The following is a 230,686-nucleotide window of genomic DNA, read 5'->3' as shown; positions in this document are numbered from 1 at the left end:
GTGCGGGGCGACTCTCCCACCGAACGGCTCTCCGCCGCGCACGACCGCCTCACAGAGTTGGCGGCGGTGAACGGGATCACCCTGGCGGAAACCGGTATGTCGGGCGACCGGCGTATCCCGACACTGCTGTGGCTGCGCCGGGAAGCGGAAGCGGCGAACCAGCAGGACCGGGTGGAGGTCGTCGACGCGATGCTGGCCGTCGCTGTCACCATGACACCGGTACTGCAACCTGACGCCGACGGCTCGATGTACAGACAGTGGAACGTGGGTCGCGGTGCTGTCGAGCGATGGAACGAGTTGTGGCTGTGGCTCGGCGAGCTGAAGGACGTGTGGCCCGATCGTGCCGTCACTGTGGCCGAAGAGCGCAGCCGGGACCGGACCGAAACGCATACCAGCCACATTCGCGCGATCGATGACCTGCAATCGTGGCTGGCGACTGTCGCGCACGATCATCCGGACACCGACAGGGATGTATCGGTGCGCATCGCGGGCCGTGTCGGCGCGCGCTCCCTCGTCGCCGAAGTCCGCGGTGAGGGCTGGTCGACGCGGTTGGTGGCCCGCGAGAACGACGAGCCCGGTGATCTGCATCAGGGGTACAGCCGGCGCGAACCTGTCGAATCGGTAGCGGACTGTCCAGGTGGACTCACCGCCACCGACCCGGTACAGCGCTTCAGCGGATCGGATGAGCCGGACACGGACACGGCGGATCTGCAAGCGATTCAGCAGGACATATCCCGGCGGATCCGCGAAGCGATGGCGGGGCAGGCTACTGAGGAACAGATTCGTAGCGTCCGAAACCTCGCCGTCGAGTCGGCGGCTGATGCGGTGCGCGCTATGGGTGGGTCGCCCTCGGTCGAGGTGGAGGACGTCGGCGGTTTCGGGTCGAGCGGCCCGCCTTCTGGACAGGCCCATGGGGTCGACAGCGCCGACCGATGGCCCGAAGCCGCGCTGGCCGGGGATCTGGCCGAGGCCGAGGCCGAGTTGCTGCGTCTGGGAGGGGATCCGGCGCGGTTGACGCTGTCGCGATTCGCGAGCGAGCCCGACCGGACACTGGACTATCTGCGGACCCTGCTGGAATCGAATGCGGCCGACTCGCCGGGGGCCCGACTCGATCCGCAACAGCGATTGCGTGAGGGGGTGCGTCGCTACCTCGCCTTGTCCCTGATGCAGCGAAAGCATCGGCAGATCAGTGAGATCGCGTCGGCGGCCGCCGTAACGGATATCGGCGCCCGCGGGTTCTTCGAGAAGAAGGACAACCAGGATGCCTGCGCAGTCAGGGAGGTGGATACGCCCGGCGGTGCGCGGGTGACGGTCGGCGTGGTGTGCGACGGTGTTTCGAATTCGACCAGCCCACAGGTGGCATCTCAGCTGGCGACCCAGGTTGCGCTGACGAGCGCGGCCGAGTCGATGCAGGCAGGCTCTACCACGGCGGACGAAGCTGTCGAACGCGCGATGGAGAAGGCAGAACAGGTCGTCGGAACGATCAACGAGTTGCTCTATCCGGACCGCGATGATCCTCCGTCCACCACCATCGCGTTGACGGTTGTCGAACCCGGCCGGACGAATGCGGGGTGGCTCGGCGACAGTCGGGTGTATTGGGTACCCGACGTGGGCGAAGCCGTGGAGCTCACCGACGACCACGAGGCGGGGCGAGGCATCGAGCGGTCGATCGGTGGTGGCAACCTTGCAGGTGGTGACGATCACTCCGGTTTCCGGGATTCGAATGGGCCCGGGTATGTGCTGGTGATCAGCGACGGGGCGTCCAAGCATCACGACCGGGAGGCCGCTGCGCTCGACGCGGCGGCGGCGCGCGCCTACACCGCCGATCGGCTGGCGATGATCATTCGGGGGGCCGAAGGCATTCGCGCAGGTGCCGAATCGGTTGTGGACATCGCACTGGAATCCGGCCAGATGGACAATATTTCGGCCGTGGTGATCAGACACGAGTCGGTCGACCCCGATCAGGGAGCGGATCCGGCGTTGTCGGGCGGTTACGTGCCGCGCCCGCCGAGTGTTCGAGAGAGCGACAGCGAACAGTTTTCCGGGGCAAGTGGCGCTGACCGTACAGCCGCACCGGGAACCGAGTCGGCAGAGCGCGATTCGACTGCGGAGATTCCTGGTTGGGATGATCCGGAATCTGTGCTCGAGGAAGGAGTTCCGGGCCCCGATTCGATGGCTTTCCTGGAACCCCCGAACGATATCGCCCACACCGAACTGCATTTCGAGTTGGTGGAAGCCGCGAGCGCAGCGGGTAGACGCCAGTCGTCAGCGCTCCTCCGCCGGAAAAGGTTGCGGGATGCGATGCGGGTGCTGCTGCCTATCGACCGCGCCGCACTCGCCGATGCGCTTCGGGACCTCCGCGACAGTCCGCCGAGCGAGGCGCTCGAGCAGATTCTCCAGCTGAGGGGGCTTCGGCATGTCAGCAGTTCGGAATATCCGATTCTGGTCGACCTGATCAAGGACGATCGTGCCCTGGCAATGGAGGTGGCGTACCACCGGCAACGAGTACTGGAGCTGGAAAGCCTGGCGGGTCGCGTACGGGCGCTGCCGCCGCAATCGGTGGCGCCGGAGTTGTTGTCGGAACTGTTGATCGTGAACAACCGATGCGACGTGGCGGCAGTCCCCCTGTACAACGCTCTTGCGAGTCTGAGTACGTGGGTCGATACGGCGGCATTGCGGCCCGACCGGATCGACACGACGATCGATGAAATCTGCGCTGCCTTCGGCCGCTCCGACGACGCACTCGGCCCGGACCAGCTCACGCAGGCCGAGCTTCGTAGGTTGGCCTTCGACTATCAGCTGGCGAGTACTGTGGCAGAGCTCCAGACCCAGCTTCTGGCGGTAACGTCGAGTCCCGACGCCGAATCCGGGGATTCTGCCGCGGATCCTATCGCCGATGCACGGGCACCGCAGGACCACGACGAGCGCGCGAATGCCCTACTGGACCAGCATCACGACACGCTGGAGCGGCGGGTCCGAGTTTCTGTGGACGCCGATCATGTGCCTACGACGCTGGACGCGATCGCCGCTCGTGTCCACGGCAGTGAGATTCCCGCCGACCCCACTACCGCTGACGACTGGCTGCTGTACACCGTCGCCCCGGCTGCCATCGCCGAGCAACGGGCCGCCGCCTCGGAGGCTCGCTCCGGTTCGGGAGGTCGCGGCGTTCCGAAGGCCGAGCGCTATTCCACCGGCGAGTCGGGTGCTCGTGTCCCGTACGTCCGCAAGGCGTGGGAGATGCCTACGGGAAATGGGATTCGTGCCGTCTTCGAACCGTTTCTCCCGCCCGGTACGAGACGGGCTGTGGTCGAGGTGGTTGCGCGGCGGGTGCTGCGGACGCTGGGGTCGTTCGATGTGCGTGAGCAGTCGGATGTGGTGATGTCGTGTGTGGACAACGGTGACGCACCGGTGTTGCGGTTGGAGATCGAGCACGCCGGTGTGGTTACGGTTTTCGATATTCCGCTGACCGATGAGGAACCGGTCGGCGGTCCGGGTTTCGGCAGTGCGGACCGTCCGAGGCGCAGCGCTGATGGTCACCGCTGGGACAATGGGCGGCGGGACGACGGAGCAGCCGACTATATCGACGATATCGAGTCGGCTACCGAAGGGGACCCCACGGGAAGCCCCGATGATGTTCCGCCTGACGCGGGCAGCCCGGGTGGACGGCTGTTCGGAGAGCAGATCGCGGCGGGTACGGCGGCCGCCGCGGCCGGTCGGCAACCTGGGACCTCGGACACGCCGGAGCCTGATGACCTGCCGTCGAACGAGTCGCCTGAATCGGCGGGACAACGGGTGCCGGTGCGACGTGGGAAGCGAGTGACGTCCGCCACGCCGAAGGGTACTCGCGCGCCCGGTCCCTTATGGCCGGGGGACCGTCCTGCAGCGGATATATCGTCGGTGCGGGCCGGCAAAACGTTCCTGTTCGAGCTGCCGGACGGCGCGCACGCCCGAAGTGACTGGCTAGACAATCGAATCCAGCAGATCCTGGATGCCCACGGCTACTGGGATGCCGACGCGGAATTTGCCGAGCTGGTGTTGAGTGCCGCCTTGCAGTGGTTGCCGCGCACCGCGGCGCACCGCGCGTGGTTGGCGACCAGGAAGGCGTCGAAGCTGCCGATGACGATGACGATGGCATGGGCCAGGAACGGGGATCTACCGGGCGACCGCGTCGATATCGTCAACCGGGCCGGTATCCGGTCGTGCACGATCACAATGTCGGGATCCGACCGGTTGCAGGAGATCCGCGACAGAGTCCGCGTCCTGATTCAGCGGCTGATTCCTGGCAGTGACCGCGACTTCGCAGTGGACGAAGTCGTGGACAGGGTGATGAGCCACGCCCATCACATCGATAGCGAGAACGTCGGTGATGACGTTGTGGGAATCCAGGTGGAGCTTCGGTTCGATCCAGCGGAACCGAAGATCAGGGTGCGTCCCCATTGGGGCCGCCCATTCTCGCCGGACATCGAGGCGGCGCTGCTGGAGGACCCATCCGGCAGCACGAGCGTAGCGACCGAGATCCCCGCAACCAGCGACACCACGTCCGGTGATCCGGCGAACCCGCTGCCGCCGGAAGACTCCCCTGACGGGGTTGATTCGGGCTCGGATGACCGCGAGGTTCACCCGGCCGGCGCTGCGCGGAGACCCGCGATGGATTTCCCGTCGTGGCAGGACATGCTCGAGGCCGTCAAGGAGGTCAGCGGCTACCGGAAGAAGGTTTCTCTCGAGGAACACGTCGAGATCCGCGATGCGCACAACTACGTCCGGGAGACCTGGCGCAGCGATCCCGGACGTGTCGAGCGCTGGCTCGAGGTACTGGACGAGCGGCAACAGAAGGCACTGCGACTCATGTCGAATGGCCATACGGTCGCCGAGATTCTCGAACAGATGAATATGCACCCGAGCACGTTCTTGCCGAGGGTGTACACCGACGCGGTCGAGAGACTGGCGTTGGCGCTGTCCGTGGCGCTGAGATACGAGCAAGATCCCGAGAAGAGACCCTTCCGGGACTATCTCCACGATCCGAAGGATTTCACCTCGGCGCAACGTGCCGCATTCATCGGAATCGTTCTGGAAGGCAGCAGGTTTGCCGATCTAGCGGGGGACAAGGCTCCTGAATTCCGTAATGCTCTGTTTGCCGCCCTCCGGAAGGCGGATGGGTGGTTGCTGGCGGAACGGCGTAATCCGCACCATGACCCGGACAACACCGAAGTGGATTCGCTCGGGCGACCGTCGGTATCGGACAGAATGGCGGCGGGTAGAGGCCGGCGTTCCCGGAAGCGCACGCAGGATCCCGGCAGCGAAATCGACGAAGCCGGTGAATTCGTCGATCTCGCCGGCCCACCGGATCCCGACGGACCGGGCACAGCGGTATCGGAACGGCTGGCGAATTCTCACCCGGCGATTCGGTTCATCGGATTCGGGCCGGTGTCCCTCGAGAAGGCGGAGGAAACCGCTCGCATCGTCGAATACTGGCTCGCTCGGTACGGGCACCTGCTCGATCTCACGGATATCCAGTTCGACCCCGCGGTTTCCGCCACGGACGGTGAACCCGCCGTCTGCGACTTCGAGTCCGGGAACAGGAGGATGTGGGCAGAACGGATCCGGATCAGCCCGGAAATCAACCTTGCCGACCTGCCGGAGGCGCTGGCAGCGGCGTTCTGCGATGCCTTGATCTACACCGGGCGCTGGCGGGCCGACGCTGCGGCAGAAGGTGCGCTGCGGGAATTCTACGAGGCCGAACACGGCCCGATCGTCGTTCGTGACAGCGAAGGCCGATTCCGGAACGAACTCGGATTCCAGGCGTGGAAGGAAGAGCAGCTGTCCGTGCACTGCTTCCTCCGGGACGGCACCTTGCGGGGCAGGTTTGCGATGCGAGAGGCGTTCTGGATGGTAGAACAGCATCCGGAACAGGCACCGGACGCTTACCGAATCCTGCGCCGACTCCTACTGGAGGCGGCGGCAGAGTGGCGCGGTGCTCGTGCTCCCGAGGATCCCTCGAACCCCGATCTGCACTATGCCGACACGTTGGCATCCGAAACCGGGCTCACCACTTTCGGATTCGATCTGCCCGGGCTCGACCGCGACCTCGTTCGTGAATTCGTCGATTCCCTGCGCGAGAATCTCGCCGAGCATCCGGATAACGCCCTCACGGCTTTCGGGGTGGCGCCGTTGCCCGACGATGAGAACGGCCGTCCGGTCATCGCCATGGTGCGCCGAGGAACGCACGGTCTGGAAATGGTGCTGAACGAGCGGTTTGCCATCGATCCGGAATATCTGAATGCCGTATTCACGGCGGACGTGTGGGAAGGTATCGAGCCCAGCGAGGATCGGACGACGGGGCGTCCAGCGGACCCCGGCCGGTACGGCCGATACGTCGGATTCCATCCCGGGAGGCCCGGTCAGGCGGTGCGGTTTGTTGTCGAACACGAGTTCTCCCACGTGGTGCGACCGTCCTCACCCGAGGAAGAACAGCTGGACGCCTCTCTGAATCTGCCGACGAACGAGTTCCTGGCCTGGGTCCAGGCGCTTCCGGCGGATCGTGCGGAACGTGTGCGAGAACTGCTCGCCGAGCGAGCCATAGTGACGAGCGCTCTGTTCGACGCCTTCCGGACAACATGCAAGGACCCGACTGCAACGTTTCGGAAGTGGCTGCGCAGCCAGTTGAGCGCTTACTCCTTCCACGATGACGGTCGTCTCTATATTTCGGAGGCATTCGCCGAGGCCCGGGCGTCGAAGCGCACCGATGGTAAGCGGGCCACATTCGGTGAGCGCACACTGGTATCCGCCGTCTCGGAATATCAACGGCGGGCGGGTAGCGGGACCGGTCATCGGTCATCGACACCGCCACGCTCGATCACCAGTGCAACCGACTCGACCGGTTCGGTGCGGCCGAGCGATGCTGCGATCGACCGTACGGGTGTTTCGGACAACGGCTCGTCCGAGGGGAACAAGGCTGGTTTCCGCGCCCGGTTGCTCGACGCATTGAGGTCTCTCCCCGACGATGCGGACAGTGCCATTCCGTCGAAAGCGGAGCTCGCCGCGTTGACCACCGAGGATCTCTTGTCGGCCGCATCCCGGCTGTGGCAGCCAACAGTGCCGGAGGGGTGGAGGGACGTCGCGGTTGTACTCCACGAATACGAAGAGCTGTGTCGGCCGGAGTTCATTTATGCACTGCGTGGATCGGTGGAACACCCCGAGCGCTCGACACTCGAGCGGCTTCTGGAAGAGGCCCGCAAAATCCTGGGCGATCACACTGCGCCTTCATGGGCCTGGCAGCGGGTCGCCGATGCGCTCGCCGTGCACGAGGCGGTACTTGATGATCTCCCGGTACCAGCGCGCGCGCCCAGGCTCACCGACACCCGCGATGCGGATGGTCCGCCCGGCACGATCGAAGGGTTCGATGCAGACGGAGATGGTTCGGCGAAAGGCGCTGACTCGGCACGGTATGGACCGGTAGCGGGCAGTTATCCAGGGGGCAGGGTGACTCCGCCGGTCTTCGTGGACGCGCCGGGGCCCGGCGCGAACGGGTTCGGTAAGGCGGCGGCGGAACCCGTAGAAGACGCGCTGGGTATCTACACCGCACCGGCTGAGGATCCGGCGGCGAAGAAGTCGAAGGATTGCCTGCGCAATGCGAGTGTGATCGCGAAGACCCTCGGTCTCATTCGTCGTGGTCTACCGACTCCGCGGTGGTGGGCGCGAATGCGGGGAGGTTCGGCACGCACGGCCGAGATCGCGTTCGGCGGCCGGTTCCGTCGGCCCGCTTTCGGTGCGCAGGGTGATCCCGAGGCGAAACCGTTCGACGAGATCGAGCACTGGCTGAAGGACAAGCCGGGTCGGTGGATGGTGGCGTTCACGCAGAATGCCGCGCTGCTGGGTCGCAGGCAGGTCGGCGCGCATGCGGTGATCTTGCGGAACGTGGGTGGCGAGATCCTGGTATATGAAACCGATACCGCCGACGGCGCCCAGCGGCCGGTGCTCTTCGACCAGTGGTCGCCGCCGGAGCATATTCTGCCGTGGGTACCGGCGATCACCTTCGAGGGGCCGCAGGAGCCGGAGATTCCGCGCCTGCGAGGTGTGCTGGCACGGATGCTTCCCGCGCTCGGTATTCGCGGGGTGAATCTCCCCTTCTCCCACATCGGATACCGGGACCCGCACGACGCCGCAACGGATGAACCCTCGGGCGGGAGTCATGAGTACCACGGGTTTGCCGAAGCTATACGTCGCGCCCTGACATCTACCGACAGCGGCACACCACAACGATATGTCGACGATGACGTTATCGCGGCGGCGGCTACCATCGTCGGGTCCAGCGGCGGTACCGAATCTCTGATGGACCTGAGCGTGAGTACGGATCCGCCGTGGATGCCGATGGCGACACTGGGTACCCGGGCCGGCTACGAGCTGACCCTGAGTGGTCGAGAATTGCAGTACACCGCGACTGTCGAACGTGGTGATACAGATGCGATCGAGGTACTGCGTGCGCACCTGGCACAGCTGTCGAAGCTGGTCGGGGCCGAGTATTCCGATCCGTTGGATCTGCTGCAGCTGGCCTTACCGGACGAGGACGGATATTCCGGATCGACCCAGCAGCGGTTGGGCCGGCGGCTCCGCTCCGCGGCGACGACAGTGACCCTGACAGTGCATACCGGACCGCAGTGGCGGGAACTTCGCGGTGCAGTGAGCAGTGCGGGATCCGAGCGTCCGATAGCACCCGTGTACGAAGCCGACGAATATGCGGAATCGAGTGGCGCTCCCCTCGAAATCCGCATCGAGGCACCGAATTCGGCGCCGTCTCGCCGGACTACCCGCCCGGCCGATGTGGCCGTGGCGGTGGCGCGCGCCCACGACCTGAAACACCAGGTTTTTGCTGCGCTCCATCGGGCCCGCGATGCCGTGGTCGAATACCGGGAGGGTGATCATTCGCCGCCGAGTCGGTGGCCGGTGACGATCAGTGGGGCGGATGTGTATGTGCAGGGTGCGGACCGTCGTTGGTACGGACCGGGTGGGCGAGTGGTCGAGAGTCTCGGTACGGGCGTGGGCTGGACGGAAGCCGGGCTGAAAACAACGCAGCCGCCCGCGGATTGGGCCGAGTTCCCGCGCCAGGAGTCCGAAGTATTCCCGCAGTGGGACGATGAGGTGCCCGGTGGAGTGGGTGCCCTGTTCGCATCGGGCAGTACGCCGTACCGGTTCTCTTTCGAGCTCCCGCACGACACCGTGCACGAACAGCTGTGGCTGGCTCGCGGGTTGAATTCTGCCGTGCGAATGTCGGGGCTTCCCGCGGACTGGACGGCGGCCGTCTGGACCAGGTTCTCCGCGGCCCTTCGCTCGGCCCGGGACTCGGATCGGGATGTGCGCGAAGTGTGGGTGCAGGTCCATCCGAACGCGATATCGCTGATGCTCGCCGAGGACGGGATGCCCTGGTATGAGCTGACGGTTTTCGAGAGTAGAGGCTCGCTGGACTCGGCCACCAGAATATCCCCTGACGGGATGTCCTCGGAGGCTGCGGACGCGATGATTCGGCGCAGCATCCATGATGCAGTCGGGGCGCTACCCCCGGACGTACAGATGACAGTTCTGCCACAGATGCTCGAGGACGCGCGGGCCATAGCGAACGGGCACAGCAGGCCGGGATCGGCCGTATGGATATCGACAGGCACCGAGTCGAGAAAGGGGCGGCCCCAGGTCTCCTGGGACAGGAGCATTCGGCCCGGCGAGGCATCGGCGACGACACTCGATGCCGATCTGATCGCCGGACGGCAGGCGCTGGCGGCCATTGCCGCCGCACGGGGTGATCGTCGGCCGGCGGCCTCGGATGCGGCAGTGAGTCCGGGCCCGCGCCCGGAGCATCGGATATCCGTCGCCGGTTCGGAAGAATCCGGCACCGTCGATATTGCGGACTGGCTGATCCGCAGAGGATTCGGCGCGTGCACCGCCGAGGTTTCCGCGATCACGGCGGAACGGCCGGGCGGCTCGGTGACCGCATCGATGTGGTCGACGGAGTCCGATGCGTGGCTGCTCGTGGAGTTCTTCGACGAGTCCGGGCAGCGTCGGGTGACGCTGGATGTTGTCGGCCACGGGGGTGATCCCAGGACCGTTCGGTTGGTGGATGCACCGATATCTGCCGCGTCGACGGTGGATGCGGACCAAGGGGACGGCGCGCCACATCTCGAGGCTCGTGCGCAGGTGCGGCGCCTCGGCGAGGAAGCGACGCGGACCGCCGAAGCGAGCGCCGGTCCGTACGGTTCCGGGGTGATTCTGGCCGATACCTATCCAGTGGTGGACGCGGCATTGTGGTGTGCGCGCCCGGCGTGCGTGACGACCGAGATTCTGGACGGCTCGAATATCCGCGTGACGGTGGGGGAGACCGACGGTGCCGGTACCCGGGTGGCACTGGTCGAGCGGGCGCAGTGTGCCGACCAATGGTTCGACATCGAGGTGGGTACCGGTCTGACGGCCGACGAACGAGGTCGGGTCCTGGATGCCGCGGTGGGTTGCCTGCCTGGGGATCGGCCGGCGATGGCCGCCCCGTGGATCGGGTTGTTCGCGGATGCCTCGAACCAGACCGCGCCGATCCGGCTCGCGCTGAAGGGCACGGATCCGCGCAGTATGGTGGCCCGCCGCGGCACCCGGATCGGCGAGCAGTCGCCGCGAATCGAGTTGCGGTCACATTCCGCGAAGTTCGTCGGGCAGATAGCCGGTGAGGTGACACCCGAGAAGCTGTCCTCGCTGGTGGGATCGCTGGTGAATGCCGTTCCGGGGGTTTCGGTGCCCTGGCTGACCGACTGGCTGAGCGCGGGAATGACCCCGGATGCTCGGCTCGAAGTGACCGCCGGAGCGAATAGCTCCGTGAATATCGAGCTGTATCAGGGGTCGCACGAGAAGCCGTACCACTCGCTGCACATCCCTGCGGTTCAGAAACCGGAGAGGTTCGAGGGTGCGGTGCGCTGCCGCTGGGACCACCGGAACATGAGCGCAGCGACGAGGGGCACTATCGTCGACACTGTGCGGCGCCAACTGCTGGAGGTGTGGGGCCGCGACGAGAAACTCGTCGAACATCACGATTACGAAAAGACACTCGACGCCTTCCTCAACGGACTGGCCGGGGGTGCCGAGCACCTCTCAGCCGTCAGCGCGGATTTGGCCGGAATACCTCAGCAGGGTCGGCTCCGCGTGCATGTGGCCACGAATATCCGGCCCGCAATCGACTGTGTGGCCGCCCCGAAAACCATGGTCGAGCTGGCGCAGGACGAGCTGGATTCGGCGGAGCGTGAGCGTCGGTATCGTGTCGCCGAGTCGAGCGGGGTGGGGCGGTACGGGACACCGGAGGACAGCCGGAGGGCTGTACTGAGACTGGAGGAAGCCACTGCCGAAGTCGAGCGGCAGCGCGACTTGCTGGGATGGGTCGAGGAGAACCCCCATGTGCGGGACGCAGCTCCGGAGTGGGATCCGCTGATGGGGATCTTCATGCCGAGCGTGTCGGACGCGCTACCGAAACCGGCAGATCCCGGTGCGATGGGCATGCCGCCCGATGTGGCCCGGACCTTCGACCAGCTGCGTGAGGCGACCGTCGACGAGAAGAACGGAAGGCCATACTATCGGACCGATACTCTCGATCCGAAGGATATCGACCGCGCCTACCGGTGGGTGACGGAGCAACAGGGAGATCTCGCCCATCAGTATTCGGCTATCTTCGCCGTGCACAGCGATATGTCCGGTCCTGTCGGTTACCGGCACAAGGCGCAGCAGACGTGCGATAAGTTCTTCGCCGACAAGCCGGACCCGGATGCCGTCGGCCTGTGCGACCTCCTGCGCGGGCTGGGCCTCGAGGCGGCCCTGGCGCCGGGGCGTGCGCGCGTGGTCGTGGCCGGCCTGCCCGAGTCGGCGCTGGGGGCCCTGAGGGACACCTACAGTGTCACCGGCGGGTCCGCCGACGGAACACTGACACTCGATATTCCCGGTCGGCCCCGCACCGGCTCTCTCACTCTCACCGTCGACCCGGACATGGGTGCCGATGTTTACGGAGGCCACGAACTCATCCAGCAGTTGAAAGCAGAGCTGACCGACGAGGGTACGAAGGCCGACATCATACGTGCGGCAGCGGGAATCATTCACGATCCGGACCAGCGCGATGAGCTGCTGGCGATCCTGGACGAAGGTCTTCACGCCTTGACCTTCATGAAGAAATGGTTCACGGATGCAGATGTGGTCTATCCCGCACTCGACCTGGAGCAGATACCCACGAAAAACCCCACCGGTAAGCCCAGCAAGAAGGAGATGAAGGCGGCCAGGGCGGAGTGGAAAGAACGTGAGAACGAGTGGAAAGAAGATGGGAAACGTCGAAAGAACGAGATTTCCAGGGAAATACTGGAAGGAGGAGCGGTCGCCGGATTCGTCAAGTCAGCGTTCATAGATCAATGCGCTCGCAGCGAGTCCGTCCTTGCATCGGTAATACGCGGAGCGAGCGCCGAAAAGGCACTTTCGGAAATGCTCGGACAACCGGACTCGGTCGAATCCTGGATCGAGGAGTCGGTCGATCGGGTACATCGGAAGTGCCTCGAAGCGATCGAAACAACGGATATCGGCGACTGGACCGCGGAATGGTCGACGCGGGAGGCGGATAAACAGCAGGAGGATCTGCTGGCACGCCTCGATGATTGGTCCGAGTGGGTCGAGAAAGTCGCGGCCCGATACGAATACGGAATGCGGCGGGTCTGTGGCGGCGGCAGCTCGTTCGATGGGATTCGATGGAACGAAGAACACGGGATCGAATCAGTAATTCCGGTGATCGGTGACGATCCGGTCCTCGAGATCGCCATGAGCTATCTGAGAGGACTGTTGGTCGAGGTCGAGGGCGCCGGACCCTACGGCTGCAAGGCGATGGAGCTGAACGATGACGGCAGTATCTCTATCGAGCTGGTGAACGCTCCGCTCGACGAGATCCTGGGTGCCGTTCTCGCGGCGTCGGTCTACGAGATCCTGCGTGGCCAACGGGTCCATATCGTCATGCTGTACGACAACCTGCACGAAATGCCCGGCAAGATCGAACTGGAGGAGCAATTCGAGAAGCTGAAAAAACGCAATCCCGCCCTGGCCGGCCTCGACCTGACCCTCCCCCTCATCGAGGGGAAGTCCGACGGGGTCACCACGTATACCGTTGACGCCAAGGCATATTCGTTGATGTGGCACCTGTTCAAGGCCGATGTCCTCGGTGTCGCTCCGCAGCACCAGTTGCAGGTGGATGAGGGCAATATTCCTATCGAAGCGGTCATCGAGTATCTGGAGAACGCCAGTCGTCTCCAGAACAGCGGTGTTCTGGAGTTGTATTGGGCCTGTCGGGACCACGAGGACCCGCATCTCGACGCCGGGGGTCATTGCGATGCGCTCGATAACGAAGAAGGACCGTGCGGCAAGAACCTGTGCCGGTACGCGAGGTTCCACGATGTGCATATGCGGCTCACCGAGGAAGACGGCCAGGGTACGTGCGCAGCGCTCGACTTCGGCGCACTCGTGCGGGATGCGCTGGCAATTATGCGAAACTCGAGCATCTTCTCCGTGGTATTCCTACGCATTTACATGCGGGACCAAATGCTGGAGGTCGGCACCGCGGCGCAGGCTTGCGGCTTCTACTACAACAGAGCGGGCTTCGAGGTGGACGAATCCCGGGCGACAGAGCCGCAAATGTTCGCCGGATTGCGGTTCGGAATGGCGAAGGAATTCGAGCGCGCTATCGGGATTCTCCGTGAGGTAGTCGCGGACCGCAGGAAGCTCGCCGAGATGTTCGCGACGCGTCACTTAGCGTCGCAGCGCGATTCATTTGCACGCCAGCAAGGGGCTCACAGACAGCATCAGAAGGATGAGGCCAAACGGGAAGAGGCCGCGGCCGCGGCCCGGCGCGTTGAAGACCTCGAGGAGCGGCTCGCCCAGGTGGCGGCGGACCTGGCAGCGGCGCAAGCACGAAGCGCCTCGACAAGTGACCTGTTCCGACACGGGTTCCACGCACAAGGCCCGGGCGGTTTCGGCAACCCGTTGCTGGATCCGAACCGCCGAGCCTTCGCGGAGCGCCGGCGAATAGCCGCCCTCGCGGCTGTCGTGGCGAGCTGGTGGGACGATTGCACCGACACGGTACGCAGGAAACTTCGAGACCGCGGGACAGAGCTGCCGGGGATCGTCGACCACAAGGTACTCGATGCCGCCACCGAGCTGCTGACCGAACGTGAAGCCGGTTCGGACACAGGTGCCATCTCACCCGCACTGTCCGCGTGGTACGCCGTGATGGATATGGTCGGCGAGGTAACACACAGGTCGGAGGCCGCGACCGACCCCGTTGAGGGTGCGGCGCCCGAAGGGCTGTACAGCCCACCAGCCCACGTGACGCGAGACCCGATGGACGAGTACATCGGCGACTCCGTGGCATCGAAGCCGCCGGTAGCCGGGCCACAGGTGCCGGCCCGGACCGCGTCGGCACCTGATATGACGGGGGGTGACGGTTCGGATCCGTCGCCCGCCGTCATATCAGGTGCCGGTGCGCAGGAAGGACAGGATGTTTGTGTCGAGCGGTCTCTGGGGAAATTGCCTCCGAACTTCGTCGACCGCGAGGCTCTGAAGAAGGACGGTTCCGGGCTGCCGGGATATACCCAGGTGCAGGTCGAGGCGACGCTGAAGGGCCGGAAGTTCCTGGAGTATCCGGCAGGTGACGGCCGGGGGACGCTTCGAACGTTGGCCGATCGGATTCCGGTGGGCGGGTGTGCGCTGGCGGTCCAGGAATACAGGACGTCGCGCGATGGCATCGGTGCTCACGCCTTTCCGCTGAAGAATGTCGGTGGACAGGTGTGGGTCTACGACACCGTGGGTTGTCGCTGGTACACCCTCGCGGAATTCGAGCAGCTCGAGGGCAGGCCGAAGGTGGCGCGGACAGTGGGTGTCGTATGGGATTCCGAGGGTCGCGATCCCGGCGTTTCGGGGATCCGGGTCGATTTGAAGAAGATACGGATCGGTACCGACGCTGCCGATGCGGACACCGGATCCGGATCGCATCGCGGCCGCGGGATGGGTCGCGAACACATGCGGATGGCATTGCGGCAGCGCACCTCGACGGTCGCGCGATTGACGGGCTACCTCACTGTGGATCAGGAGGATGTGCTCGAACAATGCGTGTTGCGGGGACTGTCGCCGGATGCGGCGGCGCGGGAACTGAGTCTCACCGACGAGACGGTGCGTAACTACGAACGCGGTGCGCTGGAGAGCATGCTCGCGTTGATCGCTGCCGAGGACGCGGTCCGCAATGCCGATCCCGATGATCTCGCCGCCGCATCGGATCTCGTCCCCAGCCACCAGCGCGACGCTGTTGTCCTGGTATTCGATCGGAAGCTACCACCGCACGCCGCTGCGGAAGCGATGGGCTGGTCGCGGAACGAGCTGGCGAAAGTACTACGCCGCGGCGCTGATTGTCTTGTCGCTGCGCTCGCCGGCACGGCGGTTCCTACCGCTCGCCGCCACGCGGAAGCATCGGTGCGGCGTGCAGTGCGCGAAGACGTGACCGTGCTCGAACAGTGGCGCAACGTTCTCACCGAGGATCAGTGGAACGCAATCTCCCGCCGTCTCGTCGGCGACAGTCTGATCGCCGAGTTGGCGCCGGCCCTCGAATGCTCCGAACCTGCGGTGGTCGCGCGGTTGTATCGCGCTTACGAGGTTCTGGTCGAGTCGGGGGCGGTGTCGCGACTTCCGATCGATACATCGCCAGGGATGATGCGGAAGCCGGTCGGCAGTTCGGACCCGGTGGTCCCCGACGTGTCTGCTGCTGCCGACATCGCCGCGGAGGAGCCTGTCGACCCCGAATCCGTGGGCCACGGGGAAAGCCCCGAGCCGGGCAGTGCGGACGAAGCACTGCGTAGGGTTTCGGGTCGTTCACCCTTCGAGCGCAGGCAGTCCTGGAAGCCACCGCGGCGTTCGGGTTCGCATCCGAGTGGCAAGCGAGAACGTCCCGATGAGGACGGATCCGGTCTGCACCCCGAGAGCGGGATCCCGGAGCTGGAGCCAGTGGCTGTGCAGCACGCGGAGTCCTTCGATGCGTCGAAATCGGCCGAGCCGATATCGGTGGGGGAGGAACTGCGGGATGTCGAGGCAGGTGGCGCCGACGGAGAAGAGCATGTCGTCGGAGCCCCGCAGATAGAGCTCGACCCGAGTACCGAGGACCCCGACAACCCGGGAATTGCCGGACTCGCTGGAATGTCGAGCCCCACGGACGCGCAGTCGGCGATCGGCGCGGCCGGTGACGGCCGGACCCGGCGGGAAGTCCTCGTCGAGGCCGCGAAGCTGGCCGGTGGTGTAGGTGCCGCTGCGGGGTCGGCGGCTGTCGGTAGGAGTGTCATCGAGTCCGCCGGCGACCTGGACGACCGGCCTGGCGAACCGCCCGAGCCGGTGGTGACCGGGCTGGGGAAGGACGTCGATGAGCTGGTGATGCGTTCGGCGACGAAGTCGGATCGGGTTGCCGCGCAACAGGGTGCGACCCTCTGGGGCCGCGTTTCCGCAGTGCAACAGCAGCAGTGGAGGATCGGATACGGTGACCGCGGTGAGGTGATAGTCGAGCCGGACGGCATCTACACCATTGTCATCGATGCGGAGCTGCGCGGCGAACCCGAGATCGTGGTACAGGAGTTGGCGGTACTGGTCACTCGCGCCCTGATGAACGTGCCCGAGTACCGGCTGGAGCCGCCCTCGGACTCGATGAGTTTCGACGGTTGGTCCGATCGGGAGCTGGGAGAACGGTTCGGGCCGCGGGCCTTTGAAATCCTGCATGCGGAACGAGCGCGGCGGCAGATCCGCAGTGCTGACGGAGATGTCGAGATCGGCTCGTACACCGAGCGGGAATACGGTGGCGACAACGTGTTCGGTGAGGTGAACGTCGCAGCCGGTTGCGACTCCGGTCGGGTGACTCTGAAGGAGGCCCATATCCAGGTGTTGAACCAGATGCTCGAGAAACGCGATATGGAGCCGATGGCTACCGCGATCGCCGAACTCGAACTGTGGTGGTCCGAACACAAAGGACCTGGCGGGCGGGAGTCCGGCGGGAACAGCCTGCCCGCATCGGATTCGACCACACCGGAAATGACCGCGGGGGCCGCGGCAGGGCTCGGTTCAGGTGTTCCCGCGCAGCCGGTGTTGGGTGCGCGGATGTACGGCAATCTCGACGCGGCGGGTAGGGGGCATGTGGATGCGCCGATATTGCGTGATGCCGGCGATGACGAGATCCGCACCGCGATAGCCGAGATAGCGATCAATGACTCGGTCCGGGCGCGGCTGCTCACGTTCAAATACCTCGGCTCCCTGCGACGGGGCGACGACGAACTGGCCCCCCTGCTGCTCATGAGGCCCGACCGTTTTGCGAAAGTGGAGCAGGCGGCGCTTGTCGATGTAGCCCGAATCGTTGCGCGCGCCAGGAACCGGGGGGAAACCGCGGCGAGCAGTTATCGAGACCGCAGGAACAGCCGAACGTTCGATGAGGCACAGGCTATTGTGTTGGACGCCATGACCCAGAACGCGATCGGGTATCAGGCCGCGCTGGACCGTATCGAATCCGAGTACGCCAGAGCTGCGACCACGATTTGGCTGTGGGCGAAGCAGAGTGGCCGGCCTAAGCCGTACAGCGAGATCGCGGCCGAGCTCGGTAGCGAGGGGCAACAGCGGTCCCCACAATCGGTCAGCGACTCGGTGACCAAGGCCGTTCACCGATTGGCGAAGATATTGACCTCGTCTACTGAGCTGGGCCGTACCGAAGGGGCACATTCCGCAAGTTCCGATGAGGCTTCCCGGTCTGAACACGATTCCAAGCCGGCTTCAGTGCAGCGTTCGGTGGCTGCGGCCCATCGCATCGCAGTGGAGGCATTGCGTCGGGGCGACGAACGCTATGCGGTCGAGTTGGGCAAAATTTCGGACCCGTACGTCCGGGCTGCGACGGATCGCCGCCTGACCTCGGAATTGGCCGGGAACCCGATGCAGTATCAGGATATCGCTGCGGAACTCGAGCGCGAGGGTACGGAGGATCCGAAAAAGCGGAGCTATCGTGCATTGACGAATGCCGTCAACTACGGCATCCGCAATATGGCCGACCCCCTGGACGAATCCGCCGTGGTGCGCGGCGAGCAACCGGGCTCCAGCGATGGATGACCCATGGGAGTTCGCCGACGCCTTGCCGCTGCTGCTCGCCGATGCGGTGTGGGCTCTGGCACGCGGGGAGGATATCCGCCCCGCAACCGATTTCCTGCTGGCGCTCGAACAGTGGTCCGGCGAACCACGGGTATCCCGTGCGGCCGCGGCGACCGCCCTGCAGGTGAGCTTCGCGTACGAGGTATTCGTCTCACTGCACCGGGCGCTGATAGCCGCCGCGCGGGCAGCGTGGCGCACCGACCCGCGCCGATGGCCGCTGGTCGAGGCGCTACAGGATCGGGCTGTGGAGGCGGAGGCCGACGGGGCATATGACATCGCGGCCGACCTGCTCGACGTGGCGCTAGAACTCTGTGAAGAGTGCGGGCCCGCCGAGCACGAACGCGCGCTTGTGCAGCTCGACCAGCTGCTCCCGACACTGATGATCGTCCTCGCCGACAAAGCTGCTGCCGACGAGGATGCCGGTCGGCTGGCACGTACCGCGCGTGCGGTGGCGCGGCGAATCGAGGTTCTCGGCGCCCTGACAGGGGAGGAGCGGCTCCGCTACCTGGGAGAACTGGCGGAGGCTCATCGGATCGGGGCCGAGTATGTGGCGCGGACGGACGGTGCGGTGGCCGCGACGGACTGCTCCGAGCGCGGCGTGCGCTTGTTGGAGGAACTGGTGGACCAGCAGGGGCCCACTGCCGTTCGACGCCTCGACTTCATGTGGCGAAGCCATATCGAACTACTGGAACGATTCGGTGAAACAGCTGCCGCAGGCGAGTGGAAGCTCCACCGTATTGCGACGTTGCGGGCAATGGCCACCATGGAGCTCACCCGGTTCGGTGACCTCACCGCGCTCCTCGCGGTGCTCACTCGCCTGGATATGCCGGTCGAATCGGCCGCGTTGTCCGCGCGGCTCGTCGCTGTCACCGAAGCCGAAGCCGATACCGAAGGCCGCCGGTCCGGCGGACGCACCCTGGCCCGCAGGCTACGGGACCACGGCAGGTATTTGCATCGCGCGCAACGGCAGACCGAGGCGTACGAGGTATGGCGGCGGGCGGTCGCGGTGCAGGCGCAGGCAGTACGCGGCGCCGCCGACGAAGTGTCCGTGGTAGCCGCCGGATACCGCAACATCGTTTCCACGGCCGAGAAACTGGGCGACCACTGCGCGGCAGTGGAATTCGGTGAGATGGCGGCCGAAGCGTGGCTGCGTTTCGCCGAGACGGACCGGACGGCACATCTGGCTGCCGCGGTGGACGAGCTGCGGGCGCAGGCACAGAGGCTGCGGGCCGCTCGCCGTTCTGCTGAAGCCTCCGATACGGCGGAACGGGCCGTCATCGCTGCCCGCGAGCTGACGGTGATGAACGCCGAACGGTATCGGCCGAACCTGAGCTGGGCGCTGACCTGCGCCGCCCGGATGCACCTGCGGTCGTGGCGAACCGACGACGCCGAACGTCGTTCCCGGCAGGCAGTGGCGCTGATCGAATACCTGGCCCGTGCCGAACCCGATCGGCATCGGGTTGCGCTGGCCAATGCGCTGCACAATCGCGTACTCGTACTCAACCGGCGCCGGGAGTACCAGATGTCGCGAGACCTGACCGCGCGAGCCGTGACCCTGTACGAGGGTGCCGTCGGGGGCAAGCACGACGCCGACTTGGCGAATGTGCTGTGCACGCAGTCGATCGCCGCCGCGGCGCTGCGCTTGTTCGACGAGGCTCTGGCCGCCGCGGCGCGGGCCGAGACGATCTATGCGCGCCTTGCGGAGTCGAATCCGCGAGCCCATCTGCACGATCTCGCGTACGCGCTGAACCGGCTGGCGTCGGTGCACGAAGATATGGGCGACAACGACGCAGTGCCACCGCTGGTCACCCGGGTGCTGGAGATCTGCGACGCCTTGCCCGAGGGACCGGTCCGGGACGAGCGGCGAGCGTCGGGTCTGCACCGGATGATACGGAATCTGGATCGTCGCGGGCGGCCGGCGGAGGCGTTGACATATTCGACCCCGCTGGTGGAGCTTCGGGAACGGATGGCGGCGGCCGACCCGGTGGGTGAGGGGGATGAGCTGGTCATCGCCCTCGGGAATCATTCCACCTTCTTGTCCGGAATCGGCGCCCTACGGGACGCGCTGGAGTACTCGCGTCGTGGCGTCGAACTGGTGCGACGGCTCGCGCGGGCCGATCCCCAGCGGTTTCGGCGCGAGTTGGCCGGCGCTCTGGACAAATACGCGGTGTGTCTGTTCGAGGACGGAGCATGCGAGGAAGCGGCCGGCGTGTCGCGCGAGGCTGTGGCGTGTTTCGACGCTCTGCTGGACGAGGACGGGCAACAGCACGCCGAGCGCGCGGCGCGTTGCTTCAGCAATCATGCGCTGCTGCTGGGGAAAGTCGGCCGAGTGGACGAGGCCATGATCTCCGCGGCCCGCGGTCTGGGGCTGCTCGAGGGGCTGGCCGCCGGAGATCGGCGCGCCTACGGCCCGGCTCTGAGCTATACCCTCGTCAACCAGGCGGTCCGGCTCAACGGGCTCGACCGGACAGCGGAAGGTCTCGTCTGCGCCGAACGCGCGGTCGCGCTACTCGACGAACTCACCGACGGCGATCCGCGGGAGCTCGGGCTGGACCTGGCACGGGCGCTGCTCGCGTACTCCGCTGCGCTATCCCGCGCGGGCCGTCACACCGAGGCGGTAGCGGCCCAGCGCCGGGCGGTGCGAGTGGTCGAAGCCGAGACCGTTGCCGAACGCGAGCAGAACCGCGCCGGACTGGCCCGATCCACCGCGGGTCTGGCGTCGCGCCTCGTCGAGGCAGGGCGGTGGCCGGAAGGACGTGAAAGCTCACGGGCCGCGGTGCGACTGTGGCGAGATCTCGTCGGCAACTATGCGCACCGTTATCTGCCCACGTTGGCCGACGCGCTCGGTAACCATGCCGGGTTCTGTCGCGACAATCAGGAATGGGCCGAAGCCGCCGAGTACGCCGAACAGGCCGCGTCTGCCTACGAGACGCTGAGTGCCCAGGACGCGATCCGCTACCGCGAAGACTGGGCGATCTCCATGGAGTATCGGGCGTGGGCCCTCGAGCGCAGCGGTCAGCGCGACAGCGCTTCGTCCGCGCTGGATCGCGCCCTGGACATCCGGCAGGCGATCGCCGCCGAATCTCCCGCCACCGGTCTGCCGGCCCTGGCACACAGTGAGGGCTGGGCCGCGCAGTTGCGAGTGTCTCTCGCGGAGCCGAGCCGGGCAGCAATGCACTGGGAACGCAGCGCGACCCTGTATGAGGAGATCATCGACTCCGGGCGCGACGATCTGGTACCGGGGCTGGTTGCCGTGCACCACAGCTACGCGACCCGCTCGGGTCGGCGCGGCCACCGTACCGAGGCAGTGCGCGCGATCGCCGAATCAGTGCGGTGGGCACTGCATCTGGTCGCGACCGACCGGGTTCGCCACCGGTCTCGGCTGGCCGATGCGCTGCGCGACCAGATCTGGATACTCGGCGACGTGGGCCGACGTCAGGAAGCGGTGGTGGTGGCTCGCGCGGCACTGCTGCTGGGGCAGGAGATCGCAGGCGCGGGCACCGGTGACCGGCGCTGGCACATAGCCGACGGTCACGATCTGCTCGCCGACAGTCTGGCCGAAGTGGGTCGACTCGCCGAGGCGCTCGAACTCAGTGCCCGGGCAGTGTCGCTCTGGGAGGAACTGGCGGCCCAGAGCGACAAGCCGTCGGATGATCTGGCGTGGGCGCTGTGGCACCGGGCCCGCTGGCTGCGCGCAATGGACGACAGTGACGGCGATGCCCTCCGCTTGTCCCGGCGCGCCGTCGAACTCTACGAGCGTGTTTGTGCGGACCGGCGGGACAGAGACGAATTCTTTGCGGGTGCGCTGGTGGATCACGCCCGGCATCTGTCGAGCGCCGGGGACCACCGGCAGGCACTGGAATACAGTTCTCGTGCCGTGGCGATGTGGGAAACCCTGGCGGCCGGCGAACCGCGGCTACACGGGCCCGAGCTGGCGGTCTGTCTGCGCCGGCACAGCCTCCATCTGACTCGACTCGCTCGGGACGACGCCGCACTCGAATGCGCCCGCCGCGCACTGCGGCTCACCGAGAATGCGGTGGAGTTGGCCAGCGCCCGGTTTCTCCCCGAACTCGCGGCGGCCTGTGGCGTCGCCGCCGACCTGCTCGGTGACCGTGACCCCGGGGCAGCGATCACCCTGGCCGAGCGTTCGGTCACGCTGTACACAGATTTGGCCCGTGGGGAGCCAGGGGTTTTCGGCCCGCGACTGGTGCGGGCGCGGCATCTGGCCGGCCGGATCCGCACCCGGAATACCGAGGACGGGGAGAATGGCTGAGGCCACATGGACAAGTTTCCGGTGAGGGCGTCGGCAATGAAAGGCTGTGTAGCCTGCCTCGGCCGAGAATGGGATCCGGAGGGCAAGGTCACCGGGGTGACGTCTGTGACGCCTGCTGATCAATGAATCGTCGCGAACGCGGTTGTCCGCATCGGGTTGTGCCGAGGCCCCTGCGGTATGCGCCTTCCTACGCCAGGCGTCAGTGGCAGTCCCAGTATGTCTGGACCCTGTCGAAGTTGCCCGCGGTCCAGTCCTCCGGGTCGATGAAGGTGTAGACCGCGGGGATGTGCTCCGGATCAAGGTCGGGAGGTCGGGTTCGGTCACGGTTTTCGTCCTGGATCATGAGGCTGTCGGTCGTCGCATGGGTACAGCGCCTTTCGGCGGCGGTCGGAGTCCACCAGGAGATCGCCCCGCCGTCGTGACCGTCGAGGTCGACGGTCACAGCTTCTCCAGCCCCAGGATGGACAGGGCCAGCAGTGGTTGGGTGAACTGTTTCTCGCCGAGCGCGTAGTGGGTGTAGTGGATGGTGATGACGACATTGCGGTAGAGCACGGAGATCTCGGCTGCGATCACCCGGTCACGGCTGCTCTCGATCTCCCGGAACTTGTCGTCGTCGGCCCCGGGGACACCCGCCGGCGAGCCTGTCTTACGGCTCAGGTCGTCTTTCGCCTTGTCGACCCCGGACTCCGTGGAATCGGCCTTGTGCAGCCGGGTCGTAACGCTGACGAACGCCACAGGTAGCGACCCGGTGGCGATCCCCTGATTGGAGTACATGCATTGTGCGGAGTTCTCGTAGTCTTTGTTACCGCCGACGATCGCGGTCGGCTCGGTGGTGAACCGGCCCGGGATCAAGAGCGCGATATCGGCCTCGGTGAACAGTCCGCACCCCATGGGTGCCTCGGCGAGGTCCCGTGAGGTGTCCACCACGGGACCGTCGTCCGAACTGCTTGCGCCGAACAGGAAGTACGCGCCGACACCACCCCCGCCCAGCAGTACGAAGACGAGTACCACGACCACCGCCATGACCCCGCCGCGACCCGAACGCGGTGGTGGCGGTGCCCACTGGGGACCGGGAGGGTACGGCTGACCCGGCATCGGGTACGGCTGTCCCTGCGATGGGTACGGCTGCCCCTGCGGTGCATATGGGTGCTGCGCCAGGGGCTGACCGGCCTGCGGCAGCGGATTCGGCTGCCCGGGCTGGGACATCGGACCTCCTGAGGAGTGTGAGTGGGCATAGCGGATAGAGCCCAGAGCACGCTGGTAAACCATAATCATGGATATTTCGGGTGGGTCGGTGCGACCCGGGCCGGGACTTTTTACATACCCTTGATCCGGCTGGCTACCTGCGACAACTCCGTGCAGCAGGTGAATTTGCGGGCGACCAGGATGTACCTTCTCCGGTGGTCCGCCAGAATCGGAAACGTGAACGCAGCACGCTACGACGCCGGTACCTCGAGCCCCGGGACGGGGACGCCCGCGCGCTGGGTGCCGCCGGCAGCAGGAGAGGGCCGGTTGATCGGGGCCACCACTGTCGACTGCCTCGTGCCCGCTTCAGCGGGTGTCGCCTTGGTCGCCGGTGTCCTGCAGTATTCGCTCGGCGATCCGATCTTCGTGCCGATGGTGATCGCCTGCGCGCTCGCCGTGTCGTTCGTCAATCATGTGCTCGGCCCGGTTCTCTTCCGGGGCAGTCTCGGCAAACTCGTATTCGGTCTGCGGGTGGTCCGGGTGACCGACGCACGCCGCTCGGGCTTCTGGCGCGCGGTGGGCCGGTGGCTGCTCGGATTCCTGTACCTGGGCATCATGGTGGTCGCTCAGGACGGCGGGGGGATCGGCGAAGCAGCCGGCCTGCGGGTTATCCGGCACCGGGACGAACGGCGGTAACCTTTCGTGCACCCCCGGAGACTGCTGGCGATCGGTGTGACCGTGGCCGCGTTGCTGGTGGCGAACAGCTATGCCGGATTCGCGCTCTACGCGTTCACCGCCGGACCGAGGGTGGAAGCGGAAGTCCTGGGCTGCACAGGCCAGAAGTTCCCGCGGTGCCAAGGGCGCTGGACGCTGCCGGACGGGACTCGGCAATCAGGGGCTGTCGCGCAAGCGAACCGCTCCGATGTGGGAGAGCTGATCGGCGTGCGGGTCGCCCCGGTAGTGGGTGCCTACAAGGAGCGGATGGCCGGTCTGTGGATTCGATTGTTGTGGGCGATCGTGGTCGACTCGGCGCTGCTGGCAGCGTGCGCGACGATCGCGGTGGTCATGGTTCGGAGTAGACGCCGGGCCCGGGTGCTTCGCGCGGCGGTGAGCCCCGAACAGCACCTGTGGATCCGACGCGGCCGGGACATACGCGATAGCTCCGGCCGCAAGATGTGGTCGGGGCGCAGGTCACGCCGCCGTATGGTGGCGCTCACCGGCTCCGGTGGTACACAGTTCCGGATTCGTACCGGATACGGGGTGCTCTACCTCGACAACGATGCCGGTGAGGTGTCGGGGCGTGTCGAGGCAGATCGCGGCGCCGGTCGCACGATCAGCTATACGATCTACGACGCCGCCGATGCACCCGGTGCCTTCATCGCCGTTACCAGCGTGCAGGATTCGGCCTGGGAGGTGACCGATACCCGTGGCGTCCGTTTCGGCGAGCTGGTCGTTGCCGTGGGTGATCATTCGCTGTTGCTGCAGCGCACCGCACCCGCTGCGCTGGAGCCGTTGCTCGCGGCGTTCCTCCTCGATATCGATCGGATGCTGCTGGAGGCGACACCGCGCCGGCTCACCGTAGGTGAACCGCATCGTCGTCGGACCCGGGTGGTTGCACAGCCGAGCCCGGCGAACAGCTCAGGTAGGTGTAAAGACGGCCGGTAACAGCGGGCCGGGTGGGCGGTCCGGGAATACGATCGACCCCGGAACCGGATGTGCCCGGGCGTAAATATCCGGCAGGAGAGTCGATTGTCGGCAGCAAGGCCGGATGCCATGAGCACGGGCCCGTCGGCGGATCGTGGAATCCCGGTGTTGTGTGCGCCGGTCGCGCTTGTCGCCGGAATCTGGCTGGTGAGCACTCTCGCTCATTGGACGATTCGCGGGGTGTCCTGGATCGTCGCGGCGCTCTCGCTGTTTCTGGCCACCAGCCTGCTGATATATATTGCGGCACTGATCTCGCCGCATTCTCGACACGGATCGAGGCCGAATATCAGCGGATAGCGAGCTCGGACGAGTCCTCCGGTGCTCAGCTCGGTTATATTCTCCGCGCGCGGGCGCCCCACGGCGGTTTCGACCCCCGGTATTGGGTGCGTGCCTGGGCATTCCACGCACGGGACGAACCGGGTTTCGTGGATCGTCGTTCCTATATTTTCGTGATCGAGACCGGTAACGCCTTCATCAATACGGTACCGGTCCTGTTCATTCTGGTGATGATGACCTGGCAGGTGGTGCCGGCACCAGCGCTCGGGGTGACCATGTCGGTCGTGTTCTATCAGATATTTCACGGGACCATCACGCATTTCTCGGCCGCGCTGATGAGACGCTACGAACCGTCGTCACAAGGTGAGCGGTCGCGGGTATTCGACTTCGGTGCGAACGTGCCGTGGATCGCGTTCCCCGCGGCGGGTATTGCCGTAGGGGTGCATCTGATCGTCACCGGCGACTATTCCTTCGCGCTCTGGTGAGTGCCGGTGGGGCCTTCGGTGGGCCTCCCGCACCAGCGCTCCGGACAACGAGTCCGCCACCGAGGGCGGTGTATCGACCGTTGGATTCACGGGGCCCGCCGTCGCCGGTTTCGGTGGGTGAGAGACTGCGGATACCGGTGATCAGCCGTGCTGACTGCGGTAGTAGGAGGCCGCGGCGGCATGTAGCGGGATACTTCCGGTGTTCACCAGCCAGCGGCGATCGAAGAACTGCAAACCGCGTGCGCGTTCGGGCACGAGTGTGCCGCTGTGGTGCAGGAGGAGTTCGGCAAGCGCGACCACGATACTGTCGGCGATATCGGGGGTGACGAGTATCAGGACCGGTACCCCGACGGTCTCGAAACCGGCAACTCCGGGATAGGTGTTCGCGGGAACGGGCACTCGGTCGTAGGGGTACCCGAACTGCTCTCGGATCGGCTGCACCCAGTCACCGAGATCGAGGAGCCGAATGGATGCCGGCGCCGCGATTCCGGGGGTCGGAACACCGGCACCCCAGACGATCGCGTCCACAGTCCGGGAAGCGAGCGCTGCCGCAGCTTCGGACAACTCGCGGTGGTACACCGTGATATCGATACCGAGTTCCAGACCGGCGGTCCGGAACAACCGCTCCGCGGTGAGAGCGGCGCCCGACCCGGCGACTCCTACATCCACCCGGGCGCCCCGTAGCTCGCCGATGTGCTGGACGGGACTGTCGATGGGTACCGCCAGGTGGATGTAGGTCTCGTAGAGCCGGCCCACTGCCAGGCCCCGGGTGCCGGTGGCTACGGCGGTATCGCCGAGTGTCAGAGCTGCGTCGAGGCCGCCGCTCGCCAGCATTTCGAGGTTTTTCACCGATCCGGCGGTAGGCACGGGGGTTATCCGGACTGTCGGGGAGCGCTCGGCTGCTTCGGCCAGGGTGTTTCCGAATTCATGAAACAACCCGCCGGCGAGTCCGGAGCCGAGCTGGATCCGGTGGGGTGCGTTGCCGCCACATGCGGCCGCGGCGAATGCTACGGTCGCAGCAGCCAGATGGAGCATTCTTCGCCGATCGACAATTGTCGTGCGGGCAGCGCTGCCGAACATGGGTCGCTGCGCTCCTCGATATCACTGAATCGGCCTGTCGACACAATGTGGGACAGACCGTGTCACGAACAGTGAGAGGTTAGCGCATTGGTGGCGAGTTTCCTATTGATTGCCCAGAATCGTGATCTCCGGATAAAGATCTCCGAGCGCGGTATGGCGCCGGTTCGGTGTGACCCGCGCGGGCTGGAGCACACCGGCGGGATGGAGTCTTTCGGCGGCATGTGGGCGCCCATCGCGATCGGGGACGGGTTTCCGGCGGCGCGATCTGCGCTGCGCCGAGACCGATACTCACCGCGCTGATTCGTGGATATATCCGCGGTGGCCGTCCTGGGTTCGATCGGGATTTACACGGTGCTGACCTCACATTCCTTGGTATGGACCGGTCGGTCGAGTACCCTACTGCCGGTGGGCGATTCGCGAGGTTGGGACGCAATTGATCGAGCTCTATCCGGCTTGTACGGATATGGTGCGCCATTCCACCTGGGGACCGAGCACCCCTGGCGGCTCGGTGGTCCCGACCCGCTCGACGGAATCAGCATTTATCCCATGAATTCCCCTTCTCCGCACTGGCACTACATCGGTTATGGGCTATCGGAGCTGTACGAGAAGGAATCCACGAATTCGGAGATATCGGGTTGGGGATTCGAGCTCACTGTCCGGGTCGTGCGTATTGCGGACGGCTCATCTCCGCCATTGTGGCCGGCCGGACTACTGCAGAGCCTCGGCCGATATATCCTCGACTCGGGAAAATGGTTCGAGCCGGGGCATACGATGAAGGTGAGCGCTGGGATCGACCCGGACCGCCCGGAGAGTGCGATTCGCGGCCTCACATTCATCGAAGACCCCGAGCTCGGGACAATTGATACACCTCACGGAGAACTGCAGTTCTTGCAGGTGGTCGGAATTACCGCGGATGAGTTCGCCGCGGCCGAGGGAGGTCGTGCGCGGATGCTACTGGAGCGGATCGCGCCGCGTCTTCCGTTGTGGATCACCGATACCGCCCGCGCCACATTGATCGCCTGACCTCGGATTCCCCCACTGTGGGGATGTCAACCGGCGGTAAACTCTGGACAATCTCGGGGAAATGAGGACGCAGTGAGGCGTTGGATGTTGCAGACTGATGACGTGTCCTCGGTCGAGAATCGACGGATCGGCGTCCGCTGCGGCCCGCAATGCACATGGCCACGGAGACGGATGGGGTCAACCGGTTTCCCGGTAGCCCGATCCGGGGAAGATGGGTGCCAGTGTATTCGATCGATTCGACGGTGACTCGTCCTTGCCCGAAGGAGTATGTGTTCGTGACCGGAGACGCGGCAGGCAGGCCGAACAGTGCAAGGAACGCCGAATCGGCGGCCGGCATCGGGTCACCGGAAGGCCGGCGGATTCGATTCGGTGTCGTCGAGGACGATGACGATGTCGGCGACGCGTTGGTCGAGGTACTCGAGGAGTACGGCTACCGCGCCGAGCGTAAGACCCGTGGAGCGGATCTTCTTCTCGGGCACCGTAATTACGACGCGGTGATCCTCGACCTCGGCTTGCCCGACGGTGATGGGCTGGACATCCTGCGCAAGCTGCGGGAGGTGAGTTCTGTCCCGGTGGTCGTCCTCACCGCACGCGATGACGAACGCAGTGTGGTGCGTGGTCTGCGTATCGGCGCCGACGACTATCTGGTGAAGCCGCCGCGGGTCGCCGAATTGATCGCCAGGCTCGAGGCCGTGGTCCGACGAGCCAATCCGATCGACCATGCCGGGGCCGATCGAGTCGTCGTCACCGGTGATGTTCGAGTGGACCTGGGTGCGCGTGAGGTGACGGTCGGTGATTCCCGAGTCGACCTCACCCAGAAGGAATTCGAACTGGTGGAAGTCCTGGTCGGCCGCCCCGGCTGTGCGGTGAGCAGAGAGATGCTGATGGACCAGGTGTGGGGCGACGCGTTCCTGGCTGTGTCTCGATCACTGGATGTGCACATCTCCACCCTGCGGCACAAGTTGGGCCGGCCGGGACTGATCACCACGATCCGGGGGTTCGGGTACCGGTGGGGTTCGTGAGCGCCGGTGGGCATGCGCAACCGCCTGGTGGCGATCCTGGTGATCATGGCCGCGCTGACGGTGGCCGGGCTGGCCTTCCCGCTGGGAGCGTCGTCGGCGACAGGACGAACCCAGGAGCTGTGGTTCAGTAGGTATGTCGATGCCGAGTGGTTCGGTGATCTCGCTGCGGAAGCGATAACGTCCGGGAATACCGAATCGTTGGTCCTGGCCATGCGGCGATATCACGACCTCTACGGTGACGCCGTGATGGTAGTCGATTCCGCGGGTCGCGAAATGGCGAACCTCGGGGTGCCGTCGGACGATCCGGCCGTGATAGCAATGCTGACCGAGGCGCGCCGGAATCGGCATGCCAGGCAGCCCCCGCACCGGCTGCGTCCGGGGGATCCGGAGACGATGTTGATAGCGGTTCCCGTGGGTCGAGGTGTGCGGATCGAAGGTGCGGTGCTCATCGAAGCTTCCACCGGCGAGGCGATCGAGGACATCGAAGACGGACTGGCCGTCATCACGATCCTGTCCTGGACGGCGCTGGCGGTGTTCGCCATCGCGGCGGTGCTGCTGAGCCGTTGGATCCTCGGCCCGATGATGCGGTTGTCCAGTTCGGTTCGGTACTTGACGGCCTCGTTGCCGAGACCGGCTGCGACGGTGACGGCGGGAGCCATGCAGCGGCACTACAGTGGGCCGCCGGAGGTCCGGATGCTCGCGCAGTCCTTCGATTCCATGGCCTCGGCAGTGACCGAGTCGGTGGATGCCCAGCGGCAATTGGTCGCCGACACAGCACACGCGATCCGGAACCCGCTGGCGGCCTTGGCGATCCGCTTGGAGTCGCTCGAACGGTTCATTCCCGAGGAAGGTGCGGCCGCGTATCGCCGCACGAGCTATCAAGTGGACCGGCTCTCGTCGGTGCTGGACGGCTTGCTCCGGTTGGCTGTCGCCGAGACGCCTACGGGGTTCGCTGCCGCCCACCCAGACGGGGATTGGCCGAGCGAATGCTCGGTCCGTCATGTGGTGACCGATCGAGTGGACGAATGGCAACCTGCCTTCGACGCGGCCGAAATGACCTTGGGCGTTCATTTCTCGTCGGTGCCGGACGATCTGATGGTCGCGATACCGGGCCAGGTACTGGACCAGATTCTGGATGTCGCCCTGAGCAACTCGTCGCGGTATGCGGGAGCCGGCGCGGCAACCCGGGTCACCATCGAGACCGTGGAGAAACACGTGCGGATATCGGTGGCCGACAACGGGGTGGGGGTTTCTCCTGCCGAGTTGGATCAGCTGGTGAATCGTTTCTTCCGCGGGGCGTCGGCGTCGGCAGGCGGGACCGGGCTGGGCCTATCGATCGCGGTTGCTCTCGCGACTCAGCACGGTGGAGACCTATCTGTCGAATCGGAGGAACCGCGCGGTCTCCGGGTCGTTGTCCGCGTCCCGGCGTGGACAACGCAGGACAAGCGCTGATCATCCGTGTCCGGCCCGATAGTAGGCCGCTGCGGCGGGATGCAGCGGTACCCGGCCGGTGCCGACGAGCCAGCGCCGGTCCAGGAACTGAAATCCTATGGTGTGTAAGGGAACCAGCAGGTCACCCTGGTTGATCAGAAGTTCGGCGAGACAGGTTACAGCGTGGTCGGCCAGTTCGGCCGACGCCAGGAGCAGAGTCGGGACGCCGACGGTATCCACCGCTGCGGACCCCGGGTAGGTACTCGCGGGAACAGATAGCGTGTCGTACGGGTAGCCGGAGCCCTGGTACATCGGTGCTACCCATTCGGCGAGGTCGAGCAGCCGCAGCCGCATCGGCTGCTCGAATGCCGGGGTGGGTACCTCGTCGCCCCAGAGGATCGCGTCGACCTCCCCCCGCTGCAGGGCTTGTACCGCCGTGGCGAGTCGCCGATGCTCGACGGCGATATCGACTCCGGGCGTGAGACCGGCGGTCCGCAACAGTTGCTCGCCGGTCGCGGCGGAGCCGGATCCGACCAATCCCAGATCGACTCGCCGACCGCGTAAGTCCGTCAGATGCAGAATCGGGCTGGCGGGCCGCACCGCGACCTGGATATAGCATTCGTACACTCGCCCGATCGCCGGCGCACGACCATCCGGGTGTACTGCGTCGGCGAGTGTGAGCGCGGCATCGATCTCCCCGTTCGCCAAGAGGCGCAGGTTCGTCAACGATCCTTCGGTGACGACCGGCTCGATTTGTATCCTGCTGTGCGCCTGGGCGGCGGCCGCGAGCGCACGAGCGAACTCGTGGAACTGACCACCGGGTTGCGCGGTACCCAGCCGGATCCGTGTCTCGGGGGCGGAGCAGCTGCTCGCACCCAGTCCGGCCGCGACAACTGCGGCAAGTGTCAGGGCGCCGCGCCTGCTGACCTTTTTCGTGAACCCTCGATGTGCCGCGGCGCGGGCTGTGGATCGGCTTCTCCCGGCGCGCTGCTCACCCGTCGTGGAATGCTCATCCACTCAGCGCTCCCGGAGCACCAGTGGCAGCCCTCCCTTGGGCTGACAGGTGACCACATACTGTGGAATCACCTCGAAACCCTCCGATAGCGTGAATTCGAAATTGCGAACCAGTTCCGTCACGACCATCTGGGTGATGGTGACCGCCAGACGTTCCCCGATACATATCCGGCTGCCCTTGCCGAAGGGGTAATAGGCGTGCCGAACCGTGGAGTCGAACCGTTCGGGAGAGAACCGGTCGGGGTCGAACTTCTCGGGATCGGCCCAGAATCGCGGATCGCGGTGGGTGATATGCGGATTCACGATGATCTTCGCATTTTTCGGGAGCCGGTACGGTCCGAGGACATCGGTGTCGAGGGTGCCGCGGAACCAGATCGGGAACGGTGGGTGCAGCCGGAACGCCTCGTCGATGACGCGGCGCTGGTATTCGAGCCGGGGTAGCGTGGCGAAGTCGGGCGGGCCGTCGACGCCGAGCCGACCGAGTTCGCCGACCACGGCCTCGGCGATTTCGGGGTTGCGGGCGAGTTCGTAGGAGATCCAGGTCGTCGCGGTGGCAGTGGTTTCGTAGCCGGCCATGAACAGGGTGAAGATCTCGTCTCGCAGTTGACGATCGCTCATTCGCTCACCGGTTTCGGTGTCTTCGGCGTCGAGCAGCAGACCGAGGAGATCCGGGGGCCGGTTTTCGGTGGCCCGGCGTTCGGTGATGATCCGGTATACCTCGGTATCGAGTGCGGTCACAGCGCGTCGATAGGCCGCCGCGCCCGGTAACGGAAGCCGGCGCGGGAGGAAGAAGGTCCACACTTTCGACGCCAGCCCGACGAATACCTGGGAGGTGAGTGCGCGGAGACGTTCGGCGCGCGGGCTGTCGATCGAGGTACTGAACAGCGCGCCGAGCACGATCTCGACGTTGAGCTGGATCGCCTCGTCCAGGATATCGACCGGTACACCCTGCTCGGCGGCATGATGCCAACGTTCGACCGCACGTTCGACACATCCCGTGATGTGGGATTCCATGGCCTGCAATTGTTCGTTGTGAAACGCGGGCTGCATGAGCCGCCGCTGCCGCTTCCAATAGTCGCCCTCACTGGTGACCAGGCCGTTGCCCAACGCGGCCCGGAACGGCGCCATCATCGAGCCTTTCGGGTAGTTGGCCGCGTTGGTGACCAGAATTCGCCGGATGTAGTCGGGGTGGCTCACGACATAGATGTGCAGCGGGCGGGGGCCGATCCTGACCAGCCCTTCATGGCGGGCGGCGGCGTCCATGAGATAGCGGAAGGGGTCACGCAGCAGACCTGTGCGCAGTCCGGCGGCGGGTGGTTTCTCGGTGACAAGGGCTGGTTCGGCTTCGGTGGTCATCGCGGTTCTTTCTTCGGTTTTCGCTCAGGTCGATCGGCGGAGATGTTCGGATGTTCCCCGTGCCACATAATCGGCATCTCCTGCGCCGTTAACGATCCGGGCCCATATGGGTGTGGACGGGTAGGTGAGGTGTACCCGGCATACCTTCGCCGGAACCGGGGCCATCAGTTCCACCGACCGGTCGTCCAGCAGATGTCCGCAGACACCGGCGATGAGCCGCCGGGAGAACTCACCGGCCACACATCCGAACGGTCCGGTGCCGAACAACGCCGTGCGCGGCGAAGGGATATCGCGGAATCGCTCCGGAAGATATCGGTCGGGTTCCGGCCACCGATGCGGATCCCGGTTGAGTAGATAGGGGAAGGCGCCGACGATCGTGTTCTCCGGAATGTAGTACCGGGTGCCGTCCGAGGCGGTGTAGGTGAGTGGTTTCTGCAACCAGCGGATGAGAGCCGATACAGGATTGAGGCGGATCGTCTCCCATGCGCACCAGCCGAGATACTCCTCGCGATCGGGCGATTCGGCGATCGCGCGGCGAATGCGTGGGTCGGCGAGGATATCCACCAGGGTCCACAAGGTGTAGCTGCCGGGATAGGTCACCGCGTTCCACAGGACGTACATCATCATCCATGTCAGATCCGCGTCGCCGACCCCGGCGGCACGGATCTCCTGAATGAACGGTACGTCCGGCATATCCCGCAGTGCGCGGGTCAGCAGCGCGTCGAGTTTTCCGGTGGCGTGGTACTCCGGCATGAACCGGTACAGCGGGGTGGCTGCGAGCGCAGCGCGAGGAACATCGATCTCTTCCGCGATCGGGCGGAGCAGAGGAACGAGTCGGGCGCCGTAACGATCCCAGAATCGGTCGCCGGTGAAATAGCGTCCGGCTATTTCGTATACGGCGGGGTAGAGGTGCGTGGCCAGGTCTGTCACCTCCGGCCATCCGCGCAGATGCGCATCGAGGATCGGGGGGATCATCGTGCTCACGGTGGCGGCTCGGTCCGGCGCCAGGAAGCCGGCGAGAATGCGTTTACCCACGATTCCGAGTGCCTGCAGTGAATCCGGGTCACGTCCGTTTCGCGGAAACCAGAACCCCACGGTCGGTACCAGTCCGAGCACAGGGCCCACCGAACCGTGGTCGGTGGGCAGCGACAGAACGGTGTGGTAACCATCGGGGTGGTTGAGATAGGTGAGGTCGTAGCGGCCCGGAATCCGGATGGTCACCACCTCACCGTGCCGTCGGGAAGCACGGTCGATCATCTCTACCGGCCGTGTGGCGAAATCGCGCAGACGAGTCGCGTATCCGAGCATCGGGATGGCATCGGCACCCTCCAAGAACAGGGGACCAGGGTGGTAACCGGTCGGGACTCGCCAGGGCCGCCGGTAAGAATTCCATGCTCGCGTTGCCGCACACGCGCCCAGCACAGCGGCCGGCGCAATCCAGCGATGATGCTTCATTTGTGTGCGTGCTCCTGCGGTCGGGCGTTCGCCCGTGTGATCGATGACGGATAGCGCCGATCAGCGTTTCCGGGTCAACGGTAAGCATGGTTGCGCGCAGAAGAGGTGAGCGCCGAGCAGTCCTTACAGGTCGTTTAGCTGGGTGCCCGGAAACCGGTGGTGGCTCTGCGGGCACGATATCCGCTGAGCTGTGTGTACGAACGCAAAGTTGCGGCGCACCCCTCGGCGCCGCAACCATGCCTTCGTACACCGGGGCCGAGGGACGGGTCGCAGAGCGGATCACCGCGAACGCTGATTGGCCTTTGAAGACTGCGGGATTCTCAGGCGTGGCCGCTCGCGGATTTCCCAGGTGAGTGTGAGGTGCATGTAGAGCAACGGCACAGCTCGGATAGACGGAGCGCAGCGTCGAGAGGTTGCGCAGTGGTCATGGTCGGCTGTTCACCCTCGGTCTCCGATACTCACACGAACTACGGCACGGTCGCTTTGGCGCGCCGGAGCCGTGGCCTCTCACGCTACGGGTCGCGCAGGGATGAGCCGAGGGGCGGAAGCGACAGGAAGAGATGCGTTTGCGACATCGTGTCGGCTTGGGCCGGCGCCTCGCCGAGCGTTAATCGGACCGTCCGGTTTCGTGGTAGCGGTGTTGCGCCGTATCCTGCGGGCGTGAATGTGGGCATTTTCGTGGTGGACGGTGTGGGTGAACTCGGCCTCGGCGCTCTACTCGGTGTGTTCAGCACAGCCAACGCCCTGCGCGGAGAACTGGACAATCCGCCTGCCGCGTGGAACGTCCGCACCGTGTCCCTGGGTGAATCGGTGCGGTCGGGAAGCGGAAACCTGGTGCAGACCACCCCGTTGAGCGAGATCTCCACGCCCTTCGATGCCGTGGCGGTCGCCGCCGTGAACGTGCTGGACCCCGATCCGCTGGTCGAGCTCGTATCCGCGCCCGACAACGCGTGGCTGGTGGACCACATCCGCAGTGCGCGTGCGCGCGGAGTGCACCTCGCCGCGGCGTGCACCGGAACGTTCTTCTTGGCGGAGGCGGGGGCGCTGGAGGGCATGCCGGCGACCACCAGTTGGTGGCTGGGCTCCAGCTTCCGGAGTCGCTATCCCGGGGTAGACCTCGACGAGAGAAGTATCGTCTGCCACGGTGACGGAGTGACGACGGCCGGTGCGTCGCTGTCCCATATGGACATGGCGCTGTCCCTGGTCTACCGCACCAGCCCGGAGCTGGCGGAGTATGCCAGGCGCTACCTCGCGGTCGAGGATCGCACCAGTCAGGCTCCTTACGCGATCCCGGAGGTCGTTGCCCGGGGTAACCCGCTCGTCGTCGGCTACGAACGCTGGGTGCGCGAGCATATTTCGGAACATTTCCTGATCTCCACCGCGGCGCGTGAGCTCGGTGTCACCGAACGTAGTCTGCAACGAGCCACGCGGGCGGCGCTCGGTATGTCGCCCAAGGATTTCGCCGACGATATCCGGTTGGACCGTGCCGGACGGCTGCTCAGGACCGCCGGTCTGACGGTGGAAGCCGTTGCCCGTGAGGTCGGTTATGTCAACGCGAGCGCATTGCGCGCGCTCGCCCGTCGTCGCCGCGGCCTGTCGCTGGCAGAGATCCGTGCCCATCGCCTGCCTTGGTAAGGGCGGTTCGCCCGGTTCCGGTGGCGAGTTCCGATGTACTCCCTACACTGTCCGCATGTCTGTTCGACGGCTGACCGCCGCCTGCCTACTCGTTGCCGCCGCGTCGCTGGGGGTGTCCGCCTGCACCGCCACCGGGCCTGGAGCGCGAAGCGAATGCGAGGTCAGCGGCTGCACCGTGACATTCGATCGCGGTGTGGAAGCGAAGGTCAGCGTGCTGGGTGTGGATACCGAACTGACCTCGGTGGAAGGCAATCTCGTCACCTTGGCGGTGGCAGGTCAGCCGGTCACCGTGCCCGTGGGCGAGACCGGATCGGTGCAGGGTCTGAACCTGACGGTGCAGGAGGTCACCCAGGACAAGGTCGTGGTGCGACTCGCGACCGGTCTCTGAGCGCTCCCCGGCGCCTCGGGGTCTCCCGTGCTCAATGATTCTCCGGTACTACCTTCTTCGCCCACCCGGCTTCGGCTCGACCGTAACCCGGCGCCGGGAAAGGGTAGTCCGGGAACTCCGCCAACGCCGGTGCCGCGCTGACGACCCTGCCGTGAGTCACCGTTGTCCCCGGACCGGGTACAGCCGGCGCCGGATGGCCGGGTGTGCGGCCTCGTTCGGACAGCAGCCAGGTCGCTGTCCGGGCCAGCGATACGCGCACGTCCCGGCCACGGCCGTCGTCTGCACGGGCGGCGAGACCATCGACGATTCCGGCCGCGAGCAGATAACCGGAGGCGTGATCGAGCGCTTGAGCGGGCAGCGCCGCGGGCACCGAGGACGCCCCCTCGATCACAGCGATACCGGTCGCTGCCTGCACGATACTGTCGAAACCACGCCGGCCCGCCCACGGTCCGGTGAATCCCCAGGCACTCACCCGAGCGTGAACGAGCCCGGGACGTCCGGTGAGGCCGAGTCGTTCCAGTGCCCCCGGCCGATAACCGGTGACCAGTACGTCCGCGCTGTCCATCAGCCCCTCCCACGACAGACCCGCCGATCGTAGATCCAGCAGCGTCGAGTATTTGCCCTGGCACGTATCGGTGTATTGCCACGGAATCTCCGGCAGTAGCGGCGGGTCCACACGCAGCACTTCCGCACCGAGCAGCGCCAGCGCCCGGGTGGCCACCGGACCGGCTATCACGCGGGTCAGATCCAGCACCCGCACCCCCTGTAGTGGCTGATACGGGGTCCCCGACACCGGCAGGGTGTAGCGACGCCGGTCCTCGCGTGCCGCCACCGCCACCAGTGGCCCGGCGCCGGCCGCCGGAGCCTGAGGAGTGGCCCGCCACTGCGCCTCGTCCCGGACCCGTACCGCGATCGCGCCCCGCGCGGCCGCCAGCTCTTCCATATCCTCGGCGCGAATCATCGCGATCTGGGCTTCGGCCTGTTCACGCGGCGCGTCGGCGGGCAGCTCGAGTGCGGCCAGCAGCCGGGCGCGGTGGTGCGGATAGTTGGCGTGGGTCCGCACCCACCCGTCGAAGGTGGGGAAGAACCCGGACAGATCCGCGAAACCCCCGACAGGTGCGCCGTCTATCCGCAGCAATCGGTCGCTGGAGAACGACGCCGCGATCCGTTCGGGGCTCAGCCGGTGCCGGATCGGTGCGATGCCGCCGGCCTCCCGATACCGATCCGCTGCCGCGATGAACGCCTGTACCGATCCCGCGGCCAGTCCCCACACCGGCAGAGTGGCGGCCAGGTATTGCCCCGGGTCGGGCCAGTCCGCCGGAGCCGATTCGCCGACGCCGGCCCCGTCTTCGTAATCACGGACCAGCCGTGCGCCCACGTCCACGGCACCGAGAGTACTGGTCCGCGTGCCCGGCGAACTTCCGGTCACGCAATGGCACAGCGATTTTCATCACACTGTCACCGTGCGGGGCGTGTGCTCAACCCGCGACCCGCGCGGCCGGACCCTGTGGGCGCCGGGCGCGCCACCACAGCCCCACCCACGAGACCAGCACAGCGGCGGCCGCCAGTACCTGCACCTCGGTGAGCATGTTCTCGGGATAGATGACCCCGGTCAGGTAGTGGTCGATGAAGCCCTCCGACGGCAGTCCCGCGACGCCGGCGCGCTGCCTCGCCCAGTTCTCCGCGTAGGTGAGCGGGCAGTCGTAACCGACCGATATCGTGCCGAACCCCCAGGCCACGGCGGCCCCGTGTGCCCAGACGGTGCGCGGGAAACGCCAGGCCAGATAGCCACCCGCTACCACATAGCCGATGAACAGCAGATGCACGATGGCGATGAAATCCGCGACCAGCCGATACCACACCCTTCCAGGGTATGTGCTCGATCGAACCAGGGCACCGAATTCACCACGGGGACGGCCGATAGTCCTTCAGGAAGCAGCCGTAGAGGTCTTCGCCCGCTTCGCCGCGCACGATGGGGTCGTAGACCCGCGCCGCGCCGTCGACCAGGTCCAGTGGTGCGTGGAAACCTTCGTCGGCGAGCCGGATCTTGGTGTAGTGCGGGCGTTCGTCGGTGATCCAGCCGGTGTCCACCGCGGTCATGAGAATGTTGTCACTGCCGAACATCTCGTTCGCACTGGTGCGGGTGAGCATGTTCAACGCCGCCTTGGCCATATTGGTGTGCGGATGCCCGGGACCCTTGTAGCCCCGGGAGAACTGCCCCTCCATCGCCGAAACGTTCACGACGTATTTCCGGCGCGCGGCGGCCGCGGACAGGGCGGGACGCAACCTGGAGACCAGGATGAACGGTGCGACCGAGTTGCACAGCTGGACCTCCAGCAGTTCGGTGGGGTCGACTTCGCCCACGGTGTGCACCCAGCTGTTGGTGTGGGCGAGGTCGGGAACCAGGCCCCCGGCGTCGATCGCTACTCCGCGGGCTATACGTTCGGGCGTCGCCGACCCCGCGACGAGCGCGAGTTCGGCCACGTCGGCCCCGGACAGGCTCGGCGTGAGCGAGGCGGTGAGCGCCATGGGGTGCGCGCGGGTCGTCTGGCCGAAGGTCACCTTCTCGGGCAGCTGACCCGCCGGGAGTGGTCCGTCCTCGGCGGCGGCCAGGGCACTGTAGGCGCCGGTGGAGCGGCGCACGGTCTGGGCGGCATTGTTGATGAGGATATCGAGCGGTCCCTGGGCTGCGACGTCATCGGCCAGCGCCACCACCTGGGCGGGATCACGCAGGTCGATCCCGACGATGCGGAGCCGGTGCAGCCAGTCGGCGCTGTCGGGCTGGGCGGCGAACCGGCGAATCGCGTCGTTGGGGAACCGCGTGGTGATGGTGGTGTGCGCGCCGTCGCGGAGCAACCGCAGCGCGATGTACATACCGATTTTGGCGCGTCCACCGGTGAGCAGCGCGCGCCGGCCGGTCAGATCGGTGCGCGCGTCGCGCCGTTCGTGACTCATGGCCGCGCAGTCCGGGCACAGCTGATGGTAGAACGCGTCGACCCGGGTGTATTTCTCTTTGCAGATATAGCAGCCGCGCGCCCGGAGCAGTGTCCCGGCGGATCCGCCGGCGGTGACGGAACTGATCGGGATTCCCGCGGTCTCGTCGTCGATCCGGTTCGGCGAACCGGTGGCCGTGGCCGCCACCACCGCGCGGTCCGCGGTGACTTTCTCCTGCCGGGCGGAGATGCGGCGCTGCCGTTTGAGCTCCTTGAACATCCGGCCGACTGCGCGCTGCACGGTGGTCGAATCCGGATGGCCGGGGTCCAGCTGTCCGGCCTGGTCGAGTACGCGCAAACAGGTGGCTAGGTCGGTCGGGTCGATACTGGGCTCGGCCATCGGTGCGGGGGTTTTCCTTCGTGAGCTGGGAAAGCGTGGCCACCATTGTGGCAAAACCGGGGGCTGTGACCGAAGCCGGGCTCCCGCGGGCCCCCAGCAGTGGGATCCCGCTTCGTTGACATCGCGCCAATAGTGCGGGAAAGTCGTTGCCGGACGACCCGGTGCGTCGGTGCCGGGCTGGGTGATCACGAACAGAGGACGCGGATATGGCACGCCCCGCATGGAGCGACGACGAAGTCGAGGCGGTACGGGAACTCGCGCGCAACTACTTCGAGAAGGAAGTGGTGCCGCACGAGGAGAAGTTCGTCGAGCAGGGCCATCCGGACAAGGCGCTCTACCGTCGCGCCGGTGAACTCGGCCTGCTCTGCCCCGCGGTCGCCGAGGAATTCGGCGGTGGGGGCGGTACCTTCGCCCACGAGGCGGCGATCATCGAAGAACAGGTGCGTGCCGGCGACGGTGCGCTGGGTATTCCGGTGCACAGCTCGATCATCGCGCCGTATCTGGCCGAATTCGGTTCCGATGAGCTGAAGAAGCGGATCCTGCCCAAGGCGGCCGGCGGCGAGATGGTGCTGTCCATCGGAATGACCGAGCCCGGCACCGGGTCGGATCTGCAGGCGATCAAGACCCGCGCGGTCCGCGAGGGCGACGACTACGTGATCACCGGCTCGAAGATCTTCATCTCCAACGGCTGGCTCTGCGACGGCATCATCATCGCCGCGAAGACCGACCCGGAGAAGGGCGCGGCCGGTGTCTCGCTGATCTTCGCCGAGGTCGACGACAACACCCCCGGGTTCGATCGCGGCCGGATCCTGTCCAAGATCGGCGGAAAGGGCCAGGACACCGCCGAACTGTTCTTCGACGGATTGCGAGTGCCCGCCACGAACCTGCTGGGCGGCGCCGAGGGGCAGGGCTTCTATCAGATGATGCAGCTGCTGGCCCAGGAACGGCTGGTCACCGCCATCATGGCGGTGGCGATGATGGAACGCGCGGTCGAGCTGACCGTCGAGTACACCAAGGGCCGCGAGGCCTTCGGCAAACCGCTGTTCGCCATGCAGAACACCAAGTTCGAACTGGCCGAATGCGCGACCATCGCCCGGACCAACCGCGTATTCCTCGATGACTGCATCACCCGCCACCTCCGCGGGGAGCTCGATATCCAATCGGCCGCCATGTCCAAGTACTGGTCCACCGATCAGCTCGGTATCGTCGTGGACCGCTGTCTGCAACTCTTCGGCGGCTACGGCTACATGACCGAATACCCGATCTCGCAGCTGTACACGGGCGCCCGGGTGCTGCGCATCCTGGCCGGCAGCAACGAGGTGATGAAGGATCTCATCGCCCGTGGGCTCTGACCTCGAACCTTCGCCTGCCGCTGTGACCGAGGTCCCCACCCCTTCCCGCGCGTCCGGGAGCGGGGGGAACGGCGCGGACGAGCAACCCCGGCGGCGCCGGCTCGAACCCGACGAGCGCCGGGCACAGATTCTGGCCCAGGCCATCGAAATGTTCGGTGAACGCCCGTACGCGGCGGTCTCCACGGCCGAACTGGCGCAGCGCGCCGGGGTGGCGCGCGGCCTGATCAACCACTACTTCGGCAACAAACGCGATTTGTACCTCGCGGTGGTCCGCCGGATGGTGACACTGCCGCGCGCCGACGAGCTCGCGGTGCCCACCGGCAGCACCCGGGAACGGGTCGAGGCCAGTGTGCGCTGGCTGCTCGATACGATCTCCGAACACGGCAGTACCTGGGTGAAGGTGACCAGCCACGAGGGTGTCGGCGACGATCCGGAGGTGCAGCAGATCCTGGACGCGGCCGACGACGCCGCGGCGCAGCGGCTGCTGGTCATGATCGGACTGGCCGACGGAGAGGCATCGGAAGAGCCTCGCCGCGCGATGGTCCGTGCCTACGGCGGTCTGGTCAAGGTCGCCGGCCGGGAATGGCTGACCCGGGGCACGATGACCCGTGCTCAGGTCCACACGCTGCTGGTCGACATGCTGAGCACCCTGGTCACCGAATCGCTGCCGCGGGTGCACCGCTCGAGCTGAGCCGCGGAAGCGCCGGTTCGCCTGTGTGCCGCCACAACAGGCGGGCCGGACAATTCGGACTGTGACCAGCCCTACTCGCGGTCAGGGGGATTTACCGGGACGGTCGGCCGATCGCGGCTTATTCTTTCGAGTGCCGGGCGCGGTCCACTGCTGGAGGGTGCGCCGACGGCGGCTCGAAGGGATCGGTCATGGCATATAAGCAGCGCTGGGCGGGTGAGCGCTGGCCGGAAGTTCCGCCGTACCGGGACGAGGAGCCGCCGCAGCCCGGTCGGCCGCGCGACGATTTCGACGATCGGCCCGACGAGTCCCACCGCTACGAGGCACGCCCGGTCGTCAATCCCTACGCGATCGTGGCGCTGGTGGCCGCGTTGATCCTGATCTTCCCCGTCGCGATCGTCTTCGGGCTGATCGCGTTCGGGCATCCACGCGGCCGGTTCATGGCCTGCACCGCACTACTGCTCGGTGTCCTCGAAGTGGCACTGTTGGCGGCTCTGGTGCTGCTGCCCCGGGATAGTTCCGGTGGGGTGTTCTCGCGAGTCGGGGACGCGGTCGGGGAGGTGACCGGAGGTCCACAGGAGACCGAATCCCCCGAGACGGCAGCGCCCGAGACCTCCGAGACCACCCGGACCTCAACCCCCACGACGAGCCCGGCTGTGCTCGAACCCTCGGTGCCCCGGAGCGCAGTCGGGGTACCACCGGCGGCCGAAGCCGATACTCCGTGCCCGGAACCTGCGCTGCTCGGTGCCGCGGCCGATGGTGGCACGCTCCTGTGCCTGACAGACGCCGCGTCGGTCACCGGCTATCAGTGGTCGGACCCTGTCCGGGTGGCCGAGACTGTGCGGGAGGAAGGAGCGAGCTGCACCGGAGCCGCCACCGCGCGGACAGTCGCGGGATACGCCCTGGTCTGTGAGCGCGGAGCGTGGACGCTGTGGACGTCATGAGTGCGGCCGCGGCGCGGTCGGGCCCGTCGAATATCGGCCGCGTGCTCACCCGTCCGCGACGGGTTTGCGGGCACGGCTGGGCTGCACCCGCGGCGGTTCGTTGGGCATTTTCGGATACTGCGGCGGCCACGGCGCGTCCATGAGACCGGACGCGAGATCGCGTTCGGACATCCGCAGCAGCGGTTCGATGCTCTGGGGGGCACGGTTCGCCCAGGGGTCGCCGTATTCGGCGAGGCGGGCCGGAACTGTCGCGATCGTCAGTTCCTCGGGGACCACCGAGCCGAGTTCATCCCAGGTCAGCGGCGTGGACACCTGCGCGCCGACCTTCGGGCGCACACACCAGGCGCCGAATACGGTCTTGTGCGGAGCGTTCTGGTTGTAGTCGACGAAAACCCGGCGGCCGCGTTCCTCTTTCCACCAGTGCGCGGTGATATCGTCCGGGTACCGGCGTTCCAGCTCACGAGCCAGCGCCACGGCCGCGGCGCGCACCTCGTACCCGTCCCAGCGCGGCTCGAGCGCGATGTACAGGTGCAGGCCACGCGACCCGGAAGTCTTCACCCACGTCTCGATACGGAGTTCGTCGCACAGCTCCCGGGTGCGCACGGCCGCTGTGCGCAGTTCGTCGAAACCGATTCCCGGGGAAGGGTCGAGGTCGATCCGGAGCTGATCGGCGATCCGCAGATCCGGCACAGTGTTGGGCCAGACGTGGAACCCCAGGCAACCCTGGTTCACCGCCCACAGCACATGCGCCAGATCGTGGGCGACCAGCGCATCGCTGGTCGTTCCGTTGGGGGTGGAGACCTCCACGGTGTGCAACCAGTCCGGGGCGGATTTCGGCACCCGCTTCTGGAACCAGGATTTACCCGAGGCACCGTCGGGATAGCGCTCCAGCAATAGTGGGCGCCCGCCGTTGACCCGGAAGAACGGCTCGGCGACGCTCTCGTAGTAGCGCACCAGGTCGAGTTTGGTCTCGCCGCGCCGGGAGAAGTACACCTTCGACGGGTTACTGATGGTGAGCACCCGCCCGGCGGCCTCGATTTCCACGGACTCGCTCATTTCGCCACCGGGGTTCCGAAGATTTCGTGGAGTTCGGCCGGCGGGGCCTCGTCCAACTGGGCGTAGGTGCACGACTCGGGGGTGCGGTCGGCGCGGAAACGGACCAGTCGCCCGCCGTGCCGGAAGCGGCCGGATTGCAGATGTTCGTACCGCACCTCGGCCACGAGTTCCGCGCGCAACGCTTCCCAGGAGAGATCCTTACCTCCACTCCAGCGGCTCACCCCGCCGGGCATGGAGCCGCCGGACCCGGCCTGTGCCGCGGCATCGGCCCACTCCCGCCACGGATGGTCCGCCAGCGCGCCCTCCCGGTAGGGGGCGAGTTCATCGATCAATTCGGTGCGCCGCGCGGCGGTGAAACTGCTCGCCACCCCCACATGATGTAACCGGCCCTCGTCGTCGAACAGGCCGAGCAGCAGGGAACCCACTCCCTGCCCGTCCTTGTGCCAGCGAAAACCTGCCACCACACAGTCGGCGGTACGTTCGTGTTTGATCTTGAGCATCACCCGCTTGTTCTGCTGGTACGGCTGATCGTCGGCTTTGACCATCACACCGTCGAAACCGGCACCCTCGAACCTGGTGAACCAGTCCCGGGCTATTTCCGGATCCCCGGTGAGCGGGGTCAGATGCACCCGTCCGGGCTCGCTGTCCAGAATGGTCTCGAGCAGCCGCCGGCGTTCGGTGAACGGTGCATCGGTGAGGTCCCGATCGCCGAGCGCGAGCAGGTCGAAGGCCACGAAACTCGCCGGGGTCTCCGCGGCGAGCTTCGCCACCCGCGATGCTGCCGGATGCAGGCGCTGTTGCAGCACATCGAAATCGAGTCCGTGCTCGGTGACCAGGACTATCTCTCCGTCCACGACACACCGGTCCGGCAGCGCGCCGCGCAACAGTTCGGCGACCTCGGGGAAATACCGGGTGAGGGGCCGGTCGTTGCGGGACCCCAGTTCCACCTGGTCGCCGTCACGGAACACCACACAGCGGAACCCGTCCCATTTGGGTTCGTAGCTGAGACCCGGCCCCGGCGGAATATCGGGCGCGGATTTGGCCAGCATGGGCCGGACGGGTGGCATCACCGGTAGATCCACACGATCCTCCTCGGGTCGACTCACCCGTATCGACGCCGCGGCCGGCGCCGAATCATCGCATCCGATGATAGGAGTTCGAACCGACAGATCGCCGGATCCGGCCGTCAGTCGTCGATCCAGCCCTGTTCGGCGGCGAAATCGGTGAGCCGTTCCCGGATGGCGACGATCTCCCCGGCGGTCAGCGCCGGGGAGGCGTCGAGGAGTAGTTCGGTGATCAGCCGGGTATGTTCGCCGGCCGTCAGCCGAGCGCCCTCGGTCACCGGTTTGGGCCGGCCGTGCTGGCCGCGCGGGGACCGCAGGTTGATCGCCTTCGGACCGCGATCGCCTTCGGTGATATCGAATTCGAACACCCGGCCCTGCCGGAGTTCGTCCTCGCCCAGGCCGATATCGTTGACGTGGACGAACACGTCGGGTCCACCATCCTCGGGGCGGATGAAACCGAAACCCCGCGATCCGTCGAACGACACCAATTTCCCGCTGGCCACCACACCGCTCCTCGCCACAGTTCTGCCGGTCACTCTATATCCGGTTTTTCCTCGCCGGTGGTCGAAAGCGCCTTTTGTAGCGAGTTGAACACGGTCAGCCCCTGCCCGACCATGCCGTTGAGCAGTTCACCCACGCCGTCGGGCCCGTTGAGGACGGTCAGATTGGCGTTCGAGAGCCCGCGTGCGGCCTGTTCCACGATGAGCGGCAACTGTTCGATGAGCATCTGGTCGAGCGCGATGCGATTGTTGGAGGCCGCCGCCTCGGCCTGGATCCTGGTGCGGTTGGCCTCGGCTTCGGCGAGGATCTTGACTCGTGCGGCCTCGGCCTGCGCCGGTTTCACCACCTCGGCCTGCAACTGCTGTTCGCGCAGTTCGGCCTCTTTCCGGGCCTGGGCGGCCTGTGCGCCGAGCACTTCCTGCTGAGCGAGGGCGGCGGCGAGCGGCCCCGCCGCGGCCGCTTCGGCCTGGGCCTTGTCGATATCGCGCTGATAACCGGCTTTCAGGATCGACGTCTCGCGTGAATACTCGGCCTGTTTGCGCAGCGATTCCTGTTCGGCCTCGGCCGAAAGCTGTGCGGCCTGCGATTTCGCGATCTGCGCGTCCCGGTGCACGGCCGCGTTGTGCGGGGCGGCGAGGGCGGAGATGTAGCCCAGATCACCGTCGTCGATGGACTGGATCTGGAACGAGTCGACCCACAGGCCGATATTGCTCATTTCCACCTTGGACGCCACCAGGACCTCGTCGGCGAGCCGCTGACGTTCCCGGATGATCTCCTCGACCGTCATCGAGCCGACGATGGAGCGCAGATGACCGGAGAAGATCCGCCCGGTCAGCACCGACATCTCCTGTTCCTGTTCGGAGAGGAAGCGCTGGGCCGCGTTCACGATGGAGGCGGTGTCGTTGGCGACCTTGAAGGCGATGACCGCCCGCACCTGCAGGACGATGGCCTGTTTGGTGACGCAGCGTTCGGTGATCTCGGCCTCGAACATCGCCAGCGACAGATAGCGGACCTTGCGGAAGAACGGCATCACCCACGTGCCGCGGCCGATGATCACCCGGAACGGCGTGGCGTCGCGACTCTTGGCGCCGCTGACCAGCATCGCCTCATCGGGATCGGGCACGTGATAACCCAGCACGTATGACTCCTCGCGTCGTGTTGTTACGGCGCCGGGTCCGGTGTGAGGGGTATCCAGGGCACCACGTCGGCGATACGACCGGAATCGACAGCGACCACCAGCACGGTGCTCCCGGCCGGGATCGATTCGGCGGCTCGCGCGATGTACCCTTCGGTTCCCCCACGGACGGCCACCAGGACCTCACCCAGCGTCCCGGGGCCTCGGATCGGCGAGATCAGCTTACCGGTCGACCCGACAACTTCGTCGTGCAATTTTCTCCCCGATCTCTTTGCCCGGCCGTTGTTTCCGGAAATCGGTCGCGGCCGGCCGATGACTAGCGATAGAGACCCCGGTACGCGCCCAGCATGGCGACGAGATGATCGATGATCTCCGTGCGGGTGGCGCGCAGTGAACCGTTGAGCCAGGCCGAGAACATTCCCGCGTTCCCACTGGCCATGGTGACCGCCGCGAGGCGGCGCCGCACCGGATCGTCGATCCGGTAGAAGAGGTGGTCCTGGATGAGCCGGGTGAAGGCGGGCATGACGGCGATGGTGGTCTGGCCGAGGCCGGTGCTGGAATACGGTTCCACCAGGAACAGGCGTGATTTGCGGGGGTCCTCGAGAACCTTGTCCACCAGCGCTTCCGACAGCGCCCGGTCGCGCGAGGCGTCGTCGGCGACGGCGAAAACGGTCATCGGTTCGAGGAAATCGTCGGCGATCTGCCGGTACAGCACATCGAGCAGCTCGTCACGGCTGGCGAAACTTTCGTAGAAGTACCGGTCGGTGAGGCCGGCCCGGCGGCATACCGCCCGCATGGTGACCCCGGCGGCACCGGATTCACCGATCAGATCCAGCGCGGCCTCGAGCAGTGCGCTGCGTCGTGCCTGCTTTCGTTCGGAAAGCGTGGTGCCACCCCAGATCCGGGGTCCGCTGTCGTCCGATCGTTGATCTGAATGCACCCGTCCACAGTAGTGGGCGGTCGGCGCCGGTCGTGCCGGGTGGTCACGGCACCGGGTACGGCGTGCCCAGGTCAGCTGCGGGCGTCCGGGCCCGGCGGGCGGGCGAGGAGCACCGCTCGGCCGGCGGCGAGGTCGATCCGGTCCCGTGGCGGTGCCCCGTCGGCTTCCTCATCGCGCAACATGGTCTGCGCGGCGCGGTGATCGAGCTGTTCGCGCTTGCTGGCGTACCAGAAGGCGGTGAGTTCCTCCACTCCCGCGGCTGCAAGCCGGGTAGAGGTGTGGTGATCGTCGACGCGGCCGGGTTTCGGGAAGCGCGTGTAGACCCAGCGCACCGCTGCCGCTGCGCCCAGCAGCAGCATGGCGAGGGGCGCACCGAGGAAGAGGATGTCCACGATCCCCAGAATAGCGGCGCCCGGCCCGGGACGGACCGTCTCGCGGCCGGTCACGGCGCGCAGGTAACGGCACACCACGGGCGACTAGGGTGAAATACGTGCTGGGGCTCGCAGTGGTGCTGTTCGCGGTATTCGCCGCGACGACCGGATACGTCGTCGCGGGCGATGCCACGGCCCATATCGACCGGCCGCTGCACGACTGGGTGCTGGGCCGGCGCGCCGAACCACTCACCACGGCCGCCACGGTGATCACCCATATCGGCGGCTCGGTGGTGATGTGGACGCTGGCGTTACTGGCGTGCGCGATCCTGCTGAAACGCGGTGCGCAGGCGGATCTGCTGCTCGTGGCCGGGGTGGGGGCCGCGTCCGCGATGCTGGTACCGGCGGCGAAACAGTTGATCGGCCGGGCCCGGCCACCGGTGGCCGGGCACCTGGTGGAAGTGAGCAGTCCGGCGTTCCCCTCGGGCCACAGCGTCGGTTCGGCCGCGATCGTGGGCGTGCTGGCCACCCTGTTCTGCATGCGGACCGCGCACCGGGTGGCGGGCGTGATCGTCGCCGCCCTCGCTGCCACCTTTATCGTCGCGGTGGGGCTTTCGCGGGTCTACCTCGGGGTGCACTGGCCCACGGATGTGTTCGCCGGCTGGACGCTGGGCGCCCTTCTGATCGCGGTGGGGGTGCTGATCCGGACCCGGGCGGACGGTCCGGATCCGGCGGAGCAGCCGGTCACTTCGGCCGGATCCGGGACGGATACGACTGTCGTGTGGAGCGCTCGGCGCTGACCGGACGACCGATCGCGATCATCCCCCGGCCACCGTCGGTACCCCGCTCGGCGACCTTGCGCGTCCGCGGCAGCGCCGATCGATCAGATACCGCGTTCGAGTTCCAGGCCGGCGGCACGCCAACCCGCGATTCCGCCGTCCAAGCTGTAGGCGGTATGCCCGGTCCGTCGTGCGGTCGCGGCGAACTGCCGGGAGATATCGCCGGTGGGGCAGGTGAATATCACCGGTTCAGCCCGGGAGAAAGGCGTGCCGTGGGTGAACAGGTCGGTCAGCCTATCGTCGGGGATATTGATCGCGCCCGGAATATGGGCGACCCGATACGCCATGGCACCGCGGGTATCGATGATCACGGGATGCGCCGTGCGGAGCAGGTCGGTCATTCCGGCAGGGGTCAGCGATGGTGCGGCAGCGATCTCGGCGGGGTCCGGCGGGCGTGGACCGGTCTCGCGGCCGAACAGTTCGGGCCGGCGCTGTTTCATGTAGGACAGATACGGCTCGAGCCGGTCGCAGACGATGATCACCCCGACCGTGGGCGTCCCGGCGCGGCCGGGCCGCGCGAGCACCTCGCGCGCGGCGGTGTAGGCGGCGCCGCTGGTGGGCCCGGCCAGCACGCCGTAACCGGTGGCGAGTTCGAGTGTTGCCTCGATCGCCGGACCGGATTCCACGGTCATGATCTCGTCGTAGAAATCGGGCTGGAACAAGCCCACCTCCCACATCTCCCGTTCCGACCGGATACCCGGGATGAAATCCGCACGTTCGGAGACCACCGCCACCGTGCGCAGCTCCGGGTGGAACTTGCGCAGATAGCTTCCGGCCCCGCGGCTCGACCCGGTGGTGCCCAGCCCGCCGAACAGATAGTCGATCCGTTCGATTCCGGCGGCAGTGAGATCCTCGTGGATCTCGCGGCCGGTGCCGTCGTGATGGGCGGCGATGTTCTTCTCGCTGGTGTACTGGGACAGATGCCGGAACCTGGCGGGTTCGGCCGCCATGGCCGCATCGATCGCGGAGTACACATCGTTCGGGGTGGTCGGGTCCGGACATTCGGACAGCCCGGGAAGTTCGACGATCTCGGTGCCGATCAACCGGAGCAGGTCGCGCACCTCGCCCACCTTGATCCGGTTGGTCATCGCTTGCAGCCCGATGCCGTGGATCGCGCCCAGGATGCGCAGTGCCTTGGCGGTGTTGCCGCTGGACGCCTCGATCAGCGTCCGCCGCTGTGCCCGCAGGGTTTCGAGTTCGTCGCGCAGCATCGCCCACGCGACGCGGTCCTTGACCGAACCGAACGGGTTGTGCGATTCGAGTTTGGCGTACAGGTCCACGCCGTCGAGCCCGTGCACGGCCGGATCCAGGCGGAGCAGGGGTGTGTCACCGATCAGGTCGGTGATGTGCTGGTGGATCGTCACGAAACCTCGGGAGTTGCTGGATCGACGGTGGGGGAGGGCGGCGCGTAGTCCGCGTCGGGAGTCGCGAGGAAACGCCCGTTGCGGCGGACCACGGCGACCTTCGCCGGGGGAGGGTGCATGGCAGCCGAGGCCGCCGACAGATCCATGTGGTACCCGGCGGTGTTCGGGAATACGAGCAGATCACCCGGCCGGGGCAGCCAGGGCAGCCAGACCTTGTGCGTGGTGATGAGATCCCTTTCGAGGCAGAGCCGGCCGGCGAGGAACACGCCGACCGGCTTTTCGGTGGGCGCCGGCCGGTCGCCCGGCAGCAGTAGCGGATCGGCCATCACCTCTTGATCGGCCGGGGTCACCGCGTCGCGGCTGATATCCACATGTACGAGCACGCTGCCGTCGGAGGCCTCCTTCACGAACTCGACCCGGGCCACGGTGATTCCGGCGTGATCGGCGAGCGCCTTTCCCGGTTCCAGCCAGATATCGAGGAGGTTGTCGGAGGCCACCCGGGCGATACTGCGGCCGCCGTGGCGCTCTAGCGGGGCGCCCAGGAAATCGGCCAGCATCTCGTCGGCGGGAACGGTGTTGGCGTATTTGTGGAAGACCGGTGACCCACGTACCGCCCCGCCGTCGACCTGATAGCCGAAGGTGTTGTTACCCCAGCTCATCGCCGCACCGTCACCGGCGAGTGCCGCGCGCAACCGGCTCACATAATCGTCGAACCGGTCACCGTCGGCAGTGAACACCTGGCGCAGGCCGCCGCCGACGTTCAGTACCGACGGCGCGAGCCCGGCGGCGTAGGCCTGTTCGAGAAGTGCGAAACAGGTATCGGCCGCACGCACGCGTTCGCCGGTATCGCCGGTGTCGAGATGGAATGCCGTGCCGTGGAACACGAGCCGATCCCGGTGCCGGGCCAGGATCGACAGAGCGCGATCCACCTGGTGCACCGGAATGCCGAAGCGGCTCACCTGCGAGCCCGCGAATCCACTGACCCGGAGTAGTACCGGGACCGGGGCCGTGGGATCGGCAAGGTCGGCGAGTGTCCGCAACTCCCATTCGTTGTCGACGTTCACAGTTACGCCCGACCCCACCAGAACCCGTAGGAACGCGGCGCCTTTCGGTCCGGTCACCTCGATCCGGCCGGGCGCGAATCCGGCGGCCACCGCCGAATCCAGTTCGCCGGCCGAGGCCACGTCCACGCCGATCCCGTGTACGGCGGCCGTACGGACGAGGGCCCGGGATCGGTTCACCTTGTGCGCGTAGCAGATCCGATATCCCGTTCGCGCGTCGTCGAGTACCGCGGTCAGCCGATCGATATTGCGCGCGAAAATTTGTGGGAAGAGCAGATGCACCGGTGTCCCGAACCGGTGCATCACCTCGTCGACAACCGCCCGGTCGGCAAGGAAGGCTCGGACGAGCCGATCCCAGTGCGCCGGTAACGCGGGCGGTCCGATATGCCGGGTAGGCGTGGCACGATCGGCAGGCAGCGGCGGCCGTACCGTCATCCGAGATTCCCCGGACGCATCGGATCCGGTCGCTCGCCCACCGGGTTGTATCCACCATCGCGCAGCGCTTCGAAGGCGCGGGCCCGGTTACGCGGGCTGCGGAACTCGGCCACGATCCGCTTGCTGTCGAGGTCGATGTCCACGACCCGGATATCCATCGATTCCAGCACGCCGCCGATTGTGCGTACACAGTGTTTGCAGGTCATATCAGGGACGTAGAAGATCCGGTCCTCCCACGCCGCCGGGCCCGTATCCGATTCCCCCCGCGCCGGAACCTCGACCGGTTCGCAGCGTGCGGCGACGTCGGTGAACACCTCGACCAAACGGTCCACCACATCGGCCAGCAACGCGGAGCTCGCGGCGCCGGCGGAGTGCGTGACCGCGGCCAGGCAGATCGGGTGCTCGCCTGCGGGCAGCAGTGCGTACTGGCGGGAGATGAGATCCAGATCGTCGTGATACCTGGCGATCGCCGCGGGTACGCTCAACCCTTCTTCGGTAATCGCCCGATCCATCACGCGGTGCGCGTCGGCGACGGTCGCGTCCTTCATCGCCCGCAGAGTCGCGACCGACTGCGAGGAATACCGGACCGATCGGTCCGTTCCGGTCCGGAGGGTAACCGGGATCATCCCGCGCCGATACGTGGAGGCCTGCAGTTCCCAGAACCACCGGGTCGCGACCGCGGTGAAGATCCCGGAATCGCGTAAGCCGCAGGCGAATTCACCGGCTGTCCGGTATGGGGTCTGCGGTGCGATCAGCGCATGCTGGGCCAGTGCCCGGCCCGCGGATTCCACCCCGACCCGGAGGATATCGATGGGTGCGTGATCGGTGGTGGTACCGGCCAGCACCGCGTGCGCCGTGGCGTCGAGCCGCGCGATCCGTTCGCTCAGTCCTGGGTTGTCGTCGATGGAACGCCAGAGGGTGAGCACCGCTTCCCGGGTGGCCATCGGTACCAGTGGTCCCAGCGCGTCCGCCCGATAGAAGCCGGTATTGGGGATCCCGGCGCTGTCGACCCAGGTCATCCGGTGGGTGGCGGAGGTGACCTCGTCGGCGCGACAGGGCCGCATGAACCGCTCCAGGTACAGCCGCTGCGAGAAAGTGAGATGACTGTCCGGTTCGGCCCGCAACTCGGTCGCGGTGTATTCGATCCTGCCCACCCGCACCGCGCCGTGCGCGGCGAACAGACCGGGCCGGGCGAGTTCGGCCAGGATCCGTGCGGCGGCCCGCCGGTCGTAGTGGGTGCGGGCTTCGGTGGATGCGCTGATCTCTGTACTCATTGCAGCTCCTCGGCGAGGGTCCGGACGCAGTCGACGAAGCGGTCGATATCGTCGAGGCAGGTGTAGATGTGAGTGCTGACCCGCACCGATTCGGGGTCGCCCCCGTCCGTGGGCACGCAGTGGGCACCGGTCCGGACGAGGAAACCGTATTCGGCGAGGATGAACCCCAGGTCCGCCGCGGATATCCCGGCCAGGGTGAACGAGACGATGCCGTACCCGTCGTCGCGCCGCTCATGGGCGGGCCCCGGCAGGAAATCCACCCCGGGTACGGCCCGCAGCCCACGGATCAACCGCCCGGTCAGTGCCCGGTTGTGCGCCGCGACGGCGGACATACCGTAGGAATCGAGTACCTCCAGCGCGGTCCCCAGCGAGAGTATGCCCGGGATGTTCGGCGTACCACCCTCGAGCAGACCCGGCATGACACCGCTGTCGAAACCGGCGGCGGTGAGTACCGCATCGGTGGTTCCGCCCGGGAGGAAAGGGCGCAGCTCGGTGTGTGTCCGGCGACGGCAGTACAGGATTCCGGTGCCCGGCGCCGCGAACATCTTGTGCGCCGCGAAGGCCGCGAAATCGGCACCCAGCGCGGCCACATCCACCGGGATATGTCCGCCGCTCTGGCTGCAGTCGACACAGAGCAGCACCCGTTCGGGGAGGCGGTCGCGTAGTTCGGCGAGGGTGTTGAGGGCGCCGTACACATGATGCAGGTGAGTCACGGTGAGCAGCCGGGTGCGAGGGCTCAGTTTCCCGGCGATATCGGTGGTATCCGCCCGGCCGGCCGCGGTGACCCGGTAGGGCACGAGTTCGATCCGGCGGCCGAAACGCCCGAGAGTGTCCCGGAGCAGGAGCCAGGGCGCGATATTGGCCACGTGGTCGCGGGGGCTGTACATGATCTCGTCACCGTCGCGCAGGGCTGTCAGCCCCCAGGAAAGTGCGACGGCATTGAGTGCGGCGGTGGCGCCGCCGGTGAAAACGATCTCGTCGGGGTGGGCGGCGCCGAGGAACTGCGCGGCGCGAGCCCGGACCGCGGCGATGCGCTGGGTGAGCGCCGTCGACCACGGGTAGGTGCCGCGCGCCGCGTTGGCAGTGGCGACGGCGTGATAATCCCGGACCGTCTCGACCACGGCGCGGGGCTTCTGCGTGGTGGCGGCGCTGTCCAGGTAGGTCTCGGCGGTATCGGCCAGCGCCGGAAAAGAGGTGCGGACACTGGCCGGTAGGAGGTCGGACGCGGAGCTCGCCGCCGCCTCCGCCGCGAGCACCGGATACTCCGGACGGCGCAGGGGTGATCCCATGTGATCGCTCCTTCCGCCGGACTGCGAACAACGATACTCATTGTCGGAAAGTTCGCCCAGTGCACTTGGTGCGCAGTCGGTTTCGGGTGGTCCGGCAGCGAGGCGAGTAGGCCGCGGAAGTTGTCGGTGTGCCGGGTTATGGTGCCGGTATGCCACTCACCCTCGATGAACGTCAGTCGTTTCTGGCCGAACCGCATATCGGTGCGCTCGCGGTATCGGCGGGCCCGCAGCGGGGTCCGCTCACCGTGCCCATCTGGTATCAGTACGAGCCGGGCGGTGATCTATGGGTACTGACCGGACCGGAATCGGAGAAGATGCGCCGGATCCGGGCGGCGGGACGGTTCAGCCTGATGGCCGAACGGCTGACGCCGACGGTTCGCTATGTGAGCGTCGAGGGCCCGGTGACCCGGGTCGAGCCGATGACCGACGACCGGCACCGGGAGATGGTGGCGCGCTACCTCCCACCCGACCGGGTGGAGGACTATCTGTCCTTCGCCGAGGCCGAACTGGGGGAGCACGTTGTGGTTTTCATGCGTCCCGAGCGCTGGCTGTCCGCTGATCTCGGCTGAACGTTCAATATCCGCCCTGTAGGTATTCGACGAGCTGTTCACGCTCGGTCTTGAGTTCGGAGATGGCACTCTTGACCACATCGCCGATGCTCACGATCCCGACCAGTTCGTCGCCGGAGACCACCGGTAGATGCCGTACCCGGTGATCGGTCATGATCCTGCGGAGTCCGTCGACATGGTCGTCGGGTGCGCAGGTACGAACCACGGTGGACATGATCCGCGAAACCGGGGAGTCCAGTAGCGCGGCGCCGTGCCGATGCAGGGCGCGGACGATATCTCGTTCGGAGACGATCCCGGCGATCCGGTGGCCGTCGGGTGAGACGACCACGGCTCCGATGTTGTGTTCCGCCAGTAGGGCCAGCAGCGCACGGATGTCCAGGTCCGGGCGGGCGGTTGTTACGGCGCTGCCCTTGTTGCGCAGTATCTCGGCGATTCGCATGGTCACCATCCACATGAGCGCGGGATTCCAGAATCTCTCGCTCGTTGCCGGAAAGCCAGCACGAATCGGCATCGGCCGACCTTTTTCCTACGGTGCTGCGGTCGGCGCCTGCTCGGATACCTATTCGTCGTCGAGTCCCGCGGACAGGTAGGCGGCGGCAGCCAGCCACTGGCGACACTGCGGGCCGTGCACATCGTGGATGTGCAGGATCTCGCGTGCCTGCCGGTAGGTGAGCACCGGTGGCTCGGCGCTGCAATCGGTGCCGGCTTCGGGGGCCGCGTAGCGGCGTAGCGGTTCCGGATGATGCCCGAGCGAATGAGCGCCGCTGGTGCTACCGACGGCGTTCCGATGGGGACTTCGGAATGGTTGGATCATTCGGTTGCCCCTCACATGCGACGTTGCGGGGCGACACCTCCGGCCGGCGAATCAGACTGGATGAAATGCTGCGTATCGCCCCTCTTGTGCGCCTGAGTCTAAGCCGATGTCGCTTACAAATGCAAGTACATCTGCAAACGACAGACGAGATTGCAGTCGCGGCCGTTCCGGATGATTTTGCCGCGATCAGCGCTGTGGCGCTGCATCTTCCGGCATCTCTGTCGCCGCCGCCCCGCGCGGGGCGGCGGCGACGAGGCGTCCGGTGGCGGTCAGGGCTTGCGTCCCACGCCGCCGTAGGCGGAGACCGGCCGGGGAGTCTCGTCGCGGGGGCCGTCCGGGCGCCATCGATCTATCGGCACCACGCCCGGTTCCACCAGTTCCAATCCGCCGAACACGGCCCGGATCTCCGAGTGCGGGCGGGGAATATAGGGCACACCTCCGGTGTCGGTGTAATTGCGGCACAGCGTCACGTACGCCCGACTGTCGTCGGTGCCGTCCCATAGGACCAGGTAACTCCCGGCCGGGGTGGCCTCTACAACGGTCTCCACGATCCGCTGCATCTCCTCGTAGGAGTGTGTATGCCCCAGCACGCCCATGAACATCACCGCCACCGGCCGGGTGAAATCGAGTACGTGTCGTGCGTCGGTGACGATGAGCTCGGGCCGGTGGTAATCGGAGTCGAGGTAGACGGTCACGCCCTGGTCGGTGGTATCGGCCAGCAGTGCCCGGGCGTGCGAGAGCACGAGTGGATCGTTGTCCACATAGACGATCTTGGATTCCGGTGCGACACCCTGGGCCACCTGATGGGTGTTCTGCATGGTGGGCAGGCCGCTCCCGATATCGAGGAACTGCCGGATTCCCTTCTCCGCGGCCACGAATCGCACCGCCCGGATGAGGAACTGCCGTGACTGGGCGGCCATGGTGGTGATCTCCGGATCGACCGCGATACCCGCGTCCCCGGCGATGCGGTCGACCTCGTAGTTGTCCTTACCGCCCATCCAGTAGTTCCAGATGCGCGCGGAATGCGGGATATCGGTGCGGATCGCGGGGCGGTGTTCTTCGGACACGGCGGACTCCTGGCGGTCATGGTCGGAGCGCGCCGATGCGGGTACCGGCGGTGGCCCGACAGCTGGTGAAACCGATGTCCACTGCGACAGTACAAGACTCGCGGCCGCCGATCGGGCGGTCGACCCAGCTCGATATCCCCCGTACGGCCTTGTTCCGGTGGATCGGCGGAGGTGCGCGGCGGGACCTCCGAGCGGGTCTCGCGCGGCCCAGGTGCCCACGGGCGCGGGTCGGCGAACTTCGTGCTATCGTCCTGATGTCGGTGCAGATGCAAGAACACCTGCGTTTGCATCTGTAAGGACCGACGGTATGCGACAGTGGCGTCAGCGACCATGAGCAAGGAGTGGGTCCCTATGTCGGAAGTAACGAACCAGGTGATCGGAGCCTGGCGGAAGAGCACCTTCAGCAACCCGAGCGGGAACTGTGTCGAGTTCGCGGAGGCCGCCAACAACTTGGTGGCCATGCGTAATTCGCGATTCCCCGACGGCGGTGTGCTCTTCTACACGCGCCCGGAGATCGAGGCTCTTCTGCAGGGCGCCAAAGCCGGAGAGTTCGACGATCTGGCGGGTTGAGAGGTAGCATGGGCCGTCGGCGTGGTGTGCCCGATCCGATGAGTGGCGCACCGTGGGTTAACCCGAAAGCGGAGACGACTCCATGATCGCAGAGCCCGAGAACCGTGGTGGCGCGCAATCCGTCGAGGCGGAGCGTGGCCCCACGGTTCTACGCATCGCTCTGGGCGGCCAGTTGCGAAAACTGCGCGAGAGCAAGAAGATCACCCGAGAAGCCGCGGGTGATGCCATCCGCGGCTCCCATGCCAAGATCAGCCGGCTCGAGCTCGGCCGGACAAGTTTCAAAGAGCGGGATATCCGGGATCTGCTGACGCTGTACGGCGTCGACGACCCCGGGGAGCGCGAGAGCTTTGTCGAACTCGCGCGCAAAGCGAACGAACCAGGATGGTGGCATCGCTACGGCGATCTGCTGCCACCCTGGTTCGGCCAGTATCTGGGCCTGGAGCAGGCAGCGAGCAAGATCCGCACCTATGAATCGCATCTGGTGCCCGGCTTGCTGCAGACTCCGGATTACGCCCGGGCGGTCGTGACGCTGGGCTACGAGGATTCCGATACCGATCGCCGGGTGGCTTTCCGGCAGCGTCGGCAGGAAATATTGCATCGCGCTGACCCGCCGGTGGTCTGGGCGGTACTCGACGAAGCAGCGCTACATCGGCCGGTCGGTGGCCGGGATGTGCACCGAGCGCAGATGGAACATCTTCTCGATCTGACCCGGCTTCCGAATGTGACGATTCAGGTGGTCCCGTTCTCTGCGGGCGAACATGCCGCTGCGGGAAGCTCTTTCACGATTCTCCGCTTCGCCGAAACGGATCTACCCGATATCGTCTACCTCGAACAGCTGACCAGTGCGCTGTATCTGGACCGGCGCGAGGATCTGGCGCTGTATCTCTCGGTGATGGACCGGTTGAGTGTGCAGGCTGCACCGCCGGAGGAGTCACGCAGGATTATCGCGGACTATACGAAGGGCCTGTGACCGCGGCGGCGAATGCCGCTGCGGTAATTATCGTCTCGGCGCCGAGCGCCGAGACGATAATTGTGTGGTGAACGTCAGGCCCGGATGAAGGTCGACGCCACACGCCAAAAGGCATCCGGCTGCAACAGCCGGAAATCCCAATCGTCTGCCAGCGCGTGAGCGGTCGTGACGATCTGGTCGATATCGAAATCGTCACGTGTGGCCGCGCCGGTGGATTCGATAGCGTCGATGACGAACTCGATCGCCGTCTCGCGAGTCGAATCGCCGAGCGGGCGGCTGCTGCGGATGCTGAATGTAGTCATGTCAATACCGTTCGCCGGCCGGCCGATCGGGGCGGGATCGATTCTTGCTGAACTGTTTCCGAATCGGGTCGGATTCGTCGGGCTCTCCCGCAGGTGCGGCAGTAAACCACTGGCGAATGGTCTCGTCGGCTCACTCACGCGGCCTCCCCTTGTTTTCCCCTGTATAGCGGTGTGGGAAGAGTCTAGGTCGGGGGTCCTTTCAAATGCAAGTACATCTGCACGATCGATTCTTTGTGTCCGAACGGCTTTCGGCGCCGGATTCAGGGCGCCAGCGCGGCGACTGCGGCCTCGATCGGGGTGCTGCCGCCGATCAGATCCAAGGTCAGACCGGAGGAATTGCTCGCTTCGAGTAGTTCGGCGAGTACCGCGGCCACATCGGCGCGCGGGATATCGCCCCGGTCGAGTCGCGTCGGTGCCAAGGTGACCGCGCCGGTTCCGGGAGAGTCGAGCAACCGGCCGGGGCGCAGGATAGTCCAGTCCAGGTCACGACTCCGCAGGTCGTCCTCGGCCTGGGTCTTGGCATCGATATAGGCCGCCCACACCTCGTCGGTTCCGGGGGCCGGGGCCAGGCCCGCGCCCATCGCAGAAATCTGCAGGAACCGGCGTGTGCCCACGCGTTCGGCGGCCTCGGCCAGTAGAACTGACCCATCGCGGTCCACGGTGTACTTACGCGCGGCCCCACTGCCCGGCCCGGCACCGGCCGCGAACACCACAGCGTCCGCGCCCTGGACGGTCGCGGCCAGATCGGTCACCACGGCCTGTTCGAGATCCAGGACCACGGATTCGGCACCAGTGGCGTAGACCTCGGGCGCGTGCGCGGAGTTGCGGATCAAGGCGATAACGCTGTGGCCCCGCCCGGTGAGCAGTTCGGCGAGCAGTAGGGCGATCTTGCCGTGGCCACCGGCTATGACGATGCGCATACAGGTCCTTTCGTGGTCAGCGTTCGGGTCCGCCGGGATTGCAGGCGGCATCGACGGTCGCGTCGTAACCCACCGACGGCCGCCAGGGTTCCAGATTCCAGGTCGGTTTGTCCGGGGCGATGAGGCGTGCCCACTCCCAATGACAACGGAACTGATCCCACATTCCGGGAGTGTCCGCGCCCGGGTCGGCGGTGCGGATCTCCAGCCATGCGCGGAGATCGGATCCGGGAAAAGTGGTGCCGCGACCGGCCTTGGTCGGGTGGATCAGCAATCGGGGGCCGTCGATGTTCTCCGTCCACTCCACATGGTCGATCAGCGGTCGGCCGGCGTACGGATCGATCGTGGGAGTGGGCCGCGGCGTGCGGATCGCGGGTACGGTCGCCGCGGCGGTGACCGTCGTGGTCGTGGTGGCAGGCGGACTGCCGGACCTGGGATCGGAATTCGAGCACCCGGTGGCGACAGCCGAGAGGATCGCGAGCACGCCGGCCGCGCGGGCCGCGGGTTCGATCGGCATACGCGCTCCTGCGGTCGGAGCCGGCCCGCCCATCGCGCCGGCTGCCCCTGAGCCTAAAGGGTCGGCGCGTCCCGGTGCGGATCCTCTGATGCGTGTGGCGTGCGTGGGGTTCTACTCATCGGGACCTGTTCCTCGGTCCCGGGCCGAGGCTTCGGGGGCGGGGCGGTCGGTGGACCGAATCCCGGTGATCCGCTCACTCAGCGCCACAGGCTGTGGCAGGGTAATCTGCGCAGGTCCGGTCTTATCTTGCTGTCCACAGTTACGGTGAGTCCCGCGTGTACTGCGGCGGAGGTGAATTCCCAGGCTTCGGAATTGGTGGCCGCGTACTCCAGCACGAGAGCATTGTCCGGGGCGGGGCCGTCGAAGTAGACCGTGACCCGGCGCGTGAGATTGTCGCGGGCAGTATCGTCGCGCTCGGCCGTGGCCGGTGTCGTGGCGTCCAAGATCCGCGTCTCCTTCCGGGCGTCCCCATCGGCGCCGTCGGGTCCAACAGTAGATTCGCACCATTGCTGAGAACATGTTCCGGCAACGGATCTGGGGAAATCACAGGACGTCGAGGACGGGCGTGGGGGCGGCTCACCACAGTTCCGGACGAACGACCGGAGCACCGGTACCGGGCTGTGCGTGATGGGGGATGTGCCGCAGCGAATCTGCCCCGGTGGGCCTCGTCCGGGTGGTGTCTCCCCGCGAATGTCGTTCACGCCACGGGTGTTTCGTTTGGTCTCCGGGACCGCTCCCATGCGAAACTCGAATAATGGGTGCTTCTGGGATGCGATCGGCGTTGGCGGCGGGTTCTCCGTCCGTACCGAGATCCACGGCGCGAAACGCGGCCGAAGGCGGGCCGACGGTGCTGCGGATGGTGCTCGGTGGCCGGCTGCGGCGGCTGCGCGAGGCCAGCGGATTGTCACGGGAGCAGGCCGGTGACCATATCCGCGGCTCGGATTCGAAGATCAGCCGGCTCGAACTCGGGCGGACCAGCATCCGCGAGCGTGATCTGGTGGACCTGCTCGGGCTGTACGGCGTCACCGATACCGAGGAACTCGACGCTTTCCAGGAGCTGGCCCAGCAGGCCAATACGTCCGGATGGTGGCACCGGGACAACGATTGGCTGCCCAAATGGTTCGATATGTACCTGGGCTTGGAGCAGGCCGCGCAGGTGATCCGTTGTTACGAACCGCGTACCGTGCCGGAGCTACTACAGACCCCGGACTATGCGCGTGCCCTGCTGACGCTGGCGCATCCGGGGGAGTCCGAAGACGCGATCGAACGGCGGGTGGCACTACGAATACGCCGCCAGCACATTCTGAATCGGGCGCACCCCCCGCATCTATGGCTGATCGTGGAGGAGGCCGCCCTCACCCGCCGGATCGGCGGTTCGAAGATCTGGGGCGCGCAGATGGACCATCTGCTGGTGGCGGCCCGGCAACCGCACATCACGGTGCAGCTCCTCGCCGATCATGTAGGTGGCCCGGCATTGGCCGACGGTGCGTTCACCTATCTCCGGTTCGCCGAGGCGGATCTGCCCGATATCGTCTACCTCCAACAGCTCACCGGTGCCCTCTATCTTGACAAACAGGCGGATCTGGACGCCTACCGCGCGGTCGCCAACCAACTCTCGGTACATGCCGCGCCCCCGGAGTACACCCCGGGCCTGCTGACCGCGCTGCGCCGGCGGCAGCCGCGGATCCTGGATCAGCCCGCGCGCCGGGAACAGGACCGTCGCTGACCCGCTCACCGGATCCTCGTAAGTGCCGTCGTCGTATCGCCGAATTACCCGGGTATTGCGCTCCTGGAGGGAAACTCGTTACCGTCTTGTGATCGAACCCAAACCGCGGCTCGGTCACTGATGAACTGTCCGGACAAACGGTGGATCGTCTCGATCGGCGGCGAGAGAGGTTACTGTTCGGTAGTTATGGTGGGCAGTAGAGCCGATTCCGGGACAACGGACCTGGAAATTGAACTCGTGGCGCATCTGCGGCGCCGCGATCGCTTCACGGGGACCGCAGATGTTGTCACTACGGTTCGGCACTGCCTCGCCGATATAGCGGAAGATCTCGCACCCGCACCCGAGGCCCCCGCCGCCGCTCCACCGGCCCTCGTCGCCGCGGCGGTGCGCTGGGCGCGTGAGGGGGTGGCGCTGGAAACGGTGCTCACCGCATGTCACGGATGTGCGCGGGATGCACTCGAATTCCTCGCCGAACGGATCGCCGACGCCGCATTGCGGGCCGAGGCGATGGTGGACGGCGCCCGGCTGATGGTACGGGTGGTGGAGGTCGTGACCACTGCCGCTGCCGCGGCGTATCTCGACGAACACCGTGTCGTCGCGCGGGAGCACCAGACCTCCGCGCAGACGATGGTGGCCGCACTGTTGAGCGGGCACGGTGTGGCCACACTGGCCAAACGCTCGGGCATCCGGGTGGCGCCCGCATATCAGGTTGTGGCCCTGGCCATCCCGCCACACGCCGAGGAACGTGCCGGCGGTCTCGAAGCGGTATCGGCGGCCCGCCGGAAGCTCCGCCGCGTGCAGGCGGCGCTGGGTACTCCGCTGGGATCGCGGTCGCTGTCGCTGCTGCGCGCCGATGGTGGCACCGTACTGATTCCGCTGGAGTCCGCAGAGTGTGTACCGGGTGACCGTACGGCCCCGGGGGTGATGAGCGCGGAAGTGCTGCAGCTGGTGGCCGAGGCCGCCGAGGTGCGGCCGACAGCGACCGTGGCCGCCGGTACGACGGCGGAGGTGCCCGAATTGGCCGGCCGTACCCACGATGTGCTGGACCGACTCCGGGCCAGTGGGCAGCCGCCGGGTCTGTACCGGCTAACCCACGACGCTACTGCCGAGCACGACGGCGCGGCGGTAGACGCGAGGCAGGTACACCGGCTACCGCGCCCGGCCGGCACAGGACGCCGTACCCGGCCGGGTAAACCGGGTGCGGCGTGACGCACGGGCCGGTGTACGAGCATTACTGCGAGGTATGAGATGAGATCACGGATTTGGGTCCTGGCTGCCCTGGCGGTGCTGGGCGCGGTTGCCGGCACGCCGGCTCCGGCCGGTGCGGACCCGGTGGCTCCGGCCGCGCCGGGTTCGCGGGCCCCGGTCACGAGTGAACCGCACTCCAGCGCACAGTTGCTGCGTGTCCAAGTGCTCGACGATCGGCGGATCCGGCTACATATCCGCTCGGTCGCCATGGGCCGGGAGATCGCGATCGACACACTCGTCGGCTCCGGTCCGGCACCGCGGCCCACGCTGTACCTCCTCGACGGCGTGGACGGCGGTCCGACCTCGGGCTGGCTGACCCGGGGCGGCGCCGCCGAGTTCTTCGCCGACAAACCGGTCGACGTGGTGCTGACGACCGGTGGTACGGCGAGTATGTACGCCGATTGGATGCGGGTGGACGCCGCCCTCGGGCTGAACCGCTGGGAGACCTTCCTCACCGAGGAACTGCCACCCATCGTCGAGAAGTATTTGGGCTCCAACAAAACCCGTGCTATCGCCGGGGTATCCATGGGCGCGCAGGCAGCGATGATGCTGACCCAGCGGCACCAGGGCTTCTACCAGGGTGTCGCGGGGATGAGCGGCTGCTATTCCACCTCCGACCAGCTCGGCCGGGCGGTGACGACCATGACCGTCGCTTCGCGTGGCGGGAATCCGGAGAACCTGTTCGGGCCGCCCGCGTCGCCGGAGTGGCGCGCCCACGACAGCCTGCTGGGGGCGGATAAATTGCGGGGCACCGAGATCTACGTCTCGGTGGCCAATGGCGCCCCGAGTAATGCGGCGCTGATGTCGGTCGGTGACAGCCCCGAGATTCTGGCGGTTCTGCTCGGCGGCGGATCGCTGCTGGAATCGGGTGCCCGGTTGTGTACGCAGCGATTCGCCGACCGTCTCACGGAATTGAATATCCCGGCAGTGGTGGATTATCTGCCCGAGGGAATGCATTCGTGGCCGGATTTCGAAGTGCAATTGCACCGCAGCTGGCCGACACTGAGCGCCGCTCTGGAAATCCCGCTGGAATCCTGAATATCGCAGGGCCGGCGACCGGCGGGTTCGGTTCGCATCCCGCCGTCGTTCATTCGCGTCGGCGGCAGTGGGCCCACCGGGTGGCTACCGCTCATGCCATCCGGTGGGCCTCTTCCTATTCGGAGATCTGCCGGATCCGGTCGCCACCGGTCCCGTACCGCGTCCGGGCCGGTGGCGTCGGCTGCCTTTACCCGCGTGTGAGAAAATCGGCGGCCTGGGCCCCGATGAACATAGTGGGCGCGTGCGTATGCCCGCGGACCAGCACCGGCATGATCGATGCGTCGGCGACTCGCAGCCCCTGGACGCCGCGCACCCGGAGTCGCGGATCCACCACGCTGTTCTCGTCCGACCCCATCCGGCACGTACCGGCCGGGTGGTAGAGGGTGTGGGCGTACCCGTTGAGCGCCAGCGCCCGGGTCGCTTCCGCGGCCCCTTCGCCGGGTGCGTCCGGTGGGTAGCAGAGGGGGCCGAGTACTTCCTTCATGGCCGCGGTATCGGCGATTTCGGCACAGTGCCGCAAACCGGCCATCAACGCCGCCCGGTCGATCCCCTGTTCGTCGGAGAGGTACTTCGGATCGATCACCGGTTTGGCGAGCGGATCCTTCGAGGCCAGCGTGATCGTGCCGCGACTGTGCGGGCGCAGTAGGACGGTCGCCAGGATGACGCCGTGTGCGGTCGGGTCGATGAGCCCCTCGTGGTAGAAGGGGGCGGGCGCGTAGACCAGCTCGAGGTCGGGGTGTTCGAGTTCGGCGCGGCTGCGGACGAAACCGTACGCTTCACCGACATTCGAGGTGAGCATGCCGCGATGCCGCAGCAGGTAGTTGACCAGCTGGGCCGGCTTCTCGGCGTCGAACAGCGAATCGGCGCTCACCCCGTACCCGAGTCCGGTGACGAGATGATCCTGCAGATCGGCCCCGACCGCGGGTGCGTGCTGGAGCACCTCGATCCCGTGCCGTTCGAGCTCGGCGCGGTCGCCGATCCCCGAGAGCATCAACAACTGAGGGCTGTTGATCGCACCGCCGCAGAGTACGACCTCCTTGCGGGCCGTCACCTTCTCGATCCGGCCGCCGCGCGAGTATTCGACACCGACGGCCCGGTTACCGTCGAACAGCACCCGAGTGGCGGTCGCCTCGGGATAGACCTGGAAATTGCGCCGCTTCAGTGCCGGCCGCAGGTAGGCGTCGGCGGTGCTCCAGCGCCGTCCCTTGTACTGGGTGACCATGGTCTGACTGAACCCCCGCGGCTCGGCCGCGTTCGGTTCCTCGACGGTGAAACCGCGTTCTGCCACCGCACGGAGGTAGGCGCCCGTCGACGGGCGCGGACTGCGCTGATGCGAGATGTGCAGGGGCCCGCCGGTGCCGTGCTCGGGGCTGGTGGCGCCTTCGACGTCCTCGATCACGCGGAACTGCTCGACCGCCTTGTCGAAACCCCACTCCGGGCCCGCGGCGACCGACCACTCTTCGTAGTCGGCGCGGAAACCGCGTACCCACATCTGGGCATTGAGGGAGGACGAACCACCGAAGGTCTTGCCGCGCGGCCAATAGATCTGCCGGTTGTCGAGCTGGGGCTGCGGTTCGGTGAAATAGTCCCAGTCGTAGGCGGTGCGGAAGAGTTTCGAGAACGCGGCCGGTATATGGATGAATTTGTCCTTGTCGGCCGGGCCGGCCTCGAGCAGGATCACCGAGCGGCCCGGATCCGCGCTGAGCCGGTCACCGAGCAGGGCTCCCGCCGATCCCGACCCGACGATCACATAGTCCGCACTGACTTCTGTCACCTTCGCACCTTTCGATCTCGTGTACCGCAAACATACGAGAGCCGGGGCGGATGTGGAGCATCTTCGCCTCGGCGTCTCGAATCCGAGACTTGCCGGACCCGGATGCGGTGAACTCGGGGGACCGCGCAGGCCCGGCCGGCGACGGGTAGCAGCCCGTGCCGCGTGCCGAATCGGATCGAAAACCGCGTTCGCGGGTGACATCGCGCGCTACCGGGGTATAACCGGCGCATGAGTTACCCGGTGGACTTCGGGGTGCTGCAGGCCGGTTCGATCGTCGCGATCATCCTCGGTGTGGCCCTGCTGGTTTCGGCGTTGATCGCATTTCGTAAGAGAGGGCCGCGGACCTTGATCGCCCGCGGTGCCGGTGGGGCGCTACTACTGGCCGCCGCGGCGCTGGTGCTGTGGATCGTCACACTCGTCCAGACCTACCTGGGACTGACGGGCGAGGTCCGGGCGGCGCATGTGGTCGTATCGCCGGTATCCGGTGCCGAGCATCAGCTCGAGGTGGAGCTGACGTTGTTCGACGAGGACGGTGGGACCGCCGAGCGCAGTACGCACCGGGTCGAGGGCGATATGTGGGTGTTGCAGGCGCAACTGGTGGAGCTCGAACCCTGGGTGAACGCGCTCGGCTTCCATTCCGGATACAAGGTGTCACGCCTGTACGGGCAGCGGCTCGACGGTGTGGCCACCGCGCAGAACCATATCTTCCTCAACGGCGGAGATCGCGACTTCTTCGAGGATATGAGTGAAAACCGCTGGTTCACTTCGCCGTTCGTCCGATCGGCCTACGGGAACGCGGTGATCGCGACGCCCGGTGAATACGATGTCCTCATCTCGCGGGACGCGATCAAGACCCGGACGGTGGAGTGAACCGGTCCCCGGGTCACTTCTCCTCGACCGCGATCCGGCAGATCTCGCTCAGTTCCTCGACGACCGTATCCAGAGCGGCCGGGCCGCGTTCGGTACGCGCGACTATCAAGGCGCCTTCCAGTGCGCTGATCACCAGCAGGGCGATGGACCGGGCCCGTTCCGGTCGTGCCCCGTCCTCGACGAGTTTGGCGGCGATGAGTTCGCGCAGGCTGTCGAACGCCGATCCGGCGGCCGTGACGGCGCCGGGTTCGTTGCCCAGTGCGGCCGCGGCGATCGGGCAACCCAGCGCGTAATCGTTCTCGTCCAGCCCGCGGGCCAGCATATCGGCGAGCGCGCGTAGCGCCGCGGAGGATTGTGCGGCGCCCAGTGCTCTGGTCACCCCGGTGGTGACCCGCCTGCTCGCCGCCTCGGTCGCCTCGGTGATCAGCTGTGCGCGGCCACCGGGGAAGTGGTGGTACACCGAGCCGCGGGGCGCGCCGCTGGCCTGGAGAACATCGGTGAACGAGACGGCCGCGACGCCGCGCCGCCGGATCAGCGAGATCGCACTGTCGATCATCGCCGCCCGTGGGCCGTCGGGATCCTTCGGTCGTGGCATAGTTGCTCCCTCTTGCCTCTGATTACTATGTATGTTGTCATACTTACGATTACTTCGCCGCCGCAAACGGCCCAAATCTGCAGGAGGATCTGTGACCGGGATCGACGCGCCGACCCATCCCTTCGATACGGCGATCGCCGTGGAGTACACCGAAGCGCACCAGTTGGCCGGTCACACCTGCCCCGATTACGCGAATATGGTCGGCCCGTTCGGGGGAGTCACCGCGGCGGCACTGTTGCGGGCGGTGGAACGGCATCCCGAGCGACTGGGCGATCCGCTCTCGCTCACCGTGAACTACACCGGACCGATCGCCGACGGACCTTTCGAGATCACCGCGCGGCCTGTCCGCACCAACCGCACGAATCAGCACTGGCTGCTCGAACTCATGCAGGACGGCGCGGTCGCCGCCACCGCGACCGCCGTATTCGGAGTCCGGCGCGACACCTGGTCGGACCTGGAACTGACCATGCCGTCGGTGCCGGGGCCCGACGAGGCCGTGCCGCAGATCTTCCCGGACTTCATCGCGTGGGGCCGTAACTACGATCTACGCTTCGTCGCCGGAGCCGTGCCCGATATCGAGTCCAGCGCCGGGATTCCGGAGAATCCGGATTCGGTGAGCACCCTGTGGCTGCGCGACAGTCCGGCCCGCCCGCTAGATTTCGCCGCGCTCACCGCGATGTCGGACGCGTTCTACCCGCGTGTGTTTTTGCGGCGCGGCCGCTACCTCCCGGCCGGCACGATCTCGCTCACTGTGTACTTCCACGCCACCGCCGAGGATCTGGCCGCCCAGGGCACCGAGTACCTGCTGGGCCGAGCCCGCGCGAACCGCTTCGGGCACGGGCATTTCGACCAGAACGCCCAGCTGTGGGGTCAGGACGGCACCCTGCTGGCGACCAGTCACCAGCTGGTCTACTTCAAGGGCTGAGCCCCCCGGCTCAGCCGGCGGCCGGGTCGTTCACCGCCACGATCGGCAAGCGCAGCGCGCCCGGCGCCGAGTCGGGGACAGCCGGGGATTTCGGCGCCACCGGCGCGATCCGGCGGTACGGTGCGTCCTGCGTGGGCCGAGGATCCTGTTCACCCTTGTTCGGCCAGTACGCGGCGGCCCGCTCGGCCTGCGCGGTGATGGTCAGGGACGGGTTCACCCCGAGGTTGGCCGATACCGCGGCTCCGTCCACCACGCTCAGCGTGGGGTAGCCGAAGACTCGGTGGTACGCGTCGATCACACCGGAGTCCCGGTCTGCGCCGATCGCGGCACCGCCGAGGAAATGCGCGGTGAGCGGGATGTTGAACACCTCGCCCCAGGTTCCACCCGCGGTCCCGCCGATCTGCTCGGCGACCCGCCGGGTGGCCTCGTTACCTGCCGGGATCCAGGTGGGATTGGGTTCGCCGTGCCCTTGCTTGCTGGTGAGTTTGCGGCCGAACAACCCGCGGGTCGTATAGGTGGTGATGGAGTTGTCCAGGTGCTGCATCACCAGCGAGATGATGGTGCGCTCGCTCCAGTTGCGGACACTGAGGAAGCTGAGCAGCAGTAAGGGATGGCGCAACGCGGTACCGAGGAACCGCAGCCAGCGCGGAACCCGGCCGCCGCCGTCGACCATCAATGTCTGTAGCAAACCCATCGCGTTGGAGCCCCGGCCGTAGCGCACGGGCTCGATATGGGTATCGGGGGTGGGATGGATCGACGACGTGATCGCCACGCCGCGGGTGAAATCCTGTCCCGGTGCGAGCTTCTTGGTGGCGGCGCCGACGATCGATTCGGAGTTGGTGCGGGTGAGTAGGCCGAGGCGGTCGGACAGCTCCGGCAGTACCCGGCGGTCCCGCATCTCGTGCAGCAGTCGCTGGGTCCCCAGAGTTCCTGCCGCGACCACGACCTGCCGGGCGGTGTAGGTGGTGCGCTGTTTGCGGACCCAGGCGCCGGTGCGCTGTGCCGACACCACCCAGCTGCCGTCCGCTTGCGGCCGCAGCTCGGTCACCGTCGTCATCGGCACCACCTGCGCCCCGGCCTGTTCGGCGAGATACAGATAGTTCTTGACGAGGGTGTTCTTCGCGCCGAACTTGCATCCGACCATGCAGTCGCCGCATTCCAGGCAACCGGTGCGGGCCGGTCCCACGCCGCCGAAATACGGGTCGTCCACCGTTTCGCCGGGTTCGCCGAAGAACACCCCGACCGGTGTCCGCACGAAGGTCTCGCCGACGCCCATATCGTCGGCGACCTGTTTGAAGACTTCGTCCGCCGGCGTCATATGCGGGTTCTGCACCACGCCGAGCATCCGTTTCGCCTGTTCGTAGTACGGCGTGAGTTCGCCGCGCCAGTCGGTGATATCGCGCCACTGCGGGTCCTGGAAGAACGGCTCCGGCGGGACGTAGAGGGTGTTGGCGTAGTTGAGCGATCCGCCGCCGACCCCGGCGCCGCCGAGGATGAGCACATTGCGCAGCGGGTGGATGCGCTGGATGCCGTAGCAGCCCAGTTTCGGCGCCCACAGGAACTTACGTAGTTCCCAACTGGTTTTCGGGAGCTCGTCGTCGGCATAGCGGCGGCCGGCTTCCAGGACACCGACGCGGTAGCCCTTCTCGACCAGTCGCAGGGCGGTGACACTGCCACCGAACCCGGAGCCGACGATGAGGACATCGAAATCCGTGGCCGCCTCGGACATGGGGCTTCTCCTTGGTTCGGATGGTCAGCAGTGACGTGCGGTAACATTAACATAGTCGAACGGAAGCAACGCTCACTATTGTTGACAGTGCTCTCTCAATTGGTCAGGCTGAGGGGATGACTACACCCCGCGCCCGCGCCCGGGTCCAGACGATGACCGATATCAAACGGATCGCGCGCGAACATCTTGCCACCGACGGCGCCGCCGCCCTGTCGTTACGCGCGGTGGCCCGCGATCTGGGCGTGGTCTCCTCTGCGGTGTACCGCTACGTCCGCAGCCGCGACGAATTGCTGACCCTGCTGGTGGTCGACGGCTACGACGCGCTGGGTGATGCCGTCGAGGCCGCGATCGCCGCCACACCCGACGACCCGATCGAACAGTTGCGTATCACCGCGCGCACCGTCCGCGCCTGGGCACTCGCCGAACCCGCCTGGTACGGCCTGTTGTTCGGCACCCCGGTACCGGGATACGCCGCTCCGGCCGATCGCACGGTCACCCCGGGAACGCGGGTGATCGTGACACTGATGCAGCTTTTCGACGCGGCCCACCGCCGGGGGCTGCTCATGCCTCCGGCGGCGAACCTGCTGCCGCTCTCCGGACCTCTCGCCGGCGATTTCGTCCGGATCCGAGCCGAGTTCGGACTGGATGTGCCGGACTGGTTGCTCGCGCGCGGGCTCACCGTCTGGTGCGCGTTGTTCGGTGCCGTGAGCTTCGATGTTTTCGATATGTACGGTGCGGATACTTTCGCCGACCGGGAGCAGGTCTTCGAAACCCATATCGCCGCGCTGGAAACCCTGCTCGGCGCGACGTGAACACGTGCCCCGGGCAGGCCGCTGCGGACCTACTTCCCGGTTCCCGCGGACTCCCCGGCTTTCCCGGTATCCATTTCGGGCCCGGCCGGATCCGTCGCCGGTTCCCCGGCCGGCTCGGATTCGGCCACCGCCACATCGATCTGTTCGCTGATGTACCGGACCACCACCGCGACGACAGCCACCACCGGTACCGCCAGGAACGCCCCCGTGATGCCGTACAGGGTGCCACCACCGGTGACCGCGAGCAGGACCACGACCGCGTGCAGCTTCATGGTGCGGCTCTGTAGTACCGGTTGCAGCACATTACCCTCGAGCTGCTGGACCGCGATGATGATGACGAGCACGATCAGGGCCGTGGTGAACCCGTTGCCCACCAGCGCGACGAGTACCGCCAGCGCACCGGCGACGAACGCCCCGACCATGGGGATGAACCCACCCAGGAACGTCAGTGCCGTGAGCACCCCCCACAGCGGTACACCGAGCAGTACCAGCCCGAGACCGATGAAGAACGCGTCGATGAAGCTGACCAGCGCCTGGGTGCGGATGAATCCGCCGAGCACATCCCAGATCCGCACCAGCACTTCCTCGAAATGCCGGCCGCTGCGCCCGCCGGTGAACTTGTGCATCCACGGGACGAATTTCGGCCCGTCCTTGACGAAGAAGAAGCAGAGAATCAGCACCAGGAATATGGTGACCAGCACCGAAGTGGCGGTGCTGACGCCGGTGAAAACGCCCGAGGCGATCTGTTCGGCGCTGGACTGTAAGCGCGACACCACCGCGTCGACCGCCGAGTTCAGTTGTTCGTCCCTGATGTTCAGCGGCGGGCCCTGCATCCAGTCCCGCACGGTGTTGATCCCCGTGGTGGCCTTGTCGGACAGTTCGGGCACCTGATCCACCACCGAGGGCACGATCAGGGCGATACCGCCCGCCAGTACGCCGATGAACCCGACCACCGTGAGCGAGGCCGCCGCGGCCGGTGGTAGCCCGGCCTTCACCAGCAGACGCGTCGGTGGCCAGAGCACCGTGGACACCACGATCGCGAGCAGTACCGGCAGCAACACCACCCACAGCCGCGCGGCGAGGAACCCGAGAACCCAGGCCCCGGCCGCGATCGCGACCACGCATACCGCCCATTTCGCCAGCCACAGCACCCCGGAACCGAATACGGTCCCTCGATCGGGCGGCCTGGTGGAGCCGGCGGAGCGAGTGCGGTCGGCGCGGTTTTCCTTCTCCCCGTTCACCCGGCCAGTCTCGCACGTCCGGTCCCACCCGGCACCGCACCGGATCGGGCCGAATGGGTCACAACGCCACGCCGGGATTCATGATGCCGCGCGGGTCGAACGCCCGGCGCAGCTTCGTGCTGCCCGACCCCGTCCCGCGAACGCCTCCTGGCTGACCCCCGCCGAACGCGAGGTGCTGGAAGCGGATGTCGCCGCCGACGCCGAGCAGATGAGCTCCGGCCACAGCGTCCGCGGTGTCCTCGGCAACCGCAAGGTCTGGTTGCTCGGTCTCGGATACTTCGGACTGGTCTACGGCCTGTACTGGTCAATACGATCGGCAACCTCGGTGGCTTCGCGGGCCCGTACATTTTCGGCTGGGTCGAGGACGCCACCGGAAGCGACGACACCGGCCTGCATCTGATCGCCGGACTGTCGGCCATGTCGGCCGTAATCGCATTCGCGGTATCGCGATGGCGCTCTCTCGGCAGCGGCGGCGCGGGGTCCGGGCAGCCTGCCGCGAAGTCCGGTGGAACACCGCCGGCACCCGTCGAAGTCGGCCGAGCGGCCCACGCGATCAGGCCATCGTGGCGTGGATCAGCGCGGCACGGTGACCTGATCGGTACAGCTGGTGAGTCCGTCGACGATCGAGCAGGTCGCGGGCTCCCGCGTCGGCCGGTAGTTGCCCGGAACTCCGCCGCGCCCGGTAATCGCGGTATAGGCTGCCACGGCATCGGTGGGGCGCCGGGTGAGCGTGGGATCGCCGAGGACATCGACGGTGTATAGCCCGAACCGCGGCGTGTAGGAACCCCATTCGTAGTTGTCGGTGAGGCTCCAATAGTTGTAGCCCATGATGTTCATCCCGTCGGCGGACGCGCGCTGCAACCAGTAGACGGTATCGCGCAGTAGGTCGGCGCGGGTGTAACCGTCCGCTCGCGGTTTCCCGTTCTCGGTGGGCATCCCGTTCTCGACGATGTAGAGGGGTTTGCCCGGAAAACGCCTCGCGTAGTGGTCGAGGGCGTAGTAGATACCCTCGGCCTGCAGCGACAGCGTCCACAGCTTGCTCGGGTCGGGGACCTGCGCGAGCACACCGGCGGGGGAGAACCCGTAGTAGTAATCGATACCGATGTAGTCGAGTTTCGCGCCGACCCGGTCGAGGAACGCCCCGTTCGCGGCGTCTTCGGCGGCCGGGATGTAGGCGACATTGCTGCTCACCATCGCCCCGGGTTGTATCCGGTGGATGTGGTCGTATATCGCGTTGTGGGCGGTCGCCAATCGGTCCTGCATCGCGGGGATATCGGTCAGCCCGATTCCACCGTGGCGCACTTCGTTCATCAGATAGGCCGCGGGTTCGTTGAAGGTGATCCACAGCGGATCGTGCCGCGCGTACCGGTCGACCACTTTCCGGGCGTTGGCCAGCCAGTCGTCGACCATTCCAGCGCGCCGCCAACCACCCTGATCCGCCTGCCAGCCCGGGTACACCCAGTGATCCAAAGTCAGCATCGGGCGCATACCCGCGGCGCGGATGGCCCCGACGACCTCGTCGTAGAAGCGGAACCCGTCCTCGTCCCATGCACCCGGTGCCGGTTGTACCCGCGCCCATTCGATCCCGATCCGGTAGGCGCGTACTCCGAGCTGTTCGGCCAGCGCGATATCGGAGTGGTAGCGCGAGTAGAAGTCGACGGAATCACGATAGGGGTCGTCGGTTTTCCCGGCTGCGATATAGCGGGTCCAGTTGCTGTCCGGCGCATGGCCTTCGGACTGGAACCCGGAGGATGCGACACCCCACAGGAAGCCGGATCCGAGCGGAGCGACCTCGACCGGGGGAGCGGGGCGGCCGCCGGCCTGTCCCGCTCCGAGTACGACAGCGCCCGCGGCTACAGCACTGGTGGTCAAGAATCGGCGACGGTTCACCGGGCCCATCGGATCGTCTCCTGCTCGTTGTTCGTCTGCACGGCGCTCGCATCAGACTAGCGGCGCGACACCGGAATCGGGTCGAAGCGTCCGCATCTCCTCCTCGCCGCAGCACCGGGGGAGCGCGGCCTTCGATCGGCCCGGGCCGCGTTGCCGGTGTAGGTATGCGCGGGATGACGACCGGTCCGAAGGGAGATGTCCCTGTCTTCGCGTCGCTACGCGAACAGTGCGCCACCGATTGCAGTCGAGAATAGGTTATCAAGATATGCGCATCTAACTATGAATAGCGGTCAGGCTGCCCGGGCCGTCCGGCTGCTGAAAGAACTCTATGTACCCCACGGCCACTGCGCCTGTACGGGATCGCGCCGGCGGGACGGCATCGTTATCCGGGGGAGCGGGGTTGGCGGGCCGGCGTCGTCCCTGGAAGGTGCGGCGTAGGTCGCCGGTCCATTGGTCGGGGATTTCCCAGGGAATGAAGTGGCCTCCGCGGTCGTGGACCGTGAGCTGGAGCGAGAGCGCTGACACGAGGGATCCCCCGTCGGCTCATCGGCTGGTTGCAGGACCTAGATGGGAGGCGGTCGGATCCCTGCTCCCTCGGCCGGGGCAGTGGGGTAGGGGAGGGCGAATGCGTGAATCGGTGGGTCCACCGCGCGAGTCCGGAGATTCAGCACCAGCTCTGTCGACTCGGATCGCTTCGGGTCCGGAGTAGCAATCCGAATCCACCGACAACAATCACAAGTCGATCCAGAAAGATAGATACGACGATATGCGCATCGAAGCATGAATATCTCCTATCTGAGCCCAGCGAACAAGAACCTTCCGTCCAATCAACAAGTACAAGAGAGGTCTTCCCGCCCGGAGGGAATGGTGGGGGTGATTTCGCGACCTCGCGGCTGCTGGTCACGGATGCGCTGCCGGGCCTGTCTCACGCCGGGTCGGCGGCCAGATCCGCGATGCGCGCCACGATGTCCGGATAGCGTTTGGCGTGTGCGCCACCGTTGAGGTCGATGGCCGCGCCGGTCATCCATCCGGCCGCGGTCGAGGTGAGGAACGCGATCGTCTGGGCGATATCCTCGGGTGTCCCGGCACGCCCGAGTGGTGTGTTCTCGATGTACTCCTCGACGAGGCCCGGGACGAGCGTCGCACCGTGGGTGAGCGGTGTGTGCACGAATCCCGGGTTGACCGCGTTGACGCGGATGCCGCGGGGCGCCAGTTCCATGGCGGCGACCTCGGTGAGCATGAGAACCCCAGCTTTGGCGGAACAGTACGCTCCCATCGCGACTCCGGGCTGGCGGCCGTTGAGGGAGGCCACGAGTACTACGGATCCGCCGTCTCGCAGGCTGCGTGCGGCTTCTTTCACCGTCAGGAACGCTCCGGTGAGACATACGTCGATGGTGGCTTTCCAGTCGTCGAGAGAGAGGTCGGCAAGGGTTCCGGGCCGGGAGATTCCGGCGCAGTCGACGACGATGTCGATGGGCCCGTGCTGTGTGGTCACAGTGTCGAAGAAGGTGCGCATACTGGTCTCGTCGGTGACCTGAACCTGAAGGCCGCTCGCCGGGGCGCCGAGTTCGGCGGCCCGGGAGTTCGCGGCGTCGCCGTCGAGGTCGGCGATGACGACAGTGTCTCCGCGTTCGGCCATGAGCTGCGCCGTGGCCCGGCCGATTCCGGATGCGCCGCCGATGACGACCGATACGGCATGGTCTGTGCTCATAGGTGTTCCTCCGTTGCGCTCAGTTGCCGGGTTCTGTGTGGCCGATGCCGCACACACTTCGCGGACAAGCATCCATACAGGTGTCTAGCAGCCGCGGTGGGATTTGGCCAGCATGCAGCGATGAGCACGGCTGAGCTGCGCACGGTACGCGTGGGCGAGTTCGAGGTACGCGTACAGGCGGGGGCGCGCACGGAAGGTGCGGATGTGCTGTTGCTGCACGGGTTATGGAGTTCTTCCCGCAGCCGGACGCCCCGGAGGAACTGTTGCTCGCCGATGATTGTGCCGGGTTGCGGATCGGGTTCGGGGATGCGGTGCCGCCGGAACTGGGGACCGCCATATCGCCCGGTTGCGGTACGCACCGCACAACTCCGACTGCGACACGCCACGATTATCAGATACGAAACTGTGAGTTCCATCGATTGCCGATTTCGGAATCCGCAACGACTCGCCCGCCTGAGGGCGGTTCCTGTAGGGGTTCCGGTAGTAACCGCCGAAAAACCAACGGATATGGCGTAGCCGCGGCTGACCGTTGGTGAGTGCCCGGTTCGGCCTGCGGTGGAGGCGGACTCTGGTTGGCTTGGCTCCCAACGCTGTTGGTTGGTGGGAGGTCGGTTTCGTGGCGACGCGGGTGTTCGCGGATGAGGAGTTGGCGCGGCTGCGGGAGTTCCCGGAGATCGGCCGTGAGGAGTTGTTCCGGTTCTTCACGCTCTCGCCGGCGGATCTGGCGTTCGTCGATCCCGGTCGGGGGCGTGGTCCGGCCGATCGGCTCGGTATCGCGATCGCGTTGTGCACGTTGCCGTGGTTGGGGTTCGTGCCCGATCGGGTGGTGACTGCCCCGCCGGTCGCGGTAGCCAGGTTGGCCGAGCAGCTGCGGGTCGATGGCACCGAGATCGGTTCCTATGGCCGCCGCGCCCAGACCCGCACCGACCACCTCCGGCTGGTCGCGCAGTACCTCGGGTGGCGGGCCGCGGGTGCGCTCGAACTCGAGGAGCTCGACGAGTTCCTGCTCGCGCGGGCGATGGAGCACGATCAGCGGCGACGTGTTCGTGCCCGAGCAGTGGGAACCGCAACGCGGCGAGTTCTGCCGCCTGGTCGGGCGCTGCGCCGATCCCGGCGTCGCCCTGGCCGCCGTCGTCGACGAGTTGCATACCGCGGTCGGGGAACTCGAGACGGTGCTCGCCGAGGGCGAGGGGCCGGTGCGGCTGGATGGCGAGTCCGGGGATCTGATCATCTCGCCGTTGACCGCCGAGGACGTTCCGGCCGAGGCGGTCGCGCTCAAGACCGAGCTGACCGAGATGCTGCCGTTCGCGCCGATCGTGTCGTTGCTGATCGAGCTGGACAAACGCACCGGCTACCTGGACTGTTTCACCCACGCTGGCGGCCAGGCCACCGCACGCCGGAGTTGAAACGCAACCTGATCGCGGTGCTGCTGGCGCACTCGACCAACCTCGGGTTGACCAGGATGGCCGAGGCCTGCGGCATCAGCTACGACATCTTGTCCTGGACCGACGAATGGTATGTGCGCGAGGAAACCCTGCGCGCGGCCAACCTCGCGATCATCGACTACCACCAGCGGCTACCGCTTACCCCGGTGTTCGGCGCCGGGACACTGTCCTCGAGCGACGGGCAGCGGTTCCCGACTCGAGGCAAGTCGACCACCTCGCGGCCGATGAGCCGCTACTTCGCCCACGAGGGCATGATCCGGGCCCGCCAGCTCGCCGACCAGACCGAGCAAGCCTGGTGCCTGACCCTGGCGACCAACGCTGTGATCGCGTGGACTACGGAGTATTACGGGCTCGCGGCCGAGCAGATGCGTCGGTCCGGGCAGCGCATCGACGACGAGATCCTGGCCCACATATCCCCGGCCCACAGCGCCAACATCAACTTCTTCGGCGCGATCGAAGTCGACATCGACGCCGAACTGGCCCAGCTCGGACCGACCGGCTACCGGCCGCTGCGGGTGCGCGACACCTTGTTCTGAGCCAGTCGCTCGGGGGTTGATACCGGTATCCGGGAGAAAGTCACGTTAAGCGGTTGGCGGGCGGTGATCGGCCCGGCTGGTCGCCGACGTGGGTTCTGGGTCGTCGGCCGGGTCGATCCACTCGTGATCGGGGTTCGGTTCCTCCGGGCGGCGTCGCTGCCGACGGGGTCGGTCGGATCGAGCGGGTCTCGTCTCGGTCCGGCGTCGCGTCATCGACCCTCGCTCTCGGGACGTTGAGTGATCTTCGCTACTTCGATGCCCGAATACACTGCGGTACAACAGTTTTTGAATCCTGACCGGTCTCCGGTTGCGGTACGGTCGCGCAGTGATCGGACGAGACTTCGCCGACTGGTTCCGCAAACATGTGGCCGGGAAACTCACCGGGAGAGTCATCCCCGACACTGCCGATGCGGTGGAGAATCCGATTCGGCACGCCGGGGGAACCGCGAAGGAAGCCGCCGAGACGGTGCCCGATCAGGATCTTGCGGGCCGGCGTCAAATCGAGCAGTCCGGTTTCGGGACGGAGCGGCCGGGGTCCGCGGTGGTCACCGATCGAGCCTCCAGCGGAGGTGACCATTCCCACGCCGGACCGCGGGATTCCCATGGAGAGCCCGCGGCACCCGCATCGCCTCCGGCCAAAAAATACACATCGGACAGCCGCAGAGAATGGTTCCAACGGCAGTTCGACGAGGGCAACCTTGATCCGGAAAACCTGGCGGCAGCCAAGGTGGTCATCATGGATGAGCACGGTCGGGTGCTGATGCTGCAATCTCCCTACGAACGCAAGCGGACCATGCCCGGCGGCTTCGTCGACAACGGCCCGCGAAAGAGAGAACAACCAGAGGAAGCGGCGAGACGAGAAGTTCGGGAAGAACTCGGAGAAGAGCTGGGGAGAGCTGTCAGGATCGAGCGCTTGCTTGCCACCAACAAGAAATCACCAGATCCCGAACACGGACGCGACTACCCGCTGACCGACTACATCTACCTCGCAACCTTCGACGCGCCGGCGGGCACCGGAGTGTCGGGTATGAAGTTCGATGTCGACGAGAAAGAAGTCACGGGCTTCGACTTTCTTGCCCCGGATGAGGCGGTGGAAAGTGCCGGGCGGAAAGGGATCGACGTTTCCGCGGCCCTCGAGGCGTACTCGTCCGGAGGAACAATCCACCTCGCAGACGGCAAACCACCTTCGTCCGGCAGCCGAGATGACCAGACTGGCCCGAGATAATGGCCTGTTATCCGGGGTAACGTGAGAGTCGACCTGCGGCGGACCCACTCCGGCGGGTACACGAAGCGACCCCGTTATCCGGGGCAAGCAGAGAGCGGGGGAACCGATGGCCGCGAAGGTGACCCGGCTACGCACCGCGCCGAACCGCACCCTGCGCGCGCGCCGCCGCCGAAGCGTTCCTCGACACGATCGGCTCGACGAACACCCGCCGCTCCTACGGCATCGCCATCGCCAAAACCGTCGACGCGATCGACGGCCGGGGCCCGGACGGGCTGATCAGCGCCCGCCGCGAGACCCACGTGCGGGAGAAGACGCTGTGGCGGATGCTGTATGAAACCTGCGCCCGCGCAGAAGAACTGCTCCAGCTCAACATCGAAGACCTCGACCTCGCCGCCCGTAGCGCCCCGGTGAAGTCCAAGGGCGCCAAACCCCGCACCCGCCGCCGCGGGCCCGCCCACCACGAAACGTCCTCGAGACCGTGTACTGGGACGCCGGCACCGCCCGGCTGCTGCCCCGGCTGCTCCGCGGCCGCACTCGCGGTCCGGTGTTCGTCACCCATCGCCGTCCCGGGCCCGGCAAGTACCTCACCGACCGCGACCTGTGTCCTGACACCGGCCTGGCCCGGCTGTCCTACGACCAGGCCCGCAACCTCCTCGACGCCGCCACCGCGCTCGATGGGCCGGGGACCGGCTGGGATCTGCACGAACTGCGCCATTCCGGCCTGACCCATCTCGGGGAATCCGGGGCCAGCCTGCTGGAACTCATGGCCAAGTCCCGGCACCGCAGACCCGAGAACCTGCGCCGCTACTTCAAACCGTCCCCACAGGCGATGCGCGAACTCACCGCGCTACTCGGTCCAGACGCCGACCGTCGACGCTGACCAGCGACGTCGCCATATCCGTTGGTTTTTCGGCGGTTACTACCGGAACCCCCTGTAGTAACGGCGCAGAAAACAACGAAGTTCTCGTAACCCGGGGTTCGGCAGTAATCGCGCGGAAAGCAACGACAATGGCTTGACCAGCGGTTTTGCCGTCGAGTCGGGTGTTTTCGGGACCGCAGTCCAGCAGCGATGAGCGTTTACGGGGGCTGGCGTTCGGGCGTCTCTGGCTGAGGCTGCGTCGGCTAAATTTCGGGCGGAAATGGCAAGTGCGCTGTTCATGGTCTTCGAGTGGGGTGTGGATAGTGTTGTGTTCATGCTGCTTTGGATCAACGGCCCCTTCGGTGGGGGCAAGACCCAGACCGCGTTCGAGCTGCGACGGCGCCTTGTCGGCAGTGTCGTGTGCGATCCGGAGCAGGTGGGTTTCGGGCTGCACCGGATGATGCCGGCCTCGCTGCGGGGTGACTTCCAGGACTATCCGAGTTGGCGCCAGGGTGTGTTTGAGGTCCTCGACCACGTGCTGCGCGAGCACGACGGGGTGGTGATCACTCCGATGACCGTCGTGGATCCCCGCTACTTCGCCGAGACGGTCGGACGGCTACGGGAAGCAGGACACGACGTGCGCCATTTCGCGTTGCTGGCCGAGCGGGAAACGGTCCTGAATCGTCTTCGGGATCGGGGACTCGGGATCGCGCCTGTGTTGGGGTTGGTCGGTCAGGGTGATCGACCGTTGCGTGGGGAACAGTTCGCGGTGGACAAGCTCGACTACTGCCTCGCGCAGCTGAGCAGACCCGAATTCGGCGAACACATCCGGACCGACACGACCGCGGTGACCGCGGTCGCCGACCGTATCGCCGATATGGCCGGCCTGACGTTGGTACCCGATACCGACAGTCGGATACGCGGCAGGCTGCGCCGTATGGCCGTCACCATTCGTCACGCTCGTCGGTGAGCACATGCCGATCCGCTGATGAACGTCGCCGGAATCACGCGCTGCGGTCGAGGTGTCGGTAGATGGTTTTGCGGGAGACGCCGAAGGTTTCGGCGATCTGGGCGACGGTGTAGCAGCGTTTGCCGTGCCTTGAGCGCCTGCAACTGGGTCAGCGCGGTGGGGCGTCCGCCGACGCGGCCGCGTGCGCGGGCGGATTCGAGTCCTTCGAGGGTGCCTTCGCTGATGAGGTCGGCGGTCATCTCGTCCATGGCGGCGATGACGTGGAACAGGAACCGCCCGGCGGGGGTGGTGGTGTCGATGCCTTGTTCGAGCACGACCAGGTCGATCCCGCGTTCGTCGAGGGCGGCGGCGAGTTCGGTCATATGCCGCACGGACCGGAACGGGCGCGAGAGCCGGGTGATGACCAGTTCGTCCCCGCGGCGTAGGTGGTCGAAGCATTTGTCCCACTCCGGGCGCCGCGCCAGCTTCCCGGAAGCCTTGTCGACCCAGATCTTCTCGCACCCCGCGGCGGTGAGCGCGTCGATCTGGGAGTCGTCTTTCTGCCCGCGCGTGGAGACCCGCGCGTACCCGAACCGTGCCATGCCCAGAACTGTCCCATAAAGGGTCGACACGCCTGGTTTCGTCTCATAGATTCCGCACACAGCTTCTGACCCGATTCGGGGGTCCGGCGAGCTGCGGTTTCGCGAACGCGGTGCGTCCGACCAATTTTGGGTCAGAAACGACCATTTTCGACCCACTGCATCGCGCAATATGCGAACACGACCGGATCCTGGTTCCCGCTGGCTGTTACACCGCCTGGTTTATCAGCACATCGACCTCGCCGCCCGGTGTGGTCGGGTCGAAGCCGTGCTCGACCAGCCAGCGGACTCCCCGCAGGCTTCGTAACGACCACCACGCCCGGATGACGTCGAGGTCGACGTCGGTGCCGTAGCCGGAGACGACGTCGCCGAGATGTTCCGGGTGTCCGAGCGTCAAGGTCGCGAGGTCGTAGAGGCCGTCGCCGCAGGCTGCCTCGGACCAGTCGATCACGCCGGTGATCCGGTCACCATCGGCGAATACGTGAGCGACCTGGAGGTCGCCGTGGGGTGAATACCGGTTTCCACGGTCGTAGTGCGGTCTCGGCGATCCAGGGTGTGCACCACGATCCGATCTCCGGGACGTGCGTACGCCAGCAGCTTGGTCAGGCCGGGTCGATCGACGGTTGAGCCGGTCTTCTTGTCGACATGGATGCGCGAGTCAAGGATCCCGGCCTCGGTGAGGGCGGCCAGCTGGCGATCGAGGCTCTGCTTGGTCGAACTCACCCGCGCATAGCCGAGATCCCAGCCACCTGCCGGATACCGTCCCGCCGCCATCATGGCGAAGCCTTACCGGAAACTGTTTCCGCACACAGGTTCTGGAACATACCTCGAGAACTTCCAGTGGAACGACTTCTGGAACGAGAGACGATCGAATCAGCCCATGTCACAATCTGGACGGCCGACCCATTATCGATCGGCGCTAAGTCGGTCCGAGCCGTTCCACTTCCAAGGAACTGGAACGGGCAGCTGACGAAATACTCCCACCGACGCACTCACTACCTTGCGGCTCGGGCCACGGACGTTAGTTCAGGGCCATCTTGGGCATCATCTTTTCGATCCGGCGGCGCAGGTCGATCAGCGACGGCGGGTCCGGGACCGCGACCAGCGCGGCGACGTGGAGCTTGCCGTCCTCGTCGATCGTTGCGGGGGTATCCGAACCCAGATGCGAGGCGACGTCGCCGGTCGCGCCGAACCCGACGGTCTTCATCATCAGCGGCAGGAACGGGCGGACCGTCGCCAGCCGCCCGGCCAATTCCTCCAAACGCTGCCCCGCCAGCTCGGCGTCATCGGCCGGGACCAGCTCATCGATCGTCGCGACCGCAGCACGCAGCTCGCGCTTGGTGACCGCGTTCTCGATCAGATCCCACACCACCTCCAAGCTGATGGCTGGCTCCACCTCGCTCATCTCCAGCAGCACCTTCACCGCCGCCGCGAGTTTGCCGGCATTGCGCGACACCCTCGGATACCGGCGCAGCTTCTCATCGCTGGACTGCCGTTCGGCCTTGGACAACAACTCCGTGGTCATCAGTAGGTCGAACAGGTCCAACACATCGTCGGTCGCTCGATCCGACAACACCAGCGCGGTCGCGACCAGCACGGCCAATCGATGCTCGCGAGGCTCCATGCGGCGCAGCAACGCCGTCTTGCCCGAAATCCCGTGCGTCGCCAACCCGAGCAGCCGCCGCGGCGGGACCGTCGACACGTCCAGCGTCCCGGCACCCACCGCGATCAAGTCCGCCACGCGGTTCAGCGCGCCGATCAAGCCTTTCGACGACGGTCGGAACAAGCCCTTACGCAGCCTCTCCAACTCGCTCACGCGCTGCTTGGCCGGGTCGGGGATCTCCAGCAGCCGCAACAGCGAACCCGAGGTCTGCGGCGGCACAACCCGCCAACTGCCTCCACAACCGCTGATCAGCGGATTTGCGCCCATCAGAAACCAGACGCTCCAACGTCGTGATGCCCGGCAACAGCGCTTGGCGGGCACGCAACCACGCCACCGCGCCGCCATCGAACGCTTACGACCGGCGTCGGGCCCGACCATCCTGTCCTGATAACCACTTGTCCCGCGATGGTTTACGGAACGAGCCATACGGTATGGATCTACGAGCACGGGGTCCGGTGAACCCGTGAGTTCATCGGACCCCGCGTCGGCTGTATCCGGTCGGCGGGCGACCGCCCGGCCGGATGTGCAGCTCGATTACGCCTGGCGCACCTGCTGGCGCACCTGGTGCAGCTGCAGCTCCCATTGCATGGCGCGATCCTGGGAGCGGGTGGACTGATCCTCGGCCTGCTGCGCGAGCTGCGCGGCCTGGTCGGCCTGGTCCTGGGCCGACTGACAGCGCTGAGCGGCCTGGTTGGCCTCGCTCTGCGCCTGCTGGGCCTGAGCCTGGGCCCGGTCGGCCTCGCTCAGCGCCTGCTGCGCTTGGTTCTGCGCCTGGATCGCCTGCTGGCGAGCCTGCTGGGCCTGGTTGTTGGCCTGGTTGGCCTGGTTCTGCGCGATCTGCGACTGGTGCTGTACCTGGCGGGACTGCTGCTGCACCTGCCGAGAGAGGTTCTGTGCCTGCTGCGCGTATTGCCGCGCGTTCTGGCATTCCTGCCGGATCTCGTCCAGGCCCATGCGCAGCATGTCCAGGCTCTGGAGTTCCTGCTGACTGCTTCCGTTGCTGGAACGGGTGGCAGTGCTGGTTTCTTGCGCCATCTGAGCATCCTTCCAAAGGTGGTTTGAAACGGACTCACTCGTGGAGCGCTCAATATCCTCGCACAGCACGGGCGCTACCCACGGTCACGTTCGGGCAAACATCGCCGGAACAACCGCAGTTCGGACGGCATCTCGCGGTTATCGGACTCGACCCCGGTATGACGCCGGGCGATGTAGTCACCCGCGGCATCGGCGGATGCCATACCGAGACCTCACCGTCATACACACCGCCACCGGCCTCGTTGTCAGAGTCCGAGTTTGGTGACCGCGTTGTCGGCGAGCGGGTCGGCGGTGCGGATGTAGCGGTGCACGGTGCGCGGGTTGCTCCACCGCCCCTGCCGCATGATCTCACGGTCGGCCGCCCCGCCGAGCGCGGCCTGGGTGGCGAATCCGGCGCGCAGGGAATGTCCGGAGAAGAGCGCGGGATCGAGCCCCGCGCGGGCGGCGTAGCGTTTGACGAGTTCGGCGACCGCCCGCCCGGACATCGCGGACGTGCCCAGTCCGCCGTGCCGGTTGATCGCGGGGAACAGCGGTTGTTCCGGCCGCAGTCGCGGATCGGGGTGGTAGCCGTGGCAGCGGTGGATATGAGTATCCGTAACAGACTGTTCCTCGGCCCAGGGGCGCAGGCTCTCCGGGCCCCCGGTGTGCGCGGCGAGCAACCGCATCCAGTCGGCGCAGGCGCAGACCGGGCAGGTGTGTGCCTGCCGGCCGCGGGGGAGCGCGACGTGTTGTTCGGTGATGCCGGTGGGATCGGTTTTCGTGGTGGGCAGGTGGATCAGTAGGAGCGGTTCGCCTGTGCCGTGGTCGGTGCCGAAATGGATATCGGTGAGGCGCAGGCCGGCGAGTTCGCTGCGGCGCAGTGCTCCGGCGAAGCCGAGGAGTAGCAGCAGGGTGTCGCGGCGCCGGGCGGGTTCGCCGGGCCAGCCGGGTTCGGGTAGTCCGGCGAGGAGTTCGCCGAGGGTGTGCAGCAGGATCGGCCGTTTCCGGTTGGGTCGCGCGCGACGGGTGCGGCGGATACCGCGCAGGGTGAGCCGGACGACGTCGCTACGGGTGGGTGCGGGTAGCCCGTTGGCGGCGTGCACGGCGGCGATGGCGGCGGATTTACGTTCCAGGGTGGCCGGCCCGTAGGCGTGGCGGCCGTCGGGTGTGCGGGCGTCCGCGGCGGCCGCGAGGTAGACGGCGATATCGAGCGGGTCGGCGGGAAGTGCGCAGCGGTTCTCGGTGGCACACCAGGCGGCCCAGGCGATCCAGTCGGTGCGGTAGGCGCGCACGGTGTTGGGGGATTGGGAGGCGCTGAGGTAGCGGCCGAGCGCGGTGGCCTGTTCGGTATCGAAGCGTTCGCGTACCTGCCGCAGGGCGGCGGTGTCGACGAGAACGCTGGTGACACCGCGGCGCAGTTCGGTGCGGACGGTATCGGGCAGGACGAGGTCGGTGTCGTATTCGGTCATGGTGGGCCCCTCGGTAATTGCGTCACAGAATTCGTTTGGTTTGTTGCAACGTAACGAAACGTATTGCACTCAAGCCGATCTCCACCCACCCTACAATCCTGACCGCCGATAATGTTCACTTATCGGAGGTCAGAACAAATCCCACGCCGAGACTCCGTGCTGAACTCATCCCATTACGTTTCGTGTAAATACGTAGTATCCCAACGAAACAACGCTACGATTCCTCGGTGCCCACAGTCTGCAACTACCCCGGCTGCGCCCGCCCCCTCGCCAAGCCCGCCGGTCCCGGCCGACCCTCCGAATATTGCGAACTTCCGGACCACACCCGTTGGCGCGCTTGGCGAGAGCGGCAGCGCCTACAGCAAGAGGCGGAGAGTCCCGCCGATATCGTCACTGTGACACTTCAGGGACCGGTGACGACCGCCCGCCTGCGTGCCGATGAACTACTCATCCAATTCCGCACGCTCGCCGAGCAACTCGGCACCACCCTGACCGCCGCCGTCACCGAGATGAGCACTCTCGCCGACCCGTCCGCCGCCGAAGCGCAGGTACAGGCGATACAGGCGGACGCGGCACGCCGGATCGCCGAAGCCGAAATCGCCGCCGCCGCAGCCGAACAGTCACGGCGGGAAGCCCACGAGGCTCGCGACCGGGCCGAGGCGGCCGCCGAGGACGCGGCACACGCCGCCGAGACCGCCGAAACAAGTATCGCCGCCGCGGATACCCGCACCGCCGAGGCTGTCCGCGATCGCGATGAAGCGCTGCGCGAGGTGGAGAAAATCACCGCCCGCGCCGCCGACGATGTGTTCACCGCGCGCAGCGACGCCGAGGCCGAGATCCGTATCGTACGTAATGAATCCGTGGAGGAGCAGCAACGACTCCGGGACCACTGCACCGAGGAGATCGAGCGGGCGCAACGAGTGGCCGGAGCCGAGGTCGAGCGGATGCGGCGGGAGTGCACCCAGCGTGAATCCGCCGCGGCGGCCGAGCGCGACCTGGCTGTGCAGCGAGCCGCCGATACCGAGCGCGCCCTCGAACGCGCCGAACAGTCGGCCACCGAACGCGCCGAGGCCGCCCAGGAAATGCGGGCAGAGATGCAACGCCTGCGTGCGGATGCCGATGCGCTCCGAAATGAACTCGCCGAGGTCCGCCGGGGCGCCGCAGCCGATCTTGCGGCCGTGCGCACGGAAGCCGGTGAACGGCTGGAGCGGGCGGTCACCGACGCGACGCAGCGGATGGAAGCGCTGGAACACGCACGCACCCAGACCCTGGCTCGCGCCGAACGCGCCGAGCGACAGCTCGACGATCTCCTCGCCGAACGCGCGCCGCGCGCCACGCAGGCACCGGTACCCGCCGGCGAGGCCGGATAACGTAGCACAATCTCCATATGGCTGTTATCCATCGCACGACCATGGAACCGTCGAAAATGGAGCTGCTCGGCCGTTGGCTCCCCAGTCGCCCGTGGTATTCGGGTCCCGGCAGAGCGGAGGATCTACGCCGAGTGGGCGGCTTCCGCTTGGACGACCCCGCCGGTGAGGTGGGGATCGATATGCTGGTGGTGACCGATACCGGCAGCGCCGAGCCGATCACGTATTTCGTTCCGCTGAGCTATCGGGGTACCGAACTGGAGATCGACGACGACGCGTTGCTGGACACTGCCGAGCACGGAGTGCTGGGCACCCGGTGGATCTACGACGCCACCCGGGATCCGGTGGCGGTCGACCGGATGGTGGCGCTGCTGGCGGGCGGGGCGCAGGCGCAGCACGGCACCGACAGCGATTCCCCCGATCTGAGCATTCTGGTCGCGGCCGCCGACCTGCCCGCCGCCGGGTCACGGCTGGTGTCGGCGTCGGAGAATCCGGTGGGAACCGATATCACCGTCGCCGAGGGCCAGCTGCGGGTACACCAGGTGCTGGGCCGGTCGGAGCCGGTGCTGCGGACCGGGCAGGTGGTCCTGCCGTGGACCGCACCAGATGGAAGCACGGTACGCAGTGTTGTCCTCTCGGAGCTCCGCTGACGCCGCGGGCACATGCTCGGCATCAGCTGCCCATCCATTCCCGGCGGCGGCACGCCGTACCGACCCGGCCGGACGGCGGTGCGGCGCCCGCCGAAGATCCGGCGGGCGCCGCACCGCTGCGGACTACTTCACATACACCGTGTCGTAGAACTGCATCGCGGCCGCGATACCGACCGGCACCCCGATCAGGACCACACCCGCGGCGACACCCAGGGTGACACCGGCCGCGGCACCCGTAATACACAACCCGATCGGTCCGACGAAGAAGGTCGGCACCACCAGCGGCGCGCCGATAACGGCCCCGGCGACGCAGCCGAGAGCCCCGCCGATGAGGCTGCCCAGCAGTGTGCCGATCCCGGTGGCCAGGCCGAACTGGGTGGCCGCAGTGCTCAGCGCGCTGTCGAAATCTTCGGCGCCGACCGGTTGCAGCATGGCCGCCGGGCGGGCCTGCGCCGGATCGGTGCCGGGGGTGAAGGTGGCGGTATTACCGTCGACCTGGGCCGCGATCGGCCATTCCTTGCCGTCTTTGAGGTAGGTGAGGGGCAGGCCGGCGACGAGGCGGCCCTGATCGTCGATGACCTGGAACTGGTTGCCCTGCACGGTGAGCGATCCGGTGTCGGTGCGCAGCACGACCGAGCTGTCGACGATGCTCGCGGTGTAGCGGATACCCGGCATGATGTCGGTCTGCAGGGTGGAGCCGTTATCGGGCGCGGTGGGAACCGGCGCGGCGTAGGTGGTGGCGGAGGTGGCGCCGAGAGCGGCGACGGCGAGCAGGGAAGCGGCGATATACCGGCGAGTTTGCATCTGTCTACAGCCTTTGTCTTGCAGCAAATGGACATCGAGCCGCCCCGTCCCGGACCTCACCGTGGGGGTGCGCTCGGCGGGCCCGTACCGGCATACGCACCCGCCAGACGATCGTGAGCGCACAATGTTGCCCCGCCGTTACCCGCAGCGTTCTCTCTCGGTAAACGGGTTGGCGAAATATTCTGTCCACGTCAACTTTTCACTACCCGCTACTCACATCCGAAGCGGTAGACCGGCTTCCATCCGCGCGATCCGGTCGGCGTGCACGATATGAGCCTGTTCGAGCAACGCCATCAGTTCGGCTTCGCCCTCCCGGATACGCCGGGTGTATTTGGACGGTAGTGCGGCGATCGTGTCCTCTTCGGCGATCATCTCCGCGTAGGTGCGTTCGCGTAACGCCTGATCGGCTTCGTAACCGAGGTCGAGGTATCGGGTGGCATGCCGGCGCGCGTTGGCCACCGCGGTCTGCGCGCGTCCCGCCGGGCTCAGCAGCGAAGCCACCACGGTCACCAGCAGCACGACCACGATCACCGCCAGTGACGCGGCAGTGGATATCTCGGTGACCGGCACCGGGTCACCGTCGTTGATGAACGGCACATTGTTCGCGTGCAGTGCGTGCAGGACGAGTTTCACCCCGATGAAGGCCAGGATGGCGGCCAGCCCGAAGCCCAGGTAGATCAGTCGATCCAGCAGCCCTTCGAGCAGGAAGAACAGTTGACGCAGGCCGAGCAGGGAGAACGCGGTGGCGGTGAAGACGAGGAAGACGTTCTGGGTGAGGCCGAAGATGGCGGGGATCGAATCCAGGGCGAACAGTACGTCGGTGCCGCCGATGGCGACCATCGCCAGCAGCATCGGGGTCAGCTGTTTGCGGCCGTCGATCACGGTGACCAGTTTGTCGCCGTCGTAGTGGTCGGTGGTGCGCAGGAACCGGCGGGCCAGCCGCAGGACGAACGTATCGCCGGAATGGCTGTCCTCGCTCTCCGGTTTCAGCATGTTCCCCGCGGTGATCAGCAGTGCGGCACCGAACACGTAGAACACCCAGGCGAACCGGTTGATGAGGGTGGCCCCGACGAAGATGAATCCGGTCCGCACCACCAGCGAGAACACGATCCCCACCAGCAGTACCTTCTGCTGGGCCGCGCTGGGTACCCGGAACGTGGTCAAGATGATGAGGAAGACGAACAGGTTGTCCACCGACAACGCTTTCTCCGTGATGTACCCGGCGAAGTATTCGACCCCCATGGTCGTGCCACCGAATACCCACACCCCGAACCCGAACGCGACGGCGACGCCGACATAGGCGGCCGACCAGATCGCGGCCTCGGTCAGTGACGGTGTATGCGCGCTACGGACGTGGAAGAAGAAATCGAACAACAGCAAGCCGGCGATCAACGCGAGTGCGCACACCCATGCCAGCGCGGGAACGGTCACGTCGGCCTCCTGCCTGGCGCGCGGATGCGGGACTGGGGCGACTGTAACCGCGGATCCGGTCGCTGCCGGGTTTGCGCAGGTGGTGTCGAGGGGTCGCCGGTGTGCCCGGGGTTACTCGGCGTCCGCGTCGCGCGCGGGCCGGGTGCCCGGCACCGGGCTGAACATGATCCGGTTGGACACGGAGTCGACGGACACTCCCGGCAACGGTTGGGCAATCCGGGGTGCCGACCCATATCATTCTGCTATGCCGACCTACGAGGAAACGGACGCCGTTCCGGTGCTCGGTCGTGGTGTACGCCAGACGGTGCTGGCGATGGGGGTCTGTTCGGTGGTGATCGGGGTGGCGACAGTGATCTGGCCGGACAAGTCCCTGGGCACGGTCGGCAACCTTTTCATGTTCTCGCTGCTCTGCAGTGCGGTGACCCTGGCGGCGGTGGCGTTCGGCAGCAGGCTGGGCCGGTTCCCGCGTGCGCTGCTACTGCTCGCGGCGCTGGTATCGCTGCTGACGGCGACCCTGTGCTTCCGGGCCGGGGACTGGACCCTGTTGCTGGCGATGTGGCTGGGGCTGGCGTGGTCGGTCCGGGGCATCACACACGCGGTAGCGGGGGTGTGGGACGACGACGAGGTGACCGGCAGCGGAAAGCAGGAAGTATTCGGCCTGGTGACACTCACCGCCGGTCTGGTGATCGCGATCGCGCCGTTCGACGATATCGCGACACTGGCACTCGTCGCGGGATGTTGCATCACGCTGTTCGGGGTACTGGAGGTGTGGACGGCGGTCCGTTCACCAGCGGCGGTGCGGGGCGCGGGGGCCGATGCGCTGTCACCTGACGAGCATCTGACCACGGTGATCGCGAGCGCGGGAGGTTCCGGGGGACGCACCCGCGACTGAGGCGCCGGAAGGACCTCGATTTCGATACCCTTCCTGGTATGGCGATCATTACGAGCCATCGGATCATGCGCCTGCGTGCTCTCATCGAGCACCCCAATACCGGCGCCGACGAGCGGGCGACAGCGCAGCGCATGCTGGAACGGATACTGGACCGCTCCGGCTATTCGGCGACCGGTGACCGCACCTATGGTGATCGCCATCACCGGGTCGGTAAACATGCCGATCTTCCGTCGGTGGCCGAGATGATCCGCGCCGATATCGCGCTGGGCCGCATCATGTTCGCCCCGCAGACCCGGTTCGGCGAACCGGCCGTGCGAGATCCGCTCGGTGACGCGCCGGTGCAGATCGAGATCACCGTGGATCTACCCCATCACGGATGCATCGATATCACCATCGACAACGTTCCCCGGGACTGGGGCTGGGTGATCGAGGACAGTATCGAATGTGTCAGCCCGCAGTTGCAGGAGCTGGCGACCGAACTGGCCGATATCATGAACGGTTACAACTGCGACGGCAGCGATATCGCGAAACGTTTCTTCGGCCGGGTGCGTATCCCGGATTTCACCCTGGTGTGGTAGCGGCCCGGACACGCCCCGAAGCTCGTGCACCCCACCGGTATCAGCGCGTCGCGACCTCGATACGCGCAGAATGGGTGACCGGAAAGTTCACCGACGCCGCTATGAAGCATTTGGTGTGAGCTGCGGCGTGTAGCGCCCGCGCGCGCTCGGCCATCTCCGCCGAGGCCACCGTGACCACCGGACGCAACTCCACCCCGGTGAACCGTCCGCCACCGGCACTGTCCTCGGCCATGACGCCCACGGCGTCGTCCCGGTAGTCGAGCACCGTCACCCCGCCGGTCGAGCAGAGATGCAGGTACCACAGCAGATGGCATTGGCTCAGCGATGCGACCAGCAGCAGTTCTGGATTCCAGCGGGTCGCGTCGCCCCGGAAGGCGGGATCCGAGGACCCGCGCAGATCCGGACGACCGGCTGCCCGGGAAACATAAGCGCGGTCGTAGGACCGGTAGTCCACCGTCCCCCGCTCACCTGCCCCGGTCCAGTCGGTGCGGCATTCGTAACGGTGCGTCTCACCCATACCCGTGATCGTCGCCCGCCCGATACGGTTCTGTCGACCGAATAGTGACCATCGCTCAGTTCCCGGCTTCGCGCAGGTCCAGTCCGATCGGTGTCACCGCGGGAATCTCCCCGGCCGTCACCACCGCGCGGGTGAACGGCCGTAGCACCCGCACGAGTTCGGCACGTTCGCCGGCGGTAAGCGCCAGAACCCGCGGTAACCCGCCGCCGCGAGTGCCTGTAGTGGTTCGGGCGAGAATTAGGTGACGGCGTGCAGCGGTTCGAGCAGGCTCTATGCCTGCCGCGCGAACGCGGGAAGCGCGGTGCTCATGTCCGTCACGCTACTGCGCGATCCGGTGAACCGATCCCGCATGAGTGTTGTTCATGCGGGCCAGGAGAATTCGGGATCGCGAGCGTAGTCCAGGCGCCGCTGGTCCAGCGCCATGGCCACCATCTGCTGGGCGCCGGGCCCGATGATCTTGCGCAGTGGCGGGTGGGGCAGATCCACCAGTTCCAGTACCGCGGCTGCGGCGACAGCCGGGTCGGCATCCACCCATTCGGCCTCCTCCGCTACTTCGGCCGCGGCAGGGGCGGCGTGCGGGTCGGGGTAGTCCGCTGTGCCGAGGATCGCGGTGCGCACGTCGGCGTAGGCGAGATTCGGGGCCGCGAACCGCATACTCGTCCCCGCCCAGTCGGTGGCGAATCCGCCGAGCTGGGCGATCGTGACCGCGATACCGAACGGCCGGAGCTCGTCGGCGAGTGCCGCGCTGAACCCTTCCAGCGCCCACTTCCCGGCGTTGTACATACCGAACAGCGGCATACTGCCGACCGCGCCGACGGTGGAGATCTGCACGATATGACCGTGCCCTTGGGCGCGCAGATGGGGGATCGCGGCTTGGGAGACCCAGACGGCGCCGTAGAAGTTGGTGTCCATCTGGTCGCGTATCTCGATTTCGGAGAACTCTTCGACCGCGCCGACGAGACCGTATCCGGCGTTGTTGACGATGATGTCGAGCGTGCCGGTGACCGCGAAAGCCTCTTCCACAGTCGCGCGTACGCTCTCGCGGTCGCGGACGTCCAGCGGGAGCACGGTGAGCCGTTCCTGTGCGAGATCGTCCAGGGTGCGCGGATCCCGCGCGGTACCGACCACGTGGTCGCCGTGGGCGAGTGCCGCTTCGGTGAAGGCGCGGCCGAGGCCGCGATTGGCGCCGGTGATGAACCATGTTCTGGTCACGGGGACCCCTTTCGGAACGAGACGTTTCGTCTCGCCAAGAATGGCAGCCGGGCAGGCCCTTGTCAAGACGAGACGTTTCGTCTCGTAAATGCTAGAGTCGGCCCATGGCAGATGCCCCCGCCACCCGTCGCAGCCACCGCTCCCGCACCGCAATCCTCACCGCCACCACCGAGCTCATCGGTGAGGTCCCCTACGCCAAACTCACCGTCGAGGCCATCGCGGCCCGGGCGGGGGTCGGCAAACAGACCATCTACCGGTGGTGGCCCTCGAAAGGGGCGGTGGTCTTCGAGGCCATGCTCGAATCCGATACCGGCCCCGAAGGGCTCGCCCTGCCCGATACCGGCGATATCGCCACCGACCTGCGCGCCCTGCTGCGCGGCTCGGTGGCAGCGCTCACCGAGCCGCGCAGCGAGGCTTTCCTGCGCGCGATGTCGGTGGAGATCCAGCAGGACGCCGAACTCGCCGCCACTTATCGAGAGCGCCTGCTGCTGCCCCAACGCGCCGCCGTCACCACCCGCCTCGCCGCCGCGATCGAAGCGGGGGAGTTGCGACCCGACCTGGATTTCGAACTGGCGATCGACCTGCTACTCGGCCCGATCCAGACGCGCTGGTCACTCGGCCTCGGCGGCCTCACTCCGGCCTACGCCGACGCCGTCCTGGCGGCCACCCTGCGCTGCCTGCGCGCCTGAGCGGCCGACGACCTCCAGATAGGCCGCCGTCAACTCCGCGAGCACCCCGTACTCCGGCGCCCCGCGCCGCCGGAGATGGATCTCGCGCAGTTCGTCCATGAACCGTTCGCGCAGCGCGGGACCGCCGTCGGCGAGTAGTCGCGCCCGGATGGCCAGTTCGGGTGTCGTGGGCAGCCAGCGAGATCCCCAGGCGCCCAGTTCGGTGATCAGCGGCACGAGCTGGATCGCGGCTTCGGTGAGGTGGTACTCCACCTTCTGTCGGTGACTCGGGTCGTTGTCGCGGCTGAGCAGTCCGGCGTCGACGAGCTTGCTCAGCCGGGCCGCGAGCATGTTCGAGGCGATGCCCTCCATGGACGCGCCGAGTAGTTCGCGGAAGTGGGTGTTACCGCTGAACATGATGTCGCGCAACACGATCAGGCTCCACCGGTCGCCCAGAAGTTCCATCGTCATATTGATCGGGCAGCCCGATTTTCCGGGCGGCACAGGCAGCACATCCGGCGAAACTGGTTGCGTCATGAGATCAGTCTAGGTAAGTTCTCAACCGATTGCATATTACAACCAGTTAGGACTTCCGATGGCCCCACTCGTCCGCGTGCAATGCTTCACCGTCTCCAGCGACGGCTACGGCTCCGGTCTCGGCCAGAGCCTGGACCACCCGTTCGGCCACGCCGATCCGGGCATCATGTTCTCCTGGGCCGGCGCGACCGCCAGCTGGGTCAACCGCACCGACCCCGGTGGCACCCGCGGTCTCGACGACTACCTGACCCGCGATTTCACCCACAACATCGGCGCCGAGATCATGGGCCGCAACAAATTCGGCCCGCAGCGCGGCCCCTGGGAGAACCACGACTGGCAGGGCTGGTGGGGCGAGGAACCCCCCTTCCACACCTCGGTCTTCGTCCTCACCCACCACCCGCGCCCCTCGATCACCCTCTCCGACACCACGTTCCACTTCCTCGACGCCACCCCGGAAGCGGCCCTGAAGGAGGCGGTCACCGCCGCCGACGGCCGCGATGTCCGTATCGGCGGAGGAGTGGCCACGGTTCGTGAATTCCTCGCCGCCGATCTCATCGACACCATGCACATCGCGGTGGCACCGAACGAACTCGGCGACGGTGAACGCCTCTGGGAACATCCCGAGGAACTCGTCGACCGTTTCCACCTGGAGAAGATCCCCAGCCCCAGCGGAATCGTCCACCATTTCTTCTGGCGGCGCTGACCCACGCAACGACGAAGCGCCCGGGAATCCGAAGACTCCCGGGCGCTCTGCTACCGCCGATCGATCACATCGGCCGGATCAGACCAGGTCGAACCGGTCCGCGTTCACAACCTTGTTCCAGGCCGCGACGAAGTCGTGCACGAACTTCTCCTTCGCATCGTCGGCCGCGTACACCTCGGCCACCGCGCGCAATTCGGAGTTCGAGCCGAACAACAGGTCGTAGCGGGTGCCGGTCCACTTGACCTCGCCGGTCGCGGTATCGCGAGCCTCGAAGGTCTCCTGCGACTCGTCGGTGGACTTCCACTCGATACCCATATCGAGCAGGTTCACGAAGAAGTCGTTGGTGAGCGCCCCGACCTTGTCGGTGAACACACCCTGCTCGGACTGCTTGTAGTTCGCACCCAGCACGCGCAGGCCACCGATCAGCACAGTCAGCTCCGGCGCGGTCACACCGAGCAGGTTCGCGCGATCGATCAGCAGGTGCTCCGACGGCAGCCGGTGTCCCTTGCCGATGTAGTTGCGGAAACCGTCGGCGCGGGGTTCGAGTACCGCGAAGGAATCCACATCGGTCTGCTCCTGCAGCGCGTCGTTGCGTCCGGGCGCCACCGGCACGGTGACCTGCACGCCCGCCGCCTTCGCGGCCTGCTCGACACCGGCGGCACCGGCGATCACGATCAGGTCGGCCAGCGACACCTTCTTACCGCCGGACTGGGCGCCGTTGAACGACTCCTGAACCTTCTCCAGCGCGGCGAGTACGGTGGCCAGCTGCTCGGGTTCGTTGATATCCCAGCTCTTCTGCGGTTCCAACCGGATACGGGCACCGTTGGCGCCGCCGCGCTTATCGCTGGACCGGAACGTCGAGGCCGAGGCCCAGGCGGTGGACACCAACTGCGGAACGGTCAGGCCGGTGGCCAGCACCTGCTCCTTGAGGGCGGCGATATCGGCCTCGTCGATCAGCTCGAAGTCGACGGCGGGAATCGGGTCCTGCCAGATCAGTACCTCCGAGGGAACCTCCGCACCCAGATACCGTTCGATCGGGCCCATATCGCGGTGGGTCAGCTTGTACCAGGCGCGGGCGAAGGCGTCCGCGAACTGGTCCGGGTTCTCCAGGAAACGACGCGAGATCGGCTCGAATTCCGGATCGAAGCGCAACGCGAGGTCGGTGGTCAGCATCATCGGCTTCTTGCGCTTGGCCGGGTCGTGCGCGTCGGGGATGATCTCCTCGGCGTCTTTGGCGACCCACTGGTTCGCGCCCGCAGGGCTCTTCGTGAGCTCCCACTCGTAGCCGAAGAGGATCTCGAAGAAATCGTTGGTCCACTGGGCCGGTTTGGTGGTCCAGGTGACTTCCAGGCCACTGGTGATCGCGTCACCGGCCTTACCCGACCCGTGGGTGCTCTTCCAGCCGAAACCCTGCTGCTCGATGAGCCCGCCCTCGGGCTCGGCCCCGACCAGCGCGGCATCACCGGCGCCGTGGGTCTTGCCGAAGGTGTGGCCACCGGCGATCAGCGCGATGGTCTCCTCGTGGTCCATCGCCATCCGGCCGAAGGTTTCCTTGATGTCCACGGCGGCGGCCAGCGGGTCCGGGTTACCGTTGGGGCCTTCGGGATTGACGTAGATCAGACCCATCTGGACCGCACCCAGCGGGTTCTCCAGATCGCGCTCACCGCTGTAGCGCCCGTCTTCGAGCCACACCGATTCCGGGCCCCAGTAGACGTCCTCGTCCGGCTCCCACAGGTCGGCGCGGCCGCCGGCGAAGCCGAAGGTCTCGAAACCCATGGATTCCAGCGCGACGTTGCCGGCGAAGATCATGAGGTCGGCCCAGGACAGCTTCTTGCCGTACTTCTTCTTGACCGGCCACAGCAGCCGGCGGGCCTTGTCCAGGTTGCCGTTGTCGGGCCAGCTGTTCAGCGGCGCGAAACGCTGCATACCGCCACCACCGCCGCCGCGACCGTCGATGGTGCGGTAGGTGCCGGCGCTGTGCCAGGCCATGCGGATCATCAGCGGGCCGTAGTGACCGAAGTCGGCGGGCCACCAGTCCTGCGAATCGGTCAGGATGGCGGTGATATCGCGGCGGACCTCGTTCAGGTCCAGGGTCGCGAACTCCGTCGCGTAGTCGAAGTCGGGCTCCATCGGATCCGACGCGGGCGCGTTCTTGCGCAGGATCTTCAGATTGAGCTGGTTCGGCCACCAATCACGGTTGCCGGCACCCGTCGTGGGGTGTTTGGCCGCGAACGGGCACTGGCCTGTGGTGCTTTCGGACACTGCGTTCCTTCCGGTGAACGTCGGTCATTTCGGGCTGGGCGATACAGAACAGTCGGGGCACAGACCCCAGTAGATGACCTCGGCTTCTTCGATGGTGAAACCGTGGTCGTCCGCGGCGGTCAGGCACGGGGCGTGGCCGGTGGCGCAGTCGACGTCGGCGATGGCGCCGCAGGACCGGCATACGAGATGGTGGTGGTTGTCGGCGACCCGGGTTTCGTACCGGGCGACCGAACCGGTGGGCTGGATGCGGCGCAGCAGACCCGTGGTCGTCAACGCCCGCAATACGTCGTAGACGGCCTGGTGGGAGACGGCTCCCAGGGATTCGCGCACCCGGCCGATGATCGTGTCGGTGTCGGCGTGCGGGCTCTCGTGTACCGCGCTCAGCACCGCCAGCCGCGGCGCGGTCACACGGAGCGCGGCCTCGCGCAACATGTTCTCGAACTCCGCGGTCGTGGTCACGATTCGGAGCTTACCGCTTTTCTTGAATGAATCAAGTATCAGTTTTCATCAAGAGTTTGCCTCTATCAAGAAAAGCCTGCTCAGGGGAGAGCATGCGGTTACCATGCCCCCAGCACTTCGTGAACAACTCCGATCCGCCCGGGACGAGCAGGATATATGCGTTCCACGATCCGCCGCAGGATTATCACCGCAATCGGCACAGCCGCTCTCGGTTGCGCCGGCCCGGCCGCGACAGCGGTCGCGCAACCCACCTACTACGACCCCGAGGTCAGCCACTGCGGGCATCTGTTCCGGACGCCGCCCCCTGGCGCTGAGACCCGCACCGGCAGGCGCCGGCGCCGACCGGATCGACCGAACATTCCTCGACGCACACCGCCCTGCCGGTATCGCGCGGGCGCGACGGTAATACCGGGGTATTATCGTATGTAGTCGTGGAGTACGAATGGCACGCATCCAGCGAACCGTTCCTTCGGCACTTCGAGGTCGCAGCCTGGGAAGTGGTGGAGGTGCTGTACTCGCCGCAGCGGTGGTCGCGCCCGGCGACCACCGCTCAGGCACTGGCGGTGCTCACCGTATGGGGCCGCACCGAGGACGGGCGGCCGCTGGTGGTGGTCCTACGACCGCGTTCGTACCCCGACCGGTGGCAGATCCTCATGGCCGCACCCATGGGGTCACGCCAGCTCGCCGAATTCACCGCATGGGAGGCGACCCGAGATGAATAACGAACACGAACCCGGTTTTCCGCGCAGCGCCGCCGAGGCCGGCCAGTTCCTCGACGAGCTGGCCTTCGACGACACCGTGCAGATGCCGCCGCTCCCGCCGGCCGCCGACGAGATCGAGCGCGGCATGGTCACGACCTCGCTCAAACTGCCGCAGGCCATGCGCGAGCGGATCCGCGAGGTCGCGGCGGCGCACTGCATCACACCGTCGATGCTGATCCGCCAGTACATCGAACTGGGCCTGTCCAGTGAACAGCCCGAACGCATGATCCCGCTCTCGGACGCCATCCGCGTGCTGTCCAGCCTGCGCCCCACCGCCTGAGGCCGCACCCGGCCGGTTCGCGCACGCCGCCTCGCGCGCGGCTGCCGCATGTCCGAGGCCCGGCGGTCCGGCCTGTAGCGGCTGATTCCTGCGCCCTCGCCGGTCTCACGCCTCGCCCCCGCCACCCGCCCGGTCCGGCCGGTCTTTCCCGAACCGGAATCCCCATCGATCGACGGATTCGGACACCTTCCCTTGCAGCCCTCGATTACTTAGCGTGCCGAAGTACTGGAAATGCGCGTGAGGCCCTCCGTCCCGCCCCCGGAGCGGGCCCTGAGACGCGTCGTTGCGGACCTCGACGAATCTCGCTTATTATGGCGTTCCGAAGCTGGTCGTCGAGATTATCGAGAATGCACTTCGACGACTGCCGGTCCGATTGCCAGAATTGCGGCAGATCGGCACAACAAAGGATTCCCCCGATTGTCGGGGTTGCGGGGAAGCCACCGGGACCACTGGCGCAGAGGTAAGCCACGGCCAGAAGGCGATTTGGTGCAACCGATGAATACCGATGATGTCCGCTTCCTGCTCACTGACCCCGACTCGGTTCCGATCTACATCTGTGACCTGCATGTATCCTACCGTCGGGACGGTAACGATGTGTGTACACGCAGTGCGGGATCTCTCTGCGCCAGGCCCTCCGGGTCGCGTTTGCGTGGTCATCCGGACCGCCGAAGACAGCGCAAAATCTAACCCCTTACGGCGGCGCCGCCGATCGGCCGAGCCCGCTGCCGGGAGCCTGCGGATCACATAACCGTCAGGTCTCGTATATCCCAATTTATTTCCTTTCGGAATCGAATTCGGGAGATGAGGCTCTGCATTCCGCGAATAACGCTGCAGAAATGTCTCGATTCAACGACATCAATGTTGTTTCAATAAATATCCCTGCGCATTCGAGAAGCCGTGACCGGGCCTTCCGGGGCAGCTTTCCGGGTGCGAGGAATTGGAGGACAGGTGACCCAGTCCAAGCGCAACGTCGACAGCGGCCGGAGCCGGACCAGTTCCTCGCGGCCCGGCTCTTCCACGACATCGGCCACCCCGGCTTCCGGTAACGGTTCGGGGACGCGACCGGGCACCGGCGCCTTCACCGGGCCGTCCCGCCGCGATGTTCTCCGGCTGTCGGCCGCCCAGCGCGGAATCTGGTTCGCGCAGCATCTCGCGGGTTCCTCACCGATCTCAGTGGCCCAGTACGTCGAGATCGTCGGTGAACTGGATACAGATCTGCTCGTCGAGGCGTGTGAGGCCGCCGACCGCGAGTTCGGCTCCGGGCACATCCATCTCATCGAGGTGGACGGCGAGCCGTGTCAGTACGTCGACGAATCCGTCGGATCCCCGGTAACGGTGGTAGACCTGCGACGCCACCCGGATCCGGCCGCGACCGCACACCGCCTCATGGTCGAGGACTATTCGGCTCCGCTGGACCTACTCGGCGACCACCTCATGAAGAGCGTCGTCTACCAGATCGGCTCGGACCATTACCTGTGGTACCAGCGCGCCCACCATATTGCGCTGGACGGATTCGCCGCAGTAACGATGCTGCACCGGGTCACCGAGTTGTACAACGCCTGGGTCGAGGGGAACGACGCACCGCCCGCGACCGCGAAATACCTGGGCGAGATCATCGAGCAGGATCTGGGTTACCGGGGGTCGGAGCGGTTCGAGAACGACCGCAAGTACTGGACCGAGCATCTCGCCGGCGCCCCGCCTGTGGTCAGCCTGGCCGGCCGGGTCAGCAAACCCACCATTCATCCGGAACTCATCAGCGCCTCCCTACCCGAGGACACCGCGCATCTGCTCGACAGCGTGGTGGCCGAGCGCGGCACCAGCGTGACCCCGATCGTGGTCGCGGCGTTCGCCGCCTACCTCGCCCGGATGACCGGAAGCGACGAAGTGCTGCTGAGCTTGCCGGTGTCGGGCAGGCATTCCGCGCTGCTGCGCCGTTCGGGCGGCATGGTGGCCAATGTGGTCCCGCTGCGCGTCCGGGTCGCCGACAGCACTGTCGGAGCGTTGATCGATGCCACCCAGAACGAGCTGACCAGCGCGCTGCGGCGCCAGCGCTACCGCCAGGAGGACATCTTCCACGATATGGGGATCGCGCGGGACGAGGCCGCGTCGTTCGGCCCGGCCGTCAACCTCATGATGGTCGAGAACGAGGTCGTATTCGGTGAGACGATCGGCCGCCTCAACGTGCTCACCTCCGGCCCGACCGCCGACCTGTTCGTCAATATCTACCCGGGAGCCGGTCGCGAGAGCACCCATATCGATTTCCAGGGGAACCCGAACGTCTACAGCCGGTCCGAACTCGCCGACCACCACAAACGGTTCCTCATGTTCCTGCACGAATTCCTCGCCGGAGGCACCGAATACCGGGTCAGTAGCCTGCCGCTGCTGGAAGCGCGGGAACGCGCCGCGCTGCTACCCGTGCGAGGCCCCCGCGGCGCCGGAACCCGGCTGCTGCCCGACATACTGTCCGACACCGCCCGCCGGCACGGCGGCAACAGTGCCGTCGCCGCCGCCGACCGGATAGTGACCTATGAGGAATTGGACACCAGGTCCTCCCAGCTGGCCCGCCATCTCATCGCCCTGGGCTGCGGGCCCGACACCGCGGTCGCGATCGCACTGCGCCGCTCGGTCGAATCGGTCGTCGCGGCGTGGGCGGTCGCCAAATCCGGTGCCGCCATCGTGCAGATCGATCCGGAGTACCCGGCCAAACGTATCGAGCACATGGTCACCGACAGCGGTGCGCGGGTGGCGATCACCATCGGTGACCATCAGGAACGGCTACCGCAGCGAGTGCGCCGGGTCCTGCTCGACGACCCGGCGACCCAGCGTGAGTTCGAGTCCACCGCGAGCGCCCCGGTGACCGATACCGATCGGATCCGCCCCCTGCGGCCCACCAACCTCGCCTATATGACCTTCACCTCCGGCTCCACCGGGCTCCCGAAGGGCGTGCAGGTCACCCACACCGGGCTGGCCAACCTCATCGCCGACCGCAGCGAGACCCACGGCATCGACGCGACGTCACGGGTGTCCTACGCGCTCTCACCGAGTTTCGATGCCTCCCAGGAACAGTTCCTCACCTGCTTCGCGAGCGGATCCACCCTGATCATCGTGCCGCCCGAGGTGATCGGCGGTGAACCGCTGACCCGGCTGCTCGCCGAAGAGCGCGTCACCCATCTGACATTGACGCCCGCCATGCTGGCGACCGTGGAACCCGGCCCGCTCACCGATCTGCGCGTCGTCGTGGTCGGGGGCGACGTGTGCCCGCCGAACGTCATCGAACGGTGGGCAGGTTCCTGGTCGATGTACAACGAATACGGCCCCACCGAGACCACCGTGACCGCCGCCGGAGCGCCTATCGAACCCGGCCGCGACCTCACCGTCGGCAGCCCCATCCGCGGTGTCTCCGCCATGGTGCTGGATCGGACCCTGCAACCCGTACCCAAGGGCACCGCGGGCGAACTGTATCTGGCCGGGCCGGGCCTGGCCCGCGGCTACAGCCATCGTTTCGGTGAAACCACGGCCCGTTTCGTCGCCGACCCCTACGGCGCAGCGGGCGACCGGATGTACCGGACGGGTGATCTCGCGCGCTGGTCCTCCGGTGACAGCGCCGAGATGACACTGGAGCTGCTGGGGCGCAGCGATTTCCAGGTCAAGATCCGCGGCTACCGGATCGAACCGGGGGAGATCGACGCGGCACTCACCGGCCATGAGGACGTGGACCTGTCCGTCACGGTGCCGGTGCGGAACAAGGCCGACGCGACTATGCTGGCGTCCTATGTCGTCCCGGTTCAAGGACGTCATATCGATACCGCCGAACTCCAGCGTTTCGCCCGCGAATCCCTGCCCCCGCACATGGTCCCGGCGGTGATCCTGCCGCTGGACAGTCTGCCGGTGAACGCGTTCGGCAAAACGGATCGAGGCGCCCTGCCCGAACCCGATTTCGGGACCGCGCCCGCCGGCCGGGCCCCGGCCACACCCCGGGAGAATCTGGTGGCGGACCTGTTCGCCGAAGTTCTCGGTGTCTCCGGGACCGGTGCCGACGACAGCTTCTTCGCTCTGGGCGGCGACAGCATCCTGTCGATCCAGCTAGTGGCGCGCGCCAAGGCCTTCGGACTGAGTTTCTCCACCCAGGATGTTTTCGAGTACAAGACCGTCGCCGGGCTGGCCGCCGTGGCGACCGAGGCCGGCGACGCACCGGAACTGGCCGAATTGCCCGGCGGCGGTGTCGGACCGATGCCGCTGTCGCCCATCATGCACGCCATGCTCGGCCGCGGTCACTACACCAGGTTCGCGCAGGCGACCCTGGTCGAGCTGCCGGCGAACCTCGAATATCCCGACCTGGTCCGGGCGCTGCAGTCCCTGCTGGACCGGCACGACATCCTGCGTGCGGTACTGCGCGGCGCCGAATCACTGGATCGGTTCGTCGACGTACTCGACCGGGGCACGGTCGATGCCGAAACCGCCTTGCTACGGATACCGCTGGAGCGGCGGGACGCCACCGAGGTCGATACGCACCTGCAGGCGGCCGCGGATCGGCTGGACCCGGGCAGCGGTGTTCTCCTCCAGGCCGTCTGGCTACAGGATCGCACCGGTTCGGGTCCCGATCTGCTGTGGCTGGTGATCCACCACCTGGCCGTCGACGCCGTATCGTGGCGGCTCCTGCTCACCGACCTCGCCCAGGCCTGGGCGCAGGTCGCTGAAGGCAGCGAACCGCATGTCCCGGCGCCCAGTACCTCGATGCGGCGCTGGGCGCACGGGCTGGTCGAACAGGCACCGGCCAGACGTGCCGCGGAACTGGCGTTGTGGAGGGGGATCCACGAACAGGGCGACCGGCTCCTCGGCGCGCGCCGCCTGGACCCCGAACGCGATGTCGCGGCCACCGCGGGCCGGATCCGGATCCGGATCCCGGCCGATGTCACCGAAGCCGTGCTCACCACCGTCCCGGCCCGCTTCCACGGCAGCGCCAACGACCCGTTGCTGACCGCGCTGGCCCTGGCACTGGGCGAGTGGCGGCGGAGGCGCGGTATGACCGCCGGTGGGGAACTGATCACCCTGGAGGGACACGGACGCGAGGAACAGGCCGTACCGGGCGCCGATCTCAGCGCCACGGTGGGCTGGTTCACCACCCGGTTCCCGATCCGCCTCGAACTGCGGGATATCGATCCGGAGGACGCCTTCGCCGGCGGCGCGGCCGCGGGATATGCGATCCAGCAGGTGAAAGAGCAGTTACGGGCGGTGCCGGACAACGGTATCGGCTACGGGATGCTGCGGTGCCTGGACTCCCGGGGTGCTGCCGAGCTGGGGAGCTTGCCGGAACCTCAGATCAGTTTCAACTATCTGGGGCGGGTGGGTGTCCGCGAGCACTCGGGGGCGTGGACACCCACCCGTGAATTCACCTCGTTGACCTCCACCGACGATCCGCGGATGGCGCTGTCCGCACTGCTCGACATCAACGCGATCGCCGAACCGGGTCCCGAGGGACTAGAACTCGATGCGACCTGGGAATTCGCCGCGCAGGTCCTCGACGCTGCCGAGGTCGACGAACTGGCCGGCCTGTGGGTGCGCGCGCTGCGTGCCCTCGCGGGGCATATCCGGTCCGAATCCGCGGGCGGTTTCACCCCGTCGGATTTCCCGCTCGTCACCGTCTCGCAGCACGAGATCGACGATTGGCTGCGCGACTATCCCTCGCTGACCGATGTGTGGCCGCTGACCGCGCTACAGGCCGGGTTGCTGTTCCACGCGATCTACGATCGCGACACCACCGACGGCTACACCGTGCAGGCGGCGCTGACCTTCGCCGGTGCGGCCGACGCCGAACGGATGCGGTGGGCCGCTCGAGCCCTCGTCGACCGCCACGACAGCCTCCGTACCGCGTTCGTCGAAAGCGCTCGCGGGCCACGCCAGCTCGTGCTCGGCGACACCCGGGCCGACTGGCAGTTCACCGATATCAGCGATATCGGTGACGACGCCGAACGCGATCGCCGGCTCCGGGAGCTCGCCGTCGCGGCGACTGCTCCGTTCGATCCGGCGCGGCCGCCGCTGCTGCGATTCCATCTGGTGCGCACCGGTACCGACGAATGCCGGCTCGTGGTCACCAATCATCACATCGTGCTCGACGGCTGGTCGATGCCACTGCTGATCCACGAACTGCTCTCGCTCTACGCATTCGGCGACGCGGCGGCCGAACTCGCGCCGCCGCGTTCCTATCGCGACTACCTGCAGTGGCTGCACGGCCGAGACCCGGAGGCGGCGACCGCGGCGTGGCAGCGGATGCTCGCCGGGATCGAGAGCCCGACGCGCGTCGCCGGCCGCCCGGACCGCGCGGTCACCGCGCGCAGTGACGAGGTCGGGCTGAACCTCGATGCCGCGACCACTGCCGCGCTGCTCGATCTCGGCCGCTCCCACGGCGTCACCGCCAATACATCGATCCAGGTGGCGTGGGCGCTGCTGCTCACGGTCCTGACCGGCCGGTCGGATGTGGTGTTCGGGAACACGGTGTCGGATCGCCCGCCGCATATCCAGGGCGTCGAGTACATGGTCGGCCTGTTCATCAACACCCTGCCGGTACGAGTGCGGCTCGATCCGCACGAGACCGTCGCCGATCTCCTCGTGCGGGCGCAATCCGAGCAGGCCGCCATGCTCGATCACCGCCATATCGGTCTGGCGGAGCTGCAACGGGCGACCGGGATCGCCGATATGTTCGATACGGTCACGGTGCTGGAGTCCTACCCGATAGACCGGGAGGGCCTGTCCCGCGATCTCGGTGCGGCAGGGCTGCGCCTGATCGATATCGACGCCCAGGACGCGACGCCGTACCCGTTGAGCCTGCAGGTGACCCCGCCGTCGCGGGACACGTCCGATACCGAAGAGTCCGCGACCCATACGGTGACACTGCGGTTCTCCACCGACCGCTTCGAACCCGACGACGCGCGCACCCTGCTCGAACGCTTCGAGCTGCTGCTGACCCAGCTCGTCACCGACCCGGGCCGCTCGGTCGCCGCGATCTCCTCGAACTGGGATCCCGAACGCGCGGAACTGCTGTCGGTGAGCGGCGAACCCTCGGTCGCCGAACGCAGCCTGCACGATATCCTGTCCGGCACCGCGCGCCGGTACCCCGATGCGACCGCCGTACGCTCCGGCGACACCACCTTCACCTACCGCGAACTGGAACAGCACGCCGACGCTCTGGCACGGCGGCTGACCGCCCGCGGCGCAGGCCCGGAAACGTTCGTGGCGCTGGCGCTTCCCCGCTCCGTCGAGCTGGCCGTGACCATCTGGGCCGTGGCGCGGACCGGTGCGGCCTTCGTCCCCCTCGATCCGGCCAACCCGCCCGAACGTATCGCGGAACTACTGGCCGATTCACGCAGCGAGCTGGGCGTGACGATCGACGCCGTCACCCGGCATCTGCCGGATTCGGTCGACTGGTTGAGGGTGGACACCACGCGACCGCCGCGACCGGCCCGCGAACCCGTCACCCCCGGCCGGCTGCTGCCCGACAACGCGGCCTACGTGATCTACACATCCGGTTCGACAGGTAAACCGAAAGCAGTGCACGTCGGGCATCGCGGCCTGGCCGATATCGCCGCCGCCCAGGCCGAAGCGTTCGGCGCCACCACTGATTCGGTGGTGCTGCAGGTCGCCTCACCCGGGTTCGACGCCTGCGTATCGGAGTTGCTGCTCGCCCACAGCAGCGGCGCCTGCCTGCTGGTGGCACCGCCGGAGGTGTACGGCGGTGGCGAGCTGGAGGAGCTGCTGCGCTCCCGGCGGGTCACCCACGCCATCATCACCCCGTCGGTGCTGGGCACCATGGACCCGGCCGGACTACCGGCACTCGAAACGGTCGCGGTGGTCGGTGAGGCCACCGGATCCGACATCGTGAACCAGTGGGCGCCCGGACGCCGGCTCATGAACCACTACGGGCCCACCGAATGCACGATCTGGGCGACCGGATCCGATGTTCTGCGGCCCGGTGAACCGGTGACCATCGGCGGCCCGATCCGCGGTGCGACGGCCGCGGTGCTCGATATGTGGCTGCGCCCGGTACCGGTCGGGACAGCCGGAGAACTGTACATCGGCGGATCCGGGCTGGCCCGCGGATACTTCGACCGACCGGCCACGACCGCGTCGCGGTTCGTCGCCGACCCGCGGTCGGCCCACGGGGAACGCCTCTACCGCACCGGCGATTCGGTGCGCTGGATCCGCGGCCGCACCGGCCTGGAACTGGAATACCTGGGCCGCGGCGACCAGCAGGTGAAGATCCACGGTCTGCGGATCGAACCAGGGGAGGTCGACGCCCATCTGGCCCAGCACACCGCTGTTTCCCGCGTCGCCACCGTCGCCCAGGAAGGCCCCGCCGGGGAACCGGTCCTGGTGTCCTATGTCGTGCCCACCCCCGGAACGACACTGGATGTGGCGGCCCTGCACGACGACCTCGCCGGCTCGCTGGCCCACTATATGAACCCCGCAGCCATCGTGGAACTCGATTCGATGCCGCTGACCGCGGTCGGCAAGATCGACCGGAAAGCGCTGCGCGAGCGCGCGTTCCTCGCCGAGGAGGCGCACGGCCGGCCACCGTCCACACCCGCCGAGCAGGTCGTGGCGCAGCTGTTCGCCGAAGTACTGCACCTGGACACTGTTTCGGCGGAGAGCAACTTCTTCACCCTCGGCGGTGACAGCATCGTCTCCATGCGGCTGGTGGCGCTGGCGCGCGCCGCCGGGCTCACCCTCACCCCGCGTGATGTGTTCGAAAGCAAAACCGTCGCCGCCCTCGCCGCGATGGCGCGCAGCGAATCCGACGCGCCCACCGCCGAGGACCTACCCGGCCACGCGTACCGCATCGAGGATCGCGCGTACCGTCCGGCGGACTTCCCGCTGGTCACACTCACCCAAACCGATATCGAACAGCTGGAGCAGCGCTACCCCACGCTGGCCGATGTGTGGCCGCTGTCGCCGATGCAGTCCGGTATCCACTTCCACTCGACCTTCGACCCCGACGCCGCGGACAACTACACCGTGCAGACAGTTATCGGTTTCACCGGCCACGTCGACGGCGAACGACTCCGCCGCGCCGCGCAAGCAGTGGTCGACCGGCACGACATCCTGCGCGCCGCATACGTGGAAACCGCGGCCGGACCGTGCCAGATCGTGCTCGACCACGCCGAGGTCCGGTTCCAGGAGGTGGATATCGCGCTCGGCAACGGCACGGACCCGGCGGCCGAATGGGACCGGATCGCCGCCGCCGACGCGGCCGCCGGTTTCGACCTCACCGCCCCGCCGCTGATCCGCTTCACCCTGATCCGCGCGGCATCCGGCGCTTCCCGGCTGCTGATCACCGACCACCATGTGATCCTCGACGGCTGGTCGATGCCGTTGATGCTGCGCGAACTGCTCGAATATTACGGAGCGCCGGACCATATCGGCGCTGCTGGACCCGCCCCCTCCTACCGGGACTACCTGAACTGGCTCGCCCGACAGGACCTCAGTGCGTCCCGGGCCGCTTGGGCGCAGGCCTACGCCGATGTGGATTCACCCACCCGGGTGGCCCGCGACGCCGGACCGGCGAGGGCGACCTCGGCCACCGAGGTCACCGCCGGACTACCGGCGGATCAGCTCGCCCGCCTGCGCGCGGTGGCCGCGGACGCCGCTGTCACGGTCAACACCGCCGTCGCCGCCGCATGGGCGCTGAACCTGCGTACGCTGACCGGGGAAACCGAGGTGATCTTCGGGTCCGCGGTCTCGGGCCGGCCACCCGAACTTCCGCGGGTCGAGCAGACCCTCGGCATGTTCCTGAATACGATCCCGGTCCGGGTCCAGCTCGACCCGGCGGTCTCGCTACGCGAGCTGCTGATCCGTATCCAGGCACAGCACGCCACCATGCTCGACCACCACTACATCGGACTCCCCGATATCCATCGCAGCGCCGGTGTGACCGAACTCTTCGATACCGCGATCGCGTTCCAGTCCTTCCCTGTGGACCGTCCGGCCCTGCAGCAGCTCGTCGAATCGGCGGGTCTGCGTGTCAACGAGATCACCGGCGTCGACGCGACCCCGTACCCGCTGAGCCTGGTGGTCGCCCCGCAGCAGGACGAGCACGGCACAGGGCAGGGCCTGCAGATCACACTGCGCTTCCTCGACCGGGAATTCGATACCCCGCAGGCCCACCGGATCCTCGACCGCTTCGTCGAACTTCTGCAGCGTATCGCCGACAGCCCGGCCACCCGGCTCGGTGAACTCGCCCCGAACGACGTCCGGAACTCGATCCTGCCCGCCCCCCGCGCCGAGAACTTCCCGGAGATCACGCTGGGCGCCCTGCTCACCGCGACCGCGGACGCCCGCCCCGACGCGATCGCGGTCACTTACGGCCCGGTCGCCCTGACCTACCGGCAACTCGACGAACGCGCGAACCACCTCGCCCGGCTACTCCTCCGGCACGGTGGCCGCCCGGGAACGCTGGTCGCCGTCGCACTGCCCCGTTCGCTCCACACGATCGTCACGATCTGGGCCACCGCGAAAGCGGGCGCCGCGTTCCTGCCCATGGACCCGAACCTGCCCCCCGAACGGATCGAGTTCCTGCTGTCGGACTCCGGCGCCACCCTCGGTCTCACCGACAGCGCCTCCCGGCCACACCTGCCCGACAGTGTCGACTGGCTGATCGTCGACACCGACGCGAGCAGCGAACCGAAGAGGCCGGCCCCGATCACCGACGCCGAACGCGGCGGACCCGTCCGGCCGGCCCACCCGGCGTACGTGATCTACACCTCCGGGTCGACCGGAACACCGAAGGGTGTCCTGATCGCCCACCGCGCACTGGCCGATGTCGTGGCGGCCCAGCGCAGGATCCTCGGCGCCGACCCCGCCGCGACCGTCCTGCAGGTCGCCTCACCCAATTTCGACGCCTCGGTATTCGAACTGCTGATGGCGCACTGCTCCGGCGGCCGGCTGGTCGTGGCGCCGTCGGACGTCTACGGCGGTCCCGAGCTGGCCGACCTGATCCGGCGCGAACACATCTCCCACGCGGTACTGACCCCGTCGGCGCTGGCCACCATGCCGCGCGACGGTCTCGACGAACTGCGGGTGCTCTCCGCCGCCGGTGAACCGGTCGGACCGGAACTGGTCGAGCGGTGGGCACCGGACCGCACCATGGTCAACCTGTACGGCCCCAGCGAGACAACGATCTGGGCCACCGCCGACAGTGCGCTGACCGCCGGCGTCCCGATCACGATCGGCGGGCCGGTAGGGCCGGTCTCGGCGACGGTCCTCGACACCTGGCTGCGCCCCGTCCCTGCCGGAGTCGCGGGCGAACTGTACCTGTTCGGCCCGGGACTGGCCGACGCCTACATCGGCCGGGCCGGACTCAGCGCGGCGCGGTTCGTGGCCTGCCCGTTCGACGAGCCCGGCCACCGTATGTACCGCACCGGAGATATCGTGCGCCGCAACCGCGACGACGCACTGGAGTTCGTGGGACGCAACGATTTCCAGGTCAAGGTCCGCGGCAACCGGGTCGAGCTGGGCGAGGTCGACGCCGCCCTGGGCGCCCGCGCGGACGTGGCGTTCGCGGTGACCGTGCCGCGCAGCACCGAGGGCCGGCCCGTGGCTCTGGTGTCCTATGTGGTGCCCGCGCCGGGTACGACCGTCTCGGGTGAGGAACTGACCGCGGCACTGGCCGAAGCCCTGCCCGCGTACATGGTGCCCGCCGCCGTGCTGCTGCTCGACGACCTTCCGCTGACCTCCAACGGGAAACTGGACCGCGACCGACTCCCGGAACCGGTTTTCGCCGCACGGGTGTTCCGGGCGCCGGCCACACCGGCGGAAACCCTGGTCGCGGAGGCATTCGAACATGTCCTCGGCGTCGAACGAGTGGGCGCCGACGACGACTTCTTCGAACTCGGCGGCGATTCGCTCAGCGCATCGCTGGTGGTGGCGCGGGTCGGTGCCGCCCTCGATGTCCGGGTGCCGGTGCGGGCGATGTTCGAAACACCCACCGTCGCCCGTCTCGCCGAATACGCGGCATCACTGCACGGCGGTGACCGGGTACCCCTCACCGCGGGGGTGCGTCCCGATCCGATACCGCTCTCGCTGGCCCAGCAGCGTATGTGGTTCCTCAACCGCTTCGAACCCGAATCGGCCGCCTACAACATCCCGGTGATGCTGCGACTGTCGGGCCGCCTCGACACCGCCGCCCTGGCCGCCGCGCTACGCGATGTCGCCGACCGGCACGAGGTGCTGCGGACGATATATCCCGAAACCGCGGGCGAACCCGAACAGGTAATCCTCGGCGAACCCGAGGTGACACTGGAGCCCGCGCCCGTGGACACGGCCGCGATCCCGGAGGTGGTCGGTGAATTCCTGCGCCGCGGTTTCGATGTGACCGTGCAGGTGCCGATGCGCGTCGGACTGTTCGAGACCGGTTCCGGCGACCAGCCCGCGGAATACCTGCTGGTACTGGTTGTCCACCATATCGCCGGCGACGGCCAGTCCATGGGTCCGCTGGCTCGCGATGTGATGCGGGCCTACGCCGCCCGGGTCGCCGGACACGCGCCACTGTGGGAACCGTTGGCGGTGCAGTACGCCGATTTCGCCCTGTGGCAGCGCCGGATGCTGGGATCCGCGCAGGACCCCGATTCGCTCATGTCGGCCCAATTGGAATTCTGGCGCAGCACCCTGGCGGACGCACCCGACCGGCTCGACCTACCGTCCGACCGGCCCCGCCCCGCCGTGGCCTCACTGGCCGGTGGCCGGGTCGCCCTCGAAATCGAGGCGGACCTGCACGAACGGCTGATGAAACTGAGCCATGCGCGTGGATCGTCACTGTTCATGGTCCTGCACGCCGCCCTGGCGGTGGTCCTCGGCCGATTGAGCAGCAGCGACGACGTGGTGGTCGGCACACCGATCGCCGGACGCGGCGAACCCGGCCTCGATGATCTGGTCGGCATGTTCGTCAACACCTTGGTACTGCGCACCCCGGTACACCCCGGCGAAACCTTCACCGACCTGCTGATGCGGACGAAGGAGACAGATCTACAGGCCTTCGAACACGCCGACGTCCCGTTCGAGCGGGTAGTGGAGGAGCTGAAACCGCAACGGTCGGCGGACCGGCATCCACTGTTCCAGGTGGCACTGGCCTTCCAGAACCTGTCGTCGGTCGATGTGGTCCTGCCCGACGTCACGGTGTCGCGCGCCGACGTGGACACCGGCCTGTGCCAATTCGACCTCCAGCTCGTCGTCTCCGACTCCTACGGGAAAGCCGGTGCGGCCCAAGGCATCTCCGGCATGATGATGTTCGCGCGCGACCTGTTCGACGAAGCGACGGTCGCCGGTTTCGCCCAGCGACTCGTCCGGGTCCTGGAAGCCGTCGCCGCCGACCCGTCCACCGCTGTCGGCGATATCGACTGGTTGGACGCGGAGGAACACACCACACTGGTATCCCGCGTCGGACCACGTATCGAAGGCGCGCCCGCACTGCTACCGGATGTCTTCGCCGCCGCCGTCCGGGACAACGGCAACGGAACGGCCCTGGTCGCCGCCGACACCGAACTGACCTACACCGAACTCGATATCCGCTCGAACCGGCTGGCGCGTGCGCTGATCCAGCGCGGCGCCGGACCGGAGGACCCGGTGCTGGTCGCCACGACACGGTCGGTGGAATCGGTGATCGCCTGGTGGGCGGTGGTCAAATCCGGTGCCACCTACGTACCGGTCGACCCCCGTTATCCAGCGAGCCGGATCGAACAGATGGTCATCGATTCCGGTGCCACGCTGGGTGTGACGGTGGCGACGGCGCGGACCGACCTACCCGAAGCCCTGGATTGGCTCGTACTCGACGATGCCGCCGTGCGTACGCGGATCGACACACTGCCCGGCGACCCGATCACCGACGACGATCGGTGCGCCCCGCTACAGGCCACGCACACCGCCTACATCATCTTCACCTCCGGATCCACCGGCGTGCCCAAGGGTGTCGCTGTCGAACACCGCGCCATCGCCGATTTTCTCGCGGCACAGCACGCCGGCCACAGCACCGGACACACCTCCCGGGTACTCCATTTCGCCTCGCCGTCCTTCGACGCCTCGCTACTGGAGATCCTGCTCGCGATCGGCGGCGCCTCCGCATTGATACTGGCCCCGGCCGGTATGTACGGCGGCAGCGAACTCGCCGATCTGCTACGCACCCAGCGGGTCACCCACGCGTTCGTCACCCCCGTCGCCCTCGCGTCGGTCGACCCCACCGGACTCGACGACCTGCAGGTCATCATGGCCGGCGGCGAAGAGGTCCCGTCGGACCTGGTGCACCGGTGGGCCGGGACCGACATTGCCGGCACCCGGGAATTCCGGATCCTGTACGGGCCGACCGAAACCTCCGTCGTCGCCACCGGAGCACCCCGCATGCTGCCCGGCGACCGGCCACGGATCGGGAGCCCCCGACCGGGAATGCGGGCCCTGGTGCTGGACGACCGGCTCCAGCCGGTGCCCGTGGGGGTGGCCGGCGAACTGTATCTGGCCGGCGCGGGACTGGCACGCGGCTACCTCAACAGAACCGCCACCAGCGCGGCCCGCTTCGTCGCCTCCCCCTACAGCGAACCGGGCCTGCGCATGTACCGCACCGGCGACGTCGTGCGCTGGAACGCCGACCACGACCTGGAATTCGTCGGACGCAAGGACTTCCAGGTGAAAGTCCGCGGCTTCCGCGTAGAACTCGGTGAAATCGACGCGGTACTCGGCGCCCGCGACGACGTATCGTTCGCCGTGACCGTGCCCCGGCGCGACGGCGTCGGCCCCCTGCTCCTGGTGTCCTATGTGGTACCGGCCCCGGGCGCCGGTCTCTCCAGCGAAGAACTCAGCGCGGCCGTGGCCGATACGCTGCCGTCCTATATGGTGCCCGCCGCCGTGATGGTCCTCGACGAGATCCCGCTCTCGCCCAACGGCAAACTCGACCGCAAGGCCCTGCCCGCACCCGTGTTCCAGGCCAGGCAATTCCGGGCACCCGCCTCGTTGGTGGAGGAGATCGTGGCCGGGGTGTACGCCGAAGTGCTCGGCGTCGACGGCCCCGTGGGCGCCGACGACGACTTCTTCGAACTGGGCGGCAACAGTCTGGTCGCGACCCGCGTCGCCGCCCGCATCGGCGCCGCTCTCGACGCCTCGGTCCCGGTATCGATGATCTTCGAGACACCCAGCGTGGCAAAACTGGCCGCCCGCGCCGAATCGCACGCCGACACCGGCCGGATCTCGCTCACCGCGCAACAGCGCCCGGACCGTATCCCACTGTCCTACGCCCAGCAACGGATGTGGTTCCTCAACCGTTTCGAACCCGACTCCGCCGCCTACAGCATCCCGATCGTGATCCGGCTGACCGGGCAACTCGATATCGACGCACTACGCACCGCCGTCGACGATGTGATGACGCGGCACGAAGTACTGCGCACCATCTACCCGCAGTTCGACGGCGAACCGGCACAGGTCGTGCTCCCCGCGGCCGAGGCGGTACCGCCGATGGCCGTCACCCCGGTCGAACAGGCCGAGCTGGTGGCCGAGCTCTCGGCCTTCGTATCAGCGGTCTTCGATGTGACCGCCGAAGTGCCGTTCCGGGTGCGCCTGTACGAACTGAGGCACGACGAATGGATCCTGGCCGTGGTGCTGCACCACATCTCCGGCGACGGATCGTCGCTGGCTCCGCTCGCCCGGGACATGATGGCCGCGTACTCGGCGCGACTGCACCACGAACCACCCGCCTGGCCGCCGCTCACCGTGCAATACGCGGACTACGCGATATGGCAGCACAGCGTACTGGGCACCGAGGAGGACCCCGGCTCGCTGCTGCACGCGCAGATCGACTATTGGACGAGCCAGCTCGCCGACCTGCCGGCGCTGCTGGAACTACCCACCGACCGGCCGCGGCCGCCCGCCCAGACCTATGCGGGCGCCAACGTGCCGATCGAACTCGACGCCGAGCTGCACGCGAAACTCGAACAGATCGCCCGAGCACACAACACCACCCTGTTCATGGTGTTCCACGCGGCGCTCGCGGCCACCCTGGCCCGGCTCGCGCACACCGACGATATCGCCATCGGCACCCCGTACGCGGGGCGCGGCGAACCCGAACTCGACGATCTGGTCGGCATGTTCGTCAACACCCTGGTACTGCGTACCCAGCTCACCCCCGGAATGTCGTTCACCCAGCTGATCGAACACGTCCGCAGCACCGACCTCGCCGCCTTCGGGCACGCCGATGTCCCGTTCGAACGGCTGGTCCAGGAACTGAACCCGGTGCGAACCCACGCCCACCACCCACTGTTCCAGGTGATGCTCGCCTTCCAGAACCTGGCCACCACCGACTTCGAACTACCGGGGCTGTCGGTCTCGGCCGTCGAAGCCGACACCGGAACCTCCCTGTTCGATCTGCAGGTCACCGTATCGGATTCCCACGATTCCACCGGAGCGCCGACCGGGATCTCCGGCGGCATCACCTACGCCACCGACCTCTTCGACGAGGCGACCGCCACCACCATCGTCGACCGCCTCCTGCGCCTGCTCGACGCGATGGCGACCGACCCCGGCCGCCCCGTCCACGACGTGGACCTGCTCGGCACCGACGAACGCGCCGCCGAACTCGTGTGGTGGAACACCACCGCCTACCCCCTCGGACCGGACGAGACCCTCGCCTCGGTGTTCACCGACTCGGTGCACACCCACCGCGACCTGCCCGCCGTCACCACAGCGGACGAAACACTGACCTACGCGCAGTTCGCGTCCCGTGTCAACCGCCTGGCCCGGCTGCTCATCTCGCGCGGGGTGGGCCCGGAAACCCTGGTTGCACTACGAATGCGCAGGTCGGTGGACCAGGTCACCGCAATGTACGCGGTGCTCGCCGCCGGCGGCGGATATGTCCCGGTCGACCCCGACCATCCCGCCGACCGTATCGACTACATGCTGGACACCGCGAATCCCGTGGCGGTCCTGTCGACGCTGGACGACCTCGACGCCTCCGGATACGACGACAGCCCCGTCACCGACAGCGAGCGCCGCACCCCACTGCGGCCGGAGAACGTCGCCTACGTTCTGTTCACCTCCGGGTCCACCGGACGCCCCAAAGGAGTGTCGGTACCGCACCGCGCGGTGCTCAACCAACTGCACTGGATCAACGGAACCTATTCGCTGACCCCCGACGACGTGGTACTGCAGAAGACCCCCGCCACCTTCGACGTCTCGGTATGGGAACTGTTCGCCACCCTGAGCGTGGGCGCACGGATGATCATCGCGGCACCGTACGGGCACACCGACCCCACCTACCTCGCCGAAACCATCGCCGCCCACCAGGTCACGGTCACCTCGTTCGTACCTTCGATGCTCGCCGCGTTCGCGGACGCGGCCCCGGCCCATTCGCTGGCATCGCTGCGGGCACTACTCGTCGGCGGCGAGGCCTTCGGCCCGGAAGTGGTAGCCGCCGCACGCCGGGTGATGCCCGACGTCGGTCTGCACAATCTGTACGGCCCCACCGAATTCACCCTGCACGCCACCGAACACCTCGTCACCGAAGACGACGGCGGCAACATCCCGATGGGCACGCCGGTATGGAACGTCCGCGCCTACGTGCTCGACAGCCGGCTACAACCATCGCCCCCCGGTGTGGCGGGAGACCTGTATCTGGCGGGCACCCAGGTCGCCCGCGGCTACCAGGACCGTCCCGGACTCACCGCGGAACGATTCGTACCCGACCCGTTTGCCACGGGCGACCGGCTCTACCGCACCGGCGACCTGGCACGCCGGCTCCCGCGCGGGGAACTGGAATACCTGGGCCGCACCGACTTCCAGGTGAAGTTGCGTGGCCTGCGGATCGAACTCGGCGAGATCGAAGCAGTTCTCGCCGAACACGACACCGTCGCGCGCGCGATCGTCGCGATACACACCGCACCGGCCGGTGACCAGCTCGTCGGATACCTCGCTCCCGCGACCGGTGCCACCGTCGACACCGCCGCCGTTCTGGCCCACGCCGCCACCGAACTACCCGGCTACATGGTGCCCACCACGGTGATGGTGCTCGACGCCGTACCTTTCACGGCCTCCGGCAAACTCGATCGCACACACCTGCCGGAACCGGAGTTCGCGATCGGGGAGTTCCGGGAGCCGGCGTCGCGGCTGGAAGAAGAAGTAGTCCGGGCCTACGGGCACGTCCTCGGTGTGGAACGCGTCGGAGCCGACGACGACTTCTACGCCCTCGGCGGCAACTCGCTGCGCTCGGTGCAGGTGGTGAGCGAACTGAAGAAGGAACTCGACTACGACGTTCCGATCAGCTGGATACTGACCGACCCGCGTCCGGTCGACCTCGCGAAACGGATCGAATCGGCTATGCGCTCCGGCCACACCTACGCTGATCCGGCGACCGCCTTCGGTGTCGAGGTGCTGCTGCCGATCCGCACCGGCGGCGACCGGCCCCCGCTGTTCTGCATCCACCCCGCCTCCGGTCTGGCCTGGAGCTACCGCCCGTTCGCCGAGTACCTCTCGCCCGACCGGCCGATCTACGGCATCCAGGCACCCCAGATCAGCGGCGAAACCCCGGGGCCCGCCACGATCGAAGAGACCGCCCGGCGCTACTTCGACGAGATCCGGAAGGTCCAGCCACACGGCCCCTACCATCTGCTCGGCTGGTCACTGGGCGGTCAGATAGCCCATGCGATCGCCGTCGAGATGCGGGCGGCGGGGGAGCAGGTCGCTCTGCTGGCACTACTGGACGCCGAGGCCGACAACGTCGATCCGGCGGAGGTCGCCACGGTCACAGCCGGTGAACTGATCAGCAATCTGGGACCGGTACTGGGTATCGACTTCGTGGACGAGGACGCCACCCCACAGGAGGCCGCCGACCTCATCAGGCAGCACCTCGGCGCGGGTTTCGCGGTCGACGCCGATATGATCCAGCGGATGACCGACGCCTACAACCAGTCCATGCGCGCGGCCAGCATCTGGCAGCCGCAGGTCCTCGACGCCGACCTGCTCTACTTCACCGCAACGGTGGACCGCAGTCCGGACGCCACCGGCTACGAAGGCTGGGCACCGGTCGTCCGCGGCCGGATCTCGAATATCGATATAGACGCGACCCACCTCGCCATGACCGATCCGCCGGCAGCCGAGCAGATCGCCCGAATCCTCGACATCCACCTCGACTGAACCGGTCGTGTTCATGCGAGTTCGATCTCGGGGATCACAACCAGGAGTTGCTCCAGCGCGGCTTCAGCGATCATGCCGGCCGGATCCCGTGTTGGACATACGTGGGGTCCGGCAACGAGTACAGTCCTCGCGGTGCCCAACTCGGTTCGTGCGACGCTTTTGACCGACACGGCCGGTCGGTGCGTCGCCATGGCGGCTGCAACAATCGTCGACGGCCGCACGGGTGCAGGTCCCGCGATGTGTTGACGTTCGACCGGAGGAGCCGTCGTGATCGCAGTGCCTCAACTCGGAGATCACCGGCTTCTCGTCTGATCCCGCGCGGCCCGCGCGATCCCGTGCGTTGATGGTCACGGTCGGTTGAAGACGCGATCGGGATACTCGCCTCCGCGTCCTCTCGTGAATAGCGATTCGGATGCGGCTGGGGCGCGCGAGCCCGACCTCATCGGGAATCCCTGCGGCTCCGCCCACGCGAACCGTCTACCGGAGCGGCGAATTGGTGTTGTGCACAATATGATTCAACGCAGTGCAGCAGAACTTCCAGCAGTCACTCATCCACTCGTCGCCACAGGACCAGGTGCCCGAGCCGAAGCTCACGATGCCCACCGAGCGGCTAGAATGCCGTCCCGGCGGCACTCACCGAGCGCTCGGGACGCTGCCGGCAATCTGCTCGTCCGCGCTCCCTATCGAACATGTAGTAAGTCAGATCCAAAGGAGTACTTCTTTGCAATTTCAGCAGGCCCCGCCCGACGCCGCGATCCATCCGGCCAGTACCGCCGAGGGCCCCCGCGAACCGCTCTGGAGCGAGCAGTTCGCGGCGGATCCCCAGGGGGCGTACACGCGTATGCGTCAGCGTTACGGGACGCTAGCGCCTGTCGAGATCGCGCCGGGCATTCCCGCGACACTGGTTCTCGGTTACCACACGGCGGTCAAGATCCTCAATGAGCCCGACCGTTTTCCGGCGGACCCCAGGGTATGGCAGGCCAGCGCCCCTGCGGATTCGCCGATCATGCCCATGCTGGAGTGGCGTCCGAACGCCGTGCGTTCCAGCGGAGTGGCCCATGCCCGGTACCGCTCGGCGACCGTCTCCGCACTCGACGGGGTTGATCTGCATGCGCTGCGGGTGATCGTCGCGGAAACCGCACGCCCGATCATCAACTCGTTCTGCGAGGATGGAAGGGCCGACGTAATCGGCCAGTACGCACTGCCATTGATGTTCGGCGTGCTCAACGGCATGCTGGGGTGTTCACCTGATATCGGTGCGCGAGTGACGCAGGGGATGGTGATGATATTCGATTCGACGGATGCCGATGCCGAAATGGCCAATGCGATGATCGGCGAGGCGATGATCGAGCTCATCGCGATGAAGCGCACCCAACCCGGCGATGACATCACCACCCGGCTGCTGCAACATGAGGAGGCCGGTCTCACCGATGAGGAATTGATTCACGCGCTGATCACGTTTTACGGCGCCGGCATCGAGCCGCCGCGTAACCTCATCGGCAACGCACTGCTGATGATGCTGACCGACCCTCGGTATGAAATAGGGCAATCCGGTTTCCCGCCCTCTGCCCGGGCGGCCCTGGACGAAATACTGGTGAAGGACCCGCCATTCGCGAACTATTGCATGAGCTATCCTCGGCAGCCCGTGCTGATCGACGATGTCTGGCTGCCCCCGAATCAGCCGGTGCTCATCAGTATTTCCGCCTGTAATAATGATCCGGCGGTCAATAACGGTGACTATCTCAACAATCGCTGGAATCTCGCCTGGGGTGCAGGCCCGCATTCCTGTCCCGCGCAGTCGCCCACGATGCTGATTGCGGCCGATGCGATCGACCAGTTGCTGGACGCCCTGCCGGAACTGCAGCTCGCACTCCCGGCGGAGCAGCTCGGCTGGCGTCCGGGCCCGTTCCATCGCGCGCTGGCGTCGCTACCGGTCGTCTTCCCGCCCACCCCGAAGCTCTAGCTGCGCATACACGGCCACCTAGGGTCCGAAATCTACTGTCATCCAAGGTCATTGGACAAACAGTGGTACGATCGAGCCACTCAATCTGAATCCAGCCGCGAAGACGGGGCTGGCTCGGCGTGCTCGAGGTGGTCGTTATGGGGCAGTTCAGCAGATCAACAGCGAAGTCGCCAGACGTTGTCCCGTCGGTTGCGGACCGGCTCGCGGGACAACGGAATTGGTGCGGGCGGCGATAACATGACTATATCATCGGTCTGGACCAAACCCACCCTGGGTGAGGCGCTGGATTCCCTCGCCGCGAGTGCTGCATCAAGTAATCAGGATATCCGCTTTCCCGACCGGCCCGGTGGTGACGAACGGATCAGCCTGGTCGAGCTGGCAGACGCCTCGAAGCGTTTTGCTCATGGGTTGCTGTCCGGTCCTGAACCCGGTGGTGTGGTGGGGATTCTGCTTCCGCCGGGTCCCGAGTTCCTGATCGCGTGGTTCGGCGTCATACGCGCTGGAAGTGCGGCGACCGTCCTCCCGGTGACTGCGATCCACCCGGCGAAGCAAGCCCTACACCTCAAACAGCTCGTTGACGTGGCCGGGCTGCAAACCGTAGTGACCGGGCCGGAGTACGAATCCGTGGCGAACGAGCTGCGGAAGGCCTGTCCAGGGCTGCGGCTCATCACTGTCGCGGAAAGCACGCCCGGCGCCGGAACGTTGCCGACTCTGCAGCCGGACAGCGCCGCGTTCGTGCAGTTCACATCGGGCAGCACCCGGGCGCCGCGCGGCGTCCTGCTGACCCACGCGAACATCATGGCCGGCCTGACGGGGATCGTGTGCTCAGGAGAGATGACGGCCACTGATGTCTGGGCGCAGTGGACTCCGCTCTACCACGACATGGGCCTCTTCGGCATGATGTCCGGACTGCTGTCCGGGATGCAGGTCAATCTCGTCGCCCCGCAGACTTTCATCCGGCGGCCGGAGCGGTTTCTGCAGGTTCTCGCCGACACCGGCGCCACCATCACCACTGGCCCGAATTTCAGCTATGACCTGATCGCCCGCGTGGCCCGTGCCAACCCTGAGCTGGTTGCGGGACTCGACCTGTCCCGATGGCGACTGGCCATCAACGGTGGAGAGGTGCTCTCGCCGCGAACCCTCGAGGACTTCGACGCCGCGCTCGCACCAGCGGGTGTCGAGCCGTCGGTGATGTTTCCGGCCTATGGAATGGCCGAGGCCACCCTGGCCATCACATTCTCGCAGCCGGGCAGCCGACCCGCCACCCTGTGGGCCGACCGCAATACTCTGGCGGAGAGCGGTGTGGTGCAGACGCTTGCCGCTGGAGATCCCGCGGCTACCGGTCTCGTCTCCACCGGGCGGCCCGTGGTCGGTCTGGAAGTGCGTATCACTGCCGGTGACGGCTCCCAGTGTGCTGAGGATCAACTGGGTGAGATCCAGATCCGCGGCGCCGCAGTGACGGCCGGCTATTACCGAGATCCCGGGTCCACCGCCGAACTATTCGACGGCAGCTGGCTGCGCACCGGTGATCTCGGGTTCTGGCACGAGGGGCAGCTCTACGTCGGCGGCCGGCGTAAGGAAATGGTGATCGTAAACGGCCGAAATTACTTTCCGTCGGATGCCGAACACGTTGCTCGCACGGTGCCGGGTGTTTACCGGGGCCGAGCGATAGCTTTCGCCGACACCGAACACGCGGCGGATGGTCGGATCGGGGAATATGTCGGCTTGATAGTCGAATCCGACTGTCCGGAAACTGATTACCCAGTACTGATCGAGCGGGTTCGCAAGCAGGTGACCGCAGAGCTCGATCTTTCCGCAGTTCGGGTGTATCCGGTTTCGCCAGGCTTTCTTACCCGCTCCACCAGCGGAAAATGGCAGCGCCTTGCGGCTGCGGCGCGACTTGCCGACGAGGATCATACCTACTTGCCGACAGGGTAATTCGCGCATTGCGCGGATGAAGAAGCTCGACAAGGTTGTAGGAGTAGCCATAATGACAGGTACGACGGAAAAGCATGACCTCGGCATAATGACCTATTTGGCGCCGGTCGTCGCGGATAATCTGGACCGGCATCTCAGCCTCACCAAGGAATGGTTCCCGCATCAATTCGTCCCCTGGAGCGAGGGCTCCAACTTCGACGGTCCGCTTGGTGGCGACCCTTGGGAACCGGGTCAAAGCAGGCTGTCCGAACACGCACGAGCATCAATGATCGTGGGGCTGCTCGGGGAGGACAACCTGCCGAGCTATTTCTTCACCATCCTGTCCGCTCACGGAAACGACGGCGCCTGGGCTGAATGGGTGCGTCAATGGTGCGCCGAAGAAGCCCGGCATTCCGTGGTGCTGCGGGATTATCTGCATACTACCCGGGCGGTGGACCCTATTGCGCTGGAACGGGCGCGGATGGCGCATATGGCGAATGGGTACGTCAACGCGCATGAGGGCGACGGGGTGCTGCGCACCATCATGATGCTCAGCATGTCGGAATTACAAGCTCGTGTGGTTCACCGCAATACCGGAATGCTCAGCAACGACCCGATCTGTGACCGCATTATGGCCAGACTGGCAGCCGACGAGAATCTGCACATGATCTTCTATCGAAATCTGGTGGAGGCCGCACTCGAAATCGATCCCGAGGACGCGATGGTCGCGCTCTGCGATGTGATCACCGTCTTCGGCGGACCCGCCCAGCAGATACCGGACTTCACCGCGTTGTCGGACCAATTCAAGAAGGCCGGCGTCTACACCAGCCGCATACATATCGACTCGGTCATCAACCCATACGTGCGCCATCTGCGTCTGCTCGACCGGACAGACCTGGGCCCGGCCGGACGGAAAGCGCAGGACCGGATCGGCCGCTATGTCAACCGGATCGAGTTGGCATGCCGCCGCTTCGAGTCCATGCGCCAGGACCCACAGCCCCAAACGAACTGATCGAGGGAGTCGACTTGCCAAACCCCACCGAACCAGCTGCCGTCGCAGGCGCCGCCGTGTGCGATCTGTTCGCCCAGGAACTGAAGACACCAGTTCAGCTCGATGACGTCATCGAGCAGCTGCCCAATATCGAATCGGTACGGTTCATGCGGATCCTCACCCGTATCGAAGACCACTTCGGGATCGTACTGGACGACGAAGCGGTCTTCGCGGTAGCGACTGTCGGCGAGCTGGCGCAGATCGTCGCGGAACCATCGTCGGGCACACACGCATAATGGGATTACTCGCTGCGATAACCCGATCCACGCAGGCCGAACCCGCCACGCAGCCCACTGCGAGAATGGAGCTTCAGGTTGGGATCGCCGCCGCGACCACCTGCCTGCCAGACCGGCGCGAGACCGCACGGGGCAGCGGAATCGACGAGGACGACGCCGCGATATGCGACCTGGAAGGCTACCGGCGGATTCCCGTCTGCGACGGGAATCCCGTGACGGATCTCGCCGTACCCGCCGCGGTAGACGCCCTGCGGCGCAGTGGTCATCAACCATCCGAGATCGATCTCGTGATCTATGCGTGGCTCGACGATCAGGGTGACGCCATGCCCATTCCGCATACCCGGCTGGCACGGCTGATAGGTTCCCATGAGGCGGTGACGATCGGTATCCAGCAGAAATCCGGCGGCGGCGCCATCGCGCTCGAACTGGCCACCGAATTGCTGAACAGCGGCCGGTACCGGACGGCGCTGGTGGCGACCGGCGACGTGTTCGACCACGACCCGCACACGAGGTGGGTGCTCCACGGCAGCCAGGGCATCCTGCTCGGCGATGGCGCGACAGCCGCGGTACTGGACCTGCGCCCGCGCCCGTTAATGGTCCAGGCCGTCGCCTCGGCGGGGCGGCCGGACACCGAATTGCAGTTCTCCCAGCCATCGGCGACGTCTGGTTCAGAACCCGTGGAACAGGTCCTGAACCCTGCCGCGGTTCCCGCTATGCGGAGTGCGATATCAACCGCCGTCGCCAACGTCCTGAGCACCACCGGGCTCGAACCGGATGATCCCCGGATCCGTTTGGTCGCGTTCAGCAGATTGGGTCGCACCCTGCTACGCCGGGTCTACTATCCCGCACTACCCAAAGGGCTGCCGCGGCCACTCGAATTATCCAGTGAGACAGGACATCTCGGTGCGGGAGACCTGCTCGCCAACCTGGCGCACATCCAGGACAATCGGCTGATGTCGCCCGGTGAGTACGGGTTGCTGGTCAACGTCGGCATGGGTTTCAATGTGACCGCCGCTATCGTGCGGGCCGACGCCGCGGACGCGGAGCAAAGGATCCCGATCAGCTAATGGCCGGAGGCGAGCCGGCGTCGTTGAGCAGCAGGCTCATCAGGCCGACTTCCTGGGCGTACGTCGGCCTGCGTCGTGGAACCTACGCACGATCAGCCGACTGAACGGTGGCGCGCGGTGATCAACCTGCGGCTACCGCAATGCGGCTGATGAACCTGCTGACAATGCCGTCTGCGCTGGTGAAGACGACGTTGTCGAACCCGTTGCGCTGCGCCGTTCGACGCTGGTGCACTGCACCGAACAGCCCCAGATGCTTTATGCGCTGGCGGTCACGGGCGTAGACAGCAGACCGGAGCGTGCGCGGCGGCGGCACGACCGCGCCGACCGGGCGGACCGTCACGCGGATATGCGGCTCCGCTTCGGCGGCGGGATGGCCGAGTTCCAGCCGCGGATCGAAGATCGTCACGCGCGCCACCGCGGTGGAGTCACCGTCGGGTGCATGGCGCACGAGCGAGCGCACCCGGTGGGATCGCGACCCGTAGCATCGCAGATCTGAGCACGTCCCGGAGGTGAGGGCAAGCTGAATGGGGGAGCACCTGGGGACTCAGGCTCGACAGTAGGGTTGGCGTGGTGCCGTTGGGGTGCCCCCAACGCGACAGATGTGTCGCGGACATGAGGCCCACCTGGATGTATCGAAGATGGCGATCACTTTGCTGATCTGGGGTTTTTGCGCTGGTTGGCATTGAAGCGCGCCTTCTTCTGACGATTCCCGCACGTGTTCATGTCACACCATTTGCGGGTGCGACTTTGGCTGGTGTCGAAGAAGGCGGCTCGGCAGGTCGGCGATGCGCACAAGGCTAATCTTCCGTCCCGTTCGCCTGCGATGATGCCGATCGCGTCGGCGGCGATTACACCCAGGGCGTCTTCTACGCAGGAAGCCGAGCTGAGTCGCCATCGACGATTGCGCTCGGGCGTCAGGACAGCCGCCGCCCTGCCCTGAATGCTGCAGTCGTTGATGACTTGGACAGCAGACGCAGGGAGAGCGTCGTGGATCGCGGTCGCTGTCGCGGCGACATGAATTGATTCCCTCAGTTCCCGAGCGAGTTCGAGCTGGGCGGTGGTGCAGGAGTCCACAGCGAGGCCGTTCACTGCCAGCCAGTCGACGAGTCGCTGCGGCGTGGGAATGCGTTCCACAGCGTCGCCGTGCCGCTCCGTCAGCGTCGCCGTGAAGCTGGTCGCAAGCACATTGCCGAGGCGGAAGTCAGGGAACTCAGCGGGCATGGAACCACCTTAGCTGGTTGCTGGCTGACACAGCGGCATGCTAGAACCGTCTTAGCCGGTTCGTGATAGGTCGTAGCCGGTTCCGCAATGACCAGGAGGTCTCATGCCCCGTCCGACCAGCGACGTGCAAGCATTCGAAGCCCACGCGACCGACGCTGACCTCGACGATCTGCGCGCGCGATTAGCCGCGGCGCGGCTACCGGAGGCCGAGACGGTCTATCGCGCCGCGCCCGACCCTCGCCGATGGGAACAGGGCGTTCCGCTCGCCGACCTCGTCGATGTCGTGAAATACTGGCGCACCGGGTACAACTGGCGGTCGTTCGAAGAGCGCCTCAACCGCATCGGCCAGTTCCGCACGACCATTGATGATCTGGGAATCCACTTCCTGCACCGCCGATCCGCGCGCGCGGATGCCACCCCTCTGATCTTGACGCACGGCTGGCCGGGCAGCATTGCCGAGTTCACCGATGTAGTAGACGAGCTGGCAGATCCGAAAGATGCAGACGCGCCGGCATTCCACGTCGTGGTTCCCTCGCTACCGGGCTTCGGCTACAGCGACAAACCGGCCACCACCGGGTGGGGAACCGAAAAGATCGCGGCCGCATGGGTGGAACTGATGGGAAGGCTCGGCTACAACAAGTTCGCAGCCCACGGCGGCGACTGGGGCGGAAATATCACCACCGTCCTCGGCGGCAGGTTCCCGGCGCATGTTCTCGGCATCCACACAACGTTCGCGGAGGCACCGCCCGGGTTGACCACGGACGGGCTGACGGTGGCCGAGCGCAAATGGACCGAGGAAACCCGCGATTTCTGGCGCCGTCGCGCGGCGTACGCGAAGCAGCAGGCGACCCGACCGCAGACCATCGGCTACTCGCTCGTCGACTCACCGGTCGGGCTTCTTGCCTGGATCCTCGACAAGTTCGCTGAGTGGACAGATTCCGAAGATAGCCCGTTCGAGACGATTTCCATAGACCGCGTTCTCGACGACGTCACCCTGTACTGGCTGACACGGACCGGCGCATCGGCGGCCCGCATCTACTACGAAAGCCACAACTCGCTGGACCCCGAACTGCGGGTCGACGTGCCGTCGGCAATCAGTATGTATCCCCGCGACATCGAGAAGTGTCCGCGTCCCTGGGCGCAGGAGCGGTACCGGCAGATCGTCCGATGGAGGTCGCCCGAAACCGGGGGACATTTCCCGTCACTGGAGGTTCCCGAGTATTTCGTCAAAGATCTGCAAGAAGGTCTCGCGGCAGTGCTGGCCGCTGATCGGTGAACGCGGCTGGGTGCCGGCTTCCCCGACTACGCCCGGGCCAGCTGAACGAAGTCCTCGAAAGACACGGCGGGCCCGGCTACTTCACGTCGGCGGCCTGCATTCGATATCGCCCCGGCCGCACCGAGTGCCAACAGTGGCCCGGCGTAGATATCGTCGCCCGCGAGAACCGTCACCTCGCCCGGCACGCTGCTCATTAACCGAGGACAACAGTGGAGCTGATCTGATGCAGTAGGCAGGATCTAGTTGACATAATGTAGATTATCGGCGTTTGAGCGGAAGTGGGTTCTCCGGGCAGACCCCGTTGAACGCACGGCGTTTCGGCGAGCGCGTTCTCCTGTCACCCCGGCGCACAGCTCGGATACCGGCGATGGCTTCGGTATCACCGAAAAGCGCCAGGAAGGGCAGAGTTTCGCCGCACCTTACCACCCACCTCCATTTCGTCACCTGTGATGAAATGGAGGTGGGTGGGACCCGTTCTCCAGGACGTTCTCGGCTCACGAATCTTCCAGACCCGGCCTCGGCGAAATCGTCGCACCAGCGATCAGCAGTCGTTGCGCCAAGGCGTGACAGCGCTGTGCCAGCTCCGGCGGGTCGAGAATTTCGAAGTCGTGTCCGAGCAGGAGCATGTGCAGGAGCACACGGTCGAGATTGTTGTCGGCGCCGCTGCGCACCTCACAGAGTTCGTCGCCGCGGTGTCGTACGACAGCTGCCGAGGCGGGAATCTGCGCACGCACTGTGGCGGCCGGCGCATGGATGAGGAAGCGCGCCCGGTGCGTATAGACACGGCTCGCCACTCCCTCCTGGACGTACGCCGCCGCGGCGGGTGCCGGGCGCGGCTGGTAGCGCCAGGTCCGAGCGGATACATCGGTCATCCGGTCGACCCGGAAAGTGCGCCAATCGTCTCGGTCGAGGTCGTAGGAGAGCAGATACCAGCGGCGGTCCGAGGCGACCAGGCGGTAGGGTTCGACCCGCCGTCGTCGGATCAAGTGCTCGGAGGGGTAGCCGAAGCCGGCCTCGACCTCGTCGCGGCATGCTCTGGCCAGTGTGAGGAGCACCTCGGGGTCGACCGGGGTGCGGGTACCCCCGAAGGACTCCACCGAGCCGGCCAGTGCGCGCACTTCGTGCCGCAACCGGGAGGGTAGGACACGGTCGAGTTTGGTGAGTGCCCGGAGTGCGGCGTCGCCGGAACCGGTCACCGCGTCGCCCGCACCGACGAGCAGGGAAACCGTGACGGCGATCGCCTCCGCGTCGTCCAGCAGCAGCGGCGGCAGATCCTGTCCGGAGCCGAGCCGGTAACCGCCTCCGGCTCCCTGATTGGCATCGACCGAATAGCCGAGGGTGCGCAGCCGCTCGATATCGCGACGTACGGTGCGCGAGGTGACCCCGAGCCGGGTGGCGAGCTCGGGGCCGGTCCAGACCCGGCGTTGTTGTAGCAGACCGAGCAGGGTGAGTACCCGTTCGGTCGTCCCCCGGTCACTATCGCCTGTTCCGTCCACCGGGCCCAGCCTGCCAGAGATAGCGGACCGATCCTGTCCGCTCGCTGTGCGAGGGTGGCCTCATGGATGCAGACGAACTCGACTGGAACACGACATTGCGCGAGCAGTGGGAGTTCCACTGGGACCATCAGCTGCGGGCCCGGCTCACCGGACTCACCGATGCCGAGTACTTCTGGTCGCCGGTGCCGGATGCCTGGAGTGTGCGGCCACGCGGCAGCTCGACTGCACCCGTGCAGGCCGGTGCGGGTGACTTCACGATCGACTTCGCCTTCCCGCAGCCGGTCCCGGATCCCTTCACCACGATCGCCTGGCGGCTCGGCCATGTCGTCGTCGGCGTGCTCGCCGCACGTAACGCGGCGCATTTCGGAGCTGCCCCGGCGTCGTACGAGACGTGGGAGTATGCGGGCAGTGCTGCTGGAGCACTCGACCAGTTGGAGAGCCAACTCGCTGTATGGCTGGACGGGGTGCGCGCGGTCGGCGAGTCCGGGCTCCGGGAACCGGTCGGCGAGTCCGAGCCCTACCCCGACCTGCCCATGGCCGCGCTGGTGCTGCACATCCACCGGGAGCTGATCCACCATCTGTCCGAGGTCTGTCTGTTGCGTGACCTCTACCTGCACACCCACCCTTCCGAGAATGGAGCAACTCGATGAGCCGTCATATCCAGATCACTTTCGACGCTCACGATCCGCGGGCGCTGTCGTCGTTCTGGCGCGAGGTGCTGGGCTATATCCATCCCGGTCCGCCGGGGGTCGAGTTGCCGGCGGGCGCCGACCCTCTCGCGGCGTGGGACGAGTTCCTCGCCCGGATCGGGGTCCCGGAGGATCAGCGCAATACGCGCTCGGCTGTCGAGGATCCGGACGGGCACGGCCCGCGCTTGTTCTTCCAGCAGGTACCGGAGGACAAGGTCGCCAAGAACCGGGTGCATCTCGATGTCCGGGTGGCTCCCGATCTCCAGGGCGAAGAACGGATGGCGGCGCTGGAGACCGAATGCGACCGCCTCCTCGCCCTGGGAGCGACCCGCTTACAGCGTCACGAACCTGCTCCCCCGCTGGAGACCGGCTTCATCGTGATGGCCGACCCTGAGGGCAACGAGTTCTGCCTGGACTGATCCGGGCGGTACTCCTCCCCCGCGACGAGCCGACGCCGTCCGGTTCGCCGATGCGGCGGACCGCTGGGGCTAGGCTCGGACGAACAGGGCTCGGTCAGCGACGACCTCCGGAGGCCAGCAATGCGCAGACGTCGGGTGGCAGCTCTCGGGGTCGCGGCGATCTCCGCCGCGGGTCTGGTGTCGGGGTGTGGCGACCGGGAGCCCACACCGGTGCCGGGAGCTGCCGCACCTTCGACGTCGACTGCGGCGCTGCAGCCCGATCAGGCGGCCGGGGTGGCGATTCCGCGGGGCCGGGTGGAACATATTCTGGGCACCCTCGAATATCGCGCCGAGGAATTGATGCGGACCACGAGCATTCCCGGTATGGCGGTGGCCGTTGTATACGACGGCGAGGTGGTGTACGAGAAGGGGTTCGGGGTTCGGGATGTGGACGGGCGGCAACCGGTGAATACGGAGACGGTGTTCCAGTTGGCGTCGCTGTCCAAACCGGTGGGGGCCACGGTGGTCGCGCGTCAGGTGGACGCGGGTGTGGTGCAGTGGGATACGCCGGTGCGGAGGCCGGCGCCGTGGTTCGCGTTGAATGACCCCTATGTGAGTGATCATGTGACCGTTGGTGACCTGTATGCGCACCGCTCGGGGCTGCCGGAGCACGCCGGAGACAAATTGGAGGATCTGGGTTTCGACCGGGCCCAGATCATGGAACGGTTGCGGATGCTGCCGTTGGCGCCGTTTCGTGATTCGTACGCGTATACGAATTTCGGTCTCACGGCGGCGGCGATGGCCGTGGCGGATGCGGCGAAACAGCGCTGGTCGGCGCTGTCGGAGCAGTCGATCTACCGGCCGCTGGGTATGTCGTCGACCAGTTCCCGGTACGTGGATTTCCTGGCGGCCGGTGACCGGGCGTCGGGGCATGTGCTGGTGGATGGTGAGTATCGGCCGGCCCAGCCGGGCCGTCAGCCCGACGCCCAGTCCCCCGCCGGTGGTGTCAGTTCCTCGGTATCGGATATGGCGCAGTGGATGATGATGGTGCTGGCGAACGGGAAGCACGGCGGTGAGCAGTTGGTGGCGCCCGAGGCATTGTTGCCCGCGGTGTCGCCGCAGTCGGTGTCGTCGCCGCCTAGTGCACCGGATGCGCGGGCGGGTGATTACGGGTTCGGGTTCAATGTGGGTAATTCGGCTGCGGGGCGGGTGGTGTTGAGTCATTCGGGGGCGTTCGATCAGGGTGCGGCGACTGCGATGACCATGATTCCGTCGGCGAATGTGGGGATTGTGACGCTGACCAATGCGGCGCCTGTCGGTGTGCCGGAGACGTTGAATGCGGAGTTCGCCGATCTGGTGCAGTTCGGTGAGGTGCGGCAGAACTGGTGGGAGTTGTATTCGAAGGCGTTCGAGCAGTTGAACGCGCCGGTCGGTGATCTGGTGGGGGCGCCGCCGCCGGCGGCTCCCGCTCCGGCGCGGCCGCTGGAGGACTATGCGGGCAGTTACGACAGCGACTATTTCGGTCCGGCGGCGGTTTCGGTGGACGGTGATTCGCTGCTGTTGACGATGGGGCCGCGCCACGTCGCGATGCCGTTGCGGCATCGCGACGGTGACACGTTCGTCTTTTCTCCCGTCGGTGAGAGTGCGAATCCGGGCAGTGTTTCGCAGGCCCGGTTCGACGGGGACCGGTTGTGGCTGGAGTTCTACGACTCCGAGGGGTTCGGTACGTTCGTGCGCTGATATTCCATCAGGCGCCGACGTAGGCGGCGAGGTGTTCGCCGGTGAGGGTGGAGCGGTCGGCGACGAGGTCTGCGGGGGTGCCTTCGAAGACGATGCGCCCGCCGTCGTGTCCGGCGCCGGGGCCCAGGTCGATGATCCAGTCGGCGTGGGCCATCACGGCCTGGTGATGTTCGATGACGATGACCGATTTTCCGGAGTCGACGAGCCGGTCGAGGAGTCCGAGCAGTTGTTCGACATCGGCGAGGTGCAGGCCGGTGGTGGGTTCGTCGAGGATGTAGATTCCGCCTTTTTCGGCCATTTGGGTGGCGAGTTTGATGCGCTGCCGTTCGCCGCCGGAGAGGGTGGTGAGTTGCTGGCCGAGGCGCAGGTAGCCGAGTCCGACATCGGCGAGGCGGTCGAGGATTTTGTGTGCGGCGGGGATCCGGGCGTCGCCGGATCCGAAGAACTGTTCGGCTTCGGCCACCGACATCTCGAGCACTTCGGCGATATTGCGGCCGCCGAGCGTGTATTCCAGTACGGCGGCCTGGAATCGTTTGCCTTCGCATTCCTCGCAGGTGGATTCGACGGTGGCCATGACGCCGAGATCGGTGTAGATGACTCCGGCGCCGTTGCAGGTGGGGCAGGCGCCTTCGGAGTTGGAGCTGAACAGGGCGGGTTTGACGCCGTTGGCTTTGGCGAAGGCTTTGCGGATGGGTTCCAGCAGGCCGGTGTAGGTGGCGGGGTTGCTGCGCCGGGAGCCGCGGATGGCGCCCTGGTCGATGGTGACGACGTCGTCGCGTCCGGATACCGAGCCGGTGATGAGGGAGCTCTTGCCCGATCCGGCGACGCCGGTGACGACGACGAGGGCCCCGAGCGGGATATCGACGTCGACGTTGCGCAGGTTGTGGGTGTCGGCGCCGCGTACTTCGAGTGCGCCGGCGGGGGTTCGCAGGTTCTTTTTGAGGGTGGCGCGGTCGTCGAGGTGGCGGCCGGTGAGGGTTTTGCTGGCGCGGAGTCCGTCGACGGTGCCTTCGAAGACGATTTCGCCGCCTTCGCTGCCGGCGCGGGGGCCGATATCTACGATGTGGTCGGCGATTTCGATGGCTTCGGGTTTGTGTTCGACGACGAGGACGGTGTTGCCTTTGTCGCGCAGTTGCCGCAGCAGGTCGTTCATTCGCTGGATATCGTGCGGGTGCAGGCCGATGGTGGGTTCGTCGAAGACGTAGGTGACGTCGGTGAGCGAGGATCCGAGGTGGCGGATCATCTTGGTGCGTTGGGCCTCTCCCCCGGACAGGGTGCCGGAGGGCCGTTCCAGGGAGAGGTAGCCGAGCCCGATATCGGTGAACGAGTCGAGCAGGTGTTGCAGGCCTTTGATCAGTGGGGTGACGGTGGGTTCGTCGAGTTCGCGGACCCAGTCGGCGAGGTCGCTGATCTGCATGGCGCACAGGTCGGCGATGTTTCTGCCGTTGATCTTGGACGATAGCGCCTCTTTGGTGAGGCGGGTGCCGCCGCATTCGGGGCAGGTGGTGAAGGTGACGGCGCGTTCCACGAAGGCCCGGATATGCGGCTGCATGGCGTCCACGTCTTTGGACAGGAACGATTTCTGGATTCTCGGGACGAGTCCTTCGTAAGTGACGTTGATGCCTTCGACCTTGATTTTGGTGGGTTCTTTGTAGAGCAGGTCGTGCAGCTGTTTCTTGGTGAACTTCTTGATCGGCTTATCGGGGTCGAAGTAGCCGCAGCCGCGGAAGATGCGGCCGTACCAGCCGTCCATGCTGTAGCCGGGGATGGTGAGCGCGCCTTCGTTGAGAGACAGGGTGTCGTCGTAGAGCGCGGTGAGGTCGAAGTCGGTGACCGATCCCATCCCTTCGCAGCGCGGGCACATTCCGCCGAGGCGGCTGAAGGTCGCTTTTTCGGCGACGGTTTTCGCGCCGCGCTGGACGGTGATGGCACCGGTGGCGGTGACCGACGGCATATTGAAGGAGTAGGCGTTGGGTGAGCCGATATGTGGGTCGCCGAGCCGGCTGAACAGGATGCGCAGCATGGCGTTGGCGTCGGTGGCGGTGCCGACGGTGGAGCGTGGGTTGGAGCCCATGCGTTCCTGGTCGACGATGATCGCGGTGGTGAGGCCTTCGAGGAGGTCGACGTCGGGGCGGGACAGGGTGGGCATGAAACCTTGCACGAAGGCGCTGTAGGTTTCGTTGATCATCCGCTGGGATTCGGCGGCGATGGTGGCGAAGACCAGGGAGCTCTTACCGGAGCCGGAGACGCCGGTGAACACGGTGAGCCGTCGTTTCGGGATCTCCACGCTGACGTCTTTGAGGTTGTTCACGCGCGCGCCCTGGACCCGGATCAGGTCGTGGCTGTCGGCGGTGTGTGTGGCGGACGCCCGCGTACCGGTCTTCGTGGCGCTGCTCATCTGTCTCCCTCTGGTGTGGTCGCGGTCGTCGACGGCGTCGAGCGGTCGGGTGTGCCACCGGCCCGTCCGGTGGGGTGGGCCGGTATTCGTGCCGGATCGGTCCGGGTGGGTGGTTCCGCCGGTCAGCGCAGTTGCTGGATGCGGATCATATTGCCCGCGGGGTCGCGGACGGCACAATCGCGGACCCCGTAGGGCTGTTCGGTCGGTTCCTGCACGACGTCGGCGTCGCCGGCCTGGAGGCGTTCGAAAGTGCTGTCGAGGTCTTCGGTGGCGAGATTGATACCGGCATAGGTGCCTTTGGCCATCATTTCGGCGATGGTTTTGCGTTCGTCGTCGGTGATACCGGGGTCGGCGGCCGGCGGATGCAGGACGATGGAGGTTCCGGGCTGGCCGACGGGGCCGACGGTGATCCAGCGCAGCCCGTTGTAGCCGACGTCGTTGCGGATCTCGAAGCCGAGGGTGTCGCGGTAGAACCCGATGGCGGCTTCGGGGTCGTCCTGTGGCAGGTAGCTGGCGTGAATGGTGATGTCCATGCCGATCACGCTAGCTGCGGGTCGGTTACCGGGGCTTCTCGATTCCTGATCGGTCTGGTCACCTGTTTGGCGGTGCACGACGGTATGCCCGCGGTGGCGTCGGTTTCCTGGCGCCGGTAGGCGCTGGGCGGCATGCCGACGAGTTCGGTGAAGCGGGTGCTGAAGGTGCCCAGCGACGAGCAGCCGACGGCGAAGCAGACTTCGGTGACGGTGAGGTCGCCGCGGCGCAGCAGGGCCATCGCGCGTTCGATGCGGCGGGTCATCAGGTATCCGTAGGGTGATTCGCCGTAGGCGAGCTTGAATTGGCGGCTGAGATGTCCGGCGGACATGTTGACGCCGCGGGCGAGTGCTTCGACGTCGAGGGGTTGCTCGTATTCCCGGTCCATCCGGTCGCGGACGCGGCGTAACAGCGTGAGGTCGCGGAGGTGCTGGTCCGCGGTGGGTCTGCTGGTCACGTGGCCGATCGTCCCATATCGCGTCCGAGTTGCCCAGTTTTCGGTGGTGGGTTGCCGGATTGCTGTCGGTGCTGGTCTCGGGGGTCGAGCCCGGTCGTGGCAGCGGCGAGGAAGGTCCGGGCAGCGGCGAGGAAGGTCCGGGCACCCGGCGCCGGGGGTGGGTCGGCGGCCGGCGGTGGGGGCCGATGAGACGGTTGTGGCGTCATGGTTCATCGGTTGTGCGTTTCGGCTCGCGTACCGGTGCCGTGTTGCCGTCTCGGGTGTCGGGGCGACGGTCGCGGCCGCGCCGGCGGCGGCGTGGTGGCCGGGTGCCGCGGAAGGCGGCGGCCAGCCGGGTGTGTGGCTGCCAGTTCAGGCCGTTGGGCAGGCCCCAGCCGAAACGGACCGCGGCCAGGCGCAGTAGCAGGGAGCAGCAGATACCGGCGACGATGCCGACCGCGGGGGCGCCGAGATAGGTGCTGACGACCATGGTGCCCGCGACGACGGCGGCGACGGTGGCGTAGAGGCCGTTGCCGCCGAAGACGGCGGGTACTCGCCGGAGCAGGACGTCGCGGGTGGCGCCGCCGCCGACGGCGGTGGTGATACCCAGTAGTACGGCGGGGAGCCAGCCGAGGCCGGCGGCGAGGGTTTTCTGGGCGCCGGTGACCGCCCAGAAGCCGATGACGGCGGCGTCGAGGGCGGTGAAGAGCCGGTCCCAGGAGTGTTCGCTGAGGTGGATGAGGAATGCGATGAGGGTTCCGGCGACGGCGGTGGGTAGGTACGCGTAGTCGGTGAGCGCTACCGGTGGGCCCTGTTGGAGGAGGGTGTCGCGGATGATTCCGCCACCGAGTCCGGAGACGATGCCGACGACGAGGAAGCCGAACAGGTCGAGCCCTTCGGTGCGGGACACGGCGCCGCCGAGCATGGCGCAGGCGAGGACTCCCGCGAGGTCGAGATAGCGCGTGACCTGGTCGATGGTGTCGATGGGTGCGGCCACCGCAGCAAACTAACACGCGCGGCCACCGGTTTTCGGTGATGGTGGGCGCCGCAGGTGCGATGCTGCGCAGCGCCCACCACGGCCGGTCAGACCCGGGGTTTCACGGCCGCTGCGCCACCGGCCGCGAGCCGCATGAGGTCGGTGTCGAGGTTCACGGTGGTTTCGCTACCTCCGGCGCTGCCGAAGCTGTGCTGGTAGCTGTTCCACGATTCGTCTTTCACCTTGTGGGCGAATCCGCTCTCCATCAGCAGTGCCAGTTCGAGGGCAGCGCGGTCGATGCGTTTGTCGAGGTCGGTGTCGCTCCAGTCCTCGGAGGCGGCGAACAGTGAGGTCGGCACGGTCATGGTGCGCAGGAACGCGAACAGGGCACGCATCTGTTCGTCGACGACCAGGGCGTGCCGGGCGGTGCCGGCGGTGGCGGCCAGGATGACCGGTTTGGCGATCAGCAGGTCGTTGTCGAGGACGTGGAAGAAGGAGGTGAGCAGTCCGCTGGGGGCGGCCTTGTAGACGGGTGCGGCGACGATCAGACCGTCGGCGGCGGCGAGGGTCTCGATCGCGGCGGTCATTTTCGGGCCCATGAGCTGGGAGACCAGCGCGGTGGTGATCTCGGTGGCCAGTTCCCGCAGTTCGATGACGTTCACGGTGACGGTGGCGTCGCGGCGGCGGGCGAGTTCGCCGACGCGTGCGGTGACGCGGTCGGCGAGCATCCGGGTCGAGGACGGGTTGCTGGTGCCGCCGCTGACCACTACCAGCCGGTAGGGGGTGGTGCCCTGGCCGTTGGTGGTTGTCATATCTCGTTCCTTTTCGTGGTGTCGGCGAGTTTGCCGCAGAGCTGTTCGAGGGTGTGTAGTTCGTCGTCGGTGAGGGCGCCGGTGAGGGCGCGGGCGACGCCGACGGCGTGGCGGCCGCCGATGCGGCGCTGCCGGGTCCGGCCCTCGGTGGTGAGGGAGAGCCGGACCCCGCGGCCGTCGTGCGGGTCGGGGGTGCGCTGGACGAGGCCGCGTTCGACGAGCCGGTCCACCATCCGCGACAGCGCCGGCTGGGTGAGCAGGACGTGCCGGTTCAGTTCGGCGGGCCGGATGGGTTCGGGGCATTTGGACAGCGTGTAGAGGACGTCGTATTCGCGCATGGTGAGCCCGTTCCACACGTCCTGTGCCGCGAACTGTTTCATCAGTACCGCGTGCGCGGTCAGTACCGCTTCCCAGGCGTCGTTGGCGAGGCGCCCGCTGGTTCTGGTTTCTTCTCGACCGGGGGTTCGGTGGCTGAGGGACGTGAGCGGGGGCTCTCCGTTGTCACTCTCCGCCGGGCCGGACTCGCTCATGCGGTGGCGTCCTGGTAGGGGCTGGTGCCGGCCAGGTTGTCGCCCTGGTTGGCGTTGGGGCGGGCCTGCCGGGCCGGTTTGTCGCCGTATTCGGCGGCGACGCGGGCGAGGTGGGTGGGTGCGGGCGCGGATTCGGGGTCGCGGCGGGCGTCGAGTTCCTTGCGCAGGACGGGCACCACGTCCTCGCCGAGCAGGTCGAGCTGGTTCAGCACGGTTTTCAGTGGCAGTCCGGCGTGGTCCATCAGCCACAGTTGGCGCTGATAGTCACCGAAGGTGTCGTGGAAGGTGAGGGTTTTGTCGATGATCTCCTGTGGGCTGCCGACCGACAGCGGGGTCATCTCGGCGAAGTCCTCCAGCGAAGGGCCGTGGCCGTAGACGGGGGCCTCGTTGAAGTAGGGACGGAACTCGTTCCAGGCGTCCTGGGATTTCTTGGCGATATAGGCCTGTCCACCGAGTCCGACGATGGCCTGTTTCTTGGTGCCGTGCCCGTAGTGCTCGAAACGCTGCCGGTAGAACTCGATGAGCTGCAGTGAGTGGGCGGTGGGCCAGAAGATGTGGTTGGCGAAGAAGCCGTTGCCGTAGTAGGCGGCCTGTTCGGCGATTTCGGGGGTGCGGATGGAGCCGTGCCAGACGAACGGCGGCACACCGTCGAGCGGTCGCGGGGTGGCGGTGAAGCCCTGCAGCGGGGTGCGGTAGTCGCCGGCCCAGTCGATGACGTCCTCGCGCCAGAGCCGGTGCAGGAGGTTGTAGTTCTCCAGGGCCAGCGGTAGTCCGGCGCGGATGTCTTTGCCGAACCAGGGGTAGACGGGTCCGGTGTTGCCGCGGCCGAGCATCAGGTCCATGCGTCCCTTGGACAGGTGCTGCAGCATGGCGTAGTCCTCGGCGATCTTCACCGGGTCGTTGGTGGTGATGAGGGTGGTCGCGGTGGTGAGGATCAGCCGTTCGGTGGTGGCCGCGATATGGCCGAGCAGCGTGGTCGGCGAGGAGGAGAAGAACGGCGGGTTGTGGTGCTCGCCGATGGCGAAGACGTCGAGGCCGACCTCTTCGGTTTTGCGGGCGATCTGCACGATCGCGTCGATCCGTTCGGCTTCGCTGGGTGTCACGCCGGTCACGGGGTCGCGGGTGATATCGCTGACCGAGAAGATTCCGAACTGCATCTTGTGTCACTCCCACCGTAGGTTCTATGCGTTTGCATCTACCTGAACGGTGAGGTGGGCGGGGTTATTCCGTGACGGCCGGCCGAGTAACCCGCTGCCGGTGGTCCGCGCCCGGTCCACGCGGTGGCCGGTGCGGCCGGATACCGGCTGGGTCCGGGAACCAAGGTGCCACCGCTGCTGCTGAACGACGACGAGGCGGTCGCCGTCGTCCTCATCACCGTGCGCACAGTTCGTCCAGTGCAGACTGGCTCTGATCGTCCGCGGCGCGGTAGATCACCAACAGATGGTCCGGATCTTGCAGTGGTGTGAGCGTTTCGAAACGCACTGCGATCACACCGACGCCAGGATGCCGCATCACCTTGCGTCCGCGGCCGTTGACCTTGACGTCGCGCTCGGCCCACAATCGCGCGAATTCCTCGTCACTGGTGGCGCATTCGGCGATGAGATCGGTCAACGCCCGATCCTCCGGATGCGCGGCCCACGCGGTGCGCAGGTGAGCGATCCCCTCCCGCACTACGCGTTCGCGGTCGACGTAGCGCTCCCGCATTTCCGGGTGCAGCAGGCACAACCACATCGCATTGCGCTGTGACGGTGCCAGGGTGTCGAAATCCAGGAGCAGCCTCGCCATTTCGCTGTTCCAGACCAGGATGTCGTAGCGGTGGTTCATCAGCATGGCCGGCAGCGGCGACAGGTCGGCGAGCAGCCCGGCCAGCGATGGCGACGCGGTGGCGGCGAGCTTGTCGGCACCGCGGGGGCGCTGCTGGACCAGCCTGCGGCAGCTGAACACGGACTACATCGATCTGTTGTTCCTGCACGTATGGGACTTCACGACACCGGTCGAGGAGATCCTGCGCGGTATGGACGACCTGGTCCGCCACGGCAAGGTCCTGTACGTGGCGATCTCCAATGCCCCAGCCTGGGAGGTCTCGCGCATGCAGGCGATCGCGGACCTGCGCGGCTGGTGGGGAATCTGGGTGCTTTGGAGGTCGACTTCACCGCCGATCAGCTGGCCCGCCTCAACAAGGTCAGTGCGATCGACCTCGGCTACCCGCACGACTTGCTCGCCAGCGACCACATCCGCACTGTGACCGCAGGCGACCTGAAGATCGAAACCCGCCGCTGATCTTCGACCGAACGCCGAGGGCAGCACTCCCGCTGCCCCGGGACACTCATCGCCGAGCTGGCTGTCGCCGTCGGCGATGAGTGTCCGGGGATGACGCACCCGTGACCAGCTGCGACGCGAACCCGAGCCGACGCGGTGCTGGGAGCTCGGGTAGTCGGCCCTCGCCGGGCTCTACGGCCATAGCTGCCCGGTGCGCGACGATGGCCTCTCCCCCCGGCGCCGGGCGGCGGAGGTGTGCGTGGTGGTTCGTGGGTCACTCGGCCGGATCCGGACGAGGTGCGGGCGAGCGCAGGGGCGCCGGTTGCTGTGCCAGTGAATCCAGGTCGCGGATCGCGGCGCAGCTGCGGCGGATCATGGTGGCGAACATGGTGTCGCCGCGTTCGGACGCGGTGCCGTAGGCGGCGCCGAACACCGCCACCAGCGGCCCCTGGAGGACAGCGAACCGGTAGTCCTGCCAGCAGTCCTCGAGGGTGTATCCGGTCACGCCCAGTTCTGTGAGGCGTTGATGGTAGGTGGCAACCAGACCCTTCTCGGCGGTGCGTCGGATTTCCGGGTCGAGGCTGGTGGTGACGAAGTAGGCGAGGTCCCGGGCGGGTAGCCCCAGGTTGACGGTCTGCCAGTCGACGGCGGTCGCCGGTGGTGTGGTGCCGGTACCGAACAGCAGGTTGTCCAGGCGGTAGTCGCCGTGGACGAGTCCGAACCGCTCGGGGCGGGCCGTCAGCCAGTCGGCGATGACCTCACCGCAGGCACGCAGGATGTCGTGGTCCTGGGCGGTGAGCCGATCACCGAGGCGGTCGAGGAAGATATCGGTGGTGGGCCCGTAGAGCTCACGCAACGTTGCGGCCTCTTCCGGGCCGTTGCGGCTGAATCCTTCGATATCGAGCAAGGTGTCGTCGCACCAGCGGGGGGCGTGCAGGCCCGCGAGGTTGGCTACGGCCGAACGGGCATGGCCGACCGGGCAGCCGGCGATCTGGTCACCTTGACGGGCGGGCGCCAGATCCTCCAGCAGGAGGACGAATTCGGCTCCGTCGCCGTGTATTTCGGCGTGGTGGCAGCGCGGTGTGCGGACTGCGACGGTGGACGCGATATCGGTGTAGAAGCGGACTTCCTGGCGATAGGCGCCGGCCAGCATGGCGCGGACGCCCGGGTCGGTGGCGGGGAGTTTGGCGAGCAGTTGTTCCGGCACGGCCTCTCCGGTGAGCCGTAACCGGTGCACGGTCCCGATCTGGCCGGTGCCGACGGGTTCGGTGGTGACGGCGGTGACGCGGCGGCCGAGGGCGGCGGTGAGCCATTCGGGGGTGAGGCCGCTGATATCGGTGGGGCTGGTCATGCGTGGCTCCTGCCGGGGTTGCCGGGCAGGCCGGCGAACCGGGCGGGGATGCGGTGCCGACGCCACGCGTCGAGGACGGGGACGAGTTCGGTGGGGGTGTTGCCGTGCAGGATGACCCCGTCGGCTCCGGCGTCGAATTGGTCGGCGATCCGCGCGGCGCACTGTTCGGGGGCGCCGGTGGCGGAGGCGGCGAGCCATTCTGCGGGCAGCAGCTCTTCGATCGCGGCCAGGGTCGCGGTGTCGGCGACGGCGTCGAGGGCGCCTCCGGCGCCGGTGACCAGGGGGTGCGCGCGGAAGTCGTCGAGTACCCGCGGGTCCCATCCGTTGACCTGGATCAGGATGTCGCCGTACCCCTGTAGGTAGGTGCCGAGGCGGCCGACGAGTTTGCGCAGGCGGGCGGTCTCGCCCTGGGTGTCGTCCACCACGGCGAGGACCGACCAGATACGGAGGGCGGCGGGGTCGCGGCCGGCGGCTCGGGCGGCCGTGCGAATGCTCTGCACGGCGTGCGCGGTGGTGTCGTCGGTGAAGAAGGTGTGCAGGACGACGGAGTCGGCGATCTGTCCGGCGAGGCGCAGGGTGTTGGCGCCGATCGCGGTGAGGGCGATCGGGATGGCTTCGTCGTAGGTGGGGTCCAGGTGCAGGAGCGGGTAGTTTCCGGCGGGCCCGCTGTGGCCGACGACGGTTTCGCCGCGCCAGAGGCGCCGGTAGAGCTCGGTGGCGTCGCGCAGCTGGGCGGAGGTGATCCGGGGTAGGCCGATGACGTCGAAAAGGGCTCCGAAGCCGCGGCCGAGGCCGAGACTGTAGCGGCCTCGGGTGAGGCGGTGGAGGGTGACCGCGCCGGCGGCGGTGAGCAGGGGGTGGCGGGTGTTGTGGTTGGTGGCGGCGGTGCAGATGCCGAGTTCGGTAGTGACCGCGCCCGCTGCCGCGGCGAGGGCGAAGGCTTCTTTGGTATTGAATCGCTCGGACAGGAACATGGCGCCGAGACCGAGGCGTTCGGCGTCGCGGGCTTCGTCGAGCAGGATATGCGGGTCGGTGGCGTGGCCGGCGAGGCCGTAACAGCCGATTTCGGGGAATTCGGTCACTTCGAACCGGCCTCCGTGTCGCGGCCGCCGATCATGCGGTGTAGTTCGTCCTGGGTCCAGGGCGGAGTGTCGTTGTGGTCGCGGAAGCCGAGGATGCTGGGGGCCGGGCGGTCGTAGCGGCCGACGAATCCGCCCGCGGCGACGAAGATCTGCCCGGTGACCTGTTCGGCGGCCGAACCGGCGAGGTAGAGGTAGAGCTGGGCGACGTAATCGGCGGGTGGGGCGTCGAGAGCGGCGTCCTTGCTGATCTCGTCGAGCATGCCGCGGCGGTAGAGCTCCATGATCTTGGCTTCGTAGGCGATTCCGCTGGAGAGCCGGGTTTTGGCGCCGGGGCATACGACGTTGGCGCGGACCTTGTGTTCGGCGAGTTCCGCGGCGATAGCGAGGGTCAGGGAGTTGACCGCGCCTTTGCCGGCGGCGTATCCGGTGCCGCCGTAGTCGCCGAGGTAGGCGAAGGAGCTGGTGTTGATGATGCTGCCACGGCCCTGGGCGACCATTTTCGGGGCGGCGGCGCGGCAGGTGTTGAAGGTGGTGGTGAGGTGGGAGTCGAGCAGGGCACGCCAGTCGCGGGTGCTGATGTCGAGGATGGAGGATCCGGCGGGTTCGGCGATACCGGCGCAGTTGACGAGGACGTCGACGGCGCCGAAGGTGCGGACGCAGGTGTCGACGAGTTCGGTGGCGGTGGTTTCGTCGGCGGCGCTGCCGGTGACGCCGACGGCGCGGTGTCCGGCCAGGGCCAGGGAGTTGACCGTGCGTTCGACCGCGGGTGCGTTGCGTCCGTTGACGACCACTCCGGCGCCGTGCCCGGCCAGGGCGTGGGCGACGGCATAGCCGATGCCGCTGGTGGCGCCGACGACGACGGCGCCGCGTCCCCACAGGGTTCGGTTTCCGCTCATGGGCCTGTTCTCGCTCGCTTCTCTCGCCCGAACACTATTCCGTACAGGTGTCCGGACAGTATGGCATTCCGGCAGCGCCCCGGTGGTGGATCGATGCGTTGCCCGGGGGCGCGCCTTGCTTGCGCACAACACCCCGTAGTACTGTCCAGACAGGTGTCTACCATAGATCCTGGACAGTAATCTGGGGAAGGATTTCCACATGACTTCGGTGAAACCGCCGCGGGTGTCCGGAGGCGAACACGAGCACGGCCACCTGGAGGAATTCCGTACCGACCCGATCGCGCTGATGCGCCGGGTCCGGGAGGAATGTGGCGACGTCGGTGAATTCGAACTCGCCGGCCGCCACGTCATCCTGCTGACCGGTGCCGAAGCGAACGAATTCTTCTTCCGCGCCGCCGACGAGGACCTCGACCAGGCCGCCGCCTACCCCTTCATGAAACCGATCTTCGGCGAAGGTGTGGTGTTCGACGCCAGCCCCGAGCGACGCAAGGAGATGCTGCACAACTCCGCACTGCGCGGCGACCAGATGCGCGGGCACGCGGCGACCATCGAGAAAGAGGTCGACCGGATGCTGGCGACCTGGGGCGATGAAGGCGAGATCGATCTGCTCGACTTCTTCGCCGAGCTCACCATCTACACGTCCTCGGCCTGCCTGATCGGGACCAAGTTCCGCGAGGAACTCGACAGTCGGTTCGCGCACCTGTACCACAACCTGGAACGCGGAACCGACGCGCTGGCCTACGTGGACCCGTACATGCCCATCGAGAGCTTCCGGATCCGCGACGAATCCCGCACCGCGCTGGTGGAACTCGTCCAGGAGATCATGAACGGGCGGATCGCGAACCCGCCTGCCGACAAAGAGGACCGCGACCTCCTCGATGTGCTGGTCTCGGTGCAGAAAGAGGACGGCACCCCGCATTTCAGCGCCAGCGAGGTCACCGGCATCTTCATCTCGATGATGTTCGCCGGCCACCACACCACCTCGGGCACCGCGGCCTGGTCGGTAATCGAACTGCTCCGGCATCCGGAAGTGCTGTCCGGCGTGGTGAAGGAACTCGACGAGCTCTACGCCGACGGCCAGGAAGTGAGCTTCCACGCACTGCGGCAGATCCCGCGACTGGAAGCGATACTCAAGGAGACACTGCGGCTACATCCGCCGCTCATCATCCTCATGCGCGTGGCGCAGGGTGAGTTCGAGGTGTGCGGGAACCGGATCGAGCCCGGCGATCACGTGGCGGCGACCCCCGCGATCTCCAACCGGCTCTCCGAGGATTTCCCGAACCCGGACAGTTTCGATCCCGGCCGCTATATCGACCCCAACCAGGAAGACCTGATCAACCGCTGGACCTGGATCCCCTTCGGCGCCGGTCGCCACCGCTGTGTCGGCGCGGCGTTCGCGCTGATGCAATTGAAGGCGATCTTCTCGGTGCTGCTGCGGGACTGGGAATTCGAGATGGTGCAGCCCTCGGAGTCCTACCGCAACGATCACTCCAAAATGGTGGTGCAGCTGGCGCAGCCGTGCCGGGTGCGCTATCGCCGCAGGCAGCAGGAGAGCTAGTGGCCTATGTCATCACCCAGCGCTGCTGCGACGACGCCAGTTGCGTGGCCGAATGCCCGGTGGACTGCAATACGCGAGGTGGTGATCCTGGGACGCCGCGGCGTGTTGCAGGCCGCCTACACCGCACCGGAGTTCCGGGCGCTCGGACAGCTCGACGGTGTCGATATCGTAGTCGATCCGGGTGACCTCGTATTCGACGAAGCCGCGCAGGCCTACCGCACCGGCTCGGACGCCTCGTACGAACTCGGCTTGAAACTGGCGGCCGCCGAGGAGTTCACGGGCCGCCCGCCGCGCGCGCGGGCAACCGGCGAACCGTGTTCCGGTACTGCGTCTCCCCCACCGAGATCGTGGGTGCGGACCGGGTACGCGGGGTGCGGTATGTCCGCAACGAGCTCACTGGTCCGGTCGCCACACCGACCGCCCGGCAACCCGATGTGATCGACCGTGCGGCCTGGCAGGCGGTGGACCGCGCCGAGCGCGCCGCCGGTACGGCCGCGGGCGCGTCCCCGGGTGAAACCGGCGACTGTGGAACAACTGCTCGCCACCGCGCGCCGCGGCTGAGACCGCCCGGCCCGCGCCCCCTCTCTGACGCGGCGCGGGCCGGGCGGTCTCAGCCGGTCACTGCGCGGCGCGCGTACGCGCGGACGTCGGCGTCCGGGTCGTCGACGGCCGCGCGGAGCAGCTCACGGGCCGGTTCGTGATCCGGCCACGACGCCAGCGCGAGCACCGCGGCTTTGCGGACGTCCAGGTGGGGGTCGGTGAGCGCGGCGGCCAGTTCGATGACGGCGGGGCCGGGTTCGGCGCCCGCGAGTCCTTTGGCCGCGCCCACCCGGACCTGCCAGGCGCTATCGCGCAGCGCCGCGGCGCAGGACGCGATATCGGGCTCGGTGGCACCGATATCGGCGAACGCGGCCAGTGCCGCGGCCCGCACCAGCGGGTCGCGATCGGTGACCAATCCACGGACGGTCTCCGAGCCACCGGTGCCGATGGTGGCCAGACCTTGCGCGGCCGCGATCCGGACCTCCCGATCGGTATCGGTGGCCGCGGCGGCCAGCGCGTCGTATTCGTCCAAGGAGACCAGCGCCCGCACCGCGGCGATCCGCACCCGGTGGTCGGGGTCCGCCAGTGCCGCCCGATAGTCGGCTGCCTTCCCGGTACGGGCCGCGCGCAGCAGGTCGAGTACGACCGCGCGAACGACCGGATCCCCGGACGTCAGCCGTTCGGCGAGACCGTCCGCGGAGGGCAGCACCTCCACCAGTTCGCGTAGGGCGGCCGCGGCGGCGGCGCGCACCGGTGCGGCGGCATCGTCGAGCGCGACGACCAGTAGCGCCGCGAAACCGTCGGGGGTGTTCTCGGTGAGTGCCGCGATCGATGCGACCCGGACCAGTTCGTCTGTGTCGGACAGATATTCGGCGAGTTCCGCGGCGGTGGGGGCGTCCAGGGCCAGCAGTGCGAGCAGCCGGGGGGAAGCGGCAGGAGCCGATTCCGATGCGGCGGTGGCGCGGAGTTCGGGGGCCGGACCGCTCGGGGCGCGGCGGTGGCCGACGAGTTCGGGTTGCTCGACCGGTACCGGCTCGCCCTGGGACGGCAGGTCGTCGAGCCCGGGAACGGGCACCAGATACGGGGCGACCGGGCGTTTGAGGAACTGCATCGTGCCGTCGGCGCCCTTGTACAGGTTCAGGTGGTAGCGCCAGGCGTCGTCGTCGCGCTCCGGGAGATCGGCGCGTTCGTGGTAGAGGCCCCAACGGGATTCGGTGCGGGTCAGCGAGCTGCGGGCGGCCATTTCCGCGCAGTCGCGGATGAACGAGACCTCGGCGGCGCGCATGAGTTCGTGCGGGGTGCGCGCGCCCATGTCACCGATATCGCCGCGCATCCGTTCGAAGGTTTCCACCGCCAGCGATAGTTTCGCCGCGGTTTTCGGCGGTGCCACATAGTCGTTGACGAAACGGCGCAGCTTGTATTCGACCTGCGGTTGCGGTGGACCGTCCGGGTTGCGCAGCGGGCGGTAGACGAGTTCGTATGCGTCGGCCACCTGGTCGGTGGGCAGCTCCTGCGGGGCCGCGGTATCGGCCAGCGTGGCGGCGGCGTGCGCGCCGGCGAGTTCGCCGAACACGAAGGCGCCGATCATGTAGTTGTGCGGGACGCACGCCAGATCACCGGCCGCGTACAGGCCGGGCACCGTGGTGCGGGCGTTCTCGTCCACCCACACGCCCGAGGCGGAATGTCCGCCGCACAAACCGATTTCGGAGATGTGCATCTCGATATCGTGGGTGCGGTAGTCGTGGCCGCGGTTGGCGTGGAAGGTGCCGCGGGTGGGACGTTCGGTGGTGTGCAGGATATCTTCGAGCGCGGTCAGGGTCTCGTCCGGCAGATGCGACACCTTCAGGTAGATGGGTCCGCGCGCGGAATCGATTTCCCGTTTGACCTCGGCGATCATCTGCCCCGACCAGTAGTCGGAATCGACGAACCGTTCCCCCTGCGCATTGACCTGATAGCCGCCGAACGGGTTGGCGACATAGGCGCACGCGGGGCCGTTGTAGTCCTTGATGAGCGGGTTGATCTGGAAGCATTCGATACCGCTGAGCTCGGCACCCGCGTGATAGGCCATCGAATAGCCGTCACCGGCGTTGGTGGGGTTCTCATAGGTGCCGTACAGGTAACCCGACGCCGGAAGACCCAGCCGGCCGCACGGACCGGTCGCCAGGACGACAGCTTTCGCACCGACCGTGACGAACTCACCGGTGCGTGTGTTCAGCGCCGCCGCGCCGACGGCTCGGCCGCCGGCGGTGAGGACCCGTACCGGCATGAGGCGGTTCTCGATCCGGATCTTCTCCCGCATCTTGCGCTGCCGCAGCACCCGGTAGAGGGCCTTCTTCACATCCTTGCCCTCGGGCATCGGCAGCACGTACGAACCGGAGCGATGCACCCGGCGTACCGCGTACTCGCCGTATTCGTCCTTCTCGAACTTGACACCGTACTTCTCCAGCCGCTGCACCATGGCGAAACCGCGGGTCGCGGTCTGGTAGACCGTGCGCTGATCGACGATGCCGTCGTTGGCGCGGGTGATCTCGGCGACGTAGTCCTCCGGTTCGGCTTTCCCGGGGATGACGGCATTGTTGACGCCGTCCATACCCATCGCCAGCGCACCCGAATGCCGCACATGGGCCTTTTCCAGGAGTAGGACGTGCGCGCCCTGTTCGGCTGCGGTGAGCGCGGCCATCGTTCCGGCGGTGCCACCGCCGATGACCAGGACATCGCAGTCCAGGCGCACGGTATCGGCGAGATCCGGCGCCGCGAGCAGGGTGGGTGCTGTCACGACAGGGCCTCCACGAGTCGGTCGCGCTGCGGCTGCCGGTCGGCGGTTTCGCGCGGATTCGGAACATCGATCAGGGCACGCAACGGTTTCCCGGCGCGCCCGAGGACGGCGACCCGATCCCCGAGCAGCAGCGCCTCGTCCACATCGTGGGTGACGAACACGATGGTGGTGGGATGGGTGCGCCAGGTCTCGATCAGCAGCCGCTGCATGGTGGCGCGGGTCTGAGTGTCCAGCGCCCCGAACGGTTCGTCCATCATCACCGCGCGCGGTGCCCCGGCCAGGCCACGCGCGAGTTGCACGCGCTGCCGCATCCCGCCGGACAGGCTCTTGGGCAGGAAATCGGCGAACCCGGTGAGCCCGACTTCGTCGATCCAGCGGTCGGCCGCGGCGCGGCGCCCGGCCTTGGGTTCGCCCCGTAACCGCAGCGCGAGTTCGATATTCGATCGCACACTGCGCCACGGCAGCAGGGCATTGTCCTGGAACACCACGGCACGATCCCGGGAGGTGGTGGTCACCGCTTCCCCGTCGGCGAGAACCCGGCCGGAGTCCGGGGGCAGCAACCCGGCCAGCGCGCGCAGCACCGTGGACTTACCGCAGCCCGAGGGACCGGTGAGGACGAGGATCTCGCCGGGCCGCACGTCCAGTGACAGCCGGTCGATCACCGGATCGCCGGTGTAGGACAGCGAGATGTCGTCGAGCCGCAGGCTCATTCCGGGCGCACCGGTACCGGGTGCGGAGGTTTCGGTGGTGAGCGTGGTGGTCATCGGTTGTTCTCCTCTCCCCGCGGCAGCCAGCGGGTGGCTCGGCGGCCGAGGAGTTCGATCGCCGCCGAGGTGCCGAAACCGAGGATGCCGATGGTGATGATCCCGACGAAAACGCCCGGATAGTCGACGATGGTGTAGGCCTGCCAGGTGCGGTAGCCGACACCGAGGCGGCCGGAGATCATTTCCGCGGACACCAAGCAGATCCAGGCGACACCGATCCCGACCGACAGTCCGCTGAAAATCCCCGGGAGCGCTCCGGGGAACACGACCCGCAGCAGGACATCCCACCGGTTACCGCCCAGGGTGCGCACCGAGTCCTCCCACAGGGTGGGCAGCGCGCGGACCGCGTGGCGCGTGCTGACCATGATCGGAAAGTAGGCGGCGAGGCTGGTGATGAAGACGATGCCGGCCTCGTCGTCGGGGAACAGCAGGATCGCGATCGGGACCACAGCGATGGCCGGGATCGGCCGGGCCAGTTCGGTCAGCGGGCCCAGGATCCCGGCGAACAGGCGGGAGCGGCCCAGGGCGATACCGCTGGTGACGCCTAGGACGGTGGCGATACCGAAACCGGTGAGAATACGGACCAGGGACTGCGCCAGATCGAGATAGTAGACATCGGTACCGAGCTGGCGGCCGAACGCGGTGATCACCTCGGTGACCGAGGGCAGGGTGTCGAAACGTAACCACAGCCGGATATCGGCGGTGGTCAGTACCTGCCAGAGCAGGACCGCGGCCAGTACCGAGCCGAGCCGCAGCGACCGTCCCGGCCACACCGACCGGCCCGGTCGCCGCGCCGTCACGGTATCGGTGGCGGCCGGAACGGCGGCGGGAAGCGTGGTGGCCGCGGTCATGACCGGACCCCCGCGACGGCCTGGTCGTAGGTCACCGGGGCGGCGGCGGAATGGGCCTGCTGGTAGCGTTGCGCGGCCGCCTGGGTGGTGAACGGCAGGAAGGTGTTCCCGTCGCGCAGCCAGACCGCTTTATCGGCGAACCAGCGGGTACCGAGTTCGGCGTCGACGATATAGGCGGCCCGGACCTTCGAGCCCGCGGCGCGGGCGGCGGCGACGGCGCGCAGCAGTTCGGTGGGGTCACCGGCCGGGCGGGTCGTGTCCTGGCCGTCGAGCCACAGTTCGGTCCCGGAACCGGCGGTGTGGTTGGTGGTCTCGGCGAGAGCCTTGTCGTAGTCCTGTCCGCGGGCGGCGAAGGCCGCGCGCAGTCGCTGATCGTCGACGAAACCGTCGATGTTCAGGTCGGCGAAATCGCCGATCGACTTCAGGTACCGCACATCGTCTTTGAAGGCGGTGATCAGGCTCGGTTTCAGGGTGGTGTCGAACGAGGTGCCACCCGGGCCGTTGTAGAGGTACACGACCTCCTGCGGCAGACCCGAGTCCTGGGCGACGATCCGCGCCGCTTCCAGCGGTTGCTTCCACAGGAATTCGGTGGCGTCGAGCTGGGCCTGCAGGAAGGCGTCCACCACCTCGGGATGTTCGGCGGTGTAGTGCTCGCGGGCGACCACGCCGTGGAAGGTCGGCACGTTCAGTTCGGCACCGTCGTAGAGCAGTTTCGCCTTGTCCTGGAACACCAGCAGCCCGGGCCACGCCACGAACTGGGACAGTGCGGCGACCTGACCTGATTCCAGCGCCGAGGCTCCCACCTGCGGCTGCTGGTTCAGCACCTCCACACCACCGACCGGGTCGACCCCGGCACGGGTGAGTGCCTGCACCAGGGTGCCGTGCCCGGCGGAACCGACACTGGCCGACACTTTCTTCCCGGCCAGGTCACCGACTCCGGTGAGTGGCGAATCCGGCGGCACGACGACCATGTTCAGCGCGCCCTTGGGGTTATAGCCGGTAACGGAGAGGAATTCGGTGCGGGAACGATCCCCGGCCTGGGTGCGGGAGCCGTTGATGAGCAGTGGATAGTCGCCCATCGAACCGATATCGATCTTCTCGGCCACCATCTGGGCGGTGATGGGTGCGCCGGTATCGTAATCCTGCCATTCGACCTTGTAAGCGGGTCCACCGTTTTCGGTGATCTGCTGGAGCCGCTGTTCCAGGTATCCCTGGGCGCGCAGCAGGGTGCCCGCGGTGACGGTGTTGATGGTTTTGGACTGGTATCCGACGACGACGGTCACGGTATCGCCGGCGGCGGCTTCTTCCAGCGAGCACCCGGTGAGGGCCAGGGCCGCGGTGGCGGCCAGCACGGCCAGGCGTTTCAGAACAGGCATAAGGGGGTCTACCTCAGGAGATACGGCATGTTGACAGTGACTGCGCCGGTGGGACAGCGGGCGGCGCAGGGGCCGCAGTACCAGCATTCGTCGACGTGCATGAAGGCTTTTCCGTTATCGGGGTTGATCGCCAGTGAGTCGAGCGGGCAGATTTCGACACACAGCGTGCAGCCTTCGATACACAGGGATTCGTCGATGGTCACGGGGATATCGGTGCGCTGGTTCGCCAATGCCATCTAGAGGACCTTCCATTCGGGGATGCCACGGGAGAGGCTGCCGCGCAGCGTGATCCGGTCACCGCGCATCCGGACGTATTCCAGGTCGACGGGGGTTCCGTCGTCGAGCCGGGTGAGGCGTTCGAGCATGAGCAGCGGTGCGCCGTCGGGGACGTCGAGGGTGGCGGCGGTGTGCCGGTCGGCGGGTATCGCCTCCACGGTGAGGTCGGCCGATCCGAGGGATCGGCCGCTGAGCTGTTCGAGCAGTACGAACACATCGGTGTGCGCGAGGTCGTGGTCGAGGACGCGCACCCCGATTTCGGGAGTGAGGTAGGTGAGGTCGAGGCTCAGCGGCTGCTCGCCCAGGAACCGCAGCCGCTCCAGATAGACGACCTGCTCGCCGGGGGCGATATCGAGCCGTCGTGCCACCGCCGGCGGCGCGGTGATGAGCTGACCGGCCCGCACCTCGTTGCGGACCGTGCCGCGCCCCTCCAGGGTTTCCTGCAAGCCGAGCAGTGCGTCCAGTCCGTGGTCGAACTTGCGGGCGGTCACCCGGGTGCCGACCCGGGGCGCGCGGTCGATGAGTCCTTCGTCGCGCAGCAGCGCCAGGGCGTCGCGGATGGTATTGCGGGAGGTTTCGTGTTCGGCGGCCAGCCGCTGTTCGCTGGGCAGGGTGTCGCCCAGGGTGCCCGCGTGGATCTGATGGCGGAGGATATCGGCAATGCGCCGGGCTTGGTCGGCTCGTAACCGGCGGACCCCGGCCGTACCTCCTGCCCGCTCGGTATTCGTATCGCTGACCTGCATGAACGCTGACGATAGTGGTGTTTCGTGGTGGTTCCGGCCCGGGCACGAGCGGCAGCCGGGTGGCCCGGAACAATTCGCCGGGCGCCGATGGGCGCGACCAGCGCGGATCCCGGCCGATATCGGCATTGCGCCACCCGCGCGGGAGTTGCCGGGGTTGGGATCAAGCCGATTCGAATAATCGACCGTGACGCCCGGGAACCGTATCGGAAGAATGTCCGCGCACGACCCGCAAGGTGCGACGCGACCGGCCGCCAGGTCTTCGGTGAGTGCCGCGAGCCGGCCGGCGCGCCGCGACGAACGTGCTGCTACAGAATCCGATACATCCGGTGGTCGATGCGGCCTCGACCGTATTCGCCGTAGCCGACCACGACGAGTCCGCACAGCCATGAGTAGCGCTCGTCGGAGGTCTCGAATCTCGGCGTTGGTCGCACATAGCTCTCATCGACGGACAATCGCTCCCCGTCGGCCAGACGCTGTCGACCATCCTTCGGGAACCGGAGTACTCCGTTCGACTCGTAGTGGATGAGCACACCATCGTCGGTGCGCAGGGTCGCGCGAACGTCCATGCGACTGATCCCGTCGGCTCCCAGCCACACCCAGTCGCCGCCTCCGGGCAGCATTTCGCCCCGGAAACCCGGACCGTGGAATCGACCGCCTCTGGTCACGAAAGTCATGCGGGTGCCGAGCGGGGTCGAGATCACCTGGGCGGGCTCCAGGTCGATGCTGAGATCGCAAAGATGCTCGACCGGCAACACATCGAGCAACGCCTGATCGAACACTGGCCTGGTCTCGTCGACGGTGCTCACGCGGCGCCCCCGAACGCGGCCTTCAACTCGGCGAAATCGAAGAAGGTGTCCTTGCGCGCGACGAGACCGTCGGACGCCACCTCGACGACGTCGAGGCAGTGAATACCCCGGCGATCTGCGCCGGGCCGCTGGAAAGTCAGCGTCCAGTCCAGAACCCAGTGGCCGCTACCGAACAGCAGCCGCCGCTCTTCGAGGCCGAGGCCCGGGTAGAGATCGAAGACCTGCGCGAACTCACGACGCAGGGCTTCACGGCCATGGACTGCGGTACCGCGACCATGGGCCTGGAACTGCGAGTCGGGGGTATGCAGAGCAACGATCGCGGCGATGTCGTGCGCCGCCCAAGCGGCGAAATATCGCTTCGCGGTCGCGGAGAGATCAAGGGCTGTGGATGGGGTGGTCATGGCATCTCCTCGGGTCGGATACACCGACACTAAGGGATACGATCGTATGTGTAAATACGTATGGTCGTATAGATGGATATGATCGTACGCATGACTCGTACAGGTGACGCACGCCGCACCGCGATCGTGGATCGCGCGATGCACGTCGCATCGGTCGAAGGCATCGAGGGTCTGACGCTCGGACGCCTGGCGGAGGTTCTGCGCACCAGCAAGAGCGGCATCCAGACCCTCTTCGGCACCAAACAGGAACTCCAGCTCTCGATCGTCGCTGCCGCATCGCATGTCTTCGAGCGCGATGTTCTGCTGCCCGCCGAGCGGCAGCCGGCCGGCCTCCCGCGACTGCGGGCGCTGATGTCGTTGTGGATCGACTACCTGGAGACATTCGAGGGCGGATGCCTTTTCGTTGCTGCCGCGAGCGAACTCGACGGCCGGTCCGGGCCCGTCCGTGACGCCGTCGCAGACGCCGTCACCCAGGCCGACGCCCTGCTGCAGCGCGATGTGGAACTCGCCCGGCGCCTCGGCGAGCTTCCGTCGGACACGGATGTCGAGCAGCTCGTCTTCGAACTGCATGCCATGGTGCTTCAGGCGAATCACGATCGCCAGCTTCTCGGCCGCAAGGACGCCCTGACCCGTGCCCGTAACGCGGTCAACCACCTACTGGGGGTCGAGCAGCAGACAGGGTTCCGGTAGTAATCGCCGAGAGTCGGGCGGATCCGGGCACAGCTCCGGGTCTGGGCGACTTCGTGGTTCTACGACAGTGCGGGGGTCGCCGGCCATGCTCGGCCTCGTCGTACTGGCTCACGGAAACCTGGGTCGACGTAGCACGTACGCGTCCCCACCGGATTCCACGACACCTGGATACCCGCATCCACGGCTCCCCCTTCCCCTCCTGATCAAGAGGGGGTGGTGAGCGTCCGGGTGATCTGCTCGGATCGGCGCAGTCGGCCGTCCGCAGTGAATTGGCCGAACTGGAAGACCTCGGTGGCCACGACCGCGCCATTGCGCATCCGCGCGTGGATCGTCAGGTGAGCCGCGATGCAGTCGCCGTCGGCGACGACTCGATGCACGTCGAATCGGTACTCGCGCAGATTTTTCCGCAGGGGCCGCAGGTGCGCGACGAGCCGGTCGCGGTCCAGCCGGGTACCGTCGCTCATCTGCACGACGTCGCGGGTGTGGAAGCGGTCGACCACTTCCCCTGGATCGGCATCGGTGAGCGCGGCCTCGGTGAACGAGGTGAAGAAATCGTGGACGAACTGCTCGGGTGTGTGATGCGGCGGCCGGTGCGGAAGTCGGATCGGGGCGTATGTCACCGCGGGCCGCCGATCGAGCCCTACGGGCCGGCGTCCTCGACCTGGTCACCGCCGCATCCGGGCGGGGCCCGGCCGCACAGACACGGAACCCTCCACCACCCGGACACCCCGCCGAGACGACCGCCGGGTCTTGACCTGGAGCGCTCTCCAGGTCGTAGCGTGTTCTCGACGGAAATCCACCACGGCAACGGGAGACGACTCCGATGGAACTCGGATTGCACATACCGATTTTCGAGATCGACGGCGGTACCGGCGCCATCGCCGGGGAACTGGCGCGCGTGGGTGCGGCAGCGGAGCAGGCCGGGGCGACCTGGCTGTCGTTCATGGACCATTTCTTCCAGATCGAACCGACCGGGCTGCCCGCCGAGGCGAACATGCTGGAGGGCTACACCTCGCTCGGATTCATGGCGGCCCACACTTCCGAAATCGAATTGGGCTTGCTGGTCACCGGTGTCACCTACCGGCATCCCGGCCTGCTCGCCAAGATCGTCACCACCCTCGACGTGCTCTCCGGCGGCCGCGCCGCACTGGGTATCGGGGCCGCCTGGTTCGAACGTGAACACCACGGCCTGGGCGTGCCGTATCCGCCGGTCGGGGAACGATTCGACCGACTGGAGGAAACGCTGCGGATCTGCGCGCAGATGTGGGATCCGAAGAACAACGGCCCGTTCGAGGGCAAGCACTATCAGCTCGCGGAGACCGTGTGTTCTCCGCAACCGCTGCATCGGCCGACCGTGCTGATCGGTGGTGGCGGTGAGAAGCGCACACTGCGACTGGTCGCCCAGTACGGCGACGCGTGCAACCTGTTCGGCTCCAGCACCGAAGAGGTCGCGCACAAGCTCGATGTGCTGCGCCGCCACTGCGACGATGTGGGCACCGACTACGACCGCATCCGCAAAACCCTGCTCGCGGGCAGCCCGGACCCCACCGCGCACGACGAATTCGTGCGGCAGATGGCCGGATACGCCGCGCTCGGTGTGCACACCGCGATTGTGATGCCGCCCGGCGGTTCCCCCGCAGGTTGGATCGATACGCTCGGCCCGGTGGTGCCGCGGCTCGCCGAACTGTGACGTGTCGGCGCCGTCCCGGCCCCTACCCGGTGACCGGCACCGGCACCGAGTGCCCCGGGACGGCGTCGGCGGCGAGATCCCGGAAGATCCCGTTGCCCCCGGTGGTGCGTGAGAGCGCGTCCGCCGCCAGGATCACCGCGGCGCCGGTCCAGGTGGTGCGCTCCACCGGCCACCGCTTCCCGTCCGCGTACACCAGACCGGTCCAGTAGGAGCCGTCGGTCTCCCGGAGATGCTGCATACTTGCCAGCAGTTGCCGGGCGCGATCATGGTCACCTAGAGCATCCAGGGCGAGGACGAGTTCGCAGGTTTCGGCCCCGGTGACCCACGGCCGGTCGCTGACACAGCGGATACCGATATTGCCGACCACGAACGTATCCCAGCGCTCGGCGATCCGGGCGTGCCCGGCGCGCCCGCGCAGCGCGCCGCCCAGGACCGGGTAGTACCAGTCCATCGAGTACCGGTCCTTGTGGGTGAACACCTCCGGATGCTCCCGAAGCGCGGTGCCGAGGCGGTTACGGGCAATCTCCCATTCCGGATGGGGATCGCCGAGCCGCCGGGCCAGCTCCAGTGCGGCGCCGATGCTGTGATACATACTGGCCGAACCCGTCACCAGCGCCTCGGGTAGCACGTTCGCGCCGTCGCGCAGCCAGTAGATCTCACCGTGGTCGCCCTGGGTGGCGACCACGAGGTCGATCGCGGCGGTCACCACCGGCCACAGATCGGCCGCGAACGCGGTGTCACCGGTGACGGCCAGGTAGTGCCAGACGCCGGTGGCGATATAGGCGCAGAAGTTCATATCGGTGGCGGCATCTTCGATCTCGCCGTCGCGGAACTGCATCGGCCACGACCCGTCGGGGCGCTGGGTGCGAGCCGACCAGGTGTAGGCGGCGACGGCTTCGTCGCGCAGCCCCGCGACGGTGAGCGCCATCGCCGATTCGATGTGATCCCAGGGATCGGTATGCCCGCCGGTGAACCACGGGAGGGCGCCGTCGGCTTCCTGCGCGGCGGCGATGGACTGCGCGGTCTGCAGGATCTGGCGGCGGGTGAGAATCGAAGGTACCGAGGGGAGTTCACCCGCCGGCACTGGCCACCGCCGGTTTGCTGAAGTACAGAGCCACACTCTTACCGACCAGCGGATCGAGCAGTCGTTCCGCCGTACGGGTGAGTACCGGCTGTTTCATCATGTCCCACACCAGCATCCGGTGATAGCCGCGGACCAGCGGATGTTCGGACTTGTGCACACCGACCGCGCATTTGATCCACCAGTACGGTGAATGCAACGCGTGGACATGGGTGCGGTGGGTGTGCCGCAACCCACGCGCGGTGATCTTGTCCCGCAACTCGTCCGCCTTGTAGATGCGGATATGCCCGCCCTCATTGGCGTGGTATTCGTCCGACAGTGCCCAGCAGACCCGTTCGGGCAGCCAGCGCGGCACGGTCACCACCAGCTGCCCGCCCGGGCGCAGCACCCGCACGAGTTCGGCGATGGCGGCGTCGTCGGCGGGGACGTGCTCCAGGATCTCCGAGGCGATCACGACATCGAACTCACCGGCGCCGTAGGGCAGATCGAGGGCGTCACCGTGCACGGCTTCGGCTTTCGCCCCGGGCGGTGCTTCCCCGACCCGGGCCATGGCTTCGAACATGGTGGCGACCCTGGCGAGTTCCGGAGCGTCCTGATCGAAGGCGACCACATCGGCACCGCGGCGATACGCCTCGAACGAATGCCGGCCCGCGCCGCAACCCACATCGATGACCCGGGTGCCCGGACCGATGCCGGCGCGGTCGAAGTCGACGGTCAGCACGAGGCGCCTCCTGAGATGAGTTCTGCGCCGGTGTGCCGGGCGATGGCCCGCTCGTACACCTGCACGGTCTGTGCGGCCACCGATTCCCAGCTGAACACCGAGATGGCGCGTTCGCGGCTGGCGGTCTGCATCCGTTGCCGGGTCTGCGGGGAGTCCAGCAGTCGCCCGATCATCCGGGCCAGTTCGGCGGAATCGCCGGGTGTGGTGAGTTCGGCGCAGACGCCCGGTTCGCCCACGACCTCCGGGAGCGCACCGGTCCGGCTGACCACCAGCGGGGTGCCCGATGCCATGGCCTCCACGGCCGGTAAGGAGAACCCTTCGTACAGCGACGGGATGCAGGCGATCTCCGCCGAGGCCAGCAGTTCGGCGAGTTCGGTATCGGTGAGCCCGGCCCGGACGGTCACGATATCGGAGAGGCCGAGTTCGGCGATCTGTTTCTCGGTGGGACCGTTGGGCTCCAGTTTCGCTACCAGCTGCAATTCCACCTTGTGGGTGATCCGCAGCCGGGTCAGCGCATGCAACAGATGCGTGATGCCCTTCAGGGGTTTGTCGGCGCTGGCCACTGCGACGATCCGGCCCGGTACCCGGGCACCGCGTGGCGCGAACAGTTCGGTGTCCACGCCGAGAGGTACGACGTTGAGTTGTCCGGGTTCGACACCGAAATCGTCGGCGATATCGGTCGCCGACGACGAGGAGACGGTGAGCAGATCGGGAATCCGCCGGGCGATCCGCTCCTGCATGCCCAGGAAACCGTACCAGCGGCGCACCAGCGGTTTGCGCCGCCAGATCGCGGCGGCCAGATCCACCTCACGGTCCTTGGTGATGGGATGGTGCACGGTGGCGACCAGCGGCAGCCGTTTCGCGATATCGAGCAGCCCGCTGCCGAGACATTGGTTGTCGTGCACCACGTCGAAGTCGTGGATCCGTTCCCGCAGCAGCCGGGCCGCGCGCATGCTGAAGGTCCGCGGCTCCGGGAATCCGGCGGTCCACATGGTGGCGAGTTCCAGCAGATCGATCCGGTCCCGGATCTCGCGGGGGTGGGGTGTGCGGAACGGGTCGTCTTCGCGATAGAGGTCCAGGCTGGGAACCTCGGTGAGGGTTACGCGCGGGTCCAGGTCGGCCGGATAGGGCTGACCGGAGAACACCTCCACGTCGTGGCCGAGTTCGGCCAGTCCGGAGCTGAGGCGGCGCACGTAGACCCCCTGCCCACCGCAATGAGGCTTGCTGCGGTAGGACAACAGGGCTATCCGCACTAGCTGTCCTCGCCCGTCTCGGTGATCGAATTCATGCTCCGCAGTTTGCCAGCCAACCGTTCGAGATAGGCACGCACCTCCGCTTCGCCCTTATCGGGCAAGCCGTACAGGACGTCGGTGACACCGTCGGCGGCCCAGGACGCCAGACGTTCGGCATCGGGTTTGAAATCGAGTGCCACCACACGTGGCGCACCGTCGCGACCGGCATCGGCCCAGGCCTTCTTCAGCGTCGCCAGGCTGCCGGAGATATCGTTCTCGCCCGGTGTGGTGATCCAGCCGTCGGCGTGTTTCGCGATCCAGGCGCAGGTGCGTTCGGTACCGGCGGCGCCGATGAGCACGGGAACAGTGCGGTCGACCGGTTTGGGCCAGGCCCAGCTCGGTCCGAACTTCACGAAGTCGCCGTCGTAGGAGGCTTCGTCCTCGCGCCACAGCGCCCGCATGGCCTCCAGGTATTCACGCAGTACGGTGCGCCGCTTGTTACCGGGGACGCCGTGGTCGGCGAGTTCGTCGGTGTTCCAGCCGAAACCGGCGCCGAGGGTGACCCGGCCCCCGGAGAGGTGGTCGAGCGAGGCGATGGTCTTGGCGAGGGTGATCGGGTCGTGTTCGACCGGCAGCGCGACCGCGGTGGCCAGTTCGATGCGTTCGGTGACCGCGGCGGCGGTGGCGAGCGAGACCCACGGGTCGAGGGTGCGCATGTACCGATCGTCGGGCAGGGAGGAGTCACCGGTCTGTGGATGCGCGGCTTCGCGTTTCACCGGGATATGGGTGTGTTCGGGGACGTAGAACGAGGAGAATCCGTTGTCCTCGGCGGCGCGGGCCGCTGCGGCCGGGGCGATCCCGCGGTCACTGGTGAACAGAACGATGCCGAAGCGCATACGTGTGCCTTGTCTGTGGTGGGGCCGGCGGGCCGCGGCGCGTCCGGCGGGTGGGAATCGCGGTCGTCAGTGACCGTTCTGGGCGGCTTTCTTCGCCTTTTTGGCGTGCTGGTCGATCTGGGCGCCGATCACGTGGTCGAGTGAGGTTCCGGCCGGCCAGCCCACGTAGTGGCAGAGGAACAGCGAGATCTCCCGCAGCTGGGTTTCGTCGAGTTCTTCGTTCTGCAGGGCCGCGCCGATCTGGATACCGGCGACATCGAACAGGCCCTGGGCGGTGAGCGCCCCGAGGAGCAGCAGCCTGCGGTCCCGCAGGGTGAGGCCGGGGCGGGACCAGATATCGGCGAAGAGGTGGTCGGCGGTGACGGCGAAATGATCGCCGGGGCCGTCCTTGAATTCCCATCCGTACACTTCCGCCATCTTGGCCAGCCCGCGTTCACGCACGGTGGACTCGGGGGTGGGGTCGCTCATGGCTGCTCCTTCTCCGGCGGATCGGTCCGCCGGAAGTGTCTGGACAGGTGTACGGAATATAATTCGGACACTCTCCGCCACGCAAGAACATGTTCTCGTTCGCGCTGCCGAGAATTGCCGGGGGCGCATATCGCGCGACATCGGCGAATCACCTCGGGCCCGGCGCCGATTTTGGGAAAATCGCTGAATCGTTGTCGGGCACACCTGTCGATGGTAGCGTCCAGACACATGTCCAGCTATGTGTCTTCCCGAGGGGCCGACGGTCTGTCACCGGGGAGGAACTCGTTCTCGGACCGGGAAGGTTCCGCCCCCGCAGCGTCGCACCCGGCCGCCCCGGGAAACCGCCCCGCACACTCCACGCCGAGGGAGCACACACCATGAGAATCGTGGCAGATCTGGACCTGTGCCAGGGACACGCCGTCTGCGCCGGGGAAGCGCCCGACGTCTTCTCCGTACCCAAACGCGGACAGGTGGAGATCCTCGACCCGAGTCCGGGTCCGGAACTGAAAGCCGACGTCGACAACGCCGTCCGCTACTGCCCCACCCAGGCCCTGATGCTCGTCGACGACACAGCATGAGCGAGTCGCGCCCGGAGGCGGCGTGACCACGCAGGCCCGTCACACGCGCCCGATGAACACAGCGTCCGACTGATCCATCCCGAACAGGTTCTTTTCGAAAGGGACAAATTCCATGACAGGTTTCGATCGCGCCGAACTCGACGAGATGGTGCGCCGCTGGGTGGCGGAGAACGAACGATGCGAGAAGCTGGGCGACTGGAAACCGCTGGCCGAGCTGTACACCGCCGACGCCACCTACGGCTGGAACTACGGCCCCACCGACGAATTCATGGCCGTCGGCCGCGACGAGATCCGCGACCTCGCCCTGGGCCAGGAGATGGAGGGCTTGGAGGGCTGGCAGTACCCGTACCAGCAGTTCGTCATCGACGAACGCAGCGGCGATGTGATCGGTTTCTGGAAGCAGGTCTACGACACCACGCCCCGCGCCGACGGCAGCAAGTACACGGTGAACGGGATCGGCGGCAGCTGGTTCCGCTACGGCGGGGACTACCAGTGGTCGTGGCAGCGCGATTTCTTCGACTTCGGCAATGTCTCCGCGCTGTTCCTGGAGATGATGACCGATAAGGCGATGTCGGACGGGATGAACGCGCGTATCGCCAAGGCCACCTCCGGCCGGCTGCCCGGGTGGTACCGGATCGGCACCTCGCCGGCCTCCCTGTGGTGACTCCGATGACCGTTCCCACCAGCCGGTTCCACGACCTGAGCCGGGAGCAGCTGGCCGCGCTCGTACCCGAACTGCTGCTGTGCGGGCAGCTGATCGACCGGTCCGGGATGGCGCACTGCATCTCCGCGTTCGGCCGCGAAGGTATGACCGAGGTCGCCATCGAGGAATGGCAGCTGTCCAGCCCGATCTATACCCGGCGGATGCAGCGGGCCCTGGGCTACACCGGCGACGACGTGGTCACCATCTTCAAGGGACTGCAACTCGATATCGGGGCACCGCCGCAGTTCATGGACTTCCGGTTCCGCGTCGAGGACGCCCGCCACGGCGAGTTCCGGCTCGACCACTGCGGCGCCCTGGTCGATGTGGAACCGATGGGCCCCGACTACGTGAAGGCCATGTGCCACGATATCGAGGACCCCACCTTCGATGCCACGGCGCTGGCCACCAACAAGTACGCGCAGGTGCGGCCCATCCACCGGCCGCCGCGCGTACCGGCCGACCGCCATCCCATGTGCGCGTGGACGGTGGTTATCGACGAATCGCACACCCCACCGGAGGTACCCCGCAACACGCCGCTGGTAGCCGGATCGGTCGCCGCGCAGCTACCGCTGGGTGATATCGATCCCGCGGACGAGGGCCGGGCCGATTACAGCGGTCCACTGCTCAACGATCTGCGGTTCGCCGATTTCTCGCATTCGGCCCTGGTCCGGATCGCCGAGGAGGTGTGCCTGCAACAGCATCTGCTCGTCCTCGGATTCATGATCGCGGTCCACGAGCGCATCGACGACGATTCCGCGCTGGAGATCGGACGCAAACAGTTCACCGGAATCGCCGGGGTGGCCTCGGAACGGATCCGCGCCTGCCTCGGGCTGGGCACCGACCTGGAAGCGCTCGCCGAAGTGCTGCGAGTGCATCCGGCGCTGAATCCGCGGCACTACACCGATGTCGAAGTCGAGCCCGGCATCGGTGTAGTGCGGATCCGGTTTCCCGCCGCCAGCGGCGCGCTGACCGATCGCAACTGGCTGTCGATGATCGGCCCGGAGCATCTCGCCCCGTTGGATTCCCTGGTCCGCGGGGTCGACCCGCATCTGTGGAGCCGGGTCGTCGACAACGGCCCCAGCGGCTGGACCGCCGAGATCTCGCGCGCCGACGAGCCGTTCGCCGAAGCACCGGAGGTCGCCATCACGCGCTTCAGTACGGGTGTCGACTTCCGGTTCACCGACCGCGGTATCCCGCTGCCTCTCACCGTTCTCTGATCCTCCCGGCACCCAGTGCCCGGCTCACCGCAGGACTGATATGGCCAATAACTTCGCCGACCTGTTCGAACACTCGGTCGACGCCATGCCCGACCGGATCGCGCTGATCGAGGAGGGCCGGCGTATCACCTACCGCGAGCTGGAGGAGCGCGCCAACCGGCTCGCCCACCACCTCGCGGCTCAGGGGGTCACCCGCGGCACCCATATCGGGTTCCAGATGCACAACAGCATCGATACGATGCAGACGCTGATCGCCTGCTTCAAACTGGCCGCTGTACCGATCAACATCAATTTCCGGTACGGACCCGACGAACTCGCCTACCTCTACGACAACGCGGACCTCGAATACCTCGTCTATCACGCGTGTTACGGGGACGCGGTGCGCGCGGCCGCGCAGCGTTCGCCGCGGCTGAAGTACCTGCTGTGCGCGGCCGACGACCGCACCCCGGCCGACTCCGGTGTGGACTGCCTCGCCGAGGTCACCGCGGCGGCTCCCGCGACCCGGCCCGAGGTGCCGCGCACCGCTGACGATCTGTTCGTCATGTACACCGGCGGCACCACCGGGATGCCCAAAGGTGTGCTGTGGCGGCAGGAGGACATGTGGCGGGTCCTCGGTGGCGGGATCGACTTCTACACCAACGAGCCGGTCACCGACGAATACCAGCAATCGCGCACCGGCGCCGCGGGCGAGCCCTCCACGTGGATGATCCTGCCGCCGCTGATGCATCTGGCGGCGATGATGCCGACCTTCATCGCGCTGTGGTCCGGCAACTGCGTGATCTTCGTGCCCAGGTTCGATCCCGCGCACGTATGGCGCACGGTCACCGCCGAACGGCCCGGCGTCATGGTGGTGACCGGTGATGCGATGGCCCGCCCGTTGATCGACTCCTATCGCGCCGGCCCGGTGGATGCCACCGGACTGTTCATGATCGCCTCGGGTGCCGCCCTGCTCACCCAGCCGACCAAGAACGCGCTGCTGGATCTGTTGCCGAACCTGTTCGTCTCCGATTCCATCGGATCCTCGGAAACCGGTTTCGGTGGGATCGGGTTCGCGCAACGCGACGACGACCCGGCGCGCAAACCCCGCGTATCGATAGGGCGTGGCGCGGCAGTGGTCGACGATGCCGGGCATCCGGTGGGACCCGGCGCCGAGGGCTGGCTGGCGAAAACCGGGGCCGTCCCGCTCGGCTACTACAAGGACCCCGAGCGCACCGCGAAGCTGTTCAAGGTGGTGGACGGGCAGCGGATCGTGGTCACCGACGACCGGGCCCGGCTGGAGGACGACGGCACCATCAGTCTCATCGGCCGCGGCAATATGGTGATCAACACCGGCGGGGAGAAGGTGTTCGCCGAAGAGGTCGAGGGCGTGGTGAAATCGCATTCCGCCATCTACGACGCCACGGTGATCGGGGTGGATCACGAACGCTGGGGACAGCAGGTCGCGGTGGTCGTGAGCCTGACCGGGGAGGCGCTGGACCTCGACGATCTGCGCGTGCACGTTCGTACCCACCTGGCCGGGTACAAGGTGCCCCGCGCGGTGTGGGTTACGGAGACGATCGTCCGCTCACCCAGTGGTAAACCGGATTACACCTGGGCCAGGAAGTACGCGGCCGAGCGGGCGCCCGACCATCGGTCCGGCTGACCAGCACTCGGCGCGGGCCGATGGGCCCGCGCCGAGTGCTCGCCACAGCTCTGACAGCCCCGCACCGCCGCAAACAACCCACCGTCATCTCCGGGAAGCGGAACACCCTGTTCGCCACGGCCGCCGGGACCCTGCCGCACCGGGCGGTCCTGCCTCTGCTCCCGAGCGTGCCCGTCAGAGTTCGGGGCTGAGTGCGACCCGTTCCAGGATGCGCAGTGAACTGGTTACCGAGACCTCGCGGAATTCGCCGCTGTCGATCGCCCGGCGGTAGATACCGTAGGGCGCCCGGCCGCCGTCGGCGGGGTCGGGGAAGACATCGTGGATGGCGAGCCCACCCCCGGGGACCACCCATTTCACCCAGCCGCGGTAGTCCCGGTCGGCGGCCTCTTCGGTATGCCCGCCGTCGATGAACAGGAAATCGATGGGGGTGCGCCAGGTGGCGGCGACGCGCGCGGAGGTGCCGACGATCGCGATGACGGTATCCGAGAGGCCCGCGGTGTCGATGGTGTGCCGGAACCGGGGCAAGGTGTCGAAGAGTCCGGTCTCCGGGTCGACCAGGGAGGTGTCGTGGTACTCCCACCCTGGCTGATGTTCCTCGGAGCCGTGATGGTGGTCGACGGTGAAGACCACGCCGTCCTGCGCACGGGCCGCGGCGCCGAGCAGGACGGCCGATTTTCCGCAGTATGTGCCGATCTCGGTGATGACCCCGCCGCCGCAGTACTTCACGGCCGCGGCGTGCAGCGCGCGCCCCTCGTCCTCGGGCATGAATCCGGTGGCCCGGCGGGCATGGTCGAACAGCTGCTCGTCGGTCAGCGGCTGGGCGGGGACTGGCAGGGGCATCGAGCCTCCTTCTGAACAGGTACATGCGGTCCGCGGAGGACGGAGCGTTGGCGGAGGTATTGCATCACGGCGGTGACCGACAGTACTTCAACGGGCTGTGTGCTGGGAGAAAGTTGATCCCGCACCTGACCGACACTACTATCTAGACACATGTCCGAAGGCGATTCCAAAATTCTCGAGGCCACCCGGCGGCGCTTGAGCGGCAAGCAGGCGGACACCGTGGACAAACTCACCAGAGCCGCGATGGAAGTACTGTCCCGTGAAGGCTTCGCCGGACTCACCATCCGCATGGTCGCCACCGCGGCCGGTGTGGGCACCGCGACCGCCTACACGTACTTCTCCTCGAAGGAACATCTTGTCGCGGAGATCTTCTGGCGGCGCATCAGGTCCTCGGAGAGCCCGGTCAGCGATGACGCCGACCCCACGGTGCGCGTACTGGCCGAACTCCGCGGAATCGCCCTGCTGGTAGCCGACGAACAGGAGCTGTCGGGTGCGGTGACCAGCGCACTGCTCGGTCGCGACCCCGATGTTCAGCATCTGCGCACTCGGATCGGTATGGAGATCCGGCAGCGCATCACCCGGGCCATGGAGCCCGAGGCCGACCCCGAAACCGTGGAATCACTGGAACTGCTGTACGCGGGGGCGCTGGTGCGGGCGGGTATGGGTTACGAATCGTATGCCGATATCGCCGACCGGCTCGAACGGGCGGCGCTGCGCGTCCTGAAATGACGCCCGCGGCCGGAAAACGGTCCGCTAACCGCTCACGGCCGGACGGTGGACATGGGAATAGACCAGCCGCGCGTACTCGCCGAGGAGTTCGTCCAGGCACACCTGCTGACCGGCGGCCACCATCTGCTGGTATCCGATGAGCAGCGCCATACCGAGTTCGGTGTCCACCGCGGCGATACGCTCGTCGCCCACCACACTCGTGATGGTCTTACGCACCGTGCGGCGCCGGGATTCGTCGACCCGCTTCAGCGCCACCCCCACCGATTCGTCGTTGGCCGCCCACGCCCGGATCGCCGCCTCTGCCCGATGATGCAGGCCCAGTGTCAGATCCGACAACGCCCGGATCGCGTCGTCGGGTGTGGCCGGATCGAAGTTGAGGGTGCGCAGGATCAGCACCTGCCGGTTCTCCCAATGGTCCAGCAGCGCATCCACATACGACTGCCAGCTCCCGAAGTGGTGATAGAACGAACCGCTGGTCACCCCGAGCCGCCGGCACAGCACGCCGATGTTGAGATGCCGGAAACCGAGCTCGGACAGTACCTCCAGGCCGGTGTCGAAGTAGTTGTCCTTACTGACGATACGAGACATACGGCGCCGATCTCTTCGGTGAACGGGTGGGGATTTCGAGGATCGAACAGTACCCCATGACACCACGTCCGGGCCGCTGGTGGTGAAAGGTCACCACCAGCGCGGCGGTGCCGTCGTCGAATGAGAGGCCCTTGCACCGGAAGCCGAGCACTCGGCGGGGCCGGTCAGTGCAGGCGTACGCCCAGCAGCGCGTCCACAGCGGCCGCGATATCGGCGCCCGCACCGGGATCGGCGCCGCCGTAGGCGAGAGTGTCACGCGCCCAGGCGTCCAGGGCCGCGAGGGCGGCCGGGGTGTCCAGGTCGTCGGCGAGATGAGTACGCAGCCGCGCGACGGTCTCGGCAGCCGGCGGCGCGGTGGGTGCCGCCGCGGCCTGCCGCAGGCGTTGCAGCCGCGCTTCGGCGTCGGTGAGCGCACTATCGGTCCACATCCGGTCCGCGCGATAGTGGCCGGCGAACAGGCCCAGCCGGATCACCGACGGATCCACGCCCTGAGCACGCAGTTTCGATACCAGCACCAGATTGCCCTTGGACTTGGACATCTTCTCCCCGTCCAGCCCGATCATCCCGGTGTGCACATAGTGGCGGGCGAAGCGCCGACCCGCGGCCAGCGCCTCACCGTGCGCTGCGGAGTATTCGTGATGCGGGTAGATCAGATCGCTGCCACCACCCTGGATATCGAATTCGGTGCCGAGCCGGTTCGCCGCGATCGCGGAACATTCGATATGCCAGCCGGGACGCCCCGGACCGAACGGCGACGGCCACGACGGTTCTCCCGCGCGTTCGGCCCGCCACAGCAGGGCGTCCAGCGGATCGCGTTTGCCGGGGCGGTCCGGGTCGCCGCCGCGTTCGGCGAACAGCCGTTCCATGGTGGCCCGGTCGTAGCCGGATTCGTACCCGAACTGCTCGTTGGCGTCGGTACGGAAGTAGATATCGGGGTACTGCTCGTCCTCGACGGTGTACGCGGCACCGGCGGCCAGCAGTTTCCCGACCAGCTCGACGACCTCGTCCACCGATTCGATCGCGCCCACGTACTCCCGCGGCGGCAGTACCCGCAGCGCCGCCATATCCTCGCGGAACAATTCGATCTCGCCGGTGCCCAGATCCCGCCAGTCCACCCCGTCCCGCTTCGCCCGCTCGAACAGCGGATCGTCGACATCGGTGACGTTCTGCACGTAGTGCACCTCGTGCCCGCCGTCGCGCAGCACCCGGTTGACCAGATCGAAGGTCAGGTAGGTGGCGGCGTGACCGAGGTGGGTGGCGTCGTACGGGGTGATCCCGCATACGTACATGGTGGCTGTTCTGCCGGGGGTCACCGGCCGAATACAGGCGTCGGCAGTATCGTGCAACCGCAACGGTGGCCCTGCTCCGGGGACCGCGGGAATCGGGGTATCGGACCAGGACTGCATGCCTTCGAGAGTAGAGGTCGCGACACACCGCGCCCCGCCCACCCCGCCGCGCGTTTCGCCACCACGATCATCTATGACGCGCAGACCTGCGCCGACGCGGCAGCCGGGAGAAGACAACCGTTGCCGTCAGACAGAGCGAATCATGCGACGGCCCCGGTCACGGGGTCAGAACGCCGGCCACGGAATGGGGCGCGACGTCTCGGGGAACGGCAGCACCGGTTCGTCGAGCAGACGTTTCGCGCGCCGCAGCAGAGCGTCGATCTCGGGGTCGGTCAGATGTTCGGACAGTCGGTCGGCGAGTTCACCGGGCAGGGTTTCGGTGAACTCGGCGATATCGGCGAGCAGATCCGCCGGAATCGGTTCCCCGGCCCAACCCCACAACACCGTGCGCAGTTTGTTCTCCTGGTGCAGGCAGATCCCGTGATCGACGCCGTACACATCCCCGTCGACCGATTCCAGGGCGTGCCCGCCCTTGCGATCGGCATTGTTCAACAGCACATCCAGCACCGCCATCCGCAGCAACCGCGGATCGTCGGCATGCACCAGCGCCACCTCGACCCCGGAGCCGTCGTAGGCGCGCAGCACCTCCCGGAAACCGTCCGGCACCATCTCGGGCGGGCACAGATCGACCAGATCCAACCGGCTGCTACCCGGATCCCGGGGCTCCCGGGTGGTGATCCAGCGCTGCACCATCCCCGGACCGTAGGGCCCGTCCCGCAACACCGTTTCCGGTATCACCGTCCACCCGAGCGCGCCGCCGATCAGATACGAGGCCACCTCACGCCCGGCCAGCGTCCCGTCCGGGAAATCCCACAGCGCCTGCTCACCACGGATCGGTTTGTACACCACCCGCAGGTCACCGTCGCCGGTGGCCAGATCGCAGACCAGCGTCACATTGCTGGCGACCCCCACCCGGCCCAGCACCGTCAGCTCACCCGCGCGTAGCGCGTCCACGGTGCCGGGCACGGTCATTCCTCCAGATCGCTCGCGCCGAACAGTTCACCGCGCTTGTACCCGTTCGTACGTACACACATGTGCCCGCGCGCCGACAGCGGTTCCCCGCACAGCGGGCACGGCGGCCGCCCGGCCGCGATCACCCGGGTGGACCGCAGCGCGAATTCGCGCGCCTGATCGGGGGTGAGGAACACCCGCACCGCGTCGGGGCCCTCTTCGGTATCGTCGAGGACCACCGATTCGTCGACCTCGGTTTCGGTGATCGCCAGCAGTTCCACCACCACCGCGCCCGCGTCGGCGTCCCAGCCCAGTCCCATGGTGCCGACCCGGAACTCCGCATCGACCGGTGTCACCAGCGGCGCGTTGTCGTTGACCTCATCGGCCTGCGGCGGTACCTCGGCACCGAAACGCCGCGCTACCTCGTCGAGCAGCAGCCCCATCCGGTCGGCGAGAACTTTGACCTGCTGCTTCTCCAGCAGCACACTCACCACCCGGGGTTCCTCCACCGCCTGCAGGTAGAACGCGCGATCGCCCGGCTCACCGACAGTTCCGGCGACGAAACGTTCGGGGGTGCGGAAAACATGGATTGCGCGTGACACATGCACCTCCTGATACGTGACCCTGTTCGGCTGCGGTGCTCCGCTGCGCCGTATCCCGGCGCGGACGCCGATTCACCCGATGCCGCCGATCCGAGCCGCGTCCGCTGGTATCGGGCATACCCATTATCCGTCTTTCCTTCCCGCACCGATCTCCCCACCGGGCACCGGCCCCGAAGTCCCGGATTCGGCCTTCGGGGCAGGCGCCAGACCGGACAGGTCCGCGCCGGTGTCGTTCATCCGGGTGACGAACGGCGCGGTCCGGGTGTAGCGGATGACGCTCAGCGATGCGGGCTCGACCATGATCCGCTGGAATCCGTCGAGGTGGATACCGAGCGCATCGGCGAGCACCGACTTGATCACATCACCGTGGGTGCAGGCCACCCACAGCTGGTCTCCGTCGTGCAATTCGGTCAGGGCCCGGTCGTGTTCCCGGATCGCCGACACCGCCCGAGCCTGCACCTGCGCCAGGCCCTCACCACCGGGGAACACCGCGGCCGAGGCATGCCGCTGCACCACCTGCCACAGCGGTTCCTGCAGCAGGTCGCCGATCTTGCGGCCGGTCCACTCGCCGTAGTCGACCTCGGCGAGGCGATCGTCGACCACCGGTTCCAAGCCCAATTCGGCAGCCAGCGGGGACACGGTGCGCTGGCAACGCAGCAGCGGCGAAGTCACGATGCGCGAAATCGGCAACCCGGTGAGCCGGTCGGCGACGGCCCGAGCCTGTTCACCACCGCGGTCGGTGAGTTCCACACCGGGACTACGGCCGGCGAGAGTACCGCCGGTATTGGATGTCGACACACCGTGTCGCAGGAGGATCACCGTCATGCGGCCAGCCTAATGGGCGCAGTCGGGCGCAGCCCATCCGCGAGTCCACGCACGGCCGCAGCGAATGCCGAGGTACGCAGAGAGCGCACGGCCGCAGCGAATGCCGAGGTACGCAGAGGGCGCACGGCCGCAGCGAATGCGGAGGTACGCGCAGGCGTGCCCGCACCGGCGGCGGACCCGCGACCGGCGGCCGCACCAGTACCGATCATGTGGCCGACACGACTCCGCCCGCGAGCAGACCGATGATCACCAACCCCAGCACGATCCGGTAGACGACGAACCAGTAGAACGAATGCTTCTCCACGAACCGCAACAGCCATGCCACCGACGCGTAACCCACGACGAACGAGACCAGAGTCGCCACCAGCAACTGCGCGCCCGACGCGTTCAGGCCCTCGCCCGCGGGTTCGAAAGCGTCCGGGAGACTGAAAAGTCCGGACGCGGTGACCGCCGGGATCGCCAGCAGGAACGAGAACCGAACCGCCGCCTCACGTTTCAAACCGAGGAACAGGCCCGCGCTGGAGGTGGCGCCCGAGCGGGAAACCCCGGGGATCAGTGCCAGGCACTGCGCGAAACCCATCACCAGGCCGTCACGGGTGGTGAGCTGTTCCAGCGGCCGCTGTTTCGGGCCGAAATGCTCGGCGGCCGCGATCACCAGCGCGAACACGATCAGCATGATCGCCACCAGCCACAGATTCCGGGCACCGGTACGGATCTGATCCTTGAAGACCAGCCCCAGCACACCGATAGGAATAGTGGCGATGATCACATACCAGCCCATGCGGTAATCGAGTTCGCGCTGCGCCTCCGCGCCCGGGTCGTACCCGGCGGGACCCGATCCGGTGACGACCGGAAGTTTGGTGGTGACCATTTCGCTGACCGGCACATTCTTCCGGGAACGCGCGGTCAGCTTCGCGAACACCGTGGCGCACCACACACACACGATGCGCCAGATGTCCTTGGCGAAGAACAGCAGGACAGCGGCCTCGGTTCCGAGCTGGGTGACCGCGGTGAACGAGGCGCCCGCATCGTCGCCGAAAAACACCGAGGACACGATCCGCAGATGCCCCGACGACGAAACCGGCAGGAACTCCGTCAGACCCTGCACCAATCCGAGTACCAACGCCTGCACCCAGGTCATCGACTCGCCAACCACACATCCTCCTGTACAACGCCGAAAACCCGCTCCGCCTTCGGTCTTACGGCACCCCGGCCGCATACGGGCTCGGCCACGACCGGCAGCGACCCTACAGTGCCCGCCCCCGGCCCCGCGCGGCGGCCGCTGGTGCGGGGGACACGCCGCGCGGACGGTTCGCCCCGGACCACCCCCACGCCGACACGCTCTAGGCTGGGCGCCGTGAGGAAACGTCGAACCGTGCCGGGCACGGAGACTCGGTGATGGAACAGCGCACCGTCGGCCGCAGCGGGCTGCGGGTTTCACGGATCGGACTGGCCACCCATACGTGGGGCAGCCACACCGATCCCGATACCGCCGCCGCGCAACTGATCGCGTTCGCCGAAGCCGGCGGCACCCTCGTCGACACCTCCCCCGCCTACACCGGCGGCGCCGCGCAGCGAATCCTCGCCGACCTCCTCGGCGATCTGGTGTCCCGCGACGAACTCGTGCTGTGTGCCGGCGCCGGCACGGTACCGCATCTGCCCTCGGTTCCCGTCGGCAGCGATTCGCCGCCGCACGGGCAGACCCGGATCAGCGTCGACTGCTCACGCCGCACCCTGCTGCGGCAACTCGACCGCACCCTGCTCGAACTGGGTACCGACCATCTCGACCTGTGGCAGATCACCGCCTGGGATCCCGGCACCCCACTCGACGAGATCGCCGCTACCCTCCAGTACGCGGTCACCTCCGGGCGCACCCGTTACGCGGGGGTCCGCGGATTCACCGCATGGCAGCTGGCCAGCCTCGCCGCGGTCAGTCCGATCACCGCTGTACAGACCTCGTATTCGCTGCTCACCCGGGGCGCGGAAGACGATACCGCGCCCGCCGCCGCCCATCACGGGGCCGGGCTGGTGGCCACCGCGCCGCTGGCGGGCGGCATCCTCACCGGCAAATATCGCGACGGCGTCCCGGCCGATTCCCGCGCCGCCGACGAGGCCACCGCCGCCGAAATCCGCGGCCGCCTCGACGACGACCGCGCCACCGCCGTGGTCGACGCCCTCGTCACCGCCGCCGACGGCCTCGCCACCTCACCGCTGGCCGTCGCGCTGGCGTGGGTGCGGGACCGGCCCGGAGTCGCGAGCATGCTGGTGGGCGCCCGCGATATGGGACAGCTCACCGGGGTGCTGGCCGCCGAGACGTTGGAACTGCCGCGCGCGATCGCCGCCGCCCTCGACGATGTGAGCTCCAGCCCATAGACCGGGGCGGGCGATCACCACACACACCCGTACGGATTAGCCTTGCCGTCATGAGGTATCACCGGGTCCGATCCGGACGGGCGCGCGCACTGCTGGCAGGACTCGCGGCGGGCCTGCTCGTACTCACCGCTGCCTGTGACAGCCCCGAACCCGCCGGTGCCGCCGGGCAGCAGGGCCCGGCGACCGCGGTCCTCGACGACCTGGACCCGGTACCCATCACCCCCGCACCTACTCCGGTACTACCGGCTACCGTCCGCTCTTTCGACGGCACCGATGTCACCGTCACCGACGTCGGCCGCATCGTCGCCGCCGACCGGTACGGCACCCTCGCCCAGATCGTATGGGCGCTGGGGCTGGGCGAGAACCTGGTGGGCCGCAGCACCGCCGCGGCGTTCCCCGCGGTCTCGCATCTGCCGAACGTCACCGGCGGCAACGGCGCACTCAACGTCGAATCGATTCTGGCGCTACGGCCCAGCGTGTTCCTCACCGACACCACCAGCGCCTCCCCCGCGGTCCGGGAACAGTTGCGCGCCACCGGGATCACTGTCGTGTACTTCGACCCGCAGCGCACCATGGAAGGTGTGGTCCCGCAGATCGAAGCGGTCGCCGCCGCCCTGGGCGTACCCCAGCGCGGTCAGGAACTCGGACGGCGCACCAGCGATGAGATCACGGCCGCCTCCGCCGCCGTACCCACCCCGGACCCGCGGCTGCGGATCGCGTTCCTGTATCTGCGATCCAGCGCCATCACCATGCTCGCCGGACCGGGCTCCGGCGCCGACGCGCTCATCGCCGCGCTCCACGCCGAGGACGCCGGACAGCAGGCCGGGCTCACCGAACCGTTCACCGCCATCACCAGCGAAGCCATGATCGCGGCGTCCCCGGACGTCCTGCTGGTCATGACCGATGGGATGAAATCGATCGGCGGGGTCGACGGAATCGCGCAGATCCCCGGGATCGCGCAGACCCCCGCCGGACGCAACAAACGCATCGTCGACATGTCCGACGCGGTACTGCTGTCGTTCGGCCCCAACACCGGCCGCGTCATCTCCGCCCTGTCCGACGCCGTCTACGGCCGAACCGGCGCATGAGGGAGTCGGGCCCGGAGGCGGCAGCGCAGCGTAACCACGGAGGGCTCTCCCTCATGCGTACGGACCCGGCATGACCGTAGAGCTGGAGAAACCACAAGCACCCCCGGTCACCACTCATAAGCGACGCCGCGCCGTCCTCGTCTTCAACGTCGCCGCGGTGGCACTGGTGGCGCTGGCACTGGCCTCCGCCGCCATCGGGCAGGTGCCCACCACTCCCGCCGAGGTCGCCGGGAGCGTCGCTCACCGCATCGGGCTGGACTGGGGGCCGCTGCCCGCGCACCCCGCCGGGGAGGTCACGCTCTGGGAAGTCCGCTTCCCGCGGGTGGTGCTGGCGATCCTGGTGGGGGCCGCCCTCGCCACCGCCGGCGCGCTGTTACAGGGCGTGTTCGCCAACCCGCTCGCCGAACCGGGGGTGATCGGTGTGTCCGCGGGTGCCGCGGTGGGTGCGGGAGCGGTGATCGTATTCGGCGGCGCCTTCGTCGCCGCCTGGTCGGTCGCGGCCGCCGCGTTCGCCGCGGGACTGGTCACCACCGCGCTGGTGTACATGCTGTCGCGGGCCAACGGCCGCACCGAGGTGGTCACCCTGGTACTCACCGGTGTCGCGATCAACGCGTTCGCGGGCGGTCTCATCGCGTTCCTGCTGTTCGTCGCCTCACCCGCCGCCCGCGACCAGATCGTGTTCTGGCAGCTCGGCAGCCTCAACGGCGCCACCTGGGACGCGGTGACGGTCGTCGCGGTACTCACGGCCGCCGGAATCGCCGCCGCGATAGCCGTCGCGTCCCGGCTGGACCTGCTCGCGCTCGGGGAATCCGCAGCCCGCCATCTCGGCGTCGATGTGGAACAGCTGCGGCGTACGGTGATCGTGATCGTCGCGGTACTCACCACCGCGGGAGTGGCGTTCACCGGGATCATCCTGTTCGTCGGCCTGATCGTCCCGCACGTGGTGCGGATGCTCGTCGGGCCCGGGCATCGGGCTCTCGTCCCGGTCAGCGCGGTCCTCGGCGCCGTGGTGCTACTCGCCGCCGATGTGGCCGCCCGCTCCCTGGTCGACAACGCCGACCTGCCGCTGGGCATGCTCACCTCGCTCATCGGCGCCCCGTTCTTCTTCTGGCTGTTGCGCCGCACCCGGGCGCGAGCGGGAGGCTGGGCATGACGACCGCCCCGGCCACGGTGCGCCACGGTCTCACCGGGCTGCTGCGCCGCACCCATGAGCTGCCCGGCACACCGGAAACGGGCCGCGTCACATTGCGTGCCCGAGGGGTCACGCTGGACCGGCACGGGGGCGGTGGCGGCACCCGGCGAGTACTCGACGGGGTCGATTTCGAGGTCGCGGCCGGTGAGGTCGTGGCATTGGTCGGCCCGAACGGGGCCGGGAAATCGACGCTGCTCGCGGTGCTGGCGGGTGAACTGGAACCCGGGCACGGGAGTGTCGAACTCGACGGCCGTGCCCTCGACCGGTGGACACCGATCGATATGGCCCGCCGCCGCGCCGTGCTGCCCCAATCCCACATCGTCGGGTTCCCGTTCACCGCCGCCGAGGTGATCGCCATGGGCCGTGCGCCCTGGCAGCGCACCTCACGTGCCGAGAGCGACCACGAGGTCATCGCGGCGGCCATGGCCGCCACCGACAGCACCCACCTCGCCGAGCGCGCCTTCCCGAGCCTGTCCGGGGGCGAACGAGCCCGGGTGGCACTGGCCCGGGTACTGGCCCAGGACACCGCGACCCTGCTGCTGGACGAACCGACCGCCGCCCTGGACCTGGGCCATCAGGAAGCCGTGCTCACACTCGCCGCCGACCGTGCCGCCGCCGGTGCCGCCGTGGTGGTGGTCCTGCACGATCTGGCATCGGCGGCCGCCTATGCCGACCGTGTCGCCGTCCTCGACGCCGGACGGGTCGCGGCCACCGGACCGCCGCGCGAGATCCTCACCGGCGAGCTGCTCAGCCGCGTCTACCAATACCCGGTCGAGGTTCTCGACCATCCCGGAACCGGTGCGCAGCTCGTACTGCCCGCCCGCCGGGGGCGCGGCTGAGAAAGTAGGCCGGTCAGGGACGATCGCCGTGGAAATCGTCCGAATCGGGACCGATGCGGTCACCGTGCGCGCGATACCAGTCCGTTGATCGGGTGGTTCACCGGCAGCGGCGGCCCGGGCCCCGCTCGATCCGACGCGGTTTCGCAGTGGAGGACATCATCGGCCGGGCCGCCAGATCAGTTTCAGCACGGCCGGGGTGAGTAACATCCGGATCACCGTCGCGTCCAGCAGCAACGCCGCGATCATCCCGTAGGCGATGTACTGCATCATCACCAACTCCGAGAAACCGAACGCGCCCGTCACCACGATCAGGATGGCGGCCGCCGACGTGATCACCCCACCGGTGTGCGCGATCCCGTACCGGATCGCCTCCGGTGGGTCGGCGCCGGCGGCCCGTGCTTCCACTACCCGCGACAGCAGGAACACCTCGTAGTCGGTCGACAAACCGAACACCACGGTCACGATCAGCACCAGTACCGCGAACATCAGCGGGCCGGGCGTGAAATCGAACAGCGTCGCCCCGTGCCCCTCCACGAAGATCCAGGTCAGGATTCCCAGCGTGGCTCCCAGGCCCAGCGCCGACATCGCCACCGCCTTCACCGCCAGGACCAGCGACCGGAACGCCGCGTACATCAACGCCAGCGCGGCCGACGCCAGGATCGCCGCCAGCAACGGCAGCCCGTCGAGCAGCCCATGGATACTGTCGCGTTCCAGCGCTGGCACCCCGGCCACCATCACCTGCACACCATCGGGTTCCTCGATACCGCGCAGTACCGCGATCGCGGTATCGGCGGCCCGATCGTCGATCAGGCCCGCCTCCAGCACATTGATACCGTCCCGGGTGGGCGCCGCCGGTTCGAACGGACCGGTCAGACCAGGGGTCGCGTTCGCCTGGATACGGATATCGCTCAGCTGCGCCGCGTCCGCACCGGTTACCACCAGACGCAACGGTTCGGTCCGGAAACCGGAGAACAGCGCGTCGAACTCCTCCTGCGCCATCCGCGCCGGATTGTCCTGTGCCAGATACTTTTCGCTCAACCCCCCGAACTCGATATGCCGGAACGGCACCATCAGCAACAGCAGGCCCAGCACCACCGGCACGATCACCACCCACGGCCGCGCCATCGCCCACACCGCCAGCCGGGAGAAGATCCCGCGATCGATATCGGCTTCGGTACTGGCCCGCGCGAACCGCCGCCACTGCCACAGATCGATCCTGCTTCCCGCGATCGCCAGCATCGCCGGAAGCGCGGTCACCGACAGCACCGCGGCCAGCAACACCGAACTGATTCCGCCGTAGGGCACCGACCGCAGCACCCCGTGAGGGAAGATGAACAGCGCACCGAGACTGACCGCGATGATCGCCGCCGAGAACAGCACCGTACGGCCCGCCGTAGCGACCGACCGCGCCACCGCGTCCTCCACACTCCGTCCCGCCGCCAGCTCCTCCCGGAACCGGGTCACGGTGAACAGGCCGTAGTCGATGGCCAGGCCGAGACTCACCAGCGTCACGACGGCGCTGGCGAAAACATTCACATCGATGAAGCCGGTGAGCATCCGCATGATGCCCTGCGTGCCCAGGATCGTCATCCCGCCGACGAGCACCGGCAGCAGCGCGGCCACCACCCCGCCGAACACGAAGTACAGCAGGATCGCCACCAGCGGCAGCGCGATCATCTCCGCCCGCCGGATATCGTCCTGCATTCCGGTATTGATGCCCTCCACCACCGGCTGCAACCCCGCCAACTGCACGGTCGTCCCGGCCGGACCCGTACCCGGGCCGGCCGCCGCCAGATCCCCGAGAATCGCCTGGTAATTGTCGACGGTGACCGAGCCTTCGCCGCGCAGGCCGATACTGGCGAACGCGTGGGTACGCGACGCGTCGGCGAACTGTCCCGACAAGGCGGTATCCCAATAGCTGTCGATGCGCAGCACCTCACCGGGATGTTCGCGCAGCAGACCGGCCAGCTGCGCGGTCACCGCCGCCCGCACCTGCGGATCGTCCACCGTGCGCCCCGGCGGCGCGGTGTACAGGGCGATCACGTCACTGTCGGTGTCACGGCCGAACGTCGCGTCGGCCAGTTTCGACGCGGCCACCGATTCGCTCGACTCGTCGAACCAGCCCTCCTGCGTCAGCCGATCCGCGAGATCGCGGCCGTACGAACCCGATACCGTCACCAGGAACAGGAACACCACGAGCACCGCGACCCGGTGCCGGAATACGAAACGACCCCACCGGTAAGTCCCCGCCGTGAGCATCTCCCCAGGCCCCGCCTAGCCGCAGGCCGCGGTGCGGTAATCGGCCGAGCGCAGGATCCCGCACAGATCGGTCCGCGACAGCTTCCACGAGCCGTCGAGGAAGATGAAATGCACCACCGTCGTACGGACCGCGTTCCCGGAACCGTCCTTGTCCAACCGCAGCGTCGCCGTGACCGTACCGTCGTGGTTGTCGAACACCGGGTCGGTCACCCCGTACACCGCCCGCGGATTATCCTGCAACGCCTTGTACATATCCGGGATCGCCTGGGTGAACGCCTCCCCGTCCTCGATCAGCGCGACGCGCTCCGAATCCGGCAGCGCCGGGTCCAGCGCCCGTTTGATCTGCCCGTCCAGCTCCGCCGCCGTCGGCAGTGCCCGCGCCGCCAATGCCCGCGACGTCGCCGATGCGGACGAGGTCAACGCGGCCTTCGCCGACGACCGCGCCGCCGCCACCGCCTCCTCGTCGACCCCGGACCCGCAGGCGCTGACCGATACCGCCGCCGCGAGCAGAATCGCGAGTGACATAAATCCGGCGCGCACTCCGCGCACCAGCCGGAAAACAGGTGTGTACCGCATCACGTCCTGCATACCATCATTCACTGCATACCCTCGATCACCGACCCGATCCGGGCCAGCAACGCCCGCACGGTCGGAACATTACGGCCCCGCGGCGGCGGCTCGGCCGCGGGGAGCAGATCACGCACCAGCGCCACCACACTGCGCCTGTCGTCGAGATCGGTATCGGTGACATGGGTTTCCGCGATAGCGACCACATCCTCGGGACCCGGTACCTCCTCCGGATCCAGGTCCGGCCGGTACACCTCCAACCGCAGCGTCGCCCGCACCGTGCGGAACGCGAACGACCGCCCGTCACCGGTACGACCGAATCCGTGCGCGAACGGGCCCGTGGTCACCTCGTCGGCAGAAAAACCCGGCACCTCGTGCATCGTCAACTCCTGACCTCCGCACCATCTGATTCGTACGGTAACCCGGCCCACAGCGGAGCCCGGCTGCCGACACCCCACATACCCCCCTGCCACCACAGCCAATCCTCGTCGTGATCAGATAATCGAATGCAGCATCGGTCGTTTCCGGACACAGCGCGGCGGGTCCGGCGCCGGAAACCACGCGTAACCGTCGCCGCGGTATTGCTCGCCGCCGTTGTCCTGCTGACCGGCTGCTCCGGTGACTCGGAGCCCGGCCCCGGCGACGTACCCACCCGCGAACCCGCGGCCCCGGCCGTCTCGCCGCTGGTGGCCACCACACCCGCCGGGCAGATCCTGCCGGCCCCTACCCGGCTCACCGCTCTCGTCAGCGATGCGGGTAGCGGCAATCTCGCGGGACTCGATACCACCGGAACCACCCTCACCCTCTTCACCCCGGCCACCGAACCGCCCACCACTCATCAGGTGCGGCTCCCCGCACCCGCCGCCACGATCGCAGCGGGGACCCCCGGTGAGATCCTCGCGGCCACCGACGGCGCGATCCTGCGCGTCGACGCCGCGACCCGGGCCCTCACCCGTATCCCTGTCGACGGCGATCTGCGCAGTGTGCGGTCCCGCCCCGACGGCACACTGATCGCCGGGACCGCGGACGGCCGCATCGTGGTTCTCGACCGGGCGGGCGGTGTCCGGCAGACGGTGTCCGGTCTGGTCTCCGCCGACGCCATCGCCCTTACCGGCGACACCCTCGCCGTACTGGACCGCCGCCAGACCCTGCTCACCGAGATAGCGCCCGGATACGAGCGACTCGGGCTCGCGCTGCGGGCCGGAGCCGGAGCCGCGAACCTCGTCGAAGCCCCCTACGACCGGGTAGTGGTCACCGATCCCGACAGCGGCCAACTCCTGGTGTTCACCACCGATCCCCTCGTTCTGCGTCAGCGCTACCCGGTAAGATCGTCGCCTTACGCACTTGCCTACGACCGGCGTTCTGACACCGTATGGGCGACGTGCACGCAGAGCAACGAAATCGTCGGCTACGACCTGTCGACGGGAACACCGCGCGAGGTGGGCCGGTACCCCACCGTCCGGCAGCCGAACGCGGTCACCGTCGACGACGCAACCGGCGATCTCTACATCGGCTCCGCGACCGACCCGGGTCTGCAGCGCATCCCCGCGGACCAGCGCAAGAGAGGGCAGTGATGGCATCCACTCGACGTGCAGCGACCTCGCGCACCGTGCTCCCGGCCGGCTGGGACACCAGTGGCGACGATTACGAATACATCCCCCTGCGCCTGCCTCCCGACGTCACCCGGGTGACCGCCTCGATGCGGCTGGCGATCCAGGCCGAATACGGCGGTTGGGAACTCTCCCGCGTCCGCGCCTACACCGACGGCAGCCGCCGCGTACTGCTGCGCCGCCGCAAGACCGCGCTCACCAGCCCCGCAGGGCATACCGCGGAGCTATGAGCGTGCTTTATCGACTACTGCTCCGCGTCATGTTCCTGCTCCCGCCGGAACGCATCCACCGGATCGTGTTCGGCGCGATCCGCGCGGCCACTGTCCTCGCCCCCACCCGGGCCCTGCTTCATCGCCTGTTCGGCGTGGACGACCCCATCCTGCGCACCACCGCCTTCGGTATCGAGTTCTCGGCGCCGCTCGGTCTGGCCGCCGGATTCGACAAGGACGCCACCGGAGTCGACGCCTGGGGCGCCCTCGGCTTCGGATTCGCCGAGGTCGGCACCGTCACCGCCGCCGCCCAGCCCGGTAACCCGCAGCCCCGCCTGTTCCGGCTCCCCGCCGACCGGGCCCTGATCAACCGGATGGGCTTCAACAACCACGGTGCAGCCGCGGCAGCCACTCGGCTGCACCGCCGGAAGACGACCGTGCCGATCGGCGCGAATATCGGCAAGACGAAAGTCGTCGACGCCGCCCACGCCGCCGACGACTACGCCACCAGCGCCCGCCTGCTCGGACCGCTCGCCGATTTCGTGGTCGTCAACGTCAGCTCACCCAACACGCCGGGACTCCGGGATCTGCAGGCCGTGGAATCGTTGCGCCCCGTCCTCGCTGCCGTCCTCGACAGCGTGCAGGTACCCGTTCTGGTCAAAATCGCGCCCGACCTGTCCGACGAGGACGTGGACGCGGCCGCTGATCTCGCGGTGGAACTCGGCGTCGCCGGAATCGTGGCCACCAACACCACCATCGGCCGCACCGGCCTCGCCAGCGCCCCCGAGGAAATCGACGCGATCGGGGCGGGCGGACTGTCCGGTCCGCCGGTGGCCGACCGCGCCCTGGAAGTACTGCGGCGGCTGTACGCCCGGGTCGGGGACCGGCTGGTCCTGGTCTCCGTGGGCGGTATAGAAACCCCCGAGCAAGCCTGGGAACGTATCCTGGCCGGCGCCTCGCTACTCCAGGGCTACACCGGGTTCATCTACGGCGGCCCGCTGTGGACACGACGTATACACCGGGGGATCGCCGCACAGCTGCGCGCCGGTGGTTACCGCAGCCTGGCCGACGCCGTCGGCGCCGGCCACACCGCGCACCGCTGAACCGACCGGGACCTCACGCGGCGGAACCGCTGCGGATCGCGCCGGGGTCTTCCCGGTACGCCGGGCCCGGCGCGATCCGGTCGTTCATGAACTGCGATTCCAGCAGCCGGGCCTCCACCCGGTTCGCCAGCAGTACGACCACCTGCTCCCATACCATCCCCAGCAGATCCACCGATGCGACGGCACGGGCCAGCGCTGCCTCGTCGTGCACCAGCGCGGGATCGGACAGGGTCTCGTCCACGGTCATGCCCGCATAGGCCTGGTCGAACGACAGATCGCGGCCGGGCAACCAGCTCAACCGCCACCGGGACCCGTGCCGGGTCTGCGCACGTTCGGCGAATTCGGGGGAGATACCACTGGTCATCAGCCAGTCGGTGATATGGATGGTCACAGCTGCCTCCTCGGGGGGCTCGGCAGCGAGACCGGACCGGAGAAATCGGCCGGTGCGGCATCGCTGCCGTCAGGGACGACGAATCGGCGTGGGCGCTCAGCGCGCCTTCGCGGAGGATGGCTCCGGATCCGCACTCACACGATCGATACCTCGTCGCGCCTCGTATCGTCGGCCTCCGGCCAGGGATTTCCGCACTGCGATCACCAGGCCCTCCCGTTCCTCTTGATCGAGGGAAAAACTCTCTTCAAGTCTGTCATTTGACACGTAATCGGTCAATGCAGATGTCAAACGCCCTTTGCACTATGGTTATTGCCAATATCGAACGGGTCGAAACCCCGGGCGGCGACGGAACACCAGGAAGGCGTGCCACATGGTCCCCCACGACGACACGGCGATCGTCGCGATCCGAAATATCCTCACCCGGCTCTGCAAACGCTCCGGCCTCAGCGTGGACCGGCTACGGACCACCGAGATCGATACAAGCCCCCTCCTCGACCTGCCCGTCGTGAAGCGGTACGCGGAGGACCACAGCCTCACCCGTCTCCAATCCGTCCTCCCCGTGGTGCGCGAGCACGCTCGCCGACTGCCACCCACGCATCGCGTGATCACCGACGCCGAATTGTCTCTGGGACTTCTCCGAGAAACCGGCGAGGCCGAGATCGATCCGTCCGCGCTCTACTCCCAGGACCTCGGAGCACGCCGCGAATACCTCTCCGCGCACTGGCGCCGGCTGCACGAACTCGCCGCCGCAGACCCCATCCCACCCGCTCCCACCGTGCGTTCTCTGCGCGCCACCCCGGAACGCCGTGCCTTCACGGCATTGGCCGCACTTCTGGTCACCGGCACAGTTCACACCGACGACCGCTACGGTCGCATCCCCGACCGAGCGGGAACGGGAACACTCACCGTCATCGGCGACGCCGTGATCGACCATGTCTACCAAGTGGACACCATCCCCGACGCCCGCGGTTTCGCCCGCGGGCGCTTCACCGCGAACCCCGGCGGCAAGGGCCTGAACTGCGTCGTAGCCGCGGCCCGCCTCGGAGTAGATGTCCGATTCATCACCTCGGTCGGCGATGACGAGAGCGGCAGGCGCATCCTCGACTACCTGCGATCCGAGAACATCGATACGTCGCTGGTGAAAGTGGTGCCGAACGCGGCCACCCCGATCACCGCTCTCATCGTGAGCCGCACCGGGATCACCGGCACCATCGCGTGCACCGATGATCGTATTCGGCTGACCGATACCGAACTCACCGCCCCGCTCGTCCGATCCGCCCTCACCGACACCGATGCAGTCCTGATCACCCTCGAACCTCCACTTCCGGTGATCGAACAGGCACTGGCAACAGTCCAAGCCTTAGCGGACCGGCCACCGGTGCTCGTGACCTCGGCGAAGGTCGACACCCCGCAGGTCCTCTACCGGTACCTGTCGGCTGTCGACTACTTGATCGGATCCGTTCGCGAACTGGACTATCTCGTCCCGGAGGTGCCCGCGCGCTCAGGCCCCCACATCGCGGAACAACTGCGCATGCTGGGCGCCCGAGCCGTCTGTGTCGTCGAAGACTTCGGCTGCACCGTACGCTCCGACCGGCTGGCACTCGATATTCCGCGCATGCAAGCGGCCGCGCTGACCGATATTCCGGGCTCACGGTCCGCCTTCGTCGGTGCTCTCATCTACCGCCTACTGTCAGGGGCCCGCGAGCGGGAAACGAAAGACCAGGCGCGAAATTTCGCGAACGAACACGACTTCGCCTGGGCGACCGCCGCCATGGTCGCGACACAATCTTTCGCCGGGGACATCCCGGGCACGATGCCGACGGTCGACGAGGTGGACCGAATCATCCGCCTGACCTCCGAGAAACACTGATCCCGGCATGCGCGCCACCAGGCAGCGACCGCCGGGCCCCGGCCGCTGAACACACCATCGAACGCCACGCTGCGGCCACCGGCAATCGGCTATAGGCGCTCACGCAGGCAAAACGCCGCACAAGACCCCGAACCCTCGGTAATATGATGTGATACACATCACTCTCGCGGCGGACCGTCTCCGACGGCACCGGTAGCACACGTGTCCGCGGCACACCCAGCACCGGATCGGATCATGACCACAGAAACCGCCTACCGGCACCGCACGGGCGCCCTCGTCGACACCGTGCCCGCGGCCTTCCAGCAGACTCTCACCCTCCGGCCCGACGCCGTCGCGCTGCGCACCGTCGGCGGGACCCAGCAGATCACCTGGCGTGAATACGGCGACCGGGTTCGCGTGCTGGCCGCCGGACTGTCCGCACTCGGGATACGCCGCGGCGACACCATCGGCGTGATGCTCACCAACCGCCCGGAATTCAACCTCCTCGATACCGCCGCCCTGCACATCGGTGCCACCCCGTTCTCCGTCTACAACACCTGCTCCCCCGAACAGATCGCGCACGCCTTCACCAACGCCGGAAACAAGGTCGCTCTCACCGAACAGCAATTCCTCGGCACCATCCGCGCCGCGGGCGTACCCCTCGAACACATCGTGGTCGTCGACGGGCCCGCGGACGGCGCCGGATCGCTCGCGGACCTGGAGAACAATCCCGATCCGGATTTCGACTTCGACACCGCCTGGCAGGCAGTCGAGCCGGGCGACCTCGTCACCATCATCTACACCTCCGGAACCACCGGCCCGTCCAAAGGTGTAGAGCTCACCCACCGTAATGTGCTCGCCCAGATCACAGCACTCAACAGCGGACCCATGGACGTCGGACTCGACGATCGCGCGCTGTCCTACCTACCCGCCGCACATGTCGCCGACCGTATCTCCGGGCATACGATCAACCTCGTCACCGGGATCCAGATCACCACCGTCCCCGACCCCCGGGAGATCGCCGCCGCACTACCGGACGCCCGGCCGACCGTTTTCTTCGGCGTCCCCCGCGTCTGGCAGAAGATCAAAGGTGGCGTCGAGACGAAGCTGGCGGCCGAAACCGGCGCCAAAAAAGCCATCGCCGACTGGGCACTGGCCACCGGAATAGCCGCCGCCAGAGCAGATCTCGCCGGTACCGGACGCGGACCGCTGCTGGACCTGCAACATCGTATCGCCGAGAAACTACTCCTCGGCAAGGTCCGCGGCGCACTCGGGCTCGGCGAACTGCGGGTCGCGTCCTCGGGCGCCGCCCCGATTCCACCGGAAACCCTCGAATTCTTCCTGGGCCTCGGATTCTGCGTCTCCGAGGTCTGGGGAATGTCGGAAACCAGCGGTGTGGCCACCTACACCGAACTGGACAGACCCCGCCCCGGATCGGTGGGACGACCGGTCGACGGAATCGAACTCCGCCTCGCCGAGGACGGCGAAGTGCTCGTGCGGGGCGAGATCGTCACCCACGGATACCGCGGCATGCCGGAAAAGACCGCCGAGGCCCTGGACTCCGAAGGCTGGCTGCATACCGGAGATATCGGCACGCTGGCGGACGACGGCTATCTCCGGATCATCGACCGCAAGAAAGAGATGATCATCAACGCGAGTGGGAAGAACATCGCTCCCAGCAATATCGAGAACGCGGTGAAAGCGGCGTCCTCACTTGTCGGGCAGGTCGTCGCCCTCGGCGAAGCACAGCCCTACATCACCGCGCTGATCGTGCTCGACGGCGATATGGCCGCTGTGCGCGCGAAGGAGATAGACGCGGCTTCGGCAGATATCGCGGATCTCTCACGCCGGCCCGAGATCATCGAGGATGTGCGTGCGGCCGTCGCGGCCGGGAACGCGAAACTGTCCCGGGTCGAACAGATCAAGAGATTCGTCATCGTCGACACGATCTGGGAACCCGGCGGTGAGGAGCTCACCCCGAAGATGTCGCTCAAACGAGTGCCGATCGCGACCAAATACGCGGAACGGATCGCCGGCCTCTACGCGGACCCGCCGCCCGAAACCGTGGTCGAGGTCCGAGCCCGATAACGCCTGTGGCCCCGGTGGATACCACCGGGGCCACCGAACGTAGCGACTCACTTCTGTTCGTAAGTACCTACCAGCACGGCACGCGCCAGCGTGTGCGAGAACAGATTGAACCCGAGGAAAGCCGGGGAAGCCTCCGGCGGAACCCCCAGCGAATCCACATCCACCGCGTGTACCACGATGAAATACCGATGTGGACCGTGACCGGCCGGTGGGGCCGCACCTACATACCCCGCGAACCCGCCGTCGTTACGGAGAGTCACCGCGCCCGAGGGCAGTTCGCCGCCCTCACTGCCGGCGCCCGCGGGCAGATCCGTCACCGAAACGGGGATATCCGCTACCGCCCAGTGCCAGAACCCGGACGCGGTCGGTGCATCGGGGTCGTAGACCGTCACCGCGAAGCTCTTCGTCTCCGCCGGGAAACCCGACCAGCTCAGCTGTGGTGACACATCCTTGCCGCCGGCACCGAAGACACCGCTCACCTGATCGTTGCTCAGGGACGCACCATCGGATACATCGGCGGAGGTCAGGGTGAAGGACGGTACCGAAGGCAGGGCGTCGTAAGGGTTGTCGGCCATGTTCTCCTCTTTCGAATCGGATCAGCTGTGCAACAGGAAGTGTTCCAGCACCTCGGTGCCGAATTCGAGCGCATCGACCGGAACACGCTCGTCGACACCGTGGAACAATGCCGCGAAATCGAGGTCCGGCGGCAGCCGCAGGGGCGCGAATCCGAAACACCGGATACCCAGATGCGCGAAGGCTTTCGCATCGGTGCCTCCGGAGAGCATGTACGGGACCGTCCGCCCCTGCGGATCATGTGCCAGGATCGCCTCGTTCATCGCATCCACCAGATGACCGTCGAAGGTCGTCTCGTAGGAGTCGAGTTTGGTGATCCACTCCCGCTCCACATCCGGTCCGATGAGTTCGTCGACCTCACGCTCGAAGGCCGCCTGCCGGCCCGGAATCACTCGGCAGTCCACCACCGCCTCAGCGGTCTGCGGAATGACATTCGCCTTGTACCCGGCATTCAGCATGGTCGGGTTGGCGGTATCGCGCAGGGTCGCGCCGATGATCCTGGAGATGGACCCGAGTTTCGCCAGTGTGCCCTCGATATCGGGGCTCTCCGGATCGAACACCAGCCCGGACTCCTCGGAGACCGCGGCCAGGAATTCCGCCACCGAATCCGAGATCACCAGCGGGAAGGTGTGAGTACCCAGACGCGCCACCGCGGCCGCCAGAATGGTGACCGCATTGTCCTCGTGCAGGAACGAGCCGTGGCCGGCCCGCGCCTTCGCGCGCAACCGCATCCAGCCGAGCCCCTTCTCCGCGGTCTCCACCAGATACAGACGACGCTCGGTGCCGTCCGGGCGCGGAACGGTCAGCGAGAACCCGCCGACCTCACCGACCGCCTCGGTCACTCCCTCGAAAAGGTCCGGCCGGTTCTCCACCAGCCATTGTGAACCCCATTTCCCGCCGTTCTCCTCATCGGCCAGGAAGGCGAAGACCAGATCTCGCGGCGGAACCGTCCCCTCGATCTTGAACTGGCGCGCCACCGCCAGCATCATCCCCACCATATCCTTCATATCGATCGCGCCACGACCCCAGACATAACCATCCTGCACGGCGCCGGAGAACGGATGCACACTCCAGTCCGCCGCCTGCGCCGGCACGACATCGAGGTGACCGTGCATCAGGAGTGCTCCGCGGCTCGGATCAGCGCCCGGCAACCGCGCGAAAACATTACCGCGGCCCGGGGCACCGGATTCCACGTACTCCGTGGTGTAGCCGGCGTCCTCCAGTTGCCGCGCCACCCATTCCGCACACTCTTGTTCGCCTTTGGTGGTCGCGAGATCGCCGGTGTTGGAGGTATCGAACCGGATCAGCGTGCTGACCAGCTCCACTACCTCCGCCACGGCACGAGAACGAGGGGAACCCGAATTATCACCAGTAGCGGCCACGTCCCCTTCCTACCATCTTGGGCGTCTTTGTTTCCTTTTGGATCGATCGCGCCGACGTAATACATTCTTAGATGCGCATATCTACGTATGAGCATTTTTAACTGGAGCATCGAGCTGGGCGGCCTGCGTGTTCGCCGGGATGTTCTACGAGAAACGACCGCGCTCCTGACAGGGAACACACTGGCCGGACAGGTGTCGACGCGCAGCTCCCCCGGCCTGCGCCGGCCCGGAAACTCGATCCCCTCCCCCGGACCCGGGCTCCGCGTACTTTATCCGACGGGCAACTCGGAGAGCACTTTACGTAGATAGTCCCGGCTCTCGCCGGGGGTGAGCGCAATAACGCTCAGCTTGTTCATAACCGTCATGTAGACCTCGACGTCCGGCTTCTTCTCCAGGTAGTGCGAGGTGGTGAGCTGCTCCATATAGACCATATCGGGCAGTTCGGGCTCCGGGAAGCGAAGGATGCTGAAGGAACCACCGGCCGCGGGATGCCCGCCCACCGAATAGGGCAGCACCTGAATCTTCACGTTGGGTCGATCGGAGACGGCGATGAGATGTTCGATCTGATCGCGCAGCTCCGGATAACCGTCGATCGGACGGCGCAGCGCGTTCTCATCGATCACCGCCCACAGTGTCGGCGCGGCGGAACGGCTCAGGATGTCCTGGCGGCGCATCCGCATCCCGACCCGGCGTTCGGTCTCGTCGTCGTTGCCCAGCGTGATCACCGAACGGGCATAGGACTCCGTCTGCAACAGACCCGGCACGAACTGCGCCTCGTAGGTGCGGATGGTCGTCGCGGCCTGTTCCAGGCCGATATAGGTTTCGAACCAGTTCGGCAGCACATCGTTGAACGGCTGCCACCACCCCGGATCGTTGGCCTTCTTCATCAGGTCGAGGTAGACGGCCAGTTTCTCGGGATCGTCGACACCGTAGAGCTTCAGCAGATCGAGCAGGTCGCGCTCCCGGAACCGGGTCCGGCCCAGCTCGAGACGGCTGATCTTGGCGTGCGAGCCGCGGATATGGTCACCGGCATCCTCGCGGCTGATCCCGCACGCCTCCCGCAACCGGCGCAATCTGCTGCCGAGCGAGATACGCAACACTGTCGGCCCGCGATCGGCTTCCGCCTGATCCGGGGGATCGGAATCGTCGTGCTCGTTTCTCATGGTCGCCTCTGGCCAGTTCGTGCTGTGCTGCATCGTACGGCGCCCGCCACCGCCGAACCGCACCGGTCGGCAGGCGATCTTACTCTCCGGTAGGCGGATATTCCGGTAACGCGCCCACCCTGGACGGGACCGGCAGCCGTCCGGCAACCGGCTGTCGCGGATATGTTGTTCGAATCCTACAGTGCCGCATACTCGTAGCATCTTCCTGTTTGCGCGCGGTATCAGGTTTCCTTGCGTAAACTCCCCCACAACACGACGTCCGGCTTCACCTGTACCGCGAAGACCTGGGGAGACGACACCCGATGACGGCATCGGTAGAGGGAGCGAGTACCACTGGAGTTGCGTCGAGCATAGCGCGTATCTCCCCCACTCGCGAAGGTGTCCCTGCCGGTCCCCGCGAGTCCGGCAACAATCACGCGAACCCGCGTACCGGAACCGTCCTCTCACGTAAGACGTTGGCCGACAACACTTTACTCATATCTTCACCGCGCCGGAACGTCTACGGGCCGATAGGGTGGTCCGCAGCCACCCGGAACCGGCCGTTACCGCCGAGGCAGCCCGATTCCACCGTGGATCTCGACGAACAGGACCCGACCGCGCGTATGTTCCACCGACCGCCGCACGACCCGCCGCGGATCGTTCCGCGACCGCCTCGCGCGGCATTCGGCGCCCGGCTCCCTTTCACGTAACGGTAATACCCGGATGAGCCCACTGGGAGCATCCGGGGCGGAAACGACCCTGCACACCGAAGAACAACGGAGGCCCGAAATGTCCGACGAAATCACTCCCACCGAGATCCGTAAGAAACTCACCGAAGTACTCGGCCACTCCAGTGTCGACCTGGCCACCTCCAAGAACGGCGTCAACTGGGCAACCAGTGCCTATTTCGCCAATCTCGACGAAGACCTCTTCCGGCTCACCCTCATCCTGGAGAACAGCGGCCGGACCCTCGATCAGCTCAGGGCCAACCCCAACGTCGGAGTAAAGGTCGTGCCGGGTGGGATCGCGGAACCCTTCGCCCAGGGGCTGGGCACGGTGACGCTGCGCGACGAGGCCGATCGCGACGAGACCTTCCAGGCCCTGTTGCGCAAGGAACCTCAGATCGAACCGTTCTTCGCCACCCCGGTCACTGCGATCGTGGTCGATATCGACTGGTGGCGGGTCACTCATCTGGGTGGCGGATGGCTGCCGGGCAAGGTACTCGAGCGCAACGCGGACGCCTGAGAGGACACCACCGAACAGACGGCTTAACATCGCTCTGTTCGATTCGCAACGTAGAGAGAGGTATTCATGGCCGAACCGGCTCCTCAGACAGGGGTCCGCGTACCGGTCGGAGTGGACACCACCCGGCCGAGTATCGCCCGTGTCTACGACTACAGCCTCGGCGGCAAAGACAACTACGATGTCGACCGCGCCGCCTTCGAGCAGATCCAGCGGATCGCACCGCGCCAGGGTGATGTCTCCCGGATGAACCGGCGCTGGCTCCATCGAGTGGTTCGCTATCTGGCCGGGCCGGCCGGTATCGAGCAGTTCCTCGATATCGGCGCCGGCCTGCCCACGGTGGGCAACACCCATCAGATCGCACAGCAGGAAAATCCCGAGGCCAAGGTCGTCTATGTCGACAACGATCCGGTCTGCAACGCACACGGGCGGGTACTCCTCGAACAGAACGAGAACACCCATTTCGTCTCCGGTGATCTCCTCGAGGAGAACACCCTGCTGGAGAACAAGAACGTGCTGCAATACCTGGATCCGGACCGCCCGGTCGGAGTGATCCTGTGCGGATTGCTGCACCACCTCGATGACGATTTGGACCCGCCTCGGGTGATGCGCGAGTACATCGACCGGCTTCCCGAGGGCTCGTATGTCGCGATCACCAATTTCTGGGATCCCGCAGACGAGAACCCCGAACTGCACGAGCTGGCGAAACGACTGGAACAGGCGTTCACGGAGATGGGGCTGGGTTCGGGCTGGTACCGCACCCGCGCACAGCAGCTCGAATACTTCGACGGCCTGGAACTGATCCCGCCCGGCCTGGGGGAACTCGAGGACTGGTGGCCCGCCGGACCGGCCACCCGGGCACGACTTCCCGAAGAGAAGGTGGTCATCGGCGGAGTCGGCTACAAACGTCCCGCCGAAAAGGTCCGGCTGCACAGCGTGAACGGAAAAGGTTAGCAAGCGGATTGTTGTCCGGTGGTGCACGGCGCCGGGTTTTCCACCCGGCGGCCGCCACGACCGGACAACAATCGAAGCCGCTTTCGCGCAAGCGATTTCACAATAGGGACAGCTGCACTCGATCACCTCGCCGGCCGCACATATCCAGGATAGGCTCGGCCCACTCCGACGACGCGAACCATCTTCTCGCGCAGTTCGATCGGCGCCGATTGCTCGCCCCGGTACCGCGTTCTACGCTGTGGTGACCTGACTCACATTTCCAGCTGATTTCATCGCACGAAGGAAGGGTCGACATGGCCGAACCGGCGCACCGGACCGGCGTTCGCAAACCGGTCGGCGTGGACACCACCCGAGCCAGTATCGCTCGTGTCTACGACTACAGCCTCGGCGGCAAGGACAATTACGATATCGACCGCGCCGCCTACGCCGCGATCCTCGAAGTCGCGCCCCGGCAGGGCGATGTATCCATCATGAACCGGCGCTGGCTGCACCGTGTCACCAGGCATCTGGCCGGCGCGGCCGGTATCGACCAGTTCCTCGATATCGGCGCCGGCCTGCCCACCGTCGCGAACACCCATGAGATCGCCCAGCAACAGAATCCGGATGCCCGGGTCGTCTATGTCGACAATGATCCGGTCTGCAACGCACACGGGCGGGTACTCCTCGAACAGAACGAGAACACCCATTTCGTACCCGCCGATCTCCTCGAAGACAAGACCCTGCTGCGCAATTCCGATGTGACCAGGTACTTGGATATGGACCGGCCGATCGCGCTGATCCTGTGCGGACTGCTGCATCATGTCGACGACGAACTCGACCCTGTCGGAATCATGCACAAATACGTGGAACTGCTGCCGCCGGGGTCCTACCTGGCGCTCAGCCATTTCTACGATCCGGGACCGGCCGACCCGCAGCAGCACGCGCTCGCCAAGGAGCTCGAACGCCGCTTCACCGAAAAGGGTCTGGGTTCGGGCTGGTACCGCACGAACGAGCAGATCCTCGAATATTTCTCCGGCCTCGAGCTCATCGAACCCGGCCTGGTGCAACTGGACGAGTGGTGGCCCGCCGGACCACCATTACGGCCCCGGTATCCCGAGGAGAACGCCATGGTCGGTGGTGTCGCCTACAAACCGGCAGACAACAGCACCGACCATGCGAATTGATCGCGCAATACCGGGGCGGACCGCCGCTATCCGTTGACGCGGCGAAACGCGTCAAGGATCCCGGACGGGATCCGGCCGCGCGCCGACACCTCGTGTCCGTTGCGTAGCGCCCACTCCCGGATGACTTTCGCCGAGGCCGACCGAGCCGGCCGCTCCCGCTTCGTTCGCGCGGCCCGTCCGGCCTTGCGGGCGAATGGGGTCCACTTACCGAAGACTGCGCGCAGTTCCCCCGCGTTGGCTTCGGTTAGGTCGATCTCGTACGTCACGCCCTCGAATGCGAACACCACAGTTTCGGCCGCGGTTGATTCACCGTCGAGGTCATCGATCAAACTGATGACGACCTTGCGCGCCATGGGCTTGCTCCTCCGATCCCCAATTACCTTGCCAGATATGACATCAGCTACCCCGCGGCTGTGCGAAAGATTCGGGCCTGCCCGCAGCACCGGCACAGCGACCTCGTCCGGGGGTTGTGAGCATACCGCTGCCGGTGACGGAGATATCGCCGGGGCACGGCCGATAGACCCAGGTTACCGTGGCGGGGCCGAACGAGAGGAACTCCTATGGGCGCGCACGAGGGCGATCATCCCGAGACGATCGAGTACCGGCTACCGCACCTGACGATGACGGCGCTCGCCTGGGGTGATCCCGGGGGACGGCTCGCCCTGTGCCTGCACGGGTTCCCCGACAGCGCCTGGACCTGGCGCCATCTCGGCCCCGCGCTCGCCGATCGCGGTTTCCGGGTGATCGCCCCGTTCACCCGGGGCTACGCGCCGACCACCGTGCCGGACGACGGCGTCTACGACCTGGGTGCTCTCGCCTACGACGCACTCGCGCTGTATCGCGAGTTCGGCGCACCGCGCGACGCCGTCCTGATCGGACACGACTGGGGCGCGCTGACCACGAATACGGTCGCCGCTCAGCCGGATTGCCCGTTTCGCCGGGTGGCTTCGCTCGCGGTGCCGCCGGTTCCTGCCATGCGCCCGCGCCGGGACGCCGGAGTCGGTGCGTACCTGCGGCAGTTGCGGTTCAGCTGGTACATCCTGTTCAACCAGCTGCCGGGGATCTCCGAGCGGTCGCTCGACAGGCTGATCCCCCGGTTGTGGCACGACTGGTCCCCCGGATATCGGGCCGATACCGATATCGCCCATGTCCTGGCCGCCCTGCCCACCGCCGCCCACCGGACCGCGGCGTTGTCCTACTACCGGGCGTTCGTCCGGGTCGCCGGTAAACCGCCCGCCCCCTATACCGAGCTCCACCGGCACTGGGACGAGGCGCCCCGAGTTCCGATGTTGTACCTGCACGGCAGTGCCGACACCACCCTGCATCCGGCGTTCACCGCCGGGGTGGGCGAGGTGCTGGCACCGGCGGGAGGGGTCAGCGAAACTCTGACCGGGGCCGGGCATTTCCTGCATCTGGAGCAGCCCGCACACGTGGCGGAACTCCTCGTGGACTTCTTCGTCGGCGATTCGCCGGACAAGCACTGACGCTGCTCCCCCGCTGCCGGAACCGTGATTTCTTCCTCCGAGCAGACTGTCGCGCCATAACCCGACTCGATACGGCCACTTGTCCACTATGGTTCCGGTCACATCCGCGATAATCCCGCTTCCGCGACTATTGCTGACACCCATATGATCGCGCGGTGGCAAGTGAGTCGGAGACGAGCACCCTGATCGAGCACTTCGTGCTCGCCGTCTGCGATCCGGGACGGTGGCGGGGGGTCGACCGGTTGGCCGAGCTGGACCTGACCCTGGCCCAGGCCCGGGTGCTGTTCAGCGTCGTCCGGCACGCCGAGCCACAACCGATCCACACCATCGCGGGCGATCTGGGCCTGTCGATGACCGCGGCCGGCCGCAATGTCGACCGGCTGGTCCGCCTCGATCTGCTCACGCGGCAGGAGAGCCCCACCGACCGGCGGGTCAAGCTCGTCGGCCTCACCGAACACGGGCACCATCTCGCCTGGGATCAGATCGCGATCCACCGCGCGACGATCGACAAAGTCGTCGACCGCTTGCCCGACGCGTTACGCGAGGACCTCGGACGGGTTCTCGCCGCAGTGCTCGAGTCCGGGGCCATACACAACGCCGTGGCGCGCCCCCCAGCATCGTCAGGAGACAATTCGTGAACGCAAGCCCAGCCCCCGCGACCGACGCGGGGGCTTCGGACAGAATCGACGCATCGGTACTGAAACTGGCCGGTGTGGTGGTTCTCGGCGCCATCATGTCCATCCTGGACATCACGGTAGTGAACGTCGCCATGCCGACATTCCAGACCGAATTCGACGTCGCCAACTACTCCACGGTGGCCTGGACGGTTACCGCCTACACGCTGGCGCTCGCCACCGTCATCCCGCTGACCGGGTGGGCCGCGGACCGTTTCGGTACCAAGCGGCTCTACATGACCGCCCTGGTCCTGTTCACCCTCGGTTCGGTGCTGTGCGCCCTGTCCTGGAACATCGGCGCGCTCATCGGGTTCCGGGTGATCCAGGGTCTGGGCGGCGGCATGCTCATGCCGCTGGGCATGACCATCATGACCAAGGCCGCGGGCCCGGAGCGGATGGGCCGGTTGATGGCCATCCTGGGTGTTCCGATGCTGCTCGGCCCGATCCTGGGCCCGATCCTGGGTGGCTGGCTCATCGAGGACGCTTCGTGGCACTGGATCTTCCTGATCAACCTGCCATTGGGCGCGATCGCCCTCGTCTACGCCTGGTTCGTGCTGCCCAGGGACGAACCGCGGGCTGGTGAATCGTTCGACTTCGTGGGCATGCTGATGCTGTCGCCGGGTCTGGCGCTGTTCCTGTTCGGCATCTCCTCCATTCCGGAAGAAGGCACCGTCGCCACTCCGAAGGTGTGGGCGACCATGCTGGTCGGCGGCGCATTGGTAGTCGCGTTCGTGTTCTATTCGTTCAAGCCCAAGAATCCGCTGCTGGATCTGCGGCTGTTCAAGAACCGCGATCTGACCGTCGCCACGGTCACGATGTTCCTGTTCTCCGCCTCCTTCTTCGGCGGCTTACTGCTGATCCCCACCTACTTCCAGCAGGTGCGGGGCGAGAGTGCGCTGCTGGCGGGGCTGCTGGTGGCACCGCAGGGTATCGGCTCGCTGCTCACCATGCCGATCGCCGGCATGCTGGTGGACAAATTGCCGGTCGGCCGGGTGGTACCGGTGGGTATGGCGATCCTCGCCGCGACCATGTTCGGACTCACCCAGATCGAGGCCGACAGCTCGTACTTCTATGTACTGGGCGTGCTGTTCGTGATGGGTCTCGGTATGGGCCTCACCATGATGCCGTTGATGACGGCTGCGTTGCGCACGCTGAAGGAGGCACAGGTCGCTCGCGGTTCCACCTTGCTGAACATCATTCAGCAGATCGCCAGTTCGGTCGGTGTCGCGGTGATCTCGGTGGTGCTGACCAATCGGATGCAGGACTCCGAGGCTGTATCGGCCGGACGAGCGATGATGGAAGCCCAGCGGACCGGAGAACAGCCCGACCCGTCGGTACTGCAGTACATCGCGAGCCTGGGAGAGAAGTTCGAATCCATCATGCTCGGCGAGATGTCGGACGCCTACGCCGGAACCTTCTGGGTGGCGTTCGCATTGTGCCTGGTCACGTTCGGATTCTCCATCCTGCTCCCGCGTAAGGCGAGCGAGGTCACGAAATCCGATTCCGAGTCGCCGGCGCCGGTGCTCATGCACTGATATCCAGCGATCCCGGACCGCACCGCCCGCCCGAGCCGACCTGGTTCAGGCGGGCGGTTGCGTTCTCCGGAACCAGTCGAGGATCTGCGGAAGCGCGACCCGCACAGTCTCGCCGTGATCGATATCGCCGAGATCGACCAACTCGGCGGATCCACCCAGTTCGGCCTTCATACAGCGTTGCGAATTCTCGAAGGGCACACTGCGATCACCTCGCGCGGCGAAAAGCCGGACCGGCGTTTTCGGTGTCCAGTCGCAGACGGTATCGCTGTCGGCCATGGCCCGCAGTGCTGCGCCCGTGGGATTACGCGCCAGTTCCAGAAACTGCGCAGTGAGCAACTTCTCCGGAGTGGCGGGTAGGCCCGAGGAGACAGCCAGTAGATCGTGACGCCCGTCGAACAGCGCTTCGATCCGCTGCGCGTAGGGCGGCCGGAAAGCCTGGGCCGGATCGTCGTAGAGGTGATAAATCCTGTTCATCGCGGTGATCCAATAGCCCAGGAACAGCACCGCCCGTCGGCTCTCGACCCGGCCGTCGAGGGCCGACGGGGCCTGTACCTCCTGCACGGCGTATGCCCCGCTCACCGCGGCGGTGGCAGCCAGGCCGAACCCCTCCACCGCGCCACCGTTCAGCTCGCGGCCGAGCGCGAGGGCAGCCTGGGCGCCCTGGGAGAAACCGGTCACCAGGACGTTCGGATCCAGTTCGCGGTCCTGGTCGGCGAGCAGCGAGCGAGCCGCCAGGAGCAGATCCGCCGACGCGGATCCTTCCGTCGGGGCGTGCGCGTATGGATGGAAACCCGGTCCCTCACCGAGACCGAGATAATCCGGGGCGACCGCGGCGTAACCGGCGGCGGCGAATTGGACGGTGCGGGCGCGTTCGGTCTCACCGTCCGCCGAGGGGGCCTCGTCCCGCCGCACCGTGGTGCCGTGCGCGTAGGAGACCAGGCGCAACCGCGGAGCATCGGTATCCGGGATCACAACCAGGCCACTGGCAGTGGTGGGGGTTCCGTCGGCCGCGACGGTTTCGTAGAGGACCCGGTGCGCGCGGACCCCGTTCGCGACCGCGACCGGATACTTCCATTCGGCGAGGTAGCCGGCGGTCTCCGCGCCGGTCATCTCGAATACCGGTGTCACCGATACGACGCTGCCGCGCGCGGGGCCATCCGCCTCGTCGTTCACCTCGCCGCCGCATCCGGTGACGAGTACGCACAACAGCAGCACACTCGCCATCGACAGCAGCGCCCGACGCATGGTCACCCTCGTCTCCCGGCTGTGGTCCGACTGGATCGGGCTCACCGTATCCGACGGACACGTGACCGGCTGCGGCGCGGTACGAGCGGCGGTACAACGCTGATCCGAACCCAGCCGGGCCCCTGTGGTTTTCGGAAGTTCGCGGTGTCATGATCCGGCGGGGTGGCGCACGGACGAAACAACAACGAGGTCATCGGCGATGAAAGGGATGTGAACCCCGAAGTACTACCGCCGGCCGAGCGGCGGGACATGGTGCGACGCCTGATCGCACTCTGTCATACCGTCAACGATCTCGTCGAGATCGTCGAGATCGGAGCCACAGACGGTGGTCCGGTGCCGGAAGCATTGCATGAGCACGTACAGCAGATCCAGACCGTGATCCGCGACGTCGTGGTGGATCTCGTGGCCAACGGCCACGCCGAGCATTCGGATGCCGCTCGAGTTCGGCGGCCACCGCGGGCGCACCGCGATATCGCGGATGTTCCCACTGGTGGGCGCAGAACTAAACTGAGGTGATGGTCAAACCGAGCCCGTGGGGAGCGAGCGCGGGTGAGGGCGCCGCATCGTCGAGCACGGTTCGCACCGCGGCGTCGGCGTCGGCCCCGCCCACATCCCCTCCACCGTCAGCCGGCGAACGCGCCGAGGCGTGGGAACGCCGCCGAATCCTGGCCCAGACCGGGCTACGGCTCGTCCGGGACCGTGCCGACGATATCCGCACCTCGCCGCGGATGACCGGAAAATGGGGCTATGTGTTCTCCGCACTCGGCGGAGTCATCGTCTTCATCCTGATGTTCAAGCACTGGATGGTCGCGCACGGGCCCGACGGTATGGCCGGCGCCACCCCGTTCGGACAGATCGACTCGACCACGCGTTACCTGACCGTCTGGTCGGCCAAGGGCCCGCCGGCCGCGGCCGATCTGACCGGTTCGTGGGCGGTCGCCGCAAGCAGCATGATCGTCCTCACCATCGCGGCGGTCGCGATCCACATCGCCACCAACTCCGAACGTTTCGCGCGTATCGCCACCGGCGGTGCGGTGATCAGCGCGCTGCTGGTGATAGCGAATATGTTGTACCTGACCGCCCGGCAAAAAGACCTGAAGAATATGACGATCCGACGCTGGGACCTGGGTGGTCAGGTCGGTTCCTGGATCAACTGGGCGGTCAACGACGGGTCGAAACCGGTCGCGGGTCTGAACCAGGTGGAATACGTCGCCAGCGGTACGATCACCAATGCCGCGATCGCGGCGGTGATCATCGCGGTGGGATCCGCGGTGATCGCGGTGGCGACGCTCCCGCGCAATGCTACCGGGGGGCGAATGCCGTGGCGGGTCAGCATCTCCCGGGAAGCTTCGGCGAGTTACCTAGCTCCGGGCGCCGAACAGCCGGCGGACGGGAGACCGGCGTCTACGGTGGAGACGGCGGTGGCCTCCCCCACCGAGGTGATACCTGACGCTGCCGGTCCGGATCCGGCTCCACCCCCCGGCGCCGGCTCGGCCGACGGGCCCGACACCACCACTGGTGACGCCGGGCCCTCGAAGCATTAGCGCGCGGCCGCGCCGAATACGGTCAGTCCTGGGCGACCCGGACCTCGACGTCGATATTGCCGCGGGTGGCATTGCTGTACGGGCACACCTGATGCGCCTTATCGGCCAGATCCTGCGCTTCGTCGGCGGACAGATGCGGGAGGGTGACCTCGAGGACCACGGTCAGCCCGAAACCGCCGCCCTCGGTACTGCCGATACCCACCTTCGCACCCACCGCCGAATCGTTCACATTCGCCTTGGCCTGGGAACCGACCAGACGCAACGCGGAATGGAAGCAGGCCGCGTACCCGGCGGCGAAGAGCTGTTCGGGGTTGGCCCCGCCGCCGCTGCCGCCCATTTCCTTCGGGATCGCCAGTTCCAGGTCGATCCGGCCGTCGGTGGTGCGGGTATGGCCGTTGCGGCCGTCCCCGGTGGCCAGCGCCTCGGCCGTGTACAGCACACGCATCGCCGTCTCCTCTGCTCGTGTCACGCACGGTTGTCGATACCGCCGCAGCGAATGCCACGGGACTGTGCGCAGTGTAGTGTCGCGCGCGGTGCCGGATCAGTTGCGGCACAGGGGAAAGTTGTGAGTATCATCCGGCGGCCCCCCATCGGCTCGAGCGATCGCGAGGCATATGTTCCCTGACCAGACCTCCACCCACTATCCGGTCTCCCCCATCCCCGACCACGCCTACGGCCGCGGCGCACCCATTCCGGCGCCGCGCGAGCCCGATCTGGTGATCACCGGGTTGTTGTGGTTCCTGCTCGCGGCGCTGGCGATCGTCTCGGTCGCGATCTCCCCGTGGTTCCTACTGGCCACCGGGGTGTGCGAAGGACGCGCGGAATGCAGCACCGATCCGAGTACCGGCAATTGGATCATCGTCCTCGGCGGTTGCTTCGGATTCCTGGTGGGTGCCGCCACCACCGTGAACGCCGCGCGCAGCGGGCGCGCACTCTATCCGGGCGCGCTGCTCGGGCTGGTACTGGTACTCGCCGCCTGGCTGGCGGGTTCACTACTGATGGGCTGATCTGTCTCGAGCCGCGGCCCGCTGTGTGGCCGCGGCTCGAGCGTTCAGGAGGCTGTGGTCGCGAAGCGGCGATCGGTGTATCGGCGCAGGTTCGCCAGGAAGCGGCGGAACGCCAGGTTCATCAACGGGGCCGCGGCGAAAGAGGTGAACCGGGCGGGACCGGCCAGTCGTTGCGCGAGAGTCCAGGTCAGCCGGCACCCCTGTGGGGTCTCCACGACGCGATAATCCTCGGCGAAAGCCGCCAGCGCACTGGTAGAGCTGCTGTTGAACCGGAACGCCATCCTGGTGTTCGGTTCCCAGGCCAGGAATTCCTCGTCGCCGACGATACCGCCGCGCATATCGACGACCCGGGTGGTACCGACCCCGCGGGGTTCGGGGCTGGTCCAGGTGACCTTGGTGATCACGGTCGCCCAGTGCGGCCACGATTCGGCATCGGCCAGCACTTCGAACAGCTGCGCGGGGGTGATCGCGAGATCGACACTGTTACTGAACTTCAGCGGAGCGTCGTCGATGAACTCGAGACCGACGCGCTCGCACGGACGCAAGGTGCTCATCGCCGGCCACCGCCGTATCCGCTCCCCTGTTTCCGGTCGTTCATGCGCAGGATCCTCTCGTCGGTCGGTACGGCCGCGCCCTCCCGGCCGCACACCGATGGTTACACCTGTCCAGTCATCTGTCCATAGCGGTCTGGCCGGGGTCAGGGTTGGGATCGGGGGCAGGAATTACCGCGCCGTGCTGGCCCGCTTCACAGAATCCGCGGGTTCGGCGGCGCTGCGGTCACCACGGGGATTAGCTTCCGGCGATGCCATACCCTCGCCGGCCACGCCGTACGAGCCGGGCACTGCTCGTCACCGCCACCGTTCTCGCCCTGGCCCCCATGGCCGCGGATCCGGGCACAGCCGCGCCGGCGCGCGCCGATCCACCCGGACTTCCGGCCGCCCCGGCATCCGGGATCGTCGGTATCACCCCACACGGCACTCGCGAACTCGAGCTCGCGGTGTACTCCGCCGCGATGGGCCGGGTGATTCCGGTACGAGTGCTCCCCGCGGCCGACTCAGCGGGCCCGGCTCCCGTCCTCTATCTGCTCAACGGGATCACCGGGGGCGCGGACGGCGGTAACTGGTTCGACCGCACCGATATCACCGAGTTCTTCCGGAACGAGCAGGTCACCGTGGTCAATCCCCTCGGTGGCGCGGGCAGCTATTTCACCGACTGGCGAGCCGACGATCCGGTGCTGGGCCGCCAGCGCTGGACCACCTTCCTCACTCAGGAGCTCCCGCCATTGATCGACGGCCGTTTCCACGGGACCGGCGCCGCCGCACTGGCCGGGATATCGATGGGCGCGGCCTCCGTATTACAGCTGGCGCTGGCCGCCCCGGGACGCTACCGGGCGCTCGGTTCCTACAGTGGCTGTGTGCGGACCAGCGATCCGCAGGGGCGTGCCATCGTGGAACTGGTCGTCCGGAGCAACGGCGGCGATCCACAGAACATGTGGGGCCCACCGCAGGACCACACCTGGGCCGGCAACGACCCGTTCCTGCACGCCGAGGCCCTGCGCGGCACCGCCCTCTTCCTGTCCGCCGGGACCGGCGCCCCGGGACCACTGGACACTATGGACGGGCCGGGTATCCGCCACGACCCGGCCGAACTCATCGACCAGATACTCGTCGGCGGACTATTGGAAAGCGTCGCGGCGGGTTGCGCGGCGCGGCTGCGTGACAGACTGCGCGAACTCGATATTCCGGCCACCATTACACTGCGACCCGACGGCACGCATTCCTGGGGTTACTGGCAGCGCGACCTGCACGAATCCTGGCAGATTTTCGCGGCGGCACTGTGGAAATGAGCTGTGGGCCGGGTCGCCGCGGGTCGAATTCGAATATCCTGGGCTATTTCACAATTGATCACCGGCGCGGTTGTGCGGTGACAGAAGGTTGCCCGCGACCCGTTCCAGCAGCCGGGAATCGCTCGGTAGTCTCGGCCCCAATGTCGTAGCGGCACCGGATATTTTGCGAACTCTCGGCAGGCTTGCCGGACTTTCGACACAACCAGGAAATCCGGCGGTATGCGCGGCGCGTAAGCCTGCTTTCAGATATTCCCGGCGGGAAACCGCGGCCAACCCCGGGATTCGGGAGGACACACAGATGTCGGATATTGCCATCGTCGGAATCGGCTGCCGCTTCGGCGGGGGAATCGACTCCCCGGAATCCTTCTGGGATTTCGTCGTCGACAAACGCGATGCAGTCGTCGAGATACCCCCGGACCGCTGGGACTACCGCCGCTACTACGACCCGGAGAAACGCACCCCGGGCCGCAGCTACACCCGACACGGCGCGTTCCTCACCACCGATCCGTGGGAATTCGATCCGGATTTCTTCGGAATCTCCCCGCGTGAGGCCACCGGTCTCGACCCTCAGCAACGCCTGCTGCTCGAGGTGACCTGGGAGGCCCTCGACGACGCCGGGACCGCGGGGCGCGCGGGCGGTGAATCGGTAGGGGTGTACATCGGCGGGTTCGTGGTCGACCAGTCGGTGGTCGGGGTGGTGGGCCCGGCGCTGGCGCATGTGGATATGCACACCGCGGCCTCTGCCTCCTACACCATGCTCTCCAATCGGATCGCCTACGCACTCGATCTGGTCGGGCCCGCGCTCACCGTCGATACCGCGTGCTCGTCGTCGCTGGTGGCTTTCCACCTGGCCTGTCAGGCGATCCGGAACGGTGACTGCACCACGGCACTGGCCGGCGGTGTGAACGTCATGCTGCAGCCGGAAACCTTCGTCATGATGTGCAAGGGCGGATTCCTCGCTACCGACGGGCGCTGCAAATCCTTCGACGCCGCCGGGGACGGGTACGGGCGCGGGGAAGGCGGCGGCATCGTCGTGCTCAAGAGACTCGACGACGCACTGCGCGACGGGGACCGGGTGTACGCGGTGGTCAAGGCCACCGGCTCCAATCAGGACGGCCGCACGGCGGCCATCACCGTGCCGAACGCCGATTCGCAGGAGGCGCTGGCGCGCACGGTATGCGAGCGGTCGGGACTGGCGCCCGAGCAGATCACCTATGTGGAGGCGCACGGTACCGGCACCCCGGTCGGCGACCCGATCGAACTACGTGCACTGGGTTCGGTCTACGGCGCGGCCGGGGTACGGCAGCAGACACTCGGAGTGGGATCACTCAAGGCGACCCTGGGGCACACCGAGGCCGCTTCCGGTATCGCCAGCGTCATCAAATCAGCTCTTGCCCTGCACCATCGCACGATTCCGCCGCAGGGCTGGCTGCACGAACCCAATCCGGACATTCCGTTCGCCGACCTCAACCTGCACATCCAGGTCGAGGCGCAACCGCTGCCCGCCGGTGCCGGGCCGATGAGTATCGCGGTCAACGGGTTCGGATACGGCGGGACCAACGCGCACACCGTCCTGCAGGAATTCCAGCCGCTCGCCGGGCCGCCGGCCCCGCGTGCACGCGAACATCTCGGGGTGCTGCCGGTCTCCGCGCGCAGCGCCCCGGCGGTACGGGCCATGGCGGGCCGGTACGCCGACCTGCTCGCAGACGGGGCCGACCCGGATCATCTGGCCGAAGCGGCCTGGACACGGCTGGCCCACCATGCCTTCCGGACCGGCGTGCCGATGCGCGACCGTGTGGCACTGATCGACGAGCTCCGGCAGTACGCCGGTGGCGAGGGCCGTGATGCCGTACGCACTGTCTCCCAGCGCGTCGGCGAGCCGGTCTTCGTATTCTCGGGCATGGGCCCGCAGTGGTGGGGTATGGCACGCGAGCTGCTCGCCGCCGAGGGCGCCTTCGCCGCGACGGCACGCACCGTCGACGCGGCGTTCCAGCAGGTGGCCGGATGGTCGATCATCGAGGAACTGCTGCGCCCGGAGGATGAGTCCCGGGTGACCGCGACCGAGGTGGCCCAGCCCGCGAACTTCCTGGTGCAGGTCGGCCTGGTGGCCGAACTCGCCGAGTACGGCATCACTGCGGCGCGGATCGTGGGGCACAGCGTCGGCGAGGTGTCGGCGGCCTATGTGACCGGCATGCTGTCCCTGGAAGAAGCGGTCACGGTGGCCTACCACCGGTCGCGTCTACAAGCGAAGACGGCCGGTAGAGGCGCAATGCTGGCCGTGGGTGCCGGACCGGACAAGGTGCGCGAATACTTCGGCGCGGACGACGCGGTGGATATCGCGGCGGTGAACAGTCCGGGTTCGCTCACCCTCGCCGGTGATGTGGACCGGCTCGACGAGATCGCCGAGAAGCTCACCGAGGAAGGCGCTTTCGCGCGGGCGCTGCGGGTCGAGGTCCCGTACCACAGCCGGTTCATGGATCCCATCCTGGACGAACTACGCACCGCGCTCGCCGAGTTGCGGCCCGCCGCACCGCGGATCCCACTGGTGTCGACGGTGACCGCGGAAGCGGTGGTGGAAGCCGAGGACGGGTTCGATGCCGAGTACTGGTGCGCCAACGTCCGGCAACCCGTACGTTTCGCCGACGCCGTCGCCGGATTGGTCGCGGTCGGGCACCGGGTGTTCCTCGAGGTCGGCCCGCATCCGGTGCTGTCCGGCAATATCCGCGAAATCCTGCTGGCCGCCGGGGAGAACGGCGCCACCGTCGCGACGCTGAACCGCAAACAGGACGATCACGACAGTATCCGCCGGACCATCGCGGGTTTGTACGCCGCCGGTGTCCTCGATACGAGCGCCGTCTTCCCGGAAGATCGGCGGGCCACCGAACATCTACCGCTGCCGCGCTATCCGTGGCAGAACACCCGGCTGCACAACCCGCTGCCGCTGTTCGAACAGTTGCGCCTGGGCAGCCCCGACACCTACACGATGCTCGGCGACCCCGATATGGAAGGCCGGCCGGGCTGGCTGCTGCAGGTCGGGACCGAACTGCTGCCCTGGCTACCCGATCACGTGGTGGGCGGGATGCGGATCATGCCGGGCGCGGCCTATCTCGATGCCGCGCTCAGCGCCGCCGCCACCCGCTCGGGTGACAGGCGGGTCGCGCTCGAGGATGTGCGGTTCGTCGCGCCGCTGGTGATGGCCCAGCCCGATGTGTCGTTCCTGGAGCTCGGGATCGAGGATGCCAGTGGCCGATTCCTGATCCGGTCGCGCAGCGCCACCGGGTCGGTGTGGACGGTGCATTCCACCGGGCGAGTGCTCACCGGTGCCTACGAGACAGTCGTGCAGACCGTTCCCGAACCGGAGTCGGCGATAGATGTCGAACCCGGCCTCTTCTACGCCGCACTGGCCTCGCGCGGTCTGCAGTACGGTCCGGCGTTCCGTCGCGTCACCGCGGTCCGGGCTGGGCGGGATGCGGTCGTGGCCACGGTCGACGGCGGTATCGCGGCCGACTCCGGGCATCTGGCGCATCCGGCCGTTGTCGATGCGGCCATGCAGACGGTCGCGCTGCTGTTCGCGCAGGACAGTCTCGGCGAGGGTGCCGTGGTGCCGGTCGGGGTCTCGGCTGTCCGGATGTATCGGCCGTTACCCGCGGAGGTGACCGTGGTCGCCCGGCGCGACCCGGATGCCGCCCATCTCGCCGATGTCCGGCTGCTGGCCGACGACGGCACCCTGTGTCTGCATCTGCGGGGCGTCCGACTGGGCGCACTCACTCCCGGCGGCAGCCCACTGCAGCGAATGGCGGATTTCTACTACTCCGAGACGGTGGAGCCTGCCGAACCGATCGACCCGGCGGTCCTGGGTGATACCGGTACCGCCACCACGATCGTGCTCGCGCTCGGTGAGAGCGAGCGGGCCCGGGATCTCGCCGCGGGCCTGCCCGGGTCGCGGTACCGGCTCACCGCGGGTGCGGACTCCGACCTCGAAACCGAGCTCACCACGATGTTGCGCGCGGGCACCGACGACCCGGACACCGCGCGGGTGCACCTCGTGGTCGTGGCCGGCCGCATCGAGGACGATCTCGCGGATCTGTGGATGCTGAAACGTATCGCGGTCGCCGCCCACCAGTTCATCGCCCCCGGGGAGAGCGAGACCCCGATGGTCGGTATCGGGGACGGTTCCTGCCACGTCACCCTGGTGACCGAAAAAGCCTTCGCGCTGCCCGGCGCCGCCGCTGCCCCGGATTCGCGGCAGGCCGCCCTGGCCGGCGCGCGCCGCGTACTGCTCAGCGAACAGCTGGCCCTGCGGTGGCGGCTGATCGATACCGAACCCGCCACGCCGGTCGCCGAACTGATCGCTGAACTCGCCGTGCCCGGTGCGTTCCGATACGACAACTCCGACGAAGTGCTGCTGCGTGACGGTGGCCGCCTGCTGCCGCGGATCACCCAGCCACTACCGGAGCGGATCGACGCGCTGGAGACCGCCGAACCACTCACCGACCCCGAGGCCGATTTCGCGCTGGAGATACCGAAATCGAAACTGCTGTCCGCGCTGGCCTGGCGGCGCGCCCCGCGCCGCGACCCCGGACCGGGCGAGGTCGAGGTCGGGCTGCGGATCATCGGACTCAACTACAAGGACCCGCTGAAGGTGATGGGGATCCTCGGCGAACGCGAACTCGCCGAAACCTTCTTCGGCACCAGTCCGGGTATGGAGGGTGTCGGCGCGGTCACCCGGGTGGGTGAGGGGGTCACCGATCTCGCGGTCGGCGATATCGTGGCCCTGGCCGCCAAGGGCATGATGCGGCGCTACCACGTGGTGGAGCGCGGCGCGGTCATCCCGTTGCCGGAGGGCACCGACCCCGCGGTGTGCACCAGCACTACCGCATTCGGTACCGCCGAATACTCGCTACTGGATCTGGCCCGCCTGGAACCCGGGGAGACCGTGCTCATCCACGGTGCCGCCGGTGGGGTGGGGTCGGCGGCGATACAGGTCGCCAAGGCACGCGGCGCCCGGATCATCGGGACGGCGAGCACCGAAGAGCGACGCGCGCATATTCTCGAGCTCGGCGCCGATCACGCACTGAACTCGCGATCGCTCAATTTCGCCGACGATGTACTGGGTCTCACCGATGGCGTCGGCGTGGATGTCATCCTGAGTTCTGCGCCCGGCGAGGCATTGCGCCAGAACTTCAAGGCGATCCGCGAATTCGGCCGCATCATCGAGGTCGGCAAGGCCGATATCTACACCGGCGGGCTGCTCGAGCTCGCCAATTTCGACAAGAACCTCTCCTATTTCTCCATGGACCTGGACCGCATGTGCCGGGTCCGGCCACTGCAACTGGCCGATCTGCTGCGCCGGGTGGTGGAGAAGTTCCGGTCCGGTGAGTACCGTCCACTGCCCTACGAGCTGTACGGCACCCATGAGGTGGCCAAGGCGTTCGACGACACCATCCGGTCCGGCAAGATCGGCCGGATCGCGCTGTCGATGACCGATGAGGCGCCGCCGGTCCGACCGATGCTGCCCGAACTCGGGATCGACCCCGACGGTACCTATCTGATCACCGGCGGATTCGGCGGATTCGGGATGGCCACAGGCACCTGGCTCATCGCCAAGGGGGCACGGCGGCTGGTGCTGGTCGGGCGCAGTGGCGCGGCCACCCCGGCCGCCCGGCAGCAGCTCGCGGCCTGGCGGGCCGCCGATGTCACGGTGATCGAGGAACGCGCCGATATCGCCGGCCCCGAGGCGGTCGCGGCGGTGGTGAACCGGGCGCACGACGCGGCGCACCCGCTGCGCGGGGTGTTCCACGCGGCCGGCGCGGTCGCCGACAACCGGGTCGAGCATATGGACGCAGAGCAGCTGGCCCGGGTGTACCGGTCCAAGGTGCACGGGGCCCGGGTCCTGCACGACGCGGTGATCGCGGCCGGGGCCGAACCGGATATGTTCGTGCTGTACTCCTCCGGCGGATCCATGTTCGGCATCTTCGGTCAGTACAACTACACCGCCGCGAATCTCGCTGTGGAGGCGCTGGCCGAGGAATGGTCCCGGGCCGGGGAGCGGGTGCTGTGTGTGGGTTGGGGGCATATGTCCGGCGCCGCCGGGGGTATGGCCGCCGACGACAAGGTCGCGAAGTATCTGGAACTGGCCGGGTTCGGGGCGATCGATATGGCCGACGGCACCCTCTACCTGGAACAGGCACTGCGACTGGGGGTCACGCGGGCGGCCGTCATCCCGACCGACTGGTCGAAGCTTACCGCGGCGTTCCCGCAGATGGGACGTACCGGGCGACTCGCCGCACTGGTCGCGGCGTCGGTGCAGGACAATTCGATGCTGGCCACACTGAAAGCCGAACTCGCGGCCCTCGAGGACGGTAGACGCGGCCAGGCCATGGCACGGATGCTCGCCGAGCAGCTGGCCGTAGTGATGGGGGTACAGCCCGACACCATCGACCTGACGGTCCCGGTCACCGAACTCGGCCTGGACTCGCTGATGGCGGTCGAATTCGGTTCGCGAGTGAGCAAACAGCTCGGTATCGAACTGATGTCGCTGCAGATGGGGAGGGCGTTCAGCCTGGAGCAAGCCGGGCCCAAGGTGGCCGAACTGATCCTGGCGACAGACCCGGCAGCGGGTTTCGCGGCGGCGCTACCCGCCGCGGGTGGGCACGGTACGGCGGGAACCACTACCGCACCGGCCGCGCCGCCGGAAGCCGGTGGGAACGGTTCGTCCGGAAACGGTCACGGGGCGAACGGGGGCGGCGGCGCCGGCATCCCGATGGCGGGATCGGGGAACGGGTCGGCGCATGTGGATACCTCCGCCGGCGATGTCCTACTCGCCGACGAGGCGCGTTCGTGACATCCGGCGCCGCCACAGCGCGGGCCGTTTCCGGCCCGGGCGCCTGGGCGGCGTTCGCGGGCTGCCTGCTGTCGGTGTTCATGCAGATGATCGACGTGACGATCGTCAACACCGCGCTGCCCGCGATCACCGCGGATCTGCGCGCCTCCTCCGCACAGCAACTGCTCATCGTCTCCGGGTACTCGCTGGCCTTCGCCTGCACCCTGCTGCCGGCCGCCCGGGCCGGGGCGATGACCGGCCGCCGCCGGATGTTCCTGGCGGCGGTCGTGGCGTTCACCGCCGTCTCGGTCTGGTGCGGAACCGCCGACAGCGCGGGCGAACTCGTCGTCGCCCGCGTCGCGCAGGGGGTGGCCGGTGCCGGTATGGCGGCGCAGACCATCGCGATACTCACCGCCTTGTTCCCCCGGAACCTACACACCCGGGTATTCGCGCTCTACGGCGCGACCTCCGGCTTCGCGGGATTGCTCGGGCCGATTCTGGGCGGCACCCTGCTGACCACCGATCCGGGCGGGTTCGGCTGGCACAGCATCTTCCTGATGAATCTGCCGCTCGGTGTCGTGACGCTCGTCCTGGCCTGGCGGTACCTGTGGCTCGACGCGCCGCGGCAGCGCTGCGCGCTGGACCCCATGGGTGTCCTGCTGTCCACTGTGACCCTGTTCGGCCTGCTCTACGCCCTGTCGGAGATCCATCTGCGCGGCTGGCGCCCGGTTCCCTGCCTGATCATCGCGGCCGCGCTCGCGCTCGCGATGGTGACGGTCCTGCACGAGCGCCGGGTGGCCCGCCGGGGAGCCGGACCGCTGCTGCGCCTGGATCTGTTCGGCGACCGCGGTTTCGCGATCGGATCGATCGTGGTCACCGGGTTCTTCGGGGTGTTCACGGCGTTCGTCTTCGCCATCTCGATCACCCTGCAGGATGTGCTGGACTTCTCCCCCTTGGAGACCGGTATCGCGATGACTCCGTTCGCGTTCGGCGCCGGCGCCGGCGCGCTGGTCTCGCCGGTGTTCGTGCAGCGTTGGGGAGTCCGCACGCTGGCCGGTGGGCTGGCGCTGTTCGCGGTGTGCGTGATCATGGGCGTGGCGTATGTGAACATCACCGACGGCCGGGTGAACATGCTGCTGTGCGCCGCACCGGTTTTCCTGTGCGGATTCGGGGCCGGGTTGTTCGCGGTACCGCTACAGCCGATCATGCTGTCCGGTCTGGACGACGGGCAGATGGCCGAGGCCTCCGGGCTGCTGCCCACTATCGAACAGATCGGCAACGGGGTCGGTCTGGCGCTGCTGTCCGCGGTGTTCTTCCGCGCCCACACCCTGGGCGGCAGCACCGTCATGCTGTCGGCGATCGCGGTGGTGGCTCTCACCCTGGCCGCGGTGACGCTGGCTCTGCCCGACCCGGCGCCGACGCCGGACCGCTCCGCACCGGCGCCCGCGCCGACAGTGAACTGAGGAACGAGAGATGGTCGATTTCGGACTCATCGACGAGTGGAATCCGGCACCCGGCCGGGTCGTGAGCTGGGTGGCGACACCGCGGTCCCTGGCGTACGCCGCGGCGGCGCCGGTGCACGATGTACCGCCGTCGCACCAGCAGGAACACTATCTGCGCCGGTCCCCTCGCAATACCGGCACCGACTATCGCACCTCCGGGCTGTGCCTGGTAACCGCGGAGGTGCCCACCGTTCTGGACCAGGATGCCATGACCCGGGCGGTCAACGAATTCCTGGCCCGGCACGACACGTTCCGCAGCTGGTTCGCGCTGGAACCCGGCGGCACGATCCGGCGGCATCTGCTCGAACCCGGCCAGGTCGAATTCGCCCCCGTCGATCACGGTCATATCGACAATGCCGAGGCCGTGCGCGATCTGGTACAGAAACAGACTCCGCCGCCGTCCCAATGGGACTGCTTCACCTTCTGGACGATCGAACACGACGAGTCCACCACCGTGTACATGGCGGTCGACCATCTACACACCGACGGTGTGGGACAGCATATCTCGTGCTTCGAACTCGCCTGTCTGTACGCGAAACACGCCTGGGGGCAGATCCCGCCCATACCGCGACCGGCCAGCTACACGCAGTACTGTGCCCGGGAACGAACCGCGTCGGCGCGGCTGACCCCCGCCTCCCCGGAAGTCGAGACCTGGCTACGCCTGTTGCGCGGCAACGACGGCGAGCTACCGTCCTTTCCGCTGGATCTCGGGATCCGCGGTGGTGACTCCGACCGCAGCGCCCATCGCACTGTGCCACTGTTCGGGGAGGACGAGGCCGCCCGATTCGAGAAGGTCTGCCGCGACCACGGCGGCGAATTCGCCGGCGGCGTGTTCGCGGCGGCGGCCCTGGCCGAACGGGCCCTCACCGAGAGCGACTACTACTTCGGTATCACCCCGCTCAACACCCGGTCGACCTTCGAGGAGATGGCCTCGATCGGCTGGTACGTGGCGCTGATACCGGTGGCGTTCCCGATCGGCGTGCACCCTACTTTCGAGCGGACCGTGGCCCGGGCGCAACGCGCCTACGAGAACGGGATGCGCCTCAAAGCGGCGACCATCCATCGCGTGCTGGAGCTGGCACCGCCCGATAGCGGAATCCAGGTCGGCCCCAACTGGTCCAATCCGATGATCTCCTACGTCGACGCCCGTGACTTCGCGGGCAGCGAATACTTCGATATCGCGCGCGGCGGGCTCTACGGCAACCGGGCGGCCAGCGAAGAGGCCCTTATCTGGATCAACCGGCTGCCCGCCGAGACGACCATCAGCGTGATCTATCCGGACAACTCGATCGCGCACGAGTCGGTGGACCGCTATCTCGCCACGCTCGGCCGAGTCCTCCGGGAAGCCGCCCGGGAGCGCTGACCGGCCGGTCAATCCACGGCGAGGGCCTCGACGATCGGCATCCGCGCGGCCCGCAGTGCCGGCGGTACCGAGCCGAGCAGCGCGAGCAGTAGCGCCACCAGGCCGTAGACCACCAGTAGCGGGCTCGGCTCGTAGACCACGTCGATGGTCATCGCATGGCCGATGGCGATCGCGGACAGGTACTGCACCGCCGCCCCGACCAGCAGGCCGAGGGTGGCGCCGATCAACCCGATTCCGGCCGCCTCGGCCAGCACCGACCGGAGCAGGAAGCGGCGGCTGGTGCCCATGGCGCGCAATACCCCGATCTCGCGGCGCCGGTCCAGTACCGACAGCATGAGCGTATTCAGCAAGGCGATGGTGGCGACCAGCACCACGATCCACAGGATATTCGTCGCCAGCGCGGTGCCCTGCCGCAAACTGCCCGAGGTAGCCGCCACGGCCTCCGCACCCGAGTCGATATAGAGCTCCGGCGGGACCACACTCCGCAACGCGGCGCGAACGGTCTCCGGGTCCGCGCCGGGCGCGAGATCCACCGCGAGAGTCGTCTCGCCGGGACGTTCGTACCAGGTGCGCATCTGTTCGAGATCCATCATGATGACACCCGCGATCGCGGAGAAATACGGGATCACCTGCAGGACAAGGACTTCACGGCGGCCGGTCGGCGTCGGCAGGGTGACGGTATCGCCCGCCGATACCCGCAGCGACCGCGCGACATCGCGCGAGACCACCACACCCTGCCCGGTGACGAGCTCGCGGCCCACTTCCGGGGTGATCTCGGAGCTGAGCCGCGTGCTGTCGGCGGCGGCCGGGAAACCCTGCAGCAGTACCCGTCCCGCACCGACGCTGGCGAATGCCAGCTGGGCCGGATTCACCGCCGCCACACCGGGCACCGCCTCGAGTTGCTCCTCCAGATCGGCGGGCAGCAGGGGGCCGGTCGGGAACTGCGCCATGGATCCCGGGGTGACCCAGAAGTCGGTGGCGGCCAGATTCTCGAAACTCTTCCCCGCCGAATCGACCACATTGCGGGTGGCGCTCCCGGTGGACACCACCGCCGCGACGCCGATCAGCACCGTCATGGCGGTCGCCCACACCCGGCGCGGGGCCCGTTCGAGAGTGGTCGCACCGAGGGCGCCGGGACCGCCGAACCAGCGGGCGATCGCACCCGCACCGCGCACTATAGGTCCGGTCGCGGCGAAGCACAGGACGATCGCGGCGCCGAAAGACAGCGAGATCGAGGCCAGCGACCACAGTCCGAAATCGGTCTCGGCCAGATGGATCGCGGCCGCGACCATCAACGCGCCCGAAATCACGGCCGCCCGGCGCGAGGCCGGCCGCGCGGTGTCGGCACCGGCCGCGCCCACCGGAACCAGCGCCTCGATCGGCTGCACCCGGTATACAGCGCGCGCGGCGAATGCCGAGGCCAACACACTCGCCAGCACGCACAGCGCGACCGCCACCGGGACGGCGTACCCGGGTACCTGATATTCGGTGCGCGCCTCCACCGATTGCACGATCGCGGCGGGAAGCTGTCCTATCGCCACCCGGCCCATCAAAACGCCTGCACCCGCGCCGATCACGCCGCCCACCACCCCGACCAGTACGGCTTCGGCGAGCAGATCGCGCACCATCGGGGCGCGCCGGCCGCCGATCGCACGCAGCAGCGACAGGGTGGGGCGACGCTGGGCGATCGCCATCGCCATGGCGTTGTAGATCAGGAACGCGGAGACGATCAGCGCGGCCGCGGCGGCCATCAGGGTGGAGTAGCGGATGATCAGCACCGCGCCACCGGCCTGCGCGGCCCGTAACCCGGGATCGGCGACTACCGCCCGGCCCGCCACGGTATCGGTCAGCGTGGCTCGCAGCCGGCCGAGGTCGGTGCCCGGTTCGGCGATGATCTGCACCGAATCCAGCTGTCCGACCCGGCCGGTCAGGTTCTGCGCGGTCGCCAGCGTGGTGGCGACCAGGTAGCCACCGTTGAGCTGTCCCGCGCCCTCGGCGTCCAGGATTCCGGCCACGGTGGCGGTGCCGTTACCCAGCGGGATGGTGTCGCCCTCCCGATAACCCATCGCCGCGCCGGTCAGGACGCCGTGGGGCACCGTGAGCAGTTTCGCGGCGCCACTGCCGAGCGATCCGGTGAGCGAACTGCCCAGTTCGGCGATCCGCGCGTCGGCGCCGACCAACAGGGCCCGATCGGCATCGGCCCCGGTCTGCGCGCGCAGCATCGGCACCGCGGTCCGGACGCCGGGAGTCGCCGAGATCGGTCCCAGCAGGTCCTGCCCGAATCCGGCGTCGGTGATACCGCTGACCTCCAAGACGGCGTTTCCGCCGAGCCCCGCGACGAGTTTGTCCACCGACCCGGTGACCGAGCCGGAGATACTGAACACCGCCACCAGCAGGGCCGCCGATACCGCCATCACCGTCAGCGACAGCAGGCTGCGGCCCCGGTGCACCATCAGATCGCCGATATTGAACAACCGGAACCGGTCCCACACCGCGGCCATCAGCGCGCGCTCCGACGGGCTGTTCTGTTTCGCCGCACATCCATCCCCGTCCCAGATCCGGCCCACGGGGCCGGTGCTTCCGATTCCGGTTCATCCTGGTCCATGGGTAACGATCGCGCTATGCCGCGGGCGAATCCCTGTGCCGGCTCATACTTTTAACACCGCCGCCGCGGTGGTATCCGCGGCTTCGTTACGGGCGAATGGTCATCGCCCGGTCCCTGGCCCGCTCAGACCGGACCGCGAGCACCTCCGGGAGCCGGCCGAGCGTGCCATCGGGCGATGGGCCGGGACCGCGGAACCGCGGATACCCGGGCCACCTCCACCGCGGCACGCACCGGCCACCGCGCCCCCACCCGTCAGCTGCCGGGTGGGGGCTGTCGAACATCGGTGTTCAGGCGCCGATGGCCCGCGCGAGATGCGGCCACGAATCGTGCAGGTCGTATTCGAACTGGCCCCAGGTATGCGCTCCGGCGGGACGGTCGATATGAACCGCGCCGATCCCGAGTTGCCCCAGGCGCCCGGCGAAGGCCGAGGTGCAGGCGCTGGCGACGGCCTCGACGGGCGGGAACCCCCAGCCGCGGTCGATATCGCCGGGCATTCCCGAGGCGGCGGAGAGGTATACGGTCTTACCCGCCAGCCGGGATGCGTTCAGGAACGCGTCATGCGCCTGCCAGCCGGCGGCTCCCGGTGGACCCCACATATTGCCGGGATCGGCGCCCCCACGCACCACTTGCGCGCTGACCATCGCGACTCCCGCGGGATCGGCGGACCACGGGCATCCGCTGTAGGACGCGACCGCTTGGTATCGGCCGGGCGCCTGGATCGCGAGGTCGACGGCCGACCCGCCGCTCATGGAGACCCCGGCGACGGCGTTGCGGCCGGTGGTATCGAAACGAGCGTCCACGACCGACGGCAACTCCTGGGTGAGGTAGGTCTGCCAGCGTGCCCGCCCCACCACGGGATCGTCGGTATGCCAATCGGTGTACATCGAGTAGGCACCGCCGATCGGCATCACCACGTTCACGTTCTTGTCCCCGAAGAACTGCCGGACATCGGTATCGTCCCACCAGGAGATACCGTCGGCCCCGCCACCGATACCGGTCAGCAGGTACACCGTGGGCGCCGGTCCCCCGCCCGCCGCCGGAATGACCCGGTTGGTCACCACGGTGTCCATGGCGGGTGAATACACCTCGAGCACGATCGCGCGACCGTCGATGGGTTTCTCCGCGTCGACCCGCGGCCCCGGGGCGGCCGCGGCGGGTTGGACGGTGGACAGAGATGCCGCGACGGCCAGTACCGCGGTCGACATCGTGAGCAAGAATTTGTACCGCACCTCTCCGGTGTACCCATTCACACGCCGGAGTGCCGTCACAGGTCGCGCCGAAGTTCCGTTGTGCGCCAGCGTGACTCGCCGCCGTCGGTGGATATTCGCAGCTCGGGCGGCAAACCCGGGGATCCGCCCGGTGCGGGTGTACGAGGCCCTGAGTTCCGGGTATCTCGGCGTGGCGGCCCCAGCGCCTCGCGTGTCGTTCCGGACACGCCGAAACGGTTGTCGGCGGGTCCGCGTACATCTGCAACAGGCCACCCGGTAGAAAGAGGACAGGGCAGTAGCCGGACTCGCGGATGATCTCCACGATCATCGCGGCCCCGGTGGGACCCGCCGAAATGTTGGAACAGTCGAACGAAAGAGCTGGTTCATGGCGTCCTCCTCAGCGCGTGCACAGATCGGGGTCACCGGACTGGCGGTGATGGGCAGCAATATCGCCCGCAACTTCGCCAAGCACGGCTACACCGTGGCACTGCACAATCGCAGCGTCGCCAAAACCGACGCCCTGCTCGCCGCGCACAGCGGCGACGGTGATTTCGTCCGCACCGAAACCGTCGCCGAGTTCGTCGCCGCGCTGGAGAAACCCCGCCGGGTGCTCATCATGGTGAAGGCCGGTGACGCCACCGACGCGGTGATCTCCGAACTCGCCGACGCGATGGAGACCGGCGATATCATCATCGACGGCGGTAACGCCCTCTACACCGACACCATCCGGCGCGAGGCCGCCCTGCGCGCCCGCGGCCTGAACTTCGTCGGCGCCGGTATCTCCGGCGGCGAGGAGGGGGCACTCAACGGACCGTCGATCATGCCGGGCGGACCCGCGGAATCCTACGAATCGCTGGGACCGCTACTGGAGTCCATCGCCGCGCAGGTGGACGGTACGCCGTGCTGCACCCATATCGGCCCGGACGGTTCCGGTCATTTCGTGAAGATGGTGCACAACGGTATCGAGTACGCCGATATGCAGCTGATCGGCGAGGCCTACCACCTCTTCCGGGCGGCGCTGGACCTGGATCCGAAGCAGATCGCCGATATCTTCACCCAGTGGAATTCCGGCGATCTGGAGAGCTACCTGGTGGAGATCACCGCCGAGGTGCTGAACCAGGTCGACGCGAAAACCGGTAAGCCCCTGGTCGATGTCATCGTGGATGCGGCCGAGCAGAAGGGCACCGGTCGCTGGACCGTGAAATCCGCGCTCGACCTGGGCGTGCCGGTCACCGGAATCGCCGAGGCCGTTTTCGCCCGGGCACTGTCGGGGTCGCGTGGGCAGCGCGCCGCCGCCAAGGGTTTGGCCGCCGGCGAACTGGCCGCCAAACCCACCGATATCGCGCAGTTCACCGAGGACATCCGGCAGGCCCTGTACGCGTCCAAGGTCGTCGCCTACGCCCAGGGTTTCGATCAGATCGCCGCCGGTAGCGCCGAATACGACTGGGACCTGCACCCGGGCGATCTGGCCACCATCTGGCGTGGGGGCTGCATCATCCGCGCCCGCTTCCTGAACAGGATCAAGGAGGCCTACGAAAACGATCCGGCGCTGCCGAGCCTGATCCTCGCACCCTATTTCCGGGACGCGATCGAAACGGCGATCGACAGCTGGCGGCGAGTGGTCGCGACGGCCACGCTGCTGGGTATCCCGGTACCGGCCTTCGCCTCCTCGCTGTCCTACTACGACGCGCTGCGGGCCGACCGTCTCCCGGCCGCGCTCACCCAGGCGCAGCGCGACTTCTTCGGCGCGCACACCTACGAGCGGGTGGACGCCGCGGGCAAGTTCCACACGCTGTGGAGCGAGGACCGGTCCGAGGTCGCGGCCGACTGAACGCCGCCGCGCCGGGTGGTCGGATCCACCCGGCGCGGCACCCTCCTCTTGACTCCGGGTCATATGACCAGTTGCAATGAGGATGTGAGCTACGACACGATCATCAGAGGCGGCCGCTGGTTCGACGGCACCGGCGCGGCCTCCGCGATTCGCCATCTCGGGCTGCGCGGCGACCGGCTCGTGACCGTCTCGGAAACACCGCTGGACGAGACCGGCTGCCCGGACGTGCTGGACGCGGCGGGCAAATGGGTGCTGCCGGGGATGATCGATATCCACACCCATTACGACATCGAGGTGCTGAAGTCCCCGGCACTGGCGGAATCGGTCCGGCACGGGATCACCACTGTCCTGCTGGGTTCGTGCTCGCTGTCGACGGTGCATATCGATCCGACCGGCGCCGGCGATATCTTCGGCCGCGTCGAGGCCATACCGCGCCGCCATGTGATCGAAACGCTCGACGACACCAAGACCTGGAACTCGGCGAGCGAATACGTGACCGCGCTCGAACAGCTGGCACTGGGCCCGAATATCGCGGCCATGCTCGGCCATTCGGATATCCGCACCGCCCGGCTCGGCCTGGACCGCGCCACGCGCAAAGAGGTTCGGCCCAGCCGTACCGAACTCGCGGATATGGAGTCGGCGCTGCACGAGGCGCTCGACGCCGGTTTCGTCGGTATGTCGGCCCAGCAGTTGCTCTTCGACAAGGTCGACGGCGAGACGTGCCGGTCCCGCACCCTGCCGTCGACGTATGCGCGGGCAGCGGAGCGGCGGCGCCTGAACGCGATCCTGCGCCGCCGCGGCCGGATCCTGCAGGGCGGACCGGATATCACCTCACCGCGCAGTCTCGCAGCGATGATCTTCAGCAGCCTGGGTGTCGGACGCCGGAGGCTCAAAACGAGTCTGTTGTCGGCCGCCGATATCAAGGCCAACCCGTTCGCCGTGGTCCTGATCGCAACGCTGGCCCGGCTGGTGAACGCGCTCGGCGCCGATTTCCGCTGGCAGCACCTCCCGGTACCGTTCGAGGTGTACGCCGACGGTATCGACCTGGTGATCTTCGAGGAGTTCGGTTCCGGTGCCGCGGCCCTGCACCTGGCCGACCGGATGGAGCGGGACGCACTACTCGCCGACGAGGACTACCGCCGCCGCTTCCGCAAGGACTACGACGCGAAGTTCGGAATGCGCGTCTGGCACCGTGATTTCTTCGACGCCGAGATCGTGAACTGCCCGGACGACGCCGTCGTGGGAAAGACCTTCGGGCAGGTCGGCGTGGACCGGGGCGGTCTGCACCCGGTGGACGCTTTCCTCGATCTGGTTCTCGAACACGGCGCGAAACTGCGCTGGCGCACCACCATTTCCAACCATCGCCCGGAGATCCTGGACCGCTTCGCCGCCCATCCCGGAATCCAACTCGGTTTCTCCGACGCGGGCGCGCATCTGCGGAACATGGCCTTCTACAATTTCGGGCTCCGCTTCCTGCGCCGGATGTACCGGGCCGAACAGGCCGGAACCCCGGTGATCCCCCTCGAGCGCGCGGTACACCGGCTCACCGGTGAACTCGCCGACTGGTACGACATCGACGCGGGCCGCCTCCGCGAGGGCGATCGCGCCGATCTGGTCGTCATCGATCCCACGGGACTCGACGATTCGCTCGACGCGTACGCCGAGAGCCCGGTGGCGCAGTACGGCGGCCTGGAACGCATGGTGAACCGCAATGACGCCGCAGTATCAGCGGTGTACATCGGCGGGCGCTATGTCTTCGGTGACGGCACTGCCGACCCGGCCCTGGGCACCAGCCGGACCGGGCGCTTCCTGCGGGCCGGGCAGCGCTGAGCCCGGACTCTCGGTCACCGGCCGAGTTCACCGGCGCGCGGGCAACCCGCCGCCGGGTTCGTCCGGCGGCGCAACGGGTACCTGACGCCCGGCGGCAGTATCCGGTCGACGGAGTTCACCGTTGCCACCAGCGCGCCGAAGCGACGGGCACGGGGTTCCGGTAGTAACCGCCGAAAAACCAACGGATATGGCGTAATCGCAGCTGACCGCCGGTGAGGCCCGGTTTGGTCTGCGGTGGAGGCGGGTTGCTGGTTGGCTTGGCTCCCAACGCTGTTGGTTGGTGTGGGAGGTCGGTGTCGTGGCGACGCGGGTGTTCGCGGATGGGGAGTTGGCGCGGCTGCGGGAGTTCCCGGGGATCGGTCGTGAGGAGTTGTTCCGGTTCTTCACGCTTTCGCCGGCGGATCTGGCGTTCGTGGATCCGGGGCGTGGGCGGGGTCCGGCTGATCGGCTCGGTATCGCGATCGCGTTGTGCACGTTGCCGTGGTTGGGGTTCGTGCCCGATCGCGTGGTGACCGCCCCGCCGGTCGCGGTAGCCAGGTTGGCCGAGCAGCTGCGGGTCGACGGTACCGAGATCGGTTCCTACGGCCGCCGCGCCCAGACCCGTACCGATCATTTGCGCCTGGTCGCGCAGTATTTGGGCTGGCGGGCGGCCGGTGCGCTCGAACTCGAGGAGCTCGACGAGTTCCTGCTCGCACGAGCGATGGAACACGACTCCCCGAACCTGCTGTTCCGGTTGGGGTGTGAGTACCTGATCTCGGCGCGGGTGATCCGCCCCGGCCCGGTGAGCATGGTCGAACGCATCGCCCACGCCCGCGAGCAGGCTCAGCGAGAAACCTACGACCGCCTGGCCCACGAGTTCACCCCGGCCCGCTGCGCGGAATTGGACGCGCTGCTGCCCGTCGATGCCTCGCTGGGGGTTTCACGGTTGCGGTGGCTGTCGACCGGTCCGGTGGAGGCCTCGGCGTCCGCAGTACGCGCCGAGGTCGACAAGCTGGCGTTCCTGCGCGGGCTGGGCGCGGATCGCCTGGATATGTCGGTGCTGCCCCCCGAGCGGCGCCGGTTCCTGGCCACGATGGGCCGCCGGTTGACCCCGCAGGCGCTCGAACGCCGAGACCCACAGCGGCGGTATCCGATCCTGCTCACCGTGTTGGCGCAGTCCGGCACCGATGTCCTCGATGAAGTGGTCGCGTTGTTCGATCAGGCGATCTCGGCGAAATTCGGTGCCGCCGAACGCCGGATGCAGCAGGAACTGGCCGAACGCGGCAAATTTGGAGAAGACCGCCAGGCCCTCCTCGACGACCTCCTGGCCATCGTCACCGACCCAGCGGTGGCCGATGAGGAGATCGGCGCGCTGATCCGCGGCGATGCGATCGGGTGGGACGCCGCATCAGCGGAGTAGGAGTGCCGAACTCCTGGCACGGCAGACCAGCGACGAGAAGGTGGCGCGGACCAACATGGTCCGCGCCACCTTCGTTTTGTTCAGTTGGTCGGTGTAGCCGATCCGGTAGCCGGGGCTATCCCTTCCCGGACTTGTTCTTCGTCGGGTTTACCAGGTCCCAGCCTTGGCCCGGCTTCGACGTCGGCGGCAGGGTCTTGCCCTTCACTCCGGTGGCTTCTTTGCCGGTGCGGCCGCCGCGCGGACCGACCTCTTCGTACTGCCCCGAGTTCGGGGCGGGGGTTCCGGGCTTCAATGGTTTCTTGGCAGGCACGATGGCCCTCCTTGCATGGTGAGGCTGCACACCGAACATGCGGTGAGCAGTGAGGAGATGGCTCGGTGGCCGCCCAGGAACCCGAAGGTCTGGGCGGCACACGCGAGTTCAGGGGACTACCGCGGCTTTACCGGGCGGATGGTGATCTTGCGCACCGGCCCGGGCAGCGTGATCGTCTTCTTCTGACCCGGACGGATCGTGATACGACGAGTACCCATGGGTTACCTCCTTTCCGCCAAGTCCGCGACCGGCGCTGTTCCCACCTCCTGTGGGCACAGCACATCTGCGGTACGTTGACGGAGCACCCCGCTAAAAGTGCAACATCAACGTGCCTCACGCCGGAGCCCCGGTGTGAGGCTCGTTCGTTTCGAACGTTGTTGGCTGGCAGCAATACTAGACCTTGGGGGTCGAATCACCGAGTCGCACCACAACTTGTGTTACGCGGTGTGTGATGCGCTAGGCCCCCTTCGGAGCGGAGCCTGACTGCTGCACACTGTTGTGCAGTGTTGTACACGTATTTCCGCGTGCACTTCGCGCGGCCGGTACGCCGACACTGACGGTGAGGTAAGTCACTGTGGCAGTGCGGCGCTCCGGATCAGTTCAGGCCCGCAATGGCCTCACCGAGCCCCGCGTGCGGCAAAACTGATCTCGGACACAGGGGCCGGGCTTCGTCGTGCAACCTTGGAACGCGCGAACCGGACGGCGCCTAGAACAGGCGCGGTTCGCCGGGCTCGACTGCAGCCTTTGGCGTGGGTGCGCTGGTGCACGTCCGGGGTCGGGTGAGTTCGTCGGTGGCGAGGTCGGCGATGATGCCGTCGGCGGCCGCGCGGGTACCGGGGTGCTCGTCGACTCCCCACTGCAACCGCAGGGCTCGCAACTGATCCAGCAGCGGCCCGGGTTCGGGCTGGGCGAGGATCTGGCCGATACGGGCGGGGCTCAGATCCAGCGCGGACCCGATCGCGCGCACGCTCATTCCCTCGCGGTGGGCGGCGCGGATGCAGGCCTCGCGCTCCAACCGGGCTGCTGCGGTGCGGAACCCGGACAGCGCCAGCCGTTGCGAAGTACGTATGTTTCTGTCCAGTTTTCTGGACACCGACCGGCGTACGGGGTTGGCCTTGCAGGGGTGCGGGTGGCGTGGCCGGCCAGCGAGGCGAGGATGCGTTGGCGCCACCGGAAGGCGTAGACGATGCAGTTGGCGCAGTTCTTGTGTCCGGCGCACCCGGGCAGGGGAGTTGCCTCGCGGCGGGCCGCATCCGACCAGGCCATGCTGGCTCACTGACGCCATCGTCACCGGTGTCGGTGTCGGTGTACTGGCGTGGCTGGCCGTGCCGGCGCCGCTGGTCGGCGTGCTCACCGGGTTCGTCGTATTCACCGCGACACCACTCTGGATCGGGCTGACCAAACGCGCCAACCCCACCAGCACCCGCGGACTGTTCGTCCTGATCACCTCGATCTGGTGCGGCACCGTACTCGGCTTCATCACCGCCCTCGCCGGGTTCCCCCTGCTCGGCTCCATCCTCGCGGGGCTCCTCGGCGCGGCGATGGCCGCGATGATGCTCTCCAACAACCTTCTCGATCAGCCGAACTGAGCACGAAGGCGAAAAGTCGGCCTTGGTGCATTCCTCGGATGATCTCCAAGCACTGCCCGCCCGCCGAGGTTCTTCCTGCTGGTCCAGCCATATGTGTTGTTTTTCGCGCGATTACTACCGGGACCCCACACCGCGGAAATCTGGCCGCATACCGCGATTTCCTTACGCGGGCTGGAGTGCCGCGGTGATCTTGCGGGTCATCTCCACCGTGGCCGGGCCGGGCTCGCCTTTGCGGGTCCGGCCGGCGGCTTCGACGGCGACCAGGACGGTCCGGCGGAAGTTGTCGGCCTCGGCCGGATCCTGTCTGCCGAGCAGGTCCACCGCCGCGGTCAGCGCGGGAAGGACGTGGTCGGCGAGCTCGGCGACGGTCCTGCCCCTCAGTTCGATGTCCTTGGATTTCGCGGCCAGCACATGTCCGACCAATCCGGTCGCCGTGGTCAAGGCAATGGAGCCCTCGGTGGCGGCCCGGTGGGGTGCGCCGGTGGCGGCGAGCAGGGAGACCGCACCGTAGGCGGCGGTCCGCAGAGTGGCTTTGTCCTGGGCGGTGAGCGTGTTGTTGTTCGTCATGTCAGCAACTATCGAGACCGGGGCTGATATCTCCCTGACGCCCGCCTGACGCCGTCCCTGACATGGCACTCCCCCGGCCGCCTCCATATCGCATTGCACACCGAACTATCTCTGGCTGCCGATATTGACCCTTATTGGAGGGCGGCGGCGGTGCAACGCCAGCGGTTTCGCTGGCACCGGTGTATCGGTTTAGCTGGATGCGGGGGGTAGGCACAATCCGAAAGGTCCACAGGGGTTACAGAGCAGCGGAAGGAGGCCACAGAGGAATCTCTGCGGCGGCGGCAACGTTGGCAGTTCCGGCAGTTCTTGCAGTTGTGGCGGTATCGGCGGTCCGGGAGGAGGCGGGGTGGCTGGTGCACAGGAGGCTGCATTGCTCGACGGGCTCCACGAGATTCTGTAGAGAGGGAAGATCGGCGTCACTTGGATCAGGAAGCCTGAATCTGTCCCGCCGCTCCAATTGAGACGGTAGGTGCCGGCGCCGAGCGCAGTTTCGACGCCCCGGCTCGCCTGATTATCGGGGTCGAGGATGCAACTGACGGGTGCGAGTGTGAAGTGCGCCCTGTCTTCCTTCCTCGAATTGAGTAGCGAGGGAATGATCGCTGGGTTGCTGTAAGAGTTGATGCTTCGATACCACGCCAGAACGCCCTCTGCGCTGAGCCCGTCCTCGTACGGACTAGCGCTACGCACACGCGCTTCGAACGTAACCGCCTCATTGTTGGGCCCGGTCAAGGTGAGGGTCTCGAAGGTACCGAAGATGCCCGGCGCCGCAACGTTCACCGGTACTAGCACTTCTGAGCCGGTGCCGGTCAATGCGACTGTTCGGTCGGGCCCTGCCCAGCCGTATTTCGCGCGGTGCCATGGATCCATGAAATAGCCGTCCACCTCGTCCGGAGACACGAGGGGTAGCCCTGTGCCGGGAGGATCTTCACGGGTGCAGGACAGGAGGGTGAGTTTCTTGCTGTGGCAGGCATTGAAGCCGTAGAGGTCGATAGATCCTGGAGTCAACAGGTGCGAGAGCTCGTGCGCGTAGTTCATCAGATCCGACATTTGTCCGGCAAGACTCACACCGGAGCAGACGTTCACCCCGGACAGCGGGAGACAGCCCAATCCTCGTGGATCCCCTCCCTGCTCCGATTGGCCCGACCCATCGGAGAGGCTGTCGATCGAGAGAATCGTCAGCTCGTCAGTGGTGACGGTTCCGTCGCCGTTCGAGTCATAGTCGCTGTAGTCGAATCCAGCTTCGGCAGCGAGGTATCGAGTGACCTTGCGCGTTACTGTGGTCGGGCTGTCGTCATCAGCCGTGCTGGCCTTGCCGTTGTCGTCGATGCCGTCGTTGTCTACGCCGACCTTCTGGAGAAGCGAGGGAGATCTGGCATCGAAAACCTCGACGGTAGCGGCTTTTTTGAAGGTGAAACGTCCGCGGGACAACGCCGAGTAGTAGTCGACAACGTTGCGTGAACCAGTAACACCCGTTGTCCCGAAGATCCGGTCTTCATACCAGGCCCGGTCGTGAGCCAAACTCCCGAAGGGAGCTATGAGGCTGTTGGTTGTTGGTCTGAGCAGGATGAGTAGGAGCGGACGCTGTCCTTGCTCCTGCGCTCGGGTCACGCCGGCCGAAGCGGCCATTCCGGCGACCGCCAGCATGGCGACACACAACAGGGCCCAGACCCGAGGCCAGCGCCTTCCACCATGCATAACCACTGCCCTTCAGAATGAGCGTGCGCGCTCAGCTGGCTCTGCGGTGCACTACCGGAATGATGTTCTAAACCACGAGATGTTATGCATAAAATCACGTCTGCCAGCGGAAATTGGATATTCAGCAAGGCGGCGCGTCGCGTCGCACCTGGGCGTGGAAAGCCCTACTCGCTCTCCGTAGCCGCACCGAGTTGCGTCGTGGAAAGCAAACAGGCCGCTTGCAGTGATCAGAACTGCCCCGACTGCGGAAGGATGACACTTGCCGGGGACAGGCCAGTTGCAGGAGAGGACAGCTGTCTATATGGGGTACACCCCAGATAGGCAGCACTCCCGGCTGCTTCTTCGGCCGGGAGTGCTCAAGAGGGTGCGTGGGAGGCGTCCCTTACTGTCCGGGGTCTTTGCGCAGGTGGTCGGGGATGCCGGGGGCGTCGGGGTCGTACTCGGTTCCGGCGAGGTCGTCGGAGAACTTGCCGCCGAATCCGGGGACCGGGCCGGGGGCGTCGGGGTCGCGGGTGCGTTCCCACGCATCGAACTGTGCGTTTGCCGCGTCCATCTCTTCTTGGCTCATCGTTTTGTGGCCGGCGGCCTCCCACTCCTCAGGGGTGTAGAAGACCTTTCCGGCGGAACGGTCGGGCATCGTCTGTACCTCCTGCTATTGCTCGACGAGCCGGATGAAGGTCCGGCCGGTCGCTGGGTCTGTCCATCGCTGTGTGCACGCGAACGGTGTTCCGGACCGGAACAGCACTTCCATCTCCTCGGGGGACTTGGACAGTCCGGAGACGTCTTTGCCCGTTTTGGAGATGATCTGAAACTCCACGTTACTGCCGCCTTCGAACAGGGCACTTGCCCCGTTGGGGTTCTTGGTGGTCGAGGTGAACCCGGTTTCGAGGACGGTTTGACCAGGCTGGTATTTGGCCAGTTCCTGTTCGGGCAGGTTCGTGTGCCGGACCACCGGGCCTTGGTGGTCCGGCAGCTTGCCGAGAGCCTGGTTCAAGGCGTCGATACGCTGCTGGGTGTAGGCGTCAGGATCGGTCAACGGGTTGCGTAGTGCCTGGTTGAGGTTTCGGTATCCCATACCCGTGTATGAGTTGATCGCGATGTGGTCGTCTTCGGTGAGAGCTTTCTTGGGGGCCGCCGTGGTCGGCTTCGTCGGGGCCTTCGTCGGCTTCAGCGCCGCCAGCTCGGCCAAGGTGGGCTGGTGTGTGGCGGGCGTATGGGTGGTCTTGACTCCTTTGGTGATCTTCGCGGATTTGAACGCGACCACCAGCGCGCGGATCGGCCCGGCGAACTTCTTGACCGCCGCGGCGCCGCGGGCGGTGGCCAGCGCCGCACCGAAACCGGCGGTGATCACCGACAGGCCGATACCGATCAGGACCTCTTTGCCGATCTCCTTACCGAGCTCGATGAGCTGGTCTTTGAGCTGGTTACGCAGCTCTTGCAGCGATACGAGGTGTTCGTTGACCGCTGTACCGATTTCGCCGAGCTGCCCGGCGACCTCGGTGGCGGCGGTGGCCATCCGGCGCAGGTCTTCGTCGATGAATACCGCTTCCGGTGTGGTCACGGTGGCGAACATGTCGGCAATGCGGTTCAACTCGGCCGCGAAATTCGCCACCGCCTGATCGGCGGTCATCTCCGACCAGATCCGGGCCGCGTTGCCCAGCTTGCCGGTGTCGCCGTCGGGGATCACCACCCCGATCTCGTCCAGCAGATCGACCGCACCAGAAAGACCCTCGGCCACCAGGCCGTTACCCGGACCGCCAGCCGACGGGAGGTCCGGACGGCAAGTGATGCTGAGCCAGTTCGGCAGTGGTGGGTAGGCCGGTTGCGGGGCGGTGTTGCCGATCACCGACGACCAGTCGGCCATCGCGTGGTTGTAGCCCATCTCGCCCAGCAGCGAGCAATACGACCAGGCCGCCTCCCACAGCATCCTCGACGTGGTGATGGCCTCGTTCGCGCGGGCGTCGTAGTCGGTAGCCCAGGTCTTGGCATCGTCGTAGGAGCCGGCCATCTGCTCGCAGTCGGCCAACGCCGACCACCGATCATCGACCGCACGAGCGAACGCCATCGAAGCATTCGTCAGCGCCGTGGTGGCGTCGTAGTAGACCTGCGGGTCTACATCAATCGTGGCGGTATCGGTCACTGCACGCCGGGGACCGGCCCGCGGCCCAGCATCGCCACATTGGTCTGCGCGGCGCTGGTGTAATTCGCGTGCGCGGTCCGAGCAGCTTCCTGCATCCGCAACAGACCGTCCTTCATATCCTGCACGCCGGTAAGCCAGTCGGCATGCGCGTCGTCGTAGGCGCCTGCCGCCTCACCGGACCAGCCCTGCCGCAGCACACCCACCCGCTTCTCGATCTGATCGAGACAGTCCTCCAAGAACCCGATCAGGTTGCCGAGCCGATCCCCTGCCGCTTCCAACTCGGTCAGGTCCACCCGGTATCCGCCGCCCAGCGGCCCACCCATAACGTCTCCGCCCGTCTACAGCCGCAGCGAACTCGGCGCGGCGGCAGCAGCATGGTCGGCCAGATCGCCGGACAGATCCGAATCGGTGCCCTGAAAGTCCATCCCCTGCACCCCCATCAACTCGGCCATATCCCCCAGCGACTCCAGCACCTCCAACGCACCGGTGCGAGCCTCCTCCCAACCGCCGGCATACGCGGTCGCCGCCGCGGACTGCCACGTACCCTGCAGGAACTCCATGTTGGCGTCCACGTCCTTGACCGCATTGATCAACGTCGTCGCCATCGACCCGAAAAACGTCGCAGCATCAGCCATCGCGGCCGGGTCCACAGTGACCGGCTGCTGCCCCTCTGCCATCCCAATCCTCTCGATCACACTCCCGACCACTCATACCCGACCCACGAAGAGCTAGACGCACCGGCCGGGCCGCTGGTTCCACGATCTCGAAAACCAATGTCGCTCCCCTATGACCCTTCCCAAAGCGTGCGTCTATCTGGAGTAGAGCCTAAATAGACAACAGCCACCGAGACGAAATGCGTAAAGATAGAATCCCCTCCGGCGTTAATTGACAGTTGTCCACTGGGTTCCTAGAGTCCAAGTTGACAATCGGTCGGCGGGAAAGGAATTCGCATGCGGGTCGGCTACATCCGGGTGAGCACACTCGATCAGAACACCGTGCGGCAGCTCGACTGCGTCGAGGTCGAGAAGACGTTCACCGACAAGGCCTCCAGGAAGGAGGCTAGCCGGCCCAAGCTCGACGAGCTGCTCGCGTTCGTCCGAGAAGGTGACGAGGTGATCGTGCACTCCATGGACCGGCTCGCCCGCAACCTCGACGACCTCCGCCAGCTCGTCCGCACCCTGACCAGCAAGGGCGTGAAGGTGGTGTTCGTCAAGGAATCGCTGACCTTCACCGGCGAAGACTCCCCCATGGCCAACCTGCTGCTGTCGATCATGGGCGCCTTCGCCGAATTCGAACGCGCCCTGATCCTGGAACGCCAACGTGAAGGCATCGCCGCGGCCAAGGCCCGCGGCGCCTACACCGGTCGCGCGCCGGCGCTCACTGCCGACCAGATCGGCCAGTTGCGGGCCCGGGCCGAGGCCGGCGAATCGAAGTCGGTGCTGGCAGCCGAGTTCGGGGTCACGCGCCAGACCGTCTACAACTACCTGCGTGCTCCCACATTGCGGTGAGCACGGTCCCGGCCCCGCATCGTCGGAGTAGGCGGGTCTGCGTGCCAACCTCCCGGCGACCTGTTTGCCACGAACGGCGCATCGGGCCGATGCCCTCGACCGATACCGCGCCTCGTCTATGACGCACATCACAGTGGGTCGTGAAACCTGTTGCGTTCCAGGCCCGTCCAAGAAAGAGAAGAACAGACAAAATTCTCGGGAGGGACACAATGCAGTTCACTATGGCCGGTCGCCGGATGCTTACTGCGATAGCTGTGGCGGCAGCCTGCGCTGCCGGGACCGCATCGATCGGTGTCGGGCAGGCCGCAGCCCACGCACCGGTCAACGCCGGGGAGTCTGCCACTGTCGTGCAGCCAGAGTGGCAGTTCGAGTTCGCTGCCACGCATTACGTCACGTTGTCCTGCTACTTCACGGATCTCGATGGGACAAATGCCACCGGACCGAAGAAGTTCACGGGTAAGGGGAAGAATGAGGCTGCGGCCGAGAAAGACGCCTGGAACCAGGCGCAAGCGGACGCGCCCCAGGGCCGCAAGGTGAAGCACTGCCGCAAAGAAAAAGCATGGAAACGATAGAACAGGAAGGTCCCGAGTGGACGATGACGAACGTCAAGTGTGGGAGCTCTCGGTGGAGCTCGGTCCGCCCGAGGCCACGGGGCCGGGCGCGCTCGACGGCGAGGGCATCCACCCAGTGGCGTTGCTCCTCGAGGAGAGCGCCCAGCGCGTCCACGGAGCGAACCGCATCCCGTGTTTCACCGCGTTCGGTCAGGTCACTGCTCTCAACGAGTTCGCTCAGCGTGCGTGGGGAGAGGCATACAACCAGCAAGACGTCCCGGTCGAATGCCGCCTCGCTGTCTACGTGACCGACGAAGAACTGGACGACCTCACGAAGGCGATCGTTGAGGATCTCGGCCTCTCCAGGAACGGATTCTCGGCAGCTGCCAACCGAAAGGTCATCGTCGGCCTGCGCCCGATCTCGCTGGAAGACCCGGAGAACAGCTTCTACCACCACCTCGTCGACCAGTACGAAAGCAGATAAGCGCAGCTGACGGCTTCCGCCGCGGCAAAAGCTGCCCAGCCTGTGCTTACATCAGGCAAGCCCCGACCCGGTCTGCCTCGCCTATATGGCGGGGCAGACCTTTGTCTATGGCCACCTCTCGGGGGCTGCCGACCGGCGACACGATTCTTGAACAGCGCCCCGCGCCGACCGACCAGGGCGCTGAGCCCACCGAGGGGCAGTGTGCAACAACCGATCGGTTTACGGACAGGTGATCAGGGGAGACGAAGGCCGCGGCCTGGCTAGAGGGGGCGCGTTCCGCTCATTAAGGGGTGAGCCCGCATTGGGGCCTGCTCTCCGCGGGCCGGCGTTCCACTGGACTCGGGTGTTCAGTTGGTCAGGACGGTTTTGATCGCGTCGTCATGGCAGTGCTCGGCCAGCGCCCGGGGTGCGCGGTCGAAGGTGGTGGTGAGGGTGGTGACGAGTTCGGGCTGAATGCGGCCGGTTGCCATGAGGTCGAGGACCTCGGGCATGACGGTACGGACGTGGCTGCGTCCGATGTGCAGGGTGACGTTGCGGACATAGCTCGCGGCCAGGGGGATGCCCGCGCGGCGGTGCAGCGACCACACGCAGGTACAGGTCCCGTCCGGGGCGGTGTGGGCCAGGACGCGGCGCAGGCCCTGTGGGGTGCCGGTGCTGTCCACGGTCAGTGAGGCGGTGGGCCAGGAGCGGTGCCGTCGCGGTTCCAGCGGTTGGATGTCGAGAAGGGTTGCGCGTTTGCGGACCGCTGCGCGGCCGTCGACGACGCTGACGTTGCGGGCGCCGAGTGCGCGGGCGATCTGTGCGGCGTAGAGGGGGGTGCTGGAGGTGAGCGGGTTGTGGTCGTCGAGGCGGCCGACGATGAGGACTTCGGTTGCGGGGTCTGCAGCCAGCAGGCGGGGCAGGTGGGGGGCGATCTGCCGGTAGGCGTCGCAGATGTTGTCGCCGACGCCGGCCGCGGAGGCCGGGTCCACACCGGGGGGTAGCGGAACCAGCATGGCGTCGGCGTAGGGGACGGCGAGTAAGTCGCCCAGCGCTCCTCCCCACAGGCCGCCGCCCAGACCGAAGCCGTACATTGCTGTCGGCGGGACCGTCCGGCAGCTACCGGTATAACCGGTCCGGCATGCCGGGCACCGGCCGCAACTGATCTGGAAAGGTACGACAACGCGATCCCCTACACGCACAGAGGTCACCGCCTCGCCCACCTCCGTCACCTCCGCCACACACTCGTGGCCCAGGTGAAGCGGCAACGGAAAAGGGGTGCGGCCGAGCATCATCGCCCGATCGAGGTCGCAGGTGGCGACCGCCAGGGGGCGCACCACGGCCGCCTCGGGTCCGGTCAGTTCGGGTGCCGGTATCGACTGCCAGGCCAGCCGCCCACCAGGCCGGGCGATGAGTCCCCTCATACGCGAACGGCCGGGGCGTCGTGCTGCTCTCGCCACAGCGATCGCCTGCGTAACGCGCAGACCGACGTCGCGCTGCAAAGGTAATCCGGCCGCCGACAGCGCCCGGGGTGTCAGCAGTGCCGCGTAGTGCGCGGGCCCCGAACGCGCGCGGACTACGTTAGGGGGGTTGGCGCCGGTTCGCCGGGCGGCGGGTTCCGTGGTCATGATGCGCCGGGAGTGATCCGCTGAGTCCGGTGGGTGTCGAGCAGCTGCAGCGGCCGGGTATGCGGCTGCATTTGGCATGAGGGTGGTGGCGCCGCACCGGTGCTATCCGAGCGGACCATCAGCACGCACTCACCGGACTCATCTAGGTCGATCATCCCGCGACCCTACCCATGCCGCGGGCCGCCGACCGCCGATCCGGACACGCGGCGCAGGCCAGGCCGGTGAGCACAGTCCGGTCAGTCCCAATTCTGGGGTGTCCACAAAAGGGTCATAGCCGAACAATTCCCTACCGTGAACATCGCTGAACAGCGATGATTGCTCGTCTTGAGCGTCCAGGAACGCATCGTTTGATGAACATCTGCGGCGGCGCACCTGGAACTGCTACGCACTGGCGACCATGAGCGCTGATCGCTACCGGCAGGCCCGATGGGCCGAATACCGGCTATCTGCATACGGGCTCAGGCTGAGGCGCCTCCATCTGCCGCGTGGCATGGGGCTGTAGAGCACAATCGAGCGATGTCCGGGAGGGTGAGCGCATCTGGAGCGCGACTGTATGGGGAGTCATCGGTGCTGCGGGGCTTGCTGGGGAATGACGATCCGGTATCGGTGGGTCAGTTGGTCCGGCGGATAGCGTGGCCGCTGGCTGTGGTGATGGTCGTGAGTGGGGTGGTGCGCGGTCTGAACCCCGGTATCACCGACGACTTCAAACCGGTCCACGCCGCGGTCATGGCCTTTCTGGACCATCGCCCGGTCTATGACGCGAATCTGGCGTGGGTGAACCCGCACTACCTGTACTCGCCGGGCGCCACACTGCTGCTCTCACCTCTGGGGCTGCTCCCTGAGTCCGCTGCTCGGGTGTTTTTCATCCTCGTCAACGCCGGCGCCTTGCTCGCGGCGACCTATCTGCTGTTGCGGGTGTTTGGGTACTCGCTGCGCTCGCCTGTTGCCCCTCTCTGCTACATCGCGGTGTTCGCCTCGGAAGCCACGATCAACACCTTGAACTTCGGAAACATCAACGGGGTCACCTTCCTCGCCCAAGTCGCGTTCATCCGATTGCTGCTACTGCGGCGCGACCTCGCGGCGGGAGTCGTTCTCGGTGTGACGATCACCGTCAAACCGACCCTGGTGCCGCTGTTGCTGATCGCCGCGGCACGGCGGCAGTGGACGACCGTCGCGACCGCGCTCACCGTCCCTGCCGCGGCCATCGCGATCGCCTGGCCGCTGTCGGTCGACCCGGCCGACTACCTTGCCCGCACCCTGCCCTACAGCCTGCAGGCACGGGACTATTTCAACTCCTCCATCGCCGGAAACGCTCTCTACTACGGAATTCCGTCGCCGCTGGCGTTGACACTGCGGGTGCTGTTCGCCGTGCTGGTCGCGGTGTCATTGTGGCTGCTCTACCGCTACTACCGCCATGACGAGGTGTTCTTCGTCTGCACTACTACCGGCGTGCTGATGACCGCCGAGTTCCTGCTGAGCACGTTGAACCGTCACGGATATGGGACCGGCTTCGGTTTCAGACCAGCGCCGGTCGGCGTGGCAGGTTTTG

At 66.9% G+C, this 230,686-nt stretch carries 187 protein-coding genes and 5 pseudogenes (1 of these 192 cut by a window edge); 87 read left to right on the top strand and 105 right to left on the bottom strand.

Going from position 1 to position 230,686, the window contains the following annotated elements; translation table 11 throughout:
* Together IEY68_RS05615 and IEY68_RS05610 are read left to right on the top strand one after the other, a co-directional pair.
* Positions 1-18,162, top strand: the 3' end of a protein-coding gene (locus IEY68_RS05615; RefSeq protein WP_062997165.1) for a protein phosphatase 2C domain-containing protein. Its footprint begins 19,398 nt before the window's first position; 18,162 of the gene's 37,560 nt are visible here — the last part of the coding sequence; the start codon falls outside the window, past its left edge; its stop codon occupies positions 18,160-18,162.
* Entirely contained in the window at positions 18,155-22,474 is a 4,320-nt protein-coding gene (locus IEY68_RS05610) for a tetratricopeptide repeat protein (protein ID WP_058855367.1), read from the top strand. Before IEY68_RS05615 ends, IEY68_RS05610 begins: the two co-directional genes overlap by 8 nt.
* A gap of 199 nt (positions 22,475-22,673) precedes the next feature.
* On the opposite strand, the gene IEY68_RS05605 is transcribed toward IEY68_RS05610, so the two are convergent.
* Both IEY68_RS05605 and IEY68_RS05600 read right to left on the bottom strand, forming a co-directional pair.
* A complete protein-coding gene (locus IEY68_RS05605) occupies positions 22,674-22,916 on the bottom strand; it encodes a hypothetical protein (protein WP_058855368.1) in 243 nt (80 codons plus the stop codon).
* Positions 22,913-23,680, bottom strand: a complete 768-nt coding sequence (locus IEY68_RS05600; RefSeq protein WP_156426233.1) for a hypothetical protein — start codon at positions 23,678-23,680, stop codon at positions 22,913-22,915. The genes IEY68_RS05605 and IEY68_RS05600 overlap by 4 nt, the downstream gene beginning before the upstream one ends.
* A 216-nt stretch (positions 23,681-23,896) precedes the next feature.
* Here IEY68_RS05600 and IEY68_RS05595 point away from each other — a divergent pair, with 216 nt between their 5' ends.
* The 3 genes from IEY68_RS05595 to IEY68_RS05585 all read left to right on the top strand — a co-directional run bounded on the left by IEY68_RS05595 (position 23,897) and on the right by IEY68_RS05585 (position 26,124).
* Positions 23,897-24,355, top strand: a complete 459-nt coding sequence (locus IEY68_RS05595) for an RDD family protein (RefSeq protein ID WP_189094064.1) — start codon at positions 23,897-23,899, stop codon at positions 24,353-24,355.
* A 6-nt stretch (positions 24,356-24,361) separates the two neighbouring features.
* On the top strand, positions 24,362-25,324 hold the full coding sequence (locus IEY68_RS05590) for a hypothetical protein (RefSeq protein ID WP_058855371.1): 963 nt from the start codon (positions 24,362-24,364) through the stop codon (positions 25,322-25,324).
* Positions 25,325-25,812: 488 nt separating this feature from the next.
* On the top strand, positions 25,813-26,124 hold the full coding sequence (locus IEY68_RS05585; protein ID WP_229718629.1) for a hypothetical protein: 312 nt from the start codon (positions 25,813-25,815) through the stop codon (positions 26,122-26,124).
* Positions 26,125-26,265: 141 nt separating this feature from the next.
* Here IEY68_RS05585 and IEY68_RS05580 read toward each other — a convergent pair whose 3' ends face one another.
* Positions 26,266-27,159: a TAXI family TRAP transporter solute-binding subunit gene (locus IEY68_RS05580; protein WP_058855374.1), complete on the bottom strand. Its 894-nt coding sequence runs from the start codon at positions 27,157-27,159 to the stop codon at positions 26,266-26,268.
* A 450-nt stretch (positions 27,160-27,609) separates the two neighbouring features.
* Between IEY68_RS05580 and IEY68_RS05575 the strand changes: the two genes are divergently transcribed.
* The 3 genes from IEY68_RS05575 (at position 27,610) to IEY68_RS05565 (ending at position 30,701) form a co-directional block, all read left to right on the top strand.
* Complete coding sequence (locus IEY68_RS05575) at positions 27,610-28,227, top strand: suppressor of fused domain protein (protein ID WP_058855502.1); 618 nt, start codon at positions 27,610-27,612, stop codon at positions 28,225-28,227.
* A gap of 359 nt (positions 28,228-28,586) precedes the next feature.
* On the top strand, positions 28,587-29,249 hold the full coding sequence (locus tag IEY68_RS05570; RefSeq protein WP_058855503.1) for a response regulator transcription factor: 663 nt from the start codon (positions 28,587-28,589) through the stop codon (positions 29,247-29,249).
* Positions 29,250-29,261: 12 nt separating this feature from the next.
* Entirely contained in the window at positions 29,262-30,701 is a 1,440-nt protein-coding gene (locus IEY68_RS05565) for a sensor histidine kinase (RefSeq protein ID WP_058855375.1), read from the top strand.
* Here the strand turns inward: IEY68_RS05565 and IEY68_RS05560 are convergent, their stop codons facing one another.
* From IEY68_RS05560 to IEY68_RS05550, 3 genes are read right to left on the bottom strand one after another with little or no spacing between them, the layout of a single operon-like run.
* Positions 30,702-31,697: a TAXI family TRAP transporter solute-binding subunit gene (locus IEY68_RS05560; RefSeq protein ID WP_082681420.1), complete on the bottom strand. Its 996-nt coding sequence runs from the start codon at positions 31,695-31,697 to the stop codon at positions 30,702-30,704. It abuts the gene before it with no gap.
* Positions 31,698-33,050, bottom strand: a complete 1,353-nt coding sequence (locus tag IEY68_RS05555) for a cytochrome P450 (protein WP_058855376.1) — start codon at positions 33,048-33,050, stop codon at positions 31,698-31,700.
* Between the two features lie 24 nt (positions 33,051-33,074).
* Complete coding sequence (locus IEY68_RS05550) at positions 33,075-34,505, bottom strand: cytochrome P450 (protein ID WP_082681421.1); 1,431 nt, start codon at positions 34,503-34,505, stop codon at positions 33,075-33,077.
* A 660-nt stretch (positions 34,506-35,165) separates the two neighbouring features.
* Here IEY68_RS05550 and IEY68_RS05545 point away from each other — a divergent pair.
* Complete coding sequence (locus tag IEY68_RS05545) at positions 35,166-36,140, top strand: GlxA family transcriptional regulator (RefSeq protein ID WP_058855378.1); 975 nt, start codon at positions 35,166-35,168, stop codon at positions 36,138-36,140.
* Between the two features lie 55 nt (positions 36,141-36,195).
* A complete protein-coding gene (locus IEY68_RS05540; RefSeq protein ID WP_058855379.1) occupies positions 36,196-36,528 on the top strand; it encodes a hypothetical protein in 333 nt (110 codons plus the stop codon).
* 31 nt (positions 36,529-36,559) lie between these two features.
* Here the strand turns inward: IEY68_RS05540 and IEY68_RS05535 are convergent, their stop codons facing one another.
* From IEY68_RS05535 to IEY68_RS05525, 3 genes are all read right to left on the bottom strand, one after another.
* A complete protein-coding gene (locus IEY68_RS05535) occupies positions 36,560-37,912 on the bottom strand; it encodes a CoA transferase (protein WP_082681440.1) in 1,353 nt (450 codons plus the stop codon).
* A 94-nt stretch (positions 37,913-38,006) separates the two neighbouring features.
* Positions 38,007-38,390, bottom strand: a complete 384-nt coding sequence (locus tag IEY68_RS05530) for a DUF2784 domain-containing protein (protein ID WP_058855380.1) — start codon at positions 38,388-38,390, stop codon at positions 38,007-38,009.
* 40 nt (positions 38,391-38,430) lie between these two features.
* Positions 38,431-39,861, bottom strand: coding sequence for an SDR family oxidoreductase (locus IEY68_RS05525; RefSeq protein ID WP_058855381.1), 1,431 nt, complete (start codon positions 39,859-39,861; stop codon positions 38,431-38,433).
* 206 nt (positions 39,862-40,067) lie between these two features.
* On the opposite strand from IEY68_RS05525, the gene IEY68_RS05520 reads away from it, so the two are divergent.
* The 3 genes from IEY68_RS05520 to IEY68_RS05510 all read left to right on the top strand — a co-directional run bounded on the left by IEY68_RS05520 (position 40,068) and on the right by IEY68_RS05510 (position 42,845).
* Complete coding sequence (locus IEY68_RS05520; RefSeq protein ID WP_058855382.1) at positions 40,068-41,213, top strand: acyl-CoA dehydrogenase family protein; 1,146 nt, start codon at positions 40,068-40,070, stop codon at positions 41,211-41,213.
* A 22-nt stretch (positions 41,214-41,235) separates the two neighbouring features.
* Complete coding sequence (locus tag IEY68_RS05515) at positions 41,236-41,904, top strand: TetR/AcrR family transcriptional regulator (protein WP_082681422.1); 669 nt, start codon at positions 41,236-41,238, stop codon at positions 41,902-41,904.
* Positions 41,905-42,092: 188 nt separating this feature from the next.
* Positions 42,093-42,845, top strand: coding sequence for a hypothetical protein (locus IEY68_RS05510; RefSeq protein WP_058855383.1), 753 nt, complete (start codon positions 42,093-42,095; stop codon positions 42,843-42,845).
* A 45-nt stretch (positions 42,846-42,890) separates the two neighbouring features.
* Here IEY68_RS05510 and ligD read toward each other — a convergent pair whose 3' ends face one another.
* The 7 genes from ligD to IEY68_RS05475 all read right to left on the bottom strand — a co-directional run bounded on the left by ligD (position 42,891) and on the right by IEY68_RS05475 (position 47,987).
* On the bottom strand, positions 42,891-43,901 hold the full coding sequence (gene ligD, locus IEY68_RS05505) for a non-homologous end-joining DNA ligase (protein WP_062997167.1): 1,011 nt from the start codon (positions 43,899-43,901) through the stop codon (positions 42,891-42,893).
* Positions 43,898-44,983, bottom strand: a complete 1,086-nt coding sequence (locus IEY68_RS05500; RefSeq protein WP_199804952.1) for an ATP-dependent DNA ligase — start codon at positions 44,981-44,983, stop codon at positions 43,898-43,900. The genes ligD and IEY68_RS05500 overlap by 4 nt, the downstream gene beginning before the upstream one ends.
* Positions 44,984-45,087: 104 nt before the next feature.
* A complete protein-coding gene (locus IEY68_RS05495) occupies positions 45,088-45,471 on the bottom strand; it encodes a cold shock domain-containing protein (protein ID WP_058855508.1) in 384 nt (127 codons plus the stop codon).
* A 26-nt stretch (positions 45,472-45,497) separates the two neighbouring features.
* Positions 45,498-46,604: an SPFH domain-containing protein gene (locus tag IEY68_RS05490; RefSeq protein WP_058855385.1), complete on the bottom strand. Its 1,107-nt coding sequence runs from the start codon at positions 46,602-46,604 to the stop codon at positions 45,498-45,500.
* A gap of 23 nt (positions 46,605-46,627) precedes the next feature.
* Positions 46,628-46,855, bottom strand: coding sequence for an NfeD C-terminal domain-containing protein (locus tag IEY68_RS05485; protein WP_062997168.1), 228 nt, complete (start codon positions 46,853-46,855; stop codon positions 46,628-46,630).
* A gap of 62 nt (positions 46,856-46,917) precedes the next feature.
* Positions 46,918-47,541 carry a TetR/AcrR family transcriptional regulator gene (locus IEY68_RS05480; protein ID WP_058855386.1) on the bottom strand — a complete coding sequence of 208 codons (624 nt, stop codon included), beginning with the start codon at positions 47,539-47,541 and terminating at the stop codon, positions 46,918-46,920.
* 71 nt (positions 47,542-47,612) lie between these two features.
* Positions 47,613-47,987 (bottom strand): DUF6191 domain-containing protein, encoded by a 375-nt coding sequence (locus tag IEY68_RS05475; protein WP_229718628.1) that lies wholly within the window; start codon positions 47,985-47,987, stop codon positions 47,613-47,615.
* A gap of 44 nt (positions 47,988-48,031) precedes the next feature.
* On the opposite strand from IEY68_RS05475, the gene IEY68_RS05470 reads away from it, so the two are divergent.
* On the top strand, positions 48,032-48,712 hold the full coding sequence (locus tag IEY68_RS05470) for a phosphatase PAP2 family protein (protein ID WP_156426236.1): 681 nt from the start codon (positions 48,032-48,034) through the stop codon (positions 48,710-48,712).
* A gap of 83 nt (positions 48,713-48,795) precedes the next feature.
* Here the strand turns inward: IEY68_RS05470 and IEY68_RS05465 are convergent, their stop codons facing one another.
* Genes IEY68_RS05465 through IEY68_RS05450 form a run of 4 tightly spaced genes read right to left on the bottom strand, consistent with a single transcriptional unit; the run spans position 48,796 to position 54,174 of the window.
* Entirely contained in the window at positions 48,796-50,115 is a 1,320-nt protein-coding gene (locus tag IEY68_RS05465) for a pyridoxal-phosphate dependent enzyme (protein ID WP_156426237.1), read from the bottom strand.
* Positions 50,112-51,611: a type III PLP-dependent enzyme domain-containing protein gene (locus tag IEY68_RS05460; RefSeq protein ID WP_082681423.1), complete on the bottom strand. Its 1,500-nt coding sequence runs from the start codon at positions 51,609-51,611 to the stop codon at positions 50,112-50,114. The genes IEY68_RS05465 and IEY68_RS05460 overlap by 4 nt, the downstream gene beginning before the upstream one ends.
* Positions 51,608-52,885, bottom strand: coding sequence for a heavy-metal-associated domain-containing protein (locus IEY68_RS05455; protein ID WP_082681424.1), 1,278 nt, complete (start codon positions 52,883-52,885; stop codon positions 51,608-51,610). Before IEY68_RS05455 ends, IEY68_RS05460 begins: the two co-directional genes overlap by 4 nt.
* Entirely contained in the window at positions 52,882-54,174 is a 1,293-nt protein-coding gene (locus IEY68_RS05450; protein WP_082681425.1) for an aminotransferase class V-fold PLP-dependent enzyme, read from the bottom strand. Before IEY68_RS05450 ends, IEY68_RS05455 begins: the two co-directional genes overlap by 4 nt.
* A gap of 149 nt (positions 54,175-54,323) precedes the next feature.
* Here IEY68_RS05450 and IEY68_RS05445 point away from each other — a divergent pair, with 149 nt between their 5' ends.
* On the top strand, positions 54,324-54,743 hold the full coding sequence (locus tag IEY68_RS05445) for a pyridoxamine 5'-phosphate oxidase family protein (protein WP_058855389.1): 420 nt from the start codon (positions 54,324-54,326) through the stop codon (positions 54,741-54,743).
* 4 nt (positions 54,744-54,747) lie between these two features.
* Here the strand turns inward: IEY68_RS05445 and IEY68_RS05440 are convergent, their stop codons facing one another.
* The 3 genes from IEY68_RS05440 to IEY68_RS05430 form a co-directional block, all read right to left on the bottom strand.
* Complete coding sequence (locus IEY68_RS05440; protein ID WP_058855513.1) at positions 54,748-55,182, bottom strand: CBS domain-containing protein; 435 nt, start codon at positions 55,180-55,182, stop codon at positions 54,748-54,750.
* 120 nt (positions 55,183-55,302) lie between these two features.
* Positions 55,303-55,557 carry a hypothetical protein gene (locus tag IEY68_RS05435; RefSeq protein WP_058855390.1) on the bottom strand — a complete coding sequence of 85 codons (255 nt, stop codon included), beginning with the start codon at positions 55,555-55,557 and terminating at the stop codon, positions 55,303-55,305.
* 269 nt (positions 55,558-55,826) lie between these two features.
* Positions 55,827-56,624 carry an SAM-dependent methyltransferase gene (locus tag IEY68_RS05430; protein ID WP_058855391.1) on the bottom strand — a complete coding sequence of 266 codons (798 nt, stop codon included), beginning with the start codon at positions 56,622-56,624 and terminating at the stop codon, positions 55,827-55,829.
* A 351-nt stretch (positions 56,625-56,975) separates the two neighbouring features.
* On the opposite strand from IEY68_RS05430, the gene IEY68_RS05425 reads away from it, so the two are divergent.
* Complete coding sequence (locus IEY68_RS05425; RefSeq protein ID WP_082681442.1) at positions 56,976-57,194, top strand: DUF397 domain-containing protein; 219 nt, start codon at positions 56,976-56,978, stop codon at positions 57,192-57,194.
* Positions 57,195-57,276: 82 nt separating this feature from the next.
* Positions 57,277-58,164, top strand: a complete 888-nt coding sequence (locus IEY68_RS05420) for a Sco1979 family transcriptional regulator (protein WP_058855394.1) — start codon at positions 57,277-57,279, stop codon at positions 58,162-58,164.
* Positions 58,165-58,238: 74 nt separating this feature from the next.
* Here IEY68_RS05420 and IEY68_RS35975 read toward each other — a convergent pair whose 3' ends face one another.
* From IEY68_RS35975 to IEY68_RS05400, 4 genes are all read right to left on the bottom strand, one after another.
* On the bottom strand, positions 58,239-58,604 hold the full coding sequence (locus IEY68_RS35975; RefSeq protein WP_229718627.1) for a hypothetical protein: 366 nt from the start codon (positions 58,602-58,604) through the stop codon (positions 58,239-58,241).
* 122 nt (positions 58,605-58,726) lie between these two features.
* Positions 58,727-59,386, bottom strand: a complete 660-nt coding sequence (locus IEY68_RS05410; RefSeq protein WP_058855396.1) for an SDR family oxidoreductase — start codon at positions 59,384-59,386, stop codon at positions 58,727-58,729.
* 16 nt (positions 59,387-59,402) lie between these two features.
* A complete protein-coding gene (locus tag IEY68_RS05405; protein WP_058855397.1) occupies positions 59,403-59,900 on the bottom strand; it encodes a DUF2599 domain-containing protein in 498 nt (165 codons plus the stop codon).
* A 197-nt stretch (positions 59,901-60,097) separates the two neighbouring features.
* A complete protein-coding gene (locus tag IEY68_RS05400; RefSeq protein WP_156426238.1) occupies positions 60,098-60,343 on the bottom strand; it encodes a hypothetical protein in 246 nt (81 codons plus the stop codon).
* A 413-nt stretch (positions 60,344-60,756) separates the two neighbouring features.
* Between IEY68_RS05400 and IEY68_RS05395 the strand changes: the two genes are divergently transcribed.
* From IEY68_RS05395 to IEY68_RS05385, 3 genes are all read left to right on the top strand, one after another.
* A complete protein-coding gene (locus tag IEY68_RS05395; RefSeq protein ID WP_058855515.1) occupies positions 60,757-61,626 on the top strand; it encodes a helix-turn-helix domain-containing protein in 870 nt (289 codons plus the stop codon).
* A 186-nt stretch (positions 61,627-61,812) separates the two neighbouring features.
* On the top strand, positions 61,813-62,835 hold the full coding sequence (locus tag IEY68_RS05390) for an RsbRD N-terminal domain-containing protein (protein WP_156426239.1): 1,023 nt from the start codon (positions 61,813-61,815) through the stop codon (positions 62,833-62,835).
* Positions 62,836-62,874: 39 nt separating this feature from the next.
* The gene (locus tag IEY68_RS05385) at positions 62,875-63,912 is read left to right on the top strand and encodes an alpha/beta hydrolase (RefSeq protein ID WP_058855399.1); all 1,038 of its coding nucleotides are present in this window, start codon (positions 62,875-62,877) and stop codon (positions 63,910-63,912) included.
* A gap of 187 nt (positions 63,913-64,099) precedes the next feature.
* Here the strand turns inward: IEY68_RS05385 and IEY68_RS05380 are convergent, their stop codons facing one another.
* Positions 64,100-65,686 (bottom strand): GMC family oxidoreductase, encoded by a 1,587-nt coding sequence (locus tag IEY68_RS05380; protein ID WP_058855400.1) that lies wholly within the window; start codon positions 65,684-65,686, stop codon positions 64,100-64,102.
* Between the two features lie 228 nt (positions 65,687-65,914).
* On the opposite strand from IEY68_RS05380, the gene IEY68_RS05375 reads away from it, so the two are divergent.
* Complete coding sequence (locus IEY68_RS05375; RefSeq protein ID WP_058855401.1) at positions 65,915-66,556, top strand: hypothetical protein; 642 nt, start codon at positions 65,915-65,917, stop codon at positions 66,554-66,556.
* Positions 66,557-66,569: 13 nt separating this feature from the next.
* Here the strand turns inward: IEY68_RS05375 and IEY68_RS05370 are convergent, their stop codons facing one another.
* Positions 66,570-67,151 (bottom strand): TetR/AcrR family transcriptional regulator, encoded by a 582-nt coding sequence (locus tag IEY68_RS05370; RefSeq protein WP_082681427.1) that lies wholly within the window; start codon positions 67,149-67,151, stop codon positions 66,570-66,572.
* Between the two features lie 91 nt (positions 67,152-67,242).
* Between IEY68_RS05370 and IEY68_RS05365 the strand changes: the two genes are divergently transcribed.
* Positions 67,243-68,076, top strand: coding sequence for an acyl-CoA thioesterase (locus IEY68_RS05365; protein ID WP_058855403.1), 834 nt, complete (start codon positions 67,243-67,245; stop codon positions 68,074-68,076).
* Between the two features lie 10 nt (positions 68,077-68,086).
* Here the strand turns inward: IEY68_RS05365 and IEY68_RS05360 are convergent, their stop codons facing one another.
* Entirely contained in the window at positions 68,087-69,805 is a 1,719-nt protein-coding gene (locus tag IEY68_RS05360) for a GMC family oxidoreductase N-terminal domain-containing protein (protein ID WP_058855404.1), read from the bottom strand.
* A 116-nt stretch (positions 69,806-69,921) separates the two neighbouring features.
* Between IEY68_RS05360 and IEY68_RS05355 the strand changes: the two genes are divergently transcribed.
* Entirely contained in the window at positions 69,922-70,617 is a 696-nt protein-coding gene (locus tag IEY68_RS05355; protein WP_058855405.1) for a TetR/AcrR family transcriptional regulator, read from the top strand.
* Positions 70,618-70,646: 29 nt separating this feature from the next.
* Here the strand turns inward: IEY68_RS05355 and IEY68_RS05350 are convergent, their stop codons facing one another.
* From IEY68_RS05350 to IEY68_RS05340, 3 genes are all read right to left on the bottom strand, one after another.
* Positions 70,647-71,858 carry an AI-2E family transporter gene (locus tag IEY68_RS05350; RefSeq protein ID WP_058855406.1) on the bottom strand — a complete coding sequence of 404 codons (1,212 nt, stop codon included), beginning with the start codon at positions 71,856-71,858 and terminating at the stop codon, positions 70,647-70,649.
* Between the two features lie 573 nt (positions 71,859-72,431).
* A complete protein-coding gene (locus IEY68_RS05345) occupies positions 72,432-73,757 on the bottom strand; it encodes a family 1 glycosylhydrolase (RefSeq protein WP_058855408.1) in 1,326 nt (441 codons plus the stop codon).
* A gap of 916 nt (positions 73,758-74,673) precedes the next feature.
* Entirely contained in the window at positions 74,674-75,459 is a 786-nt protein-coding gene (locus IEY68_RS05340; RefSeq protein ID WP_058855409.1) for an SDR family NAD(P)-dependent oxidoreductase, read from the bottom strand.
* A 616-nt stretch (positions 75,460-76,075) separates the two neighbouring features.
* Between IEY68_RS05340 and IEY68_RS36900 the strand changes: the two are divergent.
* The 4 genes and pseudogenes from IEY68_RS36900 to IEY68_RS05320 all read left to right on the top strand — a co-directional run bounded on the left by IEY68_RS36900 (position 76,076) and on the right by IEY68_RS05320 (position 80,494).
* A pseudogene (locus IEY68_RS36900) lies at positions 76,076-77,440 on the top strand (DUF4158 domain-containing protein).
* A 325-nt stretch (positions 77,441-77,765) separates the two neighbouring features.
* The gene (locus IEY68_RS05330) at positions 77,766-78,665 is read left to right on the top strand and encodes an NUDIX domain-containing protein (protein WP_058855413.1); all 900 of its coding nucleotides are present in this window, start codon (positions 77,766-77,768) and stop codon (positions 78,663-78,665) included.
* A gap of 478 nt (positions 78,666-79,143) precedes the next feature.
* Positions 79,144-79,545, top strand: a complete 402-nt coding sequence (locus IEY68_RS35955; protein WP_229718625.1) for a site-specific integrase — start codon at positions 79,144-79,146, stop codon at positions 79,543-79,545.
* 313 nt (positions 79,546-79,858) lie between these two features.
* The gene (locus IEY68_RS05320; RefSeq protein WP_058855516.1) at positions 79,859-80,494 is read left to right on the top strand and encodes an AAA family ATPase; all 636 of its coding nucleotides are present in this window, start codon (positions 79,859-79,861) and stop codon (positions 80,492-80,494) included.
* Here the strand turns inward: IEY68_RS05320 and IEY68_RS37315 are convergent.
* The 6 genes from IEY68_RS37315 to IEY68_RS05290 all read right to left on the bottom strand — a co-directional run bounded on the left by IEY68_RS37315 (position 80,479) and on the right by IEY68_RS05290 (position 85,218).
* Positions 80,479-81,075: a recombinase family protein gene (locus IEY68_RS37315; protein WP_444543815.1), complete on the bottom strand. Its 597-nt coding sequence runs from the start codon at positions 81,073-81,075 to the stop codon at positions 80,479-80,481. The genes IEY68_RS05320 and IEY68_RS37315 overlap by 16 nt on opposite strands.
* Before the next feature lie 205 nt (positions 81,076-81,280).
* Complete coding sequence (locus IEY68_RS05310; RefSeq protein ID WP_229718624.1) at positions 81,281-81,523, bottom strand: hypothetical protein; 243 nt, start codon at positions 81,521-81,523, stop codon at positions 81,281-81,283.
* Positions 81,520-81,849: a recombinase family protein gene (locus tag IEY68_RS05305; protein WP_082681430.1), complete on the bottom strand. Its 330-nt coding sequence runs from the start codon at positions 81,847-81,849 to the stop codon at positions 81,520-81,522. Before IEY68_RS05305 ends, IEY68_RS05310 begins: the two co-directional genes overlap by 4 nt.
* Positions 81,850-82,093: 244 nt before the next feature.
* The gene (locus IEY68_RS05300) at positions 82,094-83,113 is read right to left on the bottom strand and encodes a hypothetical protein (protein WP_156426241.1); all 1,020 of its coding nucleotides are present in this window, start codon (positions 83,111-83,113) and stop codon (positions 82,094-82,096) included.
* Between the two features lie 156 nt (positions 83,114-83,269).
* Entirely contained in the window at positions 83,270-83,770 is a 501-nt protein-coding gene (locus IEY68_RS05295) for a hypothetical protein (protein WP_156426242.1), read from the bottom strand.
* Between the two features lie 245 nt (positions 83,771-84,015).
* Complete coding sequence (locus IEY68_RS05290) at positions 84,016-85,218, bottom strand: site-specific integrase (protein ID WP_058855416.1); 1,203 nt, start codon at positions 85,216-85,218, stop codon at positions 84,016-84,018.
* Positions 85,219-85,613: 395 nt separating this feature from the next.
* Here IEY68_RS05290 and IEY68_RS05285 point away from each other — a divergent pair, with 395 nt between their 5' ends.
* Both IEY68_RS05285 and IEY68_RS05280 read left to right on the top strand, forming a co-directional pair.
* Positions 85,614-86,588: a coiled-coil domain-containing protein gene (locus IEY68_RS05285; protein WP_062997170.1), complete on the top strand. Its 975-nt coding sequence runs from the start codon at positions 85,614-85,616 to the stop codon at positions 86,586-86,588.
* A gap of 17 nt (positions 86,589-86,605) precedes the next feature.
* Positions 86,606-87,235, top strand: a complete 630-nt coding sequence (locus tag IEY68_RS05280; RefSeq protein ID WP_058855418.1) for a maltokinase N-terminal cap-like domain-containing protein — start codon at positions 86,606-86,608, stop codon at positions 87,233-87,235.
* Between the two features lie 123 nt (positions 87,236-87,358).
* Here IEY68_RS05280 and IEY68_RS05275 read toward each other — a convergent pair whose 3' ends face one another.
* A complete protein-coding gene (locus IEY68_RS05275; protein WP_058855419.1) occupies positions 87,359-88,039 on the bottom strand; it encodes a DUF8020 domain-containing protein in 681 nt (226 codons plus the stop codon).
* A 213-nt stretch (positions 88,040-88,252) separates the two neighbouring features.
* Complete coding sequence (locus IEY68_RS05270) at positions 88,253-89,470, bottom strand: TerC/Alx family metal homeostasis membrane protein (protein WP_058855420.1); 1,218 nt, start codon at positions 89,468-89,470, stop codon at positions 88,253-88,255.
* A gap of 244 nt (positions 89,471-89,714) precedes the next feature.
* Here IEY68_RS05270 and IEY68_RS05265 point away from each other — a divergent pair, with 244 nt between their 5' ends.
* Together IEY68_RS05265 and IEY68_RS05260 are read left to right on the top strand one after the other, a co-directional pair.
* The gene (locus IEY68_RS05265) at positions 89,715-90,362 is read left to right on the top strand and encodes a DUF308 domain-containing protein (RefSeq protein WP_058855421.1); all 648 of its coding nucleotides are present in this window, start codon (positions 89,715-89,717) and stop codon (positions 90,360-90,362) included.
* A gap of 38 nt (positions 90,363-90,400) precedes the next feature.
* Complete coding sequence (locus tag IEY68_RS05260) at positions 90,401-90,940, top strand: hypothetical protein (RefSeq protein ID WP_058855422.1); 540 nt, start codon at positions 90,401-90,403, stop codon at positions 90,938-90,940.
* 40 nt (positions 90,941-90,980) lie between these two features.
* On the opposite strand, the gene IEY68_RS05255 is transcribed toward IEY68_RS05260, so the two are convergent.
* Together IEY68_RS05255 and IEY68_RS05250 are read right to left on the bottom strand one after the other, a co-directional pair.
* Positions 90,981-91,457, bottom strand: coding sequence for an OsmC family protein (locus IEY68_RS05255; RefSeq protein WP_058855423.1), 477 nt, complete (start codon positions 91,455-91,457; stop codon positions 90,981-90,983).
* A gap of 360 nt (positions 91,458-91,817) precedes the next feature.
* The gene (locus IEY68_RS05250) at positions 91,818-92,669 is read right to left on the bottom strand and encodes an SDR family NAD(P)-dependent oxidoreductase (RefSeq protein WP_058855424.1); all 852 of its coding nucleotides are present in this window, start codon (positions 92,667-92,669) and stop codon (positions 91,818-91,820) included.
* A gap of 104 nt (positions 92,670-92,773) precedes the next feature.
* Between IEY68_RS05250 and IEY68_RS05245 the strand changes: the two genes are divergently transcribed.
* A complete protein-coding gene (locus IEY68_RS05245) occupies positions 92,774-93,358 on the top strand; it encodes a TetR/AcrR family transcriptional regulator (RefSeq protein WP_062997172.1) in 585 nt (194 codons plus the stop codon).
* Here IEY68_RS05245 and IEY68_RS05240 read toward each other — a convergent pair.
* Positions 93,281-93,874, bottom strand: a complete 594-nt coding sequence (locus IEY68_RS05240) for a winged helix-turn-helix transcriptional regulator (protein ID WP_058855426.1) — start codon at positions 93,872-93,874, stop codon at positions 93,281-93,283. The genes IEY68_RS05245 and IEY68_RS05240 overlap by 78 nt on opposite strands.
* Positions 93,875-93,932: 58 nt before the next feature.
* Here IEY68_RS05240 and IEY68_RS05235 point away from each other — a divergent pair, with 58 nt between their 5' ends.
* The gene (locus tag IEY68_RS05235; protein WP_058855427.1) at positions 93,933-94,577 is read left to right on the top strand and encodes a dihydrofolate reductase family protein; all 645 of its coding nucleotides are present in this window, start codon (positions 93,933-93,935) and stop codon (positions 94,575-94,577) included.
* Positions 94,578-94,655: 78 nt separating this feature from the next.
* Here IEY68_RS05235 and katG read toward each other — a convergent pair whose 3' ends face one another.
* Both katG and IEY68_RS05225 read right to left on the bottom strand, forming a co-directional pair.
* Entirely contained in the window at positions 94,656-96,839 is a 2,184-nt protein-coding gene (gene katG, locus IEY68_RS05230; RefSeq protein WP_058855428.1) for a catalase/peroxidase HPI, read from the bottom strand.
* Positions 96,840-96,863: 24 nt separating this feature from the next.
* A complete protein-coding gene (locus IEY68_RS05225) occupies positions 96,864-97,298 on the bottom strand; it encodes a Fur family transcriptional regulator (RefSeq protein WP_058855429.1) in 435 nt (144 codons plus the stop codon).
* 431 nt (positions 97,299-97,729) lie between these two features.
* Here IEY68_RS05225 and IEY68_RS05220 point away from each other — a divergent pair, with 431 nt between their 5' ends.
* The 8 genes from IEY68_RS05220 (at position 97,730) to IEY68_RS05185 (ending at position 123,725) form a co-directional block, all read left to right on the top strand.
* The gene (locus tag IEY68_RS05220) at positions 97,730-98,020 is read left to right on the top strand and encodes a hypothetical protein (protein ID WP_058855430.1); all 291 of its coding nucleotides are present in this window, start codon (positions 97,730-97,732) and stop codon (positions 98,018-98,020) included.
* A complete protein-coding gene (locus IEY68_RS05215) occupies positions 98,013-98,339 on the top strand; it encodes a condensation domain-containing protein (RefSeq protein WP_058855431.1) in 327 nt (108 codons plus the stop codon). The genes IEY68_RS05220 and IEY68_RS05215 overlap by 8 nt, the downstream gene beginning before the upstream one ends.
* Before the next feature lie 948 nt (positions 98,340-99,287).
* Positions 99,288-117,491, top strand: coding sequence for a non-ribosomal peptide synthetase (locus IEY68_RS05210; protein ID WP_058855432.1), 18,204 nt, complete (start codon positions 99,288-99,290; stop codon positions 117,489-117,491).
* 523 nt (positions 117,492-118,014) lie between these two features.
* A complete protein-coding gene (locus IEY68_RS05205) occupies positions 118,015-119,454 on the top strand; it encodes a cytochrome P450 family protein (protein ID WP_229718623.1) in 1,440 nt (479 codons plus the stop codon).
* Between the two features lie 177 nt (positions 119,455-119,631).
* Positions 119,632-121,392 (top strand): AMP-binding protein, encoded by a 1,761-nt coding sequence (locus IEY68_RS05200; RefSeq protein WP_156426244.1) that lies wholly within the window; start codon positions 119,632-119,634, stop codon positions 121,390-121,392.
* 16 nt (positions 121,393-121,408) lie between these two features.
* On the top strand, positions 121,409-122,383 hold the full coding sequence (locus tag IEY68_RS05195) for an acyl-ACP desaturase (RefSeq protein WP_229718622.1): 975 nt from the start codon (positions 121,409-121,411) through the stop codon (positions 122,381-122,383).
* 14 nt (positions 122,384-122,397) lie between these two features.
* Positions 122,398-122,658, top strand: a complete 261-nt coding sequence (locus IEY68_RS05190; protein ID WP_189094062.1) for an acyl carrier protein — start codon at positions 122,398-122,400, stop codon at positions 122,656-122,658.
* Positions 122,659-122,723: 65 nt separating this feature from the next.
* On the top strand, positions 122,724-123,725 hold the full coding sequence (locus tag IEY68_RS05185; RefSeq protein WP_058855438.1) for a ketoacyl-ACP synthase III family protein: 1,002 nt from the start codon (positions 122,724-122,726) through the stop codon (positions 123,723-123,725).
* A gap of 121 nt (positions 123,726-123,846) precedes the next feature.
* Here the strand turns inward: IEY68_RS05185 and IEY68_RS05180 are convergent, their stop codons facing one another.
* Positions 123,847-124,131 (bottom strand): aminotransferase class IV, encoded by a 285-nt coding sequence (locus IEY68_RS05180; protein WP_156426245.1) that lies wholly within the window; start codon positions 124,129-124,131, stop codon positions 123,847-123,849.
* Positions 124,132-124,370: 239 nt separating this feature from the next.
* Positions 124,371-124,946, bottom strand: a complete 576-nt coding sequence (locus IEY68_RS05175) for a CGNR zinc finger domain-containing protein (RefSeq protein WP_058855440.1) — start codon at positions 124,944-124,946, stop codon at positions 124,371-124,373.
* A 103-nt stretch (positions 124,947-125,049) separates the two neighbouring features.
* Here IEY68_RS05175 and IEY68_RS05170 point away from each other — a divergent pair, with 103 nt between their 5' ends.
* Positions 125,050-126,222 (top strand): epoxide hydrolase family protein, encoded by a 1,173-nt coding sequence (locus tag IEY68_RS05170; protein WP_058855441.1) that lies wholly within the window; start codon positions 125,050-125,052, stop codon positions 126,220-126,222.
* A gap of 26 nt (positions 126,223-126,248) precedes the next feature.
* Here IEY68_RS05170 and IEY68_RS05165 read toward each other — a convergent pair whose 3' ends face one another.
* Together IEY68_RS05165 and IEY68_RS05160 are read right to left on the bottom strand one after the other, a co-directional pair.
* A complete protein-coding gene (locus IEY68_RS05165) occupies positions 126,249-126,416 on the bottom strand; it encodes a hypothetical protein (RefSeq protein ID WP_156426246.1) in 168 nt (55 codons plus the stop codon).
* A 300-nt stretch (positions 126,417-126,716) separates the two neighbouring features.
* A complete protein-coding gene (locus tag IEY68_RS05160) occupies positions 126,717-127,718 on the bottom strand; it encodes a helix-turn-helix transcriptional regulator (RefSeq protein WP_058855442.1) in 1,002 nt (333 codons plus the stop codon).
* A 62-nt stretch (positions 127,719-127,780) separates the two neighbouring features.
* Here IEY68_RS05160 and IEY68_RS05155 point away from each other — a divergent pair, with 62 nt between their 5' ends.
* The 3 genes from IEY68_RS05155 to IEY68_RS05145 all read left to right on the top strand — a co-directional run bounded on the left by IEY68_RS05155 (position 127,781) and on the right by IEY68_RS05145 (position 130,545).
* The gene (locus IEY68_RS05155; protein WP_058855443.1) at positions 127,781-128,368 is read left to right on the top strand and encodes a DinB family protein; all 588 of its coding nucleotides are present in this window, start codon (positions 127,781-127,783) and stop codon (positions 128,366-128,368) included.
* Positions 128,365-128,826: a VOC family protein gene (locus tag IEY68_RS05150; protein WP_058855444.1), complete on the top strand. Its 462-nt coding sequence runs from the start codon at positions 128,365-128,367 to the stop codon at positions 128,824-128,826. The genes IEY68_RS05155 and IEY68_RS05150 overlap by 4 nt, the downstream gene beginning before the upstream one ends.
* Positions 128,827-128,946: 120 nt before the next feature.
* Positions 128,947-130,545 (top strand): serine hydrolase, encoded by a 1,599-nt coding sequence (locus tag IEY68_RS05145; RefSeq protein WP_058855445.1) that lies wholly within the window; start codon positions 128,947-128,949, stop codon positions 130,543-130,545.
* 7 nt (positions 130,546-130,552) lie between these two features.
* Here the strand turns inward: IEY68_RS05145 and IEY68_RS05140 are convergent, their stop codons facing one another.
* The 7 genes from IEY68_RS05140 to IEY68_RS05110 form a co-directional block, all read right to left on the bottom strand.
* Positions 130,553-132,943: an ATP-binding cassette domain-containing protein gene (locus tag IEY68_RS05140; RefSeq protein ID WP_058855446.1), complete on the bottom strand. Its 2,391-nt coding sequence runs from the start codon at positions 132,941-132,943 to the stop codon at positions 130,553-130,555.
* 122 nt (positions 132,944-133,065) lie between these two features.
* Positions 133,066-133,476: a VOC family protein gene (locus IEY68_RS05135; RefSeq protein ID WP_058855517.1), complete on the bottom strand. Its 411-nt coding sequence runs from the start codon at positions 133,474-133,476 to the stop codon at positions 133,066-133,068.
* 5 nt (positions 133,477-133,481) lie between these two features.
* Complete coding sequence (locus IEY68_RS05130) at positions 133,482-133,862, bottom strand: helix-turn-helix transcriptional regulator (RefSeq protein WP_229718673.1); 381 nt, start codon at positions 133,860-133,862, stop codon at positions 133,482-133,484.
* Positions 133,863-134,133: 271 nt separating this feature from the next.
* A complete protein-coding gene (locus IEY68_RS05125; RefSeq protein ID WP_229718621.1) occupies positions 134,134-134,907 on the bottom strand; it encodes a trimeric intracellular cation channel family protein in 774 nt (257 codons plus the stop codon).
* A gap of 86 nt (positions 134,908-134,993) precedes the next feature.
* Entirely contained in the window at positions 134,994-135,698 is a 705-nt protein-coding gene (locus tag IEY68_RS05120) for a CE1759 family FMN reductase (protein ID WP_058855448.1), read from the bottom strand.
* Positions 135,695-136,228, bottom strand: a complete 534-nt coding sequence (locus IEY68_RS05115) for a MarR family winged helix-turn-helix transcriptional regulator (RefSeq protein ID WP_082681434.1) — start codon at positions 136,226-136,228, stop codon at positions 135,695-135,697. Before IEY68_RS05115 ends, IEY68_RS05120 begins: the two co-directional genes overlap by 4 nt.
* On the bottom strand, positions 136,225-137,385 hold the full coding sequence (locus IEY68_RS05110) for an LLM class flavin-dependent oxidoreductase (RefSeq protein ID WP_058855449.1): 1,161 nt from the start codon (positions 137,383-137,385) through the stop codon (positions 136,225-136,227). The genes IEY68_RS05115 and IEY68_RS05110 overlap by 4 nt, the downstream gene beginning before the upstream one ends.
* A gap of 111 nt (positions 137,386-137,496) precedes the next feature.
* Here IEY68_RS05110 and IEY68_RS37015 point away from each other — a divergent pair.
* Positions 137,497-137,598, top strand: a pseudogene (locus IEY68_RS37015) (DNA-binding transcriptional regulator); the annotation flags it as partial.
* Between the two features lies 1 nt (position 137,599).
* Here IEY68_RS37015 and IEY68_RS05105 read toward each other — a convergent pair.
* Positions 137,600-138,172: an MmyB family transcriptional regulator gene (locus IEY68_RS05105; protein WP_199804953.1), complete on the bottom strand. Its 573-nt coding sequence runs from the start codon at positions 138,170-138,172 to the stop codon at positions 137,600-137,602.
* Between IEY68_RS05105 and IEY68_RS35935 the strand changes: the two are divergent.
* Both IEY68_RS35935 and IEY68_RS35930 read left to right on the top strand, forming a co-directional pair.
* Positions 138,111-138,260 (top strand): annotated as a pseudogene (locus IEY68_RS35935) (aldo/keto reductase); the annotation flags it as partial. The gene IEY68_RS05105 and the pseudogene IEY68_RS35935 overlap by 62 nt on opposite strands.
* A gap of 86 nt (positions 138,261-138,346) precedes the next feature.
* Positions 138,347-138,508 (top strand): hypothetical protein, encoded by a 162-nt coding sequence (locus IEY68_RS35930; protein WP_229718682.1) that lies wholly within the window; start codon positions 138,347-138,349, stop codon positions 138,506-138,508.
* 253 nt (positions 138,509-138,761) lie between these two features.
* On the opposite strand, the gene IEY68_RS05095 is transcribed toward IEY68_RS35930, so the two are convergent.
* The 3 genes from IEY68_RS05095 to IEY68_RS05085 are packed head-to-tail and all read right to left on the bottom strand — an operon-like array spanning position 138,762 to position 141,816.
* A complete protein-coding gene (locus IEY68_RS05095; protein ID WP_058855519.1) occupies positions 138,762-139,838 on the bottom strand; it encodes a phosphotransferase in 1,077 nt (358 codons plus the stop codon).
* The gene (locus IEY68_RS05090; RefSeq protein ID WP_062997174.1) at positions 139,835-140,920 is read right to left on the bottom strand and encodes a TIGR03857 family LLM class F420-dependent oxidoreductase; all 1,086 of its coding nucleotides are present in this window, start codon (positions 140,918-140,920) and stop codon (positions 139,835-139,837) included. Before IEY68_RS05090 ends, IEY68_RS05095 begins: the two co-directional genes overlap by 4 nt.
* Entirely contained in the window at positions 140,917-141,816 is a 900-nt protein-coding gene (locus IEY68_RS05085; RefSeq protein WP_058855450.1) for an SDR family NAD(P)-dependent oxidoreductase, read from the bottom strand. Before IEY68_RS05085 ends, IEY68_RS05090 begins: the two co-directional genes overlap by 4 nt.
* Positions 141,817-142,015: 199 nt before the next feature.
* Between IEY68_RS05085 and cyp51 the strand changes: the two genes are divergently transcribed.
* Together cyp51 and IEY68_RS05075 are read left to right on the top strand one after the other, a co-directional pair.
* Complete coding sequence (gene cyp51 / locus IEY68_RS05080; RefSeq protein WP_058855451.1) at positions 142,016-143,374, top strand: lanosterol 14-alpha demethylase; 1,359 nt, start codon at positions 142,016-142,018, stop codon at positions 143,372-143,374.
* Between the two features lie 57 nt (positions 143,375-143,431).
* Positions 143,432-143,769 (top strand): annotated as a pseudogene (locus tag IEY68_RS05075) (ferredoxin); the annotation flags it as partial.
* Positions 143,770-143,984: 215 nt separating this feature from the next.
* Here IEY68_RS05075 and IEY68_RS05070 read toward each other — a convergent pair.
* The 8 genes from IEY68_RS05070 to IEY68_RS05035 all read right to left on the bottom strand — a co-directional run bounded on the left by IEY68_RS05070 (position 143,985) and on the right by IEY68_RS05035 (position 151,907).
* A complete protein-coding gene (locus tag IEY68_RS05070) occupies positions 143,985-146,690 on the bottom strand; it encodes a fumarate reductase/succinate dehydrogenase flavoprotein subunit (RefSeq protein WP_058855453.1) in 2,706 nt (901 codons plus the stop codon).
* Entirely contained in the window at positions 146,687-147,454 is a 768-nt protein-coding gene (locus IEY68_RS05065) for an ABC transporter ATP-binding protein (protein WP_058855454.1), read from the bottom strand. Before IEY68_RS05065 ends, IEY68_RS05070 begins: the two co-directional genes overlap by 4 nt.
* A complete protein-coding gene (locus IEY68_RS05060; RefSeq protein ID WP_058855455.1) occupies positions 147,451-148,305 on the bottom strand; it encodes an ABC transporter permease in 855 nt (284 codons plus the stop codon). The genes IEY68_RS05065 and IEY68_RS05060 overlap by 4 nt, the downstream gene beginning before the upstream one ends.
* Positions 148,302-149,681 (bottom strand): ABC transporter substrate-binding protein, encoded by a 1,380-nt coding sequence (locus tag IEY68_RS05055; RefSeq protein ID WP_058855456.1) that lies wholly within the window; start codon positions 149,679-149,681, stop codon positions 148,302-148,304. The genes IEY68_RS05060 and IEY68_RS05055 overlap by 4 nt, the downstream gene beginning before the upstream one ends.
* Before the next feature lie 8 nt (positions 149,682-149,689).
* Complete coding sequence (locus IEY68_RS05050; RefSeq protein ID WP_033246130.1) at positions 149,690-149,917, bottom strand: 4Fe-4S dicluster domain-containing protein; 228 nt, start codon at positions 149,915-149,917, stop codon at positions 149,690-149,692.
* The gene (locus IEY68_RS05045) at positions 149,918-150,700 is read right to left on the bottom strand and encodes a GntR family transcriptional regulator (protein ID WP_058855457.1); all 783 of its coding nucleotides are present in this window, start codon (positions 150,698-150,700) and stop codon (positions 149,918-149,920) included.
* Positions 150,701-151,005: 305 nt separating this feature from the next.
* Positions 151,006-151,506 carry a DUF3237 domain-containing protein gene (locus tag IEY68_RS05040; RefSeq protein WP_229718620.1) on the bottom strand — a complete coding sequence of 167 codons (501 nt, stop codon included), beginning with the start codon at positions 151,504-151,506 and terminating at the stop codon, positions 151,006-151,008.
* On the bottom strand, positions 151,503-151,907 hold the full coding sequence (locus IEY68_RS05035) for a nuclear transport factor 2 family protein (protein WP_058855458.1): 405 nt from the start codon (positions 151,905-151,907) through the stop codon (positions 151,503-151,505). The genes IEY68_RS05040 and IEY68_RS05035 overlap by 4 nt, the downstream gene beginning before the upstream one ends.
* A 90-nt stretch (positions 151,908-151,997) precedes the next feature.
* Between IEY68_RS05035 and IEY68_RS05030 the strand changes: the two genes are divergently transcribed.
* Entirely contained in the window at positions 151,998-152,597 is a 600-nt protein-coding gene (locus IEY68_RS05030; RefSeq protein WP_156426247.1) for a TetR/AcrR family transcriptional regulator, read from the top strand.
* A gap of 203 nt (positions 152,598-152,800) precedes the next feature.
* Here the strand turns inward: IEY68_RS05030 and IEY68_RS05025 are convergent, their stop codons facing one another.
* Positions 152,801-153,217 carry a nuclear transport factor 2 family protein gene (locus tag IEY68_RS05025; protein ID WP_229718619.1) on the bottom strand — a complete coding sequence of 139 codons (417 nt, stop codon included), beginning with the start codon at positions 153,215-153,217 and terminating at the stop codon, positions 152,801-152,803.
* 203 nt (positions 153,218-153,420) lie between these two features.
* Between IEY68_RS05025 and IEY68_RS05020 the strand changes: the two genes are divergently transcribed.
* Positions 153,421-154,287, top strand: a complete 867-nt coding sequence (locus IEY68_RS05020) for an LLM class F420-dependent oxidoreductase (protein ID WP_058855460.1) — start codon at positions 153,421-153,423, stop codon at positions 154,285-154,287.
* A gap of 22 nt (positions 154,288-154,309) precedes the next feature.
* On the opposite strand, the gene IEY68_RS05015 is transcribed toward IEY68_RS05020, so the two are convergent.
* From IEY68_RS05015 to IEY68_RS04995, 5 genes are all read right to left on the bottom strand, one after another.
* The gene (locus IEY68_RS05015) at positions 154,310-155,371 is read right to left on the bottom strand and encodes a glucosidase family protein (RefSeq protein ID WP_058855461.1); all 1,062 of its coding nucleotides are present in this window, start codon (positions 155,369-155,371) and stop codon (positions 154,310-154,312) included.
* Positions 155,358-156,089, bottom strand: a complete 732-nt coding sequence (locus tag IEY68_RS05010; RefSeq protein ID WP_058855462.1) for a class I SAM-dependent methyltransferase — start codon at positions 156,087-156,089, stop codon at positions 155,358-155,360. Before IEY68_RS05010 ends, IEY68_RS05015 begins: the two co-directional genes overlap by 14 nt.
* Entirely contained in the window at positions 156,083-157,342 is a 1,260-nt protein-coding gene (locus IEY68_RS05005) for a glycosyltransferase family 4 protein (RefSeq protein ID WP_058855463.1), read from the bottom strand. The genes IEY68_RS05010 and IEY68_RS05005 overlap by 7 nt, the downstream gene beginning before the upstream one ends.
* On the bottom strand, positions 157,342-158,217 hold the full coding sequence (locus IEY68_RS05000) for an LLM class F420-dependent oxidoreductase (RefSeq protein WP_058855464.1): 876 nt from the start codon (positions 158,215-158,217) through the stop codon (positions 157,342-157,344). Before IEY68_RS05000 ends, IEY68_RS05005 begins: the two co-directional genes overlap by 1 nt.
* A 66-nt stretch (positions 158,218-158,283) precedes the next feature.
* Positions 158,284-158,685 carry a carboxymuconolactone decarboxylase family protein gene (locus IEY68_RS04995; RefSeq protein ID WP_058855465.1) on the bottom strand — a complete coding sequence of 134 codons (402 nt, stop codon included), beginning with the start codon at positions 158,683-158,685 and terminating at the stop codon, positions 158,284-158,286.
* Positions 158,686-159,062: 377 nt separating this feature from the next.
* Here IEY68_RS04995 and IEY68_RS04990 point away from each other — a divergent pair, with 377 nt between their 5' ends.
* From IEY68_RS04990 to IEY68_RS04975, 4 genes are all read left to right on the top strand, one after another.
* Positions 159,063-159,263, top strand: a complete 201-nt coding sequence (locus tag IEY68_RS04990; RefSeq protein WP_058855466.1) for a ferredoxin — start codon at positions 159,063-159,065, stop codon at positions 159,261-159,263.
* A 112-nt stretch (positions 159,264-159,375) separates the two neighbouring features.
* On the top strand, positions 159,376-159,927 hold the full coding sequence (locus IEY68_RS04985) for a nuclear transport factor 2-like protein (protein WP_058855467.1): 552 nt from the start codon (positions 159,376-159,378) through the stop codon (positions 159,925-159,927).
* Between the two features lie 5 nt (positions 159,928-159,932).
* Complete coding sequence (locus tag IEY68_RS04980) at positions 159,933-161,183, top strand: hypothetical protein (RefSeq protein WP_156426248.1); 1,251 nt, start codon at positions 159,933-159,935, stop codon at positions 161,181-161,183.
* A gap of 40 nt (positions 161,184-161,223) precedes the next feature.
* Positions 161,224-162,825: an acyl-CoA synthetase gene (locus IEY68_RS04975; RefSeq protein WP_058855468.1), complete on the top strand. Its 1,602-nt coding sequence runs from the start codon at positions 161,224-161,226 to the stop codon at positions 162,823-162,825.
* 174 nt (positions 162,826-162,999) lie between these two features.
* Here IEY68_RS04975 and IEY68_RS04970 read toward each other — a convergent pair whose 3' ends face one another.
* Positions 163,000-163,665 carry a class I SAM-dependent methyltransferase gene (locus IEY68_RS04970; RefSeq protein WP_156426249.1) on the bottom strand — a complete coding sequence of 222 codons (666 nt, stop codon included), beginning with the start codon at positions 163,663-163,665 and terminating at the stop codon, positions 163,000-163,002.
* A gap of 150 nt (positions 163,666-163,815) precedes the next feature.
* Here IEY68_RS04970 and IEY68_RS04965 point away from each other — a divergent pair, with 150 nt between their 5' ends.
* Positions 163,816-164,394 carry a TetR/AcrR family transcriptional regulator gene (locus IEY68_RS04965; protein WP_058855469.1) on the top strand — a complete coding sequence of 193 codons (579 nt, stop codon included), beginning with the start codon at positions 163,816-163,818 and terminating at the stop codon, positions 164,392-164,394.
* A gap of 24 nt (positions 164,395-164,418) precedes the next feature.
* On the opposite strand, the gene IEY68_RS04960 is transcribed toward IEY68_RS04965, so the two are convergent.
* The 6 genes from IEY68_RS04960 to IEY68_RS04935 all read right to left on the bottom strand — a co-directional run bounded on the left by IEY68_RS04960 (position 164,419) and on the right by IEY68_RS04935 (position 169,907).
* Positions 164,419-164,982 carry a TetR/AcrR family transcriptional regulator gene (locus IEY68_RS04960; protein ID WP_058855470.1) on the bottom strand — a complete coding sequence of 188 codons (564 nt, stop codon included), beginning with the start codon at positions 164,980-164,982 and terminating at the stop codon, positions 164,419-164,421.
* Between the two features lie 164 nt (positions 164,983-165,146).
* Entirely contained in the window at positions 165,147-166,388 is a 1,242-nt protein-coding gene (gene mshC, locus IEY68_RS04955; protein ID WP_058855471.1) for a cysteine--1-D-myo-inosityl 2-amino-2-deoxy-alpha-D-glucopyranoside ligase, read from the bottom strand.
* A gap of 165 nt (positions 166,389-166,553) precedes the next feature.
* Positions 166,554-167,360: an SCO1664 family protein gene (locus tag IEY68_RS04950; RefSeq protein WP_058855472.1), complete on the bottom strand. Its 807-nt coding sequence runs from the start codon at positions 167,358-167,360 to the stop codon at positions 166,554-166,556.
* Positions 167,357-167,941 carry a DUF3090 domain-containing protein gene (locus IEY68_RS04945; RefSeq protein ID WP_058855524.1) on the bottom strand — a complete coding sequence of 195 codons (585 nt, stop codon included), beginning with the start codon at positions 167,939-167,941 and terminating at the stop codon, positions 167,357-167,359. Before IEY68_RS04945 ends, IEY68_RS04950 begins: the two co-directional genes overlap by 4 nt.
* Positions 167,942-168,064: 123 nt before the next feature.
* Complete coding sequence (locus IEY68_RS04940; protein WP_058855473.1) at positions 168,065-168,766, bottom strand: histidine phosphatase family protein; 702 nt, start codon at positions 168,764-168,766, stop codon at positions 168,065-168,067.
* Between the two features lie 205 nt (positions 168,767-168,971).
* On the bottom strand, positions 168,972-169,907 hold the full coding sequence (locus tag IEY68_RS04935) for an undecaprenyl-diphosphate phosphatase (RefSeq protein ID WP_058855474.1): 936 nt from the start codon (positions 169,905-169,907) through the stop codon (positions 168,972-168,974).
* Between the two features lie 257 nt (positions 169,908-170,164).
* On the opposite strand from IEY68_RS04935, the gene IEY68_RS04930 reads away from it, so the two are divergent.
* The 4 genes from IEY68_RS04930 (at position 170,165) to IEY68_RS04915 (ending at position 174,258) form a co-directional block, all read left to right on the top strand.
* Positions 170,165-171,139 (top strand): aldo/keto reductase, encoded by a 975-nt coding sequence (locus IEY68_RS04930; RefSeq protein ID WP_058855475.1) that lies wholly within the window; start codon positions 170,165-170,167, stop codon positions 171,137-171,139.
* A 50-nt stretch (positions 171,140-171,189) separates the two neighbouring features.
* Positions 171,190-172,227 carry a heme/hemin ABC transporter substrate-binding protein gene (locus IEY68_RS04925; protein WP_058855476.1) on the top strand — a complete coding sequence of 346 codons (1,038 nt, stop codon included), beginning with the start codon at positions 171,190-171,192 and terminating at the stop codon, positions 172,225-172,227.
* 70 nt (positions 172,228-172,297) lie between these two features.
* Positions 172,298-173,380, top strand: a complete 1,083-nt coding sequence (locus tag IEY68_RS04920) for a FecCD family ABC transporter permease (RefSeq protein ID WP_058855477.1) — start codon at positions 172,298-172,300, stop codon at positions 173,378-173,380.
* Positions 173,377-174,258, top strand: a complete 882-nt coding sequence (locus tag IEY68_RS04915; protein WP_082681437.1) for a heme ABC transporter ATP-binding protein — start codon at positions 173,377-173,379, stop codon at positions 174,256-174,258. The genes IEY68_RS04920 and IEY68_RS04915 overlap by 4 nt, the downstream gene beginning before the upstream one ends.
* Positions 174,259-174,414: 156 nt before the next feature.
* Here the strand turns inward: IEY68_RS04915 and IEY68_RS04910 are convergent, their stop codons facing one another.
* From IEY68_RS04910 to IEY68_RS04900, 3 genes are read right to left on the bottom strand one after another with little or no spacing between them, the layout of a single operon-like run.
* Positions 174,415-176,517 carry an MMPL family transporter gene (locus IEY68_RS04910; RefSeq protein ID WP_058855478.1) on the bottom strand — a complete coding sequence of 701 codons (2,103 nt, stop codon included), beginning with the start codon at positions 176,515-176,517 and terminating at the stop codon, positions 174,415-174,417.
* A gap of 15 nt (positions 176,518-176,532) precedes the next feature.
* The gene (locus IEY68_RS04905; protein ID WP_229718618.1) at positions 176,533-177,105 is read right to left on the bottom strand and encodes a WKL family lipoprotein; all 573 of its coding nucleotides are present in this window, start codon (positions 177,103-177,105) and stop codon (positions 176,533-176,535) included.
* A gap of 8 nt (positions 177,106-177,113) precedes the next feature.
* Positions 177,114-177,464, bottom strand: a complete 351-nt coding sequence (locus tag IEY68_RS04900; protein WP_058855479.1) for a hypothetical protein — start codon at positions 177,462-177,464, stop codon at positions 177,114-177,116.
* Between the two features lie 126 nt (positions 177,465-177,590).
* On the opposite strand from IEY68_RS04900, the gene IEY68_RS04895 reads away from it, so the two are divergent.
* The 3 genes from IEY68_RS04895 to IEY68_RS04885 are packed head-to-tail and all read left to right on the top strand — an operon-like array spanning position 177,591 to position 180,006.
* Positions 177,591-178,658, top strand: coding sequence for an NHL repeat-containing protein (locus IEY68_RS04895; RefSeq protein ID WP_058855480.1), 1,068 nt, complete (start codon positions 177,591-177,593; stop codon positions 178,656-178,658).
* Positions 178,658-178,924, top strand: coding sequence for a DUF5703 family protein (locus tag IEY68_RS04890; RefSeq protein WP_058855481.1), 267 nt, complete (start codon positions 178,658-178,660; stop codon positions 178,922-178,924). The genes IEY68_RS04895 and IEY68_RS04890 overlap by 1 nt, the downstream gene beginning before the upstream one ends.
* A complete protein-coding gene (locus IEY68_RS04885) occupies positions 178,921-180,006 on the top strand; it encodes a quinone-dependent dihydroorotate dehydrogenase (RefSeq protein ID WP_082681438.1) in 1,086 nt (361 codons plus the stop codon). The genes IEY68_RS04890 and IEY68_RS04885 overlap by 4 nt, the downstream gene beginning before the upstream one ends.
* A gap of 13 nt (positions 180,007-180,019) precedes the next feature.
* Here IEY68_RS04885 and IEY68_RS04880 read toward each other — a convergent pair whose 3' ends face one another.
* Positions 180,020-180,397: a hypothetical protein gene (locus tag IEY68_RS04880; protein WP_063916231.1), complete on the bottom strand. Its 378-nt coding sequence runs from the start codon at positions 180,395-180,397 to the stop codon at positions 180,020-180,022.
* 370 nt (positions 180,398-180,767) lie between these two features.
* On the opposite strand from IEY68_RS04880, the gene IEY68_RS04875 reads away from it, so the two are divergent.
* Together IEY68_RS04875 and IEY68_RS04870 are read left to right on the top strand one after the other, a co-directional pair.
* Positions 180,768-182,267, top strand: coding sequence for a carbohydrate kinase family protein (locus IEY68_RS04875; protein ID WP_058855483.1), 1,500 nt, complete (start codon positions 180,768-180,770; stop codon positions 182,265-182,267).
* 234 nt (positions 182,268-182,501) lie between these two features.
* Positions 182,502-184,334, top strand: a complete 1,833-nt coding sequence (locus tag IEY68_RS04870) for an AMP-dependent synthetase/ligase (protein WP_058855484.1) — start codon at positions 182,502-182,504, stop codon at positions 184,332-184,334.
* A 47-nt stretch (positions 184,335-184,381) separates the two neighbouring features.
* Here the strand turns inward: IEY68_RS04870 and IEY68_RS04865 are convergent, their stop codons facing one another.
* From IEY68_RS04865 to IEY68_RS04855, 3 genes are all read right to left on the bottom strand, one after another.
* A complete protein-coding gene (locus IEY68_RS04865) occupies positions 184,382-184,909 on the bottom strand; it encodes a YbhB/YbcL family Raf kinase inhibitor-like protein (RefSeq protein WP_058855485.1) in 528 nt (175 codons plus the stop codon).
* Positions 184,910-184,930: 21 nt separating this feature from the next.
* A complete protein-coding gene (locus tag IEY68_RS04860; RefSeq protein ID WP_058855486.1) occupies positions 184,931-186,244 on the bottom strand; it encodes a M20/M25/M40 family metallo-hydrolase in 1,314 nt (437 codons plus the stop codon).
* A gap of 314 nt (positions 186,245-186,558) precedes the next feature.
* Positions 186,559-187,452 carry a Sco1979 family transcriptional regulator gene (locus IEY68_RS04855; protein WP_058855487.1) on the bottom strand — a complete coding sequence of 298 codons (894 nt, stop codon included), beginning with the start codon at positions 187,450-187,452 and terminating at the stop codon, positions 186,559-186,561.
* A 768-nt stretch (positions 187,453-188,220) separates the two neighbouring features.
* Between IEY68_RS04855 and IEY68_RS04850 the strand changes: the two genes are divergently transcribed.
* The 3 genes from IEY68_RS04850 (at position 188,221) to IEY68_RS04840 (ending at position 190,790) form a co-directional block, all read left to right on the top strand.
* Positions 188,221-188,676: a hypothetical protein gene (locus IEY68_RS04850; RefSeq protein WP_058855488.1), complete on the top strand. Its 456-nt coding sequence runs from the start codon at positions 188,221-188,223 to the stop codon at positions 188,674-188,676.
* Between the two features lie 66 nt (positions 188,677-188,742).
* Entirely contained in the window at positions 188,743-189,627 is an 885-nt protein-coding gene (locus IEY68_RS04845; RefSeq protein ID WP_058855489.1) for an SAM-dependent methyltransferase, read from the top strand.
* Between the two features lie 293 nt (positions 189,628-189,920).
* Positions 189,921-190,790, top strand: a complete 870-nt coding sequence (locus IEY68_RS04840) for an SAM-dependent methyltransferase (protein ID WP_058855490.1) — start codon at positions 189,921-189,923, stop codon at positions 190,788-190,790.
* Positions 190,791-190,816: 26 nt separating this feature from the next.
* On the opposite strand, the gene IEY68_RS04835 is transcribed toward IEY68_RS04840, so the two are convergent.
* Complete coding sequence (locus IEY68_RS04835) at positions 190,817-191,143, bottom strand: histone-like nucleoid-structuring protein Lsr2 (protein ID WP_058855491.1); 327 nt, start codon at positions 191,141-191,143, stop codon at positions 190,817-190,819.
* Positions 191,144-191,350: 207 nt separating this feature from the next.
* On the opposite strand from IEY68_RS04835, the gene IEY68_RS04830 reads away from it, so the two are divergent.
* The 3 genes from IEY68_RS04830 (at position 191,351) to IEY68_RS04825 (ending at position 194,483) form a co-directional block, all read left to right on the top strand.
* Complete coding sequence (locus IEY68_RS04830) at positions 191,351-192,274, top strand: alpha/beta fold hydrolase (protein ID WP_058855492.1); 924 nt, start codon at positions 191,351-191,353, stop codon at positions 192,272-192,274.
* A gap of 155 nt (positions 192,275-192,429) precedes the next feature.
* Positions 192,430-192,912, top strand: coding sequence for a MarR family winged helix-turn-helix transcriptional regulator (locus tag IEY68_RS35925; protein ID WP_058855493.1), 483 nt, complete (start codon positions 192,430-192,432; stop codon positions 192,910-192,912).
* Positions 192,909-194,483, top strand: coding sequence for a DHA2 family efflux MFS transporter permease subunit (locus IEY68_RS04825; protein WP_058855494.1), 1,575 nt, complete (start codon positions 192,909-192,911; stop codon positions 194,481-194,483). The genes IEY68_RS35925 and IEY68_RS04825 overlap by 4 nt, the downstream gene beginning before the upstream one ends.
* Positions 194,484-194,528: 45 nt before the next feature.
* Here the strand turns inward: IEY68_RS04825 and IEY68_RS04820 are convergent, their stop codons facing one another.
* Positions 194,529-195,734: an alpha/beta hydrolase gene (locus tag IEY68_RS04820; RefSeq protein ID WP_156426250.1), complete on the bottom strand. Its 1,206-nt coding sequence runs from the start codon at positions 195,732-195,734 to the stop codon at positions 194,529-194,531.
* A gap of 156 nt (positions 195,735-195,890) precedes the next feature.
* Between IEY68_RS04820 and IEY68_RS04815 the strand changes: the two genes are divergently transcribed.
* Both IEY68_RS04815 and IEY68_RS04810 read left to right on the top strand, forming a co-directional pair.
* A complete protein-coding gene (locus IEY68_RS04815; protein WP_058855496.1) occupies positions 195,891-196,244 on the top strand; it encodes a hypothetical protein in 354 nt (117 codons plus the stop codon).
* Positions 196,244-197,272, top strand: coding sequence for a hypothetical protein (locus tag IEY68_RS04810; protein WP_058855497.1), 1,029 nt, complete (start codon positions 196,244-196,246; stop codon positions 197,270-197,272). The genes IEY68_RS04815 and IEY68_RS04810 overlap by 1 nt, the downstream gene beginning before the upstream one ends.
* Positions 197,273-197,294: 22 nt before the next feature.
* On the opposite strand, the gene IEY68_RS04805 is transcribed toward IEY68_RS04810, so the two are convergent.
* Positions 197,295-197,717, bottom strand: coding sequence for an organic hydroperoxide resistance protein (locus IEY68_RS04805; protein ID WP_058855498.1), 423 nt, complete (start codon positions 197,715-197,717; stop codon positions 197,295-197,297).
* Positions 197,718-197,886: 169 nt separating this feature from the next.
* Here IEY68_RS04805 and IEY68_RS04800 point away from each other — a divergent pair, with 169 nt between their 5' ends.
* On the top strand, positions 197,887-198,279 hold the full coding sequence (locus IEY68_RS04800; protein ID WP_058855499.1) for a hypothetical protein: 393 nt from the start codon (positions 197,887-197,889) through the stop codon (positions 198,277-198,279).
* A 44-nt stretch (positions 198,280-198,323) separates the two neighbouring features.
* Here the strand turns inward: IEY68_RS04800 and IEY68_RS04795 are convergent, their stop codons facing one another.
* Positions 198,324-198,824: an SRPBCC family protein gene (locus IEY68_RS04795; RefSeq protein WP_058855527.1), complete on the bottom strand. Its 501-nt coding sequence runs from the start codon at positions 198,822-198,824 to the stop codon at positions 198,324-198,326.
* 257 nt (positions 198,825-199,081) lie between these two features.
* On the opposite strand from IEY68_RS04795, the gene IEY68_RS04790 reads away from it, so the two are divergent.
* The 4 genes from IEY68_RS04790 to IEY68_RS04775 all read left to right on the top strand — a co-directional run bounded on the left by IEY68_RS04790 (position 199,082) and on the right by IEY68_RS04775 (position 209,813).
* Positions 199,082-200,125, top strand: coding sequence for an alpha/beta hydrolase (locus IEY68_RS04790; RefSeq protein WP_058855500.1), 1,044 nt, complete (start codon positions 199,082-199,084; stop codon positions 200,123-200,125).
* Between the two features lie 298 nt (positions 200,126-200,423).
* Positions 200,424-206,969, top strand: coding sequence for a type I polyketide synthase (locus IEY68_RS04785; RefSeq protein WP_082681439.1), 6,546 nt, complete (start codon positions 200,424-200,426; stop codon positions 206,967-206,969).
* Complete coding sequence (locus IEY68_RS04780; RefSeq protein ID WP_058855501.1) at positions 206,966-208,411, top strand: MFS transporter; 1,446 nt, start codon at positions 206,966-206,968, stop codon at positions 208,409-208,411. Before IEY68_RS04785 ends, IEY68_RS04780 begins: the two co-directional genes overlap by 4 nt.
* Positions 208,412-208,421: 10 nt before the next feature.
* Positions 208,422-209,813, top strand: coding sequence for a condensation domain-containing protein (locus IEY68_RS04775; protein ID WP_062997176.1), 1,392 nt, complete (start codon positions 208,422-208,424; stop codon positions 209,811-209,813).
* 8 nt (positions 209,814-209,821) lie between these two features.
* On the opposite strand, the gene IEY68_RS04770 is transcribed toward IEY68_RS04775, so the two are convergent.
* Positions 209,822-212,314: an ABC transporter permease gene (locus IEY68_RS04770; RefSeq protein WP_229718672.1), complete on the bottom strand. Its 2,493-nt coding sequence runs from the start codon at positions 212,312-212,314 to the stop codon at positions 209,822-209,824.
* A gap of 391 nt (positions 212,315-212,705) precedes the next feature.
* Entirely contained in the window at positions 212,706-213,623 is a 918-nt protein-coding gene (locus tag IEY68_RS04765; RefSeq protein ID WP_062997270.1) for an alpha/beta hydrolase, read from the bottom strand.
* A 388-nt stretch (positions 213,624-214,011) separates the two neighbouring features.
* Here IEY68_RS04765 and gnd point away from each other — a divergent pair, with 388 nt between their 5' ends.
* The 3 genes and pseudogenes from gnd to IEY68_RS04750 all read left to right on the top strand — a co-directional run.
* The gene (gene gnd, locus IEY68_RS04760; RefSeq protein WP_062997178.1) at positions 214,012-215,457 is read left to right on the top strand and encodes an NADP-dependent phosphogluconate dehydrogenase; all 1,446 of its coding nucleotides are present in this window, start codon (positions 214,012-214,014) and stop codon (positions 215,455-215,457) included.
* Between the two features lie 84 nt (positions 215,458-215,541).
* Positions 215,542-217,287 carry an N-acyl-D-amino-acid deacylase family protein gene (locus IEY68_RS04755; protein ID WP_062997272.1) on the top strand — a complete coding sequence of 582 codons (1,746 nt, stop codon included), beginning with the start codon at positions 215,542-215,544 and terminating at the stop codon, positions 217,285-217,287.
* Positions 217,288-217,585: 298 nt separating this feature from the next.
* Positions 217,586-218,680, top strand: a pseudogene (locus IEY68_RS04750) (DUF4158 domain-containing protein); the annotation flags it as partial.
* A 121-nt stretch (positions 218,681-218,801) separates the two neighbouring features.
* Here the strand turns inward: IEY68_RS04750 and IEY68_RS04745 are convergent.
* The 3 genes from IEY68_RS04745 to IEY68_RS37310 form a co-directional block, all read right to left on the bottom strand.
* Positions 218,802-218,996, bottom strand: coding sequence for a YjzC family protein (locus IEY68_RS04745; protein ID WP_229718616.1), 195 nt, complete (start codon positions 218,994-218,996; stop codon positions 218,802-218,804).
* A 706-nt stretch (positions 218,997-219,702) separates the two neighbouring features.
* A complete protein-coding gene (locus IEY68_RS04740) occupies positions 219,703-219,969 on the bottom strand; it encodes a hypothetical protein (RefSeq protein WP_189094059.1) in 267 nt (88 codons plus the stop codon).
* Complete coding sequence (locus IEY68_RS37310; protein ID WP_444543814.1) at positions 219,966-220,262, bottom strand: deazapurine DNA modification protein DpdA family protein; 297 nt, start codon at positions 220,260-220,262, stop codon at positions 219,966-219,968. Before IEY68_RS37310 ends, IEY68_RS04740 begins: the two co-directional genes overlap by 4 nt.
* On the opposite strand from IEY68_RS37310, the gene IEY68_RS04735 reads away from it, so the two are divergent.
* On the top strand, positions 220,229-220,585 hold the full coding sequence (locus IEY68_RS04735) for a hypothetical protein (protein ID WP_062997182.1): 357 nt from the start codon (positions 220,229-220,231) through the stop codon (positions 220,583-220,585). The genes IEY68_RS37310 and IEY68_RS04735 overlap by 34 nt on opposite strands.
* A 162-nt stretch (positions 220,586-220,747) precedes the next feature.
* On the opposite strand, the gene IEY68_RS04730 is transcribed toward IEY68_RS04735, so the two are convergent.
* The 6 genes from IEY68_RS04730 to IEY68_RS04705 form a co-directional block, all read right to left on the bottom strand.
* Positions 220,748-221,152, bottom strand: a complete 405-nt coding sequence (locus tag IEY68_RS04730) for a hypothetical protein (RefSeq protein ID WP_062997184.1) — start codon at positions 221,150-221,152, stop codon at positions 220,748-220,750.
* Positions 221,153-221,341: 189 nt separating this feature from the next.
* Positions 221,342-222,796: a metallopeptidase domain-containing protein gene (locus IEY68_RS04725; protein WP_062997186.1), complete on the bottom strand. Its 1,455-nt coding sequence runs from the start codon at positions 222,794-222,796 to the stop codon at positions 221,342-221,344.
* A 433-nt stretch (positions 222,797-223,229) separates the two neighbouring features.
* Positions 223,230-223,484, bottom strand: coding sequence for a hypothetical protein (locus IEY68_RS04720; protein ID WP_062997188.1), 255 nt, complete (start codon positions 223,482-223,484; stop codon positions 223,230-223,232).
* Between the two features lie 15 nt (positions 223,485-223,499).
* The gene (locus tag IEY68_RS04715; RefSeq protein WP_062997190.1) at positions 223,500-224,987 is read right to left on the bottom strand and encodes an ADP-ribosyltransferase; all 1,488 of its coding nucleotides are present in this window, start codon (positions 224,985-224,987) and stop codon (positions 223,500-223,502) included.
* Positions 224,984-225,310 (bottom strand): WXG100 family type VII secretion target, encoded by a 327-nt coding sequence (locus tag IEY68_RS04710; protein ID WP_062997192.1) that lies wholly within the window; start codon positions 225,308-225,310, stop codon positions 224,984-224,986. The genes IEY68_RS04715 and IEY68_RS04710 overlap by 4 nt, the downstream gene beginning before the upstream one ends.
* A 15-nt stretch (positions 225,311-225,325) precedes the next feature.
* Positions 225,326-225,664: a WXG100 family type VII secretion target gene (locus tag IEY68_RS04705; RefSeq protein WP_189094058.1), complete on the bottom strand. Its 339-nt coding sequence runs from the start codon at positions 225,662-225,664 to the stop codon at positions 225,326-225,328.
* 273 nt (positions 225,665-225,937) lie between these two features.
* On the opposite strand from IEY68_RS04705, the gene IEY68_RS04700 reads away from it, so the two are divergent.
* From IEY68_RS04700 to IEY68_RS04690, 3 genes are all read left to right on the top strand, one after another.
* Complete coding sequence (locus IEY68_RS04700; protein ID WP_062997196.1) at positions 225,938-226,495, top strand: recombinase family protein; 558 nt, start codon at positions 225,938-225,940, stop codon at positions 226,493-226,495.
* A 209-nt stretch (positions 226,496-226,704) separates the two neighbouring features.
* The gene (locus IEY68_RS04695) at positions 226,705-227,067 is read left to right on the top strand and encodes a hypothetical protein (protein ID WP_062997198.1); all 363 of its coding nucleotides are present in this window, start codon (positions 226,705-226,707) and stop codon (positions 227,065-227,067) included.
* A gap of 16 nt (positions 227,068-227,083) precedes the next feature.
* On the top strand, positions 227,084-227,530 hold the full coding sequence (locus IEY68_RS04690; protein WP_062997200.1) for a hypothetical protein: 447 nt from the start codon (positions 227,084-227,086) through the stop codon (positions 227,528-227,530).
* 347 nt (positions 227,531-227,877) lie between these two features.
* On the opposite strand, the gene IEY68_RS04685 is transcribed toward IEY68_RS04690, so the two are convergent.
* Entirely contained in the window at positions 227,878-229,137 is a 1,260-nt protein-coding gene (locus tag IEY68_RS04685; protein ID WP_229718615.1) for an alcohol dehydrogenase catalytic domain-containing protein, read from the bottom strand.
* A 567-nt stretch (positions 229,138-229,704) separates the two neighbouring features.
* Between IEY68_RS04685 and IEY68_RS04680 the strand changes: the two genes are divergently transcribed.
* A partial coding sequence (locus IEY68_RS04680) for a glycosyltransferase family 87 protein (protein WP_189094057.1) occupies positions 229,705-230,686 on the top strand: 982 nt, incomplete at its 3' end.

It is taken from the genome of Nocardia jinanensis, assembly GCF_014645735.1.
GTDB classification, from domain to species: domain Bacteria; phylum Actinomycetota; class Actinomycetes; order Mycobacteriales; family Mycobacteriaceae; genus Nocardia; species Nocardia jinanensis.
The sequence above is the reverse complement of the archived record's forward strand: the minus strand, read 5'-3'. Positions and strand labels throughout refer to the sequence as shown.

Coding starts and splice junctions, on each gene's coding strand:
- IEY68_RS05610 (WP_058855367.1), top strand. CDS start 18,155: ATGGATGACCCATGGGAGTTCGCCGACGCCTTGCCGCTGCTGCTCGCC.
- IEY68_RS05600 (WP_156426233.1), bottom strand. CDS start 23,680: ATGTCCCAGCCCGGGCAGCCGAATCCGCTGCCGCAGGCCGGTCAGCCC.
- IEY68_RS05580 (WP_058855374.1), bottom strand. CDS start 27,159: ATGCTCCATCTGGCTGCTGCGACCGTAGCATTCGCCGCGGCCGCATGT.
- IEY68_RS05565 (WP_058855375.1), top strand. CDS start 29,262: ATGCGCAACCGCCTGGTGGCGATCCTGGTGATCATGGCCGCGCTGACG.
- IEY68_RS05555 (WP_058855376.1), bottom strand. CDS start 33,050: ATGACCACCGAAGCCGAACCAGCCCTTGTCACCGAGAAACCACCCGCC.
- IEY68_RS05550 (WP_082681421.1), bottom strand. CDS start 34,505: ATGAAGCATCATCGCTGGATTGCGCCGGCCGCTGTGCTGGGCGCGTGT.
- IEY68_RS05540 (WP_058855379.1), top strand. CDS start 36,196: ATGTCTGTTCGACGGCTGACCGCCGCCTGCCTACTCGTTGCCGCCGCG.
- IEY68_RS05525 (WP_058855381.1), bottom strand. CDS start 39,861: ATGGCCGAGCCCAGTATCGACCCGACCGACCTAGCCACCTGTTTGCGC.
- IEY68_RS05520 (WP_058855382.1), top strand. CDS start 40,068: ATGGCACGCCCCGCATGGAGCGACGACGAAGTCGAGGCGGTACGGGAA.
- IEY68_RS05510 (WP_058855383.1), top strand. CDS start 42,093: ATGGCATATAAGCAGCGCTGGGCGGGTGAGCGCTGGCCGGAAGTTCCG.
- ligD (WP_062997167.1), bottom strand. CDS start 43,901: ATGAGCGAGTCCGTGGAAATCGAGGCCGCCGGGCGGGTGCTCACCATC.
- IEY68_RS05460 (WP_082681423.1), bottom strand. CDS start 51,611: ATGACGGTACGGCCGCCGCTGCCTGCCGATCGTGCCACGCCTACCCGG.
- IEY68_RS05455 (WP_082681424.1), bottom strand. CDS start 52,885: ATGAGTACAGAGATCAGCGCATCCACCGAAGCCCGCACCCACTACGAC.
- IEY68_RS05450 (WP_082681425.1), bottom strand. CDS start 54,174: ATGGGATCACCCCTGCGCCGTCCGGAGTATCCGGTGCTCGCGGCGGAG.
- IEY68_RS05445 (WP_058855389.1), top strand. CDS start 54,324: ATGCCACTCACCCTCGATGAACGTCAGTCGTTTCTGGCCGAACCGCAT.
- IEY68_RS05440 (WP_058855513.1), bottom strand. CDS start 55,182: ATGCGAATCGCCGAGATACTGCGCAACAAGGGCAGCGCCGTAACAACC.
- IEY68_RS05435 (WP_058855390.1), bottom strand. CDS start 55,557: ATGATCCAACCATTCCGAAGTCCCCATCGGAACGCCGTCGGTAGCACC.
- IEY68_RS05425 (WP_082681442.1), top strand. CDS start 56,976: ATGTCGGAAGTAACGAACCAGGTGATCGGAGCCTGGCGGAAGAGCACC.
- IEY68_RS05420 (WP_058855394.1), top strand. CDS start 57,277: ATGATCGCAGAGCCCGAGAACCGTGGTGGCGCGCAATCCGTCGAGGCG.
- IEY68_RS05410 (WP_058855396.1), bottom strand. CDS start 59,386: ATGCGCATCGTCATAGCCGGTGGCCACGGCAAGATCGCCCTACTGCTC.
- IEY68_RS05405 (WP_058855397.1), bottom strand. CDS start 59,900: ATGCCGATCGAACCCGCGGCCCGCGCGGCCGGCGTGCTCGCGATCCTC.
- IEY68_RS05395 (WP_058855515.1), top strand. CDS start 60,757: ATGGTGCTCGGTGGCCGGCTGCGGCGGCTGCGCGAGGCCAGCGGATTG.
- IEY68_RS05390 (WP_156426239.1), top strand. CDS start 61,813: ATGGTGGGCAGTAGAGCCGATTCCGGGACAACGGACCTGGAAATTGAA.
- IEY68_RS05385 (WP_058855399.1), top strand. CDS start 62,875: ATGAGATCACGGATTTGGGTCCTGGCTGCCCTGGCGGTGCTGGGCGCG.
- IEY68_RS05375 (WP_058855401.1), top strand. CDS start 65,915: ATGAGTTACCCGGTGGACTTCGGGGTGCTGCAGGCCGGTTCGATCGTC.
- IEY68_RS05370 (WP_082681427.1), bottom strand. CDS start 67,151: ATGCCACGACCGAAGGATCCCGACGGCCCACGGGCGGCGATGATCGAC.
- IEY68_RS05360 (WP_058855404.1), bottom strand. CDS start 69,805: ATGTCCGAGGCGGCCACGGATTTCGATGTCCTCATCGTCGGCTCCGGG.
- IEY68_RS05355 (WP_058855405.1), top strand. CDS start 69,922: ATGACTACACCCCGCGCCCGCGCCCGGGTCCAGACGATGACCGATATC.
- IEY68_RS05345 (WP_058855408.1), bottom strand. CDS start 73,757: ATGGGCCCGGTGAACCGTCGCCGATTCTTGACCACCAGTGCTGTAGCC.
- IEY68_RS05340 (WP_058855409.1), bottom strand. CDS start 75,459: ATGAGCACAGACCATGCCGTATCGGTCGTCATCGGCGGCGCATCCGGA.
- IEY68_RS05320 (WP_058855516.1), top strand. CDS start 79,859: ATGCTGCTTTGGATCAACGGCCCCTTCGGTGGGGGCAAGACCCAGACC.
- IEY68_RS37315 (WP_444543815.1), bottom strand. CDS start 81,075: ATGGCACGGTTCGGGTACGCGCGGGTCTCCACGCGCGGGCAGAAAGAC.
- IEY68_RS05305 (WP_082681430.1), bottom strand. CDS start 81,849: ATGATGGCGGCGGGACGGTATCCGGCAGGTGGCTGGGATCTCGGCTAT.
- IEY68_RS05300 (WP_156426241.1), bottom strand. CDS start 83,113: ATGGTCGGGCCCGACGCCGGTCGTAAGCGTTCGATGGCGGCGCGGTGG.
- IEY68_RS05295 (WP_156426242.1), bottom strand. CDS start 83,770: ATGGCGCAAGAAACCAGCACTGCCACCCGTTCCAGCAACGGAAGCAGT.
- IEY68_RS05290 (WP_058855416.1), bottom strand. CDS start 85,218: ATGACCGAATACGACACCGACCTCGTCCTGCCCGATACCGTCCGCACC.
- IEY68_RS05280 (WP_058855418.1), top strand. CDS start 86,606: ATGGCTGTTATCCATCGCACGACCATGGAACCGTCGAAAATGGAGCTG.
- IEY68_RS05275 (WP_058855419.1), bottom strand. CDS start 88,039: ATGCAAACTCGCCGGTATATCGCCGCTTCCCTGCTCGCCGTCGCCGCT.
- IEY68_RS05265 (WP_058855421.1), top strand. CDS start 89,715: ATGCCGACCTACGAGGAAACGGACGCCGTTCCGGTGCTCGGTCGTGGT.
- IEY68_RS05260 (WP_058855422.1), top strand. CDS start 90,401: ATGGCGATCATTACGAGCCATCGGATCATGCGCCTGCGTGCTCTCATC.
- IEY68_RS05255 (WP_058855423.1), bottom strand. CDS start 91,457: ATGGGTGAGACGCACCGTTACGAATGCCGCACCGACTGGACCGGGGCA.
- IEY68_RS05245 (WP_062997172.1), top strand. CDS start 92,774: ATGGCAGATGCCCCCGCCACCCGTCGCAGCCACCGCTCCCGCACCGCA.
- IEY68_RS05240 (WP_058855426.1), bottom strand. CDS start 93,874: ATGACGCAACCAGTTTCGCCGGATGTGCTGCCTGTGCCGCCCGGAAAA.
- IEY68_RS05235 (WP_058855427.1), top strand. CDS start 93,933: ATGGCCCCACTCGTCCGCGTGCAATGCTTCACCGTCTCCAGCGACGGC.
- IEY68_RS05215 (WP_058855431.1), top strand. CDS start 98,013: ATGAATAACGAACACGAACCCGGTTTTCCGCGCAGCGCCGCCGAGGCC.
- IEY68_RS05195 (WP_229718622.1), top strand. CDS start 121,409: ATGAAGAAGCTCGACAAGGTTGTAGGAGTAGCCATAATGACAGGTACG.
- IEY68_RS05185 (WP_058855438.1), top strand. CDS start 122,724: ATGGAGCTTCAGGTTGGGATCGCCGCCGCGACCACCTGCCTGCCAGAC.
- IEY68_RS05175 (WP_058855440.1), bottom strand. CDS start 124,946: ATGCCCGCTGAGTTCCCTGACTTCCGCCTCGGCAATGTGCTTGCGACC.
- IEY68_RS05170 (WP_058855441.1), top strand. CDS start 125,050: ATGCCCCGTCCGACCAGCGACGTGCAAGCATTCGAAGCCCACGCGACC.
- IEY68_RS05165 (WP_156426246.1), bottom strand. CDS start 126,416: ATGAGCAGCGTGCCGGGCGAGGTGACGGTTCTCGCGGGCGACGATATC.
- IEY68_RS05155 (WP_058855443.1), top strand. CDS start 127,781: ATGGATGCAGACGAACTCGACTGGAACACGACATTGCGCGAGCAGTGG.
- IEY68_RS05150 (WP_058855444.1), top strand. CDS start 128,365: ATGAGCCGTCATATCCAGATCACTTTCGACGCTCACGATCCGCGGGCG.
- IEY68_RS05145 (WP_058855445.1), top strand. CDS start 128,947: ATGCGCAGACGTCGGGTGGCAGCTCTCGGGGTCGCGGCGATCTCCGCC.
- IEY68_RS05140 (WP_058855446.1), bottom strand. CDS start 132,943: ATGAGCAGCGCCACGAAGACCGGTACGCGGGCGTCCGCCACACACACC.
- IEY68_RS05135 (WP_058855517.1), bottom strand. CDS start 133,476: ATGGACATCACCATTCACGCCAGCTACCTGCCACAGGACGACCCCGAA.
- IEY68_RS05130 (WP_229718673.1), bottom strand. CDS start 133,862: ATGGACCGGGAATACGAGCAACCCCTCGACGTCGAAGCACTCGCCCGC.
- IEY68_RS05120 (WP_058855448.1), bottom strand. CDS start 135,698: ATGACAACCACCAACGGCCAGGGCACCACCCCCTACCGGCTGGTAGTG.
- IEY68_RS05115 (WP_082681434.1), bottom strand. CDS start 136,228: ATGAGCGAGTCCGGCCCGGCGGAGAGTGACAACGGAGAGCCCCCGCTC.
- IEY68_RS05110 (WP_058855449.1), bottom strand. CDS start 137,385: ATGCAGTTCGGAATCTTCTCGGTCAGCGATATCACCCGCGACCCCGTG.
- IEY68_RS05095 (WP_058855519.1), bottom strand. CDS start 139,838: ATGACCAGCCCCACCGATATCAGCGGCCTCACCCCCGAATGGCTCACC.
- IEY68_RS05085 (WP_058855450.1), bottom strand. CDS start 141,816: ATGAGCGGAAACCGAACCCTGTGGGGACGCGGCGCCGTCGTCGTCGGC.
- cyp51 (WP_058855451.1), top strand. CDS start 142,016: ATGACTTCGGTGAAACCGCCGCGGGTGTCCGGAGGCGAACACGAGCAC.
- IEY68_RS05065 (WP_058855454.1), bottom strand. CDS start 147,454: ATGACCACCACGCTCACCACCGAAACCTCCGCACCCGGTACCGGTGCG.
- IEY68_RS05060 (WP_058855455.1), bottom strand. CDS start 148,305: ATGACCGCGGCCACCACGCTTCCCGCCGCCGTTCCGGCCGCCACCGAT.
- IEY68_RS05055 (WP_058855456.1), bottom strand. CDS start 149,681: ATGCCTGTTCTGAAACGCCTGGCCGTGCTGGCCGCCACCGCGGCCCTG.
- IEY68_RS05050 (WP_033246130.1), bottom strand. CDS start 149,917: ATGGCATTGGCGAACCAGCGCACCGATATCCCCGTGACCATCGACGAA.
- IEY68_RS05045 (WP_058855457.1), bottom strand. CDS start 150,700: ATGCAGGTCAGCGATACGAATACCGAGCGGGCAGGAGGTACGGCCGGG.
- IEY68_RS05035 (WP_058855458.1), bottom strand. CDS start 151,907: ATGACCACCCCATCCACAGCCCTTGATCTCTCCGCGACCGCGAAGCGA.
- IEY68_RS05030 (WP_156426247.1), top strand. CDS start 151,998: ATGACTCGTACAGGTGACGCACGCCGCACCGCGATCGTGGATCGCGCG.
- IEY68_RS05020 (WP_058855460.1), top strand. CDS start 153,421: ATGGAACTCGGATTGCACATACCGATTTTCGAGATCGACGGCGGTACC.
- IEY68_RS05000 (WP_058855464.1), bottom strand. CDS start 158,217: ATGCGCTTCGGCATCGTTCTGTTCACCAGTGACCGCGGGATCGCCCCG.
- IEY68_RS04995 (WP_058855465.1), bottom strand. CDS start 158,685: ATGAGCGACCCCACCCCCGAGTCCACCGTGCGTGAACGCGGGCTGGCC.
- IEY68_RS04990 (WP_058855466.1), top strand. CDS start 159,063: ATGAGAATCGTGGCAGATCTGGACCTGTGCCAGGGACACGCCGTCTGC.
- IEY68_RS04985 (WP_058855467.1), top strand. CDS start 159,376: ATGACAGGTTTCGATCGCGCCGAACTCGACGAGATGGTGCGCCGCTGG.
- IEY68_RS04980 (WP_156426248.1), top strand. CDS start 159,933: ATGACCGTTCCCACCAGCCGGTTCCACGACCTGAGCCGGGAGCAGCTG.
- IEY68_RS04975 (WP_058855468.1), top strand. CDS start 161,224: ATGGCCAATAACTTCGCCGACCTGTTCGAACACTCGGTCGACGCCATG.
- IEY68_RS04970 (WP_156426249.1), bottom strand. CDS start 163,665: ATGCCCCTGCCAGTCCCCGCCCAGCCGCTGACCGACGAGCAGCTGTTC.
- IEY68_RS04965 (WP_058855469.1), top strand. CDS start 163,816: ATGTCCGAAGGCGATTCCAAAATTCTCGAGGCCACCCGGCGGCGCTTG.
- IEY68_RS04960 (WP_058855470.1), bottom strand. CDS start 164,982: ATGTCTCGTATCGTCAGTAAGGACAACTACTTCGACACCGGCCTGGAG.
- mshC (WP_058855471.1), bottom strand. CDS start 166,388: ATGCAGTCCTGGTCCGATACCCCGATTCCCGCGGTCCCCGGAGCAGGG.
- IEY68_RS04950 (WP_058855472.1), bottom strand. CDS start 167,360: ATGACCGTGCCCGGCACCGTGGACGCGCTACGCGCGGGTGAGCTGACG.
- IEY68_RS04940 (WP_058855473.1), bottom strand. CDS start 168,766: ATGACGGTGATCCTCCTGCGACACGGTGTGTCGACATCCAATACCGGC.
- IEY68_RS04935 (WP_058855474.1), bottom strand. CDS start 169,907: ATGACCTGGGTGCAGGCGTTGGTACTCGGATTGGTGCAGGGTCTGACG.
- IEY68_RS04930 (WP_058855475.1), top strand. CDS start 170,165: ATGGAACAGCGCACCGTCGGCCGCAGCGGGCTGCGGGTTTCACGGATC.
- IEY68_RS04925 (WP_058855476.1), top strand. CDS start 171,190: ATGAGGTATCACCGGGTCCGATCCGGACGGGCGCGCGCACTGCTGGCA.
- IEY68_RS04920 (WP_058855477.1), top strand. CDS start 172,298: ATGACCGTAGAGCTGGAGAAACCACAAGCACCCCCGGTCACCACTCAT.
- IEY68_RS04915 (WP_082681437.1), top strand. CDS start 173,377: ATGACGACCGCCCCGGCCACGGTGCGCCACGGTCTCACCGGGCTGCTG.
- IEY68_RS04910 (WP_058855478.1), bottom strand. CDS start 176,517: ATGCTCACGGCGGGGACTTACCGGTGGGGTCGTTTCGTATTCCGGCAC.
- IEY68_RS04905 (WP_229718618.1), bottom strand. CDS start 177,105: ATGCAGGACGTGATGCGGTACACACCTGTTTTCCGGCTGGTGCGCGGA.
- IEY68_RS04900 (WP_058855479.1), bottom strand. CDS start 177,464: ATGCACGAGGTGCCGGGTTTTTCTGCCGACGAGGTGACCACGGGCCCG.
- IEY68_RS04895 (WP_058855480.1), top strand. CDS start 177,591: ATGCAGCATCGGTCGTTTCCGGACACAGCGCGGCGGGTCCGGCGCCGG.
- IEY68_RS04890 (WP_058855481.1), top strand. CDS start 178,658: ATGGCATCCACTCGACGTGCAGCGACCTCGCGCACCGTGCTCCCGGCC.
- IEY68_RS04885 (WP_082681438.1), top strand. CDS start 178,921: ATGAGCGTGCTTTATCGACTACTGCTCCGCGTCATGTTCCTGCTCCCG.
- IEY68_RS04875 (WP_058855483.1), top strand. CDS start 180,768: ATGGTCCCCCACGACGACACGGCGATCGTCGCGATCCGAAATATCCTC.
- IEY68_RS04870 (WP_058855484.1), top strand. CDS start 182,502: ATGACCACAGAAACCGCCTACCGGCACCGCACGGGCGCCCTCGTCGAC.
- IEY68_RS04865 (WP_058855485.1), bottom strand. CDS start 184,909: ATGGCCGACAACCCTTACGACGCCCTGCCTTCGGTACCGTCCTTCACC.
- IEY68_RS04855 (WP_058855487.1), bottom strand. CDS start 187,452: ATGAGAAACGAGCACGACGATTCCGATCCCCCGGATCAGGCGGAAGCC.
- IEY68_RS04850 (WP_058855488.1), top strand. CDS start 188,221: ATGTCCGACGAAATCACTCCCACCGAGATCCGTAAGAAACTCACCGAA.
- IEY68_RS04845 (WP_058855489.1), top strand. CDS start 188,743: ATGGCCGAACCGGCTCCTCAGACAGGGGTCCGCGTACCGGTCGGAGTG.
- IEY68_RS04840 (WP_058855490.1), top strand. CDS start 189,921: ATGGCCGAACCGGCGCACCGGACCGGCGTTCGCAAACCGGTCGGCGTG.
- IEY68_RS04835 (WP_058855491.1), bottom strand. CDS start 191,143: ATGGCGCGCAAGGTCGTCATCAGTTTGATCGATGACCTCGACGGTGAA.
- IEY68_RS04830 (WP_058855492.1), top strand. CDS start 191,351: ATGGGCGCGCACGAGGGCGATCATCCCGAGACGATCGAGTACCGGCTA.
- IEY68_RS04810 (WP_058855497.1), top strand. CDS start 196,244: ATGGTCAAACCGAGCCCGTGGGGAGCGAGCGCGGGTGAGGGCGCCGCA.
- IEY68_RS04805 (WP_058855498.1), bottom strand. CDS start 197,717: ATGCGTGTGCTGTACACGGCCGAGGCGCTGGCCACCGGGGACGGCCGC.
- IEY68_RS04800 (WP_058855499.1), top strand. CDS start 197,887: ATGTTCCCTGACCAGACCTCCACCCACTATCCGGTCTCCCCCATCCCC.
- IEY68_RS04790 (WP_058855500.1), top strand. CDS start 199,082: ATGCCATACCCTCGCCGGCCACGCCGTACGAGCCGGGCACTGCTCGTC.
- IEY68_RS04785 (WP_082681439.1), top strand. CDS start 200,424: ATGTCGGATATTGCCATCGTCGGAATCGGCTGCCGCTTCGGCGGGGGA.
- IEY68_RS04775 (WP_062997176.1), top strand. CDS start 208,422: ATGGTCGATTTCGGACTCATCGACGAGTGGAATCCGGCACCCGGCCGG.
- IEY68_RS04770 (WP_229718672.1), bottom strand. CDS start 212,314: ATGGCCGCGGTGTGGGACCGGTTCCGGTTGTTCAATATCGGCGATCTG.
- IEY68_RS04765 (WP_062997270.1), bottom strand. CDS start 213,623: ATGTCGACCGCGGTACTGGCCGTCGCGGCATCTCTGTCCACCGTCCAA.
- gnd (WP_062997178.1), top strand. CDS start 214,012: ATGGCGTCCTCCTCAGCGCGTGCACAGATCGGGGTCACCGGACTGGCG.
- IEY68_RS04740 (WP_189094059.1), bottom strand. CDS start 219,969: ATGAGCGTGCGCGCGATCGGGTCCGCGCTGGATCTGAGCCCCGCCCGT.
- IEY68_RS37310 (WP_444543814.1), bottom strand. CDS start 220,262: ATGGCCTGGTCGGATGCGGCCCGCCGCGAGGCAACTCCCCTGCCCGGG.
- IEY68_RS04730 (WP_062997184.1), bottom strand. CDS start 221,152: ATGACGAACAACAACACGCTCACCGCCCAGGACAAAGCCACTCTGCGG.
- IEY68_RS04725 (WP_062997186.1), bottom strand. CDS start 222,796: ATGCTGGCGGTCGCCGGAATGGCCGCTTCGGCCGGCGTGACCCGAGCG.
- IEY68_RS04720 (WP_062997188.1), bottom strand. CDS start 223,484: ATGCCCGACCGTTCCGCCGGAAAGGTCTTCTACACCCCTGAGGAGTGG.
- IEY68_RS04710 (WP_062997192.1), bottom strand. CDS start 225,310: ATGGGTGGGCCGCTGGGCGGCGGATACCGGGTGGACCTGACCGAGTTG.
- IEY68_RS04705 (WP_189094058.1), bottom strand. CDS start 225,664: ATGGCAGAGGGGCAGCAGCCGGTCACTGTGGACCCGGCCGCGATGGCT.
- IEY68_RS04700 (WP_062997196.1), top strand. CDS start 225,938: ATGCGGGTCGGCTACATCCGGGTGAGCACACTCGATCAGAACACCGTG.
- IEY68_RS04695 (WP_062997198.1), top strand. CDS start 226,705: ATGCAGTTCACTATGGCCGGTCGCCGGATGCTTACTGCGATAGCTGTG.
- IEY68_RS04685 (WP_229718615.1), bottom strand. CDS start 229,137: ATGACCACGGAACCCGCCGCCCGGCGAACCGGCGCCAACCCCCCTAAC.